166 protein-coding genes, 1 tRNA gene, 1 pseudogene, 1 riboswitch and 1 other annotated feature are annotated in these 192,811 nt (G+C 45.7%); of the genes and pseudogenes, 33 read left to right on the forward strand and 135 right to left on the reverse strand.

Annotation, left to right across the window (positions count from 1 at the left end; all coding sequences use genetic code 11):
• Positions 1 to 178: 178 nt before the first annotated feature.
• The gene (locus tag AC58P7_RS15950) at positions 179 to 1,918 is read right to left on the reverse strand and encodes a methyl-accepting chemotaxis protein (RefSeq protein WP_497344460.1); all 1,740 of its coding nucleotides are present in this window, start codon (positions 1,916 to 1,918) and stop codon (positions 179 to 181) included.
• Between the two features lie 237 nt (positions 1,919 to 2,155).
• On the opposite strand from AC58P7_RS15950, the gene AC58P7_RS15955 reads away from it, so the two are divergent.
• Entirely contained in the window at positions 2,156 to 3,088 is a 933-nt protein-coding gene (locus AC58P7_RS15955) for a diacylglycerol/lipid kinase family protein (RefSeq protein ID WP_497344461.1), read from the forward strand.
• Here the strand turns inward: AC58P7_RS15955 and AC58P7_RS15960 are convergent.
• The 6 genes from AC58P7_RS15960 to pdhA form a co-directional block, all read right to left on the reverse strand.
• The gene (locus AC58P7_RS15960; RefSeq protein ID WP_497344463.1) at positions 3,085 to 5,271 is read right to left on the reverse strand and encodes an AMP-binding protein; all 2,187 of its coding nucleotides are present in this window, start codon (positions 5,269 to 5,271) and stop codon (positions 3,085 to 3,087) included. The two genes, AC58P7_RS15955 and AC58P7_RS15960, sit on opposite strands and share 4 nt — an antisense overlap.
• Before the next feature lie 108 nt (positions 5,272 to 5,379).
• Positions 5,380 to 6,111, reverse strand: coding sequence for a glycerophosphodiester phosphodiesterase (locus AC58P7_RS15965; RefSeq protein WP_497344465.1), 732 nt, complete (start codon positions 6,109 to 6,111; stop codon positions 5,380 to 5,382).
• 185 nt (positions 6,112 to 6,296) lie between these two features.
• On the reverse strand, positions 6,297 to 7,712 hold the full coding sequence (gene lpdA / locus AC58P7_RS15970; RefSeq protein WP_497344467.1) for a dihydrolipoyl dehydrogenase: 1,416 nt from the start codon (positions 7,710 to 7,712) through the stop codon (positions 6,297 to 6,299).
• Between the two features lie 4 nt (positions 7,713 to 7,716).
• Positions 7,717 to 9,036: a dihydrolipoamide acetyltransferase family protein gene (locus tag AC58P7_RS15975; protein ID WP_497344469.1), complete on the reverse strand. Its 1,320-nt coding sequence runs from the start codon at positions 9,034 to 9,036 to the stop codon at positions 7,717 to 7,719.
• Between the two features lie 34 nt (positions 9,037 to 9,070).
• On the reverse strand, positions 9,071 to 10,051 hold the full coding sequence (locus AC58P7_RS15980; RefSeq protein WP_477589338.1) for an alpha-ketoacid dehydrogenase subunit beta: 981 nt from the start codon (positions 10,049 to 10,051) through the stop codon (positions 9,071 to 9,073).
• An 86-nt stretch (positions 10,052 to 10,137) separates the two neighbouring features.
• The gene (gene pdhA, locus AC58P7_RS15985) at positions 10,138 to 11,220 is read right to left on the reverse strand and encodes a pyruvate dehydrogenase (acetyl-transferring) E1 component subunit alpha (RefSeq protein ID WP_497344471.1); all 1,083 of its coding nucleotides are present in this window, start codon (positions 11,218 to 11,220) and stop codon (positions 10,138 to 10,140) included.
• Positions 11,221 to 11,438: 218 nt separating this feature from the next.
• Here pdhA and AC58P7_RS15990 point away from each other — a divergent pair, with 218 nt between their 5' ends.
• Complete coding sequence (locus AC58P7_RS15990) at positions 11,439 to 12,170, forward strand: alpha/beta hydrolase (RefSeq protein WP_497344473.1); 732 nt, start codon at positions 11,439 to 11,441, stop codon at positions 12,168 to 12,170.
• A 28-nt stretch (positions 12,171 to 12,198) separates the two neighbouring features.
• Here AC58P7_RS15990 and AC58P7_RS15995 read toward each other — a convergent pair whose 3' ends face one another.
• The 11 genes from AC58P7_RS15995 to alaS form a co-directional block, all read right to left on the reverse strand.
• The gene (locus tag AC58P7_RS15995; protein WP_497344475.1) at positions 12,199 to 13,017 is read right to left on the reverse strand and encodes a lipoate--protein ligase family protein; all 819 of its coding nucleotides are present in this window, start codon (positions 13,015 to 13,017) and stop codon (positions 12,199 to 12,201) included.
• Positions 13,018 to 13,095: 78 nt separating this feature from the next.
• The gene (locus AC58P7_RS16000) at positions 13,096 to 14,916 is read right to left on the reverse strand and encodes a peptidoglycan D,D-transpeptidase FtsI family protein (RefSeq protein WP_497344477.1); all 1,821 of its coding nucleotides are present in this window, start codon (positions 14,914 to 14,916) and stop codon (positions 13,096 to 13,098) included.
• A gap of 139 nt (positions 14,917 to 15,055) precedes the next feature.
• A complete protein-coding gene (locus AC58P7_RS16005) occupies positions 15,056 to 17,215 on the reverse strand; it encodes a methyl-accepting chemotaxis protein (protein ID WP_497344479.1) in 2,160 nt (719 codons plus the stop codon).
• 183 nt (positions 17,216 to 17,398) lie between these two features.
• Entirely contained in the window at positions 17,399 to 18,682 is a 1,284-nt protein-coding gene (locus AC58P7_RS16010; protein ID WP_497344481.1) for a peptidase U32 family protein, read from the reverse strand.
• A 25-nt stretch (positions 18,683 to 18,707) separates the two neighbouring features.
• Positions 18,708 to 19,634 (reverse strand): peptidase U32 family protein, encoded by a 927-nt coding sequence (locus tag AC58P7_RS16015; protein ID WP_497344483.1) that lies wholly within the window; start codon positions 19,632 to 19,634, stop codon positions 18,708 to 18,710.
• Positions 19,635 to 19,684: 50 nt separating this feature from the next.
• Positions 19,685 to 20,782 (reverse strand): endolytic transglycosylase MltG, encoded by a 1,098-nt coding sequence (mltG, locus tag AC58P7_RS16020; protein ID WP_497344736.1) that lies wholly within the window; start codon positions 20,780 to 20,782, stop codon positions 19,685 to 19,687.
• 126 nt (positions 20,783 to 20,908) lie between these two features.
• A complete protein-coding gene (locus tag AC58P7_RS16025; protein WP_497344485.1) occupies positions 20,909 to 21,208 on the reverse strand; it encodes a DUF1292 domain-containing protein in 300 nt (99 codons plus the stop codon).
• Complete coding sequence (locus AC58P7_RS16030) at positions 21,205 to 21,513, reverse strand: DUF1292 domain-containing protein (protein WP_056610485.1); 309 nt, start codon at positions 21,511 to 21,513, stop codon at positions 21,205 to 21,207. The genes AC58P7_RS16025 and AC58P7_RS16030 overlap by 4 nt, the downstream gene beginning before the upstream one ends.
• Positions 21,514 to 21,519: 6 nt before the next feature.
• The gene (gene ruvX, locus AC58P7_RS16035) at positions 21,520 to 21,936 is read right to left on the reverse strand and encodes a Holliday junction resolvase RuvX (RefSeq protein ID WP_068665576.1); all 417 of its coding nucleotides are present in this window, start codon (positions 21,934 to 21,936) and stop codon (positions 21,520 to 21,522) included.
• 17 nt (positions 21,937 to 21,953) lie between these two features.
• Positions 21,954 to 22,214 (reverse strand): IreB family regulatory phosphoprotein, encoded by a 261-nt coding sequence (locus tag AC58P7_RS16040; RefSeq protein WP_028555746.1) that lies wholly within the window; start codon positions 22,212 to 22,214, stop codon positions 21,954 to 21,956.
• 110 nt (positions 22,215 to 22,324) lie between these two features.
• Positions 22,325 to 24,952 (reverse strand): alanine--tRNA ligase, encoded by a 2,628-nt coding sequence (alaS, locus tag AC58P7_RS16045; protein ID WP_497344487.1) that lies wholly within the window; start codon positions 24,950 to 24,952, stop codon positions 22,325 to 22,327.
• Positions 24,953 to 25,367: 415 nt separating this feature from the next.
• Between alaS and AC58P7_RS16050 the strand changes: the two genes are divergently transcribed.
• Complete coding sequence (locus tag AC58P7_RS16050) at positions 25,368 to 25,589, forward strand: DUF3951 domain-containing protein (RefSeq protein ID WP_497344488.1); 222 nt, start codon at positions 25,368 to 25,370, stop codon at positions 25,587 to 25,589.
• A 391-nt stretch (positions 25,590 to 25,980) separates the two neighbouring features.
• On the opposite strand, the gene AC58P7_RS16055 is transcribed toward AC58P7_RS16050, so the two are convergent.
• The 5 genes from AC58P7_RS16055 to cymR form a co-directional block, all read right to left on the reverse strand.
• Positions 25,981 to 27,051: an AI-2E family transporter gene (locus AC58P7_RS16055; RefSeq protein WP_497344490.1), complete on the reverse strand. Its 1,071-nt coding sequence runs from the start codon at positions 27,049 to 27,051 to the stop codon at positions 25,981 to 25,983.
• Between the two features lie 155 nt (positions 27,052 to 27,206).
• Positions 27,207 to 27,410, reverse strand: coding sequence for a YrzR-like zinc ribbon domain (locus AC58P7_RS16060; RefSeq protein WP_497344492.1), 204 nt, complete (start codon positions 27,408 to 27,410; stop codon positions 27,207 to 27,209).
• Between the two features lie 7 nt (positions 27,411 to 27,417).
• Positions 27,418 to 27,939, reverse strand: a complete 522-nt coding sequence (locus AC58P7_RS16065) for a PRC-barrel domain-containing protein (protein WP_497344494.1) — start codon at positions 27,937 to 27,939, stop codon at positions 27,418 to 27,420.
• A 28-nt stretch (positions 27,940 to 27,967) separates the two neighbouring features.
• Complete coding sequence (locus tag AC58P7_RS16070; RefSeq protein WP_497344496.1) at positions 27,968 to 29,116, reverse strand: cysteine desulfurase family protein; 1,149 nt, start codon at positions 29,114 to 29,116, stop codon at positions 27,968 to 27,970.
• A gap of 8 nt (positions 29,117 to 29,124) precedes the next feature.
• Positions 29,125 to 29,544, reverse strand: coding sequence for a cysteine metabolism transcriptional regulator CymR (cymR, locus tag AC58P7_RS16075; protein WP_057311968.1), 420 nt, complete (start codon positions 29,542 to 29,544; stop codon positions 29,125 to 29,127).
• 322 nt (positions 29,545 to 29,866) lie between these two features.
• Between cymR and mnmA the strand changes: the two genes are divergently transcribed.
• The 3 genes from mnmA to AC58P7_RS16090 all read left to right on the forward strand — a co-directional run bounded on the left by mnmA (position 29,867) and on the right by AC58P7_RS16090 (position 32,343).
• Entirely contained in the window at positions 29,867 to 30,955 is a 1,089-nt protein-coding gene (gene mnmA, locus AC58P7_RS16080) for a tRNA 2-thiouridine(34) synthase MnmA (RefSeq protein ID WP_497344498.1), read from the forward strand.
• A 97-nt stretch (positions 30,956 to 31,052) separates the two neighbouring features.
• Positions 31,053 to 31,742: an AlkZ-related protein gene (locus AC58P7_RS16085; protein WP_497344500.1), complete on the forward strand. Its 690-nt coding sequence runs from the start codon at positions 31,053 to 31,055 to the stop codon at positions 31,740 to 31,742.
• Positions 31,743 to 31,971: 229 nt separating this feature from the next.
• The gene (locus AC58P7_RS16090) at positions 31,972 to 32,343 is read left to right on the forward strand and encodes a DUF3889 domain-containing protein (protein ID WP_497344502.1); all 372 of its coding nucleotides are present in this window, start codon (positions 31,972 to 31,974) and stop codon (positions 32,341 to 32,343) included.
• Here AC58P7_RS16090 and AC58P7_RS16095 read toward each other — a convergent pair.
• From AC58P7_RS16095 to AC58P7_RS16125, 7 genes are all read right to left on the reverse strand, one after another.
• A complete protein-coding gene (locus tag AC58P7_RS16095) occupies positions 32,338 to 33,657 on the reverse strand; it encodes a replication-associated recombination protein A (protein WP_497344738.1) in 1,320 nt (439 codons plus the stop codon). The two genes, AC58P7_RS16090 and AC58P7_RS16095, sit on opposite strands and share 6 nt — an antisense overlap.
• Positions 33,658 to 33,790: 133 nt before the next feature.
• A complete protein-coding gene (locus tag AC58P7_RS16100; protein WP_497344504.1) occupies positions 33,791 to 35,326 on the reverse strand; it encodes an MFS transporter in 1,536 nt (511 codons plus the stop codon).
• A 2-nt stretch (positions 35,327 to 35,328) separates the two neighbouring features.
• Positions 35,329 to 35,865, reverse strand: a complete 537-nt coding sequence (locus AC58P7_RS16105; RefSeq protein ID WP_497344506.1) for a helix-turn-helix transcriptional regulator — start codon at positions 35,863 to 35,865, stop codon at positions 35,329 to 35,331.
• 143 nt (positions 35,866 to 36,008) lie between these two features.
• A complete protein-coding gene (locus AC58P7_RS16110) occupies positions 36,009 to 36,764 on the reverse strand; it encodes a tRNA threonylcarbamoyladenosine dehydratase (protein ID WP_497344508.1) in 756 nt (251 codons plus the stop codon).
• 24 nt (positions 36,765 to 36,788) lie between these two features.
• Positions 36,789 to 38,570 carry an aspartate--tRNA ligase gene (aspS, locus tag AC58P7_RS16115; protein WP_497344510.1) on the reverse strand — a complete coding sequence of 594 codons (1,782 nt, stop codon included), beginning with the start codon at positions 38,568 to 38,570 and terminating at the stop codon, positions 36,789 to 36,791.
• A 43-nt stretch (positions 38,571 to 38,613) separates the two neighbouring features.
• On the reverse strand, positions 38,614 to 39,879 hold the full coding sequence (gene hisS / locus AC58P7_RS16120) for a histidine--tRNA ligase (protein ID WP_497344512.1): 1,266 nt from the start codon (positions 39,877 to 39,879) through the stop codon (positions 38,614 to 38,616).
• A gap of 437 nt (positions 39,880 to 40,316) precedes the next feature.
• Positions 40,317 to 40,625 (reverse strand): winged helix-turn-helix transcriptional regulator, encoded by a 309-nt coding sequence (locus AC58P7_RS16125; RefSeq protein ID WP_497344514.1) that lies wholly within the window; start codon positions 40,623 to 40,625, stop codon positions 40,317 to 40,319.
• Between the two features lie 157 nt (positions 40,626 to 40,782).
• Here AC58P7_RS16125 and AC58P7_RS16130 point away from each other — a divergent pair, with 157 nt between their 5' ends.
• Complete coding sequence (locus tag AC58P7_RS16130) at positions 40,783 to 41,175, forward strand: DoxX family protein (protein ID WP_497344516.1); 393 nt, start codon at positions 40,783 to 40,785, stop codon at positions 41,173 to 41,175.
• A 299-nt stretch (positions 41,176 to 41,474) separates the two neighbouring features.
• Positions 41,475 to 41,777 (forward strand): hypothetical protein, encoded by a 303-nt coding sequence (locus tag AC58P7_RS16135; protein WP_497344517.1) that lies wholly within the window; start codon positions 41,475 to 41,477, stop codon positions 41,775 to 41,777.
• Between the two features lie 94 nt (positions 41,778 to 41,871).
• Here the strand turns inward: AC58P7_RS16135 and AC58P7_RS16140 are convergent, their stop codons facing one another.
• The 10 genes from AC58P7_RS16140 to AC58P7_RS16185 all read right to left on the reverse strand — a co-directional run bounded on the left by AC58P7_RS16140 (position 41,872) and on the right by AC58P7_RS16185 (position 53,834).
• Positions 41,872 to 43,821, reverse strand: coding sequence for an FAD-dependent oxidoreductase (locus AC58P7_RS16140; protein ID WP_497344519.1), 1,950 nt, complete (start codon positions 43,819 to 43,821; stop codon positions 41,872 to 41,874).
• A gap of 150 nt (positions 43,822 to 43,971) precedes the next feature.
• Positions 43,972 to 44,145, reverse strand: coding sequence for a hypothetical protein (locus AC58P7_RS16145; RefSeq protein ID WP_497344521.1), 174 nt, complete (start codon positions 44,143 to 44,145; stop codon positions 43,972 to 43,974).
• Positions 44,146 to 44,229: 84 nt separating this feature from the next.
• On the reverse strand, positions 44,230 to 44,670 hold the full coding sequence (gene dtd, locus AC58P7_RS16150; RefSeq protein ID WP_497344523.1) for a D-aminoacyl-tRNA deacylase: 441 nt from the start codon (positions 44,668 to 44,670) through the stop codon (positions 44,230 to 44,232).
• Positions 44,671 to 44,700: 30 nt separating this feature from the next.
• Positions 44,701 to 46,887 (reverse strand): RelA/SpoT family protein, encoded by a 2,187-nt coding sequence (locus AC58P7_RS16155; RefSeq protein WP_497344740.1) that lies wholly within the window; start codon positions 46,885 to 46,887, stop codon positions 44,701 to 44,703.
• Positions 46,888 to 47,072: 185 nt separating this feature from the next.
• The gene (locus AC58P7_RS16160; RefSeq protein ID WP_497344525.1) at positions 47,073 to 47,585 is read right to left on the reverse strand and encodes an adenine phosphoribosyltransferase; all 513 of its coding nucleotides are present in this window, start codon (positions 47,583 to 47,585) and stop codon (positions 47,073 to 47,075) included.
• A gap of 101 nt (positions 47,586 to 47,686) precedes the next feature.
• The gene (recJ, locus tag AC58P7_RS16165; protein WP_497344527.1) at positions 47,687 to 50,125 is read right to left on the reverse strand and encodes a single-stranded-DNA-specific exonuclease RecJ; all 2,439 of its coding nucleotides are present in this window, start codon (positions 50,123 to 50,125) and stop codon (positions 47,687 to 47,689) included.
• 65 nt (positions 50,126 to 50,190) lie between these two features.
• Positions 50,191 to 51,144 (reverse strand): cation diffusion facilitator family transporter, encoded by a 954-nt coding sequence (locus AC58P7_RS16170; RefSeq protein WP_497344529.1) that lies wholly within the window; start codon positions 51,142 to 51,144, stop codon positions 50,191 to 50,193.
• A 65-nt stretch (positions 51,145 to 51,209) separates the two neighbouring features.
• Positions 51,210 to 52,136, reverse strand: a complete 927-nt coding sequence (gene secF / locus AC58P7_RS16175; protein ID WP_497344531.1) for a protein translocase subunit SecF — start codon at positions 52,134 to 52,136, stop codon at positions 51,210 to 51,212.
• On the reverse strand, positions 52,126 to 53,358 hold the full coding sequence (secD, locus tag AC58P7_RS16180) for a protein translocase subunit SecD (protein ID WP_497344742.1): 1,233 nt from the start codon (positions 53,356 to 53,358) through the stop codon (positions 52,126 to 52,128). Before secD ends, secF begins: the two co-directional genes overlap by 11 nt.
• Before the next feature lie 191 nt (positions 53,359 to 53,549).
• A complete protein-coding gene (locus tag AC58P7_RS16185) occupies positions 53,550 to 53,834 on the reverse strand; it encodes a post-transcriptional regulator (RefSeq protein ID WP_497344533.1) in 285 nt (94 codons plus the stop codon).
• A 160-nt stretch (positions 53,835 to 53,994) separates the two neighbouring features.
• Between AC58P7_RS16185 and spoVB the strand changes: the two genes are divergently transcribed.
• The gene (gene spoVB / locus AC58P7_RS16190) at positions 53,995 to 55,560 is read left to right on the forward strand and encodes a stage V sporulation protein B (protein ID WP_497344535.1); all 1,566 of its coding nucleotides are present in this window, start codon (positions 53,995 to 53,997) and stop codon (positions 55,558 to 55,560) included.
• A gap of 12 nt (positions 55,561 to 55,572) precedes the next feature.
• Here spoVB and AC58P7_RS16195 read toward each other — a convergent pair whose 3' ends face one another.
• Together AC58P7_RS16195 and AC58P7_RS16200 are read right to left on the reverse strand one after the other, a co-directional pair.
• Positions 55,573 to 56,256 (reverse strand): DUF421 domain-containing protein, encoded by a 684-nt coding sequence (locus AC58P7_RS16195; RefSeq protein ID WP_497344537.1) that lies wholly within the window; start codon positions 56,254 to 56,256, stop codon positions 55,573 to 55,575.
• Positions 56,257 to 56,360: 104 nt separating this feature from the next.
• A complete protein-coding gene (locus tag AC58P7_RS16200) occupies positions 56,361 to 57,689 on the reverse strand; it encodes an ArsB/NhaD family transporter (protein ID WP_497344539.1) in 1,329 nt (442 codons plus the stop codon).
• Between the two features lie 111 nt (positions 57,690 to 57,800).
• On the opposite strand from AC58P7_RS16200, the gene AC58P7_RS16205 reads away from it, so the two are divergent.
• Positions 57,801 to 58,181 (forward strand): TIGR04086 family membrane protein, encoded by a 381-nt coding sequence (locus AC58P7_RS16205; protein WP_497344540.1) that lies wholly within the window; start codon positions 57,801 to 57,803, stop codon positions 58,179 to 58,181.
• A 97-nt stretch (positions 58,182 to 58,278) separates the two neighbouring features.
• Entirely contained in the window at positions 58,279 to 59,118 is an 840-nt protein-coding gene (locus AC58P7_RS16210; RefSeq protein ID WP_497344542.1) for a phosphatase PAP2 family protein, read from the forward strand.
• A 49-nt stretch (positions 59,119 to 59,167) separates the two neighbouring features.
• Here the strand turns inward: AC58P7_RS16210 and yajC are convergent, their stop codons facing one another.
• The 8 genes from yajC to AC58P7_RS16250 all read right to left on the reverse strand — a co-directional run bounded on the left by yajC (position 59,168) and on the right by AC58P7_RS16250 (position 67,198).
• On the reverse strand, positions 59,168 to 59,482 hold the full coding sequence (gene yajC, locus AC58P7_RS16215) for a preprotein translocase subunit YajC (protein WP_497344544.1): 315 nt from the start codon (positions 59,480 to 59,482) through the stop codon (positions 59,168 to 59,170).
• Positions 59,483 to 59,497: 15 nt separating this feature from the next.
• Entirely contained in the window at positions 59,498 to 60,637 is a 1,140-nt protein-coding gene (gene tgt / locus AC58P7_RS16220; RefSeq protein ID WP_497344546.1) for a tRNA guanosine(34) transglycosylase Tgt, read from the reverse strand.
• Positions 60,638 to 60,686: 49 nt separating this feature from the next.
• A complete protein-coding gene (queA, locus tag AC58P7_RS16225) occupies positions 60,687 to 61,766 on the reverse strand; it encodes a tRNA preQ1(34) S-adenosylmethionine ribosyltransferase-isomerase QueA (protein ID WP_497344548.1) in 1,080 nt (359 codons plus the stop codon).
• A gap of 9 nt (positions 61,767 to 61,775) precedes the next feature.
• Entirely contained in the window at positions 61,776 to 63,977 is a 2,202-nt protein-coding gene (locus tag AC58P7_RS16230; RefSeq protein ID WP_497344550.1) for a SpoIID/LytB domain-containing protein, read from the reverse strand.
• A gap of 170 nt (positions 63,978 to 64,147) precedes the next feature.
• A complete protein-coding gene (ruvB, locus tag AC58P7_RS16235; protein WP_497344551.1) occupies positions 64,148 to 65,155 on the reverse strand; it encodes a Holliday junction branch migration DNA helicase RuvB in 1,008 nt (335 codons plus the stop codon).
• A 32-nt stretch (positions 65,156 to 65,187) separates the two neighbouring features.
• Positions 65,188 to 65,817 (reverse strand): Holliday junction branch migration protein RuvA, encoded by a 630-nt coding sequence (ruvA, locus tag AC58P7_RS16240; protein WP_497344553.1) that lies wholly within the window; start codon positions 65,815 to 65,817, stop codon positions 65,188 to 65,190.
• Positions 65,814 to 66,317 (reverse strand): crossover junction endodeoxyribonuclease RuvC, encoded by a 504-nt coding sequence (gene ruvC / locus AC58P7_RS16245; RefSeq protein ID WP_497344555.1) that lies wholly within the window; start codon positions 66,315 to 66,317, stop codon positions 65,814 to 65,816. Before ruvC ends, ruvA begins: the two co-directional genes overlap by 4 nt.
• Before the next feature lie 227 nt (positions 66,318 to 66,544).
• Complete coding sequence (locus AC58P7_RS16250; protein WP_497344557.1) at positions 66,545 to 67,198, reverse strand: BofC C-terminal domain-containing protein; 654 nt, start codon at positions 67,196 to 67,198, stop codon at positions 66,545 to 66,547.
• A gap of 512 nt (positions 67,199 to 67,710) precedes the next feature.
• On the opposite strand from AC58P7_RS16250, the gene sigW reads away from it, so the two are divergent.
• Positions 67,711 to 68,322 carry an RNA polymerase sigma factor SigW gene (gene sigW, locus AC58P7_RS16255; protein WP_497344559.1) on the forward strand — a complete coding sequence of 204 codons (612 nt, stop codon included), beginning with the start codon at positions 67,711 to 67,713 and terminating at the stop codon, positions 68,320 to 68,322.
• Positions 68,323 to 68,398: 76 nt separating this feature from the next.
• On the opposite strand, the gene AC58P7_RS16260 is transcribed toward sigW, so the two are convergent.
• The 5 genes from AC58P7_RS16260 to AC58P7_RS16280 form a co-directional block, all read right to left on the reverse strand.
• Positions 68,399 to 69,748, reverse strand: a complete 1,350-nt coding sequence (locus tag AC58P7_RS16260) for a LysM peptidoglycan-binding domain-containing protein (RefSeq protein ID WP_497344561.1) — start codon at positions 69,746 to 69,748, stop codon at positions 68,399 to 68,401.
• 242 nt (positions 69,749 to 69,990) lie between these two features.
• On the reverse strand, positions 69,991 to 70,857 hold the full coding sequence (gene pheA, locus AC58P7_RS16265; RefSeq protein ID WP_497344563.1) for a prephenate dehydratase: 867 nt from the start codon (positions 70,855 to 70,857) through the stop codon (positions 69,991 to 69,993).
• Positions 70,854 to 71,831, reverse strand: coding sequence for a homoserine kinase (gene thrB / locus AC58P7_RS16270; protein WP_497344744.1), 978 nt, complete (start codon positions 71,829 to 71,831; stop codon positions 70,854 to 70,856). Before thrB ends, pheA begins: the two co-directional genes overlap by 4 nt.
• A 153-nt stretch (positions 71,832 to 71,984) precedes the next feature.
• Positions 71,985 to 73,271, reverse strand: a complete 1,287-nt coding sequence (locus tag AC58P7_RS16275) for a homoserine dehydrogenase (protein WP_497344565.1) — start codon at positions 73,269 to 73,271, stop codon at positions 71,985 to 71,987.
• 29 nt (positions 73,272 to 73,300) lie between these two features.
• Entirely contained in the window at positions 73,301 to 73,753 is a 453-nt protein-coding gene (locus AC58P7_RS16280; protein ID WP_497344745.1) for an ACT domain-containing protein, read from the reverse strand.
• A gap of 196 nt (positions 73,754 to 73,949) precedes the next feature.
• Here AC58P7_RS16280 and AC58P7_RS16285 point away from each other — a divergent pair, with 196 nt between their 5' ends.
• A complete protein-coding gene (locus AC58P7_RS16285) occupies positions 73,950 to 74,459 on the forward strand; it encodes an NUDIX domain-containing protein (RefSeq protein ID WP_497344567.1) in 510 nt (169 codons plus the stop codon).
• An 83-nt stretch (positions 74,460 to 74,542) separates the two neighbouring features.
• Here the strand turns inward: AC58P7_RS16285 and AC58P7_RS16290 are convergent, their stop codons facing one another.
• From AC58P7_RS16290 to AC58P7_RS16390, 21 genes are all read right to left on the reverse strand, one after another.
• On the reverse strand, positions 74,543 to 75,523 hold the full coding sequence (locus tag AC58P7_RS16290; protein ID WP_497344569.1) for a C40 family peptidase: 981 nt from the start codon (positions 75,521 to 75,523) through the stop codon (positions 74,543 to 74,545).
• A 162-nt stretch (positions 75,524 to 75,685) separates the two neighbouring features.
• Positions 75,686 to 76,759, reverse strand: a complete 1,074-nt coding sequence (locus AC58P7_RS16295) for an anthranilate phosphoribosyltransferase (RefSeq protein WP_497344570.1) — start codon at positions 76,757 to 76,759, stop codon at positions 75,686 to 75,688.
• A 174-nt stretch (positions 76,760 to 76,933) separates the two neighbouring features.
• Positions 76,934 to 78,235 carry a GTPase ObgE gene (gene obgE / locus AC58P7_RS16300; protein ID WP_497344572.1) on the reverse strand — a complete coding sequence of 434 codons (1,302 nt, stop codon included), beginning with the start codon at positions 78,233 to 78,235 and terminating at the stop codon, positions 76,934 to 76,936.
• A 15-nt stretch (positions 78,236 to 78,250) separates the two neighbouring features.
• Entirely contained in the window at positions 78,251 to 79,006 is a 756-nt protein-coding gene (locus tag AC58P7_RS16305; RefSeq protein ID WP_497344573.1) for a Spo0B domain-containing protein, read from the reverse strand.
• Positions 79,007 to 79,196: 190 nt separating this feature from the next.
• Positions 79,197 to 79,511: a 50S ribosomal protein L27 gene (gene rpmA, locus AC58P7_RS16310; protein WP_497344575.1), complete on the reverse strand. Its 315-nt coding sequence runs from the start codon at positions 79,509 to 79,511 to the stop codon at positions 79,197 to 79,199.
• A 4-nt stretch (positions 79,512 to 79,515) separates the two neighbouring features.
• Complete coding sequence (locus tag AC58P7_RS16315; protein ID WP_497344576.1) at positions 79,516 to 79,869, reverse strand: ribosomal-processing cysteine protease Prp; 354 nt, start codon at positions 79,867 to 79,869, stop codon at positions 79,516 to 79,518.
• 11 nt (positions 79,870 to 79,880) lie between these two features.
• Positions 79,881 to 80,192, reverse strand: a complete 312-nt coding sequence (gene rplU, locus AC58P7_RS16320) for a 50S ribosomal protein L21 (protein WP_028555793.1) — start codon at positions 80,190 to 80,192, stop codon at positions 79,881 to 79,883.
• A 155-nt stretch (positions 80,193 to 80,347) separates the two neighbouring features.
• Entirely contained in the window at positions 80,348 to 81,511 is a 1,164-nt protein-coding gene (locus AC58P7_RS16325) for an Rne/Rng family ribonuclease (RefSeq protein WP_497344578.1), read from the reverse strand.
• Positions 81,512 to 81,534: 23 nt separating this feature from the next.
• A complete protein-coding gene (locus AC58P7_RS16330; protein ID WP_497344580.1) occupies positions 81,535 to 82,410 on the reverse strand; it encodes a M50 family metallopeptidase in 876 nt (291 codons plus the stop codon).
• Positions 82,403 to 83,278, reverse strand: coding sequence for a peptidoglycan DD-metalloendopeptidase family protein (locus tag AC58P7_RS16335; protein WP_497344582.1), 876 nt, complete (start codon positions 83,276 to 83,278; stop codon positions 82,403 to 82,405). The genes AC58P7_RS16330 and AC58P7_RS16335 overlap by 8 nt, the downstream gene beginning before the upstream one ends.
• Before the next feature lie 113 nt (positions 83,279 to 83,391).
• A complete protein-coding gene (locus AC58P7_RS16340) occupies positions 83,392 to 89,358 on the reverse strand; it encodes an alpha-amylase family glycosyl hydrolase (RefSeq protein ID WP_497344584.1) in 5,967 nt (1,988 codons plus the stop codon).
• 380 nt (positions 89,359 to 89,738) lie between these two features.
• The gene (locus tag AC58P7_RS16345; RefSeq protein ID WP_497344586.1) at positions 89,739 to 90,887 is read right to left on the reverse strand and encodes an FtsW/RodA/SpoVE family cell cycle protein; all 1,149 of its coding nucleotides are present in this window, start codon (positions 90,885 to 90,887) and stop codon (positions 89,739 to 89,741) included.
• Positions 90,888 to 90,894: 7 nt separating this feature from the next.
• The gene (minD, locus tag AC58P7_RS16350) at positions 90,895 to 91,689 is read right to left on the reverse strand and encodes a septum site-determining protein MinD (protein ID WP_497344588.1); all 795 of its coding nucleotides are present in this window, start codon (positions 91,687 to 91,689) and stop codon (positions 90,895 to 90,897) included.
• Positions 91,690 to 91,720: 31 nt separating this feature from the next.
• A complete protein-coding gene (gene minC / locus AC58P7_RS16355) occupies positions 91,721 to 92,380 on the reverse strand; it encodes a septum site-determining protein MinC (RefSeq protein WP_497344590.1) in 660 nt (219 codons plus the stop codon).
• Between the two features lie 72 nt (positions 92,381 to 92,452).
• Complete coding sequence (mreD, locus tag AC58P7_RS16360; RefSeq protein ID WP_497344592.1) at positions 92,453 to 92,980, reverse strand: rod shape-determining protein MreD; 528 nt, start codon at positions 92,978 to 92,980, stop codon at positions 92,453 to 92,455.
• 13 nt (positions 92,981 to 92,993) lie between these two features.
• Positions 92,994 to 93,845 (reverse strand): rod shape-determining protein MreC, encoded by an 852-nt coding sequence (gene mreC / locus AC58P7_RS16365; RefSeq protein ID WP_497344593.1) that lies wholly within the window; start codon positions 93,843 to 93,845, stop codon positions 92,994 to 92,996.
• Between the two features lie 33 nt (positions 93,846 to 93,878).
• A complete protein-coding gene (locus tag AC58P7_RS16370; RefSeq protein ID WP_497344595.1) occupies positions 93,879 to 94,913 on the reverse strand; it encodes a rod shape-determining protein in 1,035 nt (344 codons plus the stop codon).
• A gap of 36 nt (positions 94,914 to 94,949) precedes the next feature.
• Positions 94,950 to 95,639: a RadC family protein gene (gene radC / locus AC58P7_RS16375; protein WP_497344597.1), complete on the reverse strand. Its 690-nt coding sequence runs from the start codon at positions 95,637 to 95,639 to the stop codon at positions 94,950 to 94,952.
• 110 nt (positions 95,640 to 95,749) lie between these two features.
• A complete protein-coding gene (locus AC58P7_RS16380; RefSeq protein ID WP_497344599.1) occupies positions 95,750 to 96,199 on the reverse strand; it encodes an RrF2 family transcriptional regulator in 450 nt (149 codons plus the stop codon).
• A gap of 120 nt (positions 96,200 to 96,319) precedes the next feature.
• Positions 96,320 to 96,922 (reverse strand): Maf family protein, encoded by a 603-nt coding sequence (locus tag AC58P7_RS16385; protein WP_497344601.1) that lies wholly within the window; start codon positions 96,920 to 96,922, stop codon positions 96,320 to 96,322.
• Between the two features lie 54 nt (positions 96,923 to 96,976).
• On the reverse strand, positions 96,977 to 97,219 hold the full coding sequence (locus AC58P7_RS16390; RefSeq protein WP_497344603.1) for a DUF4321 domain-containing protein: 243 nt from the start codon (positions 97,217 to 97,219) through the stop codon (positions 96,977 to 96,979).
• Between the two features lie 254 nt (positions 97,220 to 97,473).
• On the opposite strand from AC58P7_RS16390, the gene AC58P7_RS16395 reads away from it, so the two are divergent.
• The gene (locus tag AC58P7_RS16395; RefSeq protein WP_497344605.1) at positions 97,474 to 98,715 is read left to right on the forward strand and encodes an N-acetylmuramoyl-L-alanine amidase; all 1,242 of its coding nucleotides are present in this window, start codon (positions 97,474 to 97,476) and stop codon (positions 98,713 to 98,715) included.
• Positions 98,716 to 98,768: 53 nt separating this feature from the next.
• On the opposite strand, the gene AC58P7_RS16400 is transcribed toward AC58P7_RS16395, so the two are convergent.
• The 6 genes from AC58P7_RS16400 to AC58P7_RS16425 all read right to left on the reverse strand — a co-directional run bounded on the left by AC58P7_RS16400 (position 98,769) and on the right by AC58P7_RS16425 (position 108,409).
• Entirely contained in the window at positions 98,769 to 100,094 is a 1,326-nt protein-coding gene (locus tag AC58P7_RS16400; RefSeq protein ID WP_497344607.1) for a hypothetical protein, read from the reverse strand.
• Between the two features lie 160 nt (positions 100,095 to 100,254).
• Positions 100,255 to 101,643: a UDP-N-acetylmuramate--L-alanine ligase gene (murC, locus tag AC58P7_RS16405; RefSeq protein WP_497344609.1), complete on the reverse strand. Its 1,389-nt coding sequence runs from the start codon at positions 101,641 to 101,643 to the stop codon at positions 100,255 to 100,257.
• Between the two features lie 7 nt (positions 101,644 to 101,650).
• Positions 101,651 to 103,024 carry a bifunctional folylpolyglutamate synthase/dihydrofolate synthase gene (locus tag AC58P7_RS16410; RefSeq protein WP_497344611.1) on the reverse strand — a complete coding sequence of 458 codons (1,374 nt, stop codon included), beginning with the start codon at positions 103,022 to 103,024 and terminating at the stop codon, positions 101,651 to 101,653.
• 70 nt (positions 103,025 to 103,094) lie between these two features.
• Entirely contained in the window at positions 103,095 to 105,755 is a 2,661-nt protein-coding gene (locus AC58P7_RS16415) for a valine--tRNA ligase (protein WP_497344613.1), read from the reverse strand.
• A 104-nt stretch (positions 105,756 to 105,859) separates the two neighbouring features.
• Positions 105,860 to 106,119: a binding site (T-box leader), on the reverse strand.
• Between the two features lie 195 nt (positions 106,120 to 106,314).
• Positions 106,315 to 107,403 (reverse strand): LysM peptidoglycan-binding domain-containing protein, encoded by a 1,089-nt coding sequence (locus AC58P7_RS16420; protein WP_497344615.1) that lies wholly within the window; start codon positions 107,401 to 107,403, stop codon positions 106,315 to 106,317.
• 118 nt (positions 107,404 to 107,521) lie between these two features.
• The gene (locus AC58P7_RS16425; RefSeq protein WP_497344617.1) at positions 107,522 to 108,409 is read right to left on the reverse strand and encodes an RluA family pseudouridine synthase; all 888 of its coding nucleotides are present in this window, start codon (positions 108,407 to 108,409) and stop codon (positions 107,522 to 107,524) included.
• Positions 108,410 to 108,675: 266 nt separating this feature from the next.
• Between AC58P7_RS16425 and AC58P7_RS16430 the strand changes: the two genes are divergently transcribed.
• Positions 108,676 to 110,088 carry a phosphodiester glycosidase family protein gene (locus tag AC58P7_RS16430; protein ID WP_497344619.1) on the forward strand — a complete coding sequence of 471 codons (1,413 nt, stop codon included), beginning with the start codon at positions 108,676 to 108,678 and terminating at the stop codon, positions 110,086 to 110,088.
• A 66-nt stretch (positions 110,089 to 110,154) separates the two neighbouring features.
• Here AC58P7_RS16430 and hemL read toward each other — a convergent pair whose 3' ends face one another.
• Positions 110,155 to 111,453 (reverse strand): glutamate-1-semialdehyde 2,1-aminomutase, encoded by a 1,299-nt coding sequence (hemL, locus tag AC58P7_RS16435; RefSeq protein ID WP_497344620.1) that lies wholly within the window; start codon positions 111,451 to 111,453, stop codon positions 110,155 to 110,157.
• 79 nt (positions 111,454 to 111,532) lie between these two features.
• Between hemL and AC58P7_RS16440 the strand changes: the two genes are divergently transcribed.
• Entirely contained in the window at positions 111,533 to 112,192 is a 660-nt protein-coding gene (locus tag AC58P7_RS16440; protein WP_497344622.1) for a Crp/Fnr family transcriptional regulator, read from the forward strand.
• Between the two features lie 11 nt (positions 112,193 to 112,203).
• On the opposite strand, the gene hemG is transcribed toward AC58P7_RS16440, so the two are convergent.
• The 15 genes from hemG to lonB form a co-directional block, all read right to left on the reverse strand.
• Positions 112,204 to 113,664, reverse strand: a complete 1,461-nt coding sequence (gene hemG / locus AC58P7_RS16445) for a protoporphyrinogen oxidase (RefSeq protein WP_497344623.1) — start codon at positions 113,662 to 113,664, stop codon at positions 112,204 to 112,206.
• On the reverse strand, positions 113,637 to 114,584 hold the full coding sequence (gene hemH / locus AC58P7_RS16450) for a ferrochelatase (protein ID WP_497344625.1): 948 nt from the start codon (positions 114,582 to 114,584) through the stop codon (positions 113,637 to 113,639). The genes hemG and hemH overlap by 28 nt, the downstream gene beginning before the upstream one ends.
• A 1-nt stretch (position 114,585) precedes the next feature.
• Positions 114,586 to 115,650, reverse strand: coding sequence for a uroporphyrinogen decarboxylase (hemE, locus tag AC58P7_RS16455; RefSeq protein WP_497344627.1), 1,065 nt, complete (start codon positions 115,648 to 115,650; stop codon positions 114,586 to 114,588).
• 158 nt (positions 115,651 to 115,808) lie between these two features.
• On the reverse strand, positions 115,809 to 116,801 hold the full coding sequence (gene hemB / locus AC58P7_RS16460) for a porphobilinogen synthase (protein WP_497344629.1): 993 nt from the start codon (positions 116,799 to 116,801) through the stop codon (positions 115,809 to 115,811).
• The gene (gene cobA, locus AC58P7_RS16465; protein WP_497344631.1) at positions 116,798 to 118,348 is read right to left on the reverse strand and encodes a uroporphyrinogen-III C-methyltransferase; all 1,551 of its coding nucleotides are present in this window, start codon (positions 118,346 to 118,348) and stop codon (positions 116,798 to 116,800) included. The genes hemB and cobA overlap by 4 nt, the downstream gene beginning before the upstream one ends.
• Positions 118,348 to 119,292 carry a hydroxymethylbilane synthase gene (gene hemC, locus AC58P7_RS16470; protein WP_497344633.1) on the reverse strand — a complete coding sequence of 315 codons (945 nt, stop codon included), beginning with the start codon at positions 119,290 to 119,292 and terminating at the stop codon, positions 118,348 to 118,350. The genes cobA and hemC overlap by 1 nt, the downstream gene beginning before the upstream one ends.
• Before the next feature lie 13 nt (positions 119,293 to 119,305).
• Complete coding sequence (locus AC58P7_RS16475; RefSeq protein ID WP_497344635.1) at positions 119,306 to 120,049, reverse strand: precorrin-2 dehydrogenase/sirohydrochlorin ferrochelatase family protein; 744 nt, start codon at positions 120,047 to 120,049, stop codon at positions 119,306 to 119,308.
• Positions 120,040 to 120,870, reverse strand: coding sequence for a cytochrome C assembly family protein (locus AC58P7_RS16480; RefSeq protein ID WP_497344637.1), 831 nt, complete (start codon positions 120,868 to 120,870; stop codon positions 120,040 to 120,042). Before AC58P7_RS16480 ends, AC58P7_RS16475 begins: the two co-directional genes overlap by 10 nt.
• Positions 120,871 to 120,995: 125 nt before the next feature.
• Entirely contained in the window at positions 120,996 to 122,399 is a 1,404-nt protein-coding gene (hemA, locus tag AC58P7_RS16485; RefSeq protein WP_497344747.1) for a glutamyl-tRNA reductase, read from the reverse strand.
• A 154-nt stretch (positions 122,400 to 122,553) separates the two neighbouring features.
• Positions 122,554 to 123,090, reverse strand: coding sequence for an S-adenosylmethionine decarboxylase (locus tag AC58P7_RS16490; protein WP_497344639.1), 537 nt, complete (start codon positions 123,088 to 123,090; stop codon positions 122,554 to 122,556).
• A 122-nt stretch (positions 123,091 to 123,212) separates the two neighbouring features.
• On the reverse strand, positions 123,213 to 123,620 hold the full coding sequence (gene speD, locus AC58P7_RS16495) for an adenosylmethionine decarboxylase (RefSeq protein WP_056610310.1): 408 nt from the start codon (positions 123,618 to 123,620) through the stop codon (positions 123,213 to 123,215).
• Between the two features lie 307 nt (positions 123,621 to 123,927).
• Entirely contained in the window at positions 123,928 to 124,515 is a 588-nt protein-coding gene (locus AC58P7_RS16500; RefSeq protein WP_497344641.1) for a non-ribosomal peptide synthetase module, read from the reverse strand.
• Positions 124,516 to 124,758: 243 nt separating this feature from the next.
• The gene (yihA, locus tag AC58P7_RS16505) at positions 124,759 to 125,418 is read right to left on the reverse strand and encodes a ribosome biogenesis GTP-binding protein YihA/YsxC (RefSeq protein WP_497344643.1); all 660 of its coding nucleotides are present in this window, start codon (positions 125,416 to 125,418) and stop codon (positions 124,759 to 124,761) included.
• A gap of 17 nt (positions 125,419 to 125,435) precedes the next feature.
• Positions 125,436 to 127,787, reverse strand: coding sequence for an endopeptidase La (gene lon, locus AC58P7_RS16510; protein WP_497344645.1), 2,352 nt, complete (start codon positions 127,785 to 127,787; stop codon positions 125,436 to 125,438).
• Positions 127,788 to 127,948: 161 nt separating this feature from the next.
• Entirely contained in the window at positions 127,949 to 129,667 is a 1,719-nt protein-coding gene (gene lonB / locus AC58P7_RS16515) for an ATP-dependent protease LonB (protein WP_497344647.1), read from the reverse strand.
• Positions 129,668 to 129,835: 168 nt separating this feature from the next.
• On the opposite strand from lonB, the gene AC58P7_RS16520 reads away from it, so the two are divergent.
• Positions 129,836 to 130,534 carry an N-acetylmuramoyl-L-alanine amidase family protein gene (locus tag AC58P7_RS16520; protein ID WP_497344649.1) on the forward strand — a complete coding sequence of 233 codons (699 nt, stop codon included), beginning with the start codon at positions 129,836 to 129,838 and terminating at the stop codon, positions 130,532 to 130,534.
• A 1-nt stretch (position 130,535) separates the two neighbouring features.
• Here the strand turns inward: AC58P7_RS16520 and AC58P7_RS16525 are convergent, their stop codons facing one another.
• The 6 genes from AC58P7_RS16525 to AC58P7_RS16550 form a co-directional block, all read right to left on the reverse strand.
• On the reverse strand, positions 130,536 to 131,312 hold the full coding sequence (locus tag AC58P7_RS16525) for a divergent polysaccharide deacetylase family protein (protein WP_497344749.1): 777 nt from the start codon (positions 131,310 to 131,312) through the stop codon (positions 130,536 to 130,538).
• Positions 131,313 to 131,512: 200 nt separating this feature from the next.
• A complete protein-coding gene (gene ispG, locus AC58P7_RS16530) occupies positions 131,513 to 132,613 on the reverse strand; it encodes a flavodoxin-dependent (E)-4-hydroxy-3-methylbut-2-enyl-diphosphate synthase (protein ID WP_497344651.1) in 1,101 nt (366 codons plus the stop codon).
• A gap of 97 nt (positions 132,614 to 132,710) precedes the next feature.
• Positions 132,711 to 133,979 (reverse strand): ATP-dependent protease ATP-binding subunit ClpX, encoded by a 1,269-nt coding sequence (clpX, locus tag AC58P7_RS16535; protein ID WP_497269069.1) that lies wholly within the window; start codon positions 133,977 to 133,979, stop codon positions 132,711 to 132,713.
• A 12-nt stretch (positions 133,980 to 133,991) separates the two neighbouring features.
• The gene (gene clpP / locus AC58P7_RS16540; RefSeq protein WP_068665411.1) at positions 133,992 to 134,582 is read right to left on the reverse strand and encodes an ATP-dependent Clp endopeptidase proteolytic subunit ClpP; all 591 of its coding nucleotides are present in this window, start codon (positions 134,580 to 134,582) and stop codon (positions 133,992 to 133,994) included.
• A gap of 195 nt (positions 134,583 to 134,777) precedes the next feature.
• Positions 134,778 to 136,079 carry a trigger factor gene (tig, locus tag AC58P7_RS16545; protein ID WP_497344653.1) on the reverse strand — a complete coding sequence of 434 codons (1,302 nt, stop codon included), beginning with the start codon at positions 136,077 to 136,079 and terminating at the stop codon, positions 134,778 to 134,780.
• A gap of 111 nt (positions 136,080 to 136,190) precedes the next feature.
• Complete coding sequence (locus AC58P7_RS16550; RefSeq protein WP_497344655.1) at positions 136,191 to 137,102, reverse strand: hypothetical protein; 912 nt, start codon at positions 137,100 to 137,102, stop codon at positions 136,191 to 136,193.
• 165 nt (positions 137,103 to 137,267) lie between these two features.
• On the opposite strand from AC58P7_RS16550, the gene AC58P7_RS16555 reads away from it, so the two are divergent.
• From AC58P7_RS16555 to AC58P7_RS16565, 3 genes and pseudogenes are all read left to right on the forward strand, one after another.
• Positions 137,268 to 137,341, forward strand: a tRNA-Arg gene (locus AC58P7_RS16555).
• Positions 137,342 to 137,450: 109 nt separating this feature from the next.
• A riboswitch (cobalamin riboswitch) is annotated at positions 137,451 to 137,650 on the forward strand.
• A gap of 149 nt (positions 137,651 to 137,799) precedes the next feature.
• A pseudogene (locus AC58P7_RS16560) lies at positions 137,800 to 138,473 on the forward strand (uroporphyrinogen decarboxylase/cobalamine-independent methonine synthase family protein); the annotation flags it as partial.
• A 49-nt stretch (positions 138,474 to 138,522) separates the two neighbouring features.
• Positions 138,523 to 138,786, forward strand: coding sequence for a hypothetical protein (locus AC58P7_RS16565; RefSeq protein ID WP_497344751.1), 264 nt, complete (start codon positions 138,523 to 138,525; stop codon positions 138,784 to 138,786).
• A gap of 61 nt (positions 138,787 to 138,847) precedes the next feature.
• On the opposite strand, the gene AC58P7_RS16570 is transcribed toward AC58P7_RS16565, so the two are convergent.
• The gene (locus tag AC58P7_RS16570) at positions 138,848 to 138,979 is read right to left on the reverse strand and encodes a hypothetical protein (RefSeq protein ID WP_497344657.1); all 132 of its coding nucleotides are present in this window, start codon (positions 138,977 to 138,979) and stop codon (positions 138,848 to 138,850) included.
• A gap of 160 nt (positions 138,980 to 139,139) precedes the next feature.
• The gene (locus AC58P7_RS16575) at positions 139,140 to 139,253 is read right to left on the reverse strand and encodes a DUF4023 family protein (RefSeq protein ID WP_082593271.1); all 114 of its coding nucleotides are present in this window, start codon (positions 139,251 to 139,253) and stop codon (positions 139,140 to 139,142) included.
• A 189-nt stretch (positions 139,254 to 139,442) separates the two neighbouring features.
• Between AC58P7_RS16575 and asnB the strand changes: the two genes are divergently transcribed.
• Positions 139,443 to 141,287, forward strand: a complete 1,845-nt coding sequence (gene asnB, locus AC58P7_RS16580) for an asparagine synthase (glutamine-hydrolyzing) (RefSeq protein WP_497344659.1) — start codon at positions 139,443 to 139,445, stop codon at positions 141,285 to 141,287.
• Between the two features lie 109 nt (positions 141,288 to 141,396).
• Here the strand turns inward: asnB and AC58P7_RS16585 are convergent, their stop codons facing one another.
• The 3 genes from AC58P7_RS16585 to AC58P7_RS16595 all read right to left on the reverse strand — a co-directional run bounded on the left by AC58P7_RS16585 (position 141,397) and on the right by AC58P7_RS16595 (position 144,023).
• Complete coding sequence (locus AC58P7_RS16585) at positions 141,397 to 142,044, reverse strand: XTP/dITP diphosphatase (protein WP_497344661.1); 648 nt, start codon at positions 142,042 to 142,044, stop codon at positions 141,397 to 141,399.
• Positions 142,028 to 142,786, reverse strand: a complete 759-nt coding sequence (gene rph / locus AC58P7_RS16590; protein WP_497344663.1) for a ribonuclease PH — start codon at positions 142,784 to 142,786, stop codon at positions 142,028 to 142,030. Before rph ends, AC58P7_RS16585 begins: the two co-directional genes overlap by 17 nt.
• 190 nt (positions 142,787 to 142,976) lie before the next feature.
• Positions 142,977 to 144,023, reverse strand: a complete 1,047-nt coding sequence (locus tag AC58P7_RS16595; protein WP_497344665.1) for a GerMN domain-containing protein — start codon at positions 144,021 to 144,023, stop codon at positions 142,977 to 142,979.
• Between the two features lie 302 nt (positions 144,024 to 144,325).
• Between AC58P7_RS16595 and AC58P7_RS16600 the strand changes: the two genes are divergently transcribed.
• Entirely contained in the window at positions 144,326 to 145,288 is a 963-nt protein-coding gene (locus tag AC58P7_RS16600) for a phosphatidylglycerophosphatase A family protein (RefSeq protein WP_497344667.1), read from the forward strand.
• 113 nt (positions 145,289 to 145,401) lie between these two features.
• Here AC58P7_RS16600 and AC58P7_RS16605 read toward each other — a convergent pair whose 3' ends face one another.
• Genes AC58P7_RS16605 through AC58P7_RS16615 form a run of 3 tightly spaced genes read right to left on the reverse strand, consistent with a single transcriptional unit; the run spans position 145,402 to position 147,843 of the window.
• Positions 145,402 to 146,379: an MBL fold metallo-hydrolase gene (locus tag AC58P7_RS16605; RefSeq protein ID WP_497344669.1), complete on the reverse strand. Its 978-nt coding sequence runs from the start codon at positions 146,377 to 146,379 to the stop codon at positions 145,402 to 145,404.
• 10 nt (positions 146,380 to 146,389) lie between these two features.
• Complete coding sequence (locus AC58P7_RS16610) at positions 146,390 to 147,121, reverse strand: class I SAM-dependent methyltransferase (protein ID WP_497344671.1); 732 nt, start codon at positions 147,119 to 147,121, stop codon at positions 146,390 to 146,392.
• Positions 147,122 to 147,168: 47 nt separating this feature from the next.
• The gene (locus AC58P7_RS16615; protein ID WP_497344673.1) at positions 147,169 to 147,843 is read right to left on the reverse strand and encodes a DUF6483 family protein; all 675 of its coding nucleotides are present in this window, start codon (positions 147,841 to 147,843) and stop codon (positions 147,169 to 147,171) included.
• A 196-nt stretch (positions 147,844 to 148,039) separates the two neighbouring features.
• On the opposite strand from AC58P7_RS16615, the gene AC58P7_RS16620 reads away from it, so the two are divergent.
• Both AC58P7_RS16620 and AC58P7_RS16625 read left to right on the forward strand, forming a co-directional pair.
• Positions 148,040 to 148,261: a helix-turn-helix domain-containing protein gene (locus AC58P7_RS16620; protein WP_028556998.1), complete on the forward strand. Its 222-nt coding sequence runs from the start codon at positions 148,040 to 148,042 to the stop codon at positions 148,259 to 148,261.
• 206 nt (positions 148,262 to 148,467) lie between these two features.
• Positions 148,468 to 148,632, forward strand: a complete 165-nt coding sequence (locus AC58P7_RS16625) for a hypothetical protein (protein WP_497344675.1) — start codon at positions 148,468 to 148,470, stop codon at positions 148,630 to 148,632.
• A gap of 106 nt (positions 148,633 to 148,738) precedes the next feature.
• Here the strand turns inward: AC58P7_RS16625 and AC58P7_RS16630 are convergent, their stop codons facing one another.
• From AC58P7_RS16630 to AC58P7_RS16645, 4 genes are all read right to left on the reverse strand, one after another.
• Complete coding sequence (locus tag AC58P7_RS16630) at positions 148,739 to 150,847, reverse strand: molybdopterin oxidoreductase family protein (protein WP_497344677.1); 2,109 nt, start codon at positions 150,845 to 150,847, stop codon at positions 148,739 to 148,741.
• Between the two features lie 53 nt (positions 150,848 to 150,900).
• Entirely contained in the window at positions 150,901 to 151,242 is a 342-nt protein-coding gene (gene nirD, locus AC58P7_RS16635; RefSeq protein ID WP_497344679.1) for a nitrite reductase small subunit NirD, read from the reverse strand.
• 33 nt (positions 151,243 to 151,275) lie between these two features.
• Positions 151,276 to 153,699 (reverse strand): nitrite reductase large subunit NirB, encoded by a 2,424-nt coding sequence (nirB, locus tag AC58P7_RS16640; protein ID WP_497344681.1) that lies wholly within the window; start codon positions 153,697 to 153,699, stop codon positions 151,276 to 151,278.
• Positions 153,700 to 153,942: 243 nt separating this feature from the next.
• Complete coding sequence (locus AC58P7_RS16645) at positions 153,943 to 155,187, reverse strand: nitrate/nitrite transporter (protein WP_497344683.1); 1,245 nt, start codon at positions 155,185 to 155,187, stop codon at positions 153,943 to 153,945.
• Positions 155,188 to 155,664: 477 nt separating this feature from the next.
• On the opposite strand from AC58P7_RS16645, the gene AC58P7_RS16650 reads away from it, so the two are divergent.
• Positions 155,665 to 156,300 carry an ANTAR domain-containing response regulator gene (locus AC58P7_RS16650; protein ID WP_497344685.1) on the forward strand — a complete coding sequence of 212 codons (636 nt, stop codon included), beginning with the start codon at positions 155,665 to 155,667 and terminating at the stop codon, positions 156,298 to 156,300.
• On the forward strand, positions 156,297 to 157,328 hold the full coding sequence (locus AC58P7_RS16655) for an anthranilate phosphoribosyltransferase (RefSeq protein WP_497344687.1): 1,032 nt from the start codon (positions 156,297 to 156,299) through the stop codon (positions 157,326 to 157,328). The genes AC58P7_RS16650 and AC58P7_RS16655 overlap by 4 nt, the downstream gene beginning before the upstream one ends.
• A 63-nt stretch (positions 157,329 to 157,391) precedes the next feature.
• On the opposite strand, the gene AC58P7_RS16660 is transcribed toward AC58P7_RS16655, so the two are convergent.
• On the reverse strand, positions 157,392 to 158,168 hold the full coding sequence (locus tag AC58P7_RS16660; protein ID WP_497344689.1) for a peptidoglycan-binding protein: 777 nt from the start codon (positions 158,166 to 158,168) through the stop codon (positions 157,392 to 157,394).
• A gap of 273 nt (positions 158,169 to 158,441) precedes the next feature.
• Between AC58P7_RS16660 and AC58P7_RS16665 the strand changes: the two genes are divergently transcribed.
• Positions 158,442 to 161,438 (forward strand): efflux RND transporter permease subunit, encoded by a 2,997-nt coding sequence (locus AC58P7_RS16665; RefSeq protein ID WP_497344691.1) that lies wholly within the window; start codon positions 158,442 to 158,444, stop codon positions 161,436 to 161,438.
• Positions 161,439 to 161,625: 187 nt separating this feature from the next.
• On the opposite strand, the gene AC58P7_RS16670 is transcribed toward AC58P7_RS16665, so the two are convergent.
• The gene (locus AC58P7_RS16670; RefSeq protein WP_497344693.1) at positions 161,626 to 168,078 is read right to left on the reverse strand and encodes a glycoside hydrolase; all 6,453 of its coding nucleotides are present in this window, start codon (positions 168,076 to 168,078) and stop codon (positions 161,626 to 161,628) included.
• 419 nt (positions 168,079 to 168,497) lie between these two features.
• Here AC58P7_RS16670 and AC58P7_RS16675 point away from each other — a divergent pair, with 419 nt between their 5' ends.
• On the forward strand, positions 168,498 to 169,487 hold the full coding sequence (locus AC58P7_RS16675; protein WP_497344695.1) for a ketoacyl-ACP synthase III: 990 nt from the start codon (positions 168,498 to 168,500) through the stop codon (positions 169,485 to 169,487).
• Position 169,488: 1 nt separating this feature from the next.
• Here AC58P7_RS16675 and AC58P7_RS16680 read toward each other — a convergent pair whose 3' ends face one another.
• The 13 genes from AC58P7_RS16680 to AC58P7_RS16740 form a co-directional block, all read right to left on the reverse strand.
• Positions 169,489 to 169,782: a hypothetical protein gene (locus AC58P7_RS16680; protein ID WP_497344697.1), complete on the reverse strand. Its 294-nt coding sequence runs from the start codon at positions 169,780 to 169,782 to the stop codon at positions 169,489 to 169,491.
• Entirely contained in the window at positions 169,779 to 170,129 is a 351-nt protein-coding gene (locus AC58P7_RS16685) for an alpha-helical endospore appendage domain-containing protein (protein WP_497344699.1), read from the reverse strand. The genes AC58P7_RS16680 and AC58P7_RS16685 overlap by 4 nt, the downstream gene beginning before the upstream one ends.
• 11 nt (positions 170,130 to 170,140) lie before the next feature.
• Positions 170,141 to 170,428 carry a nucleoside-diphosphate sugar epimerase gene (locus AC58P7_RS16690; RefSeq protein WP_497344701.1) on the reverse strand — a complete coding sequence of 96 codons (288 nt, stop codon included), beginning with the start codon at positions 170,426 to 170,428 and terminating at the stop codon, positions 170,141 to 170,143.
• A gap of 60 nt (positions 170,429 to 170,488) precedes the next feature.
• A complete protein-coding gene (locus AC58P7_RS16695) occupies positions 170,489 to 171,217 on the reverse strand; it encodes a glycosyltransferase family 2 protein (RefSeq protein ID WP_497344703.1) in 729 nt (242 codons plus the stop codon).
• A gap of 2 nt (positions 171,218 to 171,219) precedes the next feature.
• Positions 171,220 to 171,702, reverse strand: a complete 483-nt coding sequence (locus AC58P7_RS16700; protein WP_497344705.1) for a glycosyltransferase family A protein — start codon at positions 171,700 to 171,702, stop codon at positions 171,220 to 171,222.
• 51 nt (positions 171,703 to 171,753) lie between these two features.
• Positions 171,754 to 172,131, reverse strand: a complete 378-nt coding sequence (locus tag AC58P7_RS16705) for a hypothetical protein (RefSeq protein WP_497344707.1) — start codon at positions 172,129 to 172,131, stop codon at positions 171,754 to 171,756.
• Between the two features lie 48 nt (positions 172,132 to 172,179).
• The gene (locus AC58P7_RS16710; RefSeq protein WP_497344708.1) at positions 172,180 to 173,325 is read right to left on the reverse strand and encodes a CgeB family protein; all 1,146 of its coding nucleotides are present in this window, start codon (positions 173,323 to 173,325) and stop codon (positions 172,180 to 172,182) included.
• A 15-nt stretch (positions 173,326 to 173,340) separates the two neighbouring features.
• The gene (locus AC58P7_RS16715) at positions 173,341 to 174,432 is read right to left on the reverse strand and encodes a CgeB family protein (protein WP_497344710.1); all 1,092 of its coding nucleotides are present in this window, start codon (positions 174,430 to 174,432) and stop codon (positions 173,341 to 173,343) included.
• Positions 174,426 to 175,304 carry a dTDP-4-dehydrorhamnose reductase gene (gene rfbD / locus AC58P7_RS16720; RefSeq protein ID WP_497344753.1) on the reverse strand — a complete coding sequence of 293 codons (879 nt, stop codon included), beginning with the start codon at positions 175,302 to 175,304 and terminating at the stop codon, positions 174,426 to 174,428. Before rfbD ends, AC58P7_RS16715 begins: the two co-directional genes overlap by 7 nt.
• A 5-nt stretch (positions 175,305 to 175,309) precedes the next feature.
• Positions 175,310 to 176,311 (reverse strand): dTDP-glucose 4,6-dehydratase, encoded by a 1,002-nt coding sequence (gene rfbB / locus AC58P7_RS16725; RefSeq protein WP_497344712.1) that lies wholly within the window; start codon positions 176,309 to 176,311, stop codon positions 175,310 to 175,312.
• Positions 176,311 to 177,030 carry a sugar phosphate nucleotidyltransferase gene (locus AC58P7_RS16730; protein ID WP_497344714.1) on the reverse strand — a complete coding sequence of 240 codons (720 nt, stop codon included), beginning with the start codon at positions 177,028 to 177,030 and terminating at the stop codon, positions 176,311 to 176,313. The genes rfbB and AC58P7_RS16730 overlap by 1 nt, the downstream gene beginning before the upstream one ends.
• A gap of 220 nt (positions 177,031 to 177,250) precedes the next feature.
• Positions 177,251 to 180,583: a WIAG-tail domain gene (locus tag AC58P7_RS16735; protein ID WP_497344716.1), complete on the reverse strand. Its 3,333-nt coding sequence runs from the start codon at positions 180,581 to 180,583 to the stop codon at positions 177,251 to 177,253.
• A gap of 91 nt (positions 180,584 to 180,674) precedes the next feature.
• Positions 180,675 to 181,865, reverse strand: a complete 1,191-nt coding sequence (locus AC58P7_RS16740) for a glycosyltransferase family 4 protein (RefSeq protein ID WP_497344718.1) — start codon at positions 181,863 to 181,865, stop codon at positions 180,675 to 180,677.
• Between the two features lie 217 nt (positions 181,866 to 182,082).
• Here AC58P7_RS16740 and AC58P7_RS16745 point away from each other — a divergent pair, with 217 nt between their 5' ends.
• Positions 182,083 to 183,183 (forward strand): YheC/YheD family endospore coat-associated protein, encoded by a 1,101-nt coding sequence (locus tag AC58P7_RS16745; RefSeq protein ID WP_497344720.1) that lies wholly within the window; start codon positions 182,083 to 182,085, stop codon positions 183,181 to 183,183.
• 132 nt (positions 183,184 to 183,315) lie between these two features.
• On the opposite strand, the gene nagZ is transcribed toward AC58P7_RS16745, so the two are convergent.
• Together nagZ and AC58P7_RS16755 are read right to left on the reverse strand one after the other, a co-directional pair.
• The gene (gene nagZ / locus AC58P7_RS16750) at positions 183,316 to 184,542 is read right to left on the reverse strand and encodes a beta-N-acetylhexosaminidase (protein ID WP_497344721.1); all 1,227 of its coding nucleotides are present in this window, start codon (positions 184,540 to 184,542) and stop codon (positions 183,316 to 183,318) included.
• 150 nt (positions 184,543 to 184,692) lie between these two features.
• A complete protein-coding gene (locus AC58P7_RS16755; protein ID WP_497344723.1) occupies positions 184,693 to 185,082 on the reverse strand; it encodes a transposase in 390 nt (129 codons plus the stop codon).
• 109 nt (positions 185,083 to 185,191) lie between these two features.
• Between AC58P7_RS16755 and asd the strand changes: the two genes are divergently transcribed.
• Both asd and AC58P7_RS16765 read left to right on the forward strand, forming a co-directional pair.
• Positions 185,192 to 185,980 carry an archaetidylserine decarboxylase gene (asd, locus tag AC58P7_RS16760; RefSeq protein ID WP_497344725.1) on the forward strand — a complete coding sequence of 263 codons (789 nt, stop codon included), beginning with the start codon at positions 185,192 to 185,194 and terminating at the stop codon, positions 185,978 to 185,980.
• A 30-nt stretch (positions 185,981 to 186,010) separates the two neighbouring features.
• Positions 186,011 to 187,270 (forward strand): MFS transporter, encoded by a 1,260-nt coding sequence (locus AC58P7_RS16765; RefSeq protein WP_497344727.1) that lies wholly within the window; start codon positions 186,011 to 186,013, stop codon positions 187,268 to 187,270.
• A 70-nt stretch (positions 187,271 to 187,340) separates the two neighbouring features.
• Here AC58P7_RS16765 and AC58P7_RS16770 read toward each other — a convergent pair whose 3' ends face one another.
• Together AC58P7_RS16770 and pdxR are read right to left on the reverse strand one after the other, a co-directional pair.
• The gene (locus tag AC58P7_RS16770; RefSeq protein ID WP_497344728.1) at positions 187,341 to 188,780 is read right to left on the reverse strand and encodes an NAD-dependent malic enzyme; all 1,440 of its coding nucleotides are present in this window, start codon (positions 188,778 to 188,780) and stop codon (positions 187,341 to 187,343) included.
• Between the two features lie 173 nt (positions 188,781 to 188,953).
• A complete protein-coding gene (gene pdxR / locus AC58P7_RS16775; protein WP_497344730.1) occupies positions 188,954 to 190,528 on the reverse strand; it encodes a MocR-like pyridoxine biosynthesis transcription factor PdxR in 1,575 nt (524 codons plus the stop codon).
• A gap of 131 nt (positions 190,529 to 190,659) precedes the next feature.
• Between pdxR and AC58P7_RS16780 the strand changes: the two genes are divergently transcribed.
• Both AC58P7_RS16780 and AC58P7_RS16785 read left to right on the forward strand, forming a co-directional pair.
• Positions 190,660 to 191,244, forward strand: a complete 585-nt coding sequence (locus AC58P7_RS16780) for a GNAT family N-acetyltransferase (RefSeq protein WP_497344732.1) — start codon at positions 190,660 to 190,662, stop codon at positions 191,242 to 191,244.
• Positions 191,245 to 191,357: 113 nt separating this feature from the next.
• A complete protein-coding gene (locus AC58P7_RS16785) occupies positions 191,358 to 192,668 on the forward strand; it encodes an aminotransferase class I/II-fold pyridoxal phosphate-dependent enzyme (RefSeq protein WP_497344734.1) in 1,311 nt (436 codons plus the stop codon).
• Positions 192,669 to 192,811: the final 143 nt, after the last annotated feature.

Genomic DNA, 192,811 nt, shown 5'->3' on the forward strand with positions numbered 1-192,811 from the left:
CCCCTTCATACTCCAGTAACTTCACCCTTTCTCGCTACTCCACCAATTCCAGCTAAACACTAGTCACTTTGACAAGCTAATTTCTGCGAACCCACACACTCCAGCAACAGCAAAACAGCACCTACCCCCAACCCAAACAAACCAAAAACCCGCAGGCAAAATGCCCGCGGGTCCTTTCCTACACCTTAAATTTCTGCAGCGAAATTTGCAACTTCTCCGCCAGTCCTGCTAAGGACTTCGCGGAATTCTCGATTTCCTCCGTGGTCGACATTTGCTGCTGACTCGCAGCGGATGTCTCTTGACTGACGGAAATTCCCGTCTCCGATACGGAGCTAACAATGCGCATCACTTGCTCGATGCGCAAGTTCGCATCAACGAGCTGGTGAATATTCCGATTTACATCTTCCACTTTCGTATTTACCTTCTCGACGGAAGTCTCGATATGTACGAATGATTCCTGTGCTTCCTCTGAAATCGTCAATCCCTCTTGCACTTTGCCAGCTCCCGTATGCATAGAGCTAACCGCTTGATTGATCTGTCTTTGGATCGTGGATACAAGATCCGTAATGTTTCGCGCTGATGTGGACGACTGCTCAGCAAGCTTACGTACTTCCCCAGCGACAACCGCGAAGCCACGTCCAGCTTCCCCAGCACGTGCTGCTTCAATCGCAGCGTTCAAAGAAAGCAGATTCGTCTGCGTAGAAATCTCGTTAATAACATTGACGATTTCACCGATTTTGTGTGCATTTTTACCCAGAGCTTCGATAACCACATTTACATCACGGACCGCGTCTGAGATCTCCGACATTTGGCCCGCGATTGACAGTACGGATTGCTTACCGTTCTGTGCTGCTCGCGTTGCTTGAGTCACGAGAGTGGCAACCACTTGTGCTGACTCATCAATTTGCTTCGTACTCGTAAGCATAAGACCAACTGCCTCATTCGCTTGTGTCACACCAGCAAATTGCTTATCAAAATCTTCCGACAGCTGCTGACTGGAAGTGGCCACCTGCTTAGCTGCCAAAGAACTTTGCTCCGAGCTCGCCAGAAGCTCTTCCGAACTTGCAGAAAGCGTCAACGCATTATCCGCAATCTGCATAACTAAGCTGCGCAGGCTCTCCGTCATGACGTTAAAGGAATTCGTTAGTTTGCCGACCTCATCGTCATACGGGTAATCTCCTTTAACGGCCAGATCACCATCAGCTGCTTTCTCCATGTGTTCTTGGAGTTTGCGAATGGGTGTTGAAATGATCATATTCAGCGTTAATGCGCCCACCGTCATCACAACAATCGCGATGATGATCGTTAGGATAATGACCACATGTGAGGTCGCCGAATCCGAACTGCTTGATTTCTGGAATTGTTCAGCTGCGGATTCTTTGAGCCCAACAAGTTTATCTAACGCTTCTACGGTTTTATCTCCTTGGGGTGAAACCTCGTTGTTATACACTTGGTAAGCCACTTGATTATTTTGAGTCGCTTGATCTATTGTTTTTGCAACGACTTCACGATGCTTCAGATTCAGCTCTTCGAAGCTTTTGAAAGCCGCCAACTCTTCCTCATTTAAAGCAATGCCAGCAATTTTCGCAACCAAATCTTTATTTGTACCCGTATTCTCATCTAACTTTGCCTTAAGCTTAGCCTTATATTTAACATCCGTGGAAAGCATCATTTCAAGCAAATTAGATTCGGTTTCATTAAAATTTGTTTTTAATTGATTAATCCATTTGACAGATAGCAGACTTTCCTCGTACATTCTAGTAGAATTACTAGACATCTTGTCCATATAATGATAGCCAGTAATACCTACAATTAACAGAAATAAGATGGCTATCGCATTCATCAACAACAATTTAAAACGTAATTTAAGATTCCGAAGGATGGACAGGTTGACGTTCGGTATTCCCGTACTACTCATGCTGTTTAATTTCGATTTGAATTTCAAAGTTTCCCATTCTCCCCCCCGAGTGTAAATCACAACCAGCGTTTTCAATGTCATAAAACCTAACATTAAAAATATTTAATTTACCTATGGTTTATTTTACAAAACAGTGCCCCTTCTGTAAAGAAAAATTACCCTTAAACCTTAATACAGTAATCCTTTCATATACCAAACACACTTCCACTTCAAAGAAAAGATAAGGGGCAAATACCTATGGAATCAATCGGAATTATAGTGAACCCGCTTTCAGGTAATGGCAGGGGATCTGACATCTGGGGAGAAATCCAATCCTATCTTCAATCACATCGTATCTCTTATCTAGCAAAACTTACGACCAAAGCAGGTGAAGCCACGCAACACGCTATTACGCTTATTCAAGAGCATCACATCAACCAGATTATTATTATCGGCGGTGATGGTACCATTCATGAGGTAGCAGGTGGTGTTTGGCAACTTCGTAACAAGGGTAAATCCTGCCCCATAGCGGTTATCCCAGCGGGCACAGGCAACGATTTTGCCAAAGCCTACGGCATTCCCACGCATCCCATTGAAGCCCTTCAAATCGCTTTACGTGCACACAACACCATACAAATTGACCTCCTGCATGCGATCCACAACCAAGTAGCTGTGAATAGCATCGGTGCCGGCTTTGACGGAATGGTGGCCAAAATTACGAACGAAGCCAGTTACAAAAAGCTTTTAAACCGTCTAAGACTAGGCAAGCTATCTTATTTACTTTCAATTCTCCGTGTGTTCGTTACCTACCAGCCTTCCACAGCTTGGTTAGAAGTAGATGGCAGCGAATATGAGCTTCCCAACATGTGGCTGGCAGCTGTAGCAAACATCCCTTTTTACGGAGGTTCGATTCAAATTTGTCCGACTGCTAGTCCATACGACGGGAAAGCAGATGTCGTTGTGATTCAAAGTAAAAGCCGCTTCCGCCTCTTACCGGTTCTTCTCACGGTGTATCAAGGAAAGCATACGAAGCATCCTGCCGTTTCCTTTTATCAAGGTAAATCCATTTCCATTCGGACTGAGAAACCCTTGCTTGTCCAAGCGGATGGAGAGTTTGCCGGCTCCACACCACTACAAATCGAGATCGTTCCTGCTGCCATATCCGTTATCCGGTCAACACCCACAGCTTAAGCTATGGGTGTATCTCCCTCTCTATTCCCATCATTACTTGTCAAAGCCCATTGTTTCAGTGTCACATAATCAATCTTCCCGCTCCCCAGAAGCGGCAGCTTCTCGAGATATCGCAGCTCAGATGGCATATAGATCCCAGGCTGACCTTGTTTTCTCATCAACTCACGCAGCGCTTCAAGAGGATTCACCTTACTGGTATGGAACACGATGATTCGCTCGCCCTTTCGTCGATCTGGCACATGTATAGCAGCGCATACCGCCGGCGCCTCCAAACTTCCCGATACGAGCTCCTCCACCATGAGAAGTGATACTTTTTCGCCGCCAATTTTAGCAAAAGACTGCAACCGTGCTTGTATGAATAGATACCCTTGATCATCCAAAGTAACAATATCGCCTGTGCTATACCATTCTGGAGAAGGCACAAATCCCTGACTATGAATCAAATACCCTTTCATAACATTCGGGCCCCTGACGAGTAAATGACCGCCTGTCGTAATACCTTCCACTTCTTCCACAATGGCGTCTATGCCCGGCAATAATTTCCCAACTGAACCTTTCCTCGTATTCATCGGTGTGTTCAGTGAAATAACGGGTGTTGTTTCCGTCGTTCCATAGCCCTCTAAAATCCGGATCCCGAATTTATCTTGCCATGCTTGGCGAACCTCTTCCTTCAACCGTTCAGCACCCGCTACAACATATCGCAACGAATGGGCAAAATCATAAGGATGCGCCGTTCTCGCATATGCCCCCAGAAACGTTGACGTACCGAATAGAATCGTAATATTCCGATCATAAACGAGCTCTGGAATGACTTTATAATGCAGGGGATTGGGATATAAAACCAGCTTCATCCCCGTAAGAATCGGGAGCATCGTGCCCGCCGTCAATCCGAACGAATGAAACATGGGCATGCTGCCTAAGACAATATCCGAACTATTAAAAGCAATGACAAGCCTCGCCTGCTGAATATTGGCACATATATTACGATGCGCGAGCACGACACCCTTCGGTTTACTTTCACTGCCTGAGGTGTAGAGGATGACCTCGTTGTGACCTGGACCCACAGGTCCTTTTCTTTTCATCATAAAATCGAGCAAGCCAGTAACCTTTTCCTTCAAGGTTAACGCTTCCTTCACATCTTCGAGATAAATAACCTTATAGAAAATGCTAGCTCCTTGGATAAAATCCAAAAGACCCGCCTTCTCAATAAATACCTTGGAGGTTAACACGGTCTTTACATCAGCCGTTTCACAAGCGTCCATCATGGCCTGCTTACCCGCAGAGTAATTCAATATTGCTGGAGTCACACCTAATCGGTATAGCGAAAATAACGTCACTACATGACCCGCGGCGTTTGGCAGCAGTACAGCTACCCGCTTCTGCCCTCCAAGAAGCGTCCCCAAACGAACCGCCAACGTATAGCTAGTCAACAGCAGCTTGCGATACGTCAAAGACGATTGACTCACGACATCCTCACAAATGATCGTGGATTGACCGTGCTTTCGGGCTGCCATTAGCAGCTCGTTGAATAAATTATGCTCGGGCTGGAGCCGGCTTTCCAACAGATGTCTCAGCAGCTTATTTCGGATGGCTTCCGTCGCCTGTTCCTTTTGAACTTTTTTCGAGAAGCGCTCATCCCCCGCTGGCATTTGAAAAGCTTCACCGAATGCGATCTGTACCGGAGGAAACCAACGCTGCTTTAATTTCCCTCGCATATAAGAAAACTTCGAATGCTCCAACCCCTGAATGGCGATTGGCACGATCCGTGCCTGGGCTCGGAGCGCAAGGTACCCGATGCCACCGTATATTTTCATCATGCCACCTGTCGTCGTGATTCGTCCTTCTGGAAAAATAACGAGCGGTGTTCCCCCATGTATTGTTTTCAGCATTTTACGAACAGCATAGGGATTCGTTGGATCCACCGCAATATGTGCCCTGAAAAGGAGCACCCAAGCGAATCGCTTGGCAATGTTCGTATTCACAACAAATGCCGCATCCTTAGGCAAAATCAATGCGAGAAACACCGCATCCAGCAACGATACGTGATTTGGGATGAGTACTGTTTTACCTGTCATAACCAGATTCTCCATGCCTGTCACTTTCACCTTACAAACGGCTAACACAAACAGACGCAAGCACGAAAGTAAAAGCCTTACTAGCGTAACAAACATCCATTTGATCAAGGTAATTCCCCCTATTGGAATCTCATCCGAGTCTGTCAATAGTTCATTGTATGCGTGAAATAAAAATAAGACCTCAGCATCTATATGCATCGGTCTAATTTCGTTTATCTATGTGTTTAGATACGCTTTCAATCTACCAGGGTAATCCGTAATAATGCCGGAAACACCCGCTTCAATCATGCATTTATAATCGGATAACTCATTCACCGTATAGGGATAAACACGAAGTCCCGCAGCCGTTGCAGCAGCAATATCCTCCGGTTCAATACAATGATGGTGCGGATGCAAGGAACACACGTCAACCGCCAATTTCTTGGCATAACCGGGATGGTCAATAAGATTAGCATTGTATAACAGGCCTACTTGAAGCTCAGGCTCTGCCCTTTTTAACCGTTGAATAACCTTATGATCAAAAGAGGAGACAACGACATCTTCATACCGATTGGCCTCACGCAAAAAAGTAATCAGTGCTTGCTCCATGTGACCCTTATAGGCATGCTTGACTTCCACATTCATGAGAATCCCTCGGGGGATCATCTCGAACACTTCGCTAAGAAGCGGAATATGCTCACCTTGAAACCTTTCTGAGAACCAGCCACCAGCATCCAACTTCTGTATCTCTTCCCACGTATGTTGATAAATGCGACCAGAACCATTCGTCGTTCTTTCTAGCGATGCATCGTGACATACGACGATTTCACCGTCTTTCGTAATATGTACATCTAGTTCAACACCTTGCGCCCCTTGCTCAAGGGCCAATGCAAATGAAGACAATGTATTCTCTGGTGCCTCCCCAGCCGCGCCGCGGTGGCCAATGATGATCGGTTTCGGTGTATTCATGTTCAACGCTCCCCACGTAATGGCATGACTTCCTAACCAAATTATAGTACCAGCCATTTCAAGACGTCAATTGCCGACGTAGCTCGTACTACCCGTTAAATGAAAAGAGTCCCGTAGAGCGGCTTTGCAGCCATACTCTCGGGACTTTTATCTAAAGGTAGTAGAAACCGTAATTAATTTACAGATTATTTGCCAAGCTGATGAATCGGGTGTCCAAGCGCACCTTCAGCGGCATCCATGATCATTTCTGTCAATGTTGGATGTGCGTGAATGGTAAGTGCGATATCTTCCAGATTAGCGCCCATCTCAACTGCTAGAGCAAGCTCACCGATCAAGTTAGAAGCTTCTGGACCTACGATTTGCCCTCCAAGCAGTTGGCCTGTTTCTTTGTCGCCAACAAGCTTCACGAAGCCTTGAGCCGCATTCAAAGAATTTGCACGTCCGTTAGCCGCATAAGGGAATTTACCAATGGTAACATTGATTCCTTGCGCTTTGGCTTCGGTTTCGCTTAGACCTACGCCAGCAATTTCTGGATCGGAGAATACAACAGCCGGCATAGCTTTGTAATCTACGATACTTGCGTGACCAGCAATGGCTTCTGCCGCCACTTTTGCTTCATAGGAAGCTTTGTGCGCCAAGGAAAGACCAGGAACCACATCACCAATTGCGAAAATGTGAGGAATGCTCGTTCTACCTTGGTTATCGACTTCGATCAGACCGCGATCTGTCATTTTCAAGTTAATCAGGTCAAGACCAAGCTCGCCATCTGTGTTCGGACGACGTCCTACAGTTACAAGAACGTAATCTGCAGTGACTTGTTTCTCTTCGCCTTTCACTGTGAACGTAACCGTAACATCGTTGTCTGTTTTCGTACAGGATTGCGCTAACGCTTCGGTATGAACATCAACGCCAACTTTCTCTAAGTTCTTAGCAACAAGCTTCGTCAATTCTTTCTCGAAGCCTGGAAGCACGTGATCAGAGCCTTCCAATACAGTCACTTTTGTTCCGAATTTCGCGTACGTTTGACCAAGCTCGATCCCGATGTAGCCACCGCCGATGACGACCATGCTTTTCGGGATTTCAGGCAAGTTCAACGCTTCTGTCGAAGAGATGATTCTTCCACCGTAAGGGAAAGCTTTCAGCTCAATCGGACGGGAGCCCGTTGCGATAATACAGTGTTTGAAGCGGTAACGCGGTGCTTCTGCATCATTGAACACACGTGCTTCGTGCTCGTTGATAAACATGGCTTCACCTTGGAACGTTTGGATCTTGTTGCCTTTGAGCAAGCCGCTAACGCCGCCTGTTTGTTTGGCAACAATGCTGTTTTTCCAAGCTTGTACCTTCGCAAAGTCCACTTTCACGTTCTCTACGGAGATCCCGATGCTGTCCGCATGTTGAGCATGCTCATACGTATGCGCTGCAGAGATCAAAGCTTTGGATGGGATACAGCCGCGGTTCAAACACACGCCGCCCCAAGCGTCTTTATCAACAATAAGAACGCTTTGTCCTAGTTGAGCAGCCCGGATGGCGGCTACGTAACCGCCAGGGCCTGCGCCGATGACCAACAAATCAATATCTAAAGAAGCATCTCCTACAACCATGCTGTTACACCTCCAAGACGAGAAGCTCTGGATCAGCCAGAAGCTGTTTGATGTAGTTCAAGAAGCTTTGTGCTGTCGCTCCATCAACGATACGGTGATCGAAGCTTAAGGAAAGCGCCATTACGTGTGCTGCAACGATTTGACCGTTTTTCACAACTGGCTTCTCTGTGATACGGCCTGCACCTAGGATTGCAACTTCAGGGAAGTTGATAACCGGTGTGAAGAACATACCGCCAACGGAACCAATGTTCGTGATGGAGATTGTGCTGCCTTTCAACTCATTCGCTGCCAATTTGCCATCGCGTCCGCGAAGAGCCAAATCTTTGATCGAAGAAGCGATCGACCATACGTTTTTACGGTCAGCATCATGGATAACAGGAACGAGCAAGCCGTTTTCTGTATCTGTTGCGATCCCGATGTTGTAGTACTTTTTGTAGACGATTTCTTGCTTCTCTTCGTCGATCATTGCGTTCATGACCGGGAATTGACGGCAAGCGGCTACCAACGCCTTCACGATGAAAGGAAGGTACGTCAATTTCACGCCTTTTTTCTCTGCGAGCGGCTTCGTACGCTCGCGAAGAGCGACAAGTGCCGACACGTCGATCTCGTCCATCAATGTCACGTGCGGAGCCGTGTATACGGATTTCACCATCGCGTTCGCGATGATTTTACGGATGCCTTTGAACGGAATCCGTTCTTCGACGCGATCGCCAACGACAACCTGCTGCGCTACTGCAGGTGTAGTTGTTTCAGCTGCAGCTACTGCAGCTGCTTCTGTCGCTGCCGGAGCAGCTGCGCCAGCTCCTGTAAAGCCTAGCACGTCCTCGCGTGTTACGCGGCCGTGCTTCCCTGTAGGCGTCACCTCTGCGAGTGTGATGCCTTTCTCTCTTGCCAGCTTGCGCACGCTAGGCGTCGCAAGCACTTCGCGGCCCGCGCCACCCGTTGGCGCGGCTACCGGTGCTGCTGCAGCGACTACTGGCGCTGCTACCGCTACTGCTGCTGGAGCTGCAGCAGGTGTTGCTACAGCCACGGCTGGTGCCGCGTGGCTGGAACCGTGATGCATGGAAGCAGCAGGCATCTCGCCTGTCACTTCAATCGTCATAACGAGCTCACCGATCGTGCATACTTGTCCATCTTTGACGGCAACGCTGACGATCTTACCTTCAACAGGACAAGGAACCTCAACGACTGCTTTATCATTTTGTACTTCCATCAGAATCGTTTCGTCAGTTACGGTATCACCCGCTTTAACTAACATTTTCACGATCTCGCCTTCATGTATGCCTTCACCAAGCTCTGGGAACTTGTATTCAAACAATGCCACGTGTACGACCTCCTGTTACCTTCGACTGGGTGAATTAAAATTCAAGTACTTTCTTAATTCCGGCAATAACACTTGCTGGACTTGGCAACCAAGCATCTTCGATTTGTGCGAACGGATAAACAGTATCTGGTGGAGCAATACGCAGAACCGGAGCTTCTAGATGAAGAATCGCTTTTTCGTTAATTTGTGCAATAACTTCTGCTGCTACACCCGATGTTTTTTGCGCTTCTTGTACGATAATCGCGCGGTTCGTTTTCTTAATGGAAGTCACAATGGTATCAATATCAAGTGGAAGAAGTGTACGAAGGTCGATAACTTCGACTTTCACTCCCTCTGTTTTTTCGATCTCTTCCGCAGCCTTCATGGATGTGTGAACCATGGCACCGTAAGTAATGATGGTTACGTCTGAACCTTCTTTAACCACATTCGCTTTACCTAGCTCGACTGTGTATTCACCTTCTGGAACTTCGCCGCGGAATGCACGGTATAAGTTCAAATGCTCCATGAAGAAAACAGGGTCATTATCGCGAATAGCTGCAATCAGAAGCCCTTTCGCATCGTAAGGGTTGGAAGGAACAACAACTTTAATCCCTGGCGTTTGAACAAGCAAACCTTCAAGTGCATCGGTATGAAGCTCAGCCGCTTTTACCCCGCCGCCAAATGGTGTACGGAATACGATTGGGGAGTTATAACGACCGCCGGAACGGTAACGCATACGAGCTGCTTGCACGCAAATTTGGTCAAGTGCTTCGTAAATAAAACCAACGAATTGAATTTCAGCGATTGGGCGGAAGCCTTGCACGCCAAGACCTACCGCAAGTCCACCGATTGCGGACTCAGCAAGAGGCGTATCGAATACGCGCTCTTCGCCGAATTCTTTTTGTAAGCCTTCTGTCGCACGGAACACGCCACCAACATTACCAACGTCTTCGCCGAACAAAATAACATTAGGATCTCTTTCTAATTCTACGCGCATCGCGTCTTTTATCGCTTGAATCATTGTCATTTGTGCCATGACTACTCTGTGCCTCCTAAATGTTTTCGTAAGAAAACTCGCTCCGTAAGCATAATCTTTGTTACAACTTGTTTCAAACGCTTACTCTATTTAAACGATTCTTTTTGTTCTTCCAAATGTGATGGGGTCACTTCGAACATGGAGTCGATCAAACCAGCGACTGTCATTTTCTCTGTTTCTTCTGCTTTTTTGATGTGCTCAGCAACAGTAGCTTTCGCTTCTTCCTTCACTTGAGCCTCTTCTTCTTCGCTCCAAAGACCTTTTTTCGTCAAGAACAAACGCATACGTGTAAGCGGATCTCTTGGCTCCCAATCGGACTCTTCGTCTTTGGTACGGTATTTCGTTGTATCATCCGCCAAGGAATGCGGACGGAAACGGTATGTCAACGCTTCGATCAACGTAGCGCCTTCGCCTCTGCGTCCTCTTTCAGCAGCTTCAGTAACCGCTTGAACGACAGCTAGAACGTCCATGCCGTCTACTTGCACGCCTTTGATACCCGCAGCAACGGATTTATGTGCAACAGAAAGTGCTCCTGTTTGTTTCGAATATGGCGTTGTAATCGCGTATCCATTGTTTTGTACAAAGTAAATGACAGGCAACTTGAAAGCACCTGCAAAGTTCATACCTTCGTAGAAATCGCCTTCGGAGCTTCCACCATCACCTGTGTAAGTAATAGCTACACGCGGTTGGTTGCGCTTTTTGAAAGCCATTGCTACGCCAGTTGCGTGAAGAATTTGTGCGCCAATAATAATTTGGGGCATAAGTACATGAACATCTTGCGGAATTTGTCCGCCATGTTGATGACCGCGGGAATACAAGAATGCTTGATATAGCGGAAGACCGTGCCAAACCAATTGCGGCATATCGCGGTAACCTGGGCAAATGAAATCATCTTTATTCAAGGCAAATTCGCTGCCAATCATGGATGCTTCTTGACCAGAAACTGGCGCATAGAAACCAAGACGGCCTTGACGACCTAGATTGACTGCTCTTTCATCCCATACGCGTGTGAATACCATTCTTCTCATTAATTCTTTTAATTGTTCATCGCTAAGCTTAGGCATTTTATCGGGATTAACGACCGTGCCGTCTGGAGCAAGAACCTGCAATGGCTCAACCTTTTCTGTGGTCACTTCATAATTTGCTTGGCTGACAAGTGGCTTACTCATACCATTTCACCTCTTATATGATTTTGGTGCCTACTATCTGGACTTCTGTTATAGTATTATTATAATCCTGTTTTGGTGAATTGTACACCAGCAACGACGGGGTATCTCACCTTTTTTACCGTTAATGAATAGTACAGTTCCCGAAAATATATAATACAGTTTATAGGGAAACAACAACTGCTATAATACACCTAACCCTAATAAAAAGGAGATCCACGATGTCAGATGACTCCCGCTTGTATAAGCGTACTATTGTAAAAGACGAAGTAACCTCGAACCTGCTCGGAGAAAATCGCCCCCTGCGGATCTATCTCCCCCCTGGCTATAACGAACTGCTCTCCTATCCGGTTATTTACTGTCAGGATGGTGAAGAGTTCTTTAATTTCGGTCGGATTGCTACAACCCTTACAAGGTTGATACTAGATGAGGATCTGGAACCTGCCATTGTTGTAGGTGTCGACGTGAATATCACGAATCGAACATCCGAATACGCTCCTGAAGGGGAACGTCACGATTCCTACTGTCAATTCTTCGCAGAAGAGCTTCTCCCATATGTAGAAGGCCGTTATCCGGTCCGTACAGAGCGATCAGAACGTATCCTTGCAGGCGATTCTCTTGGAGGAACAGTTTCCGTGCATCTCGCCTTAGATTATCCTAGCCTTTTTTGCCGAGTTATATCCTTGTCTGGCGCATTTTTCGACATTACTCGCGAAAGAATTAAGCAAGAGGATGACTTATCCTGGTTAGAGATCTATATGCTGATTGGGACAGATGAAACAGACGTTACGACGGAGCGCGGCACCTTTGATTTCGTTAGAGAAAACAGACTGACACACACTTTTTTGCAAGACAAAAATGCCGTGCTTCACTATATAGAGAAACCCGGCAAACATATATGGGGCTTTTGGCAAATTGAGCTTCCAGCGGCGCTTCATTATTTTTTGGGATAAGTGGAAAATGGGATCATCGCTATCATCACTAGGTGATGCCATAGCGTTCCCTCATCAGCGCGACCATGTCGCCAATCTGCGATTCATCCGGATAACTAGGGATATCTGCTGCTTGAGCAATTTGTATTCCTCTACTCCTCATAACCTCAAGTAATTGCTCAACAAACATTTCGGCTGTAAGCGGTACGTGCAAGCATTGGGCTAAGCTCGACATGCGTTCCTGCTCGACAATCGGGTAATCCTTCCCGGAGGCTGATTCTGCGGCACGCTCATAAAACCCGCGCGCTAAAGCAGCCTTCTCCTCCCCTCGCCCTTCTACGATTAGAAAAGCTTGAATAGATATGGCGAGCTGTTGTCTACGCTGTGCAATCCCGCAAAATTTACGCCCACCGATGCTCAAATCGAATTCGCCTGGGCAAAATGAGCCAATGATTTCACCTTGATCTATTTGATCCGTTATGGAAGCCATCACATCTCTTATCACACCCACCATGAGGTCGAAATCCTTGCGATGCTCCATATCTCCGGACTCTTTCGGGAGAAGCAAGGAAATGTTAATGACTCCTGCGTCTAATGGCACTGCAGCTCCGCCTGAGTTACGTACAGCAGTGTCGTAGCCCTGGCTTCTCAGCCATTCATTCGCTTTCACTGCACCAGGGAGCCGGCTATCTCGCAGCCCCATGACGAACGCACGCGGGTGCCGCCAAATATGTAGTACGGGAGGTGCTCCATGCCCAATTACACGGCACAAAAGCTCCTCTAGTGCAAATGCGTATAAAATCGGTTTATGTCCAGTATCTTTGGAACGATCAAGAATTCGTAAAGTTGAAGGCAGTTGGGTCGCCATAATTGAGGTCTCCTAAATATGCAATAGTAGGTATCAACAACAAGATAGGCCATACAAGCCTAACCTACATCATACCTTTTATTTGCTGTTTGGCAACCCTTGGCTGGCCAAAATATCCATGATCCCTTTAAACAAAGGGATGGCTTTGTTACTTTCAGTAGGGTCCGTATTCTTAATGACAACCGATACAGCATACTGAGGCGTATCTACGGGGCCGTAGCCAATGAACCATTGATTAACTTTCTCTTGCTTCCCATTTTGAATTTGCGCGGTCCCAGACTTACCCGCCAGCTTCCACTTCGCTCCTAAAAGACTTTGACCTGTACCTTCTGTGACAACTTCCCTCATCCAGTTAAGGAGTGTCCGACTTGTTGCTGCGGATATTTTGCCTGCTTCTGAAGCGAGGGCTTTAACAGGAAATGTCTCCATTTCACGACCAGTTTGATAGCGGATTTCTTGCACAACCCGGGGAGCGTATCCCTTTCCATCATGCAACAACGTCACAACCATATTCGACGCTTGTAAAGGAGTCATCCTCACATCCCTTTGGCCAATCGCCGTTTGCATCAGAACGCCTTCATCATTCTCCGGGGTATGTGCAGCAAACAACTGCCCTGTCTCCTCGGAATCAAATTGTGCAAAAACATCTCTGGTATCTGTTTTACCAGTCCAGCCAACTTCATTTAACACGCCAAGTTTATTCGCGTATTGTTCTAATTGAGAGGCCGTTAGTCGCTGCATGACATTCGCAAATACTATATTGCACGATTGCGCATATCCCTCTTCCAACGTTAAAGGTCCGTGCCCCTCTTTGCGCCAGCATGTAAAGCCATACTTGCCAAGCGCCCCTTCACAATCAAATGTCTCCGTGGGACTTACAACCTTTTCATCCAATGCGGCTGCTGCGACGATTGTTTTAAATATCGAACCGGGTGCCGTCGCTTTGAGTGCATAATTACTCCAATTATTGCTGGCCAAATCCACCTGTAAAGGATTATAGTTTGGCCGACTTGCCATGGCAATCACATCTCCATGCGATGCTTCCTGCACGACGGCTGCTCCTTCACGAATACCCAACTTATCCATTAAAGCTTCTATTTGCTGCTGCACGCGGCTATCTAAGGTTGTAATTAATTTCACAGGATAGAACGAGTTATCGGGAGCAATCATCCGAGCATCCAATCCGGCTAGTGGTCTTTTCCCCGCATCTGTGAAATAAGAAATCGAGGTTTCACCTACACCGCGAAGCCATGCATCGAATGACTTTTCCAAGCCCGCGCCCCCAATTTTCGACGTAAGCTCCACTCTGCCTTTTTCCAGATCCGAGCTGTATATTTGCATCACACGATCCGGATTTTGCCCGATAAAACCAACCAACTGCCGCGCCGTCATACCAGTAGGATAGCGGTCCTCCATCTCGGCAACTTTCACATTCAGCAAACCGAGGGCATCAATCCCTTTCACTTGTTGATCGCTTAAAGGAATTGCCTTTCCCCCATCTTGCGTTCCCCACACTTGCGGTTCTTTCAAATTTCGGGCAAATGAAACCCAACGGTCCTTCGTGGTCTGCAAAATATTGGCTAGCTGACTCACTTCCAGTTGATTCATTGTGTATTCGCTGTTGATCGGGAATGCAACTAACCCTTTCACAATTTTCCCAGTCAACGACTCTAGATTCCGATCCAAAATTTCACCTCTGCCGCTTTCCAAGACAAGCGCGCGTTGTCGCTGAATCACGGAATTTTTCACTAGATTGATTCCTCTTGATGAATAGCTTTCAGTGGCAGCGATTTGGATCCAGAATAGCTTGCCAAAAATACCAAGAAATAAGAGCAAAATCAAAAAGAGCATCAAAAACATGCGTCTTTTTTCAATCGATGATAATTGATTATCACTCATCTTACGAACCCCTTTTAAATATCCCAAATGACCTCATTGCATTCAGTATCGGCATTCTGATAACACCGCAAACCGCTTCAACTACGTGAAAACACAAAAAATCCACCCTCCTAAAGGAGAGTGGATGTGAGAACTCGTCTTATACTTCGAATTTGGATAATGTATCGGTCAGTGATTTGGACAGTAGATCCAGCTTGTCCGACAATTTCACCAAACCATCACTAATGCTCAGCTGTTCGGAGCTTAGGGAAGCAACTTCCTCGGAAGTAGCAAGCGATTCCTCAGCAACTGCACTGACATTCGTCATGGCATCAGACAGAACCACTTGTGATTGTTCAAGCGTAGAAATGGAATCACTAACGGTGCTCAACTGAACAATGAAGCCACCCATATGATTCGTAACTTGTTTGAAAATCGTATCTGCTTCTTTAACAGCCAAAATTTGCTCTTGGAAAATTGGAGTTGCTGTTGAAAGCACTTTTACCGTCTCATCGATTTCTCGTTGAATCGTTTCTGTGATTTGACCAACCACGTCAATGGATTGCTTAGATTGGTCAGCTAGCTTACGAATCTCATCTGCTACGACCATGAAGCCTTTGCCGGCTGCGCCTGCACGTGCTGCTTCAATTGTGGCATTCAAGGAGAGGATGTTCGTTTGCTTCGTCATGTTATTCAAAACATCTAGAATTTTACGGATCGAACGTGTGCTGTCTTTCAATCGATCTACTTTATCAACCATAGAACGGATCATTTCTTCCGTCAGGTTCGTTTTGGAAATAAGCTCTGACATATACTTCGTTCCAAGCTCACTGGAGGTTTGAACGTCCGCTGCCGCAGTCCCCATCTCGAGATTGGCTTCAATAACTTGCTTCATTTGAATACCGATATGGTGCGTTAGCTCGTTGCCCTTTTCAGACTCTGTCGCTAATCCGCCTGCTCCATTGGAAATCTCGTCAGTCGCGACGGCAATTTCTCTTGCTGCTGTAGCAGTCACCTTGGAGGAATTCGTCAATTCTTGCGCAGTTTCAAATACCGCCTGGGCAGACGTACTCGTATGCTGCACCAACGTCGTAATCTGCTGCATCATCACATCAAAGCTTGCGCCAAGCTGCCCAATCTCATCCTGTGACTTGTAATTGGCGCGAACGGTAAGCTTACCTTTGGCACCTTGCTGCATCAGGTTACGCAGATTAATGAGCGGACTTCCGATCATTCTAGCTACGACATAACCGATGATAATCGCTGCGATGGCCGCAAACAATGCGATAAGGAGCGTGTAATTGAAGATCTTTTTCGCGTCTTTGACAAGCGAGCTAACAGGGATATCACCGACAAGGTTCCAACCTGATACATTTGATTTATAAAAAGCAACCAAATGATCATCCTTCGTAATAAAGGAACCATGCTCTTCTTTAAGCTGATCCTTGGTCAGTTGGATGGTTGAGTCTTTGCCGATCTCAGCCATATCTTTCGTAGCAATGTTCTTGTTTCCTTCATTCGTAATGACGACCTTACTGTCATCACCTAACGACATTCCGCTTAACTCTTTCGTCAAAATGTCCGTGCTAAGTTCTAATACTAGAACGGCTGTTGACGAGTTCGTTAACGTATTACGCATCAGACGGCTAATCGCAAACGTATTCGTAGAGCTGCTAGAGTAACCTTTGGCTTGACTATCCAACCAAGTTACTTTGCCCCCATTTTCTATCGTACGTTTGAACCATTCAGTTGAATTCATATTCTCTGATAATGAACTGCCGCCAGCACCTGTAATGACGATCAACTTACCATCTGGTCGATACAAGTGAAGGGTTTTAATTGCTTTGTTCGAGAAAGTAACTACGTTTAATTTCTCTGTTAATTGACGCGTATTATCTAGTGCTTCGTACGAGGATGGCTCCAATTTCGGAACCTTATCAAGCAGGTCTTGCAGCTCTTTATTCAGCATGATTTGGAGTGAGACATCATCAAACGTCTGATACAGAAAATCTAATTTCTGACCTGCTTGTGTTACCGTTTGTAAACTGGATTCAGATACTTTGTTCTTAATAACATTTTTAGAGACCGAGTACGAAATCATCCCTACCGTAAGAACGAAAAACAGAATACTTACAAAAAACATCAGAAATAACTTCATACCAACTGATTTCACTGGATTTTCGAGCCTAATGTTGCTCCTGTCTTTGTATTGAGATGATTTTCCGTCAGTAGTGTCAACATTTCGACCCCTTCGAACTTGACCAGCTGCTTGAACTACTTTGTTTAAAATAGAGCGGATACCTTGAAGTCCTTTTGTCATTTCGTTCACCACCATTAGTTTCTAATTAACCTTTTTACTTAAAGACTTTTTGAAAAGGTTTACATTCTTTGTCATTGATGAATTTCGACATTCATTTCCAATATCCTCTATAAAACGATCCAAAACAATAAAAAAATGAAGCTTTGTCCAATATAACTCACACTGGAGAAAGCTTCCATGGTACTATTTTCCTGTTTTCTTTCGCATCATATCCCATTTTCTGACAGGATGCGTTGTTTTCAGCTGAACCAGTTGTAACGGATGCCTAGCTGCAGTTAATTCCTGACCCGCTTCATCTAGAATAACGCCAACCGTTTGCTTAAAATGCGTCCCATCGGGACCAAAAAATTCAATTTCTTGGCCTGGCTTGAAATGATTTCGTTGTTGAATGAGGGCTATACCCGTTTCTGCGTTATATCCCATTACCAAACCAACGAAGTCGAACCCGACGACTTTATCTTCCGGTTCAAAAATGTGATCCTCATGACCTGGTGCTTCATAGAAGAATCCATCATTCAAAGGCCGGTTCGCTGCTTTATGAATCTCATCTTGCCAGAGGGGATTCAGCACGAAATGCTCGGGATCCTCGAAATACGCATCAATAGCTTGACGATAGGCGTTCACAACCGTCGCGACATAATGAATACTTTTCATCCTGCCTTCAATTTTGAAACTATCCACTCCCGATTCAATCATATCGGCAATATGGTCAATCATGCTCAGATCTTTAGATCCCATTGTAAAAGCATCATCATCCTCAGCAAACATCGGGAAGTCTGTCGCCAAAGGCGTATCAAGTGGTTGATCTTTCGTAAACAAATCATATTTCCAACGGCACGATTGCGAGCAACCGCCGCGGTTCGAATCGCGATCCGTAAAGTGATTCGACAGAACGCATCGTCCCGAATAAGAGCTGCACATAGCGCCATGAATAAAGGCTTCAATTTCAACATCAACGTGTGCCTTAATTTGATCGATTTCTTGCATGCTAACTTCACGCGCCAAAACCACGCGCTCGATGCCTTGGTCTTTCCAGAATTGAACCGTCTGCCAATTCATAACCGATTGCTGTGTACTTACGTGTACTTCCAATTCAGGAGCAACACGTCTACACGTTTCCATTATAATGGGATCTGCTGCAATAATGGCTGAAATGCCAACCTCCTGCAGTCCTCTCAAGTATTCATCTAAGCCATCAATATCTTCATTATGGGCATATATATTCGTCGCAACGAACACTTTGGCTCCATATTGTTTGGCAAATTCGACCCCTTCGCGCATCTCCTCCTTGGAGAAATTGTCAGCGTTCGAACGCAAACCATACTTCTGTCCACCGATATATACAGCATCTGCGCCATAATGGATCGCAAATTTCAGCTTCTCCAAATTACCTGCTGGAGCTAAAAGCTCCGGCTTATCAAGTCTTACACGCTTACCCCTGGCTTGTGCTTCTACGGCTGTAGTCATCTAGGAGTGCACCTTCTTTCTTCGATCAATAGACCTGTTCTTTATAGAAAAATCCGAAACTCAGCTCACGCTCAGGATCCTGCAGCGCCACAATCGCATCCAGCCATTCCTGCTGGAACTCATAGCCTTCAGGATTAGCGATATAGGCGTCAATCGCTGCTCGATAGCTTTTTACGACCGTTTCATTATACTGAGAGGATTTAAGTAAGCCTTCAATTTTCAAGCTGTCGATATTCCCATCGATGAGCTCCGGCAAATTTTCCAGCATGCAGAAATCCTCAGAACTCATAATATGTGTGCCGTTCTTATCCTCATAGACTGGATAGCGTTGATCACGGCGTTCGTGTTCAATGAGGAATAGTCCGCGCTCCTTCGAACGGTCAGCTTCTACCTTATTCCCCTGATGTTCCATATAATTTTTGACCAGTTCACGCTTAGAGTGATAAATATTCGTAATCCCATGAACTTGAACTTCTACTGCAATCTCAGTCTTTTCTTTAAAAGCCAGCACCTGCTCCATGTTCAGCTCTCTCGCTAACACAACACGAATTGCCCCTTGTTTACCCCAATAATTGGCTGTGGCGTAATTCGTTGATGTCATCTCGGCATTCCAATGCATTGGCAGCGGCTCTGATAACTGTCGTACGGTCATGACGACAGCTGGATCCCCAAAAATAATCGCATCGACACCAGATGACTGTAGGGATGCTAAGTACGCATATAGCCCTTCGAGCGATTCATTATCTAAAATATTGTTAACAGCCACATAAACTTTGGCATCCCGTTCATGCGCCCAAGTGACCGCTTCACCAATCTCACTCAGCTTTACTTCGCCAGGCAGCCGTAATCCATAACGTTCTTCTCCGATAATTACCGCGTCTGCGCCCGCAAGTATCATTTGTTTCAACTCAGCAATCGAACCGCAGCTGATGACTAATTCTGGTTTATTCACTTCCTGCTTACCTACCTTCTGTCTGCTTAATTCAAGCGCCCAGCAGAATCCTAGTTGGACGCCTTCTTACTATTTGCAATATTCTTCTTATGTTCTTCAAAGGTTTCCGCAAACAAATGCCCCTTCGTTCCATCCTTTTTGGTGACATAGAAAACATATTTCGTTTCTTCCGGATAGATCGCCGCCTTAATGGAAGCCAGACTTGGGCTTGCAATCGGACCTGGAGGCAATCCCGTATTCAAATACGTATTATACGGACTTTGGATTTGAAGATCCTTTTCCAATAAACGATCCTTCGATTTATCAAATAAATACTGTACCGTCGCATCGATCTGAAGGGGCATGTTCATTTTCAAGCGGTTCACAATGACACCTGAAACAAGTGCACGTTCATCATCGACAACGACCTCTCGTTCGATCAGCGAAGCAATCGTCAGCATTTGGTGAATGCTTAGATTTCGAGCTTTTAGCTTGTCCTTCCAATCAGACGGAAGCGTCGCAAGCTTTTTGTCTAGTTGATCTAAGGAACGCTCAATGAAATCCTTCTCCGTAGAGCCTTTCTTAAATTCATAGGTTTCAGGGAATATATAACCTTCTAAACGATGCCTTAAATTTTTACTTTCGGGAATCGACGCTGTTGTCTCTTCCTTGAAGCCAGCGGGGTCATCGACTAGTTGAAGGAAAGTCTCTTTCTTCCAAGTGGTTTGTTCACTCATTTTGGCAGCGATTTGCTCAATTGTATAGCCTTCAGGAATCGTGATGCGAACCATTTCTTCCTTCACGACATCTCCCTTGTTTAGCTTATCAATCATTTCAACAAATGTCATGCCCGGCTTCATCGCATACTCGCCAGCTTGAAATTTGGAGCCTTCTTTTTTGAATTTTAAATAATACGTGAAAATGGATGAATTTTTGATGAGTCCCTTGGTTTTTAGTTCGTCAGCGATTTGCACCGAGCTTGAGCCTTGTGGAATGGATACTTGCACTTCCTGATCAGAAGCTTCGACCGGCTGCAATGCATTTGCAATAAACAATCCAATGCCACCTGCCGTGCCCAGAACCAGCAGCACAACAATACTAATGCTCAGCAATACCCATTTCAATGTACTACGTTTAGGCTTTTGTGATTCTTCGTGTTCATAGTCCATATTCACAACGCTTCTATTCCCCCTAAGAATGTCAATCGTCAAGCCTTTGGCTGTAGGTTACCATAGTATCATTAACCATATGCACAACAAAACCGAGCGGATATACTCCGCTCGGTTATCTTCTTCTTACAAGTCGTCCTGCTCAGGGAAAACCATTTCGTCGTAAAGCTCCGAAACCGTTTCCCACTCATCGTCATCGTCAATGGTGACTAATTCGTATTCGCCGTCATCAGAATTGGAGATGACACGGAAAAGAGCTACTTCCTCTTCCTTCTTCAGCGCTTCGGATTGCATCACGGCATACGTTTGGTTCTCATAGACGAATTCTTTTAGAAGATGATACACCGTCGACTCACTTTGGTCGTCAGACAACAGAATATCATCCCCGTAAGTTTTGCGCAATACATCAGAAGGTGTCGTACTCATGCTTCCTCTTCCTCATCGAACTCCGCCATTAGTGTGTTGAACGTTTCTTCCACAATGTTCCACTCTTCTTCATCATCGATGGTGAAAAGTTTCAAGTCCTCGCCATCGTCGTCTTCCTCGTAGCGGAAGGCATACACTTCATCGGATTCTTCATCTCCGCCATCTGTTGGTACAACCATCATATATTTCTTATCTGAACCGTCCACTTCGAATTTCATGATAACCTCGAACTCTTCTTCGTTGCCTTCATCGTCCGGGATGTAAATGATTTCCGGTTCTTCTTCACGCAATTCTTCTTTGGACATGTTCATTCACCTCTTCATATTGGCATCCATATACCCTTGAAGAATGAGTTGCGCTGCCATTTTATCAATGACCAGCTTCCGTTTCTTCCGGCTTACATCGGCTTCAAGAAGCGTCCGTGTAGCGGCTACGGTTGTTAAGCGCTCATCCCATAGGTGTACTGGTACACTTATCTTTTGTTTTAATTCTTCTGAAAAAGCAATCGCAATCTCGCCGCGAGGTCCAATCGTATTGTTCATATTCTTGGGTAACCCGACAACCACTTGCGAAACGCCATATTCATTAACAATCTGTATAAGCCGTTCAATGTCTTCTCCCGGCTTATTCCGGCGAATCACTTCTAGCCCTTGAGCCGTCCATCCTAGCTCATCACTTAAAGCTACGCCAATGGTCTTATCCCCATAATCCAAGCCCATCCATCTCATGCTGGTTCTCTTTTCTACTATTTGTGTTGACCCAGATAAGCACGAACTAATTCTTCAATCAGTTCATCCCGTTCCCGTTTACGAATGAGGCTTCTCGCATTATTGTGTCGCGGAATGTAGGCAGGATCTCCCGAAAGTAAGTAACCGACAATCTGGTTAATCGGATTATACCCTTTTTCCTGAAGAGCATCATATACCGCCAGTAACACATCCTTCGGCGAAGTTTCGATTTCTTCCGCCTTCACATTGAACTTCATCGTTTTGTCCATGGAACTCATCAGGAGCACCCCACTTCCTTGTGACCTTTGTAAAATAATTGAAAAAACTTCCGTTATACATGTGATATATTCTCTATGGTTTTAAAAATTCCTGTCCATTAGAAAAATAATTATACAAATTGGGATAGGAGCCCCTCGACACTAGCTAATGCTGCTTGCAGCTTGGATGCATCCTTACCGCCAGCTTGTGCCATATCAGGACGACCGCCGCCACTTCCGCCAACGGCTTGTGCGACTTCTTTAATAATTTTACCAGCATGGAAGCCTTTAGAAACGAGATCAGGCGTTACAGCAGCAACCAGATTAACTTTATCTTCAGTGGAAGCACCAAGAACGATAACAGCCGATCCCAGTTTACCTTTCATCTCATCGACAATGTTCCGAAGGGAATCCATATCAGCCGCATTGACTTGTGCAGCTAGAACGGAAACGCCCGCTGCTTGCTTCACTTGATCTGTCAGAGAACCAGCTTCAATACGACCGAGCTTGCCCCGTAAAGATTCATTCTCGCGTGATAACTCCTTCAATTGCAGCAAGGTGGCATCTACGCGTTTCGGAACATCATGAATGTTCGATTTGAGCAGGCTAGCAGCTTCTTTCAGCAATTGCAATTGCCCGTCTAAATATTCATAAGCGCTGCGCCCAGAAACGGCTTCAATCCGACGTACGCCGGAACCAATTCCAGATTCGCTTACAATTTTGAATAAGCCGATTTGGCCTGTATTTTGAACGTGACAGCCTCCACATAGTTCTAAGGAATAATCGCCTACTTGGACGACGCGCACGATATCACCGTACTTCTCGCCAAATAAAGCCATCGCGCCCATTGCTTTCGCATCTGCGATCGCTTTTAGGGAAATATCAACGTTCGTGCTATTCCATATTTGTTGGTTCACACGTTGCTCGACATCCTGCAGTTCTTCACTTGTAATACTGCCGAAATGGGAGAAGTCAAAGCGTAGTCGGTCCGGCTCTACAAGGGAACCCGCTTGATTAACATGCGTACCTAGCACTTCTTTAAGCGCTTTATGGAGCAAGTGAGTTGCCGTATGATTCTTAATGATATCTGTACGTGGTGCTGACGCTACAACAGCCTCTACCAAGTCGTCTTTGCGAAGTACGCCGGACTCAACTATAACCTTGTGTACATGTTGGCCATGCGGCGCTTTAATCACATCAACAACCTGCAGCGTTAATTGATCGTTGCGAATTGTACCGTGATCGCTAACTTGACCACCACTCTCTGCATAGAAAGGCGTACGATCTAGAACGACCTGACAAGTTTCACCAACACCCACAAGTTCCACGAGTTCATTCTCATGAACAATCGCTTCGATATTAGCAGTAACTACCAATTCATTATATCCAACAAATTCGCTTTTAATCGTTAATTCAGACAGCGGTCCGCCCTGAACCTTCATGCCGCCTTCTTTGTGACTAGCCGCACGAGCGCGATCACGCTGCTCTTGCATCGCAGCATCAAAGCCAGCGCGATCAACCGAAAGTCCCTTCTCCGACGCAAAATCCTCCGTCAAATCAAATGGGAAGCCATACGTATCGTAAAGTTTGAACGCGTCAGGTCCGCTGATTTGATTCGTGCCAGCTTGCTGCGTTTTCTGAACCATTTCCGCAAGAATGATTAAGCCATCGCTCAATGTCTCATGGAAACGCTCCTCTTCCGTACGGATTACTTTCTCAATAAACTCGCGTTTATCAACAACCTCTGTATAGTAAACCCCCATAATTTCGCCAACCGTAGGTACAAGCTTATATAGGAACGGTTTATCCATACCTAATACTTTCCCGTAGCGGACGGCACGACGCAACAAACGACGAATGACGTAACCGCGACCTTCATTGGAAGGAAGTACACCATCCCCAACAGAGAAAGCTACCGTACGAATATGGTCAGCGATTACTTTAAGCGCGACATCATGCTCATCGTTAACGTGATAAGCAACACCTGTCAATTCACATGTTTTCTCAATGATAGGTTTGAACAGGTCCGTATCGAAGTTCGAGTCAACATCTTGAAGAATAGAAGCAAATCGCTCCAAACCTGCGCCTGTATCGATGTTCTTATTTGGAAGCGGTGTATAGCTGCCATCGGAATTATGGTTGAACTGTGTGAATACTAAGTTCCACACTTCAAGGAAGCGCTCATTTTCGCCGCCTGGCCAGCACTCGGGATCGGACAAGTCACCGTATTTATCGCCGCGATCGTAGAAAATTTCAGTACAAGGACCACAAGGACCCTCACCAATATCCCAGAAGTTATCTTCTTTAAGCTTATAAATGCGTTCTTCTGGAATGCCAATTTGCTTATTCCAAATTTCGAAAGCTTCTTCGTCATCTTCATGAACCGTAACCGAAATCCGATTCGGATCAAAGCCGATCCATTGCGGATCCGTTAAGAACTCCCAAGCCCAAGGAATCACTTCTTTCTTGAAATAATCACCTATGGAGAAGTTGCCCAACATTTCAAAAAAGGTATGGTGACGACGCGTTTTACCTACGTTTTCAATGTCATTGGTACGAATACATTTCTGAGCATTCGTAATCCGTGGATTTTCAGGAATTTCACGTCCATCTAGATAAGGCTTCAACGGCGCGATCCCTGCGTTAATCCACAATAGGGACGGATCATTATGGGGAACCAAGGAAGAGCTCGGCTCAACCTTATGTCCTTTGCTAGCAAAAAATTGCAACCATTTCGAACGAATTTCACTTGCTTTCATCGAAGTCAAGCCTCCAAATTTAGGATAAGTTTACAAACAAGCAAAAAACGCCCCTGCAGCTAACAGGGACGAATCATCGCGGTACCACCCTGGTTATTGCATTCGAACTCCCTTGGCCTGCGGCATAGGGCGAATCCAATCTCCTTGTGCGGATTTGTAACGGGTCCAACCGGTGGAGTTCATCCACGCTCCGAAACGAGCTTTGGGCCATCCTAGCACCGAAAGGTTCTTCCAGCCGAGCTACGCAGCTTTCACTGCCAAGCGGAACCTTCTCTCTGACGATGAGCTATGGCTTACTAGGTTTCATCAACGCTTTAATTCACATATAGATAAGGCAAATTATAACTTTATGGGGGTTGCCTGTCAATATGAAGGCATTATACTGTAAAATATAGGTACTATGGAGGTGCTTTAATTGGACATATCAACGCTTACCCTGCTCGGCCTCATCTTCCCCATCTTCGTCTTAATCATTTATATTATGGCGAAAGCACTCATTAAAAAAGAAATACCTGATAGCCGTTACAATCCCTTTGACTACATAACGGGCCAATCCCATGTGGAATTTCAAGAACAAAAAGAACAAAAAGAAGAGGATGATAGCCAAGGGGACGATAAAGACAAACATCTAAAATAAACGTCTTCATCTATTCGAAAAAGTTGAAAAATCATCATTGACAATGATTCTCAATACAAGTATACTGAATTTATTGATAATGATTTTCATTACCACATAAGAAAGTATAAGTTTTCAGTTCCTGAAAACGGCTTTCTTATTGGCGATAAAACTTACCTCTAGACGCGGTCGCTCATCCTTGAATAGCTGCGATAGAAGTTTTTTTCATCGAACTTACAACTAACAGCTTGTTACTTACTCACTTATTCCGTAGTCCATTTCATGGTTTACGTATGGGCCACAACCTTTCTTACTCCTCAACCCTCGTGCAAAACCCTTTGAACCATGATCCCGCAAGTCATGGTCCAAGGGGTTTTGTGCGTCTAAATACGTCAATATGCACGCTTACTGTCTAGGTTGTTGGCTTATGAACAAAATGGATGAACACATGCTGAACGATGACTTTCATCGCAGCGAAAAAGGGTACGGCCAAAATTAATCCCACAACGCCTGCCACTTCACCGCCCACGAGCAATGCGAAGATAATAAATAACGGATGCATATGCAGGGTTTTCCCAACCACTTGTGGAGAAATCACATTCCCCTCCAGGATTTGCACGGTCAAATTGACAAGCGCAACGAACAGCACCATTTTCAAAGATACCGTTGAAGCCATAATAATGGCAGGCGCCGCGCCAAAAAAGGGGCCCATATACGGGATGATATTGAAGATTGCTACCACGCTTGCCAGTAAGAGCGGGTACGGCATCCCGATTAGCCAATAGCCTAAGTAAGCTAGTACCCCAATGATGATACAAACGAGGAGCTGTCCCCGAATATAATTGCCTAGCGCCGTATCAATGTCCATGAGCAAAGAGACAGTTTTTTTGCGATGCTCTTTCGGCACAATGGCTAGCGCTGTTTTTTCAATAATCTGGAAATCCTTCAATATGTAGAACGCCAGAAATGGCACGATGAAAGCAACAAACAGCAGATTAATGGTTGCTCCAATTTGATTCAAATAATTCGCAATTGTCATGGAAATACGCGTTTCTAGCTTACTAAGCGAATGATTAAATCCATTCCGAACACTTTCAGGCAGCAGCCGATTTTGATTAAATCCATCGACCACGGATTGTGCACGCATCGCCATTTGGGGCATGTGTTCATTTAATTCAGCGGCCTGTTTAATAAACATCGGAGTCATATTCATGATAATGACCGTAACGGATGTGATAAACACGCCATAAATCAATAGCACCGCAATGGTTCTCGGTACTTTCCGTTTATTCAATATCGTGACGACCGGATTTAAAATATAAGAAATGATCACCGCTATAAAAAACGGCATCATAATCGTCTTCATAAATTTGTAAAAGTAGAATAAAATCGGCTTAATGAGCAGGAGTAAATATAATCCGGCCAGGATTAACAAGGCATACACCAGTCCTACAAACCATTTACTTCGCCAAAAGCGTTCCATACTGCTTCACCTCGTATATTCAAATTCAACTTTGTGCTCATACAGTATGTGTACATCTCCCCCAAATTAACCCTTATGTGGTAGTTGTTAAACAAAAAAACGCTACTCGCTGAGCGAAGTTCGCTCAACAAGTAACGTTTAATAATGACAGACTATTAATTCGCGTGCTCGTGGATATGAGAAACTTCTTCCTCAAAAAACAAATCATCCAGAGAACTTAACGTACCATCTTCTTCGACTTGATAAACGGACATTTTATCTCCGTTTACGCTGAGTTCGATAAAACAACCCCAGCAGTAAAATTGATGGGAACCGATCTTTCCAATATCTTTGGAATTACAGTTTGGACAACGCATCATGCTCACCCTATTCTTCTTTGGATACGAAGAGTTCTTCTACTTCCTGAGCGCAATGTCCAGGCACGATGATTGCGTCTTCTCCAATGGTTGCCGTTTCTGGCATGGGAAGCCACTTTCGCCCTTCTTTTAAATCAGAAATAAACCCTTCGGACAATTCATAACCTACTATTTGTTTTCCCCAATTCTGGTTTAAATAAACATCTTCTACCACGCCTAATTCGTGCCCTCCCACCGTAATGACGGGGAGTCCCTTTATCTTGTCGCTTCCCTCAAGAAAAGCATGGCACTCATTCTTCTGCCCAAATTCGCAAATGACACTTTCGTTCGGTATGGTTATAGCATCCGCTCCAGCTGCAACGATTCCTCCCCATGATATGTATCGTAAGGATGAGAACCACGTCTTCGCTTCGAGCACAATGCCGCTTATGTTCCACGCTGGGTCAATCAACAAATCTTTCACTTCACCAACTTGCTTACCCGACTCAACGGTTAACACGGGAAGTCCTATTAATTCATGCGCTCTGCGCAAGCGTAACGCCTCCTAGAACCACCCAGTACTACTTATTACGCAACCGTTGAATAATGGTTGCAACTTTCTGGGCAGCCGTTTCGATTTGTTCTTTAGAATTCCCCATTCCAAAGCTAAATCGTACCGCGGAGAGTGTCACATTTTCTGGAAGTTTCATGGCCTTTAGGACATGAGATACTTCAAGCGAGCCAGACGTGCATGCAGAGCCGCTAGCAGCAGCTACATCTTCTAAATCAAGGTTCATCAGTAGCGTTTCTGTGGAGATACCAGGAAAGGATATGTTCAAGATGTGGGGAACATTCCATACCTTATGCCCGTTAATGATAAAACGATCACAGCCCAATTGCTGCTCTAAGTTGGAAATAAACTGTTCACGCAGCTCACTGGCTTGTGTGTAGTTCCCTTCTCTCATAGGGAGAATTCGTTCAACGGCTTTAGCGAAGCCTGCGATTGCTGCTACATTCTCAGTTCCTGCACGGCGCTTGCGTTCCTGTGAACCACCGTAAACGTGTGGAAGCAATTTGGTATGCTTGGAAACATACAAAGCTCCAGCACCTTTAGGACCATATATTTTGTGAGCAGACAGGCTCATCAAATCGACAGGTAATTCAGCAAGATTTAGGGGTAACTTCCCTAAGGCCTGCACCGCATCAACATGAAAAGGAATGCCATGCTTTCTAGCAAGTTGACCAACTTGTTCAATCGGCTGGATCGTGCCTACTTCATTATTCACATACATCATAGAGATAAGAGCTGTATCGGGACGAATAGCGGCTTCCACATCTTCTATTTGAATAAGTCCATCTGGACCTACAGGGAGATAGGTCACTTGGAAGCCGAGGCTCTCCAATCGTTCACAGGGGTGCAGCACGGCATGATGTTCAATGGCAGTCGTGATGATATGTTTCTTGCCTGCTTGATCCCCCTGCATGATCCCAAAGATCGCCATGTTATTGCTTTCCGTTCCGCCGCTAGTAAAAACGAGCTCTGCAGGCAAACAGCCTAAGGCTTTCGCCATGCCATCACGGAAGCGATTCAGTGCAGTTCGTGAGGCGCGGCCAAAGCTATGCGTACTAGAAGGATTACCAAAATTTGCTGTATAGAAAGGCAACATAGCCTCCCATACATCAGCATGTACGGGCGTAGTTGCTGCATGATCAAGATAGATGGGGTCCATAGGTCACCTTAAATGTAAAACATGTAATTATCGTTTTTGCCTTTATCTTCGAAAGAAATTAGGTTCGCCAATGTTGTGGAGTCCAGCACTTCAGCAATGCTATCACGAATCCGAATCCACAAGTCCCGTTTGGCAGGATCATCCTCTTCCGTAAAATCAACTGGTGAGATGGGTCCTTCTAATACACGAATAACCTCACCTGCAGTAACCTGCTCGGCAGATTTAGAAAGAATATAGCCACCATAGGCTCCACGAATACTTTTGACTAAACCTGCATTCCGTAAAGGAGCTACAAGCTGTTCAAGATAATGTTCAGAAAGCTGATGTCTTTCAGCAATACTTTTCAGTGAAGTCGGTCCTTCACCCACTCGGTTGGCTAGTTCCATCATGATCGTTAGACCATAACGACCTTTTGTGGAAATTTTCAAAATTAACACCTCATTCAACATGATATGCCATCAAGGAGTCTGTATATATCGCTAAAACTTGAGATGCTTACCAACATTGCTACCCACGCTTAACACCAGGGTCGTCCCTATCTAGGTAAACAGCGTTTCCATTTTTCGCAAAAACATTCCAAAACATCCGTATATCATATCTATGTTATCACAAAACCCTTGTCCCGTGGGGGAAAAACAATGACATTCTCATGAAATATTTTAATTTTGAGCTATTGGCATGTATAATAGTAGGTGTTCAAAATAAACGACTTCGCAAAAAGTCTTGCCAGATAGAAAAGAGGTTTACGCTATGCATTCAAAAACTCGTGTCATCCTTGGGATGTCCGGAGGTGTCGATTCTTCCGTTGCCGCGTTGCTGCTTAAGGAGCAAGGGTATGAGGTTATTGGCATTTTCATGAAAAACTGGGACGATACCGATGAATTCGGTCATTGCACCGCAGAAGAAGACGCAGAGGATGTCAGAAGGGTCTGTGACCAGCTCGATATTCCTTTCTATACAGTTAATTTCGAGAAGCAGTATTACGACAAAGTTTTTGCCTACTTCTTGGACGAGTACACCAAAGGGCGCACTCCGAATCCTGATGTCATGTGCAACCGCGAGATTAAATTTGGCGAATTGCTTCAAAAGGTCATTGATTTAGGCGGCGACTACATCGCAACTGGGCACTATGCGCAAGTGATGGAACAAGATGGCGAGTTCGTCTTGAAGCGCGGTAATGATTCGAATAAGGATCAGACTTACTTCCTTAACGTCCTTAATCAACAGCAGCTGTCTAAAGCGATGTTCCCCATTGGTCATCTGCCCAAGTCTAAGGTACGTGAAATCGCTGAAGCAGCTGGTTTAGCAACGGCTAAGAAGAAAGATAGCACAGGGATTTGTTTCATCGGTGAGCGTGACTTCAAAACGTTCCTCAGCCAATACCTGCCAGCACGCCCAGGCAATATGGTCGATATTCGTAACGGAGAGATCAAGGGGCGCCATGACGGGCTGATGTACTACACGCTAGGCCAAAGACAAGGTCTCGGGATTGGTGGATCGGGTTCAGGAGAACCGTGGTTCGTAGTGGATAAAAACTTGGAAACTAACGAGTTGCTCGTTGTTCAAGGTGAACAGCATCCTGGCCTTTATTCCAAGGGTTTGACTGCAACCGATATAAACTGGATCTCTTCGAAGAAGCCAGAGGGTGCTTACGCATGCACGGCTAAATTCCGTTATCGTCAAGCGGATCAAGGCGTTGTGATTAACTTTCAGGAAAACGGAAGCTGTGAAGTTGTGTTCGATAAGCCGCAAAAAGCGGTAACGCCAGGTCAATCCGTTGTCTTTTATGATGGTGAGATTTGTCTCGGTGGCGGTGTGATTGATAAGGTTCATAAGTAAGCGGTAAGTGGTAAGTACGAAGAAAAGAGATTTAAAAAGATAAGTTAAGAGCAAGGGCAAGAACGAAGGGAAAAGATTAGTGTGAAGGAGAATGGCTATGGCAATGAACGAAGTAACGATGAAAGCTGATACGTATGAAGATGTGAAGAGGCTCGTTAAGGAAATTGGTATCCTCCCCCTCTCCTCGTTCATTCCAGCGCATCCATCTCTTGAATCCTTAACGGTTCACGAGCAGTGGCATACAGGACTAGAGACAGATCCTTGGCTATGGCGCGATCGACTTCCTGGGGACGGCCTTGCTGCTTACGGACGATTTTTTGCCAAGAAACCTTTGTTGATAGCTTCAGAACTCTTTCCACTGATTAAAAACTTACTAGAAGACCCTTACACAGTGGACGAGCGCTATTCGGATGGCGAGCTTTCCAAAGCAGCTGTGGATGTATATCACGCCATTGCAGGCAATGAAGGCATTGATGTGAAAGCTTTGCGCTCTGCGACCGATCTGAAATCCAAAGAATCCAAGAATGAATTTGATCGTGCATTAGTCGATTTGCAATGTAAAGCAGATATCCTAATAGCCGGGATCAGTGAGCGTTTGAACGCCAATGGAACGAAAAACGGATGGAATAGCACCTGCTATATGACGGCCTCGCATTGGATGGAGCTTCATGGCATTGCCAAGAATTCGCTTCCTACACCGGAGGCCAAAGCTCAGCTGCGAACGCTTCTGAAGGATAAGTATAGCGACGCTGCTAGTAAGTATTTGACGAAGATCTTTAAGTTATGAAGTGAAAGGAGCACATGGGTGCTCCTTTTTTTGTTGTGATTGATGAGTGACGTAGGTAAAATGCTTACGAGCTCGGATTTCGAGTGTAAGATCTTGGGTGAGACGTCTAAAATGGCTGTACCAGCCTAAAATTACCTATGATGCGCGTTTTTGCTGTTATTTACCGCGCGCTTATTCGTATGCCAACTCCACCAGCCGCACACGCTAAAAGCGAAAGGTGTGAGCGATAGTGAGCAAAATCATTGCAGTTTTACTCATGATCGGGCTTGGCTGGGTCGGTGTTTCAGATGCACAAGCAGAAACAATCGAACCAGCCAAGGGTAGCATTTCAAAACGTGTTCCTGAACCAGACCCCTCCTATGCCAAGTGGAGTCGCCTTGCATTTCACGAAGCCGGTAAGGTGTATACGTTGTTGGATTATACATATATCGGAAAATCCAACGTAGCTCCCGGGGTTGTGCAGCAGCAGTTCCGATTTTGGGTCAAAAAGAATGGTGTTGAGTTTCCGCTCATTGTCTCCATTCGTTATGATCCCGTTACAGAGAAGGTATTCACAATTCTCATGGAGCAAGAAAATAGAGGGACTCTACGGATTCTATGAATCGGTAGGTGTCCCTCTTCTTTTGTGTTGATTTTGCTTCATCTTCTCTTCTGTCCCCTGATTGGTTGCCGCAAAAATAACTTCATACTGGATTTCATCCGGTAAGTATTGCTGACGAACGAAATGACCTGGGTAATTATGCGGGTACAAATAACCTTTATGGCCAAGCTTCTCCGCACCCTTGTAGTGCGTATCGCGCAGATGCAGCGGAACTTCGGCTGATTTTACACGCTCCATCAGCTCCTGTGCACGCATAATCGCGAGCGGAATGGAGTTGGACTTCGGACTCTCCACAGCGAATAAAATTGCCTGGGAAATGATGTACTTCGATTCCGGCCAGCCAATTTTATGATAGGCGTCCATCGCAGTCACAGACTGCACCATCGCTTGCGGATTAGCGAGTCCGATATCTTCGCTGCAAGCGACGATGAGACGCCGCAGGAAGGTCATAGGATCCATGCCGAGCTTCTCAACGGCATAGAGGAACCAGAACAGCGCGGCGTCACTAGAGCCGCGTACGCTCTTGTGAAAGGCGGACAAGATGTCATACTGCGTCGACTCGTCCGCTTTCACGATGGGGCGGCGGATTGACTCTTCCGCCACCTCGCGTGTGATATGAACCGTGCCATCCGGTTCAGGTGAAGTCGTCAGCGCTGCGAGCTCCAGCGCATTCAAGGATCGGCGGATGTCGCCATTGGCCATCTGCCCGATGTGGGTGAGCGCCTCCTCGTCTACGTGGAGGCGCATGAAGCCGAGCCCCTTGACGGGATCGGCGATCGCTCTTCGCATGGCAATCAGCGCATGCTCCGCCGTGAGGGGCTCGAGCTGGAACAGCGTCGAGCGCGACAAGAGGGCCCCGTTCACATGGTGAAAGGGGTTCTCTGTGGTCGCCCCGATGAAGATGAGGATGCCCTGCTCGACAGCCGGAAGCAGCGCATCCTGCCGCGACGTGTTGAAGCGATGGACTTCGTCCAGAAACAGGGTCGTTTTGCGACCGTACATCGCTTTAGTGCTTTTGGCCAGCTCAATAATCTCGCGGACGTCCTTCACGGAAGCATCAACCGCGTTGAGCTTCATAAACTCGCCTTGTGTGCGATTCGCAATAATGTTCGCAAGTGTCGTCTTCCCTGTCCCCGGAGGTCCATAGAGGAGAATTGACGTGACTTGATCGGCCTCAATCGCCCGTCTCAGGAGCTTGCCTTTGCCAACGATCTGTTCTTGGCCAATATATTCGTCTAGCGTCGTTGGCCGCATCCGGTCAGCTAGCAGCTTGCCCACCGGATCTTGAGATGCTGCATATGTAAACAAATCCATGAGTTCGTTTCCTTTACTTGGTGTTGAAAGTTGTCTGTCCATTATACCTTGCTAAGATTGGCATGTCATGTCTCTCCACATAAAAACTCCCCCATTCGCGCTTAGCATACGCATGGAGGAGCTTTCCGTAACCCTATACGGAATGAGGCACCACTGGCTCAGATTGGGCTTCCTGACGCGGTGCCGGGACTGCGAAGCGCAGCGGCCCAGCAATAAACGCAGCGCCTAACCCAACAACACCAAAGGCAATACTTAAGATAAACCCATGATTAATTGCCGTCCCTAGTGAGTCGCGAAGGAAGTTCATTGTTGCAGGAGGAAGCTCAGAACCTGCACGTATCAATTGTTCTGGGTTAGCCAAAGTTGCATGCTTATCCAGCGGCATATGATGTGCAGCCGCACCATCCTGAATAAGGCTGCTGTAGTTATTGTTCACGATGGTCGCCATAATCGACGCCCCTAGAACACCGCCAATATTCCGCCAGAAGCCAACGATAGAGGAACTTACACCGATATATCTACGATCTACACTTTGCGCAACCGCGTTTTGAGCTACACTCATTAACGGACCAATCGCCCCAACACCAAGAATGACCATGAGTACAACCATATAGAACTTGCTTGCATCATGACTGACAATGCTTAGCAGATAGCTAACCGCAATGCCTGATGTCATACTGAATGCGAAGACGGCGCGGAAGCTGAAGAAGCGCTGCAAGAATCCAAAACCAACAGCGCCTACCATTAAGGAGAACATCATTGGAGTCAGCAATCCATTTGAATTCGCACGACCAAGTACAGCTGTTGAGAAAATTGGCAAATACGCGATGGCCGAGAACATGATGGCACCCTGACAGAGACAGGCTAGGACAGTCGCAAGCACCATCCGATTTTTGAATAAAGGCAATGGAAGAATGGGCTCATGTGCTCGGCGCTCCACTTGAACAAACAAGATGCCAACTACAATGGCTACTGCTAACAAGCTAATGATTTGCCAAGAGCCCCAGGCATAATCTTTGCCGCCAAACTCAAGCGCAAGCATGAGTGATACGGTTGTGACGATTAGAAAAAGCGTTCCCAGATAATCGATTTTCGGGCGACGATCGGAGCGAGATTCTTTTAACGCAAAAAATAAGACTATGAAGGACAGCACACCAAGCGGCAAATTCACATAGAAACACCAGCGCCAGCCCCATGATTCAGCTAACAGCGTGCCGATCTGCGGTCCCGCTACCGATGAGAGTCCGAATATCCCTGCGAAAACACCTGACAGCTTTGCCGCCTGTTTGGGATCAGCAAAAATCGTATAAATAATGGTGAAAGAAATTGGAAAAATCGCGCCAGATCCGATACCCTGAATAGCTCGGAACACGATGAGCTGCGTCATGTCTTGTGCCATTCCGCATAGAGCTGACCCAATCAGAAAGATTGAAATACCGATCATATAAAACAACTTTCTGCCGAACATATCCGACAGTTTTCCGAAAACAAGCATGGTACTTGTGGCGGCAAGCATATACGCGGTGAATACCCAACTGATTTTATCAAAGCCATTAATATCGCTAATAATATGTGAGATCGCAGCAGAAGTAACCGTATTATCCAATGCTGACATAAGTAGCCCTAAAGCCATAGCTAAAATGATCAAACCTGTTTTTTTATTCCCCATTCCTATTCAACCTCAATTCTTCCTAGATTTTTCAATCGTGCTATCCCTTGAGTCAGTGTTAGAATTTGACTTTCCGAATTGTTGATGCCAATTTGAATGCAAATTTCCTGCGTAGGCGACATCTCGGGTTGGCAATCTACATACAACTTACGTAAACGCGCCATATTCTCCTTCGTTCGCTGAAGATACTCTTCTAACACACCTAGCATGATGTCCTTCTCCACAAACTCACCAAAAAACATACGCGTCATCACATCAGACTTGAATTCATTATCTTCCACTGGACTGTACATGTACGTTTTAAATTTCAGTTGGCCCTCCTCTGTGATGGAATAGACATTCTTATTTGGTCTTCCTTCTTGGATGACACTTTGTTTGGTAATGAGGCCATCCTTTTCCATTTTGCCTAATGTAGGATAGATCGTGCCATAGCTCGCGTTGTAAAAGTATGAAAATATCGTCTCCAGCTTATGCTTGATGTCGTAACCCGATAAGCTATGATGCATTAATAGGCCCAAAATAACATCTTGACTGTTCATGTTGCACGTCCTCCATTTGGTTGTAATTCCCATTCTCACCTCATTAATTTATCAGATTATATATATCGAATCAACATATACTTAACTGATATATGTAAGGACATAAAAAAAGGGACACCCATTTTCACGGGCATCCCTCATTCTTATTTTTGCTTAGCGCCAATCTCCAGCAATTCTTTCACAGCCACACTCACCATGATTAGTCCCGCTACAGGAGGAACGAACGAGTTACTCGCTGGCGGTTGCTGCGCTTTACGAATTTCAGGTGCATTCGCAGGGACGATTTGCTCAGTAACGTCTTCACGTGGCTTCATCGGCTCTTCAGTCGAAAATACGACTTTCACGCCTTTCTTGATGCCTTCCTTACGCAATCTTTGTCGAATCACACGTGCAATAGGGTCCATGGTCGTTTTGGAAATATCCGCAACCTTAAACTGTGTTGGATCCATTTTATTCGCAGCACCCATACAGGATATCATCGGAATTTTACGTTCAAGACATTGCTTAATCAGATGAATTTTGTAGGAAATCGTATCACTTGCGTCCAACACATAATCGATCGGATACGAGAATACTTGCTCATACGTTTCCTCTGTGTAAAACATGCGCAGGGAAATGACATCGCACTCTGGATTAATGAGTTTGATTCTGTCCCGCATCAGATCAGCCTTAGGCTGACCAACCGTTGTCGTAAGCGCATGAATCTGACGGTTGATGTTCGTGATATCGACAACATCCTTGTCGATCAGAATTAAACGTCCGACCCCTGAACGTGCCAGGGCTTCGGCTGCTATGGAACCTACGCCGCCAATTCCGAGTACGACAACTGTACTATTTTTCAAAATTTCAAGACCCTCAGGGCCTATTGCTAACTCAGTACGTGAAAATTGGTGAAGCATAGGAACACTTCCTCTTCAAAGTTCTTAGGCTTTCGCAGCAGGCTGCTTAAGCGCTAAGCGAATCGATAGTTGTTCTAGTTGTTTGTCATCCACCGTACCCGGTGCATCCGTCAACAAGTCTGTTGCACTTGCTGTTTTCGGGAATGCAATCGTTTCTCTCAGGTTCGTACGGCCCGTGATTAGCATCACCAAACGGTCAAATCCGAATGCAAAGCCACCGTGTGGAGGTGTACCATATTCAAATGCTTCCAGCAAGAAGCCGAATTTCTCAACTGCTTCTTCTTTGGAGAAGCCAAGTGCTGCGAACATTTTCTCTTGCACATCACGTTGGTAAATCCGCATGGAGCCGCCGCCTACTTCATAACCATTCAAGACCAAATCGTATGCTTGCGCACGAATTTGACCTGGGTCTGTATCGAAGAAATGAATATCATCTTCGTTTGGACGTGTGAACGGGTGATGTTCCGCTACATAGCGTTTCGCTTCTTCGTCATAGCCAAGGAGTGGGAAGTCTACAACCCATGCATATTTGAATACGGAGTCATCGATAAGGCCAAGTTGACGACCGATTTTCAGACGAAGGTTACCGAGGACATCAGCAACCACTTTTTTCTTATCAGCAGAGAATAGTAGAAGATCTCCCTCTTCGGCGCCTAGACGCTCTGTCAACGCTGCGATTTCAGCTTCGTTGAAGAATTTCACGATAGGCCCTTTGAACTCGCCGTCTTTCACTTGAATCCAAGCAAGACCTTTTGCGCCGTAGCGTGCTGCGAACGGAAGTAAATCGTCGATTTCTTTACGACTCCATGTGCCGCAGCCTTTGGCGTTAAGTGCTTTAACTTGGCCACCGCCGTTTACAACGTTAGCAAATACTTGAACACCGGACGTTGAAACGATATCGGATACATCTTTCAACTCAAGGTCAAAACGAAGATCCGGCTTATCCGAGCCGTATTTCGCCATCGCATCTGCATACGTAATCCGTTGGAATGGTCGTGGAATCTCAACATTTGCCGTTTCTTGCATTAATTTAACAACAAGCTCTTCCAAGATATCAAGAAGCTGATCTTGCGATAGGAAGGAAGTCTCGATGTCGACTTGTGTAAATTCAGGCTGGCGATCTGCACGAAGATCTTCGTCGCGGAAGCAGCGTGCAATTTGGTAGTAACGCTCAAGACCACTAACCATCAACAATTGCTTAAAGATTTGCGGGGATTGTGGAAGCGCGAAAAACTCGCCTGGATGCACGCGGCTTGGTACCAAGTAATCACGCGCACCTTCTGGTGTACTTTTCGTCAAGATCGGTGTTTCCACATCAATAAAGCCTTGTGCATCTAAGAAATTACGGAATACGTTGGACGCTTTGGAACGAAGCATCAAGGTACGTTGCATTTCCGGACGACGTAGGTCTAGGTAGCGGTATTTCAAACGAACAGCTTCATCCACTTCAACGCCATCTTCGATAAAGAACGGAGGTGTTTTCGCTGCGTTCATGATTTCGATTTCTGTCACTTGAATCTCGATTTCACCTGTTGGGATGTTTTTATTGACAGTTTCTGCGTCACGTTCAACAACTTTCCCTTTCAAAGCAAGCACGTACTCATTACGAGCACGGTCAGCTATCGCCAAAGCATCACCAGAGAAATCCGGGTTAAATACCGTCTGTACAAGACCACTGCGGTCACGTAAATCGATGAAAAGAACGCCGCCTAAGTCGCGTCTTCTTTGAACCCACCCGTTAAGTATTACTGTTTCGCCTACCTGGGCTTTCGTAAGCTGCCCGCAATGATGTGTTTTGAGCATCATAATTGTTATTTCCTCCTCATAGTGTTCATATTGGTGTAGCTATCTATTCGAATAGTGTCTTTGCTGCATTTGAGGCAAGATCCACTAAACTTAGCGTGATTTGATTTCCTGTTTCCATCTTCTTCAGCGTTATTTCGCCGCGTGCCAACTCATCGTCACCAAGAATCGCAACATAGGTTGCTTGAAAACGATCAGCGGATTTCATTTGTGCCTTCATCTTACGCCCTTGATAGTCCTTCTCTGCCTTTAATCCTTGAACTCTAAGCTGGTGCAGAAGCTTTGTAACTTCCTTCTCAGCAGCTTCGCCAAGACCGATCAAGTATACATCGAGTGGCTCTGGCTTGGGTATCTCAACGCCTTGCGCTTGCAGGACGAGCAGAATGCGCTCAAGACCAAGTCCCAAGCCTACTCCTGGTTGATCTGTCCCATGTCCACCAATTTGTTCGACAAGACCATTGTAACGTCCGCCTCCGCCAATCGTATCGATAGCACCGATCCCAGCTGCCTTATATTCGAACGCAGTGTGCGTGTAGTAATCCAAACCGCGTACCAAGCGAGGATTGATGCGGTATGGAATCTCCATCGCCGTCAAGTGCTCTTGTACTTGTGCAAAATGCGTCCGGCATTCCTCATCCAAGAACTCTAGGATGTCAGGAGCGCCAACTCCATACTTTTGATCGATTTTGCAATCGAGAATACGCATCGGATTTCGGTCATAACGCGACTGGCAGTCCTTACATAGCTGATCTTTAACCGGGGCAAAAAACGCCTGCAGCTGCTCGCGGTAAGCAGTTCTAACCGCAGGTGTACCTACCGAGTTAACTTCCACGGTTACTTCTTTCAGACCAATTTCTTTATAGAACGTATAGCCAAGCGCAATCACTTCTGCATCGATGCTTGGATCCACCGATCCGAACGCTTCAATGCCGAACTGGTGAAACTGGCGGTATCTTCCCGCTTGCGGCTGTTCATAGCGGAACATAGGACCCACATAAAACAGCTTCGTGAGATCTGGAATCCCATACAGTTTATTTTCTATATAGGCGCGAACGACACCCGCTGTCCCTTCAGGACGAAGTGTCATGCTGCGGTCGCCTTTATCAAGAAATGTGTACATTTCTTTTTCGACGATATCCGTCGTTTCCCCAACTCCGCGCGAAAAAAGCTCTGTGCTCTCGAAAATTGGCGAACGAATTTCTTTGTAGTTAAAACGTTGACACAAGTCTCTCGCCTTACTCTCAAGGTACTGCCACTTCTCCACCTCGCCAGGAAGCAGATCCTGTGTACCTTTTGGCTTCTGAATACTCATCTAAGTAACCTCCCTTTATCTCTACCTACGTGCACTTTCAAAAAGCAAAAAATCCCCCATCCCCGACTTACGTCAGGGACGAGAGATTTGATTAACAAATTCACCCGTGGTACCACCCACATTCAGCTTGTCATGCTTCCTTGCTTACGCAAGCAAACACAATTCTGCTCTTTGCGGTTAACGCCCGCTACTCGCACAACTACTACTTAGCACATGCTAACATGGGCTGTTCCCAGTTGGTCCTCAGGGAGGTCTTTTCATTCGCTCATCATCGGAAGCTTGCAGCCTAGACTTCCTTCTCTGTTCATGTGGGGGCGAATTACTGTGTCCCTTCAACGGATCACAATCTAATGGAATTACATTATGGTTATTGTAAACATTGGTAAGGGCAAAGTCAAGAGATAGTCGTTACTAATACTCTGCCTCCTCCCTATGGTTTAAGAGAAAGCATCCGCCCATTTTTGTACTTCATCCATGACAGGGCGAAGTCCTTTTCCTTTAGGCGTTAATTCATACTCAATCCGAACCGGCGTTTCTGGATAGACATGTCGAATAATAATCTCCGCCGCTTCTAATTCCTTGAATCTTTCGGAGAGCATCCGATCGCTCATGCTTGGGATTAATACGGATATATCTTTAAACCGCTTGGGCCCGGATAACAATACAGTAACGATAAGTCCTGTCCAACGTTTCCCCAGAAGTTCGAATGCATTCTCGAATTTGGGACATAGTTGATCGTTTTCCATCTTAATCATCTCCTTCGAGTTCTTGCTTGAACACAGCTTCAAACACTTCTGTAAAACTATTTTAACATAGTCGCTTGACAAAAGTAAGTGCTTCGTAATAATATACTAACATAAAGTAAGTTGTTAAACAAAATATATTTAAAGAGGAGATGTTAGTATGGCATTAGGACTTCTTATTATTCGATTGGTGATTGGGTTAACGATGGCGGCACATGGTACACAGAAATTGTTTGGTTGGTTTGGTGGGTACGGACCTAAAGGCACAGGCGGATTCTTCGAATCCATTGGCATTAAACCAGGTGTCTTGATGGCTGTTGTCGCTGGTTTAGGGGAATTAGCGGGTGGCTTGCTCTTCGCCGCTGGTTTATGGACAGAAGTTGGCGCTGCTCTTATTATTATTACAATGATTATGGCTATTATTAAAGTCCACGGCAAAAATGGATACTGGGTATCATCCAATGGATTTGAATACAATGCGACTTTGCTCGTTGTTGCCCTAGGAGTTGCGTTGATCGGAGCTGGAGATTACTCAATTGACGCTCTAATGTAAATTGAACATTAAATTCGAAACCGTCCAGCATAGCTGTGGCGGTTTTTGTGTGCAAAGAAAATAGCCTGCAGCACATGGCAGCAGGCTTTCAAAAGTTTATATTTTAAAGGGGGTCGAGTATCAGTATATCCTTCTTAGATTAAAGGAAGATGAAGCTCTTGTTACAATTTCATTACACAAAAATCCCGCTTATTTTCAATCATTTTCATTTCGTTTCACTCGTATATTCATTCCGTTTTCACATATACATGTACAACAAGGCAGATGGCCTTGAATATTAAATCTGGAGGCTGTAACAAATGACACTACAAAACGAGTTTCAAGAGGAACGACAAGATCTCGTGGTGCTTTTCTCTGAAGAATCCGAAACAGAAGCCGAAGACCAAGAAGAAGTAGCTGAAGAAGCAGCCGAAGAAGAGGCCATTGAAGAAACGGATACTGCAGCAGAGGAAGCAGAAGAAGAAGCGGCTGATGACGAAGAAGCCGAAGCTGAAGAAGATGAAGAAGCTGAGAGTGAAGAAGCCTCTGATGATGAGCCAGAAGCTGAGGATGAAGAAGAAGCTGAAGCCGAGGCTGACGAAGAAGCTGCGACCGAAGACTAAGAAATGTAACCGAAATCATCCACTCTCTCTTTGCCAACCACAAACTAAGAGCCTTACAGCCACATCTGATGCGGCAATAAGGCTCTTTATGTTGTTATGGCTTACCTGTTAAACCCATCTTCACGTCTCGAATTAACATGTATGTGTCGCCATTGGTTAATTTTTGCTTATCTGCAATCCCATTGATTGTTCCTGCCGTTAGCAATTTACTCTCTACAAGCTTCGCTTGTGCTTCAGCAACTGTGGCTTTGATGCCTAGGGCCTGTGTAAAGGTATAGCTAGCTTGCTCAAGAGTCAGCGGTATCTTGTCTGCATTATCAAGTTTTGCGATGGCTTGATTCACATCTCCCGTGAACGCATCTGGCTTCATTTTCCGTGCGCCGCCAACCAAATTGACCATACGTTTTGGATTAGCCGCGTCATCTAGGTGAAAGTTATTATCATACGCACCAGATGCCAAAGCAAGCATCAACGCGGTTTTCAAGCCCTCATATGATTTATGCTCCATGAATGGTTGAGGCTTAATCGTCATCGGCTGAACTTCCATGCCTTGCTTATTCAGCTGGGCTTGAAGCTTAGCTATACTCTCCTTGGACGCTGATAGCTGACGGAAGGTTTTATTCTCTGCTTTGGCCAAACTAACTGCTGCTCCAGCTGCTTCCCCCTCTGCCATGCCTGTAGGCATAACACGAGCGCTTCCATGCGGCAGTGTATCATAGCTTGCCGCTCTACCTACGACGAGTAAACCATCAATCTTCTGTGGCACGATACTGCGGAAAGGAATCGCGTATTGCTTTGGTTTACAAACAACATTACCTGAATCTGTTGGGGAAACCCTTTGGATATCGACTGGATATGAGCCGAAGCCGATGCGATCCCACTGATCCGCATTAGTGCATACATCCACAATGTTCAGTCTGTATTCGCCCTGCATATGACGTGTTTCCCTCACATAAAGCTCAGGTGCGGATCCATCCAGCTCAATCGTAGAAAACTCAGGAAATGTTTTCTTCATATAATCGACAATGTTAGGCAATTCCTTTTTCCCGATATCAAAAGCCTCTTGAACCGACTTCGGATCAAATGTGTCTACGCCAAAAATTTGCAAGGCATTAATTAGCACCGTATTATCATTTTGCCTACCCATATTGAGCCCTCTCATTTTGGCTCTTTCTTTATTCAGTGCAGGATAATTGCTCATTTCACTATACCCGAATACACTTACATCCGTTACACCCGTGCCTGAATTGTCATCGCCATTCAATCGTTTGGCCATCAGATTCCATACTTCAGGTGTGACGTTTTTCAAACGAAAAGCCAGCGTTACGGCCATTTTGGATTTTGGATCCCCGATATCCTCATGCCCCATTGTAAAAGGAACACCCGCTGCTGCTGCGAAATCGCCATCCTGTGTCGCATCGATGACCGAAGCCGCTTTAACGACTTGCGTACTTCCATTTTCAAGCGTGATCGTTGCGCCTTGCACCGCATTTTTATTTTGTGAAAGCAACGGATCTATCTCTTTCGTTTTCATTAGCACATCAATATTTTTTTCATTCTTCACGGCATCATAGAAGGCATTAGCCGCTGTATTGACATCGAAGGAATCCCCTTCGGTTTTGGCGTACCATTCAGAGAAATACCCTTTGTTCCAAACATCATCCTTGCCAAGCAAGTTTTTACTCGTGGAATAATTCATATCAAGAGAATTGATCCAACCAAGCGTCATCAATCCGCCTAGAATCTCACGATCTCGACCATCGACTAGCAGCGTGCTCAATCCATTCCGTGCAGCCGAAACCGCGGCCGCTACGCCTTCCGGATCGGTACCAACAACTATCACATCATAGGTATCTTTCGCCTTTTTCACCGATTTCACTTCTTCAATCGCCTGTTGCTGTCCGCTATGTCCTTTAGTGCTGTTATGGTGTTGATATTGATAATACATGGCAGCCGTTGCAGCTAGCAACGTAAGTACAATCAATATGCCCATCAACCAAAGCCATCCTTTGGATGAGGAGTTGTTGCGATTTGAATTTGCCATTACGACGTAAGCACCCACCTTATCTCCTGCATGTCTTACAATAATTCCATACGCTAGTTTACCACAATTTGCAGGTGTAGAGAAATTATGCCCTAATCACAAATAAAACCACGCAGGGCTGATCGAACAGCACACACGTGGTTTTATGAACTACCGATACGATTTTTTGGGGATACTCTTCATTTTTTCTTGATCAGACGTGAATTCTGCACTAATCTCAACATCTGAAAAGGAAGAAACTTGGCTCATCCGTTCAGCCATGGAGGTATGGAACAATTGCTGCAACGGAGCTGTCATGGCTTTGTTTTTAATGGATTGACGCATCTGTAGGCTCCTAACCGCTAGTTTATACTTTTTTAGTATAACCAGTGGGTGGACAACCTATCCTGAATGCGCCATGGCATCTGCTTATTTGCTATCGATTACTAGGGTAACAGGTCCCCAATTCGTCAGAGAAACATCCATCATTTCACCGAATGCGCCAGTTTCGACATGTAATCCCTGTTCCTTCAGGTATGCATTAAAACGATGATACAACGGCTCCGCCTGCTCGGGCCTTGCCGCTGACATGAAATTCGGCCGCTTTCCTTTACGACAATCCCCATACAGCGTAAATTGTGACACGGATAAAATTGCTCCGCCTGTCTCGACCACAGACAGATTCATCTTGCCGGTATCATCTTCAAAAATACGCAACCCAGCCACTTTGTCCGCTAGGTACTTCGCATCTTGCTCCGTATCCTCGTGGGTAATTCCGACCAGCAGCATCAACCCTTGCTCAATTCGACCGATGGTTTGATTATGGGCGGTTACTTCCGCACGTTTACAGCGTTGAACAACTACTCTCATCGTGATCTCCTTACTTTTTGCGGCAACAAGCTAGCTCTGCATAATACGTTGAACGGAATACACGTCTTTGACACGCTTTATTTTTTCTACTACAGACTGTAGATGATCAATATTTTTAATTAAAATGGTCATATGAATCGTTGCCATTTTGTTTTTATCGGAACGCCCAGAAACAGCTGAAATCATGGTCTTGCTCTCGGATACGGCTTGAAGCACTTCGTTTAAGAAGCCACGGCGATCATGTCCTGTAATCTCAATTTCCACATTGAAATTGGATTCAACAGCCTCCGCCCAATCCACTTCAATAACGCGTTCCTCTTCACCCATCGTGGTTGGAATGTTCGTACAGTCCGAACGATGGACAGATACACCGCGTCCACGTGTGATGTAACCAATAATGAAATCCCCTGGCACAGGGTTACAGCAACGAGCAAAACGTACTAGCAGGTTATCTACACCTTTGACACGTACACCGTTGGTAGGACGGCTTCTGCGCTCTGTAGCAGCAGGAGCTTTGACCTCTTTCACTTCGCTGCTCAGCTTAATAACTTGTGCTTCTTCTGCTTCTTTGCGCAACTTCTCCGTAAGTTTGGTACAAATCTGTGCCGCCGTAATCCCGCCAAACCCAACAGCCGAGAGCATGTCTTCTATATCACTAAAATTGAACTTCTTCGCTGCTTCTAGTAACTTGTCGTCGCTCATTAAGGTTGGAGGATCGATAGCTAAACGTTTCAGCTCGCGTTCGATCATATCCTTACCTTTTTCAACGTTCTCTTCCCGCTTTTCTTTCTTAAACCATTGCTTAATTTTGCTGCGTGCGTGCGAAGATTGCGCGATCTTGATCCAATCTTGACTTGGACCATAGGAATGCTTGGATGTTAAAATTTCAATGATATCGCCGGTCTTAAGCTTATGATCGAGTGGAACGATGCGCGAATTGACTTTGGCGCCAATTGTACGGTTCCCAACTTCGGTATGAATGCGATATGCAAAATCCAGCGGAACCGAGCCTGCCGGAAGCTCGATGACTTCTCCTTTTGGCGTAAAAACGAATACAAGATCAGAGAAGAAATCCATCTTCATGGATTCCATGAATTCAGACGCATCATTCGTTTCATGCTGAAGCTCCAGAATTTCGCGGAACCAGCTCATTTTATCCTCGAAGGTGCCCGATGGAACAACAGAACCGCCCTCTTTATAAGCCCAGTGTGCCGCGATCCCAAACTCAGACGTCCGATGCATTTCCCACGTCCGAATCTGAACCTCTAGCGGTTCACCCTTCGGTCCAATAACGGTCGTATGCAAGGATTGGTACATATTCGGCTTCGGCATCGCAATATAATCTTTGAAGCGCCCAGGCATTGGTTTCCATAACGTATGAATGATACCCAAAGAAGCATAGCAATCCTTAATGCCATCAACAATGACACGAAGCGCCATGAGATCGTAAATTTCGTTAAATTGCTTGCCGCGGGAGCTCATCTTTTTGTAAATACTATACAGATGCTTAGGTCTTCCAGAGATATCCCCTTGAATCCCCATTTCATCCAATTTCTCTTTGATGCTGTGAATCACATCTTCGATGTATTGCTCACGCTCTGTCCGCTTCTTCTGCATGAGGTTTACAATCCTGTAGTATTGCTGCGGATTCAAATAACGGAGGGCAATGTCCTCCATCTCCCATTTGATCGTGGAAATACCAAGGCGATGTGCGATCGGACAGAAAATCTCCAGTGTTTCTTCCGCGATGCGGCGCTGGCTTTCTTCCGATTGATATTTCAGTGTACGCATATTGTGTAGACGATCCGCAAGTTTGATCAAAATAACGCGAATATCCTGCGCCATTGCCACGAACATTTTGCGGTAATTCTCATTCTGCTGCTCTTCTTTGGATTTGAACTTTATGCGCTCCAGCTTCGTCAAACCATCAACGAGCATCGCACAGGTTTTCCCGAATTTATCTAGAACAGTTTCCAACGAAACTGTTGTGTCTTCAACAACATCATGCAGAAGCGCAGCGATCACCGAAGTGACATCCATCTGCATATTCACCAATATATCTGCAACAGCGAGTGGATGCAGAATATAGGGCTCACCTGATTTGCGCACTTGGCCATGATGGGCTTCATCCGCGAATTCATAGGCCTCCCGAATCCTCTGCAAATCATTCTCTTTCAGATAGGTGGCGGCCTTTTCCAGCAGCTGCTCTATACCCATGCATCTACCCATTCCCTTTAGTCGATTTTTATCCATTATGCCTGCAAGTCAGGCCCCTCGTCAACTATTCGCGTACATGCTTTCGACAAAAAGCATCATAGATGCCGTAAAAGCATAGCGTTCGGTCCCTAAAATGCTATGAAAAAGAGAACCGAATAACGTACATTCGATTCCCCAGACCTATCTTAATATTGAACAAGTGAGACGACATCAATACCATCGAACTTGTTGCGACCATCTAAATAAGTAAGCTCGATTAAGAAAGCAGCACCGACCACTTCACCGCCAAGCTGCTTGATCAAATCAACAGACGTTTGAATCGTTCCACCCGTTGCTAGTAAGTCATCAGCAATCAATACTTTTTGACCAGGCTTAATCGCATCCTTGTGCATAGCAAGCTTATCTTTGCCGTATTCAAGCGCATAATCAGCCTCAATCGTTTCACCAGGTAATTTGCCGCTTTTACGAATCGGAATAAAGCCAATACCCAATGCACAAGCCAGTGGAGCACCAATGACAAATCCACGTGCTTCTGGTCCCGCAATAACATCAATTTCCTTGTCTTGGATCAGTTGTTTTAATTGCTCAATGGCCTCTTTATATACAGGACCATTCTGAAGCAATGTTGTAATATCTTTAAATCGAATACCTGGTTGTGGAAAGTCCGGGATAACGCGAATGTAATCTTTGAAATTCATTAAGATTTCCTCCAATGTAAACTCTATTATTTTAGTAGAAAAGAAAGTATTCCATTCTTTATACTTTTGCTTCGCATCTACCTTGGTAAACGCGCTCGTCCTCAGAGGACGACGGATTCGTTTATCCTGGTGTGATCAGCGATCCATTGCTCCAGCTCTTTCGCTGAAGAATACATAACAATGGCTTCAACTTCTTGACGATGCAATCGATGCTGGTACAATCGTGATGTGGTTAAATCTCTTTTGGCAGGCGTTGCACTCAATGTAACCATATTATCATGTTTCACGACAAATTCTAATTCCTCAAAGACAGATAAAATAAAATGAATCATTCCGAGAGAAAGTCCAGAACGCTTACTAAAAGCCGTCATCATTCGGGTATCGTGTAATTGAAGTGACTTCTCTTTCTGCAAGGTGCCATAAAGCATCTTGAACATATCACGGGAAGGCAATGTATTTCCACTATCTTGCCCTAACTCAGCAAAAACGGGGTAACACCGCATCATACTTGTTGCCTGCTGAAGTACACCTTCCAAACTTGTAATACGACGAGGTAACGTGTACAAAATGACATCCTGCAACTCGCCGAACGCCATTGAACTTGCAGCTTCATTCCCTGGTCTCACTTGTTCTGTATCCTGCACAATCCAATACGGCACATGAGGACCGACCTGTGCAGCTGTTGACTGGAACAAAGCTACATCCGCTTCATCAAAAAGCACAATTCCTGGCGATCTTAGTGGCGCCGTTGGTCCCGCTGCAAGATTGTTCGTAAGCGCTGAAAGCTTCACATGCAATTGTCCCGTACCGCGCCAATCAAACACCTGCGTATGTGGGATGCGTAAATCCTGCATAATGATTTGCGGCTTCCGGACACCATTCCACTCATTGATCGAGAGTTCACCCAGCACATCGACCTTGGCCGAAGGCGCAATAAGTGTTGCCAAACTTCCTTTGCCGAAGCCTACAGCTTCAACCGAGCAGCTAATCTCATCTTTCGCTTGAGAAAGAGCCAGCTTCAAATGCTGTTTCTCCTTGCCCATAGTTCGAATTTCATCAAGACCTAGCTCCGTAAACATGAACTTCGGCGATGGATTTCCCATTCCGAATGGGGCCAGCAGCTCAAGTCCCTCAATGCTTGTAATCGGAACATCCGCTAGGTTGCACTGATTATCTACACGTAACACCGGTACGTAATCTTGCTCCGTTAAAGTTGCTCCTGCAAGCTCATTTAGTCGGAGTGCAAAAGCTTCAAGATGCCCGCTATCCAAGCTCATCCCAGCCGCAGCTTGATGACCTCCGTAGTGGTCAAGCAGATCTTTACAGGCTGTTAACGCCTTATGCAAATCGAAGCCTGCAATTGAACGTGCAGAGCCCTTGGCCATGCCCTTTTGTGGATCAATACTTAACACCAGCGTGGGCCGATAAAATTTCTCCACAATCTTGGAGGCAACAATTCCAACAACACCGACATTCCAATTCTCTTTGGCTACGACAATGACTTTATCCAAGCCTTTTGCTCTCTGCTCTTCTGCCATAACAAACGCTTCTTGGACCATATCCTCGACGATTTGTTGACGCTCTTTATTCAGCATATCCAATTCGAAGGCAATTTGCTCCGCTTCTTTTTCATCTGTAGTGGTCAGCAGTTTGACGGCAATGTCAGCCGCTTCTAACCGTCCACTCGCATTAATTTTGGGAGCAAGTGAGAATCCAATATGCCCAGCGGTAATCTCTTTCCGTTCTATACCAGATACACTGATTAGGGAACGAAATCCAACGTAATTGGAATCTTGCATGCGTGCTAACCCCATCTTCACGAGCAACCGGTTCTCACCTGTAAGCGGCATAAGGTCGGCAACCGTTCCAAGGGCTGCGAACTCAAGAAGCTCTTCTGGAAACCGTTCCAGCAACGCATGCGCAAGCTTAAACGCTACACCTACACCAGCTAATAATTTGTAAGGATACGAACAACCTGGCTTCTTAGGGTTAATGACAGCTAAAGCTTCAGGTAAGATTTCTGGCGGCTCGTGATGATCAGTTACGATGACATCTAAACCTAACTCTTGGCAATAGGCAATTTCTTGGACGGCGCTGATCCCCGTGTCCACGGTAATGAGCAACTGAACGCCTTGCTCTTTCGCTAACGCGATTGCACCGCGATTCAAACCGTAGCCTTCACGAATCCGATGGGGGATATACGTATCGAAATGAGCCCCTAACCCTTTTAACAAATGCGCCATTAGGGACGTGCTGCTGACACCATCTGCATCATAGTCCCCGTAGACACGAATCAACTCGTTATTTTGCAACGCTTTGCGAATTCGCTCCACAGCAGGAAGCATCCCGTCTAGCAAATAGGGATCATGGTAATCACCGATGCCACCTTGCATAAATTGTCTGGCCTCTGGCACGCTGCGGATATCTCGAAGTACTAGAATACGGGCAACCAACGGGTCTAGCCCCAGCTCACGTATAAATTCTTCTACAAGCGCTTCATCCGCATTTCCAATGTTCCATCTTGCTTTAGGTGCTAGCACTTGGTGGGTCCTCCTTGGCACTTTCCTAAGAAAATTTCATGATAAACTAAGACTTCCGATAACAATTAGTGTAAGACAGACGGCAGCTCACTTGCTTCCTCATCCCCCTGTTGTTTATAGGGATAGCCTGCATCATAGGGATTCACATGGATGAACACATTAGTCACATGATGATACTGTTTCATGAGCTGTTGTTTAATTTTCTTCGATACTTCATGTCCCTCCCAAACGGAGAGCCTTGGATTTACACTAATTGTCATTTCGACAATGACATAATGTCCATGCTCTCTAGCGCACAGGTCATCAACCGTAATAACACCAGAAATTCTTTGAACGACAGCAACGAAATCAGCTGCATCTTCTTGATGGAGCACGTTTTCTGCTGAAGTCGACAAGATTTTGCTAACAAGGGAGAACCCCATTTTACATATCAAAAGTGCAATGATTAGTCCAGCTACTGAATCTATGTAAGATACTGCAGAATAACCCATCGCTTGACCGAGCAGCGCTGAGAGTATACCTATGAGGGCTACAAAAGAAGAGTATATATCGGAACGGTGTCTTCGCGCATTGGCAATGAATTCCTTCGTTCCTAGCTGATTGCCAATCCGATTGATGTATTGGAACATGACTTCCTTCGCTAAAAACGAAACTCCAAGAACTGCAAGTGAATACAAATTGGGTTCATATTCTACATGGTTAATCAGTGATTTGGCAGTTGTGATTCCCATTTCAGCACCAATCACTAGAATCAGGACTGCAAGCAGAATGGAACCTACTGAATTTTTTTTATCCAACCCTCGGAAAGATACACTCGAAAACAGCGTCCTCGTTGTTCTTAATCTCAGGATGACAGCCCCTAACACACAAATACCTGCAAGTGATTGAGACGCCGCTGCGAGCAGCGCAATACTATGAGCCTGAAAGCCAACGATCCCTTTCAGACAAACCATCACGATAAGGAGGAGCATACCTACCCAAAGCGCATATTCTGTCTTCTGAAAACCCTCGTCATTCACGTGGACATTCCCCCCGAACGGATACAAAGGCCGCGCAACAATCACGCGGCCGGTTATTATGGTTATTACGCTGCAGCTTTCTTTTTAGAACGCGATAATGATTTTTTTTTGAACAAATACCACAAGGAACATGCAATAAAGATGGAAGAGTAAGCACCGCTCGTTAAACCAATTAACTTGGCCAAAGCGAACAGCTTAATCGACTGACTTCCAAAAATATACAAGCAACCAGCTGCAAGTAACACAACGAGAACGGTATTGATGTTCCGTGCCATCGTTTGCCAGATACTATCATTGACCAAGGCTATAAGATCTGCGTCTGTCTTAAGCTTTGCAAACCGTAGATTTTCACGGATTCGGTCAAAGATAACGATCTTATCATTGATGGAATAACCGATCGTAGTCAATACAGCCGCAAGGAACGGAAGGTTCACTTCGAAGCGGAAAATGGCAAACATCGCGATAACCATGAACGCATCGTGTAAAATTGCAATAATGGCCGCTAAGGCAAATCGCCATTCGAAACGGATACTGACATACAAGCAAATTAATACGCTTGAAATCGCAACAGCGTAAACTGCTTTAATTAATAATTCTTTGGCAAGCTGAGGATCAACCGTGTTGATTTCCTTCGAAACCTCTGCACTGTATGCCGATGCAAATGCTTTCTGAATCTTGTCCACTGTCGCATCGTCTAGCACATCATCGAAACGGATTGACACACGGTCACTGTTATTGCCTCCAATGGTTGGATCTGCATATTTGGACTTCACATCACCATTGGTCGTCAATCCATGCAAGATTTCTTCAACCTTTGTACTATCCAGCTGTTTACCCACAACTAGGTCAATATTCGTTCCTGCTTTGAAATCAACCCCGAAGTTCATGCCAGATGTTAAAATAACCACTAAACCGACGATAAGAATCACGGCTGATACGATGAAAAATTTATTGCGATTTTTTACAAAATCAAACTTATTCTTAGAGTCCACGGATGTCTGCCTCCTTCACACCGAAATAACTTGGCTTTTTGAGCAAATTACCTCGGATAATAAGATGCAGCAGCCATCTGGAGAACAAGACGTTCGTTAAGATACTGATAATAATACTCATCATCGTAATAACTGCGAAGCCGCGAATGGCACCATTACCTACATAGTAAAGTACGACACCCGCGATTAAATTCGTTACGTTCGCATCCATAATGGTACGGAAAGAATGTTTCGTTCCTGCCTTCAAGGAAGAAAGAATACTTTTGCCAGCACGGATTTCTTCGCGAATTCTTTCATACGTGATAATGTTTGCATCGACAGCCATACCGGCACCCAAAACAAGGGCAGCAATACCTGGCAGTGTTAGCGTTGCATTCATAAAGTCGAAAATAGCTAACAAAACCCAAACATACGTAATGAGTGTGAAAGCAGCAACAAGTCCTGGTACACGATAATAAAGCACCATGAACAGGAAGATGAGAACGGAAGCGATTAACCCCGCTCTAGCTGTCTCGTGTAAGGAAGCTTTCCCTAACGTAGCATCAACACGTTGTATGTATTTTTCAGTTAACTTTAGCGGCATAGCGCCCAAGTTAATCATTTTCGCTACTTTGGTAGCTTCGGTCACGCTAGTTTGTGTAATAATGGCAGAGTCGCTATCAATCGGGAAATTGACAGATGCCGTTGATTGAAGCGCATCATCCAAGTAAATGGATAGTGTGCTGCCAACGAGCTTTGTTGTAACTTCCTTGAATTTCTCTCTGCTTTTCATTTTAATTTCAACAATCGGTTGCTTCGAGTTCGGATCGTAGCTTAATTTCGCTGCATTCTCGACGAAGTCAGTTCCGTTCATGTAAACCGTTCCATCTGGACCTCTGAAAGTAAGTACAGAAGGCTTAGACATCAGGGTACGAACTTCTTCTTCATTTTCTACGCCTGCAAGACGAACACGGATACGATCTGATCCCTCTGGATAGACCTCAGGTTCAGCAACACCTAGTGTATCAGCACGCTTTGCAAGACTTTGTGCTGCTTCCGTAAGCGTTTCCTTCGTTAAAGGTTGTCCGGCCGCCAAAGGCTCTGCGGTGTACAAAATTTCAAATCCGCCTTTTAAATCCAAACCAAGTTTAATTCGGTCTACGAGTCCAGGGCTCGTTACTCCAACTGCGCCAAGAACAATGACAACCGTTAGAAAAAAGAACGAAATTCTTTTCCAATCCAGCATCTCTTGCTAGTCTCCCTTCAATACTCAATATGCCTATTATACTCAGGTCTGAAAAACGAGTCAATTTAAGTCGTTTCATGCAAAATAAACGGCTACACCGTCCTCTTTGGACGGATGCGTTTATCACGCAATATAGCCGACTTATTGAGCGAAGCATATATATTCTATATTGAAAAATAAGCCCATTCTTAGAATTGGGCCCCTCTATACATACTAATCGTCATCCAGTTCATAAACGCAGTAGATTTGAGCGACAAAATGTCATTTACGATTTGATGGAGAGAAGGCAACCCTGTTTTACGGTACTTATCACTGACACAATCCCATATATCCTTGCCTGTAACATGCTCATATCCAAGCAGAATAAATTCCTCTACCTTGCTCAAACATAAGTTTTCAATAATTTCATTCAGTTCATGGTCGGAAAGACCCGGACTCTCTTCTTCACTTCCGTTATCCTGTTCGTCATTCATGGGGGATCCTCCTAAGGCATCGTTTTACCTGTATGTTGAGTAATTCGAGAGTCATCCTGCATTTTCCTGCTGAATACGCCCTTGTCCTTAAAATCTTAGCATGAGCTTGGCCAGCTCGCGCATAGTCATAGGTATGACGTTATCGGAAGAGGGTATGGCAGTGACCAAGCAATCGTTTATTAGAGGTACAATGATCCTGCTCGCCGCAGGCATTTTGAATCGCATTCTTGGCTTCATACCCAGAATGACCCTACCGCGAGTCATTGGTGCCGAAGGCATCGGTATTTATCAAATGGGTTGGCCATTCTTATCTGTTATTTTAACCATCATCACCGGAGGCATTCCTGTCGCCATTGCCAAGCTGATTGCTGAAGCGGAAGCAGAGAATAATGAGACCCGTATACGCAGTGTACTGCGTATATCTTTAGCCATCACAATAACCCTAAGCATCATTTTTACTGTTATCTGTATCGTAGGTGCTTCATGGATCACTTCGCATTTGTTGACAGACTCACGTGTTTACTACACCTTCTTATGTATGAGTCCCATGATTCCCATTATTGGTGTCTCTGCCGTGTATCGCGGCTACTTTCAAGGCAGACAAAATATGATTCCCACCGCAACCTCACAAATTATGGAAACATTGATTCGCATTATAATGGTATTGGTTTGTTCGTATATGATGATACCTTATGGTATTGAATATGCGGCAGCTGGAGCGATGATTGGCGTCTTAGCAGGTGAAATAGGCGGACTTGCTGTCTTGGCTATTCATTTTAGATGGGATAAAAAAGCTTCACCGAAGTCACCTCTTGCTCAAATCGGAACAACGAAAACAACAGGACGACTAACGAATTTACGTAGAATCTTACGCATTTCCATCCCGATCACAGGAAGTAAACTCATTGGTGCCAGTTCCTACCTACTTGAATCGATTTTAATTGCTCAAAGCTTAGCGATCGCTGGTATTTCCACTTCCCTAGCAACCGCTCAGTATGGTGCCTTACAGGGGATGATTATTCCCATTATTCTTTTACCAAGCGCGCTTACTATGTCCTTATCCGTCTCGTTGATTCCTTCTCTAAGTGAGGCAGCTGCACGTAAAGACCTCAAAACGATTCATATGCGTTTGCATCAATCCTTGAAGCTCGCCTTAGTCACGGGTGCCCCATTCTCAGTCCTTATGTTTGTACTAGCTAAACCGATTTGTACCTATTTGTACAATCAGCCTGATGTAAGTGTTATGCTCAAAATGATGGCACCCATTGCGATATTTATTTATTTTCAAGCCCCGCTGCAATCTGCTCTGCAAGCATTAAATAAACCTGGTTCAGCACTAATCAACACATTGATTGGTTCATCTGTTAAGCTCATATTGATTTATTGGTTAGCCAGCAAGCCTGAAATGGGGATTCATGGAGCTGTATTTGCGATAAATGTCAATATTGTTTTAGTCACATTGCTGCATTGGAATAGCGTAGTCCGACTACTCAAATTCCGTATGGATGGCCGCAGTTTTGGCAAAATTGGTGCAGCCATGCTTCTCTCTGGCGTCATTTGCTATTTCATCATGTACGCGCCTTGGATCTCATTAACTTGGATTCGTTTTGTCTCTTCCTTACTTCTAGGGCTCTTCTCCTATATCTTCTTCATCACCATATTCCGGCTAATAAGTCCAAAGGATATTGGGCGCCTCCTGCATATGGGCAAAAAAATAATACGTTGAATCGCTCGCGGCTTACCTCTTGCGGTCCAGAAACATTCTTCCTCGATGATCAATCGAGCAATAAAAAACTTCTTTAAAGTCACGTGCGCCTTTATCTTGAAGCTGGTTTTTCAACCAAAACCTCGTTTGACCGATTTTCTCTAAATTATCATCCTGTACTTTACCATCCATAATAAGAGGCAGCGGCAAGCCTTCGTAGCGAATTCCTTTCACCTGTGAATCTCCAGCCCCTGTCTCTTTCTCATCTTTTTCTTTCTCGACAACACTCAATTTCCCCGAAGGCTCCAGTATGGCAAATTCCACATCCGCCACGTTCATAATTTTATTTTGTCTTAACTGCAGCATCAGATCATCTAAATTATAACGATGCTTCTTCATTTCCTCGCGGTTGAGCATTCCCTTATTGATGAGAATACTCGGTTTCCCGTCAAAAAGCACACGAATTGTGCGACTCTTTAACGTGATATAGGCAATAATTACTTGAATTAGCACCAACGTTCCCATTGGTAAAAGGCCATCCATAAGAGGTTTCTCCACATCTTCAAGCACGAAAACAGCAATCTCCGCAATCATGATAGAAATGACAAGATCGAAAAGCGACAGTTTACCAATTTCACGTTTCCCCATGATACGAAGCATGATAAACACGACAAAATAGATAAGCACCGTACGCAAAAAAATGGTCAGAATATCCATCACAACCTCCCTGATCTAAGCTCTTGCTTGTTCTCGGAGTTCACTGGTATTCTGACCGCCTACGCACTTCATCATGCAGATATTACGTATTCAATTGTTGGCAATTACAACAAGAATAATTTGAAATACAACGTAGAAATCAGCAGCAGCAGCAGACAAATCGGCGCAGCAACCACCACATACTCGCTTTGTTTTAGCTTTACTCCATCATAATAGGTAAAAGATGCCGCATATAAACTGGCAATTGAGCTTATCAACGTCACTCCGCTTCCGATACCGCTTCCGACGATCAATGACCACCATATCGGCTGACTAGATACCTCTAAGACTTGTTCCATATGGTCGACAATCGGAATTATGGCTGCTATGAAAGGGATATTGTCCATCATGGCAGCACCAAATGTATTGAGCCATAACAGCAAAATCGATAAAAACGGGATACTCCCTTGGCTAAGCTCAAGTCCTCTGGTTGCAACGAACCCCGTAAAGCCCGAATACGTTAAGCCCCCTACCATAATGAACAATCCTAAGAAATAGAGCCATTGTGTTTCTTTCAGATGATGCCAGACCGCACCATAGTCTTTGCTTTTGATAAGGTCTAGTATGTCTTTGTAATTCATCCCGAGTAAAGCGAGCGCTCCGCAGGCTGCAATGTAGGCTGGGCTCCACGCTAGCACACTATGGAGGCTCACTATAACAATTGTCAAAAGAGTTATCCCACTACTTCCTATAACATATCCTCTATTTGCAGATAAATAGGAGCTAGGCTTTAAACTGAGTAGTTCGCGCATATAAGCTTCGGCTGCAACCAATCGCTTGCGATAGATCAACCACATAATGAGATAGACCACAGCCAATAAAAAGCAGATCAGAGGTAACAGACGGATAAACATGTCCCCCGCCGAAATGTGTCCAGATGCCCCTAGCATACGGCTAGGAAGATTTCCCATGATGGTGGCTGCACCACCGATATGTACGGACAATAGCATAGAAATCAGAAATGGAGCTGGGAGCAATCTCATCTTCTTAGAAGCAACAATGATGAAAGGTACGATGACAACGACAGCCATTAAGCTGTCCAACAGGGCAGAAATGAGGGCCGCAAGAAGCGATAAGCTAATAATTAGCGTTAGCGCCCGCATCCGGTATTTTCGAACGATTGAACTCACAATATACGAAATAATACCTGTTTTTTGAAAAAGGCTGGAAATAATGAAAAGGCTCACGAGATAGATCAATATTGGCCAATTCGCGTAGCTCGTTACTGCCTTTTGAAGTGGTATGATGCCTAAAAGCAGCATTAAACAGGCTCCACCTAGTGCAGTGTAGATCCGATCCCATTTTTCAATCAATATACAAACATATGCCGCCGCGAAAATGATAAGCGCCGCTACGGCTTGCCACATAGCTGGACCTTGAGAGAATTCAGTCATAAATAATCACACTCCTTTGATCTATAGTTTGTACTAATTCTATGTGCTTGGCCATACAATGATGATAATGAAGCGTTCGAATATAGGAAAGGAATGATGCCTGTGAACCCTATGAAAACGGTCAGTCAGGTTCGAATAACATCGCCTTTATTTTCAGGACTCGTCTACTCATTTACGATGATGACGATCGGAACCATCGTGACCTCCTTGTTTTTGCTTTTAACGAGCACACAAGAAAGCTCTTTGCACACCTTAACAACCATCATCCACGCAGTCTCGTTATTTATTGGAGGATGGGTTTCAGGTAAACGAGCCGGAAGCCGCGGCTGGTATCACGGGGGCATGGTTGGCGTCTTCTATTTCATTCTTATTTTCTTAGTCGGTTTTCTAGCATTTGATGCTGGATTGAATCTTCAATCCCTCAAATTACTTGGCATTTTATTCGCATCTGGGGCGCTCGGAGGCATGCTTGGTGTAAACACGCAAAAATAAGTCTTTTCAGTGAAGTTTGCACTCCCCCCCCTTTGATTGTGGTATAATGTCATAGTTATTGCCGCACAAAACTTCCAATAAATAGGGGGGAAACACCATGAGCCCTTTTCAATCTATGACACACGCTACAGTCTATATTGTACTTACAATTTTCGCTTTTGTAATCATTGCGACACGAAAGAGCCCGTACACCATTGCGAGTAGCTTCGTTCAAGAAATATTCACCTCACGAAAGTACCTTTTTCACTTTATTGGCATGCTGATGATTCTCATGTTCAACAAGTTCGAAATGTCCATTGAAAAAGGTATGCAATACAGAGCCGATTTTACGAAGTCGATTTATAGCATTGAAGGTGACTTTGTAGCGTCAATTCAAACCTTTTTTCACAATGATATCCTAACGGCTATTTGTAGTTACTTTTATGTAATCATTTTTCCATCTCTCATGATTACATCGATTGCACTGTATACGTACCAGAAGAATCACAAGCTCTTCTACGCTGTCTGTTACGCTCTAATGTTCAATTATATGATCGCTATTCCATTTTATCTCTTTTTCCCAGTGAATGAAGTATGGTCTTTCCACCCAAAAGTGAATTTACTTATCTTAGATGTGTTCCCAACGTTTGAGCAAGATTATAGACCCTTGTCTGGTCTCGACAATTGCTTTCCAAGCTTACACACATCGATTTCTGTCTCGATGGCCGTCATTGCGGTTAGGAGCCGTAATATGTTCTGGAAGGTTTTTGTTCCATGTGCCGCGGCATTTATTATCTTCACGATTTTCTATCTAGGCATTCATTGGTTGTCCGATATGTGTGCCGGTATCGTACTCGGTGTAGTAGCAGCACGAATGGGTCTACGCATTGCCGAAGGCCGCCTCATCCTTGGGGAACGCGCATTACTCAAACGTCGATTAAAGAATAATGAATACTAAGCAAACAAAAAGCGAGAGCCTATTATAGGACCTCGCTTTTTTCAATTTTCTATTCCTTCGCAGATTGGGTTTGTGCAACCGCATTAACTGCAGAGCGATCAAATGTTAATTTGGTAACATCGTTTACACGAATTACACAAATGTCATCCGTAATTTCCACGATCGTTCCGTGAAGCCCGCCAATCGTGACAACCTTATCCCCTTTTTTCAATCCTCCGAGCATTTGACTACGTGTTTTCTGTCTTTTTTGCTGTGGACGAATAAGTAAGAAGTACAGAACTACGAACATGAGCACTAAGGGCCCGTATGTATACAAATATCCTACTGCACCAGTGCTTGCAGTATCGTCAGCCAATAGAAACATAGGTATCCTCCTCTCTTAGAATCCTCTTTCATTATCATTCAGCCCGTAAGCAGCAAAGAAGGAATCACGGAAATCAAGTAAACGATCTTCCTTAATGGCTTCTCTGACCTCACGCATAAGCTGTAGTAGAAAGTGAAGGTTATGTATCGTTGTCAATCGAATACCAAACGTTTCATCCGCTTTGATGAGATGGCGAATATAAGCTCGGCTATAATTGGTACACGTATAGCAGGAGCATTTCGCATCTAAGGGCCCAAAATCTGTCGCATATTTGGCGTTACGAATGACCAACCTCCCCGTGCTAGTCATGCATGTACCATTCCTAGCAATCCGTGTCGGTAACACGCAGTCGAACATATCAATGCCTCGGATAGCGCCTTCAATCAAGGCATCTGGGGAGCCAACACCCATGAGATAACGGGGCTTGTTCACAGGCATAAGCGGTGTCGTGTAATCTAGCACTTCATACATCAAATGCTTAGGTTCACCCACACTCAGTCCACCAATAGCATACCCCGGGAAATCCATGGAAGTCAACTGCTCGGCGCTCAGCCTGCGTAGATCTTCATGCATGCCTCCTTGAATGATGGCAAACAAGCCTTGGTCCTGCGGTCTAGCATGACTTTGCAGGCAACGCTCTGCCCACCGTGTCGTACGCTCCAACGATTTTTTCACATATTCATACTCAGCAGGGAAAGGCGGACATTCATCGAATGCCATCATGATATCAGAACCAAGCGCATTCTGAATTTCCATCGCTTTTTCCGGTGAAAGAAATAGCTTGTCTCCATTCAAATGCGATTTAAATTGAACGCCTTCTTCGGTAATTTTACGCATATTGCTTAAGCTGAATACTTGAAAACCACCACTGTCCGTCAGAATGGGACGATCCCAATTCATGAACTTGTGTAATCCGCCAGCTTCTTTCACAATCTCATGTCCAGGGCGAATAAACAAATGGTACGTATTACTCAAAATGATTTGCGCGTCCATCGTTTTCAATTCTTCTGGACTCATCGTCTTCACCGTTGCTTGTGTGCCCACTGGCATAAACGCGGGCGTTTCTATAACGCCATGCGGAGTGTGAACGCGGCCCAAACGAGCGCCGGATTGTTTACAGGTTTTAATCGATTCATAGGTTACTGCTGCTGTCATCATATCCACTTCCTATTCTAAGCTTGCTCTTCTCGTTAGTTTACTTTCCTTAATAAATGAACATGGCATCGCCAAAGCTGAAAAACCGATACTGCTCTTTCACAGCCTCCTCGTAGGCCTTCATCACATGCGTTTGTCCCGCTAATGCGCTAATGAGCATGAGCAGCGTCGACTTCGGAAGATGGAAATTCGTCAACAACGCATCGACGACACCGAACGAATACCCAGGATAAATAAAGATAGACGTCCATCCTTGCGAGGGCTGAATGATTAAAGGCTCGCCCTCTATGTAGCTTGGCTGCTCTCGACTCAACCCTGCGGCTGTCTCAAGTGTGCGTGCAGATGTCGTACCAACCACAATGACACGTTTACCTGCTGCCTTGGTTTCATTAATTAGTGAAGCTGTTTCCGCTGTAAGTATGTAATATTCGGCATGCATTTGGTGATCTTCAATCTTGTCTACAGATACAGGACGAAAAGTACCTAGACCTACGTGCAGCGTTACAAACGCAAGTCGCACACCTTTGGCACCAAGCCTAGCCAAGTAGTCTTCCGTGAAATGCAGGCCCGCGGTTGGCGCGGCGGATGACCCTTCATGCTTCGCATAGACGGTTTGATAACGCTCCCGCTCCGATAGCTGCTCCTTGATGTAAGGCGGTAGCGGCATTTCTCCTAATTGATCGAGAATCTCATTAAAAATACCGGAATAACGGAATTGCAGCACGCGCGCTCCCATTTCTCCCACTTCCACCACTTCCGCAGTTAACAGCGGTTCCTTATCATCAGCAGCCGTCGTACCGAATACGGCTACCGCTCCTAATTGCATGCGTTTCCCCGGCTTGACTAAAGCCTCCCACCGATCCTCGCCTAGCGGCTTCAGCAGCAATAATTCGACTTTAGCGCCCGTGTCTTTCTTCATACCAAAAAGCCGTGCTGGAATGACTCGTGTGTCATTCATCACGAGTAAATCCCCGGCTTCTACGTATTCAATCAGATCTTCAAACGTGCGATGAGCCATTTCACCTGTTTCTTTATTCAAAGTTAGTAGTCTAGACGCCGTGCGTTGCAGCAACGGCGTCTGGGCAATCAAAGATTCAGGTAATTCAAAATCGAAAGCTTGTACTTCCATCTTTTATATTCATTCCTTCGTTATGTTGACCCCAGTATAATACGTCTGAAGTATTTTTTTGTAATCGTAACCCATCTCCGCAAAGCCTTTTGCCCCCCATTGGGACATACCTACGCCATGCCCAAAGCCTTTTCCACGAAAAATAATAGGACTGCCAAGTAGTGTAGTGGATCCTTTTGGTGGAATGCCAGAAGTTCCACTCAAAACGGGCTTACTAACACCCTTACTACTTATCGTCATGATATCCGTTTTCTTCACAGCAGTGGGTTGTGATTGTTTCCCAGATAACACATAGACACTATCTGTCGTCCCAGTGCTCGAAACAATGCCCGTGCTGCTCAGGAAAGCTAAGCTTGCAACATTAGAGCTAGTACCAGTATAACTGCCAGCTCCTTCTATTTCAAACAGCGTGCTTGGTAATCCACCAAGTGCGCTCCGAATGTCATCGGGATTCTTCACATTGACAACAACACCGTTCGCTTTCAACTCGATAGCGCGGCCAGAAGGCCCTCTTTTGGAAACTTCAAGTGATGTTAATTCTCCGTTGATGGGAGTTTTCGTAAATGACTCAAGCTTACTTTTGATTTCACTTAATGTAAAAGGGCCTCTAATCCAAGAATAAGCATTCGATTCCCTCTCTTGACCAAGAATCACGACTTTCTCCTTCGCTGCAAGCTTCGCGATGGCTGGATTTGCTACGTTATCAACGTACGGAGCTAGACGGACATTCACATCCTGCTCTGTCGCTTCGTAAATTGCCTTACCAGACTTATCCTTTTGTCCACTATCCTTCACATACAAACTATGTACAAAGCCGATTCGACCGTCTGCCAATTGAATCTGATACCAGATGGCTTTACCCTGTTCAGCACCTTCATCTGGACTTGCAACGCTGCGCAAATAATCAACAGAATTGCCCCAAGCCTCTGTAGAATCTGCGGTCTTCCCACCTGCATTCGATCCAAATACAGGTAAAATCAAGGCACCGCGTTTATCTGACATCACTTCATCCTTCGTGGCATCAACCGCTTGATTACCAGCCGTAAATTCTTTATCCAAACCGTAATAAGCCTGGTCCAGCGTTGTATCCGTGACCTGAGCAATCTCATATTTATTCCCTTGATAAATGGCATACGTACGCGCCGCAACAGCTTGCGCCTTCAATGCTTCTGCTGGCCATTGCGCGTTAAGTTCAGCGCCAATGACCCCGTATAAGTACTGCTCCATGGGAACTTCATTCACCAAAGCCAGTCGGTCATGATATGTGCTTATCTCCATGTCTCCCCGGAAACTGCGGTCCAACCGCTCCTTCACAGCTATGCCTTGTTTCTTAGGATGCAGCACCGTTTTCTGCTCTCCTATACCTGTCGAATAATGGGTTACAGCAATTGTAGGACTGCTTGAGGACGTAACATCCGACCTGCGAATCAAATAGACAGCCTTCGTATTCGCAGCTTGGAGAGGTGTGTTGGGTGCAGCTTTCAGTGCTGCTTGCTTCACAGCCTCTAGTTTAGCATCTGTTGCCTCATTACCTACCCAAACGCCGAAGCCAACTTTCCCCATTGCATCTGCCTGTAAAATCAAATCAGCTGTAACACCAGCTTGCGTGTACACACTGATTTGCTGCTGTGCAGCAGCCTCTGTAGCAAAAGTACCCGCACTCAGATGCAGTGGGCCACTGATCGCAGGTGCAGCCAATTTCGTTAAGGCAGCTACCGTTGGGTCTTTCAGCGCTTGGGCTGCCGCAGTTTCTGCTTCAGCCTTCGTAGGCAGATTCCCATAGTAAACTTGGTACACATTTTTACCCAACTTTTCACGACTTAACACGTAGCTTTCCTCTGCCATTACGGCTAGCTTAGTGTTTAGTGTCTTTGCCGCTGTGAAATCTGACGTTTCTAACATCAGCATACTATATTGATCTAATGACATCCGAATCGCTGTATCCGAAACGGAAGCCCATGGCTTCGTCTCCGTATTCGCTGAACTGCGAACACTGATATCAAAACCGCCTGGGGATGATAGTGAAACTAGCGGCTCTATCTTTTTATATTTGGTAGCATTAATCACAAGTGCAACGCGAATCTGATCCAAATGCTTACTTGCTTCCGCATTAGCCTCAGATCCCCCATATGAAATGGCTGTAAACGTTAAAGCTGCAGTCGTTATGATGGCAATACGCTTAGGGTTAATCAGCTTATGTATTCCGAACATGAAGGTATCGAATCCTTTCTTTCTCGTTCATCTAGTAATGTAGACTCTAGCAAGAGATAGAAGTTTTGTTTGCGCGCATAAAAAATTGACAAAAAAAGCTCTTGCCCGCCCTTTCAGCAGCGGCAAAAGCTTACAATTGTCATTCCATTAAAAAGATGAACCGAAATGATTTAACGTTGCTCTGGTATTGGTAAACCAAGATGGTGATATGCCTGCGGTGTCACGGTACGACCTCTAGGCGTACGCTGCATAAAACCGATCTGAAGTAAATACGGCTCATATACATCTTCAATCGTTTGACTTTCCTCACCGATGGTTGCTGCTATAGTCTCGAGCCCGACAGGGCCTCCTTGGAAGCTCTGAATAATGGCACGTAGCATTTTATGATCGATTTCATCAAGTCCCAGGTCATCAACTTGTAAGAGTCGAAGCGACTCTTTCGCTAACTCCATCGTGATGATGCCGTCGCCTCTCACCTGAGCAAAGTCGCGTACCCGCTTCAATAATCGGTTCGCGATACGCGGAGTTCCACGCGAACGCATGCCGATTTCGCGGGCAGCATCACCAACGATGCCGACCTGCAGGATGTCCGCTGTCCGGCTAACGATGTAGCTGAGCTCATCCACCGTGTAAAACTCCAGACGACTAACCACTCCGAAACGGTCGCGCAAAGGCGCAGAGAGCAGCCCTACACGCGTCGTAGCGCCGATCAAGGTAAACGCCGGCAGGTCGAGGCGCACGGAACGTGCACTTGGGCCCTTGCCGATAATAATATCAAGGGCAAAATCCTCCATCGCTGGATATAATACCTCTTCCACCGTCCGGTGGAGTCGGTGAATCTCATCGATGAAGAGCACATCGCCTTCCTGCAGGTTCGTCAGGATGGCTGCTAGATCCCCAGGTCGCTCAATGGCAGGACCTGAGGTCGTACGAATATTCACACCAAGCTCATTGGCGATAATGTTGGATAGTGTCGTTTTACCGAGACCAGGCGGCCCATACAGGAGTACATGATCTAGGGCTTCTTTCCTCATCTTCGCAGCTTCAATATAGATCTTGAGGTTCTCCTTCGCCTGCTTCTGGCCGATATATTCAGCCAAATAACGAGGACGCAGACTATACTCGACCACATTGTCCTCCATCATAAAATTAGCCGATATGATCCGGTCATTGTCCATGGTGTCCCTCCTAAATTTGCACGTTCAGTTTCTTACATCGTAAATAAAGCCTGCAACGCAAGCTTCACTAGGACATCAACGGAGTCGGAAGGTTGCGCTTTGGGTTTCACTTGCAGCCACGCACGATCCACTTCTGCCTCTGTGTAGCCAAGTGTCATTAACGCTTCCTTCGCTTCGCTCCAAGGCAAACCACCTTCGGTTAATTGTGCTGATCCGACAACACTTAATGCGACTGCAGCTTCCGGACTTGAGAAGCTCACAGAGCCGAGCTTATCTTTCAAATCTAGTATAATGCGTTGAGCTGTTTTCTTTCCAATACCAGGAAGCTTCGTTAGAAACGCTAGATTCTCTTGGCTAATCGCCAGGATGACCGCTTCAGGTCTTCCACCCGCTGCCAGAATACCTAGCGCTACCTTAGGACCAATGCCGCTCACATCTAATAATAAGCGGAATAAGGACTGTTCGTCACGTGTGATAAAACCAAACAACAGATGAGCGTCTTCTCGCACGTGATAGTGGATGAACATCGTGACATCCTCGTTTTCCTTATGCGAAAGGGCATACGGATTTGGACAGAATACCCGATAACCCACACCATTCACATCAAGAACTGCATAATCACTTTCACGAAGAGCAACCTTACCTCGTAAGAAATCTATCATCGTTTCCCAACCTCGTTTATCCTAGTTTGAAGTGCAGAGGAATGAGCATGACAAATAGCGATAGCCAGCGCATCCGCGACATCATCTGGCTTCGGCACTTGTGACAGCTTCAGCAAAATTTTGACCATTTCCTGCACCTGCTTCTTCTCTGCATTCCCATATCCAACAACAGCTTGTTTGACTTGAAGTGGCGTATATTCAGCAATCGGTAACCCAGCCTGGACACCTGCAAGTATCATTACACCTCGCGCTTGTCCTACTGTGAATGCCGTTGTAACATTTCGATTAAAAAATAATTTCTCAATGGACATGACATCTGGCTTATATTTCTCTATCAATTGCACCGTAGCGTCATAGACATCCTTCAATCGGATACCAGGATCCGTATGTGCTTCCGTTTGAATCGAACCATATTGTACCGGAACTAGCTTGCTGCCGATTTTATCAATAAATCCAAAGCCTACGATCGCGATCCCTGGATCAATCCCTAGAATACGCAAAGTATTTCTCTCCCATCTTTAAAAAAAGCGAACATATGTAGTCATTTCCATTATAGCAGACAAAATAAACGGCTACAACGTACATCTTGGACTTGTCGGAGTGTTTATCACGAAATATAGCCGACTTCTCGAGTGACACATATAAGTTCTATATTTCAACAAAAAAAAGAGATAGACTCGGGAAATCCCGAAACTATCTCTTTGATTTTATCTATGTGATGGTTTGGCTAGTGTCTTGAAATTGCACCTTCTGTCATTTCTATGGCATAATCGCTAAATGTAGATAATACGCTATTATACTCCTCTATATCGGAGACTCGAATTCCTTCATGCAGCTGTGCTACGGTATCTCTGGGTAAGCTGCTTTCTAACTGCTCTATATTTAGTTGAAAAAAGGTTCGAATGATATGATTATTGGCAGGGGTCCCATCGAATAACGACAGATTGCTGCTGCCATCAATTCCGAAAACTGCCCTTTCTTTGCAGTCTGGAGATAGATCTTCAATGTTTTCCGTAAAAACAACCTTTCCTGTTGCCTCGATGCTTAGCCGCCAGCTCGGATGTTGTTTCTGCAGGGAGAGTAATTCTTGTGACGTATGCGAACCCAACTGACTGCGTTCTTCGCCACAAACATAGGACTTGAGCAAATAGCTTTCTCTGCGATCCGTAATGGTTTGCAACTGCTTTGTTGCTTCCTGAAGACGTACATCATCTTCCGGCATTAAACCAGCGATTGTCGCTCGAATGGCACCTTTCGGGTTGAGGGCGTCATTATCACCTTGGTAGCTATTTGACGCATATACTAACCAGGTAACTATGCCAACCAGCACGAACATTCCTAGGGTCAACCAACTGCGCTTCCAGCGTAGCCTTTTTTTCAATTGCTTCAAGAACCGATGTACATTCACGTTATCCCCTTCTTCTTGTTTTTTCGTATTGTTTCCATTTGCCAGAAGCACTATACATCATTTACCATAGAAGAGAAGGAAACCAATCAAGACGGATGGTGAACGCAACCATGAACGGAAGAAAACCAATTAAACGCACAACCCTCCTTATTATCGGTGTAGTCTTATTCTGGGGGAGCGTAGTTTTATGGAACGAAATTCATAAGGATGGGTCTGGAGCAACGAATATGACGAAGACAACCTCTGTCACCCATTCATCTCCAAGTCCACATTCCTAATCGTCACGAAACCTACAATATTTCGGCAACAAATGGTTATAAAAGCGCTCTAACTCGCATTTGAATTTGACTGTTGCCACAGAAATGATATAGTCAAAGATAGATGAAAAACTCTCATTGGCATGCAAGAAAGACGATATATATGAAATACACAACAGAGACCGCATTACACCATCTCTAAACGACATCTCTAAGGAGGGAAACATCATGAATGTGGCAGAACTTCAATTAATTCAATTATCCAGACGGGGCGATCGCAACGCTTTCGTGGAATTAGTCGAGCTCTATCGTAATAAAATTCAAAAGCTTGCTTTTCGGATGCTGCATAACCGTCCTGATTCGGAGGATATTGTCCAAGAAACCTTTATCCGCGTTTATTTGAATTTGAACCACTTTGATGAAAGCCAGAATTTCTCAACTTGGATTTATCGGATTGGAAAAAATGTGGCCATAGATTTGTTGCGGAAAAAGAGACCTGTTCAATCCCTCGATGCGGAGCTGGGTGATCTCGATGACGATTACAGCTACTATAGTAAGCTGGCCAGTCAAGATCAATCACCGGAACACGTCGTGCTCCAAACCGAAGTTCAAGAGCACATGCACGCATCCATAAATAAATTAGCGGATAAGTATAAGGGGATTATCACGCTCTACTATTTAGAGGAGCTTTCTCTTCAAGAAATTAGTGAGCGACTAAACTTACCGATTACAACCGTGAAAACTCGCTTGCACCGCGGGCGTGAGCTCCTCCGCAAAAAGTGGGGAATGAATTTCGTGATTGGTTTAATGACCTTCTTCACACTGGGCATGATCGCTTGATTCGTCCCTTATCACACATACCAAAGAAGCCTCTAACCACGCTGTCTATCGTGGTTAGAGGCTTCTTTTTTGTATACTAGAAATTAATCCATGGGCTATTTGGTTTGCTCGTTTCGTGTTTCTCTGTAGATCTTTCTTGTTGCTGTAGGAAGGAACTCAACGCTGAAGCGCCTGACAGCTTTACTTTACGCGTTGATCGACTTGTACTCGACTTCGGTTTATTCGCTTTTTGCTTATCGCGAATGTCAATTTCAAACTCCTCTAACGTATCCGAAACCTTCTTGAGCTCATGCGTTTGCACTTGAGGCAAAAGAGATGATTCATAAGGAGTATGCTGCCCGGCACCTGGATATGGAATACCGTAAGGATCATGCTGCCCGGTACCTGCATATGGAATACCGTAAGGATCATGCTGCTCGGCACCTGCATATGGAATACCATAAGGATCATTCTGATAAGCATAGTGCTGTGCCATTGGATGATCGTAAGGCATAGGCGGTGGATAAAAAGCAGGCAAGGTCGTCATGTCGTGTGGCATATTGTCCCAAGGATTGCCCATAGGGACATTTGAATAATGTGCTGGATAGGTCATCCAAGGCTGCTCGTTGATGGCAGGACCGCCGCACCCGCACCCCTCATCGACTACCGACACTGGTTCCATCATCGTTGGAAGCGGCTCACACGGCTCTTCTTGATATGGGGAATATGCTGGGTACGTCATCGCCTCGTGCTGCTGCTCTGGATAAGCGAATACCTCAGTGGCTGTAATATGAAATTGTTGAAATGGATGTACCGCTTGCCCATAAGGCTCATGAAGCCCAGGGCCTTCCATGACTGGTGCAGGAATGACGGGTGAAGCCATTGGCATTGGCATTGGCGCCTGCCCAGGTGCTGCAGGCACGGTTTCCCCTGTAGACAATGGAGGGGCTTCAACAGCTGGCATTTGCGGACTTGGAATAATCGGCTGTTGATAGGCATTTGCTGGCGGCATTGGTTCTATCATGGGAACTGGAGCAAACGGCGCAGTAGACACCTTAGATGTTGTGTGGTGCATATGATGCTGGTTAGCATCCGTGTGACCATGTCCGTGTTGCATTTTGGGGACATAGACAACATCCCCCGTCATAAGAACATTTGGATTCTTCAGATGTGCATTTGCCTTAATCATCCCTTGCAATGGCACATCCCACGCTTTGCCAAGCTTCCACAAGCTGTCACCTTGCTGAACGACGTGTTTGTAGACATAATCAGATGCAGGTGGATCTACATGCTTCGGCACTGAAGGTATCTTCACTTTCATCCCAATCTCAATCACATTCGGGTCGGCTATTTGCGGATTGAGTGCGATAATCTGATCTAGGGTGGTTTGGTATTTTTTCGCGAGCTCGTACAGGGAATCGCCTTTTTTGACAATATGGATTTTCAAAACCCTACCTCCTTAAAGTTTTCTTCAGAAAACTGACTTCATAAGCATCAACTTAGCGTTTTTCGATAGAAAAACTGGTTTCGTAAGCATCTCCTTCGCGTATCTCTTCCAATCGCCATCAACTTGGCCGCGTCAGTATTCGCTTATTCACAATAATGATATTACAGTTTATGCGCGATTCTAGGCTTTTGCCCCTGTCGCACAAAAAAAATCCCTCGCGTCATAAACGCAAGGGATTCCCATTAAGAACTGGTATATGAATAGCTTGGATAACAGCCCAAAATTCGAACCTGGCACCCAATGGCTTCAATTTCTTGAATAGCCGAAGGCAGTAGGACAGAGTCCATATTGCCGACAATATCGATATAGAAATAATAATTGCCAAGCTTCTTCTTTGTCGGCTTCGATTCAATCTTCGAAAGGTTGATTCTCCGCCAAGCAAAAGCTGAGAGCACCTGATGCAGCGCACCCGGATAATCCTCAGGCAGTGTTACCAAAATCGTTGTTTTCATATCGTCAGATGACTTTAATTCTGAAGCTTCCTTACCTACAAGCAAGAAGCGCGTCATGTTATCTTTGTGATCCTGAATCTCCCGCTGCAGCATGGGAACGCCATAGTTGGCCGAGGCAATGGCCGTACCAATCGCAGCAACCGTTGGATCTTGCAACGTTGATACGATACGTACACCTTCAGCCGTTGAGCTGACTTGTTCAAACTCAGCCTCACGAAGATATTGCTTCATAAATTGGTTGCATTGCGCAGGAACAACTTGATGCGACAACACTTTGCGAATATGCTGATATGGATTCGAGGCATCAACTTCAATATCGGAACTCGGGTATCCAATCAGATTCATATCGATAGGAAACACCCATTCTGCTCGAATCGGAAGATCAACTTCATGAACGAGCCAGTCCACGTGCAGATGTACAGAGCCCTCAAGTGTATTCTCAATCGGTATAACACTCAAGTCAGTTTCACCCGATGCCGTTGCATTAAAAACCTCAGAAATCAGCTTATATGACACGTACTCAAAGCTTTCACCTAGAAAATGACGCGTAGCTTCTTCTGAAAATGTACTTGGTCCAAGAATGGCAACTCGCTTCATGCAAGCACCTCTTTATCTACCAAGGAAAGAAGCCCTTCATCCCCGCTATTAAGCTCCATGGTTGTCACACCTTCTTGGCTTGGCTTCAGCCAAAGGAGCTGGGCTTCCATGCCTTCCTTCGCCAACGTACTGTGAAGGAACGCCTCCAACTCCGCTTTCTTCTCACTGCGTGAATCCACGAGCGCAAGCATCGTTGGTCCCGCCCCGCTTAAAGCTACACCAAGTGCGCCATGATGCTCACACTCATCCAGCAATGTCTTCATACCAGGAATGAGCGCTGCGCGGTAAGGTTGATGCAAGCGATCCTTCATCGCATGACGGATCATGTCAAGATTGCCTGTACTAAGCGCAGCAACAAGCAAGGAGGAGTGGCTGAGATTGAACACGGCATCCTTCATCGTGACATGCTGCGGCATAACGCCTCTCGCCTTTTCTGTTGATAGTTGGAAGGCGGGGATCGCTACCAGCACCTCCAAGTTGCAATCTGGCTCAATTCGAATAGATTCGGCCTTCACCTCGTCCCAGAATGCAACGACGATGCCACCGTACAAGCTTGCACCTACGTTGTCAGGGTGCTTCTCCAGACGGGAAGCGATTTGAAACAGCTCATAGGTTGAGAATCGATTCCCAATAAGGGCATTCGCTCCAGCAAGTGCACCTACAATAGCAGAGGCACTGCTTCCTAAACCACGTGTAAGCGGAATTTCACTATACATGGAAATCTCAAGCTCAGGGTGTGAAACACCCGCTTTATCAAAAACCATTTGAGCGACCTTATAGATTAAATTCGACTTATCCGTAGGAATTCCACTCATCTGATCGCCAATCAATTGAATTTTTGTCTGATCAGAGATCGCCATATCAATCCAAGCATATAAGTTCAAGGCCATCCCCAGTGAGTCAAAGCCGGGACCTAAATTTGCCGTGCTTGCCGGTACTTTCACTCTTACCTTTTGTTCTGTCTTGTAGCTCATTTCGAAATTGCGCCTCTCTTCACTCAAAATAAACGGATACGCCGCCCTTTCAGGACGTGAGCGTTTATCCAGAAATTTAGCCAATTTTTCATGTGAAACATATCAATTCTATCATTTGATTTTGCCGCAACGAAGCAGCTCCTGGTCCGATTTCTAGCCTTCTACACGATACACGCTCTTAATCGCGTGAATAACGTCCATGGATCTGAATTGATTCAATACATTTTTCATACTAGCTTGATTCGCATCATGCGTAATAATGATGATTTCAGCCTTTGGATTCGATTTATTCGGATGCTGGAATACGGATTCCAAGCTAACTTCATGCTCAGCGAAAATTTGTGTAATTTGGGCGAGCACGCCTGCTTTATCTTCAACATGAAGTAAGATGAAGTTTTTGGATGCAATTTGCTCGTCTGTTTTAAGCTTCTTCTCTTTGTAAGGAGCTTGAACCGTACGTCCATTAATGCCTAGCTTCAAATTACGTACGACTGCTACCAAGTCAGCTACAACGGAAGTAGCCGTTGGCAGCTCGCCTGCACCTGCGCCGTAGAACATCGTTTCACCAACTGCTTCACCGGTTACGTAAACGGCATTGAATACGCCGTTAACGGATGCTAATGGATGCGAATTTTTAACCATAGTCGGTTGTACGCTGACGGAGATATGACCATCATGATTCTCAGCAATACCAAGAAGCTTCACTTCATAGCCTAACTTCTTACCGTACCCAATATCTTCCTTCGTCACCTTGGAAATACCCTTCGCTTCAACATCGCCCAATGCGACATTCGCATGAAAACCTAGCGTCGATAAGATCGTCATTTTACGAGCAGCATCTAAGCCTTCAACATCGGATGTCGGGTCTGCTTCCGCATAGCCCAATTCCTGTGCTTCTTTCAGCACATCGGCATACGCCGCGCCTTCTTGACTCATTTTAGTCAAAATGTAGTTCGTCGTTCCGTTCACAATCCCCATAATCTTCGTGATGCGATCGGAGGAGAAGCCTTCCACAAGCGCACGAATAATTGGAATTCCGCCTGCAACGCTCGCCTCATAAAAGACATCACAATTATTTTCAGCCGCTTTGGCTAGAATTTCAGCACCATGCATCGCCATAAGATCCTTATTGGCCGTGATGATGTGCTTACCATTTCCAAGCGCTGTTAGAATGTGGGCCTTCGTTGCTTCCACGCCACCCATCACTTCAACGACGATATCGATGTCACTATCGCCAATAACGTCCCACACGTTCTCTGTCAGCTTCTCTGCATCTACAGAAATGTTGCGGTGCTTGGATTTATCTTGAACAAGGATTTTGGCAATTTCAATGGCAGAACCTGTTTGACGCTGCAAATCTTCTTGATGTCCTTCCACGATACGGACTACACCTGTTCCTACAGTACCTAAACCTAGTAAACCAACCTTGATGGGTTTCATTTCATTTACCTCCTGAATGATGTGCTATCTTAACTGCCTTGACCGATGACCATGGCACGCTTGACTCCGTCTTGTGCTCCTAAGCGATCTACGATTTCCCGAATCTCATCACCCATGGATGAAATTTCTAGTGAAATAACGACGTTCGCCATACCTTGCAGTGGAATCGTCTGATGGATGGTCAATACATTGCCATCCAAATTTGCGATGAGTGCGAGTACGCGGGACAATATCCCAGACCGATGTTCTAAATCCATCGAAATCGTAATAATTCGCTCGCGTTCCAGCTTACTGAGTGGATGAATGCCATCCTTATACTTATAGAAGGCGCTACGGCTCAGCCCAACTTGCTCTACGGCGTCGTGAATCGTCTTGACCTCACCACGTGCAAGTAACTCTTTGGCCTGTGCTGTCTTTAGAACACCTTCTGGAAGAATATCCTCACGGACTAAGTAGTACCTCTCAGGTCCGATGTGCTTCATGGTTGGAAGAAACTCTTTGCTCTCCGGCACCTTACTACCGTCCTCTCCAAAAAGACTAATGTTTCTCTATAGAGGACATTATATCGAAACATGCCTTGTGAAGCAATAGGCAAAATACATCCAAGCATTCGCCTTTTGCAGCCCCCTCCCTTTCTATGATAAGCTGAGACAGAATTCAAAGGGAGGGGACCTCTCCATGATTACATTACGTATGATTTCTACCGCACTCCTATGGAACGAACATGACCAGCTTCTTATGATGAAACGCGCGTTAACCCGCACGCTCTCGCCAGGCTTATGGGCCGCTATTGGCGGTCATCTCGAGCCTCATGAAATTAGCCAACCAAGAACCGCCTGCCTGCGGGAAATATGGGAAGAAACAGGCATTGAGCAGGATGAAATTCAAGACTTACGTCTGCAATACGTCTTACTTCGGCTCAATGGCCAAGAAATACGTCAGCAATTTTTCTATGTAGGCAAGACGAATGTGGTTCCACGCATCGTTACCTCTGAAGGCGATCTGTATTGGATTCCTAGAGCGACTGTCTTAGACCGACCTATGCCTTATATTTTCCGCTGTTTACTCGAACATTATTTCACCGTCGGCCCAACATCTCATCCATGGGTAGGTTCAGCGGGAATCCATTCAGAAACGTATTCACCTACAATTCATTGGAATCCCTTATTAGATCCACTGCAAATTTAACTGATGGTACTGAAAAGAGCAGGCAACGAATTCTCGTTGTCTGCTCTTTATTTGCCATTGGTTATAGTAGTTCTATAGCCGTATTATAGGGCACTGCCTCCGAATAGGAAGCGGTATTCCCAGTGTCGATTCGCAATGGAATCAATTCGGACACCGCCACTTTCTTTCGAGTAGGTCGATAAGATTTGACCATTACCTAAATAGATAGCCACATGTGTAATCGTTTGTGTAGACTTATTTATACCCGCGTAATTGGATTGTGCCGTTCCTTTATAGGACATAAAGAACATGAGGTCGCCAACCTTTAGGTTATGCCAGTCGGTGACATTGTGCCCAAGAGATTTCACATACGCACCTTGACCTCTAGAGTCTGTCGGCAGATTCAGTCCAATACCGTCTAAGAATGCCTGATGTACAAAATCAGAACAATCGAACGTAGACGTGTTATCACGACTGGACCCGTATTCATATGGTGTTCCTAAGTACTTTTTGCCTGCCGCAATCACTTTTTGAATCTTTTCACTCGTTGTCCCCCCCGTGTTAGTTCCAGGAGATGTTGCTACAGCGGAGGTTGTAATGTATGTAGGGCTTGCACTAACGTAACCTTCGCGGCCATCTGAAGCTTTGACTTTATACCAATAGGCATTTACTTTCTGAAGGATCTGTACGGTTTCACCAGCTTTCAGATATCGGATCCGTGTCGAGTTCTGATCAGCTGCCGTTCGGAAGCTCACACTAGCAACGATGCGTCCTGTTCCCGACGCTGGCGTAGTGGTTTGACCGCTTGCTTGAATGTACTTAGCACTCGTAGAGACATAACCGATTTGCCCATTAGTTACTTGAATTTTATACCAGTAGGCATTCACTTTCTCTATGATGGAGACAGGCTCCCCAGCTTTTAAATAGCGGATACGGGCTGAATTCTCGTCGGGGCTTTGTCGAAAACTTACACTGCTAACAACTTCACCAGTGGTTGCAGCAGACGCTGCTTTAGGTAATGGGACTGTAACAGCACCAAATATGAGAGATGGGACAAGTGCAAAAGCGAGTAATTGTTTCTTCATGTTGTAATCCTCCCAGCGTTTTGTACGTACGAATCACAATGACACTAGTAAATGGTAACATATCCATTGATTAAGTTTTAGCTGTAACATCTACCAATTGCGCGACCCCCACAAAAAAAAGCCCCCCATTTGCTGCTGAGAACCAGCATCATGGTAAGGCCTTCATCCGATTTTCGTTGAGGAATCATCGCTGTCTGCAGGATCCTGCAGCATCCAATGCTGACTCTGATCGATCCATCGCTGCATGATTTTTTGTGCTTCTTTACGTTGCAGCAAATCTCTTGCAAGCTGAAAACCTTCCTCATAACTGTCTACCTTATCAAACCATTTTAACCTTAAACCCGTATTGAAAATAACATGATCACGCTCGCGTTTTACATCAATGCCATCCTCACCAGCAATAATTCGTTTCACCATAATGATTTGATCCTCTTTCGTGAGGGAAGGCATGGGGGTGCTTGTGAATCCAAATTTCTGCGGCTCAACAACACGAGACTCATCCCCCCATGGTGTCACAATCCGAATCGTACTATTCTCATAAAGGGGTAAATCCTCAGAACCATCAATTCCGCTAACGATATAGGCTTGTTGAAAACCAGAGCGGATCGAAATTGGAATCAGGGACTCCATGGCCTTACGCTGATGCACACCAATAATGAGATTCGTCGAAAGCACAGGGTTCAAAACTCTCTCTATGGTATCAACCACCGTTCGTATACCGAGTTGTTCTCTGACCTGCTTCAGTCGCCCGATCGGCGGACACAGCTGCTCCGTAGGAAGAAAACCGATATGCAGACGGCTTATCATCGATTGCCAAGCCTTCCTAGAAAGATGCAAACACACACCAAAGCTTTCTACGATTTCCTTGAGTGCTATCCCTTGCCGTGACGGAAGCGCCTCACCACCGTGCATCACCTGTGTGAACCCCACCGATGCGAGCAATAGGCTAACTGGCAGGGTGATTGGAAATCGTTTCCGTCCTTCCGTTGGCCCTGTTGAATTAAGCGAATTCGGCTGAGTATGGTAATGTAAGGAGTAGCCGCGATACACATCGATAAAAGCCATCAATTCCTCATCTGCTTCCCCTTTCATACATAATGCCATTAAGAATGCCGCACACTGTGCATCTGTCGATTCCCCCTTCGCCATTTGGTTAGCAGCTTCCACAGCCTCATCGTACGTCAAATTCCGCATACGAGTGGGATCAGAACCCATCGCTTGAATCCATCTCTTCATCGCAACTCCTCCTTCCAGCATATTGAATGATGAATTTATGTTATATTTACTTACATTAAATATCCTTTATATACAAAATGGTAATGCTTTTAATCAAAGATGTCAAGTATTGTGACATTAAACAAACCTAGATAAAAAAAAGCACCTATCCTATAGGATAAGTGCCTCTTATTCTTAATGTTTCTCGTCAAACTCGAAATCAAAATCACCGATTTGAATCGTCTGTCCATGAACAGCGCCACGTTTACGCAACTCGTCATCAATGCCCATGTTACGTAAAATACGAGCAAAACGCGCTATCCCATCTTGCGTAGTGAAATTCGTCCGTTTGATCAATTTCTCAATCGACGGGCTCTCAATAATGAATACATCATTGTCACGACGAATCGTGAAATCATTCTCTTCGCGTTTCTCAAAGCGATATACTTTACGCTCTTCGGTTTCAGCTACTCCCTCAACTTCAGGAGCGTTAGGAATACTTTCTACGATATCCGAAATTTTATACAGCAGTTCCTGAACACCGCCGCGCGTCAAAGCTGAAATCGGATAGACTTCAAACTCCTTACCATCTGCAGCTAACTGCTCTTTGAACAGCGCTAAATTATCTTCGGACTCCGGCATATCCATCTTGTTGGCAACAACGATCTGTGGACGTTGCTCCAGCTTTGCATTATAGAGCTTGATTTCCTCATTAATTTTGATGAAATCCTCATAAGGATCGCGTCCGTCCGCAGCCGACATATCCACGACATGCACGATCACTCGCGTCCGTTCTACGTGACGCAGGAACTCATGACCAAGCCCTACACCTTCATGTGCACCTTCGATCAAACCTGGTAGATCCGCCATTACAAAGCTGCGGCCGTCGCCAACATCAACGACACCTAGGTTCGGGGTCAATGTTGTAAAGTGATACGCGGCAATCTTCGGTTTCGCAGCCGAAACGACGGACAATAACGTAGATTTACCCACACTCGGGAAACCAACTAATCCAACATCAGCCATGACCTTCATTTCAAGGATAACCCAACGTTCTACGCCTTCTTCACCGTTCTCAGCAATCTCAGGAGCCGTCACTCGTGCTGTTGCGAAGCGCGTATTTCCTCTTCCGCCTCGGCCACCCTTAGCAACGACAACCTCTTGCCCATGACGAGTCAAGTCAGCAATCACTTCTTGCGTATCATCATCAATAATCGTCGTTCCTGGCGGGATACGAACAATCATATCTTCCGAATTGGCGCCATGCATCGATTTGTTGCGGCCTTTCTCGCCGCGTTCCGCCTTAAAGTGCTTCTGATAGCGGAAATCCATTAACGTACGTAAACCCTCGTCTACACGGAAAACAACATCTCCGCCGTTACCTCCGTCACCACCAGCAGGTCCGCCCTCTGGCACATACTTCTCACGGCGGAAAGCAACTAACCCATCACCACCGTCGCCACCTTTTACAAAAACCTTCGCCTTATCAACAAACATTTCTACACCTCAACTTTATATATGAAACGGCAATCGCAATGTGATACCTGCTTCTTCTTCATGCCATTCATCATTTTCAAGCGAAAACTGTGACACTTTGGATGAAAAACGTGCTAAAACTGATTGCTCAAGTTGCTCCCGATTGTAGGGGCCTTGATATACAAAATCAAGCAGTAAGCTATCTTCTTGCGTATCAAACTCCAAGCTGAGTGTGCCACTTTCCCCAACATCGAATGCCGTGTTTTCTTGGATACAAGCAACCATTTGACGAACTAATCGTTCGATCAATCCATCTTGAATAGGGAGTTGTCCAAGATTAATTTCTTGTTCGACCTCCACATTCAGTTCTAAAGTTTTGGACTGAACACGGAATTGAAGCAAGTAAGCAATGAAAGATGGGATCCCCAGCTTGGAGAGATTGCTTTCCTGCTGCATAGTCATTTTTATTTTTTCCATATATGGTCTTAAATTATCAAACTTCTTCATTTGAATGTAACCAAATAAAATTTGGGTATCATTCATCCAATCATGCCGCAAGCGATTTACTACGGCAATCAGCTTAAGATGATCGTCTTGTTCTTGCTGTTTCAGCTTAGAAAGCCACTTTTCTTCTGTTCGACTTGCTTCCAACTTCCAAGCCGCATACCCACTTATTACAATGATTAGTAGAAATGCCATTTTGATGATCCAGGGTTCTGTAACCAACATGCCTGTCAATCCTATGAGCACAAGTGCTAATAAATAGACTTGCGCGCTGCCTAATCGCTTCATTCTTCGTTCGCCCCGTTCTCCCAGCTTTATAACCGTTCATCCAGTATATCATGCTGGTTGGAAAACTTCACCAAACAAACGAGAAAACCTCTGCCCTCGACCATCCGAAATGAGTGATCACGGTTAGAGGTTTTCCATGCATTTTGAGAAAAAATCCCTGGATGAACTTGTCGCTCACCAGGGATTCTAATTACGCTTCTAGAGCTGCAGCTACTGGAGCTACATCAACTGGGTATACGCTCACTTTTTTGCGATCGCGGCCAAAACGTTCGAATTTCACTACGCCTTGTACCAAAGCGAAAAGTGTATCATCAGAACCGATACCTACGTTCGTTCCTGGGTGAATTTTCGTACCGCGTTGACGGTAGAGAATGCTTCCAGCAGTAACAGTTTGACCGTCAGCACGTTTAGCGCCAAGGCGCTTAGAGTGCGAGTCACGACCGTTCTTTGTGGAACCTACCCCTTTTTTGGAAGCGAATAATTGGAGATCCAATTTCAAAAACATGGTGTTATCCTCCTTTGTGATAGATTGTTTCAATCGTTATATAGTCACCGTAAGTTTGTTCAATCGTTTGTAACATAACGACCATCGATTCTATAATCAACTGTACTTGATCCCAAGTTTCAGGCATGTTGCGTGCACTATCTGGAATGGTTACATCCAGCAGTCCTGGCTCCATTTCGTGAATAGGAATCACACCGGTTAAAGATTCTATCGAATTGCAAGTACCAACGGAAATCGCTGATACCGCGGCGCAGACCAAGTCTTTGCCAGGCACGTCATATTCAGCATGGCCTTCCACTACAAAAGAAAGGATTTGAGGTGACTCCGGTGCAAGACGTTCTATGGTCACGTAGATCATAGGCTTGTCTCTTACGCTTGGATTTTCTCAACTACTACTCTTGTGTACGGTTGACGATGACCTTGCTTTTTGTGATAGTTCTTTTTCGGTTTGTACTTATAAACGATGACTTTTGCGCCTTTGCCGTGTTTTTCCACTTTCGCGGAAACTGAAGCACCTGCAACCAATGGAGCACCTACTACTAGGCCATCTTCTTTGGAAACCAAGAACACACGATCAAAAGAAACAACCTCACCCTCAGCAGCGTTCAATTTCTCGATGTAAAGAACATCGCCCTCTTGAACTTTGTACTGTTTACCACCTGTTTCAATAATTGCGTACATTTTCATTACCTCCTCATGTCTCAGACTCGCCTTGTGCAGGTGACGGAATGGATCCAATCCCTTCGCGTACTTCGACCTGTTTCGTGCGGTTACAGCATGCCTAAACAACACACTCCGAGTATTATATCACATTTATATTTTCATATGCAAACCTTTTATTTGCGTTTCCGGGTCATTTCCAGCAATCCAAGCTTAGTCCAACCAACGATTGTCGTCTTGGAGCGATCCTTACGAACAGCTTCTGCCATGCTCGCCATAACCTTCGCACGATTGTCTTCCGCATGCATATCAATGAAATCGACGATAATAATGCCTCTAAGATTACGCAGTCGCAAAAGTCTAGGAATCTCAACAGCTGCTTCCCGATTAATATCGGTAACGGTCTGCTCTAAATCTATAGAACCCGTGTATCTTCCCGTATTCACATCAATAACCGTCAACGCCTCTGTTTGATCGATGATTAAATATCCGCCGCTAGGCAGCCAGATTTTACGACGAAAGCTTTGGTTCAGCTCTTCCGTAACTCCAAAATGATCGAACATAGGTGTTCTGCGATCGTAGAAAGCGACGCGGCCTCGCCAGCTCGGCTGCTGCATACGCAATAGTACTCGCATCTCTTCATAGACCTTGTTATTGCTCATCCATACTTCTTGAACCTCATCGGATATCACATCACGAGCTAGCTTCGGCAGCAAATCGAGGTCTTGGTAGAGCTGTGCGGGAACATGAGTCTCTTCCTGTTTTGCCTGAATCGTACTCCATATATCACGTAAGTTTTGCAAATCATCCCGAATCGCTTCTTCGCTTTGACCTGTCGCACCTGTGCGAATGATAACACCTTCACCTGGCAAAAGGTTACCTTCCGCAAGCTGTTTTAGACGCTGTCGCTCAGCTTCTAGGTCAATTTTACGTGAGATTGCAATATAATCTGCTTCCGGCATATAAACAATCCATCGACCCGGAATGGAAACGTGCGTAGTTACTCTTGCCCCTTTGGTTCCCTGTGGATCTTTGCTCACTTGCACCATCAACATCTGCCCAACTTCAGCAATCTCCGTAATGGAAGGTTTGATCTTAGGCTGCTTGTCTATATGAACAGGGAGGAGATCGTCTATATAAAGAAAGGCATTCTTCGCAAGTCCGATATCGACGAATGCCGCTTGCATGCCAGGAAGTACGTTCACGATGCGGCCCATGTAGATGCTGCCTGCACGTTGCGATTCGAGCGGATACTGCGTATCATATTCCACAAGGCGACCATCCTCTAGCAATGCCGCTTGAGTAAGCTCGGGTGCGCAGTGAATTATCAGTTGCTTCATACACGTTCACCTCACCAGTTATTTTACATGAAAAGATCGGAAACTGCACTCCCCGGTTTTTTTCCATCTAAATAACCGCCGACGATTTGCTGCTCAGGCAGCACAGCTTGAATGCGCCCTACTTCGTTAACGACATAGATCAAGTGATACCTTTCTCGCATAAAAAGCTTCAACGTCTCGGCCATCGTTAGCTGCTTCGTAATGACAATGGGCTGCGCTCTTGTACCGCGGCTCAACAGCTGTCCAACCCGGAATCCGCGTCCCATGAGGAAGCGAAGAAAATGGTACGGTATTTGCCGGTAGGCATACCAATTTGACACCAAAAGAAATAAGCCAATGACGAGAATATTGATAGGCAGATGACCTTGCATAAGTTGTATAATCGCCATCACAATGATCGAGACGCTCAGTATCATACTGATCCAAACCGAATAGACAATCGTGTTATGGTACGACATGATATAGCCTAGCAAGCCTTGCATCACTTTGCCGCCATCGAGCGGCATTACGGGTATCAGATTGAATAAGCCGATCATGAGATTGGCTTCAATGAAGTAGTCCCACCAGTTACCACTGCCGATATCGAGCGATTTCATCAGCAGCGCCACCAAGATCATCCACACGTGCTGAAGTGGGCCTGCCAAGGCGACGATCAATTCCTCTCGTGTTGATGTTGTGCCTAGCTCATCAACAATCAACACACCACCGAAAGGCAGGAGTTGTACTTCTTGCACCCGCCAGCCGAAGCCTTTTGCGGCAGTTAAATGACCAAGCTCATGAATGAGAACAATAGCGAATAAGGTGATAGCCTCTAGAAAATACCCTGTCAAGGCACAGCCAATCATGATCAGCGTAAATAATGGATGAAATCGATATTTGGTCCCCGCCCATTTAATCAAAGGTAATCACATCCGATGGGTTGATCGTCACGCCCTCTTTCATCACAGAAAAGTACATAGTCCCTTTTGCTGGATCTTTGGCGGATGCCTTACCTATGGGCTCTCCAACCTTCATCCAATCACCTACGGCTACACTTGCTTCACTAAGTCCCCCATATAGAGATTCCAAACCTCCTGGATGACGAATCATAATTGTTAATCCCGTATCCGCCGCTGTGCCTGAGAAAATGACCTGCCCCGTGTCCATCGCATACACCGGCGCAAACTCCGCGGTGCTCAAATTGACTCCCTTATGGAGCGTCCCATCGTATCGAATGATCACCGCGCCCTTCGCTGGCGCGAACAAAGTGCGCTTCGAGGTACTTACGATAACCGCTTCACTTCCAGTACGGTTAAAGCTCGGAATAAAGGAAGGTGAGCCGCCGAACTTCTCGGAATACCAAGCGGAAAAGGCCGTAAAGTCATACGATTGCGTAAGTGCTGCCGTGATATAGAGCTTCCCCTTGATTGCCCAAGGCTTGTCTAGCTGAAACATGCCATACACAGCCGCAAATATCACGCCACTGATAAGCAGTTTGAATGCGATCTTGCGAGGAGACGGCGGCGTGAACAACCCTCTTTCGTCATCATCGTTTGCAGTATCCATCATGATTTTCTGTCTCCACGCAAATTCAGGGTCCTCCATACGCCTTCTCCTGTCAGAATCAGCATATAGTGGCATTTCGTCGTTCGGACGTGTTGGCAATATGTATTCGGCCGGCTGAGAGGATCTGAGTGAGCTTCCGTTCCCAAGAGTTGCTTCCGACGATTCTCGCAAATGGCGAAGTCGTTCTAATCGGCGCTGCTTTACTTTATCTTTTATAACCATAGAATCCCCTCCTTATAGACTTCCATTAGTACAGCCTATGAGCGAATGGACAAGATTATGTGACAGTTCCGGCGTACAAAAACAAGCTGCCTCACGGCAGCTTGCTACAAATCTTAAGGGTGAAGCAAATTGTAGATGACCTGTGCGCTTTCTGCACGAGTTGTTATGCCTTGTGGAGCAAATGTATGTTCATCTCTGCCATGTAACAATTCCAAACTGACAGCTGTTTGAACATTATTTTGCGCCCAATCGCTTATCAAATTAGCATCCGTAAAGGATGTCGCCGTACTTGGCAAAGTTGGCTTGGAGCCTCCATGCTTCACTTCGTATGCGCGCACAATCATAGCAGCCATCTCTTCACGCGTAATGGGCGCTTCTGGAGCAAAATGGTGCTCATCACGTCCGGAAATGATGCCAAGGTTAAATGCAGTTGCAACGGATGCCGCATACCAAGCACCTTGCTCAATATCCTCGAATGGCTGCGGACCTGCGGCCTCCTTACCTAATGCTCTTATTAGCAAAGCAGCAAATTGTGCTCTAGACACTTTGTTATCGGGAGCGAACAGCGAGTCTGTCATTCCATCTACGATATGTTTGGCACTTAGCTCCTTGATAACAGAGAAGGCCCAGTGATCTGCTGGCACATCTGTATAGATCTTATCAATTTGAAGAGCTGCATATTGACTAAAATGACTCACATTAACAGTCAGCGTGTCGCCTTGAATCGTTCCACCAACATATTCGATCGTACCATCATCACGCACGTAATAAACAGCTGTGAGCTTATGGTCAGCTCCTGGTAAGAGCTTGAAAGTTAATGTGATGGGTTTATCAAAGTGCGTCAATGTGTAAACCTTATTCTCTTTTGTTACGACAGACAAGGTGAACTCATACACCGTACTGGCGAGGGTTACCCCCGGCTGTGATAACAACTTCTCATTATCCGCCTTGCTTACAGGCGTTGCAGTCAAGTGAATCTGAGCATCTTGCAGTGATTCTACAGGAACAAGTCCTTGAACAATTTGCAATACCTCAGAAGGCAACGTGACAGATACGTTTTCTTTTTGAAGAATAATCGGGGCACTCCCCGCACTTTTAATAACAGCAATAGGAATCCGGATCCCGTTGTGCCCAGCATCTACATCCACGGTCAAACTGCCGTTGGCATTTTTCTTGAAATCTGCTGAAGTCACCAGTTGATCATTATCACCTTCTGGTTCAACTGGAGTTGGGTTCAACAGCGGTGAATCTGGTGCCGATGCATCCTCACTCGTCCTCGTCACGGATATTGTAACCGTCTTGGTTGCTTGACCTTTCCTACCTTTGTCTTCATACCATGGTTGGTTCAGTGTTTCCATACTAGGTTCAATATGAAGCACAAACGTATTTAATCCGGTTTTCAAAGGTACGCTGCTAATCTCAACATTCCCGTAGGCATCCATGCTGCCCGCAGAGATCGGTGTCCCGTTAATCGTAAAGTTGACTCCATACGGTACCACAGCTTTAAGCTTCATCGTACTGTCTGCCGTAGAATAAACAATATCATCACCGAAGGATATCCGGGGCATCGAAATCGACATCGGCATATCGACCCATCGAAGCACGTTATCCTCCACAACCATTTTGTTATCACCTTGATTGGAAATGGTCAGATGCATGTTCGTATTTTCAGAGCTATACGCCCAATTTCCGTAATCCGTCGTATCATTCTCTTGGCGGGTATGGCTTGTGAAAGCTTCTGTGTCCCAAGTACCTCTCGTATATTTATACTGAATGGACTTACCTGCCATCATCTTAAAACTATACTCCACGATTCTACGATCCGTAGCTCCGCTTGGCACTTGCAGTTGATTACCGCTTGAATTCCAGTTATTGAAATCACCAGCAATGAAGATACCATCCGTGGATGGCGTATAGTCGGGAAGACGCAGTCTTAGTAGAACGTCCACCATAACTAATTTCGGCATCACAGCCCGCTCCTCCGAGAAAGCACGGTTATAGCCTCCATCGAAGGCAGCCACCAGATACGTATATGCAGTATCGTTACTTACGGCATAGTCAATATACGTCATTTGCGTCTTCGCTACTGTTGCAATTTTATGATAGGTAGCCTCTGTAACTGTTTTTTTATAAACCTCATAGCCCATGACCGATTCATCCGCCAACGTCCAGTTAAGACCTACGCGATTGGATTCCACGTTAATATTCGCAAGCGTTGGAGCACCAGGAGGTGTTTGATCTTCTATGTTTGTATACACTTGAACTGATACCACAGGCGACTGTGTAAAATGCTCCCCATTATCCATGGAGGCTTTCACATAATAATCATAGAAACCTGACTCCGTTGGTTCAAAAGATGCCCAATACACTTTATTGCCTGTAGAATCCGACTCGTAACGAAGCTTAGTCTCTTGTGCATAAGCTGGATCTGAGCCTTGTTTATAGTAAGCCAAGCTAGCAAAGAGATTCGCTGCTTCCTTCCCATTGTAGGCTGGATCATTCGTAACTTCATCAATGCCAATTTCAACTTTAATTTTGCCCACCGTATGGCCTACTTGTAAGTAAACAGCATCCGTAACGGAAGATGGCGTGCCTATATAACCAATTGAAAATGCTGGAGTAGCCGAAACCATATCGCTTAGGAAGCTCTCTCCACTACCTTTTACCGCCGTTACCGCGTAATAGTACTTCGTTCCGTTGACAATAGCGGTATCTGTAAATGAGGTCGTTGCTGTTGTCCCAACTAGCGTTACTTGACCACCCTCAATAGCAGCCCGATAGATATGATAGCTTGCTGCCCCCGTTACAGCATCCCATGTCACATCAACACGATGGTTGCCGCCAACTGCTGAGCTGTTCAACACTTGTGGAACAACCTGCAAATCAACCGTGGACACCATCATAAGTCCGGTTTGCGCCGGAATGGTTAATTCAATCCCTCCATTCACAACTGAACCTTGCACTTGACCATAGAGTTGATCGGCTAAGGTTAACCCTTCAGGTAGGAATCCAGCAACATCAGCACGTACCGTTTTGGCTTCCGAGTTGCGATTAATGACCAGTAAAGCGCCCTTCGACTCATTTTTGCGAGCATAGACAATGACATCATCCTGCGCATAGGCAACCTTAAGATCTCCCGTGCGGAAAACAGCATTCTCATTGCGAATCGCTGCCGCTTTCTGGTACACATTTAAAATGCCTGCATAATTCCCGTTTCCGGTATAGGTTCCATCCACTTGTTCTGTCACACGTTCCCACGGGAACGTTCTGCGAGAATCAGGATCCTTCGTGCCCGTTAACCCTACTTCATCTCCGTAGTATATGGTCGGTGCGCCAGGATATCCCATTTGGAAAATTGCTGTAAGTTCTTGCAGCTCCAACGCTCTCGCGCTGGCCTCAGGGGCAATCTGCAGATGCTCTTCTTCCCATTCTGGATGATCGTAGATCGTCGCCGAACGCGTAGTATCGTGAGAATCCACTAGGTTCAGCATCGCTTGCCAAGCTTCTTTCGGATAATCTTCACGTGCGGACTCAAGCTTCGCATTAAGTAGGGCGCTGTTTCCCGTATTCATAAAGCTTTGAATGGCATTACGGAAACGGTAGTTCATCACCGAATCAAACTGATCGCCTAGAAGGAACCTCGTGGCTACTCCCCATTCTTCGCCTAAAATAACCGGATCTTCAATGGGATCTCCATTCCCATCTAGTAAACCTTTCGTTGATTTGACAGCTTCACGGAACTTCTGCCACGTACCGCTGGACACATCAGGAGCCACATCGAGGCGCCAACCGTTTGCCCCCATCCAGAGCCATCTCTGTGAGTTCGCGGCTTGCATTTCTGTTTGTGCATCGGCAGGGCTCAGACCCGACACATCATGACCAATCACCATATCGCGATAGTCGATATTGTTCCACTCATGCTGACCTGGAAGTGACATGGTATCCGCTGGCAGCAATTCGGTTGCCACGGTTTGCGGGTCCTTCGCATCCATCACAGGAAGGGAATCATACCCCCACCAAGCGTCATACTTGTAATGCAAGTTCACCCCATCTCTGTCTTTGACCTTTTCATTTAAAACCGTAAACCAACTCGTATATTTGAAGTCTTCTGGGTATTGATAGTGTAGACCCGTCATTGGATTGATTTGAGAGGTAAACACCAACTTAATCGCGTCTTCCGCCTGTTGTTTAGTCTCATTCGTCACTTTCATTCGATCATACACCTTCGACCAGTACTCATAAGCACCAATCTCCGGATATTTCTCATAACGATCAAAATAAATCGAATCATCCCCAACATGATTGAAGACCCCATCATTAATGACCTTAATACCTACTGCTTTCGCTGCTTTCGTGAAAGTAAGAAACGCTACATCGGATGCTTCGCGTGTCTTCGTATAATCTAATCCTGAAGTAGGATCATTAGGGGTATTGTAGACAGGGACCCCGAACATTGGATCCAAATGCTTATAATCGGTCGCATCATATTTATGATTAGAGGCTGCCCAAGAAACAGGGTTTAGATAGACAGCTGTAATGCCTAGTGCTTTCAGATAGCCAAGTTTCTGCTGAATACCTTGAATATCTCCGCCATAAAATTCATTGGTCCATGCTCCATCGGTCTTAGCATCTGGAAAATAAGGTGCATTTACCGGTGTTTTCCGATCCGGGTTTTCAGGGATATCACCCCAAGTTCCCCACACTTGATTGCTGGCAGGGTCACTGGTCACACCTCCATCGAAATATTGCAGCTTTTGCCCGCCTTTGGAGGTAGCGTACTGGCTTTCCAATGCGCCTCTTGCGCCATCTACGAGCTTGGCCCGGTTGTTATCCGAATTTCCATCAAAGAAACGATCCGGGAAAATTTGATAGACGACCGCATTTTTCATCCAATCTGGCGTTTGGTAATTCGGATCATAAACGGTCAAATTATACGGCAAAGCACCCTCATCACTCGTGCTGCCTGTTCCGCCACTGGCGCCATCATCCCCGTATTCGATCTTGGTAGTCCCATCCACGAGAATAAATTTGTAGCCCCAGATCCCAATTTTTCCAGCGAACGTACTTTTGGGAATCATGACTTCGAAATAATCTTTGCCTTCTACCGTCGTTGCCTTCTTCATCATAAAAGCATTCGAAAGACCGTCCGGAGCTGTCAGCTCAGCCTTAGCAAATTGCACATCGCCTTTGTTCGCCGAAATCCGGAGCGTCACGTCTTCATTGCCCGCTTTGATTGCGCCAAAAGGCTTCTTATACGTAATGGAACGGCTGTCAAAAGCCAGCCCATCCTTCTTAATCTGCCCATCAAACACACTGTCCTTCGCAATGTAATCATGCGACAGCACCTTGTTTACAGCAGAGTAGTCTATCGAAAATGTCACATTCGCCTCGTCTAACGTTACAAGCTTGAGATTCCCATTGCCGTCTGGCACACCATAATCATTACCGTTCCAATCATTTGAAAAAGTGACCTTGGCTTCATAACTTCCTGGTGGAACCGTGCGTTGCAGCTTATAGACCGTGCCATCGAGGTTATAGTCTACAAAAAATTGTGCCGCCTCAGTAGGAGCCCATTCATGCTCACCAAACAATTTCTGAATGGAACCTACTAATCGGGGCCACTCGTTATCAGCCTTTTGCGGTACATATTGCTCCAAGCCATGAACACTCGGAATTGAAATTTTCGCCTTATTCAGCGCTTCGTTGATATAGAACTTCACTTTCGTGGCGCTTGCGAGATCGAAGGCAAAATTGTTGCCGCTATCACTAAAGCCATCCCATGTTCCATTCTTAACAAATTTGAATTCATAATGTCCAGGTTCAAAATCACGTGAATACTCATAGTAATCGCCAACGATATGCTTCATCTTGGTGTCAGGATTTTGGTTGTTCCAACCTTGAAAGCTTCCAGCTAAATACCATTGCGTGTTGCCACCTGGTTGTTCAATGCCAGTTTCCACAGGAATCTCCGCTGCATAAGCCCGTAACGGAAATAAACCTGCCATCAACTGGACCATCAGCAACAGTGTTGTAAGTAGAGCTGTGTACGACAAGCCTCTTTTGGATGATGATACCTTCATGAATGCAATTCCTCCTTGTTTAAAATAGTGCAAACGTTTGCGCAAATAGAAGAAAGAAACCCGCCCATTTGAACGCAAAAACCCCGCCATCTCGAGACTGAGATAACGGGGTTGTTCCGAACGGGGGCACCGTCCAGAAAGCATTGCCCTTAGGTTTTAAAAACGTTTTAAAGCATGTATTTGTAAAATAACTATATTTTGAAAACGCTTTATTGTCAATTTATTTTTGATTTAAACATTGATCGTATATCGTGCCAAAATTTGCGCAAACGTTTGTTGATTTGCATGAAAACGGCATTCCCACGCCTTCGTCGAGGCGCTTCAAAGCGCAAAAAAAGCCCGCAACCCACGAGGGTCACGGACTTTTCGAGTATCGCCCATTAAAACAATTCAGGTGCACGCTCCTGATGCAGCTTCACACTCATAACAAGCCCAAGTGAGAGCATATTGATGAGGAGTGACGTTCCTCCGTAACTAACGAAAGGTAGCGTAATACCGGTCAACGGCATAATTCCGATCATCATTCCGACATTTTCGAATATTTGAAATACGAACATGGATACAACGCCAACGACGATATAGGCTCCGCCTAATTGAGAACTTTGAATAGAGATCAGGATCATCCGGTAAATAAGTAGAAAATAAATAAGCAATAGAACCGCAGAACCTCGAAAGCCGAACTCTTCTCCAACGACAACGAATATCGAATCCGAATAGGCAAAGGGAATAAAATTACTGTGCACGGATGTTCCCTTTAAGAAACCTTCACCTTCCAGCCCGCCTGAACCAATGGCACGAACCGCATTACGAACCTGATAATTATCATCAGCGGACACATCCTGCGGATAGAGGAACGTATCAATACGATCCATCCAATGGCTGAAGCCGTACCCTTTAAGCATCTCGAATAAGCTATCATGAAAATGTTTATACAGCGTCAGCATGAGAAAGCCGGCACCGACCACGACAAGGATACTAATGAGTACTTGAGAATACTTGATATTCCCGATCCATAGCATCCCCAGCAAAATAATAATAAATATGATCGCATTTCCTAAATCCGGCTGAATAAGCACGAGGACGAAAGGGACTAGAACGGCCAGCCCGACGGGAATAATGTCATTTGTCACTTGAAGCAGGTCTCCACCACGCTTGGCAAGGAGAGCCGTGATACAAATAATCAGGATGAGCTTGACGAGCTCCGCAGGTTGAAAGGTCAACCCGCCTGGAAGCTCAAACCAGCCGCGTGCTCCATGAATTTTCTTCCCGAAAAAATAAACGGTAATTAACGATACAATCCCGATCCCATATAAATAAGGAGCAATTCGAATGAGTACACGGTAATCAAATAAACTGCAGCATACAAAAGCGATTAATCCTACCGCATAGAGCGCCAAAATCTTCATAATGCCGATGTTAATCGTCGGATGGTCAACAGAAGCACTGTATACCATCATCGTGCTTATGACCATAAAGGCGAACAGAATGACAACAATTGGAATATCAATGTTTTTCAGCTTGGCAAACACAGAACCCTCATCCTATTCCAATAAACTTTTTCATACGTTTAACCCAACCGGTTCTATCCTCAAGCTGCATGAGCGGCACCGTATCGCCAACAATACGCCGGGCGATATTCCGATAAGCGATGGCTGCGCGCGATGAAGGATTCATCACCGTTGGCTCACCTAAATTAGCGGCCTTAATAACATGCTCATCATCCGGTACGATTCCTAATAAATCAATAGCAAGTACCGAACAGATTTCGTCGATGTCCAGCATCTCGCCCTTTTTCACCATCTGAGGACGAATACGATTAATGACAAGCTTTGGTGAAGATATTTTCTCATTTTCCAGCAGGCCTATGATCCGATCCGCATCACGTACAGCTGCATTTTCCGGTGTCGTCACGACAATTGCTTTGTCTGCACCAGCAACCGCGTTTTTGAAGCCCTGCTCGATCCCAGCGGGACAATCAATAATGACGTATTCGAAATCATTTTTGAGCTCTAATATTATCGTCCGCACTTGTTCTGGAGATACGGCATGCTTGTCTTTCGTTTGTGCTGCCGGCAACAAATACAGCTCGTCAAACCGCTTATCTTTAATTAACGCCTGTGGCAATCGGCAACGCCCTTCCGCAACATCCACAAGATCGTAAATAATCCGATTTTCTAAACCCATTACCACATCTAGATTACGTAAACCAATATCCGTATCCACCATGCATACTTTCTTACCAAGAAGTGCAAGTGCAGTCCCCAGATTAGCGGAAGTCGTCGTTTTACCAACGCCACCTTTACCTGAGGTGACAACGATAGCCTCTCCCATATTCCTCACCCCAGACCTATATTTTTACCAGCTATTTGACAGGAGCATCCGGCCAAATCCGATGTAGTTGATGCAGCTTATCGATTTCCATTTTACCTTCTTTGACATAAGCAAATTCCATAAAAGCCTCTTCGATTCCCCACTCATCAGGAGAACGACTAATAACTCCGGCAATTCGTAATTGCGTTGGACGCATGTGAGAAGCAGCAATGATCGCTTTCTCATCTCCATCTGTCCCCGCGTGAGCCATACCACGAAGGGAACCCATGATGTAAATGTTCCCTGTGGCTGTAATATTACCACCTGGATTAACATCACCTAAATAAAGTAAATCGCCTTCATTATGAAGGGTTTGTCCCGAACGGATCATCCCTCTAAGCGTAGTCATGGTAGCCTTAGGCTCCACTGGTGCCTCTACCTTAAGCGGTTCACTTTCGATAGATTGAATCAAGAGATTCCCCTTCTGCTTAATGACAGAACGAATCTCTTCCTTCTGCTCATCTGTGGCCTCGCGGCTGCCTAATTTGATATTCACATGAATAATAGGTCCCGTTAATATTTGTTGATGCGTTTTCTCGAGTTTATGCTGCAGTTCTTGCAACAGCTCTTGCCAATCGCATGCGTCATTTAGTAAAAAAACAAGGCCATCCTTGACCCCTTTTATCATCACATGGTGCTTCGCTACAGACATAATGGCATGACGACCTCCCAACCTATACATTTCGGCCCTTGTTCTGGTTTCTCCTGCTTATCGCCTGGAAAATTAATCTTCCTTCCCTGAAGCCGCGAGCCGCTTTCCTTCTAGCAGTTTGCGAATGGGAACGTAGCAAATCAAGGCCACAAGTAAATTAAAAAGAACACTTGGGAGCATGTAATGGGTGAGAGCAAAATTTAAGTCAATTGCAATCAGCTTAAATAAGCGATTGATCCCATAATTCAAAAACTCAAATAATAGTAAACCTAAGCTTGTTATGAGCAAGTTGTAAAATATTAAATTAGGCTGCTTTCGTTGAGCGAGTCCCGCCAAATAGCCTGCAAGCCCCATGCCAAATGAGTATACACCTAGCATAGCTCCATAATAAGTGAAATCTTGCAACAATCCAAACAGAAGCCCATAAAGTAAAGCAGCATGACGATGATGGAAAAGTCCGATAAATAGAATGAAGACCAAGGTTAAGTGCGGAGTTACATAGACAATAGATTGCCAAGAGGCTGGCAACAGCCAAACGACTAAAGTACCTTGGAGAATAAATAATCCGAACAGGATGAGCCATAAGACATGTCTATTCATTTGTCGGCTCACCTCATTTCACTTCCGGAACTTCAACAACGAATACTTCACGAATGCGATTAAAGGAAGCCTTCGGCTTCACCATCACTTTGTAAGTAATACCAAACTCTCCAGGCCCAATAGACGAGATCGTTCCAACTTCAATCCCTTTAGGAAAAACCTGTCCCAATCCTGAGGTAATAATCATATCTCCGACTTTCATGTCGTCCGCATGTTCGACCTTATTCATCACCAATTCACCTAATTTGGGATCATACGACTCGATCATCCCAAATGGCTGTGTCTCATTCCCTTTCACCGTAACGGCAATCGCTTTGGAGTTATTATCCGTATCATTGGTTTCCGTTAGGAGTTGAACATTGGAGTGAAAGCCAAACACTTTACTCACTCGACCTACTAAGCCATCAACCGTCATGACCGCCATGTTTTCCTTAATCCCATCTTTATCACCTAAATTAATCGTTACGGTGCTATTGTACGGATCCGGATCAATGGTTACAACCTCTGCAATACGATAGGTGTAATTGTTAGCTTGCCGCTGGCGTTCTGTGAAGCCTAACTCTTCCGTAAGCCGTTTGTTCTGTGATTCTAGCTCATTCAATCGCTGTGTATCTCGCGCATACTGCGTGAGTGTCAGCTTCAATGTTTTATTTTCTTCATAAATGACTCGCAGCTGCCTGATATCTTCAAAGAAACCCGCTACCTGCGCAGCGGGCTTGTACAAGAGTCCTTGCGTCCATGAAACGGAGTCTTTGACAAATTTCTCAGGCCATGTTATTGGCCCTCGATTACCGAGCGTTAGTCCCATAAGAATAAAGAAACAGACTAAACCGGACATAAGAAAAATAAGTCTTTTATTTCCCATGAATTTAAACAAATTAGCACCTTCTAACGATAATTAACCCTTATACCTTGAACCAGAACCTGATTTGTTCTTAAATAAATGAATATTTTCTAATGCGCGTCCCGTTCCAATCGCAACACAATCTAATGGATTTTCGGCAACCAATACCGGCATCCCCGTCTCTCTTGCTAGAAGACGATCCAGATTACGAAGTAATCCGCCTCCACCTGTTAACACAATCCCACGATCCATAATATCCGCTGACAACTCAGGTGGACATTTCTCAAGTGTGACCTTCACTGCTTCCACAATGGCACTTACCGTGTCAGACAATGATTCCGTAATTTCGGCCGACGTTACACTCATTGTTTTCGGTAAGCCGCTAACGAGGTCACGACCACGAATCTCAATGGATTCCGTCTTCTCCATCGTGAGCGCCGAACCAATCTCGATCTTCAACGTTTCTGCTGTACGCTCTCCGATCATGAGATTGTAAGTACGTTTAATATACTGAATAATGGCTTCATCCATTTCATCGCCTGCGATACGTATGGATCGGCTGGTAACAATGCCGCCAAGCGAGATGACTGCAACTTCCGTTGTTCCACCGCCGATATCGACGACCATACTCCCTGTTGGTTCCCATACAGGCAGATCCGCACCAATTGCAGCAGCGAACGGTTCCTCGATCGTGTAAGCTTCTCTTGCTCCTGCTTGCTTCGTTGCATCTTCAACAGCACGCTTTTCTACGGCTGTAATACCCGAAGGTACACAGACCATAACATTCGGATGTCGTGGAAATAACCAACGTTGCTTCTGCGCTTGTCGAATAAAGTAACGAATCATGGTTGCTGTCGTGTCGAAATCGGCGATGACGCCATCTTTCATCGGACGAACTGCACGGATATTACCAGGTGTGCGGCCAATCATCTTTTTAGCAGATTCACCTACTGCCTCAATTGTTTTCGTATCGGTACGAAGGGCGACCACAGAAGGCTCCCTAACGATAATTCCTCTGCCTTTCACATACACCAATGTATTCGCAGTACCCAAATCAATCCCTAGATCTTTCGTAAAACCACCAAACATACAAACGGCTCCTTTCCTGTTGCGTGTTCTATTATATTACATAAAGCCTTGTTCCTTCAAACTTATAAATCTCTGATCTCCAATGATAACATGATCTAACACTTCAATACCAATTATTGCTCCAGCTTCTACTAATCGACCAGTCAGACTAATATCTTCTGGGCTTGGTGTTGGATCCCCACTGGGATGATTATGTACACAAATGATGGAGGCACTGCTTCGTTTGATAGCCGCCCGAAACACTTCCCTCGGGTGAACAATGGATGCATTCAAGCTGCCCATAGACAAGGTTTCCTGTGCGATGACATGATTCTTCGTGTTCAAAAACAAGCAAACGAAATGCTCTTTTTGTAAATATCGAAGATCCTCACTCATCAAATCCGCGATATCCTTCGGAGAACGAATAGTGACTCGCTCTTCGTACGAGCTTTTGGCCAACCTGCGGCCTAGCTCAATACCCGCTTGAATTTGCAACGCCTTCGCATCACCTATGCCCTTGATTTGAGTTAGCTGATCCTTACTCATATCAACAAGACTGCGAAGCCCGCCGCTTTCGCTTAGAATCCGGCTAGCCAAATGAATAGCGGATTCTGCTATCGTTCCAGTCCTTAATAAAATGGCAAGCAACTCGGCATGACTTAACGCCCCCGCTCCCAATTGGAGCATACGCTCTCGCGGTCTATCTTCGTTCGGAACTTCTCGCAGCATCAAGTTTGAGCTTTCCATGTATTCCCCTCTTCCGTAATGTAGGTTGTGTTACTTGTCACTATCCCATGCATGCGGGTATAAGCCCTAAAAACAACATAAAACCCCCGGATTGTGAGATCCGAGGGCTTCTAGGATAGAGATTCTTTATTCGATTTCGGGCATTCTAAAGTCCTTATTTGTTCTAACATACTGCCGATGGTATGGCCTTCAAAGTAATTTTCCATTTGCTTCTCTGCGTCGGTGAAAACCTTCCCCATCAATTTATCCATTTTGGATGAAATCATACAAGGTTTGGTCTCATCACCAGAGCACCAACTTGGCTTTAAGGTACCTTGACACGTTAATCGGTATATCTCCCCAAGTGTGACTTCCTCAGGTTTACAACTCAGTATAAAACCGCCACCAATGCCTTCCTTCGTTGATACATAGCCTGCTTTTCGCAGAAAGCCCATAACTTTACGAATTCGTGCAGAATGAGTAGATACATTTGCTGCAATTTCTTCGCTAGTTGCCATATGATCTGGCAAGTGAGCTAATAGAACGAGGCTGTGGACGGCAATTGTAAATTCGCTGTTCATGGCTGATACCTCCAGAAGAATGCGAAGTCATGTCGCTTACTGTCATTGTAACCGTTACAGATTAGTCAGTCAATCTAAATACCCTATTTCGGACTCGAATGGATATACTTGGAAATGCAACTACAGAACTTGAATTTCGAAGTTCAGAAGCAAATCACTTAGCAAAGATAGCGGCAGTCCTACAACCGTGAAATAATCCCCTTCGATGCCACTGATGATGGTAGCCCCAATCCCTTGAATCGCATAAGAGCCTGCTTTATCTTTCGGTTCCCCTGTAGCTATGTAGCGCAGTATTTGCTCGTCGGACATTGGCTTCATACGTACATACGTTACACTATGGGATACAACTTCCTTCCCTGTTTCCGCATCCACACAAGCAACACCACTATAGACTTGATGGGTATTCCCTTGCAGCCCTTTTAGCATCCGGAAGGCATCCTGTTCATCAACCGGTTTGCCAAGAACTTCTTCGTTATATACCACAACCGTATCCGATCCGATAATAATCCCATGCTTATCTTGGTCTTCCAACATGTCTCTGACTGTTGAAGCTTTACGCAAAGAAAGCAGCTCAACGAGCTTAGACGGCTTTATTTTTTGTTCGACGGTCTCATCCGCGTCACTCACCCGAATAATATAGGGTAGTCCGAACGATTGGATGAGCTCCTGTCTACGCGGCGATGAAGAAGCAAGAATAAGTCTGTGATGATCAGGGCTAGACAATATAAACAACTCCTCAGTATAGTTATACGTTTTTTGAAGCTCTCACATATGTCACTAGAGTTTCCGATAAAGGAGATAGGCTCCTACTAATCCAATAATACTGCATAGGTTTAGCTTCACCAAAAGATGAAATTCATATTTCAAGACTTGCAGATCCGCTTTGGGCTCCCATGAAATTTGAACCGATTTGGTTAGAAATGCGAGAGCAGGAACGGGCGCCAGCAGCTGGCCGATAATAATCCCGGTAATTAACCCGACGATTAGAAAAATGAGTAATGCAAACGTGCTTTTTTTCATTCCTGTCATCCTCTCCATGTATGTACAAGCCTATTATACGGGGAAACACCTCTTTTTTCCATGTAAAATAAACGTCACACCTTCCATCTTGGAAGGATGCGTTTATCCAAAAATATAGCCTGCTTATCATGTGAAACGCATAAATGCTATATTTCAAAATAACCGGCTGACGCCGTATAAAAAAGATGGTGATTCTTACCTGCTTACAGCATAGGCCGATCTTAGTAAGATAGTTACCGGAGGTAAATTCAACTATGACGCTACTCAAACGACTTATCCTGTTCACTTTATTACTCACAATTGCCTTCCCCTATCATGCATTCGCTTACAAAGTAGTGCTTGATGCCGGGCATGGCGGAAGTGATCCAGGAGCAACAGGTATCAATGGTCTCCATGAAGCCGATGTCACTCTGGACATCACGTTAAAGGTACGGAAAGCACTTCTTGATCGCGGTTACGAGGTCGTCTTAACACGAACGAACGACACCTTCTTATCACTCGCTCAGCGTGTTGAATTTACGAATGAACAGCAAGCTGATTTATTCGTATCTATTCACGCCAATGCGCATCCGAGCAGCAATGCAAATGGAACGATGGTGCTTTACTACGACAATGCATACCCGCAAGAAGATTATCCAGCAAGCAGCACAATGACCAAATTAACACCTTACAGTAAAGATTTAGCTCAGCATGTGCAGGACGCTTTACTTGCTCAATCCGGAACCAAAGACTTAGGTCTAACACCAAGCGCTGTCTATGTGACCCGAATGGGAACAATCCCGAGCATTCTAGTAGAAACGGCCTTCCTCACCAATAAAAGTGATGCTTCTTTGCTAGCTAGCGATGCCATGCGTTCCAAGATGGCTATCGGAATAGCCAATGGGATTAGTGCTTATGAACCCCCCCTTTTTACCGATGTACTTGTACATTGGTCAAGATCTGCTGTTCTTCGCATGAAGAATAAAGGTATCATCGAAGGCATGGGTAACAATTATGAGCCTGACCGCGCGCTAACGAGAGCTGAATTCCTCACCTTAATGGATCGCGTATTCACATTCAGCAAACTGCCAGCAGCATGTGATACAACAGGAACTGTAACTTCCAGCGTTTACGGCTGCGGAACTGGAGCAACAGCTACAGCCAAAAGCTACTCCGATTTACCTGCTTCTCATTGGGCTAGCGCTGTTTTTGCCAAAGCGGGGAAATTAAACTTACTGCAAGGCTATGCAGATGGGACTATTCGCCCTAATCAAGCGATTACTCGCGGGGAAGTCGCTTATTTATTCAATCAGCTCCTGCAAATGTCCTCACCTGCAAAGCAAACAGCTAACAAAGCTTCATTTGATGATGTACCTAATTCGCTATGGAGTGCATCAGCTATCTACACATTGAAAGAAAAAGGCATTATTAATGGCGTATCGGATACTTCCTTTAAGCCAGATCAGACGATGACTAGAGCAGAAATCGCCGCCCTGCTCGATCGATACGTGAAGTAAATGTAAAGCCGTGACCCCGAACTCGTAAGAGTCTAGGTACACGGCTTTTTGTTTTATGCTACGCTAATCGTTTTGAGCAGCTCTTTCTGAGCAATAATGTATTGCATCAAAGAGGATTGGGCTTGCCACATCAAGGCCTGAGATGGCGTTTTTTTGTATTCTTCCATAGATTGAACGGCACGATTGATCGCGGTTGTCATTTTTTGCAGCGACTGTTTCACGTCATCACCTGCTCCGTCACTAAGCCCTGTTCCAAGTGTAATAAGGGCCTGATGCGATGCTCGGATCGACTGTAAGGAAGCATCCGTTAATGCGGTTGGCTTCGTTTCTGCCAGATGGATTAGTGTCAATCCGCTTATAGTATTAACGAGCTTATCGCCATCCGCAATAAAATTAGGAACTGACTCTGGCTTAGCACCAGACCAACGAATCCCAGTTACCGCCGGGAAATCCACGTTTTTCATAAAAACCTCGATGGTTTTATCCGTTGCCTGAATACCTTGTCGCAGAGCAATCGCATCTTCCTTCGTCTTCGCAAAGCCAACAAACACAGTCAGCTTATCGGAGTTATCCATCGCGGACGCCAGCCCCTTCTTACTAAGCGAATCCTGAACGGCTTGAGCGCCCTGTAAGGAGCTGAACACGCCGTTTTGCAAGAACGTATACGACTTACCCGGGATTTGCACAGACGTAACAGCTAACGTTGTCGCAGGTAACGCTACATCCCCTGCGCTAGTTTGTGCTTTGGAGGTTGATGCAGCTGTTTGAGTATTTGGCGATGCCACTGTGGTTTTGTTCAGGTTAGGTGTCGCAACATTCGTGTCCCCATCCGAAGAGAACATGGAAAGAACGAAAAATCCGAACGCGATACCAGTAACGACCGCACCAGCCACGGATGTCGCAATCCGAATCCAGGGTGTGCTGGATGATTTGGCATATCGAGCTCCTGTACTTGGTTCTCTATAAGGCTCTTTTGCGTTCCAGCTCGACCATTCGTTTGGTGATTGCATGGGTTCCATGTCATCTCGAGTCGCAGAAGGTTTCGTGTGATGCTGAGACTCCCTGGATATCTGTGTTTCGCGAATGATCCGCTCGACGCGCTCTCCCTCTGATTCAATCGGAGAATTCCAGGTCCCGAAATCCGTTGTAAACGTATTTAGTGCATGTGATTCGAACAATGACTCCACTTGCTCTCTTTCTGCTTGCTCGTAAGGCGTGACTTCTTTCAGAACATGATCCGCCTTCGAGTCTATAACTTTAAACTCTTCTTGGTAGAGTGGGATGACATTCTCCTCATGATCATGAACCCGCGCTGCTCTGCGTGTTGATTCTGCCCCTTCCTTGGGGTCGAATCGATAAGTGATTCTAGCTTTTTTCATTCTCTTCCCACACTCCTCATCATATGTATGTTAGAAACGGGCATATCGCCGTATCATCTTGTCCTAATCTTCTGTTACTAGAGTATGAGAGAGAAAAGCTTATTATGATTCTTCCAAGAAAAAAGACCGCCTCCAGCCAACGGCTCAAGCGATCTTTAGTTTACGTATGCGATTCGTATTTCTTGCGTAGTGATTTAGCTAATCCATCGGCTGCTTTCCAGATGTCGCCAGCCCCCATCGTAAGAACCAGGTCACCTGGTTGAACGTGATCAATCAAATACGTCAGCACTTCATCACGAGTGGCAATGTGCTGAACATTCGGGTTGCTGTTGCTGCGTATCAGCTCAACTAACCTCACGGAGTCAACACCTTCAATCCGCTGCTCACCTGCCGGTGAATAAATATCCGTAATAATAACTTCATCCGCTTCTAAGAAGGAACGGCTGAACTGCTCGAAAAGGTAATAGGTTCGCGTGTAACGTTGCGGCTGAAACACGGCGATAATCCGTTTTCTAGTCGCTTTAGCTGCCGAAATGGTAGCTTGAATTTCTGTTGGATGATGCGCATAGTCATCAATGACCAAGATGTTTTCAACTTCGCCAAGCACTTGAAATCTCCGCTTGGCCCCGCGAAATTCCTGAATCGCTTCAGCAATGTTCTCGAAGGAAAGACCTGCTTCTAAACAAGTAATCAATGTTGCTAGCGCGTTGTAAACATTATGTTTACCAGGCACCGATAAGCTAACTTGACCTAGAGATGTACCCTTGAAATCTACTGAAAACGTTACCTTACGGTCACCTAGTGAGATATCCCGTGCCACATAATCCGCTTCCGTTTCAATCCCATAGGTAATCACTTGGCTTTGAATTTCTGGAATCATTTCGCGCAGGAATACATCATCATGACATACAATTGCTTTGCCGCCTGGTCTTACTTGGCTTAGAAATTGTTTGTACGCTTTTTTCAAATTTTCGAAATCGCCATTGTAATTTTCTAAATGGTCGGCTTCGATATTGTTCACCAACGCGAGGGTTGGATGATATTGAAGGAATGTTCCATCACTCTCGTCCGCTTCCGCAACAACGTAATCCCCTTTGCCTGCTTTGGCATTGCTGCCGACATTCATGATTTCTCCACCGATAATATATGTTGGATCGCTTCCGCAAATCTCCATCACCAAGGCAATCATGGAGGAGGTTGTTGTCTTCCCATGGGCACCTGCAACGGCAATCCCCTTGCGTTCATTCATCAGCCTTCCCAGCATTTGTGACCGATGAATAATGGGAATGTTCAATTGCTCTGCTGCTTGCATTTCCACATTATCTTTGGATAACGCGGTTGAATAAACAACCAGATCGGCTCCTGATACGTTAGTTGCCTCATGGCCAATAAACACTTGAGCACCTTTGGCTTTCAGTTTCTCAGTAAGCTCTTGCTGTGCTAGATCAGATCCGGAAATCCGGTATCCCATTTCGAGCATGACTTTGGCAATGGCACTCATGCCGTATCCGCCGATTCCTATAAAATGTACGTGTTCTGCTTGACTCACGCCGTTCTCACCATCCTTTTTCAGAATCGGTTTGATAGGTTATCCAAGAACGAACATCAGAGATTAAATACAGCGTGCCGGATACGACCGCCAGATCATCCTGCTCAGTTCTATTTGTTAATAAGGTTAAAGCTTTCTTCCAATCGCGTTCTACAACAATGTCGACCTCACGATTCATCTCACGAAGCAAACCACTGGCGATATCAGCGAGCAGGGAAGCATCCCCTTTTTTATGAAAATTAGCTTCTGTAATAATAAGAGTATCCACCAATGGTAGTATATGCCTTAAGTAGCCTGTATGATTCTTCGTCGCAAGCATTCCAATCATCATATGAAGCTTCTTATAGCTGTACACATTTTGAAGCGCTGCGGCCAGTGTGGCTGCCCCTTCCGGGTTATGAGCCCCATCGATAAGGATACGCGGCTCTTGTGAAACCATCTCTAGCCTACCCGGCCATTTCGTTCCCACAAGACCTTTTTGAAGATCCGCATCGTCCACAATCGTTGCATAATATTGACGAAGAACCTCAAGTGTCATGACGGCTACTGCCGCATTCTTCAATTGATGCTCACCATTTAATGTGATGGACAGCTCCGGTATAGGTCGAAAAGGTCCGTTAAACTGGAAGCTTTGACGATCCAACTCGCTGTTCACTTCGGTCAACGTAAATTGATCACCAAGTGAGTAAAGCGTGGCTTTCTTCGCCTTCGCCGTTTGTTCAATTACGCGCCAAACATTCTCTGGTTCAACCGCAGTAATGACAGGAACTCCTGCTTTAATAATTCCTGCTTTTTCAGCTGCTACAAGCTCCAGCGTATCACCTAGGATATCCATGTGATCATGGCCTACGTTCGTAATGACGGTAACGATTGGATTCACGATATTCGTGCTATCCAGCCTTCCCCCGAGTCCTGTTTCCCATACCACATAATCGGGATAAGTGACTTTTCCGAAATATAGAATCGCCAGTGCAGTCGAAATTTCAAACATCGTTGGCGGGCCAACCTCAGTTGCTGCAATCTCATCCACAATCGGTTTCATCTCATTTACCAAACGAAGCAAAACGTCATCCTCAATGTCAGCACCATTTACTTGAATACGGTTAGTATACCGAACTAAATACGGTGACGTAAACGTGCCTACATCATAGCCGCACGCCTGAAGCACAGAAGATAAATAAGCGCATGTAGAGCCTTTCCCATTCGTTCCGGCTACATGAATGAACTTCAGCCTGCGTTCAGGGTGACCCAGCTTTTCCATTAACAATTCCATGCGCCCAAGGCCCGGCTTCATACCGAGCTTCTCCATCCGTCCAACGATCCAGTCAATGGCTTCCTGTGCGGTTTGGAATTCATCCGCAGTGTTCTTGATTTCATCCATAGTTCTCATCCTCATTTACTATATGAATCACCTTGTAGACGAACCTAGGCAATCGTATAATTTGCGCTCTCTATGACTGTAACTCCGCTAATCGAGCGATCACTTTATCCCGCTTATCTGCATAATCTGCAAGCTTAGCTTTCTCTTCTTCAATCACCTTGGCAGGTGCCTTGGCCACAAAGCCTTCATTGCCGAGCTTTTTCTCAATTCGCTCAACTTCACCGTGTAAGGATTGAAGCTCTTTATCCAAACGCGCAAGCTCTTGTGTGATATCGATCAGGCCTGCTAACGGTAAGTACAACTCAGCACCTGTGATTATCGCCGTCATCGCTTTGTCTGGTGCCGCCATGGCAAGGTCAATTTGAAGCATAGACGTATTGCAGAAGCGCTTCAGGTATTCCTCATTTTTGCGGAGAATTTCCTGCGTTTCTTCACTTGCCGGTTTAATAAGGAGCTCAACTTTCTTACTCATTGGTACATTCACTTCGGCACGGATATTACGAACGGAACGAATCGCTTCCATCAAAAGCTCCATCTCACGAATCGCATCCCACGCTTCAAAGGCTGCGTTCTCTTTCGGCCAAGCCGCAAGCGTAATCGTATCGCCGACATGTGGCAAGTGCTGCCAGATCTCCTCTGAGATAAACGGCATGAACGGATGAATTAAACGTTGCGTTTGATCTAGTACATAAGCGAGAACAGATTGTGTCTGTTTTTTAGCCGCTGGATCCGTACCGTATAAGCTCAGTTTACTGAACTCAATGTACCAATCACAGAGATCATCCCAGATGAAGTTATAGAGCAGACGTCCTGTTTCACCAAATTCGTAGCTATCGATTAAGCGAGTTACATCACGAACCGTCTCATTTAAACGATGCAAAATCCAACGATCCGCTGTACCTAAATGACCTGTTAAATCGATATCTGCTGCGGTTACGCCTTCCAAATTCATCAAAGCGAATCGGGATGCGTTCCAAATCTTATTGGCAAAATTACGAGCTTGCTCTACCCGCTCCCAACGGAAGCGAAGATCTTGACCTGGTGTGCTGCTCGTTGAGATCATATAACGCATCGCATCAGCACCGTATTTCTCAATCACTTCTAACGGATCGACCCCGTTTCCGAGGGATTTGGACATTTTGCGGCCTTCGGAATCGCGAACAAGACCATGCATAAGCACATCCTTAAACGGAATTTGGTCCGTAAATTCGAGTCCTTGGAAAATCATCCGAGCTACCCAGAAATAAATGATATCGTAACCAGTTACTAGGACACTCGTTGGATAGAATCGCTTCATATCTTCGGACTCGTTCGGCCACCCTAATGTGGAAAAAGGCCATAAGGCTGAACTGAACCATGTATCAAGAACATCATTATCTTGTTTAAGATTCGTGCTTTGACAATGCGAGCAAGCCACAGCATCTTCACGAGTAACCGTGATTTGGCCGCAATCCGCACAATGCCAAGCAGGAATGCGGTGCCCCCACCATAGCTGACGGGAAATACACCAGTCGCGTACATTTTCAATCCAATTCAAATACGTTTTCTCGAAGCGGTCCGGAACAAAATTAACACCGTTGCCTGATTTTTGTGCTTCAATCGCTTGATCAGCAAGTGGCTGCATTTTGACGAACCATTGTGTGGACAAGTAAGGCTCAATCACAGCCCCACTGCGCTCACTATGTCCAACTTGGTGAACATGCTCTTCGATTTTGATCAAAACGCCTTGTTCTTTCAAATCAGCCACAATTTGCTTACGGCACTCGAAACGATCTTGCCCTTGGTACGGGCCCGCATTCGCATTCATCGTTCCGGATTCGTCCATAACAAGAATTTGCGGAAGATTGTGACGTTTCCCAACTTCAAAATCATTTGGATCATGTGCAGGCGTGATTTTAACAGCGCCGCTGCCGAACTCTTTTTCAACATAATCGTCGGCAATAATCGGAATTTCGCGATTGACAATAGGAAGCAGCAAGGACTTCCCAATGAGGTGCTTATAGCGCTCATCCTTCGGATGAACAGCAACCGCCGTATCGCCTAACATCGTCTCTGGACGCGTTGTAGCGACTACGATGGAGCCTGAACCGTCAGTCGTTTCATATTTCAAATGATACAGCGCACCTTGCACTTCTTTGTACTCAACTTCAATATCGGAAAGAGCCGTGCGTGCCGCAGGATCCCAGTTAATAATATAGTTGCCGCGATAAATCAGGCCTTTCTCGTGCAAACTTACGAAAACCTCACGAACCGCTTGTGAAAGTCCTTCATCAAGGGTGAAGCGTTCACGCGAGTAATCGAGAGAAAAGCCCATTTTCGCCCATTGCTCGCGAATCGTATCTGCATATAATTCTTTCCACTCCCACACCTTCTCCAAGAACTTCTCGCGTCCCAGATCATACCGCGTTTGTCCTTGTTCGCGAAGCTTCTGCTCTACACGTGTTTGTGTTGCGATACCCGCATGGTCAGAACCCGGCAGCCACAGTGTGTCAAAGCCCTGCATCCGCTTGGTACGAATGAGAATATCTTGCAGTGTAAAATCAAGTGCATGCCCAATGTGCAGCATACCTGTTACGTTCGGAGGCGGTATCACGATCGTGTAAGTCTCCGCGTCAGGACGATTGCCCGCTTTGAAAAATTCATTGGTAATCCAGTAATCGTACCACTTACGCTCCGCTTCTTTGGGATCATACGTAGTAGGCATTTCCGTTTGTAGTTTGGCTTCGGTCATAAAAGTACCTCCATATCTGGTTAGATATTATTGTGATGGCAAGCTTACATTTGAAGAGATAAAAATAGAGTAGAGCAAATAGACACAAAAAAACCTTTCGCCCAAAAAAGGACGAAAGGTATATCTTCCGTGGTACCACCTTCATTTCATGCACTCGCCCCAATAGCAAATAACATGACACTTAAAACAGATAACGGCTGCGACCGGAAAATGCTAATGCATGCGAGATCATTGACTCGGCGATTGCACTCACATTTACTGCTCCAGGGCGACTTCGATCGGATGTATCCTGAGGAACCTCTCAGCGCTGCAGTTCCACTCTCTGAAGGGCGTTCCGACTACTACTCCCTATCTTTGCAATTCCATATGTTGGTTTGAAAATGATTTACACTATATGATAACGAACATTTGCCCCGTAGTCAATATGTAACAAGCCTGCTTCTGCGATTGTTACTTTTATTTCATAGTATTGGGTACAAATATCTTTTGTATACGTGTCGAACATAAAGAGCCCCCAGCTGTTTAAAGCAGCCAGAGGCTCTTGCCTATGTATCGGTTATTATCTTGGGAGATAAATTACTTGACCCACAGTAATATCCTGATCACCCATACGATTCATCAACTGAAGCTCACGTGTAGTTAATTGATAACGCTTGGCGATGGATTCCAACGTATCTTCTTTTTGAACGATACACAATTTAAGTTTCCTGAATTCCTGAGACTCAGATCTACTCTGAAGAAATAATCGTCTCCACTCTACCGCATCTATCCGCGATTCCGCCTCAAGAGCCGCTTGCGCCTCTGCTTCCGCAGTCCGCTTGTCGGAAAGATACGTGCCTGCCTTTGATAATAGCGATTTGATGCCATATGGGTTAACCTCCACAGCGTCCGAAGCCTTCTTGCCAAAGGCAACTTTAAGCTCCTTTTTCTCCTCTGTAACGACCGTACTATCGGCATGGGGGGTCACCTTCAGCTCGATTTGTTCCAATTCTACCCCTACCGTGTCATCACCCATATAAGTTTCTGGTTGAGCCGCAACGATCGCTGGTTCAGGTGCAGCTGCAATCAGGGTCGGCGATGGTGTTGGTAACGGTGTAGGAAGAGGAACTGGCGTGGGCGGTGGTTGGATCACTTGTGGCGCTTGTGGCACTTGTGGCACTTGTGGTTCCTGTACTATCGGTGCTGGTGCTGGCGTGTACGGGATAACCGGCTCGGAGCGTGGATAATCAATTTGATGCACAAACGTGACTTCTTCTTCCTCTCGCCAGCTTTCCTGCGGAGCAGAAACCATTTCTACACCTTGCAGGGAGAGAACCCCGGTTACATTCAAGCTGCGAGCCGATAGAAGGTCGATATCAAAGTTCTCGATTTCCACCTGAATATCTTCTACACGATGAATGCGATTCAAGGGCAGCGTAATTTCGACAGGAATCAAATGCTCAAGTGTTCGCGGGCTCCCGCCTTCATCACTGAAGTAGTTGCCCGTAAGAAGTAAATTCCCCTTTAAGATCGCTTGATCATCCAGCGTTAGTACTTGAATATGCGGAAGTAATTCTACCTCATTTAATTCTTGTATGGCCGCCAAATTTTCCTGCAAATGCACACGTTCATAAATATCAAATCTTAAGCCTGGTTGTTGTTCAGACACCGAATGAATCCTCCCTTCCGTATAACTCGGAACATAAATCAGCACCGAATTGTTGGGTGATATACTTGATTGTCTCTAAAAGTATATGGGTGGAGGAGGCCAGGCATGACTACATTTTTTAATTTGTCGACATCTCATCTAATACTGACTTGAAATCTAACGGGTAGGGTGCATGAACAACGACCTCATTTTGCGTAATCGGATGCTTAAATAGAAGTCGTTCGCCATGAAGCGCTTGCCGGTGAAATAAACGGGAAGAACCACCGTATAAGGTATCGCCGACTAGAGGATGCCCTATATGACTCAGATGAACCCGAATCTGATGTGTTCTGCCGGTCTCCAACTCGACCTCAACAAGCGCCCCTCCCTTCATTTGCTGAAGGACTCGGAAGTGTGTAATCGCTTGATCCCCGTTCGGGACTACTCTTCGTTTGCCAGGGACATGACGGTCTTTGCCGATCGGTTCATCGATCCAACCTTCCTTGGTTTTGAACACCCCGTGAGCGATTGCCACATAGCGTCTATCAATCTGTTTCTCTCGCATGGCTTCGTCTAATAGGACGTGAGCCCATTCATTTTTGGCATACAGAATTACGCCAGTCGTATCTTGATCTAGACGATGAATATGGCGAATTCCACACGCTTGGCCAGTCGCTTCATAATAATGCACTACCGCAGAAGCAAGCGTACCACCTTGACCGACTTCAGCCGGATGGACAGACTTACCAGCTGGCTTGTTAACGACTAAAGTGAACTCATCCTCGAATAAGACGTCTAATGGGTATGGTTCTGATTTAAACGCCGCCTTTTCCTTAGGAAACACTTTTAGCCGAATTGTATTAGCTTCTACACGAATAAGTCCTTGTGAAGCTAATCGCAGAAAAAATTTGCGAGGCACAGGCAAGTAAGCCGCTAATTCTTCGACTGCACCCGGTTTAAGCGGTTTCCAGTGCTCATTCGGAAGAGGAAGCTCCAGCCATTCTCCATTTCGCGACCAGTTGATCATGATTCCATGCCTTTACGAAATGATAGGAAGATTGCTAGTAAAATGATCAGAAATACAAAAACAATCGCCATGAGGTCGATCGGAAAATCAAAAAAATAATAACGTTTCATAATATAGAACGAGCTCCTTAAGAAAGAGGGATTATGTACACTTTATTTTAACAATTACCATTACCATTTGCATGCAAAAATATGATACTATAACTCTTGTATTGTTTTTTTTCGACATTTTCTATCAATTTATTAATAGAGCAGGAGAGGTTTACCTTGGGTAGTTCAATTGCAAATCATTTTCGAAATTATAGTTGGCTGAAGCGGACTTTACTTGTTATAGCTGTATGTACATTCTTAAGTTCCAGCTTTTTATTTCTAACCCCGCCGGGTACATACATTCGCGAGTATTTGGCCAAAACAGTCATTACAACACAGCATCGTGATTGGGCATGGATCTTTGTAGGTGCTCAGCGAAGAGATCAGATGGTTCTCGAGATGCAAAATCTAACAGAGATCAACTCCATCGAGAAACAAAACTTGGAGGCCGTACAATTTAATACGAAACGTCCCATCGAAAGCTTGGTCAAAGTGGAAGATATTTCAGGTACACTTTGGAAAGGTAAACGCATGTATGTTTATGATCCGCGAACCATTCGTGTTGTCGTTCCCGCTAAGCAAGGTGAAGGTGAACGAATCACCTCCATGGTGGAGCGCACGGGAGCTGTTGCTGGTGTGAATGGTGGTGGCTTTAACGACCCAGACGGACTTGGGAACGGATTTGCCCCAATCGGTGCTATTATGTCCGGTGGTAACATCCTTTATACCGACCAAGAAGGAAGCATTGCGCAACAAATTGTTGGATTTACCAAAGAAGGTACGCTTATTATTGGTAAATACACGATCAATGAGTTGCTGAAGCTTGGCGTCTCAGAAGCTGTTTCTTTCTATCCTCGTGTAATTGCGAACGGTAAACCGCTCATTACAAGCGGTGATGGTGGTTGGGGACGCGCACCGCGAACAGCTGTTGGTCAGAAAGCGGACGGAACCGTCATCTTCATTGTCATCGACGGACGTCAAACATCAAGTGTCGGCGCAACATTGAAAGAAGTACAAGATCTATTCTTAGAAGATGACGTTATTAATGCCGGATTCCTTGATGGCGGGGCATCTTCCGAAATGGTTTACAATAATGCTTTGATTACTAAGCCATCTAGTCGCTACGGCGAGCGTCGTTTGCCATCTGCCTTCTTGGTATTTGATCATCCTGAGAAAGTTGATGTGAAGAACGTCTGGGCAGGACTAACGACGATTGATCCAGGTGGCGCCTATGATCACCCTGAGTTCCAGAAGGAGCAGGCTGCACTGAGGGCACAAGGTAAACTACCTACGCCAACACCGAAAGCAACGCCTACTCCATCGACAAAGTCAGAAAGTACGAATGAAGCAGGTAAAACTGGCGGATCTACATCGCCTTCGAGCACGGAATCATCAAAACCGAATGCGACTGAGAAGCCGTCATCAGTATCAACACCACCATCGACAAGTGCAACACCTACTCCAGGTAATGGGAACGGGGCGGGTGGCAGTACCAAACCAACGGCAACACCGTCGCCTACACCTAGTGCGACACCGAAACCTTCGAATACACCTACTGTCACTCCATCTCCTACCGTTAAACCAAATTAACTATTTAATTAAAATAGGGGCTGCTCTCACGTAGTTATACTACGGAGGGCAGCCCCTTTCTCAAGCTTATAAACGTTTCAACGCTTCTCGATGCGCTCCGATTGTTGTTTCAATATCCTCATCGGAGTGAACGGTTGATACAAACATCCCTTCAAACTGTGAAGGTGCAACCGATACACCCAAATCCAGCAGATGACCGAAGTAGGCGTTAAATCGCCCAAGGTCTGATGTTTTGGCCGTCTCATAGTTTGTCACAGCTGTTTCCGTGAAAAATGGACAAACCATGGATCCTACGCGATTGATTGTGGAGGCAATGCCGAATTCAGCTGCATTCGCAGCGAAACCTGCTTCCAACTTAGCAGACCGACGTTCTAACTCCTCGTATACGTTCGGCTCACCCAATAACGATAACGTTGCAAAACCTGCTGCCATAGCGAGGGGATTTCCAGATAAAGTACCTGCTTGGTAAATCGGACCCGCTGGCGCAATCTGTTCCATAATGTCCAAGCGACCGCCATAGGCACCTACAGGAAGCCCACCGCCAATCACTTTGCCTAGACAAGTTAAATCAGGTATGACGCCGTATAAACCCTGTGCACAGTTCTTATGCACACGGAACCCCGTCATAACCTCATCAAAGATCAACAAGGAGCCGTATTGCTTGGTAATGTCACGAAGGCCTTGCAGGAAGCCTGCCGCGGGAGGAACAACCCCCATATTCCCTGCAATGGGTTCAACGATAAGCGCCGCGATTTCTTCGCCAAACTTTTCAAAAGCCAGCTTCACGGACTCCAAATCGTTGTAAGGAACCGTAATCGTATTTGACGCCACACTGCTAGGAACACCAGGACTATCCGGTAATCCAAGCGTTGCAACGCCAGAACCAGCCTTAATCAGCAAGGAATCTGCATGCCCGTGATAGCTTCCTTCGAATTTCATAATCTTGTCGCGTTTCGTAAATCCGCGGGCAAGACGCAACGCACTCATGGTTGCTTCCGTTCCTGAATTAACCATACGCACCATGTCAATAGACGGTACACGATCAATAACAAGCTTCGCCATCTCTGTCTCTAGCAGCGTCGGAGCTCCGAAGCTCGTCCCTTTAATAGCTGTAGCTTGAATAGCTTCCAAAACAGTAGGATGAGCATGCCCAACGATTAATGGTCCCCACGATCCAACATAGTCAATGAATGAATTCCCATCAATATCCGTTACCCGGGAGCCAGATCCACTCTCCATGAATAAAGGTGTTAAGCCTACCGATTTAAAAGCGCGAACCGGACTGTTAACCCCTCCAGGAATCAGCTTTCTTGATTCTTGAAAAGCAGCCGCTGATCGTTTGTCGATTCTGCTCGAATTTCCCATTATTTAGCCCCCAATAACGTGATCTTATGATAAAATAAGGTAATAACCTACCTATATACCTACAAAGGCGGTACACTCCATGCTTGAGCTTATCAAAAAAGTCCCTTTATTTGCCCAATTAAATGAGCAGCAACTGAACGCCTTAGTTCAAATATGTACTAGGCGTACTTATAAATCGGGTACCATCTTATTTTCAGAAAAAGAAATCGGCTCTGTCTTCTATATGGTTCTTAGCGGCTCTGTTAAGATCTTCACGACGAGCAGTTCAGGTGAGGAAAAAATACTATCCATCTGCAAAACTAGCGAAAGCTTCGGTGAGCTCTCCCTTATTGACGGCAAACCGCGTTCTGCTTCTGCTCAGACCTTAGAAGAATGTATCTTATTAACCATTACAGGACAGAGCTTCCTTGAATTGCTTCGTACTCATTTTGACATTAGCTTAGGTATCATGCAAGAGCTTAGCAATCGACTGCGGGATACGAATCAGCAAGTCCATGACCTGACCTTCCTAGATGCAAGAACACGCGTTATCAAAAGCTTGATCAAAATGGCGAATTCCCATGGCTTGCGTAAAGGCACCACAATCGTTATTAAGCTTGTTCTGAACTTTGATGAAATCTCACAGCTTGCTGGTGTTCAGAAATCAACGCTCATGCAAGTCATTCGTGATCTCGAGGAGAAGAAAATTTTGACGATATCCTCCTCTGAATTCACACTGGATCTGACCAAACTACGGTAATTAACGAACTCTTACCTCTGTTCAAGGACAAGTTCTGCAAGCTGATTAGCAGCCTCTTTTCCTTGCCGTATACAATCGGGCAGTCCGACTCCATGAAACCCTGCACCTGTGACTAGGACTCCTGGCATAGTTGCCATAAGCTCATGTCGGAAATGAGCTAACTCCTCCAAATGGCCAACAGGGTATTGCGGCATCGAATGCATCAATCTCGTCACTTCAGCGAATCGCGGTTCAGCCACGATCCCAAGTAGATCCTTAATATCGTGACGTGCTTTACTTATTAATTGCTCATCGGACCATGCTGGCCATTCTTGCTCGCCAGAACGACCTATATAGCATCGCAGCAGTACTTTACCTTCAGGCGCAGCATGCAGCCACTTCGCTGAGGTTAACGTGCAGGCCGTAATGGTATACCCTTCATGTTTAGGCACGAGAAAACCGGAGGCATCCAGTTCAAATGGAATATCTTTACGGTCAAAAGCCATGATCACGTTAGCTACAGATATATAATCAATCTTCGCAAGTTTGCTCGCTGCCGGCAGCTCCGAAAGCAGCTTCGCCGCTTGATACGTTGGCGTGGTCACAATGACCCCATCAACGCTCTCTCGATGACCGTCTTCAAACGTAACTTCTGCTTGTTGCCCCTCTAAGCTTCGCACCGACTCTACGCCAACACCAGAACGTAAATCCACCGTACCCAATGCCTCTACTAGACCTGTCACTAACGATTGGAGCCCTCGCTTAAATGTCACAAAAACCGAATTGCGCACAGCTGCAGGCAAATGTGCAGATTCCTCGGTCACATTTTTGCGACTCGCCATCATCCCCAGAATTAAGCTGCGGTTCTTCTGCTCCATAGCCCGAAACTGCGGGAATGTTGACTTTAAACTCAGCTTATAGGTATCACCCGCATAAATACCTGCAAGCAGCGGCTCAACAATTCGCTCAAGCACTTCTTTACCTAATCGGCGCTCCAGAAAATGTCCAAGCGACTCATCTGTGGCGATATCCCGTTTCGGCAAAACCAAATCCATGGCAGCTCGTAGCTTGCCAACGGGAGAAATTAGGCCTGTCTTCACAAATGGCGACATTTGCGTCGGAATCCCGAGGACTAGGCCAGGCGGCATACGATGCAGCTTTCGCCCACGAACAATGTAGGTTTTCTTGGCTTTTGGATTCGTACCTGTTAACTCATTTTCCAGTCCGAGATCATAAGCCAAATCAATAATGGGACGTTTACGCGCTAGAAAGGAATCAGGTCCCTTCTCGATTACGAAGCCATCTCGCTTAATGGTATGAATTTTCCCGCCGAACGAAGGGGATTTCTCCACAACCGAAATGCGGAAGGGAGCACCCGCCGTTTCTAAACGCTTTTTCAAATAAAAAGCAGCGCTTAGACCCGTTATGCCCCCGCCTATAATCATGTAATGAGGCACGTTCGTACTCATTGGGACTTCCCAATCTCTTGCCATTTTTTATATACAACATCGCTCAACGTTTCCATGTATTGAGGATCGGTATTGAGTGACTCCGTACGTTCCAAATGCACGACTAACTCTTTCGCCAACGCTTGCGCTTCAATATCGATATCATAGAGTACTTCTAAATGATCCGAAACGAACCCGATCGGGCACAGTAAGATTTTATCCACGCCTTCTTCTTGCTTGATGGTACGCATAACGTCCAAAATATCCGGACCTAGCCAAGGCATCGCTGTCTGCCCCGCACTCTGCCAACCAAACTGCCAATTCGTTAAACCTACACGATCTGCAAGAGCTTTGGACGTTGCCAGCAATTGATCCGGATACGGATCTTTCATCTCCAGAATTTTCTCTGGCAAACTGTGAGCTGTAAAAATGACCCGCACATCATTGCGATCCGCTTCTGCAAATTTCCCCAAAGCGTTCTCAACTCGTGTTTGCAAGGCATCCAGCAATTTCACATGAAGATGATAATCCAGAACGAAGGTCATTTTAAGACCTAAGGCTTCTGCTTTATCCTTCGCTCTCTTCACATACCCGCCAACACTCATCGTCGAGTAATGAGGCGCTAGAACGACCCCTACGGCCTCTCTGATGCCGTCCTTAACCATCTGTTCAACGCCGTCCTCTACGTAGGGTTGAGCGTGCTTAAGGCCTTGGTAGCAGACGAATTCAAGCTCAGGATGCTCTTGGCGCAACGTCGCTTCAAGTCCTTTAACTTGTTTATTCGTATTTTCACGCAACGGGAAGAAACCACCGACAATGGCCTCATAACGCGTCGTTAATTCATGTAATTGCTCAGGGGTCGGCGGATGGCCGCGTCTGATATGTGTGTAATACGCTTCAACTTGATCCAAACTTTCCGGCGTACCATACGACATCACTAATACACCAATACGAGTTTTGCTCATATTAAACACCACTCTTTTCTGCCTGCTGGGTTAAAACGGAATGCGAATAACTATGAATAAACGTCGTTAATTCTTTCAATTTCTCAAGCGATGCTTCTGGGAATAAGCCATGTCCTAAGTTGAAAATAAACCCTGGCTGCTTCATTCCTTCATCCATAATCGCTTTCGCTTGCGCTTCAATCACGCTCATCGGCGCGGTTAAGATATAAGGGTCCAAGTTTCCTTGCACCGCATAACGATTCTGAAGTCTTTCACGACCAACGGAAATCGGAACCCGCCAATCCAGACCAATTACATCCGCTTGAATCGTCGTCAGATAGGGAAGTAACTCCCCGGAACTCACGCCTGGGAAATAAATTTTCGGTTCTTTCAAATCCGAAAGCTCTTGGAAAATTCGCATCATGGTTGGCCTTACATAGACGTCGAAATCGGCTGGAGAGAGTGCACCCACCCAGCTATCGAAAACTTGAACGGCTTTCGCCCCAGAGGCGATATGCGCACGTAGATACGTGATGACCATATCCCCCAGCTTATCCATTAACGCGAACCAGACCGCTGGCTCCGAATACATCATTTGCTTGGTACGAATATAGCTCTTGGAAGGTCTTCCTTCGATCAAATAGCTGGCGATTGTAAATGGAGCACCGGCGAACGAAATCAACGGAACTTCCAATTCTTTATCTAAAATGCGAATCGTTTGAAGAATGTGGGATAAGTCCTTCTCTACATCAATAGGACGAAGACGTTCAACATCTTGAGCCGTACGGACAGGCGTATGTATAACAGGACCGATATCTTTGACAATATCAAAGTCAACACCAAGCGAAGCCACAGGGTTCATGATGTCCGAGTACAAAATCGCGGCATCAACGCCAAGCTTCTTGATCGGCATCATTGTGACTTCAGCTGCAAGCTCTGGCTGCTGACAAATTTCGAGCAAGGAGTACTTTTCCTTGATCTTACGGTAGTCAGGATCATAGCGACCTGCTTGACGCATATACCACACGGGGAGCGTATCTACCTGTTCTTTCCGACATGCTTTTATAAAATTATCGTTATAACTCATGAGGCACCTTCCTCTTGTTTCCATCTATTCTCATCCATTATGCCCTAATTATACCCCTCTCACAACCGAGGTAAGCTTACCTATTGCGACAAAAGTATGACAAAAGAACCACTTGAACTCCGTTTTAGATCACAGAGGACAAATGGTTCATTAACTCATTAATTTTGCAAGTATCGTGCAATATCCTTGGCGAAATATGTCAGGATTATGTCTGCTCCCGCACGTTTGAAGCTAGTCATTGTTTCCATCACAATGGCTTCTTCATTCACCCAACCTTGCTTCGCAGCCGCCTTCACCATGGCGTACTCTGCGCTCACATTGTAAGCTACAACAGGTAAGTCAAAGTTATCTTTCAGCATGCGGATAATATCCATGTAAGCGAGCGCTGGCTTCACCATAAGGAAATCAGCTCCCTCGATGACATCGCTTGACGCTTCACGAAGGGCTTCACGGCTGTTAGCCGGATCCATTTGATACGTTTTCCGATCGCCGAATTGCGGTGTGGAATGTGCAGCATCACGGAATGGACCGTAGTAGGCAGATGCATATTTGACGGAATACGCCATGATCGGCGTGTTCTCATAGCCAGCCTCATCGAGTCCAGAGCGTATCGCTTGCACATAGCCGTCCATCATATTGGAAGGGGCGATGATATCAGCACCCGCTTTGGCCTGTGACACGGCGGTGCGAACGAGAAGCTCAAGGGAAGGGTCGTTTGCGACATCCGCTTGCCCAGTAATCGGGTGGTGATGAATAACCCCGCAATGGCCCGTATCTGTAAATTGGCATAAGCACGTATCTGCGATAATCAGCAAATTAGGGTTAAGTTCTTTAATAAACCGTGTAGCTTGCTGAACGATTCCATCATCCATAAATGCGGAAGTACCAGTCGCATCTTTATGATCCGGCACTCCGAATAAAAGAATCGCTTGAATACCTAGCTGTGTGATTTCATCGATTTCTTCTTTCAGACGATCTAATGAAAAATGATACACCCCAGGCATCGATGCAATTTCTGACTTTACATTCGTGCCATGAGTAACAAAGATCGGTTGAACCACATCGTTAACCGTTACTTGATTCTCACGAACGAGATTACGAATGGCTGCATTTCCGCGTAAGCGGCGGTTACGAACGATTGGGAAACTCATGATGGATTTCCGCCTCCTTGAATCATGCTTTGTACCAAAGAAGCAACGGTCGCTTCTTCAGCCGTATATGTGATCGACAAGCCCGCTTGAATCACGGTTTCTGCCGTTTTGGGACCTATAACTGCTATTTCTACGCCTTGCAGCAACGATAACGGATCTTCCATGCCGAGTTGCTTTAGAGCATCGAGTAAATTCGTAACCGTAGATGAGCTTGTAAAAGTAATGATATGAATGCTTTGATTTTGTAAAAGATGAATAATCTCTTCTCCGTCATCGGTGGTCAGCACATTCTCATACACATCCACTTCCGTAACTTCGAGGCCAAGCTCCTTCAGTTTAGAAGGCAAATAATCACGTGCCAAGTCAGCTGTCGGCAGCAGCACCTTCTGACCCGCGTTCAAATCCCCTTGAATGGCATCTAAGATGCCTTCCCCTTGATACTTGGTTGGGAGTATGTCAGCAATGATACCTCGCTCCGCAAGCGCTTCTGCTGTCTTAGGACCGACGGCCGCAATGCGCGCGTTACCCATCTTGCGAACATCGATGCCTTTCTCCCGCATTCTGCGGAAGAAGAATTCGACACCATTCGCGCTCGTGAGTAGAATCCAGTCAAATTCCTGCAGTCTTTCGAGTGCGAGATCCAACGCTTGCTGAGCTTCCGGGCGACTTGGAGGCTGCAATCGAATAACAGGGAACTCGACGGGCTCTCCGCCCAGATCATCGATGAGGTCCACAAGTTCACTCGCTTGACTCCGAGCTCTCGTAACGAGTACTCGCTTGCCAAACAGCGGCTTCTTCTCCATCCAAGCCAGCTTCTCACGAAGCTTAACAACCTCACCCACAATAATGACAGCAGGTGATTTGAAGTTTGCTTCTTTAACCTTCTCAGTGATATCCGCTAGGGTACCTGTGATGGTCGCTTGATCCGCCCATGTCCCCCATCTGACAAGAGCAACAGGCATTTCTGGCGGCTTACCACAGCGAATCAACTCACGGCATATTTGCTCTAGATTGGCAACACCCATCAGGAATACCATCGTGCCAATCGCTTTAGCCAGATGCTCCCAATTGAGGGAAGAATATGTTTTGTTCGGGTATTCATGGCCCGTTACGATTGCAACTGAAGAAGTAAAATCACGATGCGTAACAGGGATTCCTGCATAGGCCGGCACGGCAATCGACGAAGTGATCCCTGGGATTATATCATAGGTAACGCCGTTATCTGCGAGAAGCTCTGCTTCTTCCCCTACGCGTCCGAATACACTAGGATCTCCACCCTTAAGTCGTGTTACTATTTTGCCTTGTAGGGCCAAATCTACAAGTAATTGATTGATTTCTTCTTGCTTTAATATATGTTTATCTGGCAGCTTGCCAACAAAGATGAGTTCTGCTTCTGGTCTTCGATGCTTTAATAAGCGTGGATTGGCAAGACGATCATAGACGATAACGTCTGCTCTCTGAATAGCTTCCATTCCACGAACCGAGATAAGCTTAGGGTCGCCAGGACCCGCTCCAACAAGAAAAACTCTTCCTTTGTTCACAGCCATCACTCCCTCACCTCAGCTAGAATCTTTTCAGCCCCTTGTGCGATCAGCTTCTCCGCAACTAGCGCACCTAATGCTTCCGGGGCGTTACCGGAAGCCGTTTCCTTGAGCATGGTCACACCATCCGGCGTTCCGACCATGCCTGTAAGGGTCAGCAGCGGGCCGTCCCCGCTGCCCTTCTCGTTCACGCTCGCGTATGCGCCGAGCGGCACCTGGCAGCCTCCATTGAGTCTGCCGAGGAAAGCCCGCTCCGCTCGCACCGCGAGCGCCGTTGGTTCATGCTGGAACTTGCTCAGCAAGTCCAGCACGAACGTGTCGTTGCCGCGGCACTCGATGCACAGCGCTCCCTGCCCTACGGCAGGGAGGCATAGCTCGGGCGGCAAGTACGCACTGATGCGATCTTGCCAGCCGATCCGGTGCAAACCGGCGGCAGCAAGCATAATCGCATCGAAGTTCTCTTCTTCGAGCTTGCGCAGCCTCGAATCAATGTTGCCCCGGATCGACTCGATCCGGAGGTCCGGGCGGTGGTGCTGCAGCTGGCTAGCGCGGCGCAGCGAGCTTGTGCCGACGAGCGCGCCTTGCGGCAGCTCGTCCAACGAGCTGTGGCCGCGAGTGATCAGCGCATCGCGCGCATCCTCGCGCTTCGGAATCGCGCCTACAACGAGTCCTTCGGGTAGCTCGAAGGGCATATCTTTCATGCTATGGACGGCGATATCAATCTCGCCATCTGTCAATGCCTGTTCGATTTCCTTAACGAACAAGCCTTTGCCTCCGACCTTGGATAACGTAACGTCCAGGATACGATCGCCCTTTGTTACAATTTTCTTGATTTCAAATTGACACTCAATGCCATGCTCTTTCGCAAGCTGTTTCAATAGCTCCACAGCTTGTCCCGTTTGGGTCAGTGCTAAGGCGCTCTGCCTAGTTCCTACAATAATCGTTTTCATTCGTCTCCGCCTCCTATACCTGCTGCCCTAACTCATTGATGAATGACCAAGAAGGCAGTCCGATCTGTACCTGCTCTTGTGTTTGCATCCAAGCGGCGCTATGTAATGCTATGTAAAACTTCTCTTTCCAGTCTTCAAACGTCCCCAGACGGATCAAACGCATGAGATCCCAGGCAAGCATTTCTTTGAATAAGCCTTGTCTAGCTTCTTTATCCTTCACCTTGCTCTGAATCAACAGACGGGTTTCACTTAGAAAATCCAAATAGATTTCATACTCTTCACCGTATGCGGTATCGAGTTCTTTGGCAATTTTACGTGCCGCTGAAGGACTTGCTCCCCCTGTAGACACCGTAATGACCAACTTACCTCGACGAACAACGGAAGGTAAAATAAATGAACTTAGCTCTGGTTGATCTACCATATTAACAAGAATACCATACGCATTGGCATCCTGTGCGATCTGCCTATTCACGCTGGCTTGATTCGTTGCGGCGATCACCAACGTAAAGCTTTGCTCGTTCTGACTTATCCATATAGATGATTCGTACGGCTGCCTAATCAATACCACATTGGAGCCCATCCCCAACTCCATGATCCCTGCCGTAAACTCGGTACTTACTAGCGTGACTAAGGCACCTGCCCCAAGCAACGATCGCAATTTTCGTTCCGCAATCGGACCGCCGCCAACGATCAAGCACTGGCGTCCAGCTAAATTCACCATAATCGGATAAGGATGTTCCCAGTGATTTAGCTCCATATCCAACCATGGAAACCAGAAACAAGATTCGAAACAACGAAATTCAAGACCACGATACAGAAGGCTGCTAAGTTCCACACGGCCAGCTTATTGCCCGAGATCCGCATGGATTTATGTTGAAATAAGTAAAAAGCGTATGCCGCTAATACGAAGAAGGAGTTAATTACTTTGGGATCATAGAGCAGGTTCCGGTCACCCTCAAGAATAACCCAAACCACTCCAAGACTTAGGGCCATTAAAAGCAGCGGCCCTCCGATAATGACTGACAAGTACGTATAATGCTCAATTTTCTCAAGGGAAGGCAATCGCATGACAGCCTGTGAAAAATTTTTAGTTTTCAATCTTTTATGTAAGAATACGTACATGCCTGAGAAGATGGCGGCAATCGAAAATGCAGCATAACTGCCAATGGCTAATGAAATATGAATAAATAATAGCTCATCATTGATGTTCCATCCGGATTTGATCGGCATAACATGCGGATTTCCGAATATATTTAGCGCGAGAATCGCGAAGCCGAGTACATTCACAAAAAACACAAACAATTCAATACGGAAAAAGCGATTGATAATCAACGAAATCGTGACGATTAGCCACGAAAACATGAACAGGACGTCGGAACGCACGAAAGCCCACTCTGTCAAATGACTATATAAACTGATAGCCAAGTAAGCGGTTTGCAAAACCCATACAAACAAAAGCAGCCCCGTCCCCATCCGTTTCGCGCTTCGGCTCGCATTGGCGAAATCCGAAAAGTAAAACAGTAGGCTCAGGGCATACATATAAATCATCGCATCAAACAACCAGCTACGTGTTACCATGGCACCTCTCCTAGGCGGTTAGCGCCTTTTAATTGAAATAAACGACTACATCGTCCAACTAGGACGAGTGCGTTTATCCAAAAATATAAGCATCGTATTACGTGAAACGTATACTTACTTATATTTCAAGATGGGGCTAGAACATCCGCGTTCTGTAAACCACGTAGGGACAGCTTGTCATCTAACGATTGTTTACTTTCCGCTTTGTTAAAGCCAGACTCTAGCTCTTGTGCTATTTGATCTGCCTGTTCTTGTTGTTTAAGCGTATCTTCTAGGGCGAAAAGCTTGGTAAATATCTCGAGGGCATCGTCGCCATGACGCTCTCCTGCCATTTCCTTGATCCGTAAGATCGGATCACGCAACACTTGATTCACAATGCTCTTCGTTAATTTACGGATCACTTTAATTTCACGTTCATCCAGATCCGTCAGCTTATTCAGCATGTTTTCCATGGTTTCTTCATGAATCTGATTTGCTTTCGTTTGCAGCGCACTAATGAGTGGACTTACCCCCAGGGTCTTCGTCCATTGATCAAATGCTGCAATTTCTGAACCAATCATGACCTCAATCTTGGCTGCTTCTTTTTTTCTTTCCTGTAAATGCTTATCGACAATATGTTCCAAGTCATCAATATCGTAAAGGAACACATTCGGTAAGCCGCTAATTTCAGGATCTAGATCACGCGGAACCGCGATATCCATCATGAAAAGCGGACGGGATTTTCTCTTTTGCACATAGGACTGAATATCATTCTTGGTGAGAACGTAACCCGGAGCACCTGTAGAGCTAATGATAATATCCACTTCAGGTAAATACTTCGTCATGTCATCTAGCGTAGAAGCAACACCACTGAATTTACCGGCTAATTCCATCGCACGTTCCAATGTACGGTTCACCACGATGACTTTGTTCGCGCCATTGGCATAGAGGTGTTTCACGGTTAACTCACTCATCTTACCAGCACCAATAATCATAACTGTTTTGTTCACATAGCTGCCGAAGATCCGTTTACCAAGTTCAACTGCCGCATAACTAATGGAGACAGGATTATTGCTGATGCCCGTCTCGGAATGTGCTTTCTTCGCTAGCGTAATCGCTTGTTTAAACAAGGTGTTGAAATACGACCCCGTCGCTTTCAATTGTTGAGACGCTAAAAAAGCATCCCGTACTTGTCCTAGAATCTGCGTTTCCCCGATAACCATCGAGTCTAACCCTGTTGTAACGGTAAACAGATGCTCAATCGCTTTTTCATTTTCATACGTATATAAATGTTTCTGGAACTCATCCTTCTTCACTTGAAACCAACGCTCAATAAAGTGAGTCAAATAATGGCTGCACAACTGAGGTCGATCCACGACAGCATAAATTTCGGTGCGATTGCAGGTGGCAACAATGACACATTCTAAAATGCTCTTCGTCTCTTTCAATTCCGCAATTGCCTTCGGTAAATCTTGGTCAGAGAACGCAAACTTCTCACGAATTTCCACCGGGGCTGTCCGATAATTTAAACCAACTGAGATAATATGCAACGTTACCACCTGCCTTTCCGTCTTTTCATGACTCATTATAGCACAGCAACACATACATTCCGACAAATTTTTTGAATAAATTATGAATGCTTCGTACTGATCGTTAGTTTTAACAGCTCTTTGCTCCTCTATACCTTATGGTGTCCAGAATTTCCTATTGAAGCCCTTTTTTTCTTAAAAATGAAGTCAACTCGCGATCTAACTTCGACAACTCTGTGTTCTGGGATGAAATGATATCACCATTCGAGGCCATCATCTTCTCATACACCTCATACATGCCATCCCATGCCTTCTGGGTTTCCTTTAAGGTTATGGTCTCATCTGCCTTCAAGGGTCTGGCTCCACCAAGCTGAAGCCGTTGTATGTATTGACTTAACTGTCCCATAAAGCTGAGCGCAGTCAGCTCTTCTCTCCCACCTGCCGCGAGTATAAGACGCTCATGTGTATACTCTGCAGAATAAAGCGCTTGTTTCACTCGCTCAAGATCATTCGTATTTTTACTCTGAGAGGCTTCTTCCAAGCTGCTTTTCAAAATTTCCATTTGGAAAAGCGATACCTGAAACAATAAATGTGTCGCATCATGATCTTCCTTATGGTGCCCTAGCATTTGTGAAAGTTGATAAATAGGCCATATGATCAGAAAGAGCACAAACCCGTAGATCACTGCTTTTCTTAGTAGTTTCTGCTTCAACCCTTTTCCCCCACTCCATATGAACTGGACATGTATCGCCGCCAATACCATTCTATGGGTGTCTGAACAAACAAATAACCACGGATTTCTCCGTGGTTATCGTTATGGTCAGGTGCAGAATTTTATTTAACAAGCTCTGCTTGCTTTATTTCAGGAGTTTCTACTTGTAATTCACCCATTCCGCGAACAAGTTTCTTCGCATAGAACGTTTCTGGTTTTAGTACGGATACCATAAAGTCGATTGCTAATTGAGGGTCGACTGTCTCACCGCATGTATAACAATCAAGTGCGGCAAAACCTCTCTCAGGATAAGTATGAATGGAGAGATGACTCTCGGACAACATAACAAGAACTGTTGCTCCTTGTGGTTCGAATTGCTTGGATTGTACAGATAAAACAGTTGCGCCACATACCTCGGCAGCTTCAACCATCTGAGCTTGCAGCCATTCTGCATTGTTCAGAAGTTCAAAATCTACCCCCCAAGTATCAACAGCAACGTGTCTTCCGAAAGTTGAGTATTCTGTTTCCATCTTTCGGTTCCCCCTTCCTAGGAATAAAATGTGTGAAAAAAATTTCATCCGCTAGGACCTACGTCATTCACTTCCCGAGGGTATAATCTCTCGCAACATTCAATGTCCTGAGTGAATCCTGGTTCCTATATTGTTTCAACGAGAATAAAAATAACATCTATCGACGAGAAATGCAATAGTTTTTTTTGCTAATTGCGATCTGACACATCGACGCCATATCTAAATTATGTCGATAAGTACTTTCATGTGCGTCAAAACAAAAAGAGACCCAAAAATGGGTCCCTATAACTATGTCATGTATGAGTGGTTATGCCTCCAAAACAAACAAACGGTGGGTTAGTTCATTGAGGCGAATGTCAATCTGCTGGTGTTCTTCCCGTTCCTGCATCATGTTGCGCAAATCAAGAAGATGATTGATTTGATCATAGATCATTTCAATTTCTTGCTCCACTTCTCTCTTCTGGAACATCATCTGCATGAGACCAATGGTATCTTTGTACTCATAAATAATCGTTAATGATTGACCTTTGACTTCCTCAATCTTCACAACGGTTCCGCGTTCATAATAATAAACCATTGTGTAGCTAGGGTAAATCCGATTCACCTTTGCACTGCCTTTGAATTCCGATACTGCTTTTCGCATTAAATTAGCTAATAAGGTATTACTTAATCTGCAGGATCCTGTGCATTCATATAGGCCCGATTTCTTTTCAAATGAGAGAACAATTTCTTGACCTTCGCCATCTTGAAAAACAACCTCTTGATTCCCGTTTTCCAAAACTTTGACTTGCAGTGTCACTTGATGGTCCACAAACATTTGAAAAAACTTCAACATATCGGCTTCTGTTAACTGGAGGCAGGTTTTGACATATTCAGTCGCTAACCTTTGTGCCATAAAAATCCCTCGATTCTTTGTTTTCAAGCCATTAACTATTACCTTGTTTATTATTATACTACATGAGTGGCGAATATTCCTGCCCGCAATCCATGATAATCAGCCAAATATTCTGAAAAAAGCTTGATAAACTGGAATGCCATCAAATTTCCCCCAGATTACCTCGCTTTCCCGTATACTTCTTTTTGATTTCCTCTATCTTTTAATGCTTTCCGCTTATATACGTAAAAAACCGCCCTAAAATTAGGACGGCCCCGGATCGGTTACGACAGTTGTTACATCTTCATCGGGTGGAGCTACTTGCTCCACTGGCTCGCCATAAGCAATCGCTTGCTCTAAAATTTCCCATAGCTCATCTTTACCAAGCCCTAGCTCGGAAGAGAACATAAGTGGCTGAACCCCTTTATCCATTCCTAATGTTTCACGCACAATTTTCAAGTGCTTTGGCCATCTGCTCTTAGGGATCTTGTCCGCTTTGGTCGCAACCACTAGAACAGGTACATCCATGTGGCGAAGCCACTCGTACATCGCTTGATCATCTTTGGACGGCGGATGTCTAAGATCGACTAACTGCATCACAAGGCGCAAAGGCTCACGATTCAATAAGTAGCTTTCAATAAATTTGCCCCATTGCTCACGCTTGGTTTTGGATACCTTCGCATAGCCATATCCGGGAAGATCTACGAAATATAAGTCCTGATTAATTTTATAATAGTTAAGTGTTTGTGTTTTGCCCGGTTGTGAACTGGTTCTAGCTAAGTTTTTACGAGAAATCAAACAGTTAATGAGTGACGATTTCCCGACATTAGAACGCCCTGCCAGCGCAATCTCTGGCAAGGCATCTTCTGGATATTGGCTAGGTCCAACCGCACTGATGATAAACTCAGCTTGATTGACTTTCATGAATGTTCAACTACTTTCTAAGTCGATCCAACGTTAGCCGTCGGCTTATTTTTGATAAGTGCATGTTCGAGCACTTGATCCATGTGACTGACGGGGATAAAGGTCATCTCCGTACGGACACTTTCTGGAATTTCGATAATGTCTTTCTCATTATCCTGTGGAAGAAGGATGGTCCGAATACCCGCACGATGCGCGGCAAGTGCCTTTTCCTTCAATCCTCCGATCGGAAGTACGCGGCCGCGAAGCGTGATCTCTCCTGTCATCGCAACTAAGCGAGAGACTGGAATGTTCGTCAATGCGGAAATTAACGCGGTTGCCATCGTAATACCTGCTGACGGTCCATCCTTCGGAATAGCTCCTTCGGGGATGTGAATATGAACGTCATTTTTCTCATGAAAATCAGGAGCTATACCAAGGACATCAGCACGTGAACGCGTATAACTGAAAGCCGCTTGAGCGGATTCCTTCATTACGTCGCCCAACTTACCTGTCAATGTTAACTTGCCTGTGCCAGGCAATACGGATACTTCTATGACAAGCGTATCTCCGCCCACTTCCGTCCAAGCAAGACCTGTTACTGCCCCTATCTGGTCCTTCTCTTCTGCCACATTATACTTAAACTTGACGGGACCTAAATAGTCACTCAGGTTTTCTTCTGTGACATGAACAGGAGTCTCAGGGTCAGATACGATCTTCTTGGCTGCTTTGCGATTCATACCTGCAACTTGCTGCTCCAGATTTCGCACGCCCGCTTCCCGCGTATATTCGCGCACGATCTTCATCAAAGCGGCCTCATCAACGACAAGTTGCTCTTCTTCAAGACCATGATCACGCTTCTGCTTAGGAAGTAAATATTTCTTGGCAATTTGGAGTTTCTCAATCTCCGTGTAACCCGGAATATATAGAACCTCCATCCGATCTAACAGAGGGCGGGGAATATTATGAACAGCATTGGCTGTGGTCACAAACATCACGTTGGATAAATCAAAAGGTACTTCAATGAAATGATCACTAAAAGTGCTATTTTGTTCAGGATCTAGAACTTCAAGCAGCGCTGAAGCAGGATCTCCGCGGAAATCCATCGCCATCTTGTCAATTTCGTCTAACAAGAAAACAGGATTATTCGCACCAGCATTCTTCATTCCTTGAATGATTCTACCAGGCATCGCGCCGACATACGTACGACGATGGCCGCGAATTTCAGCCTCATCTCGGACGCCGCCAAGTGATATACGAATAAATTGTCTTCCCATAGACCTAGCAATTGAGCGGGCAATTGACGTTTTCCCGACACCAGGAGGGCCTACTAAACAAAGAATTGGACCTTTGAGCTTTTTAACCAGCTTCTGAACGGCTAGGTACTCTAGCACGCGTTCTTTGGGCTTCTCTAAACCAAAATGATCCTCATTCAGAATTTCTTCTGCGCGATCTAGATCTAAATCATCGTCCGTTTGTTTGTGCCACGGAAGCCCTAACAACCAATCAATGTAATTGCGAATAATGCCTCCCTCCGCAGAGGTTGCTGGCATTTTCTCCAATCGATCGATCTCTTTTTCGACCTTCTCACGAACTTTATCTGAGAGCTCCGCTTCAGCCAGTTGGTTACGCAACTCATCAACTTCACCGGCACGACCTTCTTTATCCCCAAGCTCCTTCTGAATAGCCTTCATCTGCTCACGGAGATAATATTCCTTCTGCGTTTTCTCCATTTGCTTCTTCACACGCTGACTAATCTTGCGTTCAAGTTCGAGTACTTCTCGCTCATTATTCAGAATATTAAGCATTTTCTCGAGCCGTTCACGAACATCAACGGTCTCGAGAATATCTTGTTTATCTTTGATTTTAAGCGATAAATGACTACAAATCACATCTGCCAACCGACCAGGCTCATCGATGTCAGACACCGCAGCAAGTGTTTCAGGCGTTACTTTTTTCGATAAATTAATATAATGCTCAAATTGGCTAAGCACACTTCTCATTAAAGCATCGATCTCAGGATCCGAAACTTCTTGCTCCGGCAATTCCTTCACGGTGACTTCGTAGTACTCGTCATTCGTCAAATACTCAACAATTTCGGCGCGTAATACACCTTCAACCAAAACACGAATTGTGCCATTCGGTAATTTAAGCATTTGCCGCACTTTCGCAATCGTTCCAATGCGATAAATGTCCTCTTTGGTTGGTTCTTCTATGTTGATCTCAGATTGAGAGCAGAGGAGAATCATGCTGTCATCCACCATTGCCCGCTCGAGTGCTTTCACCGATTTTTCTCGCCCTACATCCAGGTGTAGAACCATGCTCGGATAGACCAGCAGTCCCCTAAGAGGCAATAACGGCAATCTGCGCACCTTCATTTTTCCAGGCCCCATCCTCTGCACCTCCAATAATAGGGATCTTTGAACAAATGTTCAAAGTCTCTCCTTGTCTATGTGGGATTTTCTCCCTGCGTTGCCCTTTACATTTTAACAAAACTCCAAACAAAACACCAATTGAGAGCTAACACGTTATGGAAGATAACGCAAAGCCTGCTTTAAGAGTCAATTGTATGCTGTGAATTGGCATGTAGAATGGGTAAAGTCGTAGCCGGAATGGTTCTCTCCAAGGAGAAAGGCAACGGAATCACATTATCATGAAGCTCAATACCTAACGCAGCAGCGAGCACTTCCTCAATTGTTTCTGCCGCCACAACTTCAACACCTGGTAAATCAACAAACAGTGCTTGCCAATTTTCCTTTGGAATAATGACGCGGGTAGCTCCAGCTTGGAAAGCTGCCTCCACTTTTGCCACAACTCCGCCAACAGGCTTCACTTTCCCATGAATGCTCATTTCACCTGTCATTGCTAGTTTATTGTCTACAGGTATTTTATGTATGGCAGAGGCAATTGCCGTAGCCATCGAAATACCTGCGGAAGGTCCGTCGATCGGCACACCGCCCGGAAAATTAATATGCAGATCATAATCCGACGTATTAAAACCAAGCTTACGAAGAACCGTCAGTACATTTTCCACTGAACCTCGGGCCATGCTTTTCCGACGAATGGTTCGGGAGCCTCCACCCATTTCTTCCTCATCAACGACTCCTGTAATATTGAATTTCCCTGTACCTGCAACTGCAATTGGAATTGCTGTTACTTCTATTTCTAATAGTGTGCCCAAATTAGGACCGTAGACAGCTAAGCCATTGACAAAACCAATTTGCGGCTGCGCTGGTACTTTTCGCTCGGGGCGAGGTGGAATTTGTGAGGAATTCACAACCCATTCGATATCAGCGGCGGTGATCTCATCCCTTTTATCCGTTAAGGCGATACCTGCGGCCAATTGAATCACATTCACAGCCTCACGACCGTTCGTTGCATATTTCGTGACAACATTTACAGCTTCTTCACATTTTTTGAAACCAATTTTATCGAGAGCTTTTCGTGCAATTTCTCCTACTTCACCAGGCAGAAGCGGACGGAAGAAAATTTCTAAGCAGCGCGAACGAATAGCAGGAGGAATTTCACTTGGCGTACGTGTCGTTGCCCCTACTAAGCGGAAATCGGCTGGTAGTCCATTCTGGAAAATATCATGAATATACCCTGGAATATTGGCATCCTCAGAGCTGTAGTACGCACTTTCTAGGAATACTTTACGGTCTTCAAGCACCTTTAATAATTTGTTCATTTGCGTCGCATGTAATTCACCTATTTCATCAATGAACAAGATGCCGCCATGCGCCTTGGTTACAGCCCCAGGCTTCGGTTGTGGAATACCAGCAACCCCCATCGCTCCAGCTCCTTGATATATTGGATCATGCACAGAGCCGATCAATGGATCAGCAATACCTCGCTCATCAAAGCGTGCTGTCGTAGCATCGATTTCTGTAAATTTGGAGTCAGGCCGAAAAGGAGACTCTTGATTTTTCTTTGCTTCTTCTAATATGACACGTGCAGCTGCCGTTTTACCTACCCCCGGAGGGCCATAAATAAGCACATGTTGGGGGTTCGGTCCACAAAGTGCGGCCTTCAGTGCCTTCAACCCTTCAACTTGACCAACAATATCCTGCATAGAAGAAGGTCTTGTTTTCTCCGATAATGGTTTGGTTAATGAAATGGATCTTAATTTACGGAGTTTTTCTAATTCCTTCCTAGATTCTCTATCCACTGCAGACTTGTTCGTCTGTTGATTTCGCAGCAAATTCCAGAAATACAACCCGATTACAACTGCAAAAAACACTTGAATTACCATTAAAATGATACTTAAACTCATGTGTTGAACCTCCTTATACACTGTCATCATTGATTAAGCACGTTTTTCTATTTTCTTCCTTTATTAACTTCCATTATTCCCGTGTAAAAGAAGGTTAATCCAATCCATGCAAACTTTTGCATCACGTATGATAGTCTCCTTGCAAACGAAGGATAAGAGGAGATATTCATGCAAAAGGATGTGGCGGGCTTGAAACAATACTTATTGATTATCGTACTGTCGCTATTTCTTTGTTTGCCAAACTCGCAGGTAGCTGCGGCTGATCAAGATCCTCTTCTTCCATCCGCAGACATCATTATTGACGTAGGACATGGCGGAATCGATAGCGGGACCATGGTTGGCAAATACGAAGAGAAAGATATGAATCTTGCTATCGCAAAGAAAACGTATAAGTCTCTTCAAAAAAAAGGATATCGCGTTATCATAAATCGAACCCAGGATTATGCCTTAAGTGATGACAACAAATGGTCCTACGGGGGAAGACACCGCAAAGATCTAGCTCAACGTTCTGGACTAGCCAATACCATTAAGCCGAGCATGATGCTCAGCCTGCATATCAATTGGTCTAAAAACTCGGGTAGCCGCGGCCCACTCGTTATTTATCAAAATCAATCTGACAGTATTTTGCTTGCAAACCTCTTACAAGACGCTTTGAATCAAGTCTATGGTACGGAAGAGCTTCCTGTTCTTGGGAAAAAGTATCATGTTCTCAAGTATACAAAATGCCCCTCCGTTATCGTGGAGCTCGGATTCCTATCAAATAAATCGGATCGCAAGCTGCTAAATGACAGTCATCATCAAGCGAAACTCGCCAAAGCAATAACACAAGCTGTGGATCAATATTTCTCTATGACCCATCCAAAGTAGATTATTTGACCATTTGTGAAATGGGGACAAATGTGGCTTCCTTTTGAATAAATGGGATTGCCTCTTTGATTACATGAGCAGTCTTCTTCCCGGGAGGGCCTACATGACCAATCGCGATCACTTCGTCCTTGTCATGAATTAATTTTTTCAGCTTGATCATCTGCTTATTGATATGACTGTACGTATACAAGTCATCGAAAAACAGCTGATTATCTGCATGTGGCACACCCCGTGAATCAGCAATCTTGCCTATTAAACTCTTTGGCGTAGTTCTACTGTCCAGAAGTATCAAATTCCGCTCTTTGCATATCTCAATCAGGATTTTCATCACTCTTTCATCTGCTGTCGCTTTGGAGCCCATATGATTATTAATGCCTATGGCGTATGGCACATCGTCAATCGCTGCCACAATCCGTTTATGAATTTCATCGTTGGATAAATCCGTTGTAATTGCACCTGGACCTAACCAACTCTTCTTCCCTCTCACAGGCTCCATTGGCAGGTGCAAAATGACCTCAAGTCCTCTGTCATGAGCTAACTGTGCATCCTGCTTCGTAGAGGGCAAGAATGGCATTACAGCGACTGTGAACGGAATGGGCAGCTTCAGCATTTCAGCCGTTCCCTCCATGTTATTGCCAAAATCATCAATGACGATAGCTACCTTCTTCGTCGTAACGGCCGTAGGTTGCTGCGGGTTTACGCCAGGCTCCGCTCCTGTAAATCCTGGATTAACAAGCAAAATGGTTCCGGTGATTAGCGTTAGAGTCACCTGTCGAATTGCTCTGTATGTTGAAAAAAACTTCATCCTCTTCTCCTCCTATTGCTTTAGAAAGACTTACTGAAATTGAGCATGCTTTCCAGTTTCACTCATTATGCTTCTCTTCTCCTTTAAATATGCGCAAATTCATGTTCAACCAAAAAAACCGTTAAAGACTCATTAGCTGAGTTCTTTAACGGCTTATAGTGGTTCTATTCAAATTAGTGTTGCTTACGACCAGGTATAACACCTGTTTGTTCATAGGAAGCCACAATAATATCAATTTCCTTTTTTAACTCACTAAGCAGCTCAGCTTCTGGCACTTTACGAATCATCTCGCCATAACGGAAAAGCATACCTTCTCCACGAGCTCCTGCAATACCGATATCCGCTTCCCTTGCTTCACCAGGTCCGTTTACCGCACATCCCAAAACAGAAACCTTGATAGGCACTTTGATTTTAGCAATGTAATCCTCTACTTCATTCGCAATGGAGAACAAGTCAATATCCAAACGACCACAAGTCGGACAGGAAACCAGCGTCGCGGCATTCGTAATCAAACCAAACGTCTTAAGCAGCTCTCTTGCCACTTTGATCTCTTCAACAGGGTCCGCACTCAAGGAAATGCGAAGCGTGTTACCGATGCCCATATTGAGCAAAGTCCCAATGCCCGCAGCACTCTTCACGGCGCCCGTGAATAAAGTTCCGGCTTCTGTAATCCCAAGATGAAGCGGATAGTTAAAAGCCTTCGCAGCTTGCGAATACGCAGCAATCGCCATTGGCACATCTGAAGCCTTCAGAGATACGATTATATCTTGAAAATCTAGTTCTTCCAAAATGTTGATATGAAACAAAGCACTCTCTACCATAGCTTCTGGTGTTGGGTAGCCATATTTTTCAAGAAGATGATTCTCTAGCGAACCTGCATTAACTCCTATACGAATCGGAATACCGCGTTCTTTACAGGCCTTCACAACTGCTTCAACCTTTTCACGTCGCCCGATATTACCTGGGTTAATACGCACTTTGTCAATCCCATTCTCAATCGCGGCAAGTGCTAAACGATGATCAAAATGAATGTCAGAGACGAGTGGAATATGAATTTGTTTCTTGATTTCTTTGATCGCTTCCGCGGCCTCTTTATTATTCACGGTCACACGTACAAGCTGGCAGCCTGCTTCTTCTAGACGAAGAATTTCTGCTACCGTTGCTTTTACGTCAGCCGTTTTCGTTGTGCACATGCTTTGCATGATCACTTCGTTACTGCCACCGATCGTTAGATCGCCAACACGCACGGCTCTAGTATCTCTTCTATGGAACATTTTGGTTCCTCTCCCCATGACACCAAACATCCTCCGCTCCAATTCCCAGAAATGGAAATCGGATTGGAGGCTGTCTGTTATTTTATGAAATTATGGTTTAAGCACTTTCTTCCTTCTTCTTGCCTGTTGGCTGTGCGCCTTCTTTGGTCGTCAGAACAGGCGTGATCTTGTTTTGAACCGTTTCTTTCGAAACAACACAAGAAGATACGTCAGTTCTTGAAGGAACTTCGAACATCACATCAAGCATAATGCTTTCAATGATGGCTCTCAGACCACGAGCACCGGTGTTCCGTTTAATCGCTTCTTTGGCAATCGCATCCAGTGCTTCTGCATCAAATTCAAGCGATACGTTATCCATCTCGAGCATCTTCTGGTATTGTTTCACGAGCGCGTTCTTAGGCTCGGAAAGAATACGCACAAGCGCAGCTTCATCCAGCGGCTCAAGAGTTGAAATAACCGGTAAACGACCTACGAATTCCGGAATTAATCCGAATCTCAAAAGATCCTCTGGAAGGACCATGGATAGGTATTCACCAGGTTTCAAATCAACTTTCGCGCCATCTGTGCTAAAGCCAATGACTTTTTTACCGATTCTGCGTTTGATAATTTGCTCTAAACCATCAAAAGCTCCGCCACAAATAAACAGAATATTCGTCGTGTCGATTTGAATGAATTCTTGATGCGGATGCTTACGACCACCTTGTGGAGGTACGGAAGCTACAGTGCCTTCAAGAATTTTGAGAAGAGCTTGTTGTACACCTTCACCGGAAACATCACGTGTAATGGATGGATTCTCGGATTTACGTGCAACTTTATCAATTTCATCAATATAAATGATGCCGCGCTCTGCTTTTTCAACATCATAATCAGCAGCTTGAATTAATTTGAGCAAGATGTTTTCCACATCTTCACCCACATAACCCGCTTCTGTTAAGGATGTAGCATCTGCGATCGCAAATGGCACATTCAAAATTTTCGCTAAAGTTTGAGCAAGAAGCGTTTTACCGCTACCTGTTGGCCCTAGAAGCACGATATTACTTTTTTGAAGCTCAACATCTTCAAGCTTGTTCTGGGAATTAATCCGTTTGTAGTGGTTGTATACCGCTACAGCCAAGGATTTCTTCGCTTGTTCTTGACCAATGACGTATTGATCCAAAATATTACGAATTTCTTTTGGTTTCGGAACATCCTTCAGATCGAGCTCTTCTTCATGTCCTAATTCTTCTTCCACAATCTCCGTACAAAGCTCTATACATTCATCACAAATGTAAACTCCCGGTCCGGCAACAAGTTTACGAACTTGGTCCTGGGATTTTCCACAAAAGGAACATTTGAGTTGGCCTTTTTCATCGTTAAATTTAAACATGGGATCACTCCTTTATTTCAAGTCGTTTCGAGTGATAACCTCGTCGATTAACCCGTATGCTTTCGCTTCTTCAGCGCTCATAAAGTTATCCCGGTCGGTGTCTCTTTCGATCTTTTCAAGCGGCTGTCCCGTTCGGTCCACGTAGATCTGGTTGAGTTTATGCTTGGTCTTGATAATCCAATCCGCATGGATTTTGATATCGGTTGCTTGACCTCTAACACCGCCGAGCGGTTGGTGGATCATGACTTCTGCATTCGGCAGCGCGTATCGCTTACCTTTGGCTCCTGCTGTCAAAAGCAAAGACCCCATACTTGCGGCCATACCTACACAAATCGTAGATACATCCGGTTTAATAAACTGCATGGTATCAAAGATACCCATTCCAGCCGTAACAGACCCACCAGGTGAGTTGATATATAAGTGAATATCTTTTTCAGGGTCCTGGGCGGATAAAAAGAGCAGCTGGGCAATGACCAAATTAGCCACATCGTCATCAATAGCGGTCCCGATGAAGATTATGCGGTCCTTAAGTAAACGCGAGTAGATATCGTAGGAACGTTCCCCACGAGCCTCTTGTTCTACAACCATAGGAATAAGACTCATTGTACCAACTCCTTTTGCGGCAATCGCCATGTTCTCTCATTTGAGATTCATTTACAGTTTAACACGATTGGGCAGCAATGTCATTTTTCTGAAATCAGCTATGTAAGCGGTAATACGTATGTACTAAGGAGTTTCGCCTTAAATTAGGGTAAAAGAAAGGCACGTTGCTTGCGTACGTGCCTTTACTTACCTTATTTACACGGCTGCGGAAACATGCTTGCTATTTTGAAGCAAGAAATCAACCGTTTTTCTGATTACTAGATCATTGCTAAGACCTTCAAGAGATCCGTTTGAAGCGAACAGCTCACGAAGCTCAGCTGTTGATTTTTGGTAAGACGGTGCATATTTCTCAAGTTCCGCGTCAACTTCTTCGTCGGATACTGTGATTTTTTCTGCAGCTGCGATAGCTTCAAGAACAAGGTTGTTACGAACACGCTTCTCAGCATCTTCTTTCATTTGTTCTTTCAATGCGCTCTCGTTTTGACCGGAGAACTGGTAGTAAATTTCAAGCGTCATGCCTTGGGAGCGAAGACGTCTTTCGAATTCTTTTACCATGATATCAAGTTCAGCTTCAACCATCGAACCTGGAATTTCAACTTCTGCGTTAGCAGCAGCTTTCTCAACAACCGCAGTTTCAAGAGCAGCTTCGGAATCTTTCGCTTTGCGCTCTTGCATACGTTTTTGAAGCTCTTCTTTGTACTCAACAAGTGTATCGAACTCACTCACGTCTTTGGCGAACTCATCATCAAGCTCAGGCAGATTTTTGCGTTTGATATCGTGAATTTTCACTTTAAACACAGCTGCTTTGCCTTTCAGATCTTCGGAATGGTAATTTTCAGGGAAGCTAACATTAACGTCTTTCTCTTCGCCTTTACCAAGACCTACAAGTTGCTCTTCAAAACCTGGGATGAAAGAATTGGATCCAAGCTCAAGCGAATACTTCTCCGCTTTCCCGCCTTCGAATGCTACTTCATCAACGAATCCTTCGAAATCAAGAATAACGACGTCGCCATTAGCAGCTTGTCCTTCTTCAAGAACAACCAATTCAGCATGACGCTGTTGTAAACGTGCAAGCTCTTCATTCAATTCATCTTCAGAAACCGTAGCGTTAACTGCTTCTACTTCGATTCCTTTGTAATCGCCAAGCGTTACTTCAGGCTTAACAGTTACTTTTGCTTTGAATTTCAAGACTTGACCTTTACCAAATTGCTCAACATCTACTTCAGGACGATCAACAGGCTCGATTTTAACCTCTTCAATCGCTTCAACATAAACTTCTGGCAAAATGATATCCAAAGCATCTTGATACAAACTTTCAACACCGAATTTAGCTTCAAAGATGGAACGTGGCACTTTCCCTTTACGGAATCCTGGAACATTCACTTTCGCTGATACCTTTTTAAATGCTTTATCCAAAGCATCTGCTACACGTTCTGCCCCAACTTCAACTTCAAGAACGCCAACGTTCTTCTCTATTTTTTCCCAACTTGCTTTCATTTTATGCCTTCCCCTCCAAAAATGTACCATGACATATATTTTTCACGTTAAGCTCATTATAACCATTCTATTATACCATATAACATTTTCATTTCAAGGCGCGCTTTGTTCTTAGATAGGATCTGGGGTAAATTGCTTGACAAAAGCGCTAAGCACGTTGTGCGCTCGCTTCCATTCCAGCGTCATTGCATCCACAATTCCATACGTTTCTAGCAACTCCTCGCGCTCAACGGTACCAAACAATTTTTCTTGCAGAATCGCATGCAGCGCGGAGGCCCACACGTCTACCGCACTTTCTTCTGTCCTCAGTAACTCTGTGTAAATCGAGGTTCCATACGCATAGGCAAGAAACTCCTGCCAAGTCTGGGTGGCAAAGTAGACAAAGTCAGGTTGGCTTATCTCACTAATGTCCCCGACTCTGCGAATCATATCACGAATACGTAATGGAAAATCCTCCGCGGTAAGCGGGGTTTCATCAATTTCGACGAGCACGGTTTTACCGTTTTTGGGAAACTCAATATACCCATGCTCCCCCATCTGTTTAAGCGTCTGCAGTGCTTTGAATTGCAGATGCGGGTGTCTGGCCCTTTCACAAAGCCAGGTCTTTACGAATTGGCTCACCTCGGGTTGCTCAATATAAGCAAGCTGTTCCAAGGCGCTAACTTGTCCTTCCAATGTTCCTTCTTGAAGCATCTTTTGCAACTTCATCACAAAAGCTCCATCATCTGAGGCTGCCTTTTCATGAATGTACTGCCGCAATAAGGCGGATTCTTCCTCTGAATCCTTCTCGTCTGCCTCTGTAGATGGAAACATCGTTTCTGGAAACATTGTGAGCAACCAATGTCGCAAGGCTTCCCATTGCTCGGATTTATTCGTGTCGACAGTGGGAAACTGCAGGAGATAAGTAAGCATCTCAAGTGCTTCTTTATATTGCTCGGAGCGTAACAGCTTCGTTAGCTCGTCTTCATAAAACTTTTCTGTTTTAGGAAAAAGGATGACATTATCCAAAGTAGGGTCTGACATAGGGATCACCTCTGTTCGTGGTCTCGCTTGTGACAGTTTACTCCATCGACCAAATGAATGCAAAAATAAATATTCAAAGAAGTGTTGACTTCCTACAAATCGATATGATATTATAACTCTTGCTTCGCCAAACGGATCACGTCCATGCGGTAAGAAGTGACCTATGTCTCAGTAGCTCAGCTGGATAGAGCACACGCCTTCTAAGCGTGCGGTCGGGGGTTCGAATCCCTCCTGGGACGTCAAGCAAGAGGAAAGACCGCGAGAAATCGCGGTCTTTTTTTCATTTCCAGAACATTAAAAAACAAAAGTCTTTGCATGATCTGCGATATCATGTATAGTATTCATCAATTGCATATTGTGGGAATAGGTGCTCTTGTTTAGCCAAATAAACGAGAGCTTAAAAGGGAAGTTCGGTGTAATACCGACGCGGTCCCGCCACTGTAACAGAGGAGTCGACGCTTGAGGTGCCACTGATCGAAGGATCGGGAAGGCTAGTGTTTGACGAGGATTCTGGAGCCAGGAGACCTGCCTAATTCTGACAGCACTGTTTTTACCTACGGGAGATAGGGAGGTGTTAGAGATCATAAACACTGTATACACATACACAGGGTATCTTTAACCTTTTTTATTAAGGTTAGGGATGCCCTTTTTTGATTTCCGGAGGTCGTAAACAACAAAATTTGAGGAGGATTACAACATGTGCGCATTAATGAGCAGTAATTTAGGATATCCAAGAATTGGTGAAATCGTGAGTGGAAGAAAGCCTTAGAAGCTTTCTGGGCAGGCAAATTGGATGAAAGCGAGTTTTCAAAGCAAATTGAAGACATCCGTCTTCATAACCTGCGCCTGCAGCAGCAAAAAGGGATTGACCTTATCCCTGTCGGCGACTTCTCCTTGTACGATCACGTTCTAGACACGTCTACTATGTTTGGACTAGTTCCAAACCGTTTCCTTTACGCAGGCGGCGAAGTACCTCTTGCAACGTACTATGCGATGGCTCGCGGCAGCCAAGGGGCGACGGCTTGTGAAATGACGAAATGGTTTAACACCAACTATCATTACATTGTTCCTGAATTACAAGACGCACGGCCGGAACTGACGATCAACAAGCCACTAGAAGCCTATCGGGAGGCAAAGCAGAAGCTTGGCATTCAAGGCAAGCCTGTCATTCTCGGCTTATTTACTTTCCTTAAGTTGGGCAAGGGTTATAAAGCTGAGGAAATCGACCGTCTTATTGCGTTGTTCCTCCCGCTCTATGTACGTATTTTGACAGAATTGGCTGCTGAAGGTGTGGAATGGGTACAAATCGATGAACCAATTCTCGTACAGTCATTGAATCCAGCTGATTTCGATCGCGTTAAGTCTATCTACAGATGCGGATGTCATCTCAATCGAAACATCTAGAAGTCATGGGGAGCTGATTCACAGCTTCGAGGAGCATACGTATGATCAAGGAATCGGGCTTGGTGTCTATGACATTCACAGTCCGCGCGTCCCTTCCGTAACGGAAATGGTTGAAATGATTGAGCGTGCACTTCAGGTGCTAGAGCCTGAGCTATTCTGGATCAATCCAGACTGTGGTTTGAAAACGCGAGGCAAGGAAGAGACCATTGCCGCTCTACGCGTTATGGTCGAGGCTGCTAAGCTATTCCGACCAAGCAGAAGCGAGCTCATCCCTTCCTAAGGTTAGACGAAGAGAAACACCCCTGCCTTATTCCCAGCAAGGGTGCTCGACTACCGTCATTTTACACGGATGGTCTGTTTGGTTGATGGTGACCTGGTTCTGTTGAATCCAGATTCGATTGAATACGAGATGATTGCTTCGAGTGATCGATTGCGCTTTGCGTTTTCTGATTCATATTTTTCTTTTTACCCATGGTAAGCAACTCCTTCTATTTATAGAGTGAACGCCACATTAGTATGGAGGGTTTCGGCACCCAATATGCTGGTTATCTTCTCCAACTTAGTGGGGCTGTCTGAAAAACAAAAAGCCTGTAGGAATCTCTCCCTACAGGCTTTTGCTCATGCCATAAGACGTTAGTGCATCTTGTGAGGCAAGTTCTTGCCTGTCTGACCGTCACCTTGAGTCCTTTTATTCTTCTCGGCTTTCCTCTGCTTCTCATGCAGCTTGCTAATGAAATGACTATCCATGAGCACTCGCCTCCTGAAGAAAGAATGGCATTACCCTTTTAGAATGTCACGGAAGCCCGAAATTTAATCACCTTCGTCACAAAAACCACGTCCTGCTTGCTCCTACCTCTTTCTGGACAGACATTTAATACCTTCCATTTGCATACCCTTTATCATTATGCTCTCTCCAAAAGAAAGGAAGGAACGTCTATGTGCGGAATAACGGGTTGGATAGATTGGCGGAAAGACTTGACCGGGTACCCGTCCATTCTAGAAAATATGACGGAAACGCTCCATCTGCGTGGACCTGATGCCTCAGGTACCTGGATTTCACAGCATTGTGCCCTTGGACACCGACGCCTTAGTGTTATGGATCCTGAGAACGGCGCTCAGCCGATGGTCCGCAAACAAGGCGACTATACGTATACCATCGTATATAATGGCGAACTCTATAACGCTCCAGAGTTAAAAAAAGAGCTCGAGACTCGCGGTCATCACTTCCGCACGAATTGTGATACCGAAGTGCTGCTGGTTGCTTTTATCGAGTGGGGAAATTCATGTATCGACCGCCTGAACGGTATCTTTGCCTTCGCTGCCTGGAATGACCAAGAGCAATCACTGACCTTAGTACGGGACAGACTCGGCGTAAAGCCTCTTTTTTATTCACATCAGGAAAATGTTCTGTTATTCGGCTCTGAACCAAAAGCTATTCTAGCTCACCCCGATTTCAAAGCTGAGGTGGGTGCTGAAGGTTTTGCTGAAATATTCGCTGTCGGACCAGCACGAACGCCTGGGCATGGGATTTATCGCAACATGTCGGAGCTGAAGCCAGGTCAATTTGCCATTTTTGATCGGAATGGGCTATCCATTCGAACGTATTGGAAACTCGAAAGCCACCAACATGCCGACGATATCTCTGCTACTGCGGAGCAAGTTGGGCAATTGCTTCGGGATACAGCGGAGCGACAACTTGTTTCGGATGTGCCCATCTGTACCTTACTTTCAGGCGGGCTCGATTCCAGCGCACTTACCGCGCTTGCAGCGGCTCATTATAAGGAAATCGGGCAAGGATCTCTCCACACCTTCTCCGTCGATTACAAGGATAATGATAAGCATTTCAAAGCGAATATATTCCAACCGAACTCAGATGCACCATGGATCAAGCGGATGACTGATCATCTTGGCACGGAGCATCATTATATTGAATTTGATACACCAGAGCTTGTTGAATCTCTGAAAACAGCTGTTCTAGCTCGCGATACCCCAGGGATGGCCGATGTTGATGGGTCTCTTTATTTATTTTGCCGCGAAATTAAAAAGGAAGCGACGGTTGCCATCTCCGGAGAAGCTGCTGACGAAATATTCGGTGGATACCCATGGTTCCACAATGAAGAAGCACTAGAAGCAGGCACGTTTCCTTGGTCACTGAAGCTTGCGAATCGGGTTGACCTGCTCGCTCCAGACTTCGTCGATTGGATTAAGCCCGTGGAATATGTGAACAATCGCTATCAGCAAGCGTTAAGCGAGGTCCCTCGGTTAGCTGGAGAAACAAGAGCACAGAATCGCATGCGGGAAATGTCCTATTTGAACATTACACGTTTCATGCCAACACTTCTTGATCGTAAAGATCGCATGAGTATGGCCGTTGGCCTCGAGGTACGCGTCCCGTTCTGTGATCACCGCCTGGTTGAATACGTATGGAACATTCCTTGGGAAATCAAGACTTCGGGAGATCGGGAAAAAGGCATTTTGCGTAAAGCGCTAAGAGGTGTATTACCTGAAGATGTACTGACGCGGAAGAAAAGTCCGTATCCGAAAACGCATAATCCCAATTATTTAACGGCCGTTAGAAAATGGGTGCTGGAAATTTTGGATGACCCCTCATCCCCTATTTTACCCTTCATAGATGTCAAAAAGATTCGCGCACTCGCTAGCTCGGAATCAAATGAGTTCAATCTCCCTTGGTTTGGGCAGTTAATGACGGGTCCTCAGCTATTCGCGTATTTGGCTCAAGTGGATATGTGGCTGCGTACGTATAAGATATCGATTCGATAGAGGATTGGAACGAAATAGCAAAGAAAAAGAGGAAGAACGAAGGAAAGTGAAAAAGATGAAAAGACCTACCATCCACGTATACACGTGGGGTGGCAGGTCTTTTTTGATATTAGTTAGTTTGATCAGGAAGTTGATCCAGAAACATGCGCAGTGCTTTGGCACGGTGACTCATTTCATTCTTCTCTTCCATTGTCAGTTCAGCCATTGTCCGGCCTAATGATGGGATATAAAACAACGGATCGTAGCCAAAACCACTTTCGCCTCGTTCTTCATGAATGATGTAGCCTTGGCAGACATCTTCTGCTTCGATGACTTCATTCGCAACAGGATCAATCAAGGTTAGCGCACAAACGAAGGAAGCCTCACTTAACAGCGGCGGATGACCTTCTCCAGCAGTCAGTTCAGCCTTATCCTCCAGCTCATGCAAAGCCTGAAGAAGCCGCGCATTATTGTCAGCATCCGATGCATTTTCTCCCGCGTAGCGAGCCGAATACACACCTGGATCACCGCCTAATGCTGTAACGCATAAGCCAGAATCATCAGCAAGCACGGGCACATGTAGATGTGCCGAGATAATCTGAGCCTTAATCCGTGCGTTTTCAGCAAATGTCTTCCCACTCTCGACGATTTCCGGTAAATCCGTGTAATCTGCCAAACTTCGAACTTTGTAGCCTTTGGCACCAAAAAGCTTCGCGAACTCCTTCACCTTGCCTTCGTTACGCGTTGCAATGACGACAAAATTACTTTGTAGCCGCATGCTGGGCACCTCGAATACGGTCAGCGATCGGGCCTAGTACACCCGACTGTACTTCAATCATGGTGTTAATACCCGCTTCTGCTAGCGCCAATAACTCATCTAGTTCTTTACGCGAAAATGGCGCATCCTCACCTGTTCCTTGAACTTCAACGAATTGACCTCGCCCCGTCATGACGACGTTCATGTCCACTTTCGCCTTCGAATCCTCTTCATAATTAAGATCCAATTTCGGCGTGTCACCAATAACACCCACACTGACAGCTGCAAGGAAATCAGTGATCGGGAACTTGACTAGATTTTTATCATTCGCAAGCTTGTTAATGGCAAACGCCATAGCTACGAATGCACCTGTAATGGAAGCTGTACGCGTGCCGCCATCAGCTTGAATGACATCGCAATCCAGCGTGATGGATCTTTCGCCTAGCGCTTCCAAGCTCACAACGGAACGAAGCGCACGCCCGATCAGACGTTGAATTTCCATCGTCCGTCCACCGAGCTTACCCTTTGCTGCTTCACGTTGATTTCTTACTTGCGTTGCTCGCGGCAGCATCGAATACTCCGCCGTCACCCAACCTTTCCCTTGTCCCTTCATAAAAGGGGGAACACGATCTTCAACCGTAGCTGTACAAATGACTTTCGTATCCCCGACCTCAATGAGGACCGAGCCTTCTGCGTGTTTTATATAATGAGGGGTAATTTGCATAGGTCGTAGTTCTTGATCATTTCTTCCACCAATTCTCATAAATGTCTTTCTCCTCCTGTAGCTCTATACGAAGCTCTAATCCTTATGCCCCATTGTATCAAACTAGCCAAGGAAAAGCATCCTGCGACAAACGAATAGAGAAATTATCGAAATAAACAACTAAAAACTACTAGGCACTCCCCTGTTAAGTACAGCGAGTAACCTAGTAGTTCTTGAGCAACGTATGTTTTTACAGCTTCGCTGGATTAATATGTGCTGGTCGAAGGACAGGCTTACTGTAGTTCTGATTATCTGTGGACGTAATCTTCACAGCGCCATCCACTTTAATTTGGACCTGTTTAAACGTCGTATTCTCTGTTAATGACAAGATGACAGATTGCAAGGCATCGGCTGAAGCTTTCTGATCAGCACCCAACAGCTTATTGGAGAAGTCAACCGTGATCAGACCCTCACCCGGCTTAATGCTCTTTACTTCGGTTGTTGCATTTAAGACAGCTGCAAGTCCCTTTTTCTGATCTGGTCCTTTAATTAACTGCTCTACAACAGCTTTAGCCACATCATCCGTTCGCTTAATGAGACGAGTCACAGGGACATAATATTTGTAGTTTTGATCATTTTGATTTAAGAAATAGAGGGTAACTGGTGTGGATTGACCAAATTCAGTGTCCTCTGCTTTCTCCAGGTTGATCCCCATGGAACGAGCTAACGGAGTATCCAGTGGTGTTTTTCCTTTCGGCATTTCTTTCAAGTCCTTGCCATCCACGCGCAGCTGAACCTTCTCAACAGAGGTGAAATTCGTTAAGTTCCAAGTAATGGCTTCAAGCAGCTTTCTTTCATCCTTCACATCGTAGTTGAGGAACTCTTTCGAGAAATCAACCACAGCGCGTTTGTCAGAGGTTATATTTAGGCTAATCACTTTAGTCCCCTTCGGCAGAAGCGCTTGGAATCCTGCAGGCAACTGGCTTGTTTCTGGACCTCCGTCCACCATATACTCCAATGTGGTCTTAGCTACGGAAAGTGTTTTGGGCAATGCTAGACTCACCGGTGTGACAAAGCCTTTGGCGTCTTTCACATAAACGGTCATCTGTGACGTGATATCTTCGGTCATGTCGACTGTAACTGCAGCTGAAGTCGTCTTTGCGTCTACCTCTGCACCCGTTGTCGGAGGTGCATCGATGTCACTCTTCTTTCCGGTGCCCAAAATCGAACATCCCGTGGTCAGGAGAACAATCACCCCCGCTAAAGCGGCTGAACGAATCCAATGTTGATGTTTCATTTGCTTATTTCCTCCTTCGAGTTTTGCTATTCGCATGGCCTGTACGAGGCTATTTCGTATTATTATGTATACGAGGCTTTGTCCGATTTATAACTACTTTTTGTCCCCCTTTTTTTAAAATGTGAACCACGTATCCATTCTTCGTCAATTCGAACTCATATGCTATACTGAATACCAGCGTGAACCCAAAACAAACGACTACACCGTTCTCTTAGGACGTATCACAGTGTTTATCAAGAAATATGCTCTAATTATCAAGTGAAACATATACTTTCTGATATTTGAACAAGGAGGTGCTTGTGATGAGAACATTTCTGAAAGAAAAGACCCTCATTTTCAACGAATTTAGAGAAGAGGTTTTCAGCCATTATCCACAAGCTGTCATCGAGGAAGCTGTTGCTAGATTACTTGTTGAAATTAAAGGAATCAAGAAGATTCCCACAGAGTTGATTACAACCACCTTACTAGGTGTTTTAAGTAAAACCGAAACATTCAATGTCATGTCTACCCTGATGGAACTTCAAAAAAAGGTTAAGCATGATGCTGAGCTGCTAGCTAGTATGAAAGATCCTGCGTATAACGTTCATCGCACCATTGCGATGTCGATCTGCGGGCTTTATGGGAGCGGCGCTATTTCGCTTTTTGGCTTCATCGATTGTAAATTCCGCTTCTTCTTTCCGACGAAACGACCTAAATCCTTCATCTCCAAGGGGATTTGTGCGATTGTCGCGTCAACCGCCTCCGTGATTATTTCCGATCGTGTGAAAATCGATTACTCCAAACGTAATCTACAAATGTTGGAAGCACGCGGTGTGCTTCTGGAAGATATGGTCGATATCCTTGATCAACTGCAGCGTCCTTACAATCCGGATATGCCGAGAAGCCTCTGTGAAGAGCATATCCTTGCGGTTCTGCGCAAGCAGCAAACCTTTCACGCGCTTCAACTCGCGATCAAAATTGACACAGCTGTCGAAGCCAAAGAATTCAATCCCCAATACAATCACATTGTCGGGATGGATGAAGGTCTTTTCGGCGTGGATGAAAGCATTGCGACCGCCGTTCCCCTGATGTATGGAACCATCGCACTCACGAATTTCGGCTATCTCGACAAAGAGAAAATAGGGATTATCGAGAGACTCGATAGTGATCACACTGATGGCAAGTGCAATACATTTATTGATGATATGGTATGTGGGATTGTGGCGGCAGCTTGTGGGCGATTGGCGCATAATAATACACCGACATTGAGTAAGCCGGTGAAGTAAAGCGGCTGCCACCGCATATTACCTAATCTTCAATGAGTGCTACGTTCATCCATCAGTGGCTGAATTCACACAAAGAAACCTCCAACAAATAAATTGTTAGAGGTTTTTTTACGTTATTTTGATACCGCGACGTAGTACACGCGTTCTGCCTGCGGATCCACCTGCTGGATGCGACCTTCGGCCTCCAGCAGGATCAAGTGTGCGATCGTCTCCGACAGCGCGAATCGCATCTGGTGAATGCTCAACCGGTCTCCGAACGTCGCTCTGCACACCTCATAAGCGCTCTGCGGCGCGCTTAGCTGCCCTTCCATGAGCGCAAGCCGCTCATGGTGATGGCGCACGAGCTCCGCCGTGCGTGCGTTAAAGCCCTGCCATGGCTCCCGGTGCCCCGGGTAAGCCATCACAACCGGCAGCCTGCCGATCTCCTGCAGGCTGCTCAGGTACGCGCCGAGCGGGTTTTCTTCCACCTGCGGGAGGAAGGAAACGTTCGGCGATATTTGCGGCAGTACGTGGTCGCCGCAAAACATCACCTGCGCCTCAGCGTCGTAGAAGACGAGATGCCCCGCGGCATGGCCGGGGGTCTCGATGGCTTCATAGACGCGGTCGCCGAGGCGCACAGGCCCTTCGTGCAGCAGGGTTACCTGCGGCTGCGGGGAAACCAAGTCGACGAAGCTCACCATGTGCTTCGTCATCTCTTCCAGCCCGGCTTCAGGGAAACCGTGCCGGGCGAAAAGCTCTAGGAGCAGCGGAGACATCGGCTGCTCAGGGCCCCACAGGAGCTGCACCTGCGCGCAGCCGGTCTCCGAAAGGAGAACCGGCGCGCCCGTGCGCTCCTGGAACCAACCGGCCATCCCGTAGTGGTCGGGATGGTGGTGGGTGAGCACGATTTGTTCCACGTGCTCGAATTCGATCCCTTGCTCCTGCAGCACCTGCAGCCAGAGCGCTTCAGCTTCCGGGGTGTGTAATCCCGGATCGATGACCGTGTATCCGCGGCTGCCCCGAATTAGATACGCATTCACCCAGCGTAAAGGAAATGGCAACGGGACCTTAACTTGTATAATTTCATCTGTATGTACAGTCACGACGTTCATATCCGAGTTGTCATCCTTCCTTATGTCCAACAAAAATCATCCGACTCGAAGCTTCTGGCGAATAGGCCTGACCTTCATAGCCCCCAAAGACATGATCGATATGTAAACCGGATTTTTGCAGCATAGACTCAAATACCGGACGCTCATACAACTTAACCTGCTCCAAATAATGGCGGTCAGGCTCGCCCTCTTGCGAAATCACGATCCGTTTGCGCACACAGCCATCTTCGATCGCTCTCGTTTCACGAATCATCAGATCATCTTCCATGCGTGCCGACTGCGAAACCAAGTTCGCCTTCACGAAAACAGGATTCAGAAAATCGATGATGAATCGGCCTTCCTTTTTTAACAGCCGATGCATCTCATAAAGCACCTTCTCATTCTGCTCATCCTCATCAAAATAACCAAAAGACGTAAATAAGTTCACAACCGCATCAAACTGCTCGCTTAGCGGCACATCTCTCATATCCCCATGAATCCATGTCACTTGCCCATCCATATCAAGCTTGAGCGCTTCCTGCAGCAGAACTTTCGATAAATCAACACCAGTTACTGTGAAGCCGAATTCCGAGAGCGCCATTGAATGCCGTCCCATTCCACAACATAAATCCAAAATTTCCGACCCTTGCGCAAGCTCTAACCAGTCAACCATTTTCTTCACTTCATGATAAGCGCCCTGCATGTCTCTATGTTTATAAACCAGTAAATAATCGTTCCCAAAACTTTCTTGATACCAAGCCATCTTTTCAACACCTTCAGCTTTATGATTAAAATTCTACGAATAAATTGTTATAAGAGCAGCCTCTGTTTCATGATCCGCAAACCCTCGAGCGCTTCTTCCTTACTAAAATTGCCCGCCTTCAATTGCTCGTCCTCTATTTGCAATAACTTTTCATAAAAAATAAGACCTTGTTTCGGTACCTCTAACTTCTCCGGATGGTCTTCCATATAATGAAATAAGACATCTTCAACCTTCGCGTAATTCCCATGCTTCTCATAGTGTTCAAAAAGCAACCTCTGGATGCCTTCTGGGATTTCCCAGCCTTGCAGATGATCCAAACTCTGGGCCATTCGAGAGGCAATTTCCGGATTGACCTCATCCTCGGGCTCAACTTCTTCCGATACTGACAAATGCAACAGCAGATCTAACGACTTCAGGTAAGCCCAGTAAGCTTCCCCCTTCTCCTCATGCTCGTGTAGCAGATCACCCTGCCCTACAATCATATCACTGATCACCAGTGCTTTTGCCGTATCAATACGCCCCTGGTAGGATAGCAAATCCAGAATATCCTTACTGGACAAAGACTGCAGAGAGCGAATATTCAATCCAAGTAAATGACGACTTGCTTCATCTAACTGTCTCTGCGCATCTTCGATCGGGATATGTTCTTTATTAAAAAGAATCCGATGCAGCACCACCATCAATTGTTCAATCTGTCGCATCAAATAATCACGTCTGAACATCCGAAGCAGCCCCTTTCGGTTTCAAAATACACCTTATTTTAGCTTACCACGCCTCGCCGCGAAACTCAAAAATACAAACCGCCTATTTTTCTTCAGATACCGCACCATTGACAACAGCCCTTCATAAACTAATTTTGACTGTATCCCTTAACCTTGTAATTCCCAATACCCGAGCAAGGAGGGGTGACACACATCCATGGGCAGCGACCACAAAAACAAATTTTTACTTACGAACCGCGAACGCGAAGTATTCGAACTCTTAGTGCAGGACAAAACGACAAAGGATATCGCACAGCAGCTTTTCATAAGTGAAAAGACTGTGAGGAATCATATATCGAACGTCATGCAAAAGCTGAACGTAAAGGGTCGTTCACAAGCGGTTGTAGAACTGATTAAGCTTGGGGAATTAAAGATCTGATTCCGTCAGCAAAGGGATCCATGTAAGCCACCGCCCCTCCTTCGGAGGGAAACGGGGGCTTTTATGTTTGATCGTCACCGCTTCCTCTGTGTTAAATACATAAAATACAGTTTGATTTGGTGCTAAACGAAGCAATACAAACGATGAATAATATCCCACTATTCGCAAATAATACTTTTCGTTGTAACTACAAGAGGAGGATCAATATGAAACACATTGTTAGGGAACATGTTGCAAGTGAAGCTGGAATATCAGAATTTCAAGCCGAGAAAGCTGTCGAAGCAGTCATTGATTATTTCAAGACAAGACTTCCTGTTGAAGTCAACAATGAAATACAAGGTTGCTTATTTGGTGAAGACCATCATGACTAACTCCCGTTAAGGGAGTTTTTCTTTAGTTTGTGGGTTTAGGTGTTAACTCAACAACAAACCACCCCAGTTGGCCATTACCAACTGGGGTGGTTTGTATCTTTCCAATCTATTCAACTCGCTCAACCTTGACTGCGCAAATTTTAAACTCCGGCATACGGCTCGTTGGATCCAAGGCATCGTTCGTCAATACGTTGATCGAATGCTCGTCGCCCCAATGAAAAGGAACGAAAACGGTGCGAGGCTGAATGCCCTCGGTGACCTTGACTTGAAAAACAAGTGAACCACGCCGGCTTGTGATCCGGATCTTCTGCTCCATACTTAGGCCAATTCGTTTGGCCAAAGAAGGGTGTATCTCGGCAACCGGAACGGGTGCCTTTTTATTCAATGCTTCGGTTCGGCGCGTCTGCGCACCGCTTAAATAATGGTTAGCCAGACGGCCCGTTGTCAGCACGAAAGGATAGTCGGTATCAATGGGCTCTGCTGGCATTTTCGGCTGGATGCCGAACAATTTGGCTTTACCATCCGCATGATGGAAACGATCTTGGAATAATTGCGGTGTTCCTGGATGGTCAGCCGATGGACAAGGCCAGAAAATCCCTTTCTCCTCTTGCAAGCGCTCATAGGTGATGCCGCTATAATCAGCCTTGCCACCTGCGGTTGCTGCAGCTAGTTCACGAAACACCTCTTCAATACCCGCATATTGAAAGTAGGCACCCCGTCCTAGCGCTTCCGCCAGTTCACTTATGATGTGAAAATCGAGTTTGCTATTTCCCGGAAGCTCCATAGCCTTCCTCCGATGGAACACGCGACCTTCTAGGTTGGTCATGGTGCCTTCCGCTTCGGCGAACGAAGATGCCGGCAATATATAATGCGCGTAACGTGCCGTTTCTGTTTCGAACATGTCCGCGACCACGAGTAAATCTAGTTTCTGTAAAGCACGTTCGACCATCCGATTATTCGGACTCGAAACGAGTGGATTGGAGCCGAGAACGATTAAAGCCTTGATCTCGCCTTCATCAATCTTTTGCAGCAGCTCATAGGCGGAAACACCTTTCCCCGGTAGCTCGTTGGGATCGATGCCCCATACTTTCGCCACATGCTCGCGTGCAGCAGGATCTTCGATCAAGCGGTAGCCTGGGAGCTGATCGGCTTTTTGACCATGCTCGCGGCCTCCTTGACCGTTCGCTTGACCGGTCACAGCCCCATAGCCGCAGCCTGAACGCCCTATTTTACCCGTGAGGAGCGTCATGTTAATGTAATTGAGTGTGTTCTCAACCCCATTCACTTGCTGCTCCAAGCCTCTTGCGGTTAGCACGATTCCCGTCTCCGCCTTTGCGAAACCACGAGCGATTGTACGAGTCACCGCTTCAAGCACGCCTGTTAAATACTCAACTCGAGCTGGTGTAAACGATTTGACAGCTTCTTTCACTTGTTCGAAGCCAGATGTACGTGATTGAATGAACTTTTGATCAACGAGTTTCTCTTCAATCATCACATGCAGGAGCCCATTAATGAATACAGAGTCGAAGCCCGGTTGAAGACGGACATGAATATCTGCTGTCTTAGAGGTCATTGTATTGCGCGGATCGATGGTCACGATCACGGCGCCTTTTTTCTTTGCCTCTAATAGATATGGCATCATCGTAGGTTGGCACTCGGCGATATTCGTGCCTGCTAGAATGATATATTTCGCATTGGGAATTTCCGATAATGGCATCGTCATCCCACGATCGATACCAAAAGCTTGGTTACTCGCCGCAGCAGCCGATGACATACAATAACGGCCGTTGTAGTCAATATATTTTGACCTAAGCGCCACACGTGTAAACTTACCAAGTAAGTAACTTACTTCATTCGTTAAAGATCCGCCGCCGTAGACGCCTATCGCATCCCGACCGTGTTCAGCTTGCAACGCTTTGATTTTCTCAGCGATATCCGAATATGCATGCTCCCATGATACGGGTTGCCATTGACCTACTCTAGCTTTCTCCCTATGAAGAGGTTCCAGAATACGCTCCGAGTGAATAACATGCTCCAAAGCATTCAAGCCTTTTTGACATAGACGACCTGTTGCAACTGGAAAGTTCACACTCGGCTTAACTGTGAGACCCTCTGTCTTCTCACTCGGTAAGATCTCCAATCCACACTGCATACTGCAAAAGCAACAATGGGAGGAGGGTTGTTCATCCGATAATGCGACCAGTGCTGATTTCATCGCACCCCACCCCCGCTCAAGCTCTCTTTATATTTGTAAAAGAACTAGCACGCTTATTCCTTGTTCGTTGGAAATCCAATGTACACCGTTCCATCTTCCACTTTGGTTACATACGTCTGTACACAGCCTGTATCAGGAGCTTGCACAAGTCCAGAAGGCAAATGGATCTTGCGATCATGCATCGGACAAAAAACGTGGTCGTCAGAGACAATCCCTTCGGCAAGAACGCCTTCTTTGTGTGGACAACGATTATGAATCGCATGAAGCTTTCCGCTTTTCAACTTGAACAGAGCTACTTCTTCCCCTTGATAACGAATCGTTTTCCCAATATTAAATGCTAACTCCTCATAGGATACAGCTTGCACCCAAATCATTTGCTCATTTTGTGTTATCATTTTCTCTGCTCCTCCCGGTTTATCTCTCTATTTCTAATTCAACTCAACAACTTCATACAAATCACGTTGGATTTTCTTGCTATCAATTGCTTGTTTCCAAGGATCTTGTGTCACAGAAAGCGCCAAATCCATACGCTCACACAATTGTTTGCGCTCCGCTTCATTCTCTACAACTTCACGGATATGCTCGATGCCCAGACGGTGTACCCACTCGCTCGTACGCTCGCCATATTTCCCTGTTTCACGGTAATATTGCAGATAGGCTTCGGTATATTCAATTATTTCTTGTTCCGTTTTGACCGTGCTTAATAGATCACCAACACGTACCTTCACGCCACCGTTACCTCCAGCGTAAAGCTCCCAACCGCCATCAACGGACACAACTCCCAAATCTTTAATCCCTGATTCCGCACAATTTCGCGGACAACCTGATACGGCAAGCTTCACTTTAGCTGGCGTATTCAAGCGTTCGAAGCGTTTCTCCAGCTCGATACCAACACCCATCGCATCCCCTGTACCGAAGCGGCAGAAAGTTTCGCCGACACATGTTTTTACCGTACGCAATGCTTTTCCATAAGCATAGCCTGATGGCATATCCAACGCTTCCCACATCGCGGTCAGGTCTTCTTTTTTCACGCCAAGTAAGTCTAGACGTTGTCCTCCGGTGAATTTCACTGTTGGAACATTGAATTGTTCAGCTACCTCAGCAATACGCTTGAGCTCTGTTGGATTCGTCACACCGCCATAAATCCGTGGAACAACAGAATATGTTCCATCCTTTTGAATGTTGGCATGCATACGCTCATTGACAAATCGGGACGTGCTATCATCTTTATATGTTTCAGGGCTGATCATGCCTAAGTAATAGTTAAGCGCTGGGCGACATTTGGAGCAGCCTTCTTCATTTTTCCATTCGAGGACGTTCATCACTTCACGTACATGAGTTAATCCTTTTTCACGAATAGCGGTAACCACTTCATCACGCGTATGCGTTGTACAGCCGCAAATCGTTTCTTTCGCCGCGTTTTTATCATAAGAATCGCCTAGGGTATAGGCTAGCAAATCACTAACTAACGGCTTACAGCCGCCGCAGGAACGTGATGCTGTCGTGCAATTCTTCACTTCATCGACCGTCGTTAAGCCTTGATCCTTAATAGCGGAACAAATCGTCCCTTTCGTGACACCGTTACAGCCGCAAATAATGGCGTCATCCTTCATGTCAGCAACACCGGAAGCAGCGCCGCCACCGCCAGAAGCATCGGTCAAAATTGCTGTTTTTGCCATACCGCTAATATCTGTTTCTTCACGAATCATTTGCATGAGTCGCGTACCGTCTGCTGTATCTCCGAAGAGCACCGCCCCGATAATTTTGTTGTCTTGGATGACGACTTTCTTATAGACACCCGTGAACTCATCATGAATACGAATCGCTTTGGTTCCTTCTGCATCCACGAATTGACCACCGGAGAATACGTCAACTCCAGATACTTTAAGCTTCGTGTATAAAATAGAGCCTTCATACGGGCCTGTTTCTACGCCAGCCAAATGCTTCGCCAGTACCGCACCTTGCTCATATAGCGGTGCTACTAGACCATAAGCAATGCCCCTGTGCATCGCACATTCGCCGACTGCGTATACATTCGGAACGCTCGTTTGTAAATAATCATTTACGATAATTCCTGGATTGCACTCGATGCCGGATTCTTTCGCAAGTGCCACATTCGGTCTGATTCCGACTGCCATAACAATGAGATCCGCTTCAGCAACCGTGCCATCCTTGAATTTCAGGCCAGTTACCCGTTTGTCTCCCACGATTTCTGCCGATTGCTTCTCCAGCAAGAAATTGATCCCTTGCTCTTCTAACGCTGCTTGAAGCATTTTGGAAGCAGTGCGATCTAGTTGTCGTTCCATGATCGTATCCACGATATGAACAACATCGACTTTCATGCCGAGATTAAGGAAACCGCGCGCCGCTTCTAGTCCTAGCAAGCCGCCGCCAATAACGATGGCTTTTTTGTACTTTTTAGCCGACTCGATCATGATTTCACAATCTCGGATCGTTCTGTAGGCCATGACGCCTTCTTTATCTGCTCCAGGCAATGGAATCATGAAAGGATTGGAGCCTGTTGCCAAAATTAATTTATCGTAGGATACCGTCAGGCCTTTATCGCTTGTTACGGTTTGCGTAACAGTGTCGATACCTGTGATCGTTTGATTTGTGTATAAAGTAATGTTGTTATTGGCATACCATTCGTAAGGATGAATCACGATATCCTCGACCTTAGAATCTCCGGAGAGTACATAAGACAACAAGATTCTATTGTAGTTCGGATGCGGTTCACTTCCGAATATCGTAACCTCATATTTATCTGGTGTCAGCTTTAGTAAATGTTCAACGGCGTTAACGCCTGCCATTCCGTTTCCGACCAGGACTAACTTCTCTTTTTTGACTGTCATTGTGATCATCCTTCCATCCATTTACTAGGATAAAGCTTCGTATTTGTATAGTTGAGAAAAAGGGTCATTTAGGAGCTAGGCCCCCAAATGACAAATTGGGATATGGAGCTTGAGCAGTTCGATTGAACTGGCAAAGACGCTAGTCGTAACGTCTTTGCCCATACAGCCTGCGGGGCAAGCTGCATGAGCAAACACTTTACGGATTACCGCTGGCCTTACAGCCAGCGGCTACATTTTAATCTTTTAGGCCTGAACCGTATCCATGCTGCCTGAAGGAGCTGCTTTTACTTTACCGCCTTCACCAATCCATGTGCGTTTCCATTGTCCTTGAACAATCGCGATGATCACGATGCAAGTGATTGCGATACCGCTTAGAATTAGAAACCCTGGTGTAAATGAACCTGTGGAGAGCTTCAGATTACCGAGGATTTTCGGTAAGAAATAACCACCCAAACCGCCTGCTGCTCCAACAATTCCTGTAATTACACCAATTTCTGACTTGAATCGCTGTGGCACGAGTTGGAACACCGAACCATTACCCATTCCGAAAGACATCATCGCAATAAAGAGCATCACGGTAGTCAATGAAAGAGTAGGAAGTGTGGAGATACCCGCCATCATGAGAGCGACAACACCATATAACACCATCAACATTCGAATACCGCCAATTTTATCAGCGAGCCAACCTCCAACCGGACGGAAGAAGCTGCCACCTATTACGCACAATGTGGTAAAATCAGCTGCTCTAACGGGAGTAAGACCATATTGTGTATTGAAGAAGATTGTCAAATACGTTGCCATACCTACGAAACCGCCAAACGTTACACTGTATAAGAGACAGAACAACCAAGCATCTCTTTGTTTCAATACTTTTCCATACTCAGCAACTGTTTTTGGCGCTGGTTTATTGGGACTATCCTTCGCCAGAAGACTAAAGATAACAAGTGTTATCGCAATTGGAATCATGGCAATTCCGAAAACAACATGCCAATCACCATAATGTTGTGCTATCCGATTCGCGAATAAGGTTGCGAAGATCGTTCCACTATTCCCCGCTCCTGCAATACCCATTGCTAAACCTTGATACTGCGGCGGGTACCAACTGCTTGCCAGCGGAAGTGCTGCCGCAAAGCTTGCTCCTGCGATACCCAGCATGAGAGCGACGAAATACATGTCTCCCATGGTGTTAGCGAATTGCCATCCCCAGAATAACGGAACTAAGGTTAGCGAAAGTCCGATCTGTCCTGTTAGTTTGGGACCAATTTTATCTGTTAGTACACCAAGCACGAGACGCAGTACCGCGCCCCCCAAAGTTGGTAGAGCAACCAAATTTGCTTTCTGCGCAGCATCCAGCCCAAAATCTTTGGCGAGAATTACTGCTAAAGGTCCTAAGAGAACCCATACCATGAAGCTCATGTCAAAATACAAAAATGAACTGAACAAAGACCCTTTGTGCCCCACTTGCATAAAACTTTTCCGATCGACCATGAATTCCCTCTCCTTTTGTGAGGCTTTTCGCCTTCTTTTATTCCTACCTTGTTTTACGTTGACTGAACATTGACAGAAAAGGCCGACAAACATACCCCATCAAACGCGGGATGCTTATCGGCCTCATTGCCACTGCTGCCACTTCCTCGTGAACAGCATGATAGATGAATTTTTTTTCAATACCTTCATTACATTGAACATAAAAAGCCTATCCATTTACGTATTTGTAAGGGGATAGGCGCCGTTGCCTTCGTTAGTGGCACATCATTGTGCCGATTTCTAACTTGATTATACGATGCGATCTTTCGCATGTCAATAAACATAACACATAATATTTTATACGTCAGATTCCATGTAGCATATCGACAAATTTCAGGTGTATATGCTATAGTATTGCCGTATAATAGTTATAAATAATATCGAAACCTAACATGTAGTTGTCATGAGATCATAGTTATTCAAGATGGAGGTATTCATATGTTACAATCATTCATATTGATCGACGAGTTTATCCCAACTCGCCCAGCTGCCTCCTCTGAGCCGTCACCTGCTGTTCATGAAAAGGAATCTTTACCTGATGAAATTCTGAAGGATTTAGGATTCCGAATTTATACTTCATCTAATATGAAAGAAATTTCATTTATTATCCCAAAGGTCGATGCTGTATTATTATCAGTAAGTCCTGATCAAGTAGCAGATTGGCGTTCACGATTGCTCGCAGAGCGAAGTCTCCCCATCTTCTGGTGGTGTGATACACACACGTTTCCTTCTAATGAATGCAAGATGGATGGGGGTATTGATGGTTTAGTAGGTCCCAAGATGAGTCCACTGGAAATTCACTGTGCATTGATTTTGGGTGTAAACCATTTTTTCCAACGTACTGAATGGCAACAAGAACGTGAACAACTGCTTTCCAAGCTTGAAGAACGTAAATGGGTTGATCAGGCCAAGCGAATTTTATGCGAGATTAAAGGTATCTCGGAAGCTGAGTCATACGATTTCCTACGAAAACAGGCTATGAATGAACGTAAACGTATGGTAGACGTCGCTACCTCCATCGTCAAGGTATATCAGATACTTCAGGATCAGAACAAAGGAGGCCGTAAACGATGATATCCCTATTAAAAGAAGTCGGCCGCGGTAAACGCGGAGCTAGAGATCTTACTTATGAAGAAGCTGCTCAAGCAGCAGAACTCATTTTAACTGGAACAGCCACACAAGCCCAAATTGGTGCTTTTCTCGTAGCGGAACGAATTAAAATGGAATCCCCTGATGAAATCAAAGCCTTCATCCAAGCCTTGCGCCAGCGCACTACTACGTATCCGATGGCTGGCAGTATAGACTGTGCCGGACCTTATGATGGTCGCACGCGCACGTTCATCGCAACGTTGCCTACGGCATTCGTGCTTGCAGCCTGCGGACTGCCAACTACGCTGCATGGCAGCCCAAGCATGCCGCCCAAATGGGGCATCACATTGTCCGACGTGCTTGCAGCGATGGGCGTTCAGGCGCTAGAAGCTTCACGTGAAGCACTTATCTCCGCTGCGGCGCGAACTGGCTTCCTGTTCACACCGACGGAAGTTTGGTGCCAACCTCTAGGTGAGCTGCGCGAGCTGCGTAAAGAGCTCGGTCTGCGGACTGTGTTCAATACAGCAGAGAAACTGCTGCGCTTCACAGAAGCTCCATTTATGGCTGTCGGTGTGTTTCATGGTACTGTTTTCGAAAAAATTACGAATCTATTAATAGAACTAGGCGTTTCCCGCGGCATTGTTGTGCAAGGGATGGAGGGTTCGGAAGACCTTGGCGTCGATAAACGGACTAGAACTTATCTTATCCAAGGAGAGACCAGTGAATTATTCATTGTTGATCCTGAAATATATGAGCTTATGGTTGAAGTGCCTGAAGTGGAATGGACTGCTGAACTTCAAGCAGAAACTGCGCTATCCGTTCTTCGCGGAGATGCCCCACTTCCTTATTTGAATATGGTTTTGCTCAACAGTGCGGTTCGATTATGGGTTTCACAGCGTGCTGGCTCTATTGAAGAAGGTATTTACATGGCTCGTCATGCGATTGACCAAGGAACGGCACTTCAGAAATATACGGAATGGACCGAAGCGATTAAACCCGTATCAGCCACTTAAACCTAATTGGAAAAGAAAAGGACTTCATGGATGCCTGAGCATCCGTTAAGTCCTTTTTTCATGCTATTTGCCAATAAACTGTTGGGTAAACATTTTACCACACGGTCCGCCATCTACAATGCCAATACCGATATGCGTATAATCCTTACTAAGAATATTCGCTTTATGTCCTGGAGAGTTCATCAGAGCCTCATGAGCGGCTTGAACCGATTGATTACAAGCAATGTTTTCGCCTGCTGCATTATACGTGATCCCGAATTTCTCCATCATATCGAAAGGTGAGCCATAGGTTGGCGAATCGTGGGAGAAATATTTGTTATCCACCATATCCTGACTTTTGAGACGTGCTGTTTTGGTGAGCTCCAAGTCTGGTGTGAGTGCTGCCAGTCCGACTGCCGCCCGCTCTTTATTCACCAGATCCAGCATTTGCTGTTCTTCCACCGTTAATCCTGATGTTGAAGGAACCTGCGGTACAGGAGTAGGACTCGGTGTATACGGCGTCGGCGCCGGTGTTGGCACTGGCGTTGGCGTCGCCTTCTTAGGAATTTTGAGATTTCCATAAGCCCAGAGAATCGATTGTAGGGTTTGATCATCTACATTTCCCGTTACGGGCAAACCATATCTACTTTGAAATGATTTAACCCCGGCTTGTGTTTGATTGCCATAATACCCTGTTATCGGTCCTGAATAGTAACCTAGAGATTTCAGCATCCCTTGAACCGCGTAGACATCAGGGCCTTTTGCTCCTTTGCCATACGCAAATACAGTCGTTGTCGAAGCACTGAATAAGACCACACAGATGAGGGCTATCCAGATTAATCTTTTTTTGCCTTGAAACATGCGTTAGGTTCACTTCCCGTCGTCTTCAGTATCTTCGTCACACTATGGACGATAGGATTAGCGTTACCTCGATGTCTAACTTTTATCCAAAACATGAAATGTTTTGTACTTAAATTCCCTTTATATACGCAAAAATGGAATCATATCCTAGATTTATCTCAGACTCTAGACCGAGATGAAACCCGACCCTAGCCATATACACGAATGGATAATTATTGCTATACTTGAAACTGGATTGATAAAGAGATAGATGAACGAAAGGGAGCGAGACGTGTGACATGGTTTACTAGATGGGCCTTTGGTAACAAAGCAGCAGTTATTTTTTTGGTAATATTAATTTTAGGAACAGGAATCGGTAGTTATTTAAAATTGCCGATGGAATTTTTGCCAAGCGCAGATTTTCCGCAAATTAGCGTTACGGTAGTCGGTCAAGGCTACGATGCCAAATCTATGTTAGATAGTGCAACTACACCTATAGAGAAAGCAATCTCCAGTGTTCCAGGTAAAAAAGAAGTATTCTCAACATCGTCAGATGGCTTTATGAAAATTGATATGACATTTGACTCCGACATCAAAATGAAGGATGCCCAAGCAAGCGTTCAAGAAGCGATTAGCTCGATTGTTCTCCCTGCCGGCATGTCGAAGCCTTTCGTCATTCGTTTGAACACATCGATGATTCCTCTATCATGGGTTTCCCTTAACTTTAATGATGGCATTACGAAGCAAAATGTCGAGCTTGCGCAAGAAAAAATCTTGCCTGAATTTCAAAAAATTAAAGGTCTTGCCAGTGTAGTACTTGGTGGGACATCCGTTTCACAAGTCATCATTCACCCAGACAAAGATAAATTAGCTAAAGCGCAGCTACCAGCTCAAGTTCTGATGGGTGTCCTACAAGGTCAGAATGTGACTGTCAATGTTGGCGAGAGACCGATCGATGGTAAAACAAGTGCCATTAAGGTCGTTGGAAACCTAGACGATCTGAATACACTTAACAATTTAACAGTAGCACCAGGAGTCAAATTGAAAGATGTTGCTACCGTTGAAGTAGCCGCAAATAAAGATACCTTGACACGTATCAATGGTAAGGATTCACTTACTTTGGTCGTAACGAAGGATGCCAGTTCCAATGCGGTTGATATTAGCGATGAAGTTGCTAAAACTGCTGAAGAAATCGCGAAAAAATACCCGAATGCAACCGCAGAAGTAATCTTCTCCACGGCAGAATCCGTCGTTACATCCGTTAACAGCATGATGAGAGAAGTGTTGTTAGGCGCATTATTCGCAACAATCGTTATTCTAATTTTCCTAAGAAATATTCGTTCTACGTTTATTACGATTGTTTCTATTCCGTTGTCGCTCGGTTTAACCCTCTTCCTGCTCTCCCGATCAGGCGTAACGTTGAACATATTGACATTGGGCGGTGTCGCCGTCGCGGTAGGCCGACTTGTTGATGATAGTATCGTTGTTATCGAAAATATTTTCCGAAGAACCCAGAAGTCCGAGTTCTCCAAGGAATTGATTATCGATGCTACGCGTGAGGTAGCTAGAGCGATTACTGCATCTACATTAACAACCGTTGCCGTTTTCTTGCCGCTTGGCCTATTGAAAGGGTCATTGCAGGCGTTCCTTCTTCCGTTCGCACTAACCGTTACTTACTCCCTGCTATCTTCCTTATTGGTTGCATTAACGGTTGTACCTGTTATGAGCGCTTGGTTGCTTCGCGGTACGAAATTAAAAGAGCATAAAGAGTCGAAGAAACTTAGAAATATTCTGTCCTGGAGCTTGAACCATAAATTCCTCTCTATTCTAGTTTCACTTATCCTCTTTGGCGGCTCCATTGCCCTATACTTTGTAATGCCAAAAGGTGCAGTTGCCGGTTCAACAGCAAGCCAGTTGGGTGTCACTCTTTCCTACCCACCTGAAACACCGATTGCAACCATTCGCGAAAAAGCGATAGAATTAGAAAAATTCATGCTAGCACAAAGTGAGCTTGACCACCTTATTCTTCAACAAGGGAATACCGAAGATAATGCCAAATGGGGTAGCGTAGCTCCTCCAACTATTGCGAATTTCCAAGTATTCATGAAAAAAGATGTAGACACTCAACACTTTATCGATCAAGTTATTAGTCAAAAATCCAAATATCCAGATGCTGATTTGCAAGCAGGTGGAGGCGGCTTCGATGGAGGCAGCGGTTCAGCCATTACCGTTGATCTCACTGGAGATTCCGCAAAAAGCCTTGATCAAGCTGCTGCTGATGTCATTGCAGCCATTAAAGGTATCGAAGGCGTAGAAAAGGTTACTAGTAATCAAAATGTAACGAAACCAGGCTTTGCGATTACGGTAGATCCTGCACAGGCTAAACCGCAGGATATTGCGAATACGATCCGCTCCCTGATGAACCCAACGCCAATTGGTTCCATGAAGCTGGAAAACAAAGAAATTCCTGTCGTTCTGGATGCTTTGATTAATCCAACGACGATGTCAGACCTTTCCAATATTCAAATCATGACGGCTACAGGTCCAGCTGCCTTAACATCAGTTGCCAAAATCGAAAAAACGAATGAGTCCAACACAATTCTGCATAAAAATAGTCAACAATTTTTACGTGTGACAGCACTCGTAGATTCAACCAAATTATCTAAAATCAACACAGAAATTACGAAAAACACGAAAGATCTGAAGCTTCCTGCAGGTGTAGCTTTGATCGTTGGCGGAGCTTCCGCTCAGCAATCCAGTGATTTTGCCGACTTGTTCATGACCATGGGGATTTCCATCGGTATCGTGTTATTGATCATGGTGATCACATTTAAATCGTTCCGCGCTCCGATTGCGAGTATGGTATCTCTTCCTTTTGCAGCTGTTGGTGCGATTGTCGGTATGATGATCACGAAAACGTCCTTCGACGTTACCTCGATCTTCGGATTCTTGATGCTGATCGGTATCGTCGTCACGAATGCGATCGTATTGATTGACCGTGTGAAGCAAAATGAAGAGCACATGAACATTCGTGAATCCTTGCTAGAAGCTGCGGCTACGCGGATGCGTCCGATCTTGATGACTGCTGTAGCAACGATTTGTGCGATGGTTCCGCTTGTCCTTGCCAAAGCCGAGGAAGGCAGCATCGTATCCCGCGGGTTAGCCGTAGTTGTTATCGGCGGACTGACATCAGCTACCATTTTCACTTTGATTATGGTACCTACGGTGTATGAGCTCTTGCATGCTAGAAAAGCAAAACGTCAAAGAAAACAACTTGAAACTGTTCGTTAATCACTATCAAGAGCTGACCCTAGTAGATTCTTCTACTTGGGATCAGCTCTTTTTTTACTTGGGACGGGTGCCCTTTGATAAATAAGAAAACCTCAGCAAAAAAAGACCATTAGCATAAAATAATGCTAATGGTCCAGTAATCAAACAAGGTGCCCTAGGTATCTTTGTAATCTCAGGCCGCATGTACCTACTTGTTGTATATTCTGTGCATGAGCACTGCCGTTTCTGCCCTCGTTGCATTCCCGAGCGGATTGATTTTGTTGTCGTCTCCGATGATAATTCCATTCTTGATCAGCGTAGATATGCTTTGTTTTGCATAAGATGCGACTTTCGACACGTCCGAAAATCCGGAAAAACTTTCCTCCGTTCCTGCCGCAATGTCTTTTTTCGCTACCTTCATCGCGCGCTCAATCAGTACCATCATATCTTGACGGGTGATCATAGCATCCGGACTGAATTGGTTCCCGCCTACCCCAGTGGTAATTCCCAGCTTATGGGCAATCGCTACCGCTTCGGCGTAGTAGGCATCGGAGCTGACATCTGCAAATTGGTCATCTGTCTTGGCAGTCAATCCAAGTGTATGAACCAAAAGCTGTACGAAATCGGCTCTCGTAATGTCTTCACCAGGATTAAAGATGTCGTTCGATGTGCCCTGAATGACCCCTTTAGACGCCATCACCTCGATTGAATTTTTGGCCCAGCTATAATCCGCTAGGTCAAGAAAGGACTTATGGACGTACGCGACCGCATACTTACTAAAGTGTGTGGTCATGAAGGTTACTTTTCCGGTAGTTGCATCATATTTCCCTGAAGGAACTGCTGTTATTTGGCCGTTTCCGTTCACATACCAAACAGTAATATGCTCCGGATTCGCAAGCTCTTCGGCGGAAGGAGTATAAGGGATCGATATGAGTACCGGCGCTTCCGGGTTGCTCCAAGCAACGGTTGACCCATTCACCTTCAAATTAAGCTCAATGACCGGCTTGCTGCCGATAGACGCTTTTGTTTTTGCATCTAAGCTACTTGTATCTGCTTTCCCAATCGATAATGTAACGTCTGCCGCGCTCACTCCGACAGAAGCCCCTAACATGTTGGAAGGTACTGCGACTGTGCCGATTTCTGTTGCCACTACGACTTTTTTACCATCGTTTGCTGTCAAAGATGAGGCGGGCAAGTTGACCGCATAGATATTTACTTCCGCTGTTTTCGGAACTTCAATCAGGGCAACCTCCGACTCTTTGAAGGCCTTGATCAAGGCTAAGGCATCCACAGTGACTTCGGCTGTTCCTTTCTCGACAACAGGAGTTCCGATATTCACCTTACCAGGGATATCGCTGACAGGTGCTTCCGGTTCTTTTGGCGTGTCAGGAGGTCCAGACGTGTTAGGTGTATTGCTTATCACCGTTACGGTGAAAGCTGCTGTCATCCCCCCGTCCTCTGTTGTTGCTGTGATGGTTGCGGTTCCGCTCGAAACTCCAGTCACGATGACACTTGTGGTTCCGGTTTCCGAGTGATAGACCGCATTCGTCACTGTAGCCACGCCAGTTGCTGAAGAGGTAAAGCTTACCGTCTTGTTGGTTGCGTTGTTTGGTGTAATGTCGGCCTCGAGAAGCGTCGTCCCTCCGACTTGCAGCGAAGCTGACGTTTGATTGAGCGACACTCCGGTTACGGCAATCCCCGTTTCGATCGGCACCGGGGGCGGAAGTGGTTTCACATAACGTACGGAAATCCAACCTACAGCAGGCTTGTCGGAGCCGCTCTTAACCAGTTTTACCTCAAGCTGGTCCGTGTCCACGTCCACAGTAAATTCCTTGATCTCCCGCTTGTCGCCAACCACATAATTTTGAAGTTTGAGGTCGTTTTGAATATAGATATCCATCAATCGGGATGACGAGTTCCAAGGGTCGTCAAAACCCATTTGTACGGTATAAGTTCCGTGGGGAACTTCAAATTTATAAGCGATACCCTTCCCATTATCATTTCCGTCATATTGACGAATCGACAAGTACGGATCTGTTTCATCGCTCTTGGCCCACGTTTTGCCATCATCCGCAACGTATCCCCAGGTTTTTCCGGAGATAGGGTCCACTCCAAAAATCTGATCGGGAACCGATTGTTTCACGCCGAGTGTAACGCCGTTTTGAACGGTCGTCGCCCCTGCATCAACAAAATAATAAAGATTAGGGTCCGCAGGGCCCACAGGAGTCGATGTTTTCACAGCGGATATGGCGCTGGACAAGTCCCCTCTAACCGTTGTCAACGCAAAATAATACGGTGTGCCATTCGTCAGGTTCTCAACGGTATAATGGTTGACATTTCCCGGTACAGAAACATGATGGGTAAGGCTCCCTTGATCCGTGCCATAAGCAATATCGTAGGCGGCATTAATGGTCTCGTCAAAATTCAGGGTAACCTTGGAATCCCCTTCAGCTACGCGTTTGATAACCGGTTGAACAGGGATGCCGTTATCATGCTGAACCGTGAGCCAACTGATAAGCGGCTTACTGTTGCCTTGCTTCGTGATCTTTACGTCAAGTTCTCCATCCGTAACGGAAATGCCTACTACCCGTTTCACGTCTTGACCCGATCCGATCAAGTAGTTGGTAAGGACTTTCTGTCCCTCTACTTCAAGATCCATGACCCGGTCGGAACTATCCCAGGGGTCATCGAAGCCCAGATCCAGATTATACAGACCGCTCGGCACTTCAAATCGATAGCTTAGGCCTTTACCATTTGTATTGCCATCGTACTGACGAACACTATTCCAGCGCTCCTCATTTTGGTTTGCCCAAGTTTGAGAATCATCGGCATCATAGCCCCACTTGTATCCTGTCATAGGATCTTCCTGATAGGCTTGATCTTCCACGCTGTTCCGGACACCAAACTCCTCGCCTGTTTCCAATTTATCTAGGCTTGAATCTCCAGCATCTACATTATATAGTAAATCCTTTTCTACCTTGATCCAGCTGAGCATAGGCTTGGAGCCTGCCTTCTTGAGAACCTTCAATTCAAGCTGACCATTCGACACATTGATCGAGTCAAACTGCTTTGCTTCCTGGCTATTGCCAATGACATAATCAGTTAACTTCGTTGTCCCATTAATAGTCAAATCCATCTTGCGGTTGCTATCATGCCAAGGATCGAAAAACCCGACCGTAACCCGATAGGTCCCATTGGGAAGGTTAAATTTATAGGCAAGCCCTTTATTCAAGTCGTTCCCGTCATATTGCCGAATGGTCTCGAAATTGCCACTGGCGTCTGTTCGGGCCCAAGTGGCATCACCGTCAGCTACATAGCCCCACATATTCCCAGTAACCGGATCCACCCCGTAGGCTTGATCCTCCACTCCATTGAGGGCCCCAAAAGACTCTCCATCTTCTAAAGTTGCCGAACTTCCGTCTCCAGCATCCACATAATAAAGCAGCTGCGGTTCCTGAATATCGCGGGGTGCACCCGATTTTACACTTGATTCGGTCTGTATGCTGCCATTCGTGGCCACAACCTTAAAATAATAAACTTGATTATTGCTAAGTCCGATTACTGCAGCATTTCCTCCACTTACGGCCAATTGATTCTGCAAGTTATCGGATGTTGTGCCGTATTGTACCGTATAGGCGGTTGCCCCATCGACTTCCGCATACTTCAAGTCAATCCGATGGTTGCCGATATGAACTGTGTTGATCTCCGGAGCTTTCATCGCGCCCTCTGCCCGGGTAACCTTTAAATAGCTAAACTGCGCATTACTCCAACTATGCAGTCCCACCATACCGCTGCTGTAAGTGGAATCTAGCACATCAAAGATTAACACACCATCCAGATAAGCTTGAATATGCGAACCATCCAAAACGACTTTTAACTGGTACAGTTGGTTCAGCTTAGCCGAGAAGGCTTTCGATTTGGTGATATTCGTGCCATTCTTCCGCAAGAACAGGGCATCGTTCTCAAATCCAAAAGCATAGGCATGATTATAATCCGTACCACGGAATACCATTCCCCAATCGGCGCCTAACTCTGAATGTTTGGCCGTAACAGAGATGGTGCCGTCAATAATTTTGACATTTTTGACGGAAAGCTCTCCTTGGTTATCTCCTCCGGATTGATGCTTGAGCAAACCATTTTCCATATTCCATACACTCACGTCCTGACTGTAGGAATTCATGGAGGCATTCTGGAAATCATCTTCCCACTTAACGGTTTCAGCTTGAGGCGTTGCTTGAACATTGGCTGTTGGTTGACCGATTCCACCCACACCAACAGTAGATACTCGGAAGGAATAGCTTTGGCCGTTGGTCAGATGATCAACAGTTGCAGAATTCGTAGGGAGCTCTAAGATGGTTGGCGCCCCATTCTCCGTCATCATCTCCAAAGAATACTTGGTGACGCCTTGCACCTCGGGGAATTCAAGTTGAACTTTGCCGTCGCCTGGAATGGCAATCAGCTTACTTGGTGCTTGAACCGTTGGAATAACCATCATTTCCGTAGACAAGGAGCTGTTGTCTACTCCGTCCTGTGCCTGGATAGCCAGGTAGTAGGGAGTTCCATTGGTTAAGCCTGTTAGGGTACCTTTATAACTGCCATCCTGACCGGCGATTTCAACAGTTCCGTTGTAGGCACCGCTTGCGGCCCCCCACTTTGCCAGATAATGCGGAACATTGGGGTCACCGGAGAATTGAATGTCCACCCCTCCATCGGTGGGATTAGCGGAAACCTGTTGTGGCGGACTCAGCTTCGGCGTCACGGACACCGTGTCCGAAGGGAAACTGACACCGTTATGGTTCACGGCTATTACCGCCATATAATAGATCGAATTATTTTCCAGTCCATGGAGCGTGTAACTTGAACCCGTCACGGGACCGGCTGTCATAGTCATATTGTCCGGGGTTGTACCGTAGACGATCTTATAGCTTTCAGCATTTGATACTTCGTTTATCTTGATTTCTGCTGCTTTATTCAAAGACTTGACCGAATCCATGCTTGGTTTCTCCGGCACTTGATTTGCCGCCGCATAGCTGCCGTCCAACGTAACAATAGACCTTGCAGGGATGGTGTACTGGAAAGCGCCGTCTACATCGGCCGTTACCATGTTATGCTGAGCCAAACTTTCATTTGCGTTCGTCACATAAGGCGTAAGATGATAGACTTTTTTTCCTTCCGGCAACTGATTCAGTTGAACGATAACCGGCTTATCCTCATTGGTGTAGTTCACAAAAACGGAGGTCAATTTATTATTGCCCTCATGCAAATAAGACGACCCCATCAGCCCCTTGGGATCATTCTCCGCCAATCCGGTCATGGCAACCCGCTTGGCGCCAGGACGAACAAATTTACTATAGTTACCGAGCGCCCATAACATTTTGGACGTATAAATGGATTGTTCGTCTCCCGGCACACCGTAATCCGTATAGATCAGACCATCTTTATAATCTCCTTTGGATACAGCTGTCCACCATTGCCAAGCAGATGCATTCGCAACAGACAGATCATAATGAATGGTACGCGCCATCAAAAGTGCAGGATCGATGCCTAAGTCCCTTCCGTTACCCTGCATTTCTCCGACATCACCCAGGATACAATACTCACTCATCCAAAAGGAGGAACCCGGCAAGGTGTTTTGCATATTCTCCCACAGCAGCTTCCGCAAATTCCCCAAACGGTCCCCATTCTGATCCGAAACCGTATCCGACCAATAGGAGTGGGAAACGATCTTGTTGTCAATTTTGGGAGCGATTTCAGGATTGCCTAGAAGATCCTTAATATATTCCCGATACTTGCCTACATTTAATTTATTACTTCCGCCCATATATTGCTGTTTGTTATCGTTAGGATTTTGGGAGGTGGTCATAAATTGTGCATATTTGGCATCATCAAGCAAGGACAGGATCTCGACGCCCTCCGGAGCATTAATTTTAGTCGTTAAATTCTTATTTTGGAGCTCCGCATAGAGGCTATTAATGACATTGATTATTTCCGTATTATTATAGCGGTTCGCCTCTTGTCCGGCTCCATTCCAATCCCAAGTAGGTTCGTTTATTGGGCTGACATAATTAAAATGAATGCCTGATTGGTCGAAATGATCCATAACATCCGTCAAAAATTTGGCGAACTTGCCCTCATAACCCGATTTAAGATTCGTAGATCCGACGGTAGCATCCGGCTGTGCATGTCCGTTCTTTGTCATCCATACAGGTGGGCTGTTCACAAATCCAATAAGATCTTTAACACCACTTTTTTTTGCAGCTCTCAAAAACCATTGCTGGCCCGCCTGCTTCGACCAATCATAAGCACTATTCTCATCTTTCTTGAAACTTTCCGATCTTCTCCAAGGGATCGTAATGATACTTTCATCCGTATCGCTAGAACCGGCTCCAATATTAAACCGCCAGCTCGATAAGCCAATCCCCTTGTCCTGTGAAAATAATAAATCGGCAATCTTCTCTTTGTTGCTTTCAGACCATTCCTTTCCAATCGGATCCATGGACCATGCGTCTGATGCGCCAAAGTTGTCAATGGTTTGAAAAGTTGAACTCGCATTGACATTCACTACAGTCCTGTTAACATCTGCAGCATGGGTTAGCGTCGATGCAATAGGACTTGCCGCTACCAGAACGGAAGTGACCATTGCTAGGGTGCGTTTTAACATCTGTATCCTCCTTTGAGCTAGCTTATCGCAAGCTAATCATTAACATCTTGTTAGACCTTTTGTGACTTGTAAAAACCCAATCCATCCAGTCTCATGGGGTGACAGCAATGTATTTTTCTTATTGAAATGTAACCGCATACATAAAGCGAAATATTACAATTCCAACCTCCCTTAATAAATCGGTTTCAATTTACAGATACAAATTGTATAGTATATAACTCTATATACTTATCCACCTCAATTCAATAGACGAAACTTTGATAAAATTATAAATTTCTACGTTTTTAAACTCACGAATGAACAAATACATACAAATACATCCATTGACAAAGAACACACCAATACTTTAAATTATTATTAGTACCTGATACTATTACTTGATCCTAAAATTAACCTTAACCCTAAAGGAGTCTTAGCTGATGATTTCCTCAAACCCCTTGCAAGCCCGAATTACAGCCATTGGCACCTATGTACCTGAGCGCAAATTATCCAACGAGGACCTCTCGCGTATGGTGGATACGAATGATGAATGGATCGTTCAGCGTACAGGGATTCGAGAGCGCCGAATAGCCGAAGCGCATGAGTTCACAAGCCATTTATGTATAGCAGCTGTTGAGAATTTGCTCGATCGATATCCCGGCACACTTCACGATGTAGAGCTCATTATCGTGTCCACGCATACGCCAGATCTGCCCTCAACGCCTGTCGCGTGTCAAGTTCAAGCCCATTTTGGCATCGCGGATGCGGGTGCCTATGATCTCAATGCAACTTGTGCTGGTTTCGCTTATGCCCTTCATACGGCAAGTGCACTTGTTGCTGCAGGTATGCATCGTAAGATTCTCGTGATCGGCGGAGATGCCATATCCAAAATCACGGACTACACCGACCGCTCCACCTGCATTTTATTTGGCGATGGCGCAGGTGCCGTATTGGTGGAAAGAGAGGAAGCTCAGCCTGCCTTCCTCGCATCTCACATGGGCTCGGACGGCACAGGTGCGAAGCATGTTTACCGAACTGGTCTTGCCACTGATTTGAATGGCATGCCCTTAGTTGGAGAGGGAAAGCTTGTCCAAAATGGGCGTGAAGTGTACCGATTCGCTGTTTCGACGGTACCACACGGCATCGAGAAGCTGCTTCAGAAAAGCGGACTGCCACTCGAAGCCATAGACTGGTTCATCCCTCATAGCGCGAACCTGCGCATGATTGATTCCATCTGTGAGAAGAGCGGTATACCGATTGAAAAAGCGCTGGTTAGTCTTGAATACTTCGGCAACACTTCCGCGGCGTCCATCCCGCTTGCACTGGATTTGGGGATAAAAGAGGGGAAAGTTCAGGCAGACGATACACTTTTACTATATGGGTTTGGCGGTGGATTGACTCACGCAGGTCTCATTGTCCGTTGGGGGTAAGTCAGTTTCCCATGAACTTGAGGTCCATGCTTTCAACGGCCACATGCTTATTTATCCATGGCTTACCTGGCTTACCAACAACACGCGTAACCTTACTCTGATTCGTTAATTTCAACATCATGACGCGTTGATACTCACTTATTGTCTTTAAATTCTCTGCCACATGCCCGGCAAGCTGATCAGAACCCTCCAAATGATCCGCAACAGATTCAATAATTCTGCATAGAGCTCGCTGGCTCCTTGCCAGCGAGGTCAGCATGTGGAGCTCCAAGCGCTCCCGATTCCAGTCCTTCACAGCTTCTCATCCTCACCAAACGGAAGTAGACCACCAAATTCCATTGCGTCGCTGGATCCTAGAGGTGAACTTGAATCATTTTTCCCCAGCAATGCCTTCATCTGACGATTTAGGGCATTCTCCAGTTTCGTCAAACCATCTATAAGATCAATAACACTCTCATGAATTTCGCCACTCACTTTCATTTTAAGCTCATGACCTTCCAAATTGCTGGAGTTAATATGCTGGCAAATCCAGTTTTGCGACTTCGAGGCTTCGATAACCCTCGCTTCTAACATAAGGCTTATCTCATACTGCAGCGTAGCTGTAGCATCCAGCATTTGCATATATAGATCTGTTCTATCCATGGCCATCCCCTCTATTCTTCATCAGGTACATGTATTTCTTTCATGACCATTTCCGTTTGCTTCGCCATGGCTTCTTCCAAATCAGCGAGACTGTTTAAATAGGCTGTTACATTTTTGGTCAGTTGTAAAGCCCGCTTCTGCAGCATCGCTAATCCAGCAAATTCGGGATGCGAATCCGGCAGATCTCCTGCAATTGCCGCCATTTGCGAAGACACATGCCGATGTGTTTCCAATATCCGTGCCATCTGACTATGTGAGGCTGCAATTTGAGAAATAATCGTCGTTACCCGCTGTTCCAAGTAACACCCCTCCTATCACCTTTTTCACACTACGTTATGCAGATTTTGGTGAAACGGTGCCTAAATAAATTGGTATGGATCCACGCCCCATTTGCGGATAAATTTCCTGCGATTACGTCTTAATAGAAGTAGCTTAGTTTGACGCGTGTTTTTCCGAAAACTAGCGCTTCCGCGATGATAAACAAAGCAATCTCCCGCTATGAGCAAATGATACCCTGCTATTTGAGCACGATAGCATAAATCATCGTCCTCGAAATACCCGGGAGCAAATCTTTCATCCAAAAAGCCTACCTGCTCGAACATCTCTCTCCTAAATAACAGACAGAAGCCGACCAACCTCTTTGTTTCCCGCCATTTTCCAGGATTTACATGGTTATATTTTTGGACCATATTCGAAATCCCCGTAAAGCGTACGCGGATCCTTTGCTTTCCATTTACATAGTTAGAGACAGGACCTACCATCCCAATGTCTTCTCGACTGTTTAGGCAGTTCAGTAGATTGGGCAACCAATTTGGCGTTACAATCGTATCGTTATTCAAGAGCATTAACGTATGACCTTCCGCAAAACGCAACCCGTAATTACACGCAGCAGGAAAACCGAGATTGGCAGGCAGCGCCACGAATTTTAAATTTTCTCTGCGACAGTACGCCAGGGTACCATCACTGGAGCCATTATCAACGATAATAATTTCATAGGGAACTGATGTATGCTTTCGGATGGATGCGACACATGCTTTCAACAAAGCGAGTCCATTAAACGTAGGAATAATGATGCTCGTTAGCTGCATGTTCATAGCCTCCTCGATAATGTGCCATTTTCCAATCCTATTTCAATATCCTGAAAATAAGGAATAAGTTCCTCGGCACTGAAGACCCTATCCCCCTCTATGAAAAGCAAGAAGTCCGACTGCGACATCCTCGCAGCCAGCTCTCTTGCGACACTTAGTTCCAATACTTCTGGATCATGAACAATTATAGCGCGAGAATAGCCTCTAACCTTCTCTACCGTTCGGTCTTTGGAGCCATGTACAATGACGATGATTTCCTTAAACGGCAGTCGTTTCAACTGCTCAAGCACTTTGACGATGGTTTGTTCGGCATTGGAGGCTATTATAATTGCGTCGATAGCATGAAAAGTTGATACAAGCACCTTATCCAGTGTTCGTTTATGCTTTGCAACAAATCGGCTTGTTGGCTTCTTAATAAGGCTTCGCTTTCTTCTCTTGTTAACTGCAACCTGACCCTTGATTCTCTTCTTGATGCTAAGTCTCACCAACTTGACTCACCTCATCTATTTGTGGAACTAGGCTTGATTGACGCCGATTTATACGGTCGGATTCGTGAGTTCCCACGTATATCCTTGTGAGAAGCCAACGCCGTAGCCCGTATTATAAGCTTCATTGAAGGCTTGATCATAGGCCATCTGCGCTCTCCTCGCTCTAGGACTCGACATGATGCGGCGTTTGACTGTACGGCGACGAGCTACAATCCGACTGCCCCTGCGTCTAGGAAATCGAATCAATCGACGAGCCATGGCGCGCTTACCCCTACGCCGAGAAATTGGCTTCAAACGACGAGTTGTACCTCCCTTTTTTCTAACAATAATCCGTTTTTTAAGACCCTGCTTTCTTGGCGATCCCACTCGCTTCTTCCGAACCTGTCTGTCCACTGTCAGCTTACGTACCTTTCTTTTCGTGATCAATTTTCATACACCTCAGCTTTCTAATACGCGTTTCACACTGCACTGCCCTTATCGAGGCCCAAAAATAATGGAAAGCATCGTAATTAAACGATTCGTATAGGTATGATCTCGCATCGTACGATACAAGCCGCGCATAGCAATTCGCTTGCGTTCCTCTTCATTGATTAAATAGTGTTTCATTTTATGGAGCATTTCTTCCGGTGACGCATACGTCACGATATCATAGTCGGGGGTATAGAAATTGACTAAATCATCCCGAATATCCGTCAATTGAAAGGCGCCACAACCAGAAATTTCAAATGTTCGGGGGTTGGGCGAAGCACCGCTAATTCGGCGACTGTTATAGTTGTAAGATTCGTCATCATAGGCTCTATGCATATTAATAACGATTTTCGCGCCATTGTAGAATGTTGCCGTTTGATCTGGCGACATCCACGTATTCAGTTGAATCTGCGGTGCTAGTTGACGATAATGCTTCAGACGATCCCACCATAGCCCTGAGAGAATAACGCGATTCGCCGCCAAATAAGGAGCAATTTGATTAAACACGTCCACGCGGTTCCAATAGGCCGAACCAATAAAACAAATATCGCGGTGGACACCATTGGGCACTGACCTTGGTCGAAACATCTCCGGTTGAAAGGCTAACGGCAAGTAATGGACCTGCTCACAACCCTTTTCCCGATAGAACTGTACACAATTCAATTCCAAGGTAAATAAAAAATCATAGTGCCTCGCATATCCAGCGGTAATATCCGTATAATAGGGATCATCGGTTAACCATATGGCTGTCCGAATACCCATATGTCGAACCCGATCAACGATATTCAGTGAGAGATTCATCCCCTCCATAACAATCATCACATCAGGTCGGTCCCTCACTACAATCGTTTCGATGCTGGCTTTGGAATTTCCGATACGAATCGGATCGTTGTCACAGTTTCCAATTATCAATTCGCGAACTAAAGGACGAAGGCTGTTCATAACGGCGATATCCAATGGCTCGTAAGGGTAGCCTTTTCCCGAAGTAACAAACAACACGCGCACGTCCCAAACAGGACTTGGCGCACGGTCACGAATCGCCTTTTGCATGATCGCTTCACATTGTCCCAATCTGACGCCATTGTCATGACCTAATTGATAACCATCAGCAAGTCCGCGTTCCCGAGCATGCGAACTATTCCTAAAACTCATGAACTACACTCCCTTCTAGGCAAATACAATGTCTAACAGCTTGACTAATCGCGCTGCGAATGAATGCTCCGTGCGTGTTCTCCTCATCCCGCTCACCGCAATGCGTAATCGGTCTTCCTCATGAATTAAATAATGGTTCATTTTAAGAATAAGCTCTCCCGTATGATGAAAAGTTTCAATTTCATGACCTGGTCGATAGTACTGTTCCAGATCTTGACGGTAATCCGTTATTTGCAGAGCGCCGCACCCTGAAATCTCATAGGTTCTAGGGTTAATCGAGTATCCAGGTATATTTCTGCTGTTTTGGTTGTAGGTTTCATCATACGTAAGCCGATGAATATTCAGGACAATTTTGGCACCGTTATAATACTTCACGGACTCTTCGATAGGAACCCCCTGCAGCTTAATTCCTTGTTGAAGCAGCGCGAAGTGATCTAATCGATCCCATAATCCCCCGGCAATAACCACTTTTTTCCCTACTAAGAAGGGGGTTAACTCATTGAATAGGGCAATTCGGTTTGGAAAGCCTGTGCCAATGAAGCAAATATCGCTTAGATAGTCAGGACTAACGGGCCCAGGTTTAAACACAGCTGGATTAGCCGCCAAAGGCAAGTAGTGAACTTGACCGCAGCCAAGCCCCTGATAGAAGGGTACACAGGACATTTCGTGCGTAAAAACGTAATCATAATGAGGGGCTAACATAGCCGATTGGTCAGTAAAATAGGGATCATCTGCAAACCAAATGGCAGTTCGAATTCCCATCTGTCTTACTTGATCCACTTGATTGGCATGATCAACCGGAAAAACATGAAGCCCATTCATGACAAGCACCAGATTCGGTTTCAGCTCATACGCTAAGCGAAGCATATCCGCCGCCGTTGCTGTATATGCAACTCGAACTGTTTGTTGCAAACCAATAATAATTCCTTTGTCAATGGCATCGAAGATACCTTGGACAATAAATAACACACTTGCTTCTCGGAGCGGAATGGGTGCTGGATGACAGGTGTCGAGCGCATATTGGCATCTTCCCATCCGTATGCCTTGTTCCAAGCCAGCCTGAAATCCCCTGCTCCGACCTTCCGCTATGCGGTTTCGAATCACCATGTTCTTTTCACCCTCTTCGCGATAACCGCTGTATCGTAGTAATCAAACTGCAGAAAAAAATCAAGTGCCGATTGCCAATCTCGCATTGGCGTAAAACCATTGTCACGCATTGCCTTGTGTGCAAATGCCGTATACATCGGTCTTGGTGCTGGTGCTGGCGGAAATAAATGAGTAGGAACAGCCTTGAGGGAAACATGCGCCATCCCAGCCGCTCGGAGAATGTGCAGGGCGAATTCATACCTAGAGCATACGCCTTGATTAGAGGCGTGATAGAAACCGTATCGGTCCGTTTCGATGAGTTCACGAATAAAAATAGCCAGATCCAAGCAATAGGTGGGAGAGCCAAATTGATCATCTACTATGGAAAGTGTAGGATTCATTCGCGCCTTTTCCAATACTTTGGTTACAAAATTTGTTCCTTTCATGCCATATAACCAAGAGGTTCGTACGATAAAATGCTTCAAACAGGTCATCGCCACGAATTTCTCCCCAAGATGCTTGGAACGTCCGTACACATTGAGCGGATTTGGGGTATCGTTCTCGTCATAAGGGAACTGCTTTGTCCCATCGAATACATAATCCGTACTGACATAGACCAGTTTGGCCCCGATGACTACACAAGCTTTTGCCAAATGAAGAGCCCCCATGGCATTCACTTGATAGGCAGACTCTTTCTCCAATTCAGCCTTATCTACGTTGGTATAGGCAGCAGAATGCACAACAACGTCTGGTCGTTCGTTCAGCAGCATCTCCAAGACTTCTTGCTCTTGAGTAACATCTAATTTTGCTTTCTCCCAAGCAATGATCTCATGCATGGGGCTCAGCACCCGCTTAAGGTCATAGCCTAGCTGCCCGCCGGCACCCGTAATCACTATTTTCAAGTGAGATCAGCTTCTTTATCTAATCGGTACGAACCGTCTACAATACGGGCGCCCCACTCGCTTTCTTGTAAATACCACTCCAACGTCTTTTGAAGGCCTTTCTCAAACGAATAAGCAGGCCCCCAGCCTAACTCCCGACGTATTTTCGAGCTATCGATAGCGTATCGCCGATCATGTCCCAAACGATCCGCAACATATCGAATCAACGATTCAGGTTTGCCCAACAATTTCAGAATGCTTTGTACGACTTCCAGATTCGTCCGCTCATTCTGACCACCGATATTATACACTTGGCCTGGTACGCCTGCCGCTATCACGCATTCAATTGCAGAACAATGATCATCCACATACAACCAATCACGCACATTCAATCCATCACCATATAGGGGAACTGTTTCATCGCGAAGGGCACGGGTAATTAGAAGAGGTATCAGCTTTTCGGGAAATTGGCGGGGACCATAATTGTTCGAACAACGTGTAATCACTGCTGGAAAACCATAAGTTTCATAGTAAGCTCTAACTAGCAGATCAGAGCCAGCTTTACTTGCGGAATAAGGAGAATTCGGCGCAATTGGTGTTTCTTCACTGAAGGCTCCTTCATCTCCAAGGGATCCGTATACCTCATCTGTGGAAATATGAATAAACTTCTTAACCTGTCCTTGACTTGCAGCTTCAAGCAAGATCTGGGTGCCAACCACATTTGTCTTCACGAAGCTGCCTGGGTTATGAATACTACGATCCACATGGGATTCCGCCGCAAAATGAACAACCACATCAACACCTTGCATCAGTCCCATCATGAGCGCCTCATTGCCAATATCACCGTGTACAAATTGATACCCAGCTTGCCCATCAAACAACCTAGCGTTATCCCTATTACCTGCATAAGTAAGTAAATCGACATTGATGATGTGATCCGCTGGATGATGTTTCTTCCAATAATGAATAAAGTTACTTCCAATAAACCCCATACCGCCCGTTACAAGCAACGTTTGCATTATCTGTTCTCCTTCCTGACTAAAAGAGTGGCCTGAAAGAGCGATTCATGTGTGCCCGCGTCAATCCACCAGCCTTTGAAAAACATATGGGAAAGTGTGCCTGATGCAGCGTACACATTATTTACATCGGTGATTTCCATCTCGCCTCTTGCAGAAGGAGCCTGCGATTTAATAATGTCGAACACAGTAGAATTATATAAGTAGATACCCGTAACGGCATAAGAGGAGCTCGGTTTTTCTGGTTTCTCATCAATCCGTTCAATACGATCATTCATCATGTTAGCTACGCCATATCTTCTAGGATCTTCTACTTCTTTTAAAATGACCATAGCCCCTCCGTCCTGATGGTTATAGGTATCGATCATAGGCAGAAGTGGATCTTGGAATAAGTTGTCTCCCAAAATAACCACGAACTTCTCATCCTTGGGCACAAAATCCTCTGCCAATGCCAGTGCCTGCGCAATCCCTCCTGCTTTCTCTTGAATCTTGTAAGTCAGATTGACGCCGAACATGTCACCGCTGCCCAAATAGTCTACATATAAGCCCGCAGATTGTTTCCCCGTGATGACAAGTATATCCTGAACACCTGCCTGACTTAGTTTATTAATGGCATATTGAATCATGGGCAGATCACCAACTGGAAGCAAATGTTTATTGATAATATGTGTTAAAGGGCGTAAACGACTTCCCGTTCCTCCTACAAGCACGACACCTTTCACAAGTCATCCCCCTTCACCATCGTTCGCATGGTGCGTAGTCACATCCATTTCTACTATCATATGCTTTGGTAATAGACGGAAATTGGACGAAAACCCCTTAATCGAAAATTGGTCATCTATCTATCGAATAGCAACACAACAAAAAAACGGTAGTCTCGCATAACATGCGAAACGCCGTTTTGTTAGCTTGCTGATTCATGGGCTTACTTTCTACGATCCGTTAAAGAGTCTGACCAATAGCCATCCAATTCACGATCCCATGTTGATCAGGTGAGAATTTGGCTCGGATAATGGATAGTACTGCACTAACCGTTGACTTTTGGCTGACAATACAATAGCATGCTGGATGATTTGTGATCGCCGTTAACACATAATTGGTATTGGCATATTCCTCTTCGAAATACAGCACCAGCTCAATCGTTTCATCCTGGATTTTCATCTCAAAAGGCTCAAGTCCAAATTGCTGCAGGACATTTCTTTTCTGCGAGGATGTCCGCACGACACTATCTGCAAATTTCGTCACTCGGAGTGAGGTATCTGCGATATGTTCGTTCGTAACAGCACTAGCTTGCAGCTTGGTTCCATCGATACTGCCCGTTGCAAGATGAAAATCAGTAACCGCTCCCTCTGCCAACTTATAACTGTCTACACTGCCATCTGCTAGTTTAGTTGTATCGATGGCTCCTTCGATAATTTTGCTGCCATCTATACTATTAGGGGACAGCTTCGTTCCTGTTACAGCTTCATCCGCAAGATGGTCACGATCCACGGCGCCAAATACAAGCTTGCTGCTGTCTACACTGTTTGCTGCCAGCTTATCACCGCTGACTGCTTCGTCTTGAAGATGCTCGCTTCCAATCGCTTCAGCAATTAATTTAGAACTATCAATGCTGCCATTTAACAGCTTCTCACCATCGATTGAACCGGGAGCAAGGTGGCTGCTTGTTACCGTGCCCAAAGCTAGCTTCAATCCATCTATGATAAAGTCCGACAAATGCTCCCGTTGAATCGCCCCATATACGATTTTACTGCTATCCACACTTCCTGAGGCCAGCTTAGATGCATCCACCACTTGATCTACCAGATGCTCGCTGATCACAGCACCTGCTGCCAGCTTACTTCCATCCACGCTTCCCGGGGCCAATTTCACTCCATATACCGCATGATCTGCCAAATGATAGTTATTCACTGCTCCAGATACCAGCTTGCTGCTATCTACCGAGTTCACGGCTAGCTTTTCACTGTCGATGACACCTGCCAAAAGATGTTGATTGCTTACAGAACCATGTGCTAGCTTCGTACCATTTACCACACCTGGTGACAAATGTTCGTCTGTGATCGTGCCTGGCATAATTTTCGAACCGTCTACGCTCTCATTGGCCAGCTTCGTACCAACGACCGATCCTTCTGCCAGATGATCACTATTGATCGCACGAGATGCGATCTTCGAGCTAATAACTGAGCCATCCGCCAAGTGCCGAGCAACGACCGCACCTGCAGCCAGCTTGCTGCCATGAACACTTTCATTGGCCAATTTCGATGCTGTGATGGACCCATCTGTAATGTGCTCTGCATTCACCGCTTTACTCGATATTTTGGAACTGGTGACACTTCCATCTCCGAGCTTACTTGCCGTCACCACGTTATCCTCCAGCTTCGCGTTCGTGATGGCTTGATCTTCAATGATACTCGTGGTAACTGATTCCGTTTGGAGATGCTGTGTCCCTACGGCTCCATTCGCAAGCTTCCCACCCGTGACAACACCGTCTGCTAAGGTGTCCGTCGTGATGGAGTTTTCCTGCAACTTGCTTCCTACCAGACTTCGGTCCGCGAATACATCCAGCGTTATCGATCCTTGTGCCAGATGATCCGATGTAATCGTCCCTGGTTTAATATGGACGCCTTCGATAATTTCTTCCTGCAAATGGCTTGATGCAATGGACATCGGTGCGATTTTGGCCGTTGTTACGGCCTCTTCAGCAATCTTACTCGTCGTAATGGTTTCTTCCTGAATATGTCTAGTTGTGATGGCTTCGTCTGCAATATGGTTGCGATGAATCGCGTGCAAATCGATTTGCTTCTCGCCAATTGCACCTTTGGCGATGTGTCCGCCCGTAATAATTTCCTCCTGCAGATGAGCAGCAAGTATGGTGCGGTAAGCAATTTTACTGGAAGTGACACTTTCATCCTTCAGTTTCGAATTAATTACGCTACCCTCTGCCAATTTATCCGTTATGACAGAACCAGCCCCAAGCTTGGAACTAGACACCACATTTTCATCCAGATGCTCGGTTCGAATCATTTGCGCACTGATATGTTTGGCGATGACAGCACCTTGCGCAAGTTTATCCGCTGTGACCGCACCATCTTGCAATTTGCTGCTTGAAATCACTTGATCGTTCAAGTGTGCAGACTCAATGGCTTGCGGTGTAATATGTCTGCTTGCTACGATCTTCTCGCCCAATTTCGCGACGGTAATCGCACCATCTTGAATGAGCTTCGTATCTATGGCGCCTTCCACAATATGTTTAGTACGAATCGCTTGATCAGCTATGTGATAACTGGTTACTTCCCCTCCATCCATATGGATACCTTTCACAGCGGATTTGGCGATATGCAACGAGTCCACAGATTGCGGCGCTAGCTTGGTACTTGTTACAGCCTGATCAGCCAGAGTCTCACTTGTAATCGACTCATTCACCAAATGTTCCGTCAGAATGCTTTGTCCCTGGAGATGGATAGAACTAATAAGGCCAATCCCCAGTTTTTCTTCCGTGATGGCACCATCTCTAATTTTTGCAGAGGTTATGGAAGCGTCCATGAGCTTCGCTGTATCAATCGTATAATTGGCTAAATGCTTCGTCTGCACAGCACCACTGAGGATTTTATCGGACGTAATCGCTTGTTGGTCGATTAAGTCACTCGTAATCATCAGTTCAGATAAATGTTGCGGCAAAATGGAACCGTCCGCCAGTTTCGTGGCATCAATCGATTTATCTGCAATTTTGGCGGTTGTAATGCTGCTATCAAACAGCTTTGCGCCTGACAATGTGTTATCTTGAATTTTATCTCCCGCTATACTGTTTGGAGCGATATGTTCATCATGGATAGCTTGATTGGAAATTTTGGCACGGGTCACACTTGCCTGAGCCAGTTTGGACTGTTCAATCGCCAAATCCTTAATCGATCTGGCCCCTATGCTAAACGGTTTTATTTTCGTATCATCAATAGACCGACTGGCAATTTTATCCCACGTTACAGCCTCATTGACAATATCGTCGGTGTAGACAACGGGATCGACGAATTTACCTGTTTTACGCTCCGTTAACAACAATTCAGGTGAAATCTGTTCTGTAACCTTTGACACATGTAAGGCTTTGATCGGCGTCGTCTTCTCAACTTCAGACGGAATCGTTTTCGGCACTATCTTCGTTGGTGCTTCCACTCTTTCTGGCTTGGCTGGTGATTCATCGAGCCATTTCAATTCATTCAAGCTGGAGCTCACTTTATGCACGTTCGCTTTCTGGTTCGTGCTGATCTTACGCTTACTCATATGACTCCTCTCCATTCCCCAAGGTTTATCATTGGTAACATATTCATTCTCACCCTAATAAGTACATTAGCCCCCAAAAATGTGCGATAACCTAGACAAGAGCCGTCTCCTTCAGCATTTCCTTGTATAAAGATAACCTCACCTCTGCGGCTCGCTGCCACGTGAACTTTTCTTTCACCCTATTGATCCCGTTCTCACCTAACTTGCACTGCAAGCTCTCATTTTTCAGTAACCGTATGATATGTTCTGGGAGCTCCTTTCGGATATCCGTAGGGTCTATTAAGAAGCCTGTTTGTCCATCTTCAACAACCTCTTGAATACCGCCTACTCTAGTTGCAATCACGGGAACACCCGCTGCCATAGCCTCTACATTGACGAGTCCGAAAGCTTCGTGTCCGATCGAGGGTACGACGAGAATCTCGGCAATTCGAATCCATTTGGGTATGTCATGATGTCTCACATAGGGAATGAATGTCACATGATTAGGCATTATCTTTGCAGTCTTCATGAGTTGTCTTACATACTTCGTAACTTTACGAGACCCGTAAAAAGCACCCCCTACGATAACCAACTTAGCCGTCGGCTCACTTTGAATGACACTCTTCATGGCATGAAGCAAATGATGAACACCTTTCTGCGGGATCAATCGCCCTACAAATAAAATAATTTTACGATGCTCACAATCTATCTCCTTACGCATGTCATTCCGAGATTCACTGATGTCCACTAACCATTTGGAAGTAAACTGAGTGATATCCACACCTAAATAATGCGTGACTATTTTGTGAGCAGCAGATGGGACTTGTTGTTGCAGAAACCGCTTTAAAAAGTCACTATTGACGATAATGACATCAGCAGCACGCAAAGAAACTGTTAAAGATTTTGTGGAAATATAAGGTTTCGTAATAAATGATGTAGAGTGGAGGACAAGGCTTAGGATGGCATAAGGATACCTTTTGCGAAGAAAGCGAAGAAAACGCGGTCGGTTTTCCACTTGAATAATGCCTGGACTTAGGTGCGAGATCTCTTTATCGATTTGAGTTAAATAGGAGCTTGGTCCTTGATACCTTACCCTCTGATACAAAACGCCTTTTCTAATTTCCTTCCAAGGCTGATAAGAAGTTTTTCTTCCTAGCACAACCACAGGCAGGCTTTTGACCAACTGCTCTGCTGTCTTCTGAACCACCTGCTCGACTGAGCTGCTAGTCCCTGACGGTATAGGAAAGGATCCTGGTGTGACGATGACGAGACGGTTCGATGGGGACTTCCGTATTGTCTTCAATTTCTGACCCTCCTGGGAAAATGAGACATAAATCCAGCCCCATTTCTCTTCTTCCTTCTATACATATGCGGATATCGTGTTAAGGCATGGGCATCTGTCCTGAATTTCCAAGAAAGTATCAGCATTTGTACAAACAAGCATGACTTCTTTTCCATAAACTAAGAGTGATTCGTTTTCGGTGAACATTCAATCCCCATTAGGAGAAGGAGTGAAGTCAATGAGTAATCCCTATGTGGGTATTTTAGTCAACGATTCCTTGTTTGCAGGTATTCCTCTAGGGAACACACAATACGAAGCGATTCGCTTTTATGAGGATGCTGGCAAACTCTATGGCCTAACCCCTTGCTACTTCCGAATTCAAGATGTTCATATGAAAACAATGAAAGTACATGCCTATGTACAAGAAGGCCAACATTTCAAAAGGAAATGGTCAGATCTCCCTAAAGTCATTCATAATCGAGCCATTTATTTGGACTCTTCTTCAGCGAAAGTTTTGGAAGCATTGACAAATCGAGGCGTGACACTATTTAATCATTGGAACCGCTATAGCAAGCTGCGTATCCATGATATATTAATGAAAAATGAAAGCATTCGCCCCCATCTCCCCACTACATTTCCCGCAACAATTGAAAATGTGAAAGCCATGATGGCCGCCTACGACTCGCTCATTATCAAGCCAACCAATTCTAGCATTGGGCGCGGTGTGATGAAATTAGAACGTCAAGCGGGGTTATGGAAGCTTCTTTATCCGGTAAACTTGAAGCTTACCAATCGTACTTGGCGAACGTTCAAATTCCGTCATCAATTACCAATCATCCTCTGCCGGAGGATTCAAAGAAACAGCTATATGGTTCAACAATGTCTGCCCCTTGCCACTTTCGAGGGACGTCCCTTCGATTTCCGTATTTCCGTTCAGCGCGGGGTTAACGGTGAGTGGGGTGTGACCGGCATTGTGGCCAAAGTCGCCTCTCACAAGCATTTCATTACGAATGTCGCGCAAGGCGGGCGAGTGAAATCTCTGTCAGATATTTTGACCTCAGAATATCCACATCTTCATTCAGAGTCGGTTTGCCTCCAGATGACTAATTTCGCTCTCTTAGTTGCCCGTCATCTCAGCACAGAATTGCCGAACTTAGCTGATATAGGACTCGACATTGCCATGACAAAGGACGGTGTCCCATTATTTATCGAATGCAATGGAAAGGATCAACGTTACAGCTTTCGTGAAGCGGAAATGCATGATTGTTGGAAGGCAACCTACTTCAATCCGATGGCCTATGCTAAATTTATCTTAGGCGGCGGCACGCCTCCTTGCTAAAGGCATCAAAAAACACCGTACTAACGAGATTTCTCTCGTTGGTACGGTGTTTTTGAGGTTAAACAAGGGCAAGATCAGCATGTTAGCTTACGTCAAAAGCGAAACAAGAGACCACCCAACGAGGTCCAGGCCCTACTTAGTGCTGAGCGGAGCGAGCACACGCTGAACTTCAGCGTTCAATGCCTTCGGATCCGGAGCAGTCACCTGTTGATCCCGAAGCTGATACTTTTGCTTCAGCTTATAAACTTGCATGACACTCTGGTCAATCGTTGCCATTGGGATTCGCCCTGCTTGAACTGCGGTACGAAGTGCACTTAAGACGGTTATCGCTTTCTGTGGATCGTGACCGACCATCACGACATTGGAACCCGCAAGAACGGACTTCACAGCGGCTTCACCCATTTCATAATTTTCAGCAATCGCGCCCATCGTCATATCATCTGTCATGATGAGGCCTTGGAAGCCAAGTTCCTTCCGCAGAAGATCCGTCATGATGGCCTTCGACATCGAAGCGGGATACTTCGTATCAATCTTCGGGAGAAGAATATGCGCAACCATGATGGCATCCGCCTGATGCTTGATGGCATCAGCAAAAGGAATTAACTCTAGCTTTCGCAGTCGAGCAAGATCATTTTGAACAATAGGCAAACCGATATGTGAATCTACTGCCGTATCGCCATGACCCGGAAAATGCTTCACAACCGAAACGACTTTCATCTCCTGTATGCCATTCATCATTGGAATACCAAAGCTGCTAACGAGCGTGGCATTCGCGCCAAAGGAGCGATCGCCAATGACGGGATTTTGGGGATTGCTATTAATATCCAAGTCAGGCGCAAAATCCATATTAAGTCCATAGGCATTCAGCTCTTTCCCCAGCAGTTGCCCGATACTGCGAGCCAATTGGGTTTTGCCAGATTTGCCTATTGTTTGACTTGTTGGCGTCTTGGTAATTTCATCAGGGAGACGTGTTACCCTTCCACCTTCTTCATCCACACCAACCCAAAGTGGAAGCTTGTTCACCACATTCGTCTTCTTCAATTGATTGACTAACCCCACCAATTGCTTCGTATTCTGCACATTCGGTTTGTACAGAATGATGCCACCCACATGATAGGTTGCAATTAACTGCCGCGCTTCTTCATTCATACTGTAATCATCGATTCCCGCGATAATCATCTGCCCTAGCTTTTCATCCAAGCTCATCGCAGGTACACCTACCGATGCCACTGGGGATGGAGTATGAGATGCAGCGGTTGTCGGTATAGGCGTAGAAGTTGGTGCCGATGACGGAGCCACACTAGCGGGCGCTGTACTAGTTATGGGAGATGCAGATGGCTCAACTTCATTATGTGACATACACCCCATCATAAGCAGCATAAGCCCACCCACGCTTCCAATTGTACGGATTGCTTTTGGTAATTCTCGTATCAAATTGTCACCTACCTTACCCTCCACTTAACTATACTTAGTAGACGTTCCATCCATTGAAATCGTTGAATTGCATCTTTATTCACTTCGGAGTCCTTTCAAAAAACAATGTAACAAGACATAAATGCCAAAAGCACCCAGATAAGCGCCAGTGAACAGAAACAGCTTGTTGGTAAAAACAACATGGATATTGGTCATGAAAACGGTATCGTCCCGCAGGATCTCATAGACAGCCATGGAAGTGATCACACCAAACACATACGCACATAAAACGGCTGCACCTGCAAAAACATGTTTAAAGGATGGCAGCAACCAAGCACTACATAGCATAACTGGCGGGATCAGAATAACAAATATGACGATTATCATCGACATCGCAGCTTTCACCTCACCAACAGCATTGACGAATTTCTTGTCGAAAATACAGTAACCCGCATCGCGGATCCCAAGGAAAAGAGCAATAGGCAATTGATTCTTTTACCTTTCTGTGGCAAGATTAGCGAAGAACCGCTAAAGGTAACTTTGCGCACTGCGCAAAGTCCATCCTAACCAACGAATGAACAGGAGTTTATGATCTATGTCTAAACCTTTTTTCCGATTACTGACCGAGTTGTCTTCCCGTAAATGGGTCTCTCAAGTGACAGGTGCCATTGCCCGTTCCAAAATAAGTCGGCTATTCATCCCGCGTTTTGCCCAAACCTATGGCATTCGAATTGAAGATGCAGAGAAGCATATCAAGGAGTATAAGTCCCTGAATGATTTCTTCACTCGCAGATTGAAACCAGGTTTGCGCACGATCCATGAAGACACGACACGTGTTGTGAGTCCTGTTGATGCGATGATTACCGGCATTGGTGACATCAAAGAAGGCTTGATCGTTAATGTCAAAGGTCAAGACTACACGATTGATGAGCTGCTTAACCGCTCACCGCGCACGGTGAACTACAATAATGGTTTTTATTTCGTCTTGTATCTGAGCCCAACAGACTATCACCGTATTCATTCGCCAATTTCAGGTGATATTCTGGAGAAAGAGCATGTCCTCGGGAAAGTATATCCCGTCAATGAGTTCGGCCTTCGTCATATGAAACGTGTTCTAAGCCGTAACGAACGATTAATTACCTTTATTCAGCATGAAACCGGCGAAGTAGCTGTCGTTAAAGTCGGTGCACTTAATGTGAGCTCCATTCAATATGTTACCCCTCTTCCCAAAACACTTGAGCGCGGTCAGGAGCTCGCATATTTTGAGTTCGGCTCAACGGTTGTTTTGCTGTTCGAAGATGGGATGTTCGAACCTCGTCCTGATCTAAAGCTAGGCTCCAAGGTAAAAATGGGCGAAGATCTCGGACGTTTCCTGGGTAACTAACTAGGAAGCTCAACCTGAGAGGAGAAAACCATGGCATCAATCTCAACATCATCTCCAGATCGTGGCTCCAAAAGCTTGCAAGGTGCTGGGGACATGAAACCTACCGTATATCGAATTTTACTCGCAATCGGTCTTGTTCATTTGCTGAACGATTCGATTCAATCCGTTATTCCAGCAATATTCCCCATTTTGAAAAGCGAAATGGGACTTAGCTATACACAAGTGGGCTGGGTGCAATTTGCCATTAACTTCACAGCTTCAATCATGCAACCTGTTGTCGGTCTCTACAGCGATCGTAAGCCATCGCCTTATATGCTGCCAATTGGGATGACATCGACATTAATCGGCATGCTGCTGCTAGCCTTCGCTCCTTCGTACTGGGTTGTTCTATTGTCTGTCTGTTTTGTCGGACTAGGTTCGGCTGCTTTCCACCCAGAGGGATCCCGAGTTTCGCATATGGCCGCGGGAGGCCGTAAAGGTCTTGCGCAATCGATATTTCAAGTTGGCGGTAATGCCGGTCAATCACTCGCCCCTATCATGACCAAATGGATTTTCATTCCGCTTGGACTGTTCGGTTCGATCTGGTTTACTGGTGTCGCGGCTGTCGCAATCGCAGTACAAATGTACATAGCCCGCTGGTACAAAGTCGTCCTTCAAGACGCACCCGTTAAAGCTAAATCTACAGTGAAGCGTGTCGTCAGTCCTGAACGCCGCAAACAAGTGAAGTTCGCCATCTCTGTGTTGATTTTCCTAGTGTTTGTTCGTTCATGGTACGGGGCAGCAATGAGCGGCTATTTCGCCTTTTTCCTTCAGGATACGTACGGTATATCCATTGACCGTGCACAGGATTTTATCTTCTTATTCCTTGCCGCTGGTGCGGTAGGTACGTTCTTTGGCGGGCCTATCGCTGACCGTTTCGGGAAGCGTAATGTGATCTTCTTTTCCATGCTAGGCTCGGCGCCATTCGCCTTACTGCTGCCGCATGTAAGCATTACTTGGGCTTACGTCTTGCTTGTAATTATCGGTGTTATTCTCCTATCTAGCTTTTCGGTAACTGTTGTTTATGCACAAATGCTTTTCCCAGGCAAAGTGGGGACGGTATCCGGACTCATCACCGGCTTAGCCTTCGGACTTGGTGGGATCGGAAGTGTCGTACTTGGTAATTTGTGCGATGTATTCGGCACCTCGCGGGTAATGGAGTTATGTGCCTTCTTGCCGCTGCTAGGCATTCTGACCTTCTTGCTTCCAACGGATCGTAAGCTGAGGGAATGGACGGAAGAACAAGCGTAAGTTATAGAGATGATACAAAAAAAAGCAGTTCGGCACGCTGGATCAGCGTTGTTCCGAACTGCTTTTTCATTTATTCGTGATGCCCTTCATTTGTATCTCGTTGGTTACGACGACGAGCTACGCCCGATTCATAGGCCGCTTCCATGACGGCTTCTCTAACCTTTTCTACAACTGCATGGTTGAACACACTCGGAATAATGTAATACTCGTTCAGTTCGTCCTCGTTTACAACCGCTGCAATTGCTTTGGCTGCGGCAAGCTTCATCTCTTGCGTGATCTTGGATGCACGGCAGTCTAGCACACCTCGGAAAATCCCCGGGAAGCACAGCACATTATTTATTTGATTCGGATAATCAGAGCGTCCTGTCGCCATCACGCGTACATAAGGCTCTGCTTCTTCTGGTGTAATTTCCGGTGTTGGATTCGCCATAGCGAACACAATGGGATCAGCTGCCATGCGCTTCACATCTTCTTGCTTCAGCACACCTGGTCCTGAAAGACCGATGAAAATATCAGCACCTGCGATAACATCGGATAACGTCCCACTTTCAAGCCCTGGATTGGTATTCGAAGCATACCAATCCCAAGCTGGATTCGTGTATACTTCTCCTCGTACAATTGCCCCTTGGCGATCCACACCAATTACGTTGGTAACGCCTGCTGAAATCAGCATTTTGGTACATGCGATTCCTGCGGCTCCAATGCCTGTGATGACAACTTTGCACGATTCCAATTGCTTGCCCACTAGCTTCACCGCATTGAGCAGCCCAGCTAGAATAACAACCGCTGTTCCATGTTGATCATCGTGAAAGACAGGTATATCCAACTCATTAATTAAGCGTTCTTCAATTTCAAAGCAACGCGGCGAGGAGATATCCTCCAAATTAATACCGCCAAATCCAGGAGCAATTGCCTTCACCGTGCGAATAATTTCTTCGGTATCCTGTGTGTTCAAGCAAATAGGGAAGGCATCTACACCTGCCATTTGCTTAAAGAGCATTGCTTTCCCTTCCATCACGGGCATAGCCGCTTCTGGTCCAATATTGCCAAGTCCTAGAACCGCTGTCCCATCCGAAACGACGGCAACAGTATTCCTTTTAATCGTTAAGGAGTGTGCCTTACTCGGGTCTTCATGAATCGCCATACAAACCCTTGCGACACCAGGCGTATATACGCGGGACAGATCATCCCGATTTTTAATCGGTACTTTGGGGGTGACTTCAATTTTACCACCCAAATGCAGCAGGAAGGTCTGATCTGACACGTTAATGAGGCGGACACCAGGAATTCCTTTAAGTACCTTCGTAATTGTTTCTGTGTGCTCGGGATCACTTACTTTGACTGTAATATCACGTGTTGTCGTCGTTTTGCTAGCCCGTGTGACATCGATCGCCACAATATCGCCGCCTGCATCACCAATCGCGGTAGCAATTTTCCCAAAGGTTACGAGTTCTTTATGAATTTCCAGACGCACGATGACACTTGTGCCCCCGCCATTTAATCCAGCCATGCTAAGGATCACTCCTACGAATAATAGTTTAATTAACCACATGTTAGATGATAACATACAAACAATAGCAATCAAAGTAATCCGCCAAAAGACTTATTTTGCGCGCTGATAGAGACTTTTTATGGAAAGTGAAAAGAGTTAGGAAAGGCATGAACCAGATTAAATGAAAAGAGTTAAGAAAAACTTTCATAGATTGAACGGAGCAGGGTGACGCCTTGCCTTATCTCAGCCTCCGTTAAATGGGCAAAACCGAAGCAGGCTCCTGCTCTGCCGACCGGGAGCGCGTAGTTGCCAGCGTCGCTCCATGTGACGCCGGCGGCGCGACACGCGGCTGCATATGCGGCATAGGTGCGCTGGTCTCCGCGCCACCAACCGAACAGATGCAGCCCGCTGTCACTGTCCACCCACTCGAAGAGGGTGGACAGCCCCTCCTGCAGCAGCGCCTGCAGGAGCAAGAACTTGCTCGCGTACACCCGCCGCATGCGGCGCAGGTGTCGCTCGTAGCCGCCGCTCGCCATGAAGGCGGCGAGCGAGCGCTGTTCGAGCAGCCCCGTCGGGTGCGGCTCGTATAGCCGCTTCGCGGCTACAAAAGCGTCGTGCAGCGCCTCCGGCAGCACGACATAGCCGATGCGCAGGTCCTGCAGCATCGTTTTGGAGAAGGTGCCGATGTATACCACTCGGCCCTCCTGGTCCAGCACCTTGAGCGGCTCAATCGGCCGCCCGCGGTGCCTGAACTCGCTGTCATAATCGTCTTCGACGATGACAGCGTTCTGCTCCGCCGCCCAACGCAGCAGCTGTTGGCGGCGCTCCAGGCCCAGCACCGCCCCCGTAGGGAATTGGCGGCTGGGCGTCACGAACAGCAGCCGTGCGTTCCACGGCTGCGGGATGAGCCCGTGCCCGTCCACCGCCGCGTGGACGGGCACACCGCCAGCCGCCAGCACAGCTCGGCTGGCGCCTTGATACCCGGGGCGCTCCAGCACAACGGAATCGCCGGGGTTAACAAGCAGTTGGGTCAGCAGCGCGATCGCTTGCATCGACCCATTGACGATCACGATGCGCTCAGGCGGCGCATCAATCCCCCTCATCCGCTTCAGGTGCAACGCGATCGCTTCGCGAAGCGCATAGTGCCCCTCCGCGATGTGGGCGTCCTCTTGCGGCGACTCCGTCATTCGCCGTACCTGCTCGTACATCCCGCGGTTCCACTGCTCCCGCGGGAACTGCTCCAAATGCGGCCTTGCTACCGCGAACGCAATTTCCCGCTCCCTTGCTTTTGCCATCTCTACTGCCCTCTTGCGCTCTTTCTCCTGTTCACTAACGCTGTCGATCTCGACTCCGCTCTTCCGCACATTCCCCCGCTCCCCGGCATCATCAATCTCGCCTTCGCGATCCTGCTCTTCTCCTTTACTCTGGCGCCCGCGCTCCCCCTCACTCACTCGCATCCCCCAAGCCGACATTTCGATCGCCTTCCCCTCATATGCCCTCTCCTTCGCTTGACCGTCCGCGTACGAAACAAAGGTACCTCGGCCGACATCAGCCTGCAGATATCCCTCCGCGATCAACATATCGTACACCTGATTAACGGTACCTCTGGAAAGACCAAGCATGGCAGCCAATTCTCGACTTGAGGGTAGCTTGGTATGCAGCGTTAGCTTATTGCCTACAATTTCATCACGAAGCGCATGATATAAAGCAGCATATTTACTTGGATACCCAGTGAGGTACACCTGAAACGGTAAATAAAATGCCATAAGATCCCCTTCTTTTCATCTAAAAATGGTACATATAAATTCAGTCATATTGGTTCTTTTTATGAATCCAATCATACCGTATGCTTACTTAAAACACATTAAAATTTTGCATATATAAGGAGTCCTGAACCATGAATCTGCAACCACCCCTCCTAGACGGAACCCGCGTAACCCTGCTTCCCCTGCAAGAAACACATATTTCAGGCCTGATCGAAGCTGCTAACGATCCTAACATTTGGTCTAACATCATGACACCTCTGCTTAGCCCCGCTGAAGTCCATCAATTTGTGTACCAGGCGCTTAACGAGCAGGAAGCGGGAAATGGTATCCCTTTCAGCGTATATGACAAATTTTCCAATACCATTGTGGGTAGTACACGACTTTTCGACATCTCTGTTCCTCATCGGAATATGGAAATCGGTCACACCTGGTACAATCCAAGCGTCTGGCGTACCCGTGTAAATTCAGAATGTAAATATCTGCTGCTCCGATATTGTTTTGAGACCCTCGACCTGCTCCGCGTTCAGATTAAAACCGACCTTCGCAACGAACGCTCTCAAGCCGCCATTGCCCGATTAGGTGCTCAGAAAGAAGGTATCCTCCGCCAGCATCGCGTCATGTACGACGGGTATATTCGCGACACGGTGATGTTCAGTATCATTGATAAAGAGTGGCCGCAGGTGAAAGATCGCCTTGAAGGTTTTCTGAGCATGTAATCTCGCTATGCCTTCCAATAGAAAATTTGTTTAGCGCAGTGACGTACACGAGTGAAAGTGATATAATAACTGGGAAAAAATGAATCGCTCATTGGAAGGAATGACCCACTCTTATGAATCCTTTGGCAAGTCAGTTAAACGAGACCCTACAACGTGAAAATTCTCACGTACATGACATGCTTTCTGCATTAGGTAAATCGATTTACTTCCCGAAAGAAGGCATTCTCAGTCAATCGGCTGAAGCGAAGGCCAAAGCCAAGAAATTCAATGCTACAATCGGTATTGCCATCGAAAATGGCCAGCCAATGCATTTGAAGGTCATTCAAGACACACTCTCCACTTATAACCCTAAAGATATATATGAATATGCGCCACCGGCTGGTAAGCCTGAGCTTCGTACAGCTTGGCGTAAGAAGATGCTCGAAGAAAACCCGGGCATTGGCAATAAACTCATCGGTAACCCGATTGTAACGAATGCATTAACGCACGGTTTGAGTATTGCTGCTGACCTTTTTGCAGATGTTGGTGATGCCGTAATTATTCCTGATAAAAACTGGGAGAATTACGAGCTCACTTTCGAAATTCGCCGCGGCGCACAAATCGTGAACTACCCGCTTTATAACGAACAACAACGATTTAATTCCGAAGGCCTGCGTGAAGCGCTTCTTGCTCAGAAGTCCAAAGGCAAAGCGATCGTCGTTCTGAACTTCCCGAACAATCCAACAGGCTACACGCCGGATTGCGAAGACGGCAATGCGATTACGGCTGCGATTAAAGAAGCTGCAGAAGCAGGAATTAACGTCGTTGTCCTTACAGACGATGCTTATTTCGGTCTTTTCTTTGAAAATTCCCTGCATGAATCCCTATTTGGCCAATTGGCTGATCTTCACCCGCGTGTACTCGCTGTCAAAGTTGACGGAGCTACCAAAGAAGAATACGTCTGGGGCTTCCGTGTAGGCTTCATTACGTACGCAGGACAAAGTGAAGCATTGCTTGGCGCTTTGGAACAAAAAACGATGGGAATTATCCGCGCTACGATCTCAAGCGGTCCGCATCCTTCCCAAACGTTCGTGCTTCATGCCCTGAATTCACCAGAGTTTGCTGCACAAAAACAAGAGAAATACGAAATTATGAAAGGCCGTGCGAACCGAACTAAGTCCATTCTGGACAGCGGGAAATTCGATGATGCATGGGGCTACTACCCATTCAACTCCGGCTATTTCATGTGCTTGAAGCTCAAAACCGTTGATGCGGAAGCTTTGCGCGTACATTTGTTGAATGAACATGGTGTAGGTACGATCGCGTTAGGCGAGACAGACCTCCGTGTCGCGTTCTCTTGCATCGAAGAAGGCAACTTGGAAGAGCTATTCAACATCATTTATCAAAGTGTGAAAGAAATAGAGAAGGTTGCTGCGAGCAAATAAGGCGAGCAATTGGAAAAAACCACGTGCTAACTTGGTATTATCCCCTTTAAGTAGACACTCAAAAAAAACCTTATGGTATCATAAGGAAATGAGAACAACTTGGAGGGGATTTTTCTATGGCTAAAAAAGGACAAACATTTAAT

This window comes from Paenibacillus sp. J22FR5 (assembly GCF_059691975.1).

Coding starts and splice junctions, on each gene's coding strand:
- AC58P7_RS15980 (WP_477589338.1), bottom strand. CDS start 10,051: ATGGCACAAATGACAATGATTCAAGCGATAAAAGACGCGATGCGCGTA.
- mreC (WP_497344593.1), bottom strand. CDS start 93,845: ATGGGAAATAAAAGACTTATTTTTCTTATGTCCGGTTTAGTCTGTTTC.
- AC58P7_RS16745 (WP_497344720.1), top strand. CDS start 182,083: ATGAGTAATCCCTATGTGGGTATTTTAGTCAACGATTCCTTGTTTGCA.
- minD (WP_497344588.1), bottom strand. CDS start 91,689: ATGGGAGAGGCTATCGTTGTCACCTCAGGTAAAGGTGGCGTTGGTAAA.
- cobA (WP_497344631.1), bottom strand. CDS start 118,348: ATGGCTGTGAACAAAGGAAGAGTTTTTCTTGTTGGAGCGGGTCCTGGC.
- AC58P7_RS16615 (WP_497344673.1), bottom strand. CDS start 147,843: ATGTTCAGACGTGATTATTTGATGCGACAGATTGAACAATTGATGGTG.
- AC58P7_RS16670 (WP_497344693.1), bottom strand. CDS start 168,078: ATGTTAAAACGCACCCTAGCAATGGTCACTTCCGTTCTGGTAGCGGCA.
- AC58P7_RS16500 (WP_497344641.1), bottom strand. CDS start 124,515: ATGGCACAAAGGTTAGCGACTGAATATGTCAAAACCTGCCTCCAGTTA.
- AC58P7_RS16195 (WP_497344537.1), bottom strand. CDS start 56,256: ATGGATATTCTGACCATTTTTTTGCGTACGGTGCTTATCTATTTTGTC.
- ruvA (WP_497344553.1), bottom strand. CDS start 65,817: ATGATAGATTTCTTACGAGGTAAGGTTGCTCTTCGTGAAAGTGATTAT.
- AC58P7_RS16060 (WP_497344492.1), bottom strand. CDS start 27,410: ATGATGCGTTGTCCAAACTGTAATTCCAAAGATATTGGAAAGATCGGT.
- AC58P7_RS16185 (WP_497344533.1), bottom strand. CDS start 53,834: ATGAATGACGAACAGGATAACGGAAGTGAAGAAGAGAGTCCGGGTCTT.
- AC58P7_RS16575 (WP_082593271.1), bottom strand. CDS start 139,253: ATGGATAGTCATTTCATTAGCAAGCTGCATGAGAAGCAGAGGAAAGCC.
- AC58P7_RS16160 (WP_497344525.1), bottom strand. CDS start 47,585: ATGAATTTCAAAGATTACATTCGCGTTATCCCGGACTTTCCACAACCA.
- ruvB (WP_497344551.1), bottom strand. CDS start 65,155: ATGGACAATGACCGGATCATATCGGCTAATTTTATGATGGAGGACAAT.
- AC58P7_RS16340 (WP_497344584.1), bottom strand. CDS start 89,358: ATGAAGGTATCATCATCCAAAAGAGGCTTGTCGTACACAGCTCTACTT.
- AC58P7_RS16480 (WP_497344637.1), bottom strand. CDS start 120,870: ATGGTAACACGTAGCTGGTTGTTTGATGCGATGATTTATATGTATGCC.
- ruvX (WP_068665576.1), bottom strand. CDS start 21,936: ATGAGATGGATGGGCTTGGATTATGGGGATAAGACCATTGGCGTAGCT.
- mnmA (WP_497344498.1), top strand. CDS start 29,867: ATGCATTCAAAAACTCGTGTCATCCTTGGGATGTCCGGAGGTGTCGAT.
- AC58P7_RS16110 (WP_497344508.1), bottom strand. CDS start 36,764: ATGCTTCACCAATTTTCACGTACTGAGTTAGCAATAGGCCCTGAGGGT.
- AC58P7_RS16030 (WP_056610485.1), bottom strand. CDS start 21,513: ATGTCCAAAGAAGAATTGCGTGAAGAAGAACCGGAAATCATTTACATC.
- AC58P7_RS16410 (WP_497344611.1), bottom strand. CDS start 103,024: ATGGATGAAATCAAGAACACTGCGGATGAATTCCAAACCGCACAGGAA.
- AC58P7_RS16275 (WP_497344565.1), bottom strand. CDS start 73,271: ATGAAACCCATCAAGGTTGGTTTACTAGGTTTAGGTACTGTAGGAACA.
- thrB (WP_497344744.1), bottom strand. CDS start 71,831: ATGAGCTACAAGACAGAACAAAAGGTAAGAGTGAAAGTACCGGCAAGC.
- AC58P7_RS16735 (WP_497344716.1), bottom strand. CDS start 180,583: ATGAGTAAGCGTAAGATCAGCACGAACCAGAAAGCGAACGTGCATAAA.
- AC58P7_RS16105 (WP_497344506.1), bottom strand. CDS start 35,865: ATGAACAGTCAAGATGTTATTTTGGGCCTATTAATGCATCATAGCTTA.
- AC58P7_RS16765 (WP_497344727.1), top strand. CDS start 186,011: ATGGCATCAATCTCAACATCATCTCCAGATCGTGGCTCCAAAAGCTTG.
- AC58P7_RS16125 (WP_497344514.1), bottom strand. CDS start 40,625: ATGGAAAACGATCAACTATGTCCCAAATTCGAGAATGCATTCGAACTT.
- AC58P7_RS16715 (WP_497344710.1), bottom strand. CDS start 174,432: ATGGTGATTCGAAACCGCATAGCGGAAGGTCGGAGCAGGGGATTTCAG.
- AC58P7_RS16005 (WP_497344479.1), bottom strand. CDS start 17,215: ATGACAAAAGGACTTCAAGGTATCCGCTCTATTTTAAACAAAGTAGTT.
- rfbB (WP_497344712.1), bottom strand. CDS start 176,311: ATGCAAACGTTGCTTGTAACGGGCGGTATGGGGTTTATTGGAAGTAAC.
- AC58P7_RS16415 (WP_497344613.1), bottom strand. CDS start 105,755: ATGACCGAAGCCAAACTACAAACGGAAATGCCTACTACGTATGATCCC.
- AC58P7_RS16395 (WP_497344605.1), top strand. CDS start 97,474: ATGACGCTACTCAAACGACTTATCCTGTTCACTTTATTACTCACAATT.
- yajC (WP_497344544.1), bottom strand. CDS start 59,482: ATGTTTCTATTGGCTGACGATACTGCAAGCACTGGTGCAGTAGGATAT.
- AC58P7_RS16130 (WP_497344516.1), top strand. CDS start 40,783: ATGGCATTAGGACTTCTTATTATTCGATTGGTGATTGGGTTAACGATG.
- AC58P7_RS16605 (WP_497344669.1), bottom strand. CDS start 146,379: ATGAACGTCGTGACTGTACATACAGATGAAATTATACAAGTTAAGGTC.
- AC58P7_RS16280 (WP_497344745.1), bottom strand. CDS start 73,753: ATGAAGCACATCGGACCTGAGAGGTACTACTTAGTCCGTGAGGATATT.
- AC58P7_RS16285 (WP_497344567.1), top strand. CDS start 73,950: ATGATTACATTACGTATGATTTCTACCGCACTCCTATGGAACGAACAT.
- AC58P7_RS16055 (WP_497344490.1), bottom strand. CDS start 27,051: ATGGAACGCTTTTGGCGAAGTAAATGGTTTGTAGGACTGGTGTATGCC.
- AC58P7_RS16040 (WP_028555746.1), bottom strand. CDS start 22,214: ATGAGTTCCATGGACAAAACGATGAAGTTCAATGTGAAGGCGGAAGAA.
- sigW (WP_497344559.1), top strand. CDS start 67,711: ATGAATGTGGCAGAACTTCAATTAATTCAATTATCCAGACGGGGCGAT.
- AC58P7_RS16620 (WP_028556998.1), top strand. CDS start 148,040: ATGGGCAGCGACCACAAAAACAAATTTTTACTTACGAACCGCGAACGC.
- asnB (WP_497344659.1), top strand. CDS start 139,443: ATGTGCGGAATAACGGGTTGGATAGATTGGCGGAAAGACTTGACCGGG.
- AC58P7_RS16630 (WP_497344677.1), bottom strand. CDS start 150,847: ATGAAATCAGCACTGGTCGCATTATCGGATGAACAACCCTCCTCCCAT.
- AC58P7_RS16000 (WP_497344477.1), bottom strand. CDS start 14,916: ATGAGTGATAATCAATTATCATCGATTGAAAAAAGACGCATGTTTTTG.
- AC58P7_RS16380 (WP_497344599.1), bottom strand. CDS start 96,199: ATGAACAGCGAATTTACAATTGCCGTCCACAGCCTCGTTCTATTAGCT.
- AC58P7_RS16600 (WP_497344667.1), top strand. CDS start 144,326: ATGAGAACATTTCTGAAAGAAAAGACCCTCATTTTCAACGAATTTAGA.
- lonB (WP_497344647.1), bottom strand. CDS start 129,667: ATGAGTTTAAGTATCATTTTAATGGTAATTCAAGTGTTTTTTGCAGTT.
- AC58P7_RS16370 (WP_497344595.1), bottom strand. CDS start 94,913: ATGTTTGGTGGTTTTACGAAAGATCTAGGGATTGATTTGGGTACTGCG.
- AC58P7_RS16085 (WP_497344500.1), top strand. CDS start 31,053: ATGGCAATGAACGAAGTAACGATGAAAGCTGATACGTATGAAGATGTG.
- AC58P7_RS16675 (WP_497344695.1), top strand. CDS start 168,498: ATGATTTCCTCAAACCCCTTGCAAGCCCGAATTACAGCCATTGGCACC.
- AC58P7_RS15995 (WP_497344475.1), bottom strand. CDS start 13,017: ATGGCGACCCAACTGCCTTCAACTTTACGAATTCTTGATCGTTCCAAA.
- aspS (WP_497344510.1), bottom strand. CDS start 38,570: ATGATGCTCAAAACACATCATTGCGGGCAGCTTACGAAAGCCCAGGTA.
- clpX (WP_497269069.1), bottom strand. CDS start 133,979: ATGTTTAAATTTAACGATGAAAAAGGCCAACTCAAATGTTCCTTTTGT.
- rph (WP_497344663.1), bottom strand. CDS start 142,786: ATGAGAATTGGTGGAAGAAATGATCAAGAACTACGACCTATGCAAATT.
- AC58P7_RS16290 (WP_497344569.1), bottom strand. CDS start 75,523: ATGAAGAAACAATTACTCGCTTTTGCACTTGTCCCATCTCTCATATTT.
- hemC (WP_497344633.1), bottom strand. CDS start 119,292: ATGAAAACGATTATTGTAGGAACTAGGCAGAGCGCCTTAGCACTGACC.
- mreD (WP_497344592.1), bottom strand. CDS start 92,980: ATGAATAGACATGTCTTATGGCTCATCCTGTTCGGATTATTTATTCTC.
- pdhA (WP_497344471.1), bottom strand. CDS start 11,220: ATGAGTAAGCCACTTGTCAGCCAAGCAAATTATGAAGTGACCACAGAA.
- AC58P7_RS16625 (WP_497344675.1), top strand. CDS start 148,468: ATGAAACACATTGTTAGGGAACATGTTGCAAGTGAAGCTGGAATATCA.
- hemG (WP_497344623.1), bottom strand. CDS start 113,664: ATGGCAAGAGATTGGGAAGTCCCAATGAGTACGAACGTGCCTCATTAC.
- minC (WP_497344590.1), bottom strand. CDS start 92,380: ATGTCTGTAGCGAAGCACCATGTGATGATAAAAGGGGTCAAGGATGGC.
- AC58P7_RS16585 (WP_497344661.1), bottom strand. CDS start 142,044: ATGCGGCTACAAAGTAATTTTGTCGTCATTGCAACGCGTAACGAAGGC.
- AC58P7_RS16010 (WP_497344481.1), bottom strand. CDS start 18,682: ATGACTACAGCCGTAGAAGCACAAGCCAGGGGTAAGCGTGTAAGACTT.
- AC58P7_RS16425 (WP_497344617.1), bottom strand. CDS start 108,409: ATGATCAACTGGTCGCGAAATGGAGAATGGCTGGAGCTTCCTCTTCCG.
- tgt (WP_497344546.1), bottom strand. CDS start 60,637: ATGACAGCAGCAGTAACCTATGAATCGATTAAAACCTGTAAACAATCC.
- AC58P7_RS16315 (WP_497344576.1), bottom strand. CDS start 79,869: ATGATCTACGTGACCATAGAACGTCTTGCACCGGAGTCACCTCAAATC.
- AC58P7_RS16295 (WP_497344570.1), bottom strand. CDS start 76,759: ATGAAGAGATGGATTCAAGCGATGGGTTCTGATCCCACTCGTATGCGG.
- AC58P7_RS16655 (WP_497344687.1), top strand. CDS start 156,297: ATGATATCCCTATTAAAAGAAGTCGGCCGCGGTAAACGCGGAGCTAGA.
- AC58P7_RS16025 (WP_497344485.1), bottom strand. CDS start 21,208: ATGAGTACGACACCTTCTGATGTATTGCGCAAAACTTACGGGGATGAT.
- AC58P7_RS16305 (WP_497344573.1), bottom strand. CDS start 79,006: ATGAAGCGATTAGGCAGCGCGCAAGTCTATTTATTAGCACTTGTGCTC.
- AC58P7_RS16390 (WP_497344603.1), bottom strand. CDS start 97,219: ATGAAAAAAAGCACGTTTGCATTACTCATTTTTCTAATCGTCGGGTTA.
- rpmA (WP_497344575.1), bottom strand. CDS start 79,511: ATGTTTTTGAAATTGGATCTCCAATTATTCGCTTCCAAAAAAGGGGTA.
- AC58P7_RS16685 (WP_497344699.1), bottom strand. CDS start 170,129: ATGGATAGAACAGATCTATATATGCAAATGCTGGATGCTACAGCTACG.
- AC58P7_RS16550 (WP_497344655.1), bottom strand. CDS start 137,102: ATGTCAGACCCTACTTTGGATAATGTCATCCTTTTTCCTAAAACAGAA.
- yihA (WP_497344643.1), bottom strand. CDS start 125,418: ATGAAAGTCAATCAAGCTGAGTTTATCATCAGTGCGGTTGGACCTAGC.
- AC58P7_RS16210 (WP_497344542.1), top strand. CDS start 58,279: ATGAGCCCTTTTCAATCTATGACACACGCTACAGTCTATATTGTACTT.
- dtd (WP_497344523.1), bottom strand. CDS start 44,670: ATGAGAGTAGTTGTTCAACGCTGTAAACGTGCGGAAGTAACCGCCCAT.
- clpP (WP_068665411.1), bottom strand. CDS start 134,582: ATGAGTCTTATTCCTATGGTTGTAGAACAAGAGGCTCGTGGGGAACGT.
- obgE (WP_497344572.1), bottom strand. CDS start 78,235: ATGTTTGTTGATAAGGCGAAGGTTTTTGTAAAAGGTGGCGACGGTGGT.
- AC58P7_RS15965 (WP_497344465.1), bottom strand. CDS start 6,111: ATGAATACACCGAAACCGATCATCATTGGCCACCGCGGCGCGGCTGGG.
- AC58P7_RS16440 (WP_497344622.1), top strand. CDS start 111,533: ATGCTTGAGCTTATCAAAAAAGTCCCTTTATTTGCCCAATTAAATGAG.
- tig (WP_497344653.1), bottom strand. CDS start 136,079: ATGAAAGCAAGTTGGGAAAAAATAGAGAAGAACGTTGGCGTTCTTGAA.
- AC58P7_RS15990 (WP_497344473.1), top strand. CDS start 11,439: ATGTCAGATGACTCCCGCTTGTATAAGCGTACTATTGTAAAAGACGAA.
- AC58P7_RS16205 (WP_497344540.1), top strand. CDS start 57,801: ATGAAAACGGTCAGTCAGGTTCGAATAACATCGCCTTTATTTTCAGGA.
- AC58P7_RS16785 (WP_497344734.1), top strand. CDS start 191,358: ATGAATCCTTTGGCAAGTCAGTTAAACGAGACCCTACAACGTGAAAAT.
- lpdA (WP_497344467.1), bottom strand. CDS start 7,712: ATGGTTGTAGGAGATGCTTCTTTAGATATTGATTTGTTGGTCATCGGC.
- AC58P7_RS16520 (WP_497344649.1), top strand. CDS start 129,836: ATGCAAAAGGATGTGGCGGGCTTGAAACAATACTTATTGATTATCGTA.
- AC58P7_RS16645 (WP_497344683.1), bottom strand. CDS start 155,187: ATGGTCGATCGGAAAAGTTTTATGCAAGTGGGGCACAAAGGGTCTTTG.
- AC58P7_RS16695 (WP_497344703.1), bottom strand. CDS start 171,217: ATGCAGCTAACGAGCATCATTATTCCTACGTTTAATGGACTCGCTTTG.
- nirD (WP_497344679.1), bottom strand. CDS start 151,242: ATGATAACACAAAATGAGCAAATGATTTGGGTGCAAGCTGTATCCTAT.
- AC58P7_RS16780 (WP_497344732.1), top strand. CDS start 190,660: ATGAATCTGCAACCACCCCTCCTAGACGGAACCCGCGTAACCCTGCTT.
- asd (WP_497344725.1), top strand. CDS start 185,192: ATGTCTAAACCTTTTTTCCGATTACTGACCGAGTTGTCTTCCCGTAAA.
- AC58P7_RS16100 (WP_497344504.1), bottom strand. CDS start 35,326: ATGGGGAATAAAAAAACAGGTTTGATCATTTTAGCTATGGCTTTAGGG.
- hemE (WP_497344627.1), bottom strand. CDS start 115,650: ATGAGTTATAACGATAATTTTATAAAAGCATGTCGGAAAGAACAGGTA.
- AC58P7_RS16135 (WP_497344517.1), top strand. CDS start 41,475: ATGACACTACAAAACGAGTTTCAAGAGGAACGACAAGATCTCGTGGTG.
- lon (WP_497344645.1), bottom strand. CDS start 127,787: ATGGGGCCTGGAAAAATGAAGGTGCGCAGATTGCCGTTATTGCCTCTT.
- pdxR (WP_497344730.1), bottom strand. CDS start 190,528: ATGGCATTTTATTTACCGTTTCAGGTGTACCTCACTGGGTATCCAAGT.
- pheA (WP_497344563.1), bottom strand. CDS start 70,857: ATGAAGCGAGTTGCCATTCTTGGACCAAGTACATTTTCAGAAGAAGCT.
- mltG (WP_497344736.1), bottom strand. CDS start 20,782: ATGGACTATGAACACGAAGAATCACAAAAGCCTAAACGTAGTACATTG.
- rplU (WP_028555793.1), bottom strand. CDS start 80,192: ATGTACGCAATTATTGAAACAGGTGGTAAACAGTACAAAGTTCAAGAG.
- AC58P7_RS16095 (WP_497344738.1), bottom strand. CDS start 33,657: ATGGATTTGTTTACATATGCAGCATCTCAAGATCCGGTGGGCAAGCTG.
- hemL (WP_497344620.1), bottom strand. CDS start 111,453: ATGGGAAATTCGAGCAGAATCGACAAACGATCAGCGGCTGCTTTTCAA.
- queA (WP_497344548.1), bottom strand. CDS start 61,766: ATGGAAGTACAAGCTTTCGATTTTGAATTACCTGAATCTTTGATTGCC.
- alaS (WP_497344487.1), bottom strand. CDS start 24,952: ATGAAAGCAAGTGAAATTCGTTCGAAATGGTTGCAATTTTTTGCTAGC.
- AC58P7_RS16070 (WP_497344496.1), bottom strand. CDS start 29,116: ATGGACCCCATCTATCTTGATCATGCAGCAACTACGCCCGTACATGCT.
- AC58P7_RS16200 (WP_497344539.1), bottom strand. CDS start 57,689: ATGACTGAATTCTCTCAAGGTCCAGCTATGTGGCAAGCCGTAGCGGCG.
- AC58P7_RS15950 (WP_497344460.1), bottom strand. CDS start 1,918: ATGAGTAGTACGGGAATACCGAACGTCAACCTGTCCATCCTTCGGAAT.
- AC58P7_RS16610 (WP_497344671.1), bottom strand. CDS start 147,121: ATGGCTTGGTATCAAGAAAGTTTTGGGAACGATTATTTACTGGTTTAT.
- AC58P7_RS16595 (WP_497344665.1), bottom strand. CDS start 144,023: ATGAAACATCAACATTGGATTCGTTCAGCCGCTTTAGCGGGGGTGATT.
- nirB (WP_497344681.1), bottom strand. CDS start 153,699: ATGACAGTCAAAAAAGAGAAGTTAGTCCTGGTCGGAAACGGAATGGCA.
- hemH (WP_497344625.1), bottom strand. CDS start 114,584: ATGAGCAAAACTCGTATTGGTGTATTAGTGATGTCGTATGGTACGCCG.
- radC (WP_497344597.1), bottom strand. CDS start 95,639: ATGGAAAGCTCAAACTTGATGCTGCGAGAAGTTCCGAACGAAGATAGA.
- AC58P7_RS16140 (WP_497344519.1), bottom strand. CDS start 43,821: ATGGCAAATTCAAATCGCAACAACTCCTCATCCAAAGGATGGCTTTGG.
- AC58P7_RS16145 (WP_497344521.1), bottom strand. CDS start 44,145: ATGCGTCAATCCATTAAAAACAAAGCCATGACAGCTCCGTTGCAGCAA.
- ispG (WP_497344651.1), bottom strand. CDS start 132,613: ATGTTCCATAGAAGAGATACTAGAGCCGTGCGTGTTGGCGATCTAACG.
- hemB (WP_497344629.1), bottom strand. CDS start 116,801: ATGAGTTTCCCAATCGTTCGTAACCGCCGCTTACGCGGAAATGCAGCC.
- AC58P7_RS16400 (WP_497344607.1), bottom strand. CDS start 100,094: ATGAAAAAAGCTAGAATCACTTATCGATTCGACCCCAAGGAAGGGGCA.
- AC58P7_RS16325 (WP_497344578.1), bottom strand. CDS start 81,511: ATGAAGCAACTGATAATTCACTGCGCACCCGAGCTTACTCAAGCGGCA.
- AC58P7_RS16710 (WP_497344708.1), bottom strand. CDS start 173,325: ATGAGTTTTAGGAATAGTTCGCATGCTCGGGAACGCGGACTTGCTGAT.
- AC58P7_RS16230 (WP_497344550.1), bottom strand. CDS start 63,977: ATGTTCGGAATACATAAGCTGATTAACCCTAAGCGTATTGCCATCATA.
- AC58P7_RS15955 (WP_497344461.1), top strand. CDS start 2,156: ATGGAATCAATCGGAATTATAGTGAACCCGCTTTCAGGTAATGGCAGG.
- AC58P7_RS16650 (WP_497344685.1), top strand. CDS start 155,665: ATGTTACAATCATTCATATTGATCGACGAGTTTATCCCAACTCGCCCA.
- nagZ (WP_497344721.1), bottom strand. CDS start 184,542: ATGTCACATAATGAAGTTGAGCCATCTGCATCTCCCATAACTAGTACA.
- AC58P7_RS16770 (WP_497344728.1), bottom strand. CDS start 188,780: ATGGCTGGATTAAATGGCGGGGGCACAAGTGTCATCGTGCGTCTGGAA.
- hisS (WP_497344512.1), bottom strand. CDS start 39,879: ATGAGTATTCAGAAGCCAAAAGGTACACAGGATCTGCTTCCTGGCGAG.
- AC58P7_RS16660 (WP_497344689.1), bottom strand. CDS start 158,168: ATGTTTCAAGGCAAAAAAAGATTAATCTGGATAGCCCTCATCTGTGTG.
- AC58P7_RS16475 (WP_497344635.1), bottom strand. CDS start 120,049: ATGGAGCTAAATCACTGGGAACATCCTTATCCGATTATGGTGAATTTA.
- speD (WP_056610310.1), bottom strand. CDS start 123,620: ATGGAAACAGAATACTCAACTTTCGGAAGACACGTTGCTGTTGATACT.
- AC58P7_RS16335 (WP_497344582.1), bottom strand. CDS start 83,278: ATGGTTATAAAAGATAAAGTAAAGCAGCGCCGATTAGAACGACTTCGC.
- AC58P7_RS16570 (WP_497344657.1), bottom strand. CDS start 138,979: ATGGGTAAAAAGAAAAATATGAATCAGAAAACGCAAAGCGCAATCGAT.
- AC58P7_RS16155 (WP_497344740.1), bottom strand. CDS start 46,887: ATGGGTATAGAGCAGCTGCTGGAAAAGGCCGCCACCTATCTGAAAGAG.